This is a genomic window from Streptomyces sp. NPDC001135, assembly GCF_053598395.1.
Window position 1 is genome coordinate 56,557 of sequence record NZ_JBSFKD010000008.1, and the last position, 191,591, is coordinate 248,147.

At 71.7% G+C, this 191,591-nt stretch carries 173 protein-coding genes, 1 tRNA gene, 1 pseudogene and 2 riboswitches (1 of these 177 running past the window's edge); of the genes and pseudogenes, 62 read left to right on the forward strand and 113 right to left on the reverse strand.

What is annotated here, in order from left to right; translation table 11 throughout:
- Positions 1-1,293, reverse strand: the 5' portion of a protein-coding gene (locus ACWC94_RS12660; protein ID WP_450796517.1) for a lytic transglycosylase domain-containing protein. 456 nt of this gene lie to the left of the window's left edge; only the first 1,293 of its 1,749 coding nucleotides appear in the window; its start codon is at positions 1,291-1,293; the stop codon falls past the left edge of the window.
- Positions 1,294-1,608: 315 nt separating this feature from the next.
- Here ACWC94_RS12660 and ACWC94_RS12665 point away from each other — a divergent pair, with 315 nt between their 5' ends.
- Positions 1,609-2,469 carry a DUF4184 family protein gene (locus ACWC94_RS12665; RefSeq protein WP_450796518.1) on the forward strand — a complete coding sequence of 287 codons (861 nt, stop codon included), beginning with the start codon at positions 1,609-1,611 and terminating at the stop codon, positions 2,467-2,469.
- Here the strand turns inward: ACWC94_RS12665 and ACWC94_RS12670 are convergent.
- Together ACWC94_RS12670 and polA are read right to left on the reverse strand one after the other, a co-directional pair.
- Positions 2,387-2,797: a hypothetical protein gene (locus tag ACWC94_RS12670; protein ID WP_450796519.1), complete on the reverse strand. Its 411-nt coding sequence runs from the start codon at positions 2,795-2,797 to the stop codon at positions 2,387-2,389. The two genes, ACWC94_RS12665 and ACWC94_RS12670, sit on opposite strands and share 83 nt — an antisense overlap.
- Before the next feature lie 299 nt (positions 2,798-3,096).
- On the reverse strand, positions 3,097-5,823 hold the full coding sequence (polA, locus tag ACWC94_RS12675) for a DNA polymerase I (protein WP_450796520.1): 2,727 nt from the start codon (positions 5,821-5,823) through the stop codon (positions 3,097-3,099).
- Between the two features lie 188 nt (positions 5,824-6,011).
- Here polA and ACWC94_RS12680 point away from each other — a divergent pair, with 188 nt between their 5' ends.
- The 7 genes from ACWC94_RS12680 to ACWC94_RS12710 all read left to right on the forward strand — a co-directional run bounded on the left by ACWC94_RS12680 (position 6,012) and on the right by ACWC94_RS12710 (position 15,193).
- Positions 6,012-8,324, forward strand: coding sequence for an FdhF/YdeP family oxidoreductase (locus ACWC94_RS12680; RefSeq protein WP_450796521.1), 2,313 nt, complete (start codon positions 6,012-6,014; stop codon positions 8,322-8,324).
- Between the two features lie 47 nt (positions 8,325-8,371).
- Positions 8,372-8,863, forward strand: coding sequence for a hotdog fold thioesterase (locus ACWC94_RS12685; protein ID WP_450796522.1), 492 nt, complete (start codon positions 8,372-8,374; stop codon positions 8,861-8,863).
- Positions 8,864-9,374: 511 nt separating this feature from the next.
- Positions 9,375-10,622 carry a branched-chain amino acid ABC transporter substrate-binding protein gene (locus ACWC94_RS12690; RefSeq protein WP_450796523.1) on the forward strand — a complete coding sequence of 416 codons (1,248 nt, stop codon included), beginning with the start codon at positions 9,375-9,377 and terminating at the stop codon, positions 10,620-10,622.
- Positions 10,623-10,731: 109 nt separating this feature from the next.
- The gene (locus ACWC94_RS12695; protein WP_450796524.1) at positions 10,732-11,670 is read left to right on the forward strand and encodes a branched-chain amino acid ABC transporter permease; all 939 of its coding nucleotides are present in this window, start codon (positions 10,732-10,734) and stop codon (positions 11,668-11,670) included.
- A gap of 5 nt (positions 11,671-11,675) precedes the next feature.
- Positions 11,676-13,463, forward strand: a complete 1,788-nt coding sequence (locus ACWC94_RS12700) for a branched-chain amino acid ABC transporter permease (RefSeq protein ID WP_450796679.1) — start codon at positions 11,676-11,678, stop codon at positions 13,461-13,463.
- Positions 13,464-13,469: 6 nt separating this feature from the next.
- Entirely contained in the window at positions 13,470-14,480 is a 1,011-nt protein-coding gene (locus ACWC94_RS12705) for an ABC transporter ATP-binding protein (RefSeq protein WP_450796525.1), read from the forward strand.
- Positions 14,477-15,193 (forward strand): ABC transporter ATP-binding protein, encoded by a 717-nt coding sequence (locus ACWC94_RS12710; RefSeq protein ID WP_450796526.1) that lies wholly within the window; start codon positions 14,477-14,479, stop codon positions 15,191-15,193. The genes ACWC94_RS12705 and ACWC94_RS12710 overlap by 4 nt, the downstream gene beginning before the upstream one ends.
- Before the next feature lie 58 nt (positions 15,194-15,251).
- On the opposite strand, the gene ACWC94_RS12715 is transcribed toward ACWC94_RS12710, so the two are convergent.
- The gene (locus ACWC94_RS12715) at positions 15,252-15,905 is read right to left on the reverse strand and encodes an ANTAR domain-containing response regulator (protein WP_450796527.1); all 654 of its coding nucleotides are present in this window, start codon (positions 15,903-15,905) and stop codon (positions 15,252-15,254) included.
- A 99-nt stretch (positions 15,906-16,004) separates the two neighbouring features.
- Here ACWC94_RS12715 and ACWC94_RS12720 point away from each other — a divergent pair.
- Positions 16,005-16,079: transfer RNA gene (locus ACWC94_RS12720), tRNA-Leu, on the forward strand.
- A gap of 76 nt (positions 16,080-16,155) precedes the next feature.
- On the opposite strand, the gene pyk is transcribed toward ACWC94_RS12720, so the two are convergent.
- From pyk to ACWC94_RS12765, 9 genes are all read right to left on the reverse strand, one after another.
- Positions 16,156-17,592 (reverse strand): pyruvate kinase, encoded by a 1,437-nt coding sequence (pyk, locus tag ACWC94_RS12725; protein ID WP_450796528.1) that lies wholly within the window; start codon positions 17,590-17,592, stop codon positions 16,156-16,158.
- Positions 17,593-17,750: 158 nt separating this feature from the next.
- On the reverse strand, positions 17,751-17,945 hold the full coding sequence (locus tag ACWC94_RS12730; RefSeq protein WP_450796529.1) for a hypothetical protein: 195 nt from the start codon (positions 17,943-17,945) through the stop codon (positions 17,751-17,753).
- A gap of 74 nt (positions 17,946-18,019) precedes the next feature.
- On the reverse strand, positions 18,020-18,256 hold the full coding sequence (locus ACWC94_RS12735) for a hypothetical protein (RefSeq protein WP_450796530.1): 237 nt from the start codon (positions 18,254-18,256) through the stop codon (positions 18,020-18,022).
- A 253-nt stretch (positions 18,257-18,509) separates the two neighbouring features.
- Entirely contained in the window at positions 18,510-19,922 is a 1,413-nt protein-coding gene (locus ACWC94_RS12740) for a lysine N(6)-hydroxylase/L-ornithine N(5)-oxygenase family protein (protein ID WP_450796531.1), read from the reverse strand.
- Positions 19,919-21,295 (reverse strand): pyridoxal phosphate-dependent decarboxylase family protein, encoded by a 1,377-nt coding sequence (locus ACWC94_RS12745; RefSeq protein ID WP_450796532.1) that lies wholly within the window; start codon positions 21,293-21,295, stop codon positions 19,919-19,921. Before ACWC94_RS12745 ends, ACWC94_RS12740 begins: the two co-directional genes overlap by 4 nt.
- Positions 21,296-21,500: 205 nt before the next feature.
- Complete coding sequence (locus tag ACWC94_RS12750; protein ID WP_450796533.1) at positions 21,501-21,635, reverse strand: hypothetical protein; 135 nt, start codon at positions 21,633-21,635, stop codon at positions 21,501-21,503.
- A gap of 104 nt (positions 21,636-21,739) precedes the next feature.
- Positions 21,740-24,289, reverse strand: a complete 2,550-nt coding sequence (pepN, locus tag ACWC94_RS12755; protein WP_450796534.1) for an aminopeptidase N — start codon at positions 24,287-24,289, stop codon at positions 21,740-21,742.
- Positions 24,290-24,408: 119 nt separating this feature from the next.
- Positions 24,409-24,756, reverse strand: a complete 348-nt coding sequence (locus ACWC94_RS12760; RefSeq protein ID WP_450796535.1) for a chorismate mutase — start codon at positions 24,754-24,756, stop codon at positions 24,409-24,411.
- A gap of 5 nt (positions 24,757-24,761) precedes the next feature.
- Positions 24,762-25,679: a helix-turn-helix domain-containing protein gene (locus tag ACWC94_RS12765; protein WP_450796536.1), complete on the reverse strand. Its 918-nt coding sequence runs from the start codon at positions 25,677-25,679 to the stop codon at positions 24,762-24,764.
- A gap of 97 nt (positions 25,680-25,776) precedes the next feature.
- Between ACWC94_RS12765 and ACWC94_RS12770 the strand changes: the two genes are divergently transcribed.
- A complete protein-coding gene (locus ACWC94_RS12770; RefSeq protein ID WP_450796537.1) occupies positions 25,777-27,537 on the forward strand; it encodes a glycoside hydrolase family 35 protein in 1,761 nt (586 codons plus the stop codon).
- 58 nt (positions 27,538-27,595) lie between these two features.
- Positions 27,596-28,477, forward strand: coding sequence for a hypothetical protein (locus ACWC94_RS12775; protein ID WP_450796538.1), 882 nt, complete (start codon positions 27,596-27,598; stop codon positions 28,475-28,477).
- Between the two features lie 43 nt (positions 28,478-28,520).
- On the opposite strand, the gene ACWC94_RS12780 is transcribed toward ACWC94_RS12775, so the two are convergent.
- A complete protein-coding gene (locus tag ACWC94_RS12780) occupies positions 28,521-29,960 on the reverse strand; it encodes an MFS transporter (protein ID WP_450796539.1) in 1,440 nt (479 codons plus the stop codon).
- Between the two features lie 140 nt (positions 29,961-30,100).
- Between ACWC94_RS12780 and ACWC94_RS12785 the strand changes: the two genes are divergently transcribed.
- A complete protein-coding gene (locus ACWC94_RS12785; protein WP_450796540.1) occupies positions 30,101-30,583 on the forward strand; it encodes a MarR family winged helix-turn-helix transcriptional regulator in 483 nt (160 codons plus the stop codon).
- 3 nt (positions 30,584-30,586) lie between these two features.
- Here ACWC94_RS12785 and ACWC94_RS12790 read toward each other — a convergent pair whose 3' ends face one another.
- Both ACWC94_RS12790 and ACWC94_RS12795 read right to left on the reverse strand, forming a co-directional pair.
- The gene (locus ACWC94_RS12790; RefSeq protein WP_450796541.1) at positions 30,587-31,492 is read right to left on the reverse strand and encodes an SDR family oxidoreductase; all 906 of its coding nucleotides are present in this window, start codon (positions 31,490-31,492) and stop codon (positions 30,587-30,589) included.
- 1 nt (position 31,493) lies between these two features.
- Positions 31,494-32,216 (reverse strand): SDR family oxidoreductase, encoded by a 723-nt coding sequence (locus tag ACWC94_RS12795; RefSeq protein ID WP_450796680.1) that lies wholly within the window; start codon positions 32,214-32,216, stop codon positions 31,494-31,496.
- Between the two features lie 145 nt (positions 32,217-32,361).
- Between ACWC94_RS12795 and ACWC94_RS12800 the strand changes: the two genes are divergently transcribed.
- From ACWC94_RS12800 to ACWC94_RS12815, 4 genes are read left to right on the forward strand one after another with little or no spacing between them, the layout of a single operon-like run.
- Positions 32,362-33,105: an enoyl-CoA hydratase family protein gene (locus ACWC94_RS12800; protein WP_450796542.1), complete on the forward strand. Its 744-nt coding sequence runs from the start codon at positions 32,362-32,364 to the stop codon at positions 33,103-33,105.
- Complete coding sequence (locus ACWC94_RS12805) at positions 33,106-33,942, forward strand: CoA transferase subunit A (protein ID WP_450796543.1); 837 nt, start codon at positions 33,106-33,108, stop codon at positions 33,940-33,942.
- Complete coding sequence (locus ACWC94_RS12810) at positions 33,939-34,694, forward strand: CoA-transferase subunit beta (protein ID WP_450796544.1); 756 nt, start codon at positions 33,939-33,941, stop codon at positions 34,692-34,694. Before ACWC94_RS12805 ends, ACWC94_RS12810 begins: the two co-directional genes overlap by 4 nt.
- On the forward strand, positions 34,694-35,755 hold the full coding sequence (locus ACWC94_RS12815) for an NAD(P)H-dependent flavin oxidoreductase (protein WP_450796545.1): 1,062 nt from the start codon (positions 34,694-34,696) through the stop codon (positions 35,753-35,755). The genes ACWC94_RS12810 and ACWC94_RS12815 overlap by 1 nt, the downstream gene beginning before the upstream one ends.
- A 24-nt stretch (positions 35,756-35,779) precedes the next feature.
- Here ACWC94_RS12815 and ACWC94_RS12820 read toward each other — a convergent pair whose 3' ends face one another.
- From ACWC94_RS12820 to ACWC94_RS12830, 3 genes are read right to left on the reverse strand one after another with little or no spacing between them, the layout of a single operon-like run.
- Complete coding sequence (locus ACWC94_RS12820; RefSeq protein ID WP_450796546.1) at positions 35,780-36,937, reverse strand: acetyl-CoA C-acetyltransferase; 1,158 nt, start codon at positions 36,935-36,937, stop codon at positions 35,780-35,782.
- A 40-nt stretch (positions 36,938-36,977) separates the two neighbouring features.
- Complete coding sequence (locus ACWC94_RS12825; RefSeq protein ID WP_450796547.1) at positions 36,978-37,589, reverse strand: TetR/AcrR family transcriptional regulator; 612 nt, start codon at positions 37,587-37,589, stop codon at positions 36,978-36,980.
- Positions 37,590-37,604: 15 nt separating this feature from the next.
- Entirely contained in the window at positions 37,605-38,390 is a 786-nt protein-coding gene (locus tag ACWC94_RS12830) for an SDR family oxidoreductase (protein WP_450796548.1), read from the reverse strand.
- 60 nt (positions 38,391-38,450) lie between these two features.
- Here ACWC94_RS12830 and ACWC94_RS12835 point away from each other — a divergent pair, with 60 nt between their 5' ends.
- The gene (locus tag ACWC94_RS12835) at positions 38,451-39,590 is read left to right on the forward strand and encodes an acyl-CoA dehydrogenase family protein (RefSeq protein ID WP_450796549.1); all 1,140 of its coding nucleotides are present in this window, start codon (positions 38,451-38,453) and stop codon (positions 39,588-39,590) included.
- On the forward strand, positions 39,590-40,600 hold the full coding sequence (locus ACWC94_RS12840; RefSeq protein ID WP_450796550.1) for an acyl-CoA dehydrogenase family protein: 1,011 nt from the start codon (positions 39,590-39,592) through the stop codon (positions 40,598-40,600). The genes ACWC94_RS12835 and ACWC94_RS12840 overlap by 1 nt, the downstream gene beginning before the upstream one ends.
- 1 nt (position 40,601) lies before the next feature.
- Here ACWC94_RS12840 and ACWC94_RS12845 read toward each other — a convergent pair whose 3' ends face one another.
- The 4 genes from ACWC94_RS12845 to ACWC94_RS12860 all read right to left on the reverse strand — a co-directional run bounded on the left by ACWC94_RS12845 (position 40,602) and on the right by ACWC94_RS12860 (position 48,677).
- Positions 40,602-41,327 (reverse strand): VWA domain-containing protein, encoded by a 726-nt coding sequence (locus tag ACWC94_RS12845; protein ID WP_450796551.1) that lies wholly within the window; start codon positions 41,325-41,327, stop codon positions 40,602-40,604.
- A 117-nt stretch (positions 41,328-41,444) separates the two neighbouring features.
- The gene (locus tag ACWC94_RS12850) at positions 41,445-42,908 is read right to left on the reverse strand and encodes a glutamate synthase subunit beta (protein ID WP_450796552.1); all 1,464 of its coding nucleotides are present in this window, start codon (positions 42,906-42,908) and stop codon (positions 41,445-41,447) included.
- Positions 42,901-47,409 (reverse strand): glutamate synthase large subunit, encoded by a 4,509-nt coding sequence (gene gltB / locus ACWC94_RS12855; RefSeq protein WP_450796553.1) that lies wholly within the window; start codon positions 47,407-47,409, stop codon positions 42,901-42,903. The genes ACWC94_RS12850 and gltB overlap by 8 nt, the downstream gene beginning before the upstream one ends.
- A gap of 536 nt (positions 47,410-47,945) precedes the next feature.
- Positions 47,946-48,677 (reverse strand): VIT1/CCC1 transporter family protein, encoded by a 732-nt coding sequence (locus tag ACWC94_RS12860; protein ID WP_450796554.1) that lies wholly within the window; start codon positions 48,675-48,677, stop codon positions 47,946-47,948.
- A 271-nt stretch (positions 48,678-48,948) separates the two neighbouring features.
- Here ACWC94_RS12860 and ACWC94_RS12865 point away from each other — a divergent pair.
- The 7 genes and pseudogenes from ACWC94_RS12865 to ACWC94_RS12895 form a co-directional block, all read left to right on the forward strand.
- A pseudogene (locus ACWC94_RS12865) lies at positions 48,949-49,962 on the forward strand (ADP-ribosylglycohydrolase family protein); the annotation flags it as partial.
- A 500-nt stretch (positions 49,963-50,462) separates the two neighbouring features.
- Positions 50,463-51,581, forward strand: coding sequence for an ADP-ribosylglycohydrolase family protein (locus tag ACWC94_RS12870; protein ID WP_450796555.1), 1,119 nt, complete (start codon positions 50,463-50,465; stop codon positions 51,579-51,581).
- Positions 51,582-51,592: 11 nt separating this feature from the next.
- Positions 51,593-52,804 carry an ADP-ribosylglycohydrolase family protein gene (locus tag ACWC94_RS12875; RefSeq protein WP_450796681.1) on the forward strand — a complete coding sequence of 404 codons (1,212 nt, stop codon included), beginning with the start codon at positions 51,593-51,595 and terminating at the stop codon, positions 52,802-52,804.
- Positions 52,792-54,192, forward strand: coding sequence for an ADP-ribosylglycohydrolase family protein (locus ACWC94_RS12880; RefSeq protein ID WP_450796556.1), 1,401 nt, complete (start codon positions 52,792-52,794; stop codon positions 54,190-54,192). Before ACWC94_RS12875 ends, ACWC94_RS12880 begins: the two co-directional genes overlap by 13 nt.
- Positions 54,189-55,082, forward strand: a complete 894-nt coding sequence (rbsK, locus tag ACWC94_RS12885; protein ID WP_450796557.1) for a ribokinase — start codon at positions 54,189-54,191, stop codon at positions 55,080-55,082. Before ACWC94_RS12880 ends, rbsK begins: the two co-directional genes overlap by 4 nt.
- Positions 55,079-56,290 carry a CaiB/BaiF CoA transferase family protein gene (locus ACWC94_RS12890; protein ID WP_450796558.1) on the forward strand — a complete coding sequence of 404 codons (1,212 nt, stop codon included), beginning with the start codon at positions 55,079-55,081 and terminating at the stop codon, positions 56,288-56,290. Before rbsK ends, ACWC94_RS12890 begins: the two co-directional genes overlap by 4 nt.
- Positions 56,287-57,099 carry an HpcH/HpaI aldolase/citrate lyase family protein gene (locus ACWC94_RS12895; protein WP_450796559.1) on the forward strand — a complete coding sequence of 271 codons (813 nt, stop codon included), beginning with the start codon at positions 56,287-56,289 and terminating at the stop codon, positions 57,097-57,099. Before ACWC94_RS12890 ends, ACWC94_RS12895 begins: the two co-directional genes overlap by 4 nt.
- 66 nt (positions 57,100-57,165) lie before the next feature.
- Here the strand turns inward: ACWC94_RS12895 and lgt are convergent, their stop codons facing one another.
- The 11 genes from lgt to hisI all read right to left on the reverse strand — a co-directional run bounded on the left by lgt (position 57,166) and on the right by hisI (position 66,263).
- Complete coding sequence (gene lgt, locus ACWC94_RS12900; protein ID WP_450796560.1) at positions 57,166-58,137, reverse strand: prolipoprotein diacylglyceryl transferase; 972 nt, start codon at positions 58,135-58,137, stop codon at positions 57,166-57,168.
- Between the two features lie 102 nt (positions 58,138-58,239).
- Positions 58,240-59,013 carry a DsbA family protein gene (locus ACWC94_RS12905; protein ID WP_450796561.1) on the reverse strand — a complete coding sequence of 258 codons (774 nt, stop codon included), beginning with the start codon at positions 59,011-59,013 and terminating at the stop codon, positions 58,240-58,242.
- 96 nt (positions 59,014-59,109) lie between these two features.
- On the reverse strand, positions 59,110-59,928 hold the full coding sequence (gene trpA / locus ACWC94_RS12910) for a tryptophan synthase subunit alpha (protein ID WP_450796562.1): 819 nt from the start codon (positions 59,926-59,928) through the stop codon (positions 59,110-59,112).
- Positions 59,925-61,208 carry a tryptophan synthase subunit beta gene (trpB, locus tag ACWC94_RS12915; RefSeq protein WP_450796563.1) on the reverse strand — a complete coding sequence of 428 codons (1,284 nt, stop codon included), beginning with the start codon at positions 61,206-61,208 and terminating at the stop codon, positions 59,925-59,927. The genes trpA and trpB overlap by 4 nt, the downstream gene beginning before the upstream one ends.
- 116 nt (positions 61,209-61,324) lie before the next feature.
- Complete coding sequence (gene trpM, locus ACWC94_RS12920) at positions 61,325-61,513, reverse strand: tryptophan biosynthesis modulator TrpM (protein ID WP_450796564.1); 189 nt, start codon at positions 61,511-61,513, stop codon at positions 61,325-61,327.
- A 22-nt stretch (positions 61,514-61,535) separates the two neighbouring features.
- A complete protein-coding gene (gene trpC, locus ACWC94_RS12925) occupies positions 61,536-62,345 on the reverse strand; it encodes an indole-3-glycerol phosphate synthase TrpC (protein WP_450796565.1) in 810 nt (269 codons plus the stop codon).
- Between the two features lie 135 nt (positions 62,346-62,480).
- Complete coding sequence (locus ACWC94_RS12930; RefSeq protein WP_450796566.1) at positions 62,481-62,933, reverse strand: DUF2752 domain-containing protein; 453 nt, start codon at positions 62,931-62,933, stop codon at positions 62,481-62,483.
- 111 nt (positions 62,934-63,044) lie between these two features.
- Positions 63,045-63,305 (reverse strand): HGxxPAAW family protein, encoded by a 261-nt coding sequence (locus tag ACWC94_RS12935; RefSeq protein WP_450796567.1) that lies wholly within the window; start codon positions 63,303-63,305, stop codon positions 63,045-63,047.
- 170 nt (positions 63,306-63,475) lie between these two features.
- Positions 63,476-64,117, reverse strand: coding sequence for a TIGR02234 family membrane protein (locus ACWC94_RS12940; RefSeq protein WP_450796568.1), 642 nt, complete (start codon positions 64,115-64,117; stop codon positions 63,476-63,478).
- Positions 64,118-64,359: 242 nt separating this feature from the next.
- The gene (locus ACWC94_RS12945; protein ID WP_450796569.1) at positions 64,360-65,838 is read right to left on the reverse strand and encodes an anthranilate synthase component I; all 1,479 of its coding nucleotides are present in this window, start codon (positions 65,836-65,838) and stop codon (positions 64,360-64,362) included.
- Between the two features lie 11 nt (positions 65,839-65,849).
- A complete protein-coding gene (hisI, locus tag ACWC94_RS12950) occupies positions 65,850-66,263 on the reverse strand; it encodes a phosphoribosyl-AMP cyclohydrolase (protein WP_450796570.1) in 414 nt (137 codons plus the stop codon).
- Between the two features lie 82 nt (positions 66,264-66,345).
- Between hisI and ACWC94_RS12955 the strand changes: the two genes are divergently transcribed.
- Positions 66,346-66,981 (forward strand): TIGR03085 family metal-binding protein, encoded by a 636-nt coding sequence (locus ACWC94_RS12955; RefSeq protein WP_450796571.1) that lies wholly within the window; start codon positions 66,346-66,348, stop codon positions 66,979-66,981.
- A gap of 97 nt (positions 66,982-67,078) precedes the next feature.
- Here ACWC94_RS12955 and ACWC94_RS12960 read toward each other — a convergent pair whose 3' ends face one another.
- The 10 genes from ACWC94_RS12960 to hisD form a co-directional block, all read right to left on the reverse strand.
- A complete protein-coding gene (locus tag ACWC94_RS12960) occupies positions 67,079-68,593 on the reverse strand; it encodes an MFS transporter (protein WP_450796572.1) in 1,515 nt (504 codons plus the stop codon).
- A 15-nt stretch (positions 68,594-68,608) separates the two neighbouring features.
- Positions 68,609-69,196 (reverse strand): ArsR/SmtB family transcription factor, encoded by a 588-nt coding sequence (locus ACWC94_RS12965; protein WP_450796573.1) that lies wholly within the window; start codon positions 69,194-69,196, stop codon positions 68,609-68,611.
- Positions 69,197-69,318: 122 nt separating this feature from the next.
- Entirely contained in the window at positions 69,319-70,074 is a 756-nt protein-coding gene (hisF, locus tag ACWC94_RS12970; RefSeq protein WP_450796574.1) for an imidazole glycerol phosphate synthase subunit HisF, read from the reverse strand.
- A 25-nt stretch (positions 70,075-70,099) separates the two neighbouring features.
- A complete protein-coding gene (locus ACWC94_RS12975; protein ID WP_450796575.1) occupies positions 70,100-70,489 on the reverse strand; it encodes a RidA family protein in 390 nt (129 codons plus the stop codon).
- Positions 70,486-71,211: a bifunctional 1-(5-phosphoribosyl)-5-((5-phosphoribosylamino)methylideneamino)imidazole-4-carboxamide isomerase/phosphoribosylanthranilate isomerase PriA gene (gene priA / locus ACWC94_RS12980; protein ID WP_363213572.1), complete on the reverse strand. Its 726-nt coding sequence runs from the start codon at positions 71,209-71,211 to the stop codon at positions 70,486-70,488. Before priA ends, ACWC94_RS12975 begins: the two co-directional genes overlap by 4 nt.
- Before the next feature lie 3 nt (positions 71,212-71,214).
- The gene (gene hisH, locus ACWC94_RS12985; RefSeq protein WP_450796576.1) at positions 71,215-71,859 is read right to left on the reverse strand and encodes an imidazole glycerol phosphate synthase subunit HisH; all 645 of its coding nucleotides are present in this window, start codon (positions 71,857-71,859) and stop codon (positions 71,215-71,217) included.
- Positions 71,856-72,020 carry a hypothetical protein gene (locus ACWC94_RS12990; protein ID WP_189303816.1) on the reverse strand — a complete coding sequence of 55 codons (165 nt, stop codon included), beginning with the start codon at positions 72,018-72,020 and terminating at the stop codon, positions 71,856-71,858. The genes hisH and ACWC94_RS12990 overlap by 4 nt, the downstream gene beginning before the upstream one ends.
- A gap of 4 nt (positions 72,021-72,024) precedes the next feature.
- A complete protein-coding gene (hisB, locus tag ACWC94_RS12995) occupies positions 72,025-72,618 on the reverse strand; it encodes an imidazoleglycerol-phosphate dehydratase HisB (RefSeq protein WP_356147650.1) in 594 nt (197 codons plus the stop codon).
- Positions 72,615-73,727, reverse strand: a complete 1,113-nt coding sequence (locus ACWC94_RS13000; RefSeq protein WP_450796577.1) for a histidinol-phosphate transaminase — start codon at positions 73,725-73,727, stop codon at positions 72,615-72,617. The genes hisB and ACWC94_RS13000 overlap by 4 nt, the downstream gene beginning before the upstream one ends.
- Positions 73,724-75,049 carry a histidinol dehydrogenase gene (gene hisD / locus ACWC94_RS13005; RefSeq protein ID WP_450796578.1) on the reverse strand — a complete coding sequence of 442 codons (1,326 nt, stop codon included), beginning with the start codon at positions 75,047-75,049 and terminating at the stop codon, positions 73,724-73,726. The genes ACWC94_RS13000 and hisD overlap by 4 nt, the downstream gene beginning before the upstream one ends.
- Positions 75,050-75,212: 163 nt before the next feature.
- Here hisD and ACWC94_RS13010 point away from each other — a divergent pair, with 163 nt between their 5' ends.
- From ACWC94_RS13010 to ybaK, 4 genes are all read left to right on the forward strand, one after another.
- Positions 75,213-76,790, forward strand: coding sequence for an oxidoreductase (locus ACWC94_RS13010; protein ID WP_450796579.1), 1,578 nt, complete (start codon positions 75,213-75,215; stop codon positions 76,788-76,790).
- A 168-nt stretch (positions 76,791-76,958) separates the two neighbouring features.
- Positions 76,959-78,044: a hypothetical protein gene (locus tag ACWC94_RS13015; RefSeq protein WP_450796580.1), complete on the forward strand. Its 1,086-nt coding sequence runs from the start codon at positions 76,959-76,961 to the stop codon at positions 78,042-78,044.
- Between the two features lie 11 nt (positions 78,045-78,055).
- Positions 78,056-78,796: an LON peptidase substrate-binding domain-containing protein gene (locus ACWC94_RS13020; RefSeq protein WP_450796581.1), complete on the forward strand. Its 741-nt coding sequence runs from the start codon at positions 78,056-78,058 to the stop codon at positions 78,794-78,796.
- Between the two features lie 17 nt (positions 78,797-78,813).
- A complete protein-coding gene (ybaK, locus tag ACWC94_RS13025; protein WP_450796582.1) occupies positions 78,814-79,317 on the forward strand; it encodes a Cys-tRNA(Pro) deacylase in 504 nt (167 codons plus the stop codon).
- A gap of 378 nt (positions 79,318-79,695) precedes the next feature.
- Here ybaK and ACWC94_RS13030 read toward each other — a convergent pair whose 3' ends face one another.
- The 4 genes from ACWC94_RS13030 to ACWC94_RS13045 form a co-directional block, all read right to left on the reverse strand.
- Positions 79,696-80,331, reverse strand: coding sequence for an AAA family ATPase (locus tag ACWC94_RS13030; RefSeq protein WP_450796583.1), 636 nt, complete (start codon positions 80,329-80,331; stop codon positions 79,696-79,698).
- Positions 80,332-80,365: 34 nt separating this feature from the next.
- Positions 80,366-81,187, reverse strand: coding sequence for an ABC transporter permease (locus ACWC94_RS13035; protein WP_450796584.1), 822 nt, complete (start codon positions 81,185-81,187; stop codon positions 80,366-80,368).
- 64 nt (positions 81,188-81,251) lie between these two features.
- On the reverse strand, positions 81,252-82,265 hold the full coding sequence (locus tag ACWC94_RS13040; protein WP_450796585.1) for an ABC transporter ATP-binding protein: 1,014 nt from the start codon (positions 82,263-82,265) through the stop codon (positions 81,252-81,254).
- Between the two features lie 111 nt (positions 82,266-82,376).
- On the reverse strand, positions 82,377-83,591 hold the full coding sequence (locus ACWC94_RS13045) for an NYN domain-containing protein (RefSeq protein ID WP_450796586.1): 1,215 nt from the start codon (positions 83,589-83,591) through the stop codon (positions 82,377-82,379).
- 226 nt (positions 83,592-83,817) lie between these two features.
- On the opposite strand from ACWC94_RS13045, the gene ACWC94_RS13050 reads away from it, so the two are divergent.
- Entirely contained in the window at positions 83,818-83,994 is a 177-nt protein-coding gene (locus ACWC94_RS13050) for a hypothetical protein (protein WP_450796587.1), read from the forward strand.
- Between the two features lie 71 nt (positions 83,995-84,065).
- Here ACWC94_RS13050 and dnaE read toward each other — a convergent pair whose 3' ends face one another.
- Positions 84,066-87,605, reverse strand: a complete 3,540-nt coding sequence (gene dnaE / locus ACWC94_RS13055) for a DNA polymerase III subunit alpha (protein ID WP_450796588.1) — start codon at positions 87,603-87,605, stop codon at positions 84,066-84,068.
- 223 nt (positions 87,606-87,828) lie between these two features.
- On the opposite strand from dnaE, the gene ACWC94_RS13060 reads away from it, so the two are divergent.
- From ACWC94_RS13060 to ACWC94_RS13075, 4 genes are all read left to right on the forward strand, one after another.
- Positions 87,829-89,154, forward strand: a complete 1,326-nt coding sequence (locus ACWC94_RS13060; protein ID WP_450796589.1) for a DUF2252 domain-containing protein — start codon at positions 87,829-87,831, stop codon at positions 89,152-89,154.
- A gap of 68 nt (positions 89,155-89,222) precedes the next feature.
- A complete protein-coding gene (locus ACWC94_RS13065; protein ID WP_450796590.1) occupies positions 89,223-89,912 on the forward strand; it encodes a hypothetical protein in 690 nt (229 codons plus the stop codon).
- A gap of 80 nt (positions 89,913-89,992) precedes the next feature.
- Entirely contained in the window at positions 89,993-90,805 is an 813-nt protein-coding gene (locus ACWC94_RS13070; RefSeq protein WP_450796591.1) for a DsbA family protein, read from the forward strand.
- 92 nt (positions 90,806-90,897) lie between these two features.
- Positions 90,898-92,568: an alkaline phosphatase D family protein gene (locus ACWC94_RS13075; protein WP_450796592.1), complete on the forward strand. Its 1,671-nt coding sequence runs from the start codon at positions 90,898-90,900 to the stop codon at positions 92,566-92,568.
- 7 nt (positions 92,569-92,575) lie between these two features.
- Here the strand turns inward: ACWC94_RS13075 and ACWC94_RS13080 are convergent, their stop codons facing one another.
- Entirely contained in the window at positions 92,576-93,154 is a 579-nt protein-coding gene (locus ACWC94_RS13080; protein WP_450796593.1) for a dienelactone hydrolase family protein, read from the reverse strand.
- A gap of 104 nt (positions 93,155-93,258) precedes the next feature.
- On the opposite strand from ACWC94_RS13080, the gene ACWC94_RS13085 reads away from it, so the two are divergent.
- Complete coding sequence (locus tag ACWC94_RS13085; protein ID WP_450796594.1) at positions 93,259-94,365, forward strand: mechanosensitive ion channel family protein; 1,107 nt, start codon at positions 93,259-93,261, stop codon at positions 94,363-94,365.
- An 11-nt stretch (positions 94,366-94,376) separates the two neighbouring features.
- On the opposite strand, the gene ACWC94_RS13090 is transcribed toward ACWC94_RS13085, so the two are convergent.
- The 6 genes from ACWC94_RS13090 to ACWC94_RS13115 form a co-directional block, all read right to left on the reverse strand.
- Positions 94,377-95,117, reverse strand: a complete 741-nt coding sequence (locus ACWC94_RS13090) for an SDR family NAD(P)-dependent oxidoreductase (protein WP_450796595.1) — start codon at positions 95,115-95,117, stop codon at positions 94,377-94,379.
- An 81-nt stretch (positions 95,118-95,198) separates the two neighbouring features.
- Complete coding sequence (locus tag ACWC94_RS13095; protein ID WP_450796596.1) at positions 95,199-96,785, reverse strand: Na+/H+ antiporter; 1,587 nt, start codon at positions 96,783-96,785, stop codon at positions 95,199-95,201.
- A 93-nt stretch (positions 96,786-96,878) separates the two neighbouring features.
- A complete protein-coding gene (locus tag ACWC94_RS13100; RefSeq protein WP_450796597.1) occupies positions 96,879-97,346 on the reverse strand; it encodes a GNAT family N-acetyltransferase in 468 nt (155 codons plus the stop codon).
- Complete coding sequence (locus tag ACWC94_RS13105) at positions 97,343-98,287, reverse strand: RluA family pseudouridine synthase (RefSeq protein WP_450796598.1); 945 nt, start codon at positions 98,285-98,287, stop codon at positions 97,343-97,345. The genes ACWC94_RS13100 and ACWC94_RS13105 overlap by 4 nt, the downstream gene beginning before the upstream one ends.
- Positions 98,288-98,360: 73 nt before the next feature.
- A complete protein-coding gene (gene lspA, locus ACWC94_RS13110) occupies positions 98,361-98,960 on the reverse strand; it encodes a signal peptidase II (RefSeq protein ID WP_450796599.1) in 600 nt (199 codons plus the stop codon).
- A 59-nt stretch (positions 98,961-99,019) separates the two neighbouring features.
- Positions 99,020-100,246: a TraR/DksA C4-type zinc finger protein gene (locus tag ACWC94_RS13115; RefSeq protein ID WP_450796600.1), complete on the reverse strand. Its 1,227-nt coding sequence runs from the start codon at positions 100,244-100,246 to the stop codon at positions 99,020-99,022.
- A gap of 606 nt (positions 100,247-100,852) precedes the next feature.
- On the opposite strand from ACWC94_RS13115, the gene ileS reads away from it, so the two are divergent.
- Entirely contained in the window at positions 100,853-103,996 is a 3,144-nt protein-coding gene (gene ileS / locus ACWC94_RS13120) for an isoleucine--tRNA ligase (protein ID WP_450796601.1), read from the forward strand.
- Between the two features lie 167 nt (positions 103,997-104,163).
- On the opposite strand, the gene ACWC94_RS13125 is transcribed toward ileS, so the two are convergent.
- The 16 genes from ACWC94_RS13125 to rsmH all read right to left on the reverse strand — a co-directional run bounded on the left by ACWC94_RS13125 (position 104,164) and on the right by rsmH (position 121,913).
- Positions 104,164-105,303, reverse strand: a complete 1,140-nt coding sequence (locus ACWC94_RS13125) for a DivIVA domain-containing protein (RefSeq protein WP_450796602.1) — start codon at positions 105,301-105,303, stop codon at positions 104,164-104,166.
- 52 nt (positions 105,304-105,355) lie between these two features.
- Positions 105,356-105,646, reverse strand: a complete 291-nt coding sequence (locus ACWC94_RS13130; RefSeq protein WP_363218714.1) for a YggT family protein — start codon at positions 105,644-105,646, stop codon at positions 105,356-105,358.
- 60 nt (positions 105,647-105,706) lie between these two features.
- A complete protein-coding gene (locus ACWC94_RS13135; protein WP_450796603.1) occupies positions 105,707-106,348 on the reverse strand; it encodes a cell division protein SepF in 642 nt (213 codons plus the stop codon).
- 128 nt (positions 106,349-106,476) lie between these two features.
- On the reverse strand, positions 106,477-107,196 hold the full coding sequence (locus ACWC94_RS13140) for a YggS family pyridoxal phosphate-dependent enzyme (RefSeq protein ID WP_450796604.1): 720 nt from the start codon (positions 107,194-107,196) through the stop codon (positions 106,477-106,479).
- A gap of 6 nt (positions 107,197-107,202) precedes the next feature.
- Positions 107,203-107,931 carry a peptidoglycan editing factor PgeF gene (gene pgeF, locus ACWC94_RS13145; RefSeq protein ID WP_450796605.1) on the reverse strand — a complete coding sequence of 243 codons (729 nt, stop codon included), beginning with the start codon at positions 107,929-107,931 and terminating at the stop codon, positions 107,203-107,205.
- The gene (gene ftsZ / locus ACWC94_RS13150) at positions 107,928-109,136 is read right to left on the reverse strand and encodes a cell division protein FtsZ (RefSeq protein WP_450796606.1); all 1,209 of its coding nucleotides are present in this window, start codon (positions 109,134-109,136) and stop codon (positions 107,928-107,930) included. The genes pgeF and ftsZ overlap by 4 nt, the downstream gene beginning before the upstream one ends.
- Positions 109,137-109,415: 279 nt before the next feature.
- The gene (locus tag ACWC94_RS13155) at positions 109,416-110,213 is read right to left on the reverse strand and encodes a cell division protein FtsQ/DivIB (protein ID WP_450796607.1); all 798 of its coding nucleotides are present in this window, start codon (positions 110,211-110,213) and stop codon (positions 109,416-109,418) included.
- A 26-nt stretch (positions 110,214-110,239) separates the two neighbouring features.
- Positions 110,240-111,328, reverse strand: a complete 1,089-nt coding sequence (murG, locus tag ACWC94_RS13160) for an undecaprenyldiphospho-muramoylpentapeptide beta-N-acetylglucosaminyltransferase (protein ID WP_450796608.1) — start codon at positions 111,326-111,328, stop codon at positions 110,240-110,242.
- A 6-nt stretch (positions 111,329-111,334) separates the two neighbouring features.
- A complete protein-coding gene (gene ftsW, locus ACWC94_RS13165) occupies positions 111,335-112,696 on the reverse strand; it encodes a putative lipid II flippase FtsW (RefSeq protein WP_450796609.1) in 1,362 nt (453 codons plus the stop codon).
- A gap of 68 nt (positions 112,697-112,764) precedes the next feature.
- Positions 112,765-114,201 carry a UDP-N-acetylmuramoyl-L-alanine--D-glutamate ligase gene (gene murD / locus ACWC94_RS13170; protein ID WP_450796610.1) on the reverse strand — a complete coding sequence of 479 codons (1,437 nt, stop codon included), beginning with the start codon at positions 114,199-114,201 and terminating at the stop codon, positions 112,765-112,767.
- Positions 114,183-115,256 (reverse strand): phospho-N-acetylmuramoyl-pentapeptide-transferase, encoded by a 1,074-nt coding sequence (gene mraY, locus ACWC94_RS13175; protein ID WP_450796611.1) that lies wholly within the window; start codon positions 115,254-115,256, stop codon positions 114,183-114,185. The genes murD and mraY overlap by 19 nt, the downstream gene beginning before the upstream one ends.
- A complete protein-coding gene (locus ACWC94_RS13180; protein ID WP_450796612.1) occupies positions 115,253-116,659 on the reverse strand; it encodes a UDP-N-acetylmuramoyl-tripeptide--D-alanyl-D-alanine ligase in 1,407 nt (468 codons plus the stop codon). The genes mraY and ACWC94_RS13180 overlap by 4 nt, the downstream gene beginning before the upstream one ends.
- A 28-nt stretch (positions 116,660-116,687) precedes the next feature.
- Positions 116,688-118,208 carry a UDP-N-acetylmuramoyl-L-alanyl-D-glutamate--2,6-diaminopimelate ligase gene (locus ACWC94_RS13185; RefSeq protein WP_450796613.1) on the reverse strand — a complete coding sequence of 507 codons (1,521 nt, stop codon included), beginning with the start codon at positions 118,206-118,208 and terminating at the stop codon, positions 116,688-116,690.
- A gap of 166 nt (positions 118,209-118,374) precedes the next feature.
- Entirely contained in the window at positions 118,375-120,339 is a 1,965-nt protein-coding gene (locus ACWC94_RS13190) for a peptidoglycan D,D-transpeptidase FtsI family protein (protein WP_450796614.1), read from the reverse strand.
- 5 nt (positions 120,340-120,344) lie between these two features.
- Positions 120,345-120,914, reverse strand: a complete 570-nt coding sequence (locus ACWC94_RS13195; RefSeq protein WP_450796615.1) for a septum formation initiator family protein — start codon at positions 120,912-120,914, stop codon at positions 120,345-120,347.
- Between the two features lie 42 nt (positions 120,915-120,956).
- Entirely contained in the window at positions 120,957-121,913 is a 957-nt protein-coding gene (gene rsmH / locus ACWC94_RS13200) for a 16S rRNA (cytosine(1402)-N(4))-methyltransferase RsmH (protein WP_450796616.1), read from the reverse strand.
- Between the two features lie 355 nt (positions 121,914-122,268).
- Here rsmH and ACWC94_RS13205 point away from each other — a divergent pair, with 355 nt between their 5' ends.
- The 4 genes from ACWC94_RS13205 (at position 122,269) to ACWC94_RS13220 (ending at position 127,914) form a co-directional block, all read left to right on the forward strand.
- Entirely contained in the window at positions 122,269-122,880 is a 612-nt protein-coding gene (locus ACWC94_RS13205; protein ID WP_450796617.1) for a beta-class carbonic anhydrase, read from the forward strand.
- A 248-nt stretch (positions 122,881-123,128) separates the two neighbouring features.
- A complete protein-coding gene (locus ACWC94_RS13210; protein WP_450796618.1) occupies positions 123,129-124,172 on the forward strand; it encodes an AAA family ATPase in 1,044 nt (347 codons plus the stop codon).
- Positions 124,172-125,533 carry a DUF58 domain-containing protein gene (locus ACWC94_RS13215; protein WP_450796619.1) on the forward strand — a complete coding sequence of 454 codons (1,362 nt, stop codon included), beginning with the start codon at positions 124,172-124,174 and terminating at the stop codon, positions 125,531-125,533. The genes ACWC94_RS13210 and ACWC94_RS13215 overlap by 1 nt, the downstream gene beginning before the upstream one ends.
- Positions 125,530-127,914 (forward strand): transglutaminase TgpA family protein, encoded by a 2,385-nt coding sequence (locus ACWC94_RS13220; RefSeq protein WP_450796620.1) that lies wholly within the window; start codon positions 125,530-125,532, stop codon positions 127,912-127,914. Before ACWC94_RS13215 ends, ACWC94_RS13220 begins: the two co-directional genes overlap by 4 nt.
- Before the next feature lie 91 nt (positions 127,915-128,005).
- On the opposite strand, the gene ACWC94_RS13225 is transcribed toward ACWC94_RS13220, so the two are convergent.
- From ACWC94_RS13225 to ACWC94_RS13235, 3 genes are all read right to left on the reverse strand, one after another.
- Complete coding sequence (locus ACWC94_RS13225) at positions 128,006-128,389, reverse strand: DUF3040 domain-containing protein (RefSeq protein ID WP_450796621.1); 384 nt, start codon at positions 128,387-128,389, stop codon at positions 128,006-128,008.
- 275 nt (positions 128,390-128,664) lie between these two features.
- Positions 128,665-129,492: a methyltransferase gene (locus ACWC94_RS13230; protein ID WP_450796622.1), complete on the reverse strand. Its 828-nt coding sequence runs from the start codon at positions 129,490-129,492 to the stop codon at positions 128,665-128,667.
- A gap of 90 nt (positions 129,493-129,582) precedes the next feature.
- A complete protein-coding gene (locus ACWC94_RS13235; RefSeq protein WP_450796623.1) occupies positions 129,583-130,155 on the reverse strand; it encodes an SAV_6107 family HEPN domain-containing protein in 573 nt (190 codons plus the stop codon).
- Between the two features lie 143 nt (positions 130,156-130,298).
- Between ACWC94_RS13235 and ACWC94_RS13240 the strand changes: the two genes are divergently transcribed.
- The 4 genes from ACWC94_RS13240 to ACWC94_RS13255 all read left to right on the forward strand — a co-directional run bounded on the left by ACWC94_RS13240 (position 130,299) and on the right by ACWC94_RS13255 (position 135,689).
- Positions 130,299-131,069 (forward strand): ATP-binding cassette domain-containing protein, encoded by a 771-nt coding sequence (locus ACWC94_RS13240; protein WP_450796624.1) that lies wholly within the window; start codon positions 130,299-130,301, stop codon positions 131,067-131,069.
- Positions 131,056-133,140, forward strand: coding sequence for a YhgE/Pip family protein (locus ACWC94_RS13245; protein ID WP_450796625.1), 2,085 nt, complete (start codon positions 131,056-131,058; stop codon positions 133,138-133,140). Before ACWC94_RS13240 ends, ACWC94_RS13245 begins: the two co-directional genes overlap by 14 nt.
- 47 nt (positions 133,141-133,187) lie before the next feature.
- The gene (locus ACWC94_RS13250; protein ID WP_450796626.1) at positions 133,188-133,817 is read left to right on the forward strand and encodes a TetR/AcrR family transcriptional regulator; all 630 of its coding nucleotides are present in this window, start codon (positions 133,188-133,190) and stop codon (positions 133,815-133,817) included.
- A gap of 354 nt (positions 133,818-134,171) precedes the next feature.
- Entirely contained in the window at positions 134,172-135,689 is a 1,518-nt protein-coding gene (locus tag ACWC94_RS13255) for a phytoene desaturase family protein (protein ID WP_450796627.1), read from the forward strand.
- Positions 135,690-135,715: 26 nt separating this feature from the next.
- On the opposite strand, the gene ACWC94_RS13260 is transcribed toward ACWC94_RS13255, so the two are convergent.
- The 6 genes from ACWC94_RS13260 to ACWC94_RS13285 form a co-directional block, all read right to left on the reverse strand.
- Positions 135,716-136,648 (reverse strand): SCO2102 family sporulation regulator, encoded by a 933-nt coding sequence (locus ACWC94_RS13260; protein WP_450796628.1) that lies wholly within the window; start codon positions 136,646-136,648, stop codon positions 135,716-135,718.
- A gap of 56 nt (positions 136,649-136,704) precedes the next feature.
- The gene (metF, locus tag ACWC94_RS13265; protein WP_450796629.1) at positions 136,705-137,628 is read right to left on the reverse strand and encodes a methylenetetrahydrofolate reductase [NAD(P)H]; all 924 of its coding nucleotides are present in this window, start codon (positions 137,626-137,628) and stop codon (positions 136,705-136,707) included.
- Between the two features lie 157 nt (positions 137,629-137,785).
- Entirely contained in the window at positions 137,786-138,433 is a 648-nt protein-coding gene (thiE, locus tag ACWC94_RS13270) for a thiamine phosphate synthase (RefSeq protein ID WP_450796630.1), read from the reverse strand.
- 94 nt (positions 138,434-138,527) lie between these two features.
- On the reverse strand, positions 138,528-138,893 hold the full coding sequence (locus ACWC94_RS13275) for an Rv2175c family DNA-binding protein (RefSeq protein WP_055707421.1): 366 nt from the start codon (positions 138,891-138,893) through the stop codon (positions 138,528-138,530).
- A gap of 108 nt (positions 138,894-139,001) precedes the next feature.
- Positions 139,002-140,237 carry an NAD(P)/FAD-dependent oxidoreductase gene (locus tag ACWC94_RS13280; RefSeq protein WP_450796631.1) on the reverse strand — a complete coding sequence of 412 codons (1,236 nt, stop codon included), beginning with the start codon at positions 140,235-140,237 and terminating at the stop codon, positions 139,002-139,004.
- A gap of 31 nt (positions 140,238-140,268) precedes the next feature.
- Positions 140,269-140,619, reverse strand: coding sequence for a hypothetical protein (locus ACWC94_RS13285; RefSeq protein WP_450796632.1), 351 nt, complete (start codon positions 140,617-140,619; stop codon positions 140,269-140,271).
- A gap of 53 nt (positions 140,620-140,672) precedes the next feature.
- A riboswitch (TPP riboswitch) is annotated at positions 140,673-140,784 on the forward strand.
- Here ACWC94_RS13285 and thiO point away from each other — a divergent pair.
- The 5 genes from thiO (at position 140,782) to ACWC94_RS13310 (ending at position 145,951) form a co-directional block, all read left to right on the forward strand.
- Positions 140,782-141,954: a glycine oxidase ThiO gene (thiO, locus tag ACWC94_RS13290; protein WP_450796633.1), complete on the forward strand. Its 1,173-nt coding sequence runs from the start codon at positions 140,782-140,784 to the stop codon at positions 141,952-141,954. It overlaps the preceding riboswitch by 3 nt.
- The gene (gene thiS / locus ACWC94_RS13295; RefSeq protein ID WP_450796634.1) at positions 141,951-142,169 is read left to right on the forward strand and encodes a sulfur carrier protein ThiS; all 219 of its coding nucleotides are present in this window, start codon (positions 141,951-141,953) and stop codon (positions 142,167-142,169) included. The genes thiO and thiS overlap by 4 nt, the downstream gene beginning before the upstream one ends.
- A gap of 3 nt (positions 142,170-142,172) precedes the next feature.
- Positions 142,173-142,967: a thiazole synthase gene (locus ACWC94_RS13300; protein WP_450796635.1), complete on the forward strand. Its 795-nt coding sequence runs from the start codon at positions 142,173-142,175 to the stop codon at positions 142,965-142,967.
- 88 nt (positions 142,968-143,055) lie between these two features.
- Complete coding sequence (gene pknB, locus ACWC94_RS13305; RefSeq protein WP_450796636.1) at positions 143,056-144,999, forward strand: Stk1 family PASTA domain-containing Ser/Thr kinase; 1,944 nt, start codon at positions 143,056-143,058, stop codon at positions 144,997-144,999.
- Between the two features lie 58 nt (positions 145,000-145,057).
- The gene (locus ACWC94_RS13310) at positions 145,058-145,951 is read left to right on the forward strand and encodes a deoxyribonuclease IV (RefSeq protein WP_450796637.1); all 894 of its coding nucleotides are present in this window, start codon (positions 145,058-145,060) and stop codon (positions 145,949-145,951) included.
- A 6-nt stretch (positions 145,952-145,957) separates the two neighbouring features.
- Here ACWC94_RS13310 and ACWC94_RS13315 read toward each other — a convergent pair whose 3' ends face one another.
- The gene (locus ACWC94_RS13315; protein ID WP_450796638.1) at positions 145,958-146,590 is read right to left on the reverse strand and encodes a sulfite oxidase-like oxidoreductase; all 633 of its coding nucleotides are present in this window, start codon (positions 146,588-146,590) and stop codon (positions 145,958-145,960) included.
- Between the two features lie 174 nt (positions 146,591-146,764).
- Here ACWC94_RS13315 and bfr point away from each other — a divergent pair, with 174 nt between their 5' ends.
- Complete coding sequence (gene bfr / locus ACWC94_RS13320; RefSeq protein ID WP_450796639.1) at positions 146,765-147,247, forward strand: bacterioferritin; 483 nt, start codon at positions 146,765-146,767, stop codon at positions 147,245-147,247.
- Positions 147,248-147,254: 7 nt separating this feature from the next.
- Here bfr and ACWC94_RS13325 read toward each other — a convergent pair whose 3' ends face one another.
- From ACWC94_RS13325 to ACWC94_RS13335, 3 genes are all read right to left on the reverse strand, one after another.
- Entirely contained in the window at positions 147,255-147,503 is a 249-nt protein-coding gene (locus tag ACWC94_RS13325) for a (2Fe-2S)-binding protein (protein ID WP_450796640.1), read from the reverse strand.
- Positions 147,504-147,643: 140 nt separating this feature from the next.
- Entirely contained in the window at positions 147,644-148,993 is a 1,350-nt protein-coding gene (locus tag ACWC94_RS13330; protein WP_450796641.1) for a class II 3-deoxy-7-phosphoheptulonate synthase, read from the reverse strand.
- 118 nt (positions 148,994-149,111) lie between these two features.
- Entirely contained in the window at positions 149,112-150,584 is a 1,473-nt protein-coding gene (locus ACWC94_RS13335; protein ID WP_450796642.1) for a hypothetical protein, read from the reverse strand.
- 101 nt (positions 150,585-150,685) lie between these two features.
- Here ACWC94_RS13335 and ACWC94_RS13340 point away from each other — a divergent pair, with 101 nt between their 5' ends.
- Together ACWC94_RS13340 and ACWC94_RS13345 are read left to right on the forward strand one after the other, a co-directional pair.
- The gene (locus ACWC94_RS13340; protein ID WP_078493144.1) at positions 150,686-150,742 is read left to right on the forward strand and encodes a trp operon leader peptide; all 57 of its coding nucleotides are present in this window, start codon (positions 150,686-150,688) and stop codon (positions 150,740-150,742) included.
- A 93-nt stretch (positions 150,743-150,835) separates the two neighbouring features.
- Entirely contained in the window at positions 150,836-152,692 is a 1,857-nt protein-coding gene (locus tag ACWC94_RS13345; protein WP_450796643.1) for an anthranilate synthase family protein, read from the forward strand.
- A 17-nt stretch (positions 152,693-152,709) separates the two neighbouring features.
- Here the strand turns inward: ACWC94_RS13345 and ACWC94_RS13350 are convergent, their stop codons facing one another.
- The 4 genes from ACWC94_RS13350 to ACWC94_RS13365 form a co-directional block, all read right to left on the reverse strand.
- On the reverse strand, positions 152,710-153,738 hold the full coding sequence (locus ACWC94_RS13350) for a 6-phosphofructokinase (protein WP_450796644.1): 1,029 nt from the start codon (positions 153,736-153,738) through the stop codon (positions 152,710-152,712).
- Between the two features lie 94 nt (positions 153,739-153,832).
- On the reverse strand, positions 153,833-154,510 hold the full coding sequence (locus tag ACWC94_RS13355) for a response regulator (RefSeq protein WP_450796645.1): 678 nt from the start codon (positions 154,508-154,510) through the stop codon (positions 153,833-153,835).
- Positions 154,507-155,733, reverse strand: a complete 1,227-nt coding sequence (gene macS / locus ACWC94_RS13360) for a MacS family sensor histidine kinase (protein WP_450796646.1) — start codon at positions 155,731-155,733, stop codon at positions 154,507-154,509. Before macS ends, ACWC94_RS13355 begins: the two co-directional genes overlap by 4 nt.
- Before the next feature lie 42 nt (positions 155,734-155,775).
- Positions 155,776-156,519: a lysophospholipid acyltransferase family protein gene (locus ACWC94_RS13365; RefSeq protein WP_450796682.1), complete on the reverse strand. Its 744-nt coding sequence runs from the start codon at positions 156,517-156,519 to the stop codon at positions 155,776-155,778.
- A 185-nt stretch (positions 156,520-156,704) separates the two neighbouring features.
- On the opposite strand from ACWC94_RS13365, the gene ACWC94_RS13370 reads away from it, so the two are divergent.
- The 3 genes from ACWC94_RS13370 to ACWC94_RS13380 are packed head-to-tail and all read left to right on the forward strand — an operon-like array spanning position 156,705 to position 158,791.
- On the forward strand, positions 156,705-157,484 hold the full coding sequence (locus tag ACWC94_RS13370; RefSeq protein ID WP_450796647.1) for an alpha/beta hydrolase: 780 nt from the start codon (positions 156,705-156,707) through the stop codon (positions 157,482-157,484).
- Positions 157,477-158,037, forward strand: a complete 561-nt coding sequence (locus ACWC94_RS13375; protein ID WP_450796648.1) for a hypothetical protein — start codon at positions 157,477-157,479, stop codon at positions 158,035-158,037. Before ACWC94_RS13370 ends, ACWC94_RS13375 begins: the two co-directional genes overlap by 8 nt.
- A gap of 55 nt (positions 158,038-158,092) precedes the next feature.
- Positions 158,093-158,791: a TetR/AcrR family transcriptional regulator C-terminal domain-containing protein gene (locus ACWC94_RS13380; protein WP_450796649.1), complete on the forward strand. Its 699-nt coding sequence runs from the start codon at positions 158,093-158,095 to the stop codon at positions 158,789-158,791.
- Between the two features lie 106 nt (positions 158,792-158,897).
- On the opposite strand, the gene ACWC94_RS13385 is transcribed toward ACWC94_RS13380, so the two are convergent.
- From ACWC94_RS13385 to ACWC94_RS13415, 7 genes are all read right to left on the reverse strand, one after another.
- Positions 158,898-160,262, reverse strand: coding sequence for a serine hydrolase domain-containing protein (locus ACWC94_RS13385; RefSeq protein ID WP_450796650.1), 1,365 nt, complete (start codon positions 160,260-160,262; stop codon positions 158,898-158,900).
- Positions 160,263-160,378: 116 nt separating this feature from the next.
- On the reverse strand, positions 160,379-161,131 hold the full coding sequence (locus ACWC94_RS13390) for an endonuclease/exonuclease/phosphatase family protein (RefSeq protein WP_450796651.1): 753 nt from the start codon (positions 161,129-161,131) through the stop codon (positions 160,379-160,381).
- A 145-nt stretch (positions 161,132-161,276) separates the two neighbouring features.
- Entirely contained in the window at positions 161,277-162,230 is a 954-nt protein-coding gene (locus ACWC94_RS13395; RefSeq protein WP_031166589.1) for an ROK family glucokinase, read from the reverse strand.
- A gap of 67 nt (positions 162,231-162,297) precedes the next feature.
- A complete protein-coding gene (locus ACWC94_RS13400; RefSeq protein WP_450796652.1) occupies positions 162,298-162,789 on the reverse strand; it encodes a DUF5304 domain-containing protein in 492 nt (163 codons plus the stop codon).
- A 57-nt stretch (positions 162,790-162,846) separates the two neighbouring features.
- On the reverse strand, positions 162,847-164,022 hold the full coding sequence (locus ACWC94_RS13405; RefSeq protein WP_450796653.1) for an ArsA family ATPase: 1,176 nt from the start codon (positions 164,020-164,022) through the stop codon (positions 162,847-162,849).
- Between the two features lie 43 nt (positions 164,023-164,065).
- On the reverse strand, positions 164,066-164,509 hold the full coding sequence (locus ACWC94_RS13410) for an SRPBCC family protein (protein ID WP_450796654.1): 444 nt from the start codon (positions 164,507-164,509) through the stop codon (positions 164,066-164,068).
- A 153-nt stretch (positions 164,510-164,662) separates the two neighbouring features.
- Positions 164,663-165,460: a metallophosphoesterase family protein gene (locus ACWC94_RS13415; RefSeq protein WP_450796655.1), complete on the reverse strand. Its 798-nt coding sequence runs from the start codon at positions 165,458-165,460 to the stop codon at positions 164,663-164,665.
- 296 nt (positions 165,461-165,756) lie between these two features.
- Here ACWC94_RS13415 and ACWC94_RS13420 point away from each other — a divergent pair, with 296 nt between their 5' ends.
- Positions 165,757-167,553 (forward strand): AMP-dependent synthetase/ligase, encoded by a 1,797-nt coding sequence (locus ACWC94_RS13420; RefSeq protein WP_450796656.1) that lies wholly within the window; start codon positions 165,757-165,759, stop codon positions 167,551-167,553.
- 13 nt (positions 167,554-167,566) lie between these two features.
- On the opposite strand, the gene ACWC94_RS13425 is transcribed toward ACWC94_RS13420, so the two are convergent.
- Positions 167,567-169,189 (reverse strand): GMC oxidoreductase, encoded by a 1,623-nt coding sequence (locus tag ACWC94_RS13425; protein WP_450796683.1) that lies wholly within the window; start codon positions 169,187-169,189, stop codon positions 167,567-167,569.
- Positions 169,190-169,273: 84 nt separating this feature from the next.
- Complete coding sequence (locus ACWC94_RS13430; protein WP_450796657.1) at positions 169,274-170,416, reverse strand: glycosyltransferase family 4 protein; 1,143 nt, start codon at positions 170,414-170,416, stop codon at positions 169,274-169,276.
- A 119-nt stretch (positions 170,417-170,535) separates the two neighbouring features.
- Here ACWC94_RS13430 and ACWC94_RS13435 point away from each other — a divergent pair, with 119 nt between their 5' ends.
- Complete coding sequence (locus tag ACWC94_RS13435; RefSeq protein WP_450796658.1) at positions 170,536-171,771, forward strand: glycosyltransferase 87 family protein; 1,236 nt, start codon at positions 170,536-170,538, stop codon at positions 171,769-171,771.
- A gap of 1 nt (position 171,772) precedes the next feature.
- On the opposite strand, the gene ACWC94_RS13440 is transcribed toward ACWC94_RS13435, so the two are convergent.
- Entirely contained in the window at positions 171,773-173,095 is a 1,323-nt protein-coding gene (locus tag ACWC94_RS13440; protein ID WP_450796659.1) for an MATE family efflux transporter, read from the reverse strand.
- Positions 173,096-173,185: 90 nt separating this feature from the next.
- Between ACWC94_RS13440 and ACWC94_RS13445 the strand changes: the two genes are divergently transcribed.
- A complete protein-coding gene (locus tag ACWC94_RS13445) occupies positions 173,186-173,719 on the forward strand; it encodes a PadR family transcriptional regulator (protein ID WP_450796660.1) in 534 nt (177 codons plus the stop codon).
- Here the strand turns inward: ACWC94_RS13445 and ACWC94_RS13450 are convergent.
- From ACWC94_RS13450 to ACWC94_RS13470, 5 genes are all read right to left on the reverse strand, one after another.
- Positions 173,700-174,884 carry a hypothetical protein gene (locus ACWC94_RS13450; protein ID WP_450796661.1) on the reverse strand — a complete coding sequence of 395 codons (1,185 nt, stop codon included), beginning with the start codon at positions 174,882-174,884 and terminating at the stop codon, positions 173,700-173,702. The genes ACWC94_RS13445 and ACWC94_RS13450 overlap by 20 nt on opposite strands.
- A gap of 28 nt (positions 174,885-174,912) precedes the next feature.
- Positions 174,913-175,938 (reverse strand): NlpC/P60 family protein, encoded by a 1,026-nt coding sequence (locus ACWC94_RS13455; RefSeq protein WP_450796662.1) that lies wholly within the window; start codon positions 175,936-175,938, stop codon positions 174,913-174,915.
- 247 nt (positions 175,939-176,185) lie between these two features.
- Positions 176,186-177,214, reverse strand: a complete 1,029-nt coding sequence (locus ACWC94_RS13460) for an NlpC/P60 family protein (RefSeq protein WP_450796663.1) — start codon at positions 177,212-177,214, stop codon at positions 176,186-176,188.
- Between the two features lie 220 nt (positions 177,215-177,434).
- Positions 177,435-178,778, reverse strand: a complete 1,344-nt coding sequence (locus tag ACWC94_RS13465) for an NYN domain-containing protein (RefSeq protein ID WP_450796664.1) — start codon at positions 178,776-178,778, stop codon at positions 177,435-177,437.
- A gap of 45 nt (positions 178,779-178,823) precedes the next feature.
- Entirely contained in the window at positions 178,824-179,063 is a 240-nt protein-coding gene (locus tag ACWC94_RS13470; RefSeq protein WP_029382693.1) for a hypothetical protein, read from the reverse strand.
- 153 nt (positions 179,064-179,216) lie between these two features.
- On the opposite strand from ACWC94_RS13470, the gene ACWC94_RS13475 reads away from it, so the two are divergent.
- Positions 179,217-179,960: a rhomboid family intramembrane serine protease gene (locus ACWC94_RS13475; RefSeq protein WP_450796665.1), complete on the forward strand. Its 744-nt coding sequence runs from the start codon at positions 179,217-179,219 to the stop codon at positions 179,958-179,960.
- On the forward strand, positions 179,957-180,238 hold the full coding sequence (locus tag ACWC94_RS13480; protein ID WP_450796666.1) for an Lrp/AsnC family transcriptional regulator: 282 nt from the start codon (positions 179,957-179,959) through the stop codon (positions 180,236-180,238). The genes ACWC94_RS13475 and ACWC94_RS13480 overlap by 4 nt, the downstream gene beginning before the upstream one ends.
- A 574-nt stretch (positions 180,239-180,812) precedes the next feature.
- Here the strand turns inward: ACWC94_RS13480 and ACWC94_RS13485 are convergent.
- The 6 genes from ACWC94_RS13485 to ctaE form a co-directional block, all read right to left on the reverse strand.
- Complete coding sequence (locus ACWC94_RS13485; RefSeq protein ID WP_450796667.1) at positions 180,813-182,189, reverse strand: aminotransferase class V-fold PLP-dependent enzyme; 1,377 nt, start codon at positions 182,187-182,189, stop codon at positions 180,813-180,815.
- 159 nt (positions 182,190-182,348) lie between these two features.
- Positions 182,349-182,465, reverse strand: a riboswitch (SAM riboswitch).
- Positions 182,466-182,539: 74 nt separating this feature from the next.
- Positions 182,540-183,604 (reverse strand): anthranilate phosphoribosyltransferase, encoded by a 1,065-nt coding sequence (trpD, locus tag ACWC94_RS13490; protein ID WP_450796668.1) that lies wholly within the window; start codon positions 183,602-183,604, stop codon positions 182,540-182,542.
- A 118-nt stretch (positions 183,605-183,722) separates the two neighbouring features.
- Positions 183,723-185,360 (reverse strand): cytochrome bc1 complex cytochrome b subunit, encoded by a 1,638-nt coding sequence (qcrB, locus tag ACWC94_RS13495; protein WP_450796669.1) that lies wholly within the window; start codon positions 185,358-185,360, stop codon positions 183,723-183,725.
- On the reverse strand, positions 185,357-186,415 hold the full coding sequence (gene qcrA, locus ACWC94_RS13500; RefSeq protein WP_450796670.1) for a cytochrome bc1 complex Rieske iron-sulfur subunit: 1,059 nt from the start codon (positions 186,413-186,415) through the stop codon (positions 185,357-185,359). Before qcrA ends, qcrB begins: the two co-directional genes overlap by 4 nt.
- On the reverse strand, positions 186,412-187,224 hold the full coding sequence (qcrC, locus tag ACWC94_RS13505) for a cytochrome bc1 complex diheme cytochrome c subunit (RefSeq protein WP_450796671.1): 813 nt from the start codon (positions 187,222-187,224) through the stop codon (positions 186,412-186,414). The genes qcrA and qcrC overlap by 4 nt, the downstream gene beginning before the upstream one ends.
- A gap of 62 nt (positions 187,225-187,286) precedes the next feature.
- Positions 187,287-187,907, reverse strand: a complete 621-nt coding sequence (gene ctaE / locus ACWC94_RS13510; protein ID WP_030616646.1) for an aa3-type cytochrome oxidase subunit III — start codon at positions 187,905-187,907, stop codon at positions 187,287-187,289.
- Between the two features lie 166 nt (positions 187,908-188,073).
- On the opposite strand from ctaE, the gene ACWC94_RS13515 reads away from it, so the two are divergent.
- A complete protein-coding gene (locus ACWC94_RS13515) occupies positions 188,074-188,475 on the forward strand; it encodes a hypothetical protein (RefSeq protein WP_450796672.1) in 402 nt (133 codons plus the stop codon).
- Positions 188,476-188,579: 104 nt separating this feature from the next.
- On the opposite strand, the gene ACWC94_RS13520 is transcribed toward ACWC94_RS13515, so the two are convergent.
- The 3 genes from ACWC94_RS13520 to ACWC94_RS13530 form a co-directional block, all read right to left on the reverse strand.
- Positions 188,580-189,839 (reverse strand): Ig-like domain-containing protein, encoded by a 1,260-nt coding sequence (locus ACWC94_RS13520; RefSeq protein WP_450796673.1) that lies wholly within the window; start codon positions 189,837-189,839, stop codon positions 188,580-188,582.
- A 133-nt stretch (positions 189,840-189,972) separates the two neighbouring features.
- A complete protein-coding gene (locus tag ACWC94_RS13525; RefSeq protein WP_031166647.1) occupies positions 189,973-190,371 on the reverse strand; it encodes a cytochrome c oxidase subunit 4 in 399 nt (132 codons plus the stop codon).
- On the reverse strand, positions 190,368-191,591 hold a 1,224-nt coding region (locus ACWC94_RS13530; protein ID WP_450796674.1), incomplete at its 5' end, for a cytochrome c oxidase subunit I. The genes ACWC94_RS13525 and ACWC94_RS13530, both read right to left, overlap by 4 nt.

Consider the following 191,591-nt stretch of genomic DNA (forward strand, 5'->3'; position numbering starts at 1 on the left):
GGTGGCGGTGACCTTGAAGTCACCCGTCTTCTCGCCCGCCTGCAGCGCCGGGGCGAGAGCGACACCCTTGGCGTCGGTGACGACCGTGGCCACGGTCTCGCCGCCGCTGAAGGTGGCGTCGGTGTCTCCGCTGATCGTGAACCTGATCCTGACCTTGGCGACGGACTTGTCGGCCTTGCTCTCGGCACGGGTGCCGATCCGCTCGGTGAAGGCGTGCCCGGCCATCGCGCTGAGCTCGGCGGTGTCCGCGTCCTCCAGGTGGTCCACCGTGTCGGTGGGGGTCGGCGGGGTCGTCGGCGGGACGGGCGGCTTCGGCGGCTTCGGGCTCGGGCTGTCGTGCCCGCGGCCGGGCGTGCTGGGCTTCGGGTCCGGCTTGGGATCCGGCTTGTGCCGGGGCTTGGCCTTCGGCGGGCCGGGGTGCTTCGGGGACCGGGCGTGCGGGGTTTCGTCGTCGCTGCGGTGGGTGGGCACGCCGCCGGTGCCGTCGGGCACGGAGTGGGTGCCCTTGCGGTAGTACTCCAGCCAGTTGAGGACCAGGTTCAGATAGTCCTGCGAGTTGTTGTAGCTGAGGATCGCCCTGTGCAGGTCCGTCTCGTCCGAGAGGTCCCAGCCGTTGCGGCACAGGTAGTGGCCGGCGGCGAGGGCGGCGTCGTAGACGTTGTTGGGGTCCTTCTTGCCGTCGCCGTTGCCGTCGCGGCCGGCCCAGGCCCAGGTCGACGGGATGAACTGCATGGGGCCGACGGCCTGGTCGTACTCGCTGTTGCCGTCGTACGCACCGTGGTCGGTGTCCTTGATGAGTGCGAAGCCGTTGCCGTCGAGGGCCGGGCCCAGGATCCGGCCCAGCGTGGTGCCGTCCGCGTCGACCCGGCCGCCGCGGGCCTGGCCCGACTCCACGTTGCCGATGGCGGCGAGCAGTTGCCAGGGCAGATTGCAGCCGGGCTTGGAGGACCGCAGCTCGGCCTCGGCCTTCTTGTAGGCGTCGAGGACCGTCGCCGGGATACCGGCCTCGGAGTCGCCCCGGGCGACGGGGGTGCCGGCGGTCGGCGAGGGGCTGGGGTTGGGACTGTTGAGCGGCGGCAGGTCCGTGTAGTACGGGGAGTTGCCGGTGGCGTTGCCGTTGCCGTCGGAGGGCGGGTCGGGTACGGGGGCGGAGGCGCCGGTCGTCGCCTGTCTGCCGTGGTCCTCGCCGGTCACTCCCGGAGCCTGGGACGCGGACAGAGCCGCGACCGCCGCCGCGGCCACGGCGGTGGTCGCCGCCCCCTTGCGCAGCCGCCTTCCGAAATGCGCCGCCATCGAGTGAACCCCTCCCGTGGACGCCCTGCGTCCCTCTCCTCTGTCTGCCCTGCTCTGGTGTGACGGTTGACCCGGTGATCCGGTTGCCCCTGTGTCGCCCTTCCGTCCGTGTGACGCGCGTTCGACCCCGTGTGCCGGGCAGGCGACGCAGGTGACCCTACGGCAACTTCCCTGGCGTCGGGACCCGCTCACGCCCGTTTTCAACGGTTGGCCAACTCTCGTTACCACCTACGGCTCCGGACGGGCGTCCCGCATACTGGACTGACCTGATCACCGGCACGGCGCCATGGCCGACGACCGTTCCAGGGGGCTCCGTTGCCGTTCACGCTCAGTCATGCGGCCGCCGTCCTGCCCGCGGTCCGCCGGGACGGGACCGGACGCGGCCCGCTGGTGCCGGCGGTACTCGTCGCGGGGTCCTTCGCGCCCGACATGACCTTCTATGCGGCGAGTGTCCTTCCGGGCGGCATGGAATTCGGCGCGGTCACGCACTCGTTCGCCGGGGTCGGCACGGTCGACGTGCTCATCTCCTGGGCTCTGGTGGGGTGGTGGCTGCTCGTCCGCGAACCGTTGCTCGCGCTGCTGCCCCGGGGCCGGCAGGGACGGCCGGCCGTACTGCTGGGCTGTGGTGCGCCGCGCGCGCGGATACGGGCCGTGTCGGTGGGGTGGTGGTACGTCTCCGCCGTGCTGGGTGCGCTGACCCATGTGGTGTGGGACGCGTTCACGCATCACGGGCGGTGGGGGACGCGGCTGATTCCGGCCATCGGGCGGAGTGGTCCGGCGGGCATGCCGCTGTTCTCGTCGCTGCAGTACGGCTCGTCCGTGGCGGGTGCGCTCGTCGTCGCGCTGTTCGCCGCGCGTGCGCTGCGACGGGCGCCGGCCGGGGAGCCGGTGGGGGTGCCCGTGCTGTCCGGGCGGGACCGGTGCCGGGCCGGCGCGGTGATCGGCGGCTGCGCCGTGGCCGGGGCGGTACAGCGGGCGGCGCGCTGGTGGGAGTCCCCGGGCGCGTCCCAGCGGCCGTGGGAGCTGGTGCCCACCCTGTGCTTCGGGCTGGGCGCCGGGCTGGTCCTGGGGCTGGTGCTGTACGCCGTCGGCGTCAGGGTCTGGCGTCCGGGCCGGGGTGCGGACGGTCCCGGCGGGGTGACCGGTGCGGGCCTGGAGAGGCCCCTCGCTCGGTGAGGGACGCGACGAAGACCGTGAGAGTGGGCCGGGGGCGCGATCTGGGGATCGCGGTGAGCGCGAGGGCGAGGTAGCCGCGGGCGAGGTCGGCCCACTGGCGCCAGTCCGGGGCGGGGTCCGCGTGGGCGGTCAGGCCGGCGAGTCCGCGACGCAGGCGGATGACGGCTCCGCGGACGGTCTCGGCCGGGTCGGCGGGGATGCGGGCGGTGCTTGCGTCGGCCGCGAGGGCCGGGACCGGCGAGGCGGGCATGGCCTGCGCCGAGGCGGTGTCCGCCCAGGCCCGGGTGTCTGCCTCGGGCGTCCGGCGGTGAAGCATGCGTATACCCATGCCCGCAGTTTTGCGGCTGTGGGGGGTGGGGGGCGTTTTGGCGGGGGCCACGTGAGTGACGGTCCCTTGGGGCGTTCGGCGGACGCTCTTGTGTGATGCCAGTCACTGTGCTGGTCGGGTGGGGTGCCGGGGGTCGGGAGGCGCGGGGAAGCGGGAGGAGCCCGAGGAGCGGGGTTGCGTCCGGCGCCGCCGGGGGTGCGCCGTGGGGCCGGGCGGCGTCGTGGCGGGAAGACACCGCCGACCCGGGGGCGCTGTACTGCGCCGCCGTACAACGCCCCCGTCCCCCGAAGCGCCGCAGGCTAGTGGGCTGCCGACTCCCAGTCCGGGCCGACGCCCACCGAGACGTCCAGGGGGGCGTGCAGCTGGACGGCGTTCGCCATTTCGTGGCGGACGATCTCCTCCACCGCGGCCCGCTCGCCCGGGGCGATTTCCAGGACGATTTCGTCGTGGACCTGGAGGAGCATGCGGGACTTCAGGTCCGCCGCCCGCAGCGCGCCGTCCACCTTGAGCATGGCGATCTTGACGATGTCGGCCGCCGTGCCCTGGATGGGCGCGTTGAGGGCCATGCGCTCGGCCGCCTCGCGGCGCTGGCGGTTGTCGCTGTTGAGGTCCGGCAGATAGCGACGGCGGCCGAAGAGCGTCGCCGTGTAGCCCGTCGCCCGGGCCTCGTCGACCGCCCGGCGCAGGTAGTCCCGGACGCCGCCGAAGCGCTCGAAGTAGGCGTCCATCAGGGCGCGGGCCTCGGCCGCCTCGATGTTCAGCTGCTGGGACAGGCCGAACGCGGACAGGCCGTAGGCCAGGCCGTACGACATCGCCTTGATCTTGCGGCGCATCTCCGCGTCCACCGCCGCCGGCTCGACGCCGAACACCTGGGAGGCGGCCGTGGTGTGCAGGTCCTCGCCGGAGGTGAACGCCTGGATCAAGCCCTCGTCCTCGGAGAGGTGGGCCATCACGCGCAGCTCGATCTGGCTGTAGTCGGCGGTCATCAGGGACTCGAAGCCCTCGCCGACGACGAAGCCGCGGCGGATGGCCCGGCCCTCGTCCGTGCGGACCGGGATGTTCTGCAGGTTCGGGTCCGTGGAGGACAGCCGGCCGGTCGCGGCCACCGTCTGGTTGAACGTGGTGTGAATGCGGCCGTCCCCCGCGATGGTCTTGATCAGGCCCTCGACCGTGACCCGCAGCTTCGCCTGCTCGCGGTGGCGGAGCATGATCACCGGCAGTTCGTTGTCGGTCTGGGTGGCGAGCCAGGCCAGCGCGTCGGCGTCGGTGGTGTAGCCGGTCTTGGTCTTCTTGGTCTTCGGCAGGGCCAGCTCCTCGAAGAGGACCTGCTGGAGCTGCTTGGGCGAGCCCAGGTTGAACTCGTGGCCGGCGGCGGCGTGCGCCTCCTTCACGGCCTGCTGCACCGCACCCGCGAACGTCTGCTCCATCGCTTCGAGGTGCGCGCGGTCGGCCGCGATGCCGTGCCGCTCCATGCGGGCGAGCAGGGCGGACGTCGGCAGCTCCATGTCGCGCAGCAGTTCCGCCGAGCCGACCTCTTCGAGGCGGGTCCGGAAGGCGGCGCCGAGGTCGAGGACGGCGCGGGCCTGGACCATCAGGGCCTCGGCCTCGGCGCCCTCGTCGGTGCCGAAGGCCAGCTGGCCGTCGGCCGCGGCGGCGGGCGCCAGCTCGCGGTGCAGGTACTCCAGGGACAGCGCGTCCAGGTCGAAGGAGCGGCGGCCCGGCTTGACCAGGTAGGCGGCGAGGGCGGTGTCCATGGTCACGCCCTCGACGGACCAGCCGTGCTCGGCGAAGACGCGCATGGCGCCCTTGGCGTCGTGGAGCACCTTGGGGCGGGCGGCGTCGGCCAGCCAGGCCGCGAACGCGTTCTCGTCGGCCTCGTCCAGCTCGGCCGGGTCGAACCAGGCCGCCGCTCCCCCGGCCGCGGCGAGGGCGACCTCGGCCACGGAGCCGGTGCCCAGCGCCCAGGTGTCGACGGTGGCGACGCCGAGGGTCTCGGCGCCGTGCCCGGCGAGCCAGGGGGTCAGCTCGCCGGTGCGCAGGATCGTGCCGTCCAGCTCCACGGCGTCGGTGGCGATCGGCGTGGTCCCGGCCTCCGCGGTGCCGGGGTCGACGGCGAAGAGGCGCTCGCGCAGGGACGGGTTGCGGATCTCCAGGGTGTCCAGGACCATCGTGACGGCCTTGCGGTCGTACGCGGCCCGCTCCAGGTCGGCGACCGGCCGGGGCAGCTCGACCTGGCGCTCCAGCTCGGTCAGGACGCGGTTGAGCTTGACCGACTCCAGGTGGTCGCGGAGGTTCTGCCCGGCCTTGCCCTTGACCTCGTCGACGCGCTCGACCAGCTCCGCGAACGAGCCGAACTGGTTGATCCACTTCGCGGCGGTCTTCTCGCCGACGCCGGGGATGCCGGGGAGGTTGTCGGACGGGTCGCCTCGCAGGGCCGCGAAGTCCGGGTACTGGGCGGGGGTCAGGCCGTACTTCTCGAACACCTTCTCGGGGGTGAACCGGGTCAGCTCCGAGACGCCCTTCGTCGGGTAGAGCACCGTGATGTTCTCGGTGACCAGCTGGAAGGAGTCGCGGTCGCCGGTGACGATCAGCACCTCGAAGCCCTCGGCCTCGGCCTCGGTGGCGAGGGTGGCGATGACGTCGTCCGCCTCGAAGCCGTCGACGGCGAAGCGCGGGGCGTTCATCGCGTCGAGCAGCTCGCCGATCAGCTCGACCTGGCCCTTGAACTCGTCCGGGGTCTTGGAGCGGTTCGCCTTGTACTCGGTGAACCGCTCGGAGCGCCAGGTCTTGCGCGAGACGTCGAACGCCACGGCGAAGTGCGTGGGCTCCTCGTCACGCAGGGTGTTGGCCAGCATCGACGCGAAGCCGTAGATCGCGTTCGTCGGCTGGCCGGTCGCGGTCGTGAAGTTCTCCGCGGGCAGCGCGAAGAACGCGCGGTAAGCGAGGGAGTGCCCGTCCATGAGCATCAGCCGGGGACGGGGGCCGCCGGGGGTCTTGTCGGTCTTCTTCGATGCTGTCTCTGCCACGTCCCCGATCCTGCCACGCCGCACTGACAGTCCGGGTCGCGTCCGGCTGGTGGGTGTGAGCTCCGGCACAGCGACCGGAGACCGGCAAGTGGGGACAGGTCGGACGGGGGAAGGGGCGGCACCGCTGTCGGTGCCGCGTGGGAGGATCGTCTGCGTACTCGGGACGCGCAGTCGAAGGAGAGCGTGCGATGGCGACGAAGCCGCCCAAGGGTGATCCGGTTCAGGACGCGCCGCAGGTCGCGGAGCCCAAGCACGCGGCCGCGGGGCTGCCGGCCATCGGGCACACGCTGCGCATCGCCCAGCAGCAGATGGGTGTGCGGCGCACGGCGCTGACCCTGCTGCGGGTGAACCAGAAGGACGGGTTCGACTGCCCGGGCTGCGCCTGGCCGGAGCCGGACCACCGGCACAAGGCGGAGTTCTGCGAGAACGGCGCGAAGGCGGTGGCCGAGGAGGCCACGCTGCGCCGGGTCACCCCGGAGTTCTTCGCCGCGCACTCCGTGGCCGACCTGGCGACGAGAAGCGGGTACTGGCTGGGGCAGCAGGGGCGGCTCACCCACCCCATGTACCTCCCCGAGGGCGGCACGCACTACGAGCCGGTCGGCTGGGACCGCGCCTTCGACATCGTCGCCGAGGAGATCGCCGCCCTCTCCTCGCCCGACGAGGCCGTCTTCTACACCTCGGGCCGCACCAGCAACGAGGCCGCGTTCCTGTACCAGCTCTTCGCGCGCGAGCTGGGCACGAACAACCTGCCGGACTGCTCCAACATGTGCCACGAGTCGTCCGGGTCGGCGCTCAGCGAGACCATCGGCATCGGCAAGGGCAGCGTCCTGCTGGAGGACCTCTACCAGGCGGACCTGATCATCGTCGCCGGGCAGAACCCGGGGACGAACCATCCGCGCATGCTCTCCGCGCTGGAGAAGGCCAAGGCGAACGGCGCGAAGATCATCAGCGTCAATCCGCTGCCCGAGGCCGGCCTGGAGCGGTTCAAGAACCCGCAGACACCCCAGGGCATGCTGAAGGGCGCCGCCCTCACCGATCTGTTCCTGCAGATCCGCATCGGCGGCGACCAGGCGCTCTTCCGGCTCCTCAACAAGCTGATCCTCGAGACGGACGGCGCGGTCGACGAGGAGTTCGTCCGCGAACACACCCACGGTTTCGAGGAGTTCGCCGAGGCGGCCCGCGCCGCCGACTGGGACGAGACACTGAGGGCGACCGGCCTCACGCGCGCGGAGATCGAGCAGGCCCTCGGCATGGCCCTCGCCTCGAAGCGGACCATCGTGTGCTGGGCCATGGGCCTCACCCAGCACAAGCACGCGGTCCCGACCATCCGCGAGGTGGTCAACTTCCTGCTGCTGCGCGGCAACATCGGCCGGCCGGGCGCGGGCGTGTGCCCGGTGCGCGGCCACTCGAACGTGCAGGGCGACCGCACGATGGGCATCTTCGAGCGGCCCGCGCCGGCCTTCCTGGACGCGCTGGAGAAGGAGTTCGGGTTCGCGCCGCCGCGCGAGCACGGCTTCGACGTCGTACGGGCCATCGGCGCGCTGCGCGACGGCGAGGCGAAGGTGTTCTTCGCCATGGGCGGCAACTTCGTCTCCGCCTCCCCCGACACGGAGGTGACCGAGGCCGCGATGCGGCGCGCGCGGCTGACGGTGCATGTGTCGACCAAGCTCAACCGCTCGCACGTCGTCACCGGCGCGCGGGCGCTGATCCTGCCCACGCTGGGCCGCACCGAGCGGGACCTGCAGGCCGGCGGGGAGCAGTTCGTGACCGTCGAGGACTCGATGGGCATGGTGCACGCCTCGCGCGGGCGGCTGGCGCCGGCCGGTCCCCGGCTGAAGTCGGAGCCGGCGATCATCTGCGGTCTCGCGCGGCGTGTGCTCGGCGCGGACAGCGTCGTGCCGTGGGAGGAGTTCGAGAAGGACTACGCGACGATCCGTGACCGCATCGCGCGGGTGGTCCCGGGTTTCGAGGACTTCAACGCGCGCGTGGCCCGGCCGGGCGGCTTCACGCTGCCGCACGCGCCGCGCGACGAGCGCCGCTTCCCGACCGCCACGGGCAAGGCGAACTTCACGGCGGCCCCGGTGGAGTATCCCGAACTGCCAGAGGGCCGGCTGCTGTTGCAGACCCTGCGCTCGCACGACCAGTACAACACCACGATCTACGGCCTGGACGACCGGTACCGGGGCATCACGGGCGGCCGCCGGGTGGTGCTGGTGCATCCCGAGGACGCGCGGACACTCGGATTCGCCGAGGGGTCGTACGTCGACCTGGTGAGCGAGTGGAAGGACGGCGTGGAGCGGCGTGCGCCCGGTTTCCGGGTCGTGCACTACCCGACGACGCGGGGATGCGCGGCGGCGTACTACCCGGAGACGAACGTCCTGGTCCCGCTCGACGCCACCGCCGACACCAGCAACACCCCGGCCAGCAAGTCCGTGGTCGTCCGCCTCGAAGACCACACGGAGGGCTCCGTGGGCCGTCTGGAACAATCGGCGACCGACTGAGCGTTTGCTCAGCCAGCAGACAGGTGGACCAAGAACGGAGCCGGCCCATGGGCGAGCAGCAGCGAGTGAAGTTCCCGCAGGAGATCATCGACGAGTACGCGGCGCTCGGTGTCGACCTGCCCGCCCTCTTCTCGGCCGGACACCTCGGCACGCGCATGGGGGTGCAGATCCTGGAGGCCTCGCCGGAGAAGGTCGTCGGGACCATGCCGGTGGAGGGCAACACCCAGCCGTACGGCCTGCTGCACGGCGGCGCCTCCGCGGTGCTGGCGGAGACCCTGGGCTCGGTCGGCTCGATGCTGCACGGCGGCAGCTCGAAGATCGCGGTCGGTGTGGACCTGAACTGCACGCACCACCGCGGGGTCCGCTCGGGCCTGGTGACGGGCGTGGCCACGCCGGTGCACCGGGGCCGTTCGACGGCGACGTACGAGATCGTGATCAGCGACGAGGAGGGTCGCCGGGTGTGCAGCGCCCGGCTGACCTGCCTGCTGCGTGACGTGAACAGCGGCGACGCGGCGCACGCCGAGGGCGCCGGCGCCTGACAGCGCCTCGGCGGGGTCCGCGGGGCCCCGCCAAGCCGTCCCCCGCGCCGATGACTTGAAGGCCGGTCAGCTGACGGCCCGCCAGGACACCTTGCCAGGCCGCCTTGAAGGCCGAGGCTTTCTTTCTCCCGCGTAACTCTGCGTAATACGCGTGCAATATACATTCGCACATTCACTCTCGTCCCCCGGTGTGGACAACGCCCTTCGGGGCCCCCGGAAGTCGCCTGCAGCAACGGTGCTCGGTAATCACCAAATCGCCTGAGACTCCTGGATTGATCATGGTGAGTCCTGCAGGTTCTCAGAATGCGGACGGGGTGAATCGGCCTGAATTCCTGTTTTCCACCCCACGCTGTACCGCTCTGCATTACCCCGTGTCATAACAAGAGCGTCACAGCCTTGGTCAAGCTCTCCTCCACGTTCCCTACACACGCTTAGAGTCACCGCCAGTCACCGCTCCATCGGGAGTTCGGTACCGGCGCGGCACCCGTCGCTCCCCCGCGAAGGGGGCGGAATGTGCCTGCGGAAAGGATCGATTGTGCGACAGCGTTCTCTGGTGATTCTTACCTCCGTGCTGACCACCGGAGCTCTGACCCTCACCGCGTGTGGCTCCCGCGACAAGGACAACAAGGGCGGCGACGGCGGCAACGTGACGGTCACGATCGGCGTCGACGCCCCGCTGACCGGCCAGAACTCCGCGACAGGCCTGGGTATTCAGTACGGCGCCCAGATCGCCGTCGACGACGCCAACAAGAACAAGGCCGTCCCCGGCGTCACCTTCAAGATCAAGGCGCTGGACGACAAGGCGATCCCCGCCACCGGCCAGCAGAACGCCACCCAGCTCGTCTCCGACAAGGACGTGCTCGGAGTCGTCGGCCCCCTCAACTCCGGTGTGGCCACGCAGATGCAGCAGGTCTTCGCCACCGCCAACCTGGTGGAGATCTCCCCGTCCAACACGGGTGTCGAGCTGACCCAGGGCAAGAACTGGCAGACCACCAAGTCCCGCCCGTTCAAGACGTACTTCCGCACCGCCACCACCGACGCGCTGCAGGGCGCCTACGCGGCGGACTACGCCTACAACGGCATTCACAAGAAGAAGGCGTTCGTCGTCGACGACAAGCAGACCTACGGCGCCGGCCTTTCCAAGATCTTCAAGGAGCAGTTCGTCAAGCAGGGCGGCAAGGTCATCGGCACCGACCACGTCAACACCGGTGACCGCGACTTCTCCACCCTGGTCACCAAGATCAAGAATTCTGGTGCGGACGTCCTCTACTACGGCGGCCAGTACGACGAGTCCGAGGTGCTGACCAAGCAGCTCAAGGACGCCGGGGCCAAGATCCCGCTGTTCGGCGGCGACGGCATGTTCACCCCGACCTACATCAAGACCGCCGGCAAGGCGTCCGAGGGCGACCTGGTCACCTCGATCGGCGTCCCGGTCGACACCCTGCCCGCCGCCAAGGACTTCGTCGCCACCTACAAGGCCAAGAAGTACCCCGGTGACTACGGCACGTACGGCTCCTACGCCTACGACGCCACCACCGCCATCATCAAGGCCGTCGGCCAGGTCGTGAAGGACGGCAAGATTCCGTCCGACGCCCGCAGCCAGGTCGTCGACGCCGTCCAGAAGACCTCCTTCGACGGCATCTCCGGCAAGATCTCGTTCGACGAGTACGGCGACACCACGAACAAGCAGCTGACCGTCTACCAGGTCACCAAGGGTGAGTGGAAGTCCGTCAAGAGCGGTACGGCCAACCCGAAGTAACCCACCGCAGCACATCGCACCCCCAGGGCCGCGCGGCGCAGACCACCGTCACCGCGCGGCCCGCCTTCTACCGCCCCCTTGACTCTCCCCACCACATGGAGGCCATGCGGTGAACACCCTGCCGCAGCAGCTGGCCAACGGGCTGTTCCTCGGCTCGATGTACGGGCTGATCGCCATCGGCTACACGATGGTGTACGGCATCGTCCAGCTCATCAACTTCGCCCACGGCGAGATCTTCATGACCGGAGGTTTCGGCGCCCTCACGGTCTACCTCGTCCTGCCGGACGGCATATCCATGTGGATAGCCCTGCCGGCGATGCTGATCGGCGGTGCACTGGTCGCCGTACTCATCGCCGTCGGCGCCGAACGCTTCGCCTACCGTCCGCTGCGCGGCGCGCCACGCCTCGCCCCGCTGATCACCGCGATCGGCCTGTCGCTCGCGCTGCAGCAGGCGGTCTTCAACTGGTACCACGTCGACGGCGACGCCAAGTCCGCCCGTGTCTTCCCGCAGTTGCCGTTCGGCCCGCTGCACATCGGCTCCGTGACCGTGCAGAGCGGTGACCTCTTCCTGATCATCGCCGCCCCGCTGTGCATGGCGGCCCTCGCCTTCTTCGTCCGGCTCTCCCGCACCGGCCGCGCCATGCAGGCCACCGCCCAGGACCCGGACACCGCCCAGCTGATGGGCATCGACACCAACCGCATCATCGTCATCGCCTTCGCCATCGGCGGCTTCTTCGCCGCGGTCGCCGGTGTCTCCTACGGCCTCAAGTACGGCTCCGTCTCCTACGACATGGGCTTCCTCGCCGGTCTGAAGGCGTTCACCGCGGCCGTCCTCGGCGGCATCGGCAACATCTACGGCGCCATGCTCGGCGGTCTCGTGCTCGGCGTGGCCGAAGCCATGGCCACCGCCTACATCGCCGACGTCCCCGGCATGCACCAGCTCGGTGGCGGCAGCTGGGCTCCGGTGTGGGCCTTCGTCCTCCTCATCCTCGTACTCCTCTTCAGGCCACAGGGCCTGCTCGGCGAACGCGTCGCGGACAGGGCGTGAGCAGCATGACCGACACCACCACCGAGCCCACCGCCAAGGCCCCGGAGGCCGGACGCGGACCCGTCCCGCTCCCCCGGGCCGCCGCCCGCCTGCTCATCGTGATCGGCGCGATCGGCACCATCGCCAGCACCTTCCTCAGCTGGACCTGGACCCCCAACTTCCCCGGTGACCTGACCTACTACGGCTACCCGGCGGGCCTGCAGACCATCGCTCTCGTGGCCGGCGCCCTCACCCTGCTCTACGGGCTCGTCCAGTGGAACGTACGAGGGCTGGACTGGCTGAACCCGGGCAAGGCCACCACACCGGTCTTCCTGATCGCCCTCGCGGCGTTCGCCGTCTGCTGGTTCACCGGCATCGCCATCGCCGTGGACCTCGGCGGCCTGGTGAACCTGGACCCCGGCGCCTTCGTGGCGATGGCGGCCTCCGCGCTGCCCGTCGTCGGCGCCCTCGCGCTGCCCCACCCGGCCCCCGGCACGGGCCTGCGCGGCTACTTCGCCAAGCCCGACCAGCCTGCCCACGGCACGCTCCCGCCGCTAGCCGAACGTGCCCTCATCACCGTGGGCACCGCTCTCGGCCTCGTGGTCTTCACCTACGGCATCGGCATCAACGACGACGACAGCGAGACCTTCATCGGCTTCCTGCTCGTCCTGATCTTCGGTGCCTGGGGGCTGGTCCACGCCGGGCTGCTCGACCGGTACGCGACGATGTCCACCCGCCACAAGGGCTTCGCCACCACCCTGGCCTTCGTCGCGGCCGTGATCTTCCCCTTCACCCAGAGCGACGACCACAACGCCAACATCGGCGTCAACATCCTCATCTTCGCCACCGTCGCCCTGGGCCTGAACATCGTCGTCGGTCTCACGGGTCTGCTCGACCTCGGTTACGTCGCCTTCCTGGGCGTCGGCGCCTACGCCGCCGCGCTGGTGTCCGGCTCGGAGTACTCCCCGTACTCCGTCCACTTCCCCTTCTGGGCGGCGGCCGTCACCGGTATGGGGGCCTCGCTGGTCTTCGGCGTCCTGATCGGCGGGCCGACGCTGCGCCTGCGCGGCGACTACCTGGCCATCGTCACCCTCGGCTTCGGAGAGATCTTCCGCATCACCGTCAACAGCCTGGACGGCGACTCCGGACCGAACGTCACCCGGGGCCCCAACGGCATCACCCAGATCCCGGACATCAACATCTTCGGGTTCAACCTGGGCGACGCCCACGACGTCGCCGGATTCACCCTCGGCCGCTTCGCCAACTACCTCTTCCTGATGCTCGTTATCACGGCGATCGTCGTGCTCGTCTTCACCCGCGCCGCCGACTCCCGCATCGGCCGCTCCTGGATCGCCATCCGCGAGGACGAGACCGCCGCCACCGCCATGGGCATCAACGGCTTCCGCGTCAAGCTGATCGCCTTCGCCCTCGGCGCCTCCCTCGCGGGCCTCGCCGGCACCGTGATGGCACACGTCAACTACAGCGTGAACCCGCAGCCGTACCAGTTCGCCGGCGCCGCCCCGCCCAACTCGGCCTTCCTCCTGGCCGCCGTCGTCCTCGGCGGCATGGGCACCGTCAGCGGCCCGCTGCTCGGCGCGAGCGTCCTGTACCTGGTCCCGGAGAAGCTCCAGTTCCTGCAGAACTACGAGCTGTTCGCCTTCGGCATCGCGCTGATCCTGCTGATGCGCTTCCGGCCGGAGGGCATCATCGCCAACCGCCGCCGCCAGCTGGAGTTCCACGAGACCGGCCAGCTCGACGTACCGGCGCAAGCGACGCTGACCGACGATCCGGCCGTCACCAAGGCAGGGGCGTAAGGAACCATGACGACACCTGTACTCGAAGCCCGTGACGTCACGATGCGCTTCGGCGGCCTGACCGCCGTCCGGTCCGTCGACTTCACGGTCAACAGCGGCGAGATCGTCGGCCTCATCGGCCCGAACGGCGCCGGCAAGACCACCTTCTTCAACTGCCTCACCGGTCTGTACGTCCCCACCGAGGGCACGGTCGCCTACCAGGGGCGGGTGCTGCCGCCCAAGCCGCACCTGGTGACGCAGGCGGGGATCGCCCGTACGTTCCAGAACATCCGGCTGTTCGCCAACATGACCGTCCTGGAGAACGTCCTCGTCGGCCGCCACACGCGGACCAAGGAGGGCCTGTGGTCGGCGCTGCTGCGCGGCCCCGGGTTCCGCAAGGCCGAGAAGGAGTCCGAGGCGAAGGCCATGGAACTCCTGGAGTTCGTCGGCCTCGCCGCCAAGCGCGACCACCTCGCCCGCAACCTGCCCTACGGCGAGCAGCGCAAGCTGGAGATCGCCCGGGCACTGGCGAGCGAGCCGGGCCTGCTGCTGCTCGACGAGCCGACGGCCGGCATGAACCCGCAGGAGACCCGGACGACGGAGGAACTGGTCTTCGCCATCCGGGACAAGGGCGTCGCCGTCCTCGTCATCGAGCACGACATGCGCTTCATCTTCAACCTGTGCGACCGGGTCGCCGTCCTCGTCCAGGGCGAGAAGCTCGTCGAGGGCACCTCCGAGGTTGTCCAGGCCGACGAGCGCGTCGTCGCCGCCTACCTGGGCGAACCCTTCGAGGGTGAACCCGGGGAGGCGGAGGCCGCGGAGGTCGAGGCGGCGGAAGCCGCCGCCGAGGCCGGATCCGACGCGGCTCCGGCGGAGGAGTCCGCCGCAGCGGAGTCCGCCGAGGCCGACACGGAGAGCACCGCGGACGCGGAAAGCACCGCCGACGCGGAAAGCACCGCCGACGCGGAAAGCACCGCCGACGCGGAGAGCGCCGCGGACGCGGAGAGCACCGGCACCACCAAGGGAGAGGCCCAGTGACCGCACTGCTGGAGGTCGAGGACCTCAGGGTCGCCTACGGCAAGATCGAGGCCGTCAAGGGCATCTCGTTCAGCGTCGAGGCCGGCCAGGTCGTCACCCTCATCGGCACCAACGGCGCCGGCAAGACGACGACCCTGCGCACACTCTCGGGTCTGCTCAAGCCCACGTCCGGGAAGATCGTGTTCGACGGCAAGCCGCTCACCGGCGTCCCGGCGCACAAGATCGTCGCTCTCGGGCTCGCCCACTCCCCCGAGGGCCGGCACATCTTCCCCCGCCTGTCCATCGCCGAGAACCTCCAGCTCGGCGCCTTCCTCCGCAAGGACAAGGAAGGCATCGAGAAGGACATCCAGCGCGCCTACGACCTCTTCCCGATCCTCGGGGAGCGGCGCAAGCAGGCCGCGGGCACCCTCTCCGGCGGTGAGCAGCAGATGCTGGCGATGGGCAGGGCGCTGATGTCCCAGCCCAAGCTGCTGATGCTGGACGAGCCGTCCATGGGTCTGTCGCCGATCATGATGCAGAAGATCATGGCGACGATCTCCGAGCTGAAGTCCCACGGGACGACGATCCTGCTGGTCGAGCAGAACGCCCAGGCGGCGCTCTCGCTCGCCGACCAGGGCCATGTCATGGAGGTCGGCAACATCGTGCTGTCGGGCACGGGACAGGACCTGCTGCACGACGAGTCGGTCCGCAAGGCGTACCTCGGCGAAGACTGACCCCGGCCACGGCGAGGCCCGCGCCCCCTTCTCCGGGGCGCGGGCCTCGCCGTACCGCTCAGGCCTTCTTGGCCTTCTTCTCCTCGCTGTCCGCGATGACCGCCTCGGCGACCTGCTGCATCGACAGGCGGCGGTCCATGGAGGTCTTCTGGATCCAGCGGAACGCGGCCGGCTCGGTCAGGCCGTACTCGGTCTGGAGAACGGACTTGGCGCGGTCGACCAGCTTGCGGGTCTCCAGGCGCTGGGTGAGGTCGGCGACCTCCTTCTCCAGCTGCTTCAGCTCGGTGAAACGGGAGACGGCCATCTCGATGGCCGGGACCACGTCGCTCTTGCTGAACGGCTTGACCAGGTAGGCCATCGCGCCGGCGTCCCGGGCGCGCTCGACGAGGTCGCGCTGCGAGAAGGCGGTGAGCATCAGGACCGGCGCGATGGACTCCTCGGCGATCTTCTCGGCCGCGGAGATGCCGTCCAGCTTGGGCATCTTCACATCCAGGATCACGAGGTCCGGCTTGTGCTCGCGGGCCAGCTCGACGGCCTGCTCGCCGTCCCCGGCCTCGCCGACGACGGTGTACCCCTCCTCCTCCAGCATCTCCTTCAGGTCGAGCCGGATCAGGGCCTCGTCCTCGGCGATGACGACACGGGTCGTCAGCGGAGGCACGTGCGACTTGTCGTCGTCGGGCGCGTCTACGGGCTGGGGCGACTCGGCGGTCACGGGGGCTCCTCGTTCCAGGCAGGGCACTGCTTACAAGAGCCTACCTAGCTACGGTATGGTGGACGCGCGGAGGGTCAGGGGAAACCTTGGATTCTGCGAGCCCCGGTAGCCCAATTGGCAGCAGGCAACGGATTCAAAACCCGTACAGTGTCGGTTCGAGTCCGACTCGGGGCACTTTTCCTTGGATTCCAAGGTCAGCACTTTTGGCGGGCCCCTCCCTGTGAGGGGCCCATTGGCGTCGTAGGGGTCCTCACCTCGGGCTGTCGTCCTCGCCGATGTGGTGCACCCGGACCATGTTGGTCGAGCCGGAGACTCCGGGCGGGGAACCCGCCGTGATCACCACGACGTCCCCCTTCGCGCAGCGGCCGTACTTCAGCAGCAGCTCGTCCACCTGGCCGACCATGGCGTCGGTGGAGTCCACATGCGGCCCGAGGAACGTCTCGGCACCCCAGGTGAGGCTGAGCTGGGAGCGGGTGGCCGGCTCGGGGGTGAAGGCGAGCAGCGGGATCGGCGAGCGGTAGCGGGACAGCCGGCGCGCGGTGTCTCCCGACTGGGTGAACGCCACCAGGAACTTCGCGCCGAGGAAGTCCCCCATCTCGGCGGCGGCCCGGGCGACCGCACCGCCCTGGGTGCGCGGCTTGTTCCGCTCGGTCAGCGGCGGCAGGCCCTTGGCGAGCATGTCCTCCTCGGCCGCCGCGACGATCTTCGCCATGGTGCGCACGGTCTCGACCGGGTACGTGCCGACACTCGTCTCGCCGGACAGCATCACCGCGTCCGTGCCGTCGAGGACCGCGTTGGCGACGTCGGAGGCCTCGGCGCGGGTCGGCCGGGAGTTGTCGATCATCGAGTCGAGCATCTGGGTGGCGACGATGACCGGCTTGGCGTTGCGCTTGGCGAGCTTGATCGCGCGCTTCTGCACGATCGGCACCTGCTCCAGCGGCATCTCCACGCCCAGGTCGCCGCGCGCGACCATGAGCCCGTCGAAGGCGGCCACGATGCCGTCGAGGTCCGCCACGGCCTGCGGCTTCTCGACCTTGGCGATCACCGGGAGGCGGCGGCCCTCCTCGGCCATGACGCGATGCACGGGCCTGACGTCGTCACCGGTGCGGACGAAGGAGAGGGCGATGACGTCGAAGCCGGTGCGCAGCGCCCAGCGCAGGTCGTCCTCGTCCTTCTCGGAGAGGGCGGGGACGGAGACGGCGACTCCGGGGAGGTTCAGGCCCTTGTGGTCGGAGATCACGCCGCCCTCGACCACGCGGGTGCGGACGCGGGAGCCGTCGACGGCGGTGACCTCCAGGCAGACCTTGCCGTCGTCCACGAGGACGCGCTCCCCCGGGGTGACGTCGGCCGCGAGACCGCCGTAGGTGGTGCCGCACTGCTGCCGGTCGCCCTCGACGCCCTCCTCGACGGTGATGGTGAAGGTGTCGCCGCGTTCAAGGAGTACGGGCCCTTCGGCAAAGCGGCCGAGCCGGATCTTCGGACCCTGAAGGTCGGCGAGGATCCCGACACTGCGGCCGGTTTCGTCGGCCGCCTTGCGCACGCGCCGATAACGCTCCTCGTGTTCGGCGTGCGTGCCATGGCTGAGGTTGAACCGGGCGACGTCCATTCCGGCCTCGACCAGTGCCTTGATCTGGTCGTACGAGTCGGTGGCGGGCCCCAATGTACAGACGATCTTTGCTCGGCGCATGACTCGAGCCTAGGCCTTACCCGTGGGTAGAGATTCCGGGCCGCATGTCCACTCAACAACCTTTCGGTGAAGCCTTGTTGACAAGTGTTGAATTGTGCGACGGCTCGCTCCGATGAGCGAAATGCCAAGCCCGTGTTCCAGGGCTCGAGCCCCGCGTTCTAGAGGCCGAGCAGGGTCAGGTCCACGGCGTCGGCGATCGCCTTCGCGCCGGCGTCGTTGACGTGCAGGCCGAAACCGCTGTTGAACTCGGCGCGGATCCGGTCGGGTGCGGCGGGGTCCGCGGCGGCGACGTCCACGATTCCGTCGAAGGAGTGCTCGTCGCCGAGCAGCCAGGCGTTGATCTCGCGCCGCACGGCCTGCCCGGCCTCGGTGTCGTAACCGTCGTAGACCGTGCCCCGGTACGGGCCGACGGTGGAGCCGATGACGGTCAGGCCGGCGGCGTGCAGCCGCTCGGCGAGAGCGGTGAGCCCGGCGGTGAACGCGGCGGCGGTCGGCGGCTGAGCGGCCTCCAGGAGTCACCGAAGACGACGGCGATCCAGGTGCCCTCGGGCGCGCGGACGTCGGCGCCTGTCCCGAAGTGGCCGGTCGGCACCTCTTCGGCGCCCTTGAGCCGCCCGGCGGACAGCTGGTCGCCGGGGGCGGCCCAACCGGTGCCGTAGGGCACCGCCGAGAACGTGGTGAGGCCGGTGTCACCGGGCAGGTACGGGCCGACCGTGAGGACCTGATCCGCAGGGCCTCACCCCCTCCGGCCAGCCGCAGGGACTGTCGCAGGGTCTGGTCCGGTGAAGCCCCGGCTCTCGAACAGACCGAAGGTCTCGTGGGGATCGATGACGGCGGTGCGGTGGGCGGCGATCCATGTGGTGGTCATGGCCGGTGACAACACCGCCGCCACCGGCCTTTCCGGGCCTGCCCCTTTCTCACCTTCCTTCGACCAACGGCGTGAGCTGCGGTGCCTGCCGGGCCCGCGGGATCCGGGGCCGGGCTCCCTGGAGACCGAAGGTGGTGAAGGCCGTTCGGGTGGGCAGCGTGTACGGCTCCTTTTCGGTGAGGGAGTTGAGGATGCCGGCGCTGCGCCAGGCGGCGAGGCCGAGGTCGGGCGCGCCGACGCCGTGGGTGTGCAGTTCGGCGTTCTGGACGTACACCGAGCCGGTGACCGAGGGGTCCAGGACGAGCCGGAACTCCTCGTCGATGCGCGGGCGTTCACTGCTGTCGCGGCGCACGTAGGCGTCGAGACCGGCGAGCAGGCGACCGAGGGGGCGTTCCCGGTAGCCGGTGGCGAGGACGACGGCGTCGGTCGTCAGCCGGGAGCGGCTGTCCTGCTGGAGGTGTTCCAGGTGCAGCTCGATCTTGGTGGTGGCGATGCGGCCCGCCGTACGGACCCGGACGCCGGGGGTGAGGACGGCGTCGGGCCAGCCGCCGTCCAGGGTGCGCCGGTACAGCTCGTCGTGGATGGCGGCGAGGGTACCGGCGTCGATGCCCTTGTGCAGCTGCCCCTGGGCGGCGACCAGCCGGTCACGGACGGGCTCGGCGAGGGCGTGGAAGTAGCGGGTGTAGTCGGGCGTGAAGTGCTCCAGGCCGAGCTTGGAGTACTCCATCGGCGCGAAGGCCTCGCTGCGGCCGATCCAGTGCAGCTTCTCGCGGCCGACGGGGCGGTGGCGCAGCAGGTCGAGGAAGACCTCGGCGCCGGACTGTCCGGAGCCGACGACGGTGACGTGCCCGGCGGCCAGGACGGCGGAGCGGTGGTCCAGGTAGTCGGCGGCGTGGATGACGGGCACGCCCGGGGCGTCCACCAGCGGCTGGAGCGCGTCGGGCACATACGGGGCGGTGCCGACGCCGAGGACGACGTTCCGGGTGTAGGTACGGCCCAGGGCCTCGACCTCGCCCTCGGCGCCCAGCTGGGTGAAGTCGACCTCGAACACGTCCCGTTCGGGGTTCCAGCAGACCGAGTCGACCTGGTGGCCGAAGTTCAGCCCGGGCAGGCTCTGCGCGACCCAGCGGCAGTAGGCGTCGTACTCGGCGCGCTGGACGTGGAAGCGCTCGCCGAAGTAGAAGGGGAAGAGCCGTTCGTGCGTTCTGAGGTAGTTCAGGAAACTCCACGGGCTGGTCGGGTCGGCGAGGGTCACCAGGTCGGCCAGGAACGGCACTTGGATGGTGGCCCCCTCGATGAGCAGGCCGGAGTGCCAGTCGAAGCGGGGTCGCTGTTCGTAGAAGACGGCGTCGAGTTCGGCGAGCGGGTGGGCGAGGGCGGCCAGGGAGAGGTTGCACGGTCCGATGCCGATGCCGACCAGGTCGCGGGGGGAGGCCGGCTCGTGGCGTGGGGGGTTGGTCATGCGAGGGTGCCTTCTTCCACGAGTTTCAGCAGCTGGGCCAGGTCGCCCGGCCGGGTGTGGGGATTGAGGACGGTGGCCTTGAGCCAGAGGCGGCCGTCGAGCCGGGCGCGCCCCAGGACGGCCAGGCCCTCGTGCAGCAGCCTGCGGCGTACGGCGGCCACGGTGTCGTCGGCGGCGCCTGCGGGCCGGAACAGGACCGTGCTGATCACGGGCCGGTCGTACAGCTCGAAGCCGGGGTGTTCCTGGACCAGCGCGGCGAGTTCGGCTGCCCGGGCGCAGACCTGGTCGACCAGGGCGCCGAGACCGGTGCGGCCGAGGGTCTTCAGGGTGACGGCGGTCTTGAGGATGTCGGGGCGGCGGGTGGTGCGCAGGGAGCGGTCGAGCAGGTCGGGGAGCCCGGCCTCGGTGTCGTCGTCGGCGTTCAGGTAGTCGGCGCGGTGGTGGAGTACGGCGAGTTCGGCGGGGCGGGCGACGGCGAGGAGGCCGGCGGCGACCGGCTGCCAGCCGAGCTTGTGCAGGTCGAGGGTGACCGTGTGGGCGGCCTCGAGGCCGACGAGTTTCTCCCGGTGCCGGTCGCTGAAGAGGAGGCCACCGCCGTAGGCGGCGTCGATGTGCAGGCGGGCGCCGTGGGCGGTGCACAGGCCGGCGATCTCGGGCAGCGGGTCGACGAGTCCGGCGTCGGTGGTGCCGGCGGTGGCGGCGACCAGCAGGGGGCCGGAGAGCGTGGTGAGGGCCTCGTCGAGGGCGGCGAGGTCCAGGATGCCGGCCGCCGCCGGGACGACGACCGGGTCGGGCAGGCCGAGCAGCCAGGCGGCGCGCGGCAGCGAGTGGTGGGCGTTGGCCCCGCACACCAGACGCACGCTGCCGCCGTGGGCCTCGCGGGCGAGCAGGAGGGCGAGCTGGTTGGACTCGGTGCCGCCGGAGGTGACGAGGGCGTCGGCGAGACCCGCGGCGTGGGCGAGCGCGCGGGTGACGGCGGCTTCCAGGGCGGAGGCGGCCGGGGCCTGCTCCCAGGAGTCCAGGGACGGGTTCAGGGCGCTCACGGCGAGGTCGGCGGCGGTGGCCACGGCGAGCGGCGGGCAGTGCAGATGGGCCGCGCACAGGGGGTCGGCCGGATCTGCGGCGCCCTCCGCGAGGGCGTGCACGAGGGCGCGCAGGGCATCGGGGTCGCCGTGGTCCGGAAGGACGTCGCCGAGGACGTCGGCGACGCGCGCGGCGACGGCCTCGGGTCCCCCGGCGGGCAGCGGTCCGCCGCGCGCCCGGCTTCCGGCCGTGAGCGCGTCGAGGACGGTGCCGAGAAGGGGGCGCAGGGTGACGGGACCGTGGGGGCCCGAGGCGAGGGGCGGCGTACGCAGGGGTTCCGCACCGCTCATCGGCTGTCCTCCCGCTCATAAGCTGACCTTCGGTATCCAGCTTGTACGGGAAGAGGACCGCTTGTCCCGAAAGAACGACGATCGCACTCGAAAGTGGGTACTGCCGTGTGAACAGGGCGGGTTGGGGAAGCGCGCGGGTTGGCGCTCGAACGGCCGGCCGCCCGGCGAGGGCCGTGCCGTCGAACAGGGCGGCCGGGTCGTCCGGTCACCACCGGACGACCTCGGCGCCGTCGGGCAGTACGGTCCGCCGCGGGGCACGGGTGAGCGCCCGCACGGGCCGGCCCGCGGCGAGGAGACGGCCGGCGAGGGCACGGCCGCCATGGCCGGTCGCGCCGGTCACCACGACCACGGAAGTCGCCCGCGAGGGCCCGGCCCGAGCCCAGGAAGGGGCGTCCGGACCGCCGCATCGTCGGCAGGGACCGGCCGCGCCCCGGGGTGACGGACCTACTCCGCCCCCGCCCCCTGTGCCGCCCGTTCCGCCTGACCCGCGTTCTCCGCCCTCGCCTCCTGCTCCTGCCGGCCGCGCACCCGCAGGGCGCGGGCCAGGTCGTCGAGGCGGTCGGCGAGGGTGCGGCGCAGGGCCGGGGTGGGATCGGCGTCGTGCAGACAGGCCTCGCCCAGCCGCAGGTTCTCGGTGTCGACGGCATGCGCCGGGAAGGCCCAGCGTCCGGCCGCGACCGCTATCGCGGGGCCGCGCCGGGCGCTGAGGGCGACGGCGTCCGCGTAGAAGCGGGGGACGTACTCCCGTACCAGATCCGCCTGTTCGGGCTGCCAGAAGCCCTGGGCGGTGGCCGTGAAGAGGTAGTTGGACAGGTCGTCGCCGGCGAACATCGCCTCCCAGGCCGCGCGCTTGGCGTCCGGGTCGGGCAGGGCGGCACGGCAGCGGGCGGCGCCCTCCTGCCCGCTGGCGGAGGGGTCGCGCGCCAGCTCCGCGGCGATGGCGGCCTCGTCGGTCGCGCCGAGCGCGGCGAGCCGGCCGAGGATGCGCCAGCGCAGTTCGGGGTCGAGTTCCGGACCGCCGGGCACCGTGCCGTCGGCGAGCCAGGCGGCGATGGTGTCGGGGTGGGCGGCCACGGAGATCAGGTGCCGTACGGCGATCAGGCGCAGGCCCGGGTGGTCGCCGTCCTCGGTGCGCCGCAGCAGGTCGCGGCAGAGGGAGGTCAGGGTCGACAGGGCGGCCGGCCGGTCCTCGGGTTCCAGGTACTGGTCGGCGATCTGCCCGGAGGCGAAGGCGAGGACGCCCTGGGCGAGGGCCAGGTCGGTCTCGCGCGGCAGATGGGCGCGGGCCGTCTCCAGGTAGGCGGCGGGCGGGAGTTCACCGTCGCGCACGGCGTCCCGCAGGGCGTTCCAGACGACCGCGCGGGTGACCGGGTCGGGCAGGCCGGACAGACCGGAGCGGACCGTCGCGAAGGACTCGGCGTCGAAGCGGACCTTGGCGTAGGTGAGGTCGCCGTCGTTGAGCAGGAGCAGCGCGGGACGCTTGCCGATGGGCTGCGGGGCGGTCTGCGGGACGTCGAGGTCAAGGCGCTCGCGCAGCACCATCCGGCCCTCGTCGGCGATGTCGTGGTCGTACAGGCCGGCGGTGAGGCGGTGCGGCCGGCTGCCCGCGCGGTCGACGGTCAGGGTGCAGGTGCCGTCGGCGGCGGCGATGAGGGGCGTGAGCTTGTCGACGCCGGTGGTGCGCAGCCAGTCGTCGGCCCAGGCGGGCACGTCGCGGTCGGTGGCGGAGGCGAGGGAGTCGATGAAGTCGGCGAGGGTGGCGTTGCCGAACTTGTGCCGGGCGAAGTGGGTGTTGATGCCGGCGAGGAAGTCCTTCTCGCCGAGCCAGGCGGCCAGCTGGCGCAGCGCGGAGGCGCCCTTGGCGTAGGAGATGCCGTCGAAGTTGAGCAGCGCGGAGGCCGTGTCGTCGACCTTCTCGGGGGCGACCGGGTGGGTGGTGGGCCGCTGGTCGGCGTCGTAGCCCCAGGCCTTGCGGGTGACACCGAACTCGGTCCAGGGACCGGCGAAGCGAGTGGCCTCGGCGGTGGTCTGGTAGCCCATGTACTCCGCGAAGGACTCGTTCAGCCAGATGTCGTCCCACCACTTGAGCGTGACGAGGTCACCGAACCACATGTGGGCCATCTCGTGCGCGATGACCATCGCGCGGGTCTGCCGCTCGGTGTCGGTGACGGCGGAGCGGTAGACGAAGTCGTCGCGGAAGGTGACCAGGCCCGGGTTCTCCATCGCGCCCGCGTTGAACTCGGGGACGAACGCCTGGTCGTAGGAGTCGAAGGGGTACGGCTCCTCGAACTTCTCGTGGTAGCGGTCGAAGCACGCGCGCGTGACGTGGAGGATCTCGTCGGCGTCGGTGTCGAGGTACGGCGCGAGGGAGCGGCGGCAGTGGATGCCGAAGGGCAGCCCGTGGTGCTCGGTGCGCACCGAGTGCCAGGGTCCGGCGGCGACGGCGACCAGGTAGGTGGAGATCAGCGGGGTGGGGGCGGCCCGCCACAGGCCGTCGCCCCGGTGCTCGGTGACGCCGTTGGCGAGCACGGTCCAGCCCTCGGGTGCCTTGACGGAGACCTCGAAGACGGCCTTGAGGTCGGGCTGGTCGAAGGCGGCGAAGACGCGCTGGACGTCGTCCATGAACATCTGCGTGTAGACGTACGTCTCGCCGTCGCTCGGGTCGGTGAAGCGGTGCATGCCCTCGCCGGTGCGGGAGTAGCGCATGGCCGCGTCGACGCGCAGTTCGTGCGCGCCCGCGGCGAGGTTCCTCAGCGCCAGCCGGCCGTCCTGCAGCGACTCGGGGTCGAGGGGCTCCCCGTCGAGCGTGACGGCGCGCAACTCGGCGGGCTTCAGCTCCACGAACGTGTCCCCGGCGGACCGCGCGGTGAACCGGATCACGGTGCGCGAGTCGAAGGTCTCGTCCCCGGTCGTGAGGTCCAGTTCGACCGTGTAGCGGTGGACGTCGAGGAGCTGTGCTCGGAGCTGCGCTTCATCGCGCCTGAGTACGGACATGCAGGCCATGCTGCCTGATCCCACTGACACCGCACAGAGGGTGGGCGGCTTCACGCCTTATGTCCCACTCGTCCCCTGGGCCGCCCCTCGACCCCGCCGCACCCGCCCCGGCGTGCGGGTCAGCCCTGCGTCTGCGGTCCGTTGGCGGCGTCCTCGGCGATGCGCTCGTGGTGGCGGATCACCTCCGCGATGATGAAGTTCAGGAACTTCTCGGCGAAGGCCGGGTCGAGCTTGGCGTTCTCCGCGAGGCGGCGCAGCCGCTCGATCTGGCGGGCCTCGCGGGCCGGGTCGGCCGGCGGCAGCTGGTGCACCGCCTTGAGCCGGCCGACCTGCTGGGTGGCCTTGAAACGCTCGGCGAGCAGGTGGACGACGGCCGCGTCGATGTTGTCGATGCTGTCGCGGAGCCGCTCCAGCTCCTGACGGACCTCGGGGTCCACGTCGCCGTTTCCGATGTTGCTGGTGGTCATGGGCGTCAGCCTAGGGGTTCGCCGGGCCCTGCCTCGGTGGCGTCCGGGGAGTGGATCACCGGCGGATCGCCGGGGTCCGGGACGCGGTCGCTCCAGCCGCCCGGCACGCTGCGGCCCTGCTGGGCGCGGAAGCGGACCGGGGCGAGGCCCACGCGGCGGGTGAACAGCCGGGAGAAGTAGGCGGGGTCGTCGTAGCCGACGCGGCGGGCGACGGCGGCGACGGGCAGCTCGGTGGCGGCGAGGAGTTCCTTGGCGCGGCCGAGGCGGATGCCGAGCAGGTAGTCCTTGGGGCTGCAGCCCGCGGCCCGGCGGACGGCGCTGCGCAGCTCGGCCGGGGTCATGCCGTGCACGCGCGCGTGGTCGGCGACGCTCATCGGCGTGCAGGCGTTCCGCGCGAGCGCCTCGAGCACCTGGTCCCCGTCCGGGGCGAGGTCGGCACGGGCCCGGCGCAGGGCGACGAGGAGTTCGTGCACGGCGGCGCCGGTCTCCACCTCCAGCAGCGGATTGCCGCGGCGGGCGGCGCGGGCGATGCGGGCGACCACCGCGCGGGGCCCTGAGGCGTCGGAGAGCGGGACGACGGGCCGGTCCGGCTCGATGTAGCCGAGTTCGGTGTACGGGGCGGTCGCGGGTCCCGCGAAGTCGACGAAGCCCTCGTCCCAGCCGGTGTCCGGATCGGGTGCGTAGTGGTGGGGCACCCCCGGGGTGAGCCAGAGCAGCGCGGGCGCGGTGACGGCCGTACGGCGGCCGTCGGCGCCCCGGTACCAGCCGCCGCCCGCGCTGATCACGACGGCCACGTGGTGGTCGAGGGTGCGCGGGCCGACCGTGGGCAGCGCGCCGTGCTGGAGGCCGACGCCCAGGCAGACCAGGCCGAGGCCGTGGTGGACGGGGCCGGGGCTGAAGAACCGCATCCAGGTCTGGTACACCGGCGCTCCTCCCGGACGTCGTCCCCCGCGCTTTTGTCCAAGCAGCGCCGATCTTCGTCCATGGCACTGATCGCCGGAAGGGCTGAGGCTGGGGCACATGAGCGAGTTCACGGTGGGGGAATCCGACTTCCTGCTGGACGGGCGCCCGGTACGGCTGCTGTCCGGGGCGCTGCACTACTTCCGGGTGCACGAGGAGCACTGGCGGCACCGGCTGGCGATGCTGCGCGCGATGGGCCTGAACTGCGTGGAGACGTACGTCCCCTGGAACCTGCACCAGCCGGTCCCGGGCGGCTACCGGGACGTGCAGGCGCTCGGCCGGTTCCTGGACGCGGTCCGGGAGGCCGGCCTGTGGGCGATCGTGCGGCCGGGCCCCTACATCTGCGCCGAGTGGGAGAACGGCGGACTGCCGCCCTGGCTGACGGGCGGGACGGGCACGCGCGTGCGCACGCGTGACGAACGGTGTCTGTCCCAGGTGGAGCGCTGGTTCCACCACCTGATGCACGAGGTCGCGCCCCGGCAGATCGACCGCGGCGGCCCGGTGGTCCTGGTGCAGGTCGAGAACGAGTACGGCAGCTACGGCAGCGACACCGGCTACCTGGAGGAGCTGGCCGGTCTGCTGCGCACCGAGGGCGTCACGGTCCCGCTGGTCACCTCGGACGGCCCCGAGGACCACATGCTGACCGGCGGTTCGCTCCCCGGGGTGCTCGCCACGGTGAATTTCGGCTCCCACGCGCGCGAGGCCTTCGCGACACTGCGCCGCCACCGCCCCGGGGGCCCGCTGATGTGCATGGAGTTCTGGTGCGGCTGGTTCGACCACTGGGCCGGCGAGCATGTCGTACGGGACCCTGAGGAGGCGGCCGGGGCGCTGCGGGAGATCCTGGAGTGCGGGGCGTCGGTGAACCTCTACATGGCGCACGGCGGCACCAGCTTCGGCGGCTGGTCGGGCGCCAACCGGGGCGGCGGCGAGCTGCACGAGGGCCCGTTGGAACCCGATGTGACCTCGTACGACTACGACGCCCCGGTGGACGAGTACGGCCGCCCCACGGAGAAGTTCTGGCGCTTCCGCGAGGTGCTGGCCGAGTACCGCGCCGAGCCGCTGCCCGAACTGCCGCCGGCACCCGCCCCGTTGGCCCGACCGACTGAGGTGACCCTCCGCGACTGGGCGTCCTTGGATGACGTTCTGGAGACGCTGGGCGGCGAGGAGACGGTCGCACCGCTGCCGCCCTCGTTCGAGGAACTGCACGTCACCCGGGGCCTGGTGCGCTACGAGGTGGACGTGCCCGGCCCACGGCAGCGGTACCCGCTGACGCTGCGCGGGCTGCGTGACCTGGCGGTGGTGTACGTCGACGGCGTGCGGGCCGGGGTGCTCACCGAGGAGGCGCCCCGGCTGGAGGAGCCCGTGGCGGGCCCCGCGCGCGTGGAGCTGTGGGTGGAGTCCCTCGGGCGGGTGAACTACGGGCCGCGGTTCGGCGAGGAGAAGGGGATCACCGGTGGCATCCTGCACGAGCGGCAGTTTCTGCACGGGGTACGCGCGCGTGGCCTGGATCTGTGCGCGTTCGACGGGGGCGTGGGCGCGGTGCGGTTCGGCGCCCTGCCGGAGGAGGGCGCACCGGGGCTGTACCGGGGCTCGGCCGTGGTCCGCGGGGCCGGGGACGCCCGTTTGGAGCTGCCCGGCCGCACGCGCGGCTTCGTCTGGATCAACGGATTCAACCTGGGCCGCTACTGGTCGGTGGGCCCCCAGCGGTCCCTGTACGTGCCCGGCCCGGTGCTGCGGGAGGGCGAGAACGAGGTCTGGGTGCTGGAACTGCAGCAGACGGACTCGGACCACCCGGCGCCGCCCCGCCTGCTGCCCGTGTGACAGGCCGTCCGTCCCGCCTACAGTGGAGAGGGGTTCCGGCGTCTTTGGGGGTGCGGACGTGGCGAACGGCGGACCGGTCCAGCACGGCTACCCGCATCTGGAGACGGTGCGGGCCGCCATCACCGCGCTGTACAAGCGCCTGTCCTACGCCACCGTCCAGACGTTCTCGACCAGCTTGGTCCCCGCCGACGTGGCCTTCTGCGACATCGACGACCTGCATCTGGGAGCGCAGCGGGTGGCCCGCGAGATCGTGCGGCACTTCCGGTTGCCGGACGCGCGGCTGGTCGTCGGTTTCCGGGAGATGACCCACGCGGCGAACGTCGAACTGGCGGCGGGTCCCGAGTACTTCGTGGAACTGAACGACCGTTTCCGCACCCACCGCAGGGACATCGGCGCGGCGCTCGCCCACGAGGTGGCGCACGTCTACCTGCACCGCCTGGACCTGTCCTTCCCGACCACGGCGGACAACGAGATCCTCACGGACACGGTGACGGCCTACCTGGGCGCGGGCTGGCTGCTGCTGGACGCCTACCGGGAGGACGCGGTCTCCTCGCAGAAGCTCGGCTACCTCACCCCGGAGGAGTTCGGTTACGTCCTGGCCAAGCGGGCACTGCTCTTCCGGGAGGACCCCTCGGTGTGGTTCACCAGTCCGCAGGCCTACGACGCGTACGTCAAGGGGATGACCCTGGCCCGCCGGGACGAACAGCAGCCGCCGCTGACCGGGGCCGGCTGGGCGGGGCGGCGCCGCTACGCCCACGACCGACGGCACGCGTCCGGTGTCCAGCCGACGGCCCCCTACGCCTTCACTCCCGACCCCGCCGGCCACCTCCGGGTGTCCTTCCCGTGCCCGACCTGCCACCAGCGGATCCGGGTACCGGTGAAGGGGCGGGTACGGGCGCGGTGCGGGCTGTGCCGGACGGTCCTGGAGTGCGACACCTAGGTGGGGGCGCCGCCCCCAGCTGTGCCGGGTCTGGGCCGGGTCGTCAGCCGAGTTGCTCGGCCGACCCCCGCCGGGGAAGCGCCGCACACAACACCCCGCACGCCACGAACGCCCCCATCACCCAGGGCATCGCATCGCCCAACGCCCCGGACATCCCCGTGGACACCCGCCCGAAGAACACCGTGCCGACCCCCGCGGCCCCCACCGCTCCCCCGAACTGCTGAGCCGTGGAGAAGATCCCGGACGCCCCGCCGGCCAACTCCCCCGGCACCGCCGACAGCACCACGTTCACCAGCGGCACCACCAGGAACCCCAGCCCCGCCCCGGCGATGAGCAGCCCCGGCACCAGCGGCCACGCCCCGGTGTGCGCGGCCGGCGCCCCGCCGACCACGGCCCCGACCCAGCCGAGGCCCCCCGCCATCATCAGCGCCCCCGTACCGAGCACCAGCCGCCCGTACCGTACGGCGAGCCCGTCCGCGGCCGGCGCGGTGAGGAAGCCGCCGGCCGAGAAGGCGACCGTCACCAGCCCGGCCTGCATCGGCGTGTACTCCTCGCCGGCCTGCAACCAGACCGCGAAGACCAGGAAGAAGCCCTGCATGCCGACGGAGAACAGCAACTGGACGAGCACGCCCACCGAGAACACGGGGAGCCGGAAGGCACGGGCCGGCAGCAGCGGCACCGTCCCGGGGCGGTGCCGCCGGGCCTCGTACACCCCGAGTCCCACCACGGCCACGGCACCCGCCCCGAGGCAGACCCACCCCCACAGCGGCCAGCCGTTCTCCCGGCCCTGCACCAGCGGCAGGACGATCGCGACCAGGCCCCCGGCCAGGAGCAGACTGCCCACGGCGTCCGGCCGGCCCGCCGACCGCTCCCGCGTGGCGGGGACGAGCACCAGCCCGCCGACGAAGGTCGCCACGGCCACCGGCACGTTCACCAGGAACACCGAGCGCCAGCCCCAGCCGAACAGGTCGGCGTCCGTGAGCACCCCGCCGAGCAGCAGCCCGACGGCGGAGGCGAACCCGGCGACGGCGCCGTACATCCCGAAGGCGGCCCCGCGTTCCTTGCCCTGGAAGAGGGTGCGGAACGAGCCGATCACCTGCGGCACCAGCACGGCCGCCAGGACGCCCTGGACGGCGCGTGCGGCGATCAGCTGTCCCGGTGACTGGGCGATCCCGCAGGCCAGGCTCGCCAGTCCGAAACCGGCCGTACCGGCGAGGAAGAGGGGGCGGCGGCCGATGCGGTCGCCGAGGTGGCCGGAGACGATCAGGGCGGCGGCGAAGCCGAGCAGGTAGGCGGAGACGACCCATTGCAGGTCGCTCGCCGAGGCGTGCAGATCACGGCTGATGGACGGCACGGCCACGTTGACGATCGTGGTGTCCAGCAGGTCCATGAGTGCCGCGATCATCATCACGACGGCGGCGGCCCAGCGGCGCGGATGGGGTGCCGTCGCGCCGGCGGGATGTTCGGTGAGCGTTGTGGACATGGAGGTCTCCTCGACTCCTCGACACCGGGCTTCACGGGCTCCGGATTTATTTCGTTCGGCCTAACGAAAGAGTTGCACCGGACGAGCGCCTCCCGCAAGTCCTTAGTTCGACCGAACGAAATTTTTGCTAGCCTGGGGACATGGCCAAGGCAGACGGGAAGCGGGACGAGGCGGCGCGGTCCGAGGCGCTGGACCAGCTCATGAAGGTGGGCCGGGAACACAGCGCGGTCACGGTCATGTTCCACTCGGCGGTCGCCGCCAAGCAGGGCCTGAGCGCGACGGAGGAGAAGACCCTCGACCTCCTCCAGCGGCACGGACCGCTCACCGCGAAGGACCTCGCCGAGCTGACCGGACTCGCCCCCGCTTCGGTCACGGGGCTGCTCGACCGGCTGGAGGCCAAGGGTTTCGTGCGCAGGGTCAAGCACCCGACGGACAAGCGCCGGGTGCTGGTCGAACTGAACCAGGACAAGCTCGCCGAACTGGCCGTGTTCTTCGAGGACTGGGCGCGGGACATCGTCGAGGCGTGCGAGGAGTTCAGCACGGACGAGCTCAGGACGGTGGTCCGCTTCCTGTCGGTGATGAGCGAACGGCAGCACGCGGCGGCGGCCCGCCTGACCGGCTGATCGCTACGCCCCGTAGACCGTCCCCGGCGGCACCGCCTGCGCCAGCAGCCTGCGCGCCGTCTCCCCCGCCTCGGCCGGTGTCCGGCGTGTGCCCCGGTCGGCGGTGGGGCCGGGCCGCCAGCCCTCCATGACCGTGATCCGGCCGCCCTCCGCCTCGAAGACCCGGCCGGTGACCCCCGCGCTCGCGGCCGAGCCCAGCCAGACCACCAGCGGGGAGACGTTCTCGGGCGCCATGGCGTCGAAACCGGTGGCCGGGGCCGCCATGGCCTGGGCGAAGGCGCGTTCGGTCATACGGGTGCGGGCGGCGGGCGCGACGGCGTTGACCTGGACGCCGTAGCGGGCCAGTTCGGCCGCCGCGACCAGGGTCAGCCCGACGATCCCGGCCTTGGCGGCGCTGTAGTTGCCCTGCCCGACCGAGCCCAGCAGACCGGCCCCGCTGCTGGTGTGGACGATCCGGGCCTGCGGGACTCGCCCCGCCTTGGCCTCGCCCCGCCAGTGCGCGGCGGCGTGCTTCAGGGGCAGGAAGTGACCTTTGAGGTGAACACGGATCACGGCGTCCCAGTCGTCCTCGTCGAGATTGACCAGCATCCGGTCGCGCAGGAAACCGGCGTTGCTGACGAGCGTGTCGAGCCTGCCGTACGCGTCCAGGGCGGTACGGACCAGGGAGGCGGCGCCGTCGGTCGTGGCGATGTCACCGCCGTGCGCGACCGCCTCGCCGCCGGCGGCCCGGATCTCCGCGACGACGGCCCCGGCCGGGCTCTCCTCGCCGGGCGCCCCGTCCAGCCCCACACCCAGGTCGTTGACGACGACCCGGGCGCCCTCGGCCGCGAAGGCGAGGGCGTGCGCGCGGCCGAGCCCGCGGCCGGCTCCGGTGACGGCGACGACCCGGCCGTCGCAGATTCCGCTCATCTCACTTCTCCCCGGGGGCGGTTGTGGCGTCCAGAAAGGCGGGCCGCTCCCCGCCCCCGTGCACCTGCAGACTGGCTCCGCTGATGTAGGCGGCGGCGTCGGAGGCGAGGAAGACGGCGGCGGCCCCGATGTCGGCGGGCACGGCCAGCCGGCCGAGCGGGACGGTGCGGGAGACGGCGGCGACGCCGTCCGGTCCGCCGTAGTGCAGATGCGACAGCTCGGTGCGGACCATGCCGACCACGAGCGTGTTGACGCGGACCTCCGGCGCCCACTCCACGGCCATGGAGGCGGCCAGGTTCGCGAGACCGGCCTTGGCCGCGCCGTACGCGGCCGAACCGGGCGAGGGCCGGCCGCCGCTGACACTGCCGACCATCACCACCGAACCCCGGCTGTGCCGCAGGTGTCCGTAGGCGGCGAGGGAGGCGGTGAGCGGGGCGATCAGATTCAGTTCGACCACCCTGGCATGCCGTTCGGCGTCGGCGTCCGCGAGCCGCCGGTACGGCGTGCCGCCCGCGTTGTTGACGAGGACGTCGAGCCGGGGCAGCGCGGCGAAGAAGGCCCCGACGGCGGCCGGGTCGCGCAGATCGAGCGGGGCGAACTCGACGCCTTCGAGGGGTTGATCGGGCGGCCGGCGGGCGCAGGCCACGACCCGGGCGCCGGTCTCGGCGAACGCCCGGGCGATACCGGCTCCGACGCCCCGGGTGCCGCCCGTGACGACCACGATTCTGGCGCTGGTTCTGTCGCCGGTCCTGTCGCCGGCCCCACCGTGCGGCAAGTTATCCACAGGCTCTCCCGCTTGTCTGCGCAGACTGCTAGCTTCGAAGCCTCGCACCTAACAAATGTTTGGTGGAAAGGTAGCTGATGCGCCCATGGCTGTCTCCCGTTCGTCCCCGGAAAAAGGGATTTCCGTGGTCACCGTCGACTTCCCGCCGGTGAACGCGCTGCCGGTGCGGGGCTGGTTCGACCTGGCCGACGCGGTGCGCGCCTCGGGCCGCGACGCCGATGTCCGGTGCGTGGTGCTGGCCGCCGAGGGCCGCGGGTTCAACGCGGGCGTGGACATCAAGGAGATACAGGCGCAGGGACAACAGGCACTGATCGGTGTCAACCACGGCTGCGCCGAGGCCTTCACAGCGGTCTACGAGTGCGCGGTCCCCGTCGTCGCGGCGGTGCAGGGCTTCTGCCTGGGCGGCGGGATAGGACTGGTGGGCAACGCGGACGCGATCGTGGCGAGCGACGACGCCTCCTTCGGTCTGCCCGAGCTGGACAGGGGCGCGCTGGGGGCCGCGACGCATCTGGCCCGGCTGGTCCCGCAGCACCTGATGCGCGCCCTGTACTACACGGGGCGCACGGCGAGCGCCGAGGAGCTGCACCGGCACGGCTCGGTGTGGCGCGTGGTGCCGCGTGCGCGGTTACGGGCGGCGGCGCTGGAGCTGGCCCGTGAGATCGCCGCCAAGGACGGGCGGCTGCTGCGCATGGCCAAGGCCGCCATCAACGGCATCGATCCGGTCGACGTCCGCCGCAGCTACCGCTTCGAACAGGGCTTCACCTTCGAGGCCAACCTCAGCGGCCTGGCCGACCGGGTCCGCGACACGTTCGGGAGGGAGGGGGCGTAGATGGCCGACAAGACGATGACCGCCGACGAGGTGGTCTCCCGGCTGGAGAGCGGCATGACCCTCGGCATCGGCGGCTGGGGCTCCCGCCGCAAGCCGATGGCACTGGTCAGAGCCCTGCTGCGGACGGGGATCAGCGACCTCACCGTGGTGTCGTACGGCGGCCCGGACGTCGGGATGCTGGCGGCGGCCGGCCGGATCCGCAAGCTGGTCACCGCCTTCGTCACGCTCGACTCCATCCCGCTGGAACCGCACTACCGGGCGGCGCGCGAGCGCGGTGCCTTCGAGCTGATGGAGATCGACGAGGCGATGTTCATGTGGGGGCTGCGCGCCGCCGCGAACCGGCTGCCCTTCCTGCCGGTCCGGGCGGGCCTCGGCTCGGACGTCATGCGGGTCAACCCGAGCCTGCGGACGGTCACTTCACCGTACGGGGACGGGGAGACGTTCGTCGCCATGCCCGCCCTGCGCCTGGATGCCGCCCTGGTGCACGTCAACCGCGCCGACCGGCTGGGCAACGGCCAGTATCTGGGCCCGGACCCGTACTTCGACGACCTGTTCTGCGAGGCGGCGGACGCGGCGTACGTCTCCTGCGAACGCATCGTGGACACGGCCGAGCTGACGAAGGCGGCGGCGCCGCAGACCCTGCTGGTCAGGCGGCATGTGGTGACGGGGGTCGTGGAGGCCCCGGGCGGCGCGCACTTCACGTCCTGCGCTCCCGACTACGGCCGGGACGAGGCGTTCCAGAAGCGGTACGCGACCACGCCCTGGCCCCGGTTCGCGGCGCACTACCTGGCCGGGGACGAACGCCACTACCGGACGGCGGTCGAGGAGGAGTCATGAGCGGAGTCAGGAGTGCGGACACACCAGCCGGGCACGGCGTCGTGTCCCGCGCCGAGTACTGCGTCATCGCCTGCGCCGAGGCCTGGCGGGACGGGGGCGAGATCCTGGCGAGCCCGATGGGTCTGATCCCGTCCGTCGGCGCCCGTCTCGCCCGGCGGACCTTCGCACCCGACCTGCTGCTGACCGACGGCGAGGCGATGATCGTGGGCCCGGACGGCACGGTCGAGGGCTGGCTGCCGTACCGCAAGCATCTGGAACTGGTCACCGGGGGCCGGCGGCACGTGATGATGGGCGCGAGCCAGATCGACCGGTTCGGCAACCAGAACATCTCCTGCATCGGCGACTGGACGAAGCCGGCGCGGCAGCTGCTCGGAGTGCGCGGGGCACCGGTCAACACACTGAACAACCCGACGAGTTACTGGATCCCGAGGCATTCCCGGCGGGTCTTCGTCGAGAAGGTCGACATGGTGTGCGGGGTCGGGTACGACCACGCGGCCGGTGCGCCGTACCACCGCATCCCGCGGGTCGTCTCCGACCTCGGCGTCTTCGACTTCGCCACGCCGGGCGGCACGATGCGGCTGGTCTCCGTGCACCCGGGGGTGACGGTGGCCCGGGTGCAGGAGGCGACCGGGTTCGACCTGGTGGTCCCGGACGAGGTGCCGTGCACCCGTGAACCGACGGCCGCCGAACTGCGCCTGATCCGCGAGGTGATCGATCCGGGGAACTCCCGGGCCGGGGAGGTTCCGGTCTGATGGACACCACGCTGACCCGGCTGGTCGGGGTCCGCCATCCGATCGTGCAGACCGGGATGGGCTGGGTGGCCGGCCCCCGCCTGGTCTCGGCCGCGGCGAACGCGGGCGCGCTCGGCATCCTGGCGTCCGCGACGATGACACCGGACCGGCTGCGCGAGGCGATACGGGAGGTGAGGTCGCGTACCGACGCACCGTTCGGGGTGAACCTGCGGGCCGACGCGGGCGACGCGGCGGACCGCGTGGAGATCATGCTGGCGGAGGGCGTCCGGGTGGCCTCCTTCGCCCTGGCGCCCTCGAGTGAGCTGATCGCCGCGCTCAAGGAGGCGGGGGTGGTCGTCGTCCCGTCCGTCGGGGCGCGGCGGCACGCCGAGAAGGTGGCCGCCTGGGGTGCGGACGCGGTGATCGTGCAGGGCGGCGAGGGCGGTGGCCACACCGGAGAGGTGGCGACGAGTGTGCTGCTGCCGCAGGTGGTGGACGCGGTGGACATCCCGGTCGTGGCGGCGGGCGGCTTCTTCGACGGGCGGGGTCTGGTGGCGGCGCTGGCGTACGGGGCGGCGGGGGTGGCGATGGGCACGCGGTTCCTGCTCACCTCCGACTCGACGGTCCCGGACGCGGTGAAGGCCCGGTACCTGGCGGCGGCGGTTGGGGACGTCACGGTCACCCGGGCGGTGGACGGCCTGCCGCACCGGATGCTGCGCACGGACCTGGTGGACACGCTGGAGCGGTCGGGCCGGATACGGGTCCTGGCCCACGCGATACGAAAGGCGGCCGGTTTCCGCCGGCTGTCGGGGCTCACCTGGCGGCAGCTGGTCCGGGACGGAATCGCGCTCAAGCACGGCAAGGAGCTGTCCTGGAGCCAGGTCCTGCTGGCCGCGAACACGCCGATGCTGCTGAAGTCCGCGATGGTGGACGGCCGTACGGACCTCGGGGTGATGGCGTCCGGGCAGGTCGCCGGGCTGATCGACGACCTGCCGTCCTGCGCGGAGCTGGTGGGGCGGATCGTGAAGGAGGCGGAGGAGGTGCTGGGACGACTGGCGGGAACGCGGGACCGGCGGAGCTGACCGGGCCGGGAGGGTGAGGAGGGCTCAGAGGCGTTCGATGATCGTCACGTTGGCCTGGCCGCCGCCCTCGCACATGGTCTGCAGGCCGTAGCGGCCACCGGTGCGTTCCAGTTCGTGCAGCAGGGTGGTCATCAGGCGGACGCCGGTCGCGCCGAGCGGATGGCCGAGGGCGATCGCGCCGCCGTTGACATTGACCTTCCCGGGGTCGGCGCCGGTCTCCCTCAGCCAGGCCAGGACGACCGGGGCGAACGCCTCGTTGATCTCGACGAGGTCGATGGCGTCGATGGTGAGGCCGGTCCTCTTCAGGGCGTGGGCCGTGGCCGGGATGGGGGCGGAGAGCATCCGGACGGGGTCCTCGCCGCGCACGGAGAGATGGTGGACGCGGGCGCGCGGGCGCAGTCCGTGGTCGTGTACCGCCCGCTCGGAGGCGAGCAGCAGGGCGGCGGCGCCGTCGGAGACCTGGGAGGAGCAGGCGGCGGTGACGGTGCCGCCGTCGAGGACGGGTTTCAGCGCGGCCATCTTCTCCAGGGAGGTGTCCCGGCGCGGGCCCTCGTCCACGGTGACCTCGCCGTAGGGGACGGTCTCGCGTGCGAAGCGGCCGGTGTCGAGGGCGCGGACCGCCCGCCGGTGCGAGCCCAGGGCGAACCGCTCCTGGTCCTCACGGCTGATGCCCCACTTGGCGGCGATCATCTCGGCGCCGGTGAACTGGTTGACGGGCTGGTCGCCGTAGCGGGCGCGCCAGCCGGTGCTGCCGAGGAAGGGGCCGTCGGTCAGGCCGAGGGGTTCGGCGGCCTGACGGGAGGCGAAGGCGATGGGGATCTGGGACATGTTCTGCACCCCGCCGGCGACCACCAGGTCCTGGGTGCCGGACAGCACGGCCTGCGCGGCGAAGTGCACGGCCTGCTGCGAGGAACCGCACTGCCGGTCGACGGTCACGCCCGGCACCTCCTCGGGGAGCCCGGCGGCCAGCCAGCAGGTGCGGGCGATGTCCCCGGCCTGCGGCCCCACCGCGTCCAGGCAGCCGAAGACCACGTCGTCCACGGCGGCCGGGTCGATCCCGGTCCGTTCCACCAGCGCCGTCAGCACATGCGCGCCCAGGTCGGCGGGATGGACGGCGCTGAGCCCGCCCCCGCGCCGCCCGACGGGCGTGCGGACCGCTTCGACGATGTAGGCCTCGGCCATGGCAACTCCCTCACAGGAAAGGGGTGTCGTGCAACAGGTGTCACTCGCGTACGGCGATCCCGTCCAGCACCATCGACAGGTACTGGCGGGCGATCTCCTCGGGGCTGTGCTGTCCGCCGGGCCGGTACCAGGAGGCGGCGACCCACACGGTGTCGCGCACGAACCGGTAGGTGAGGCGGACGTCGAGGTCGGCGCGGAAGGCGTGCTCGGCGACCCCGCGTTCCAGTGTGCTGAGCCAGGCCTTCTCGAACCGGCGCTGGGACTCGGCGAGGAACGCGAACCGGTCCTGGGCGGCGAGTTGCCTGCTCTCCTTCTGGTAGATCGCGACGGCCGCGCGGTGCCGGTCGATCTCCCGGAAGGACTCGGTGACGAGCGCCTCCAGCGTCTCGCGGGGACCGAGTCCGGAGGCGAGGACGGTGTCGTAGCCGTCCCACAGCTCGTCGAGGAAGGTGCGCAGGATCTCCTCGAGCATCGACTCCTTGGAGTCGAAGTGGTAGTACAGGCTGCCCGCGAGCATCCCGGCGTGGTCGGCGATCCTGCGGACGGTGGTGGCGTTGTAGCCGTGCTCGGCGAAGACCTCGGCAGCGGTGCTGAGGAGTTCGCCGCGCCGGGCCGCCGCCGCGGTCACCTGGGGCTTCTTCTTGGTCGGCACGCACCCATTGTCGTCCTAGGGGTGCTGGCTGCTGACGGCGACGACCTCGCCGGTCAGGTACGAGGAGTAGCCGGAGGCCAGGAAGACGATCACGTTGGCCACCTCCCAGGGCTCGGCGTACCGCCCGAAGGCCTCCCGTGCGGTCAGTTCGCGCAGCAGTTCGGGGGAGGTGACCTTCGCCAGGTGCGGGTGCATGGCGAGGCTCGGGGCCACCGCGTTGACCCGCACGCCGTACGCGGCGGCCTCGATCGCCGCGCACCGGGTCAGGGCCATCACCCCGGCCTTGGCGGCGGCGTAGTGCGCCTGACCGGCCTGGGCGCGCCAGCCGACGACGGAGGCGTTGTTGACGATCACCCCGCCGCCCGTCTCCCGCATCGCCCGCAGGGCGGCGCGCGTGCACCGGAAGGTGCCGTTCAGGGTGACGTCCAGGACCCGGGACCACTGCTCGTCGGTCATGTCGACGAGGTCCGAAGTGCCGCCGAGGCCGGCGTTGTTCACGACGACGTCCAGCCGCCCGTGCGCGGCCACGGCCGCCTCGAACAGGGCCCGCACCTGGCCCTCGTCGGTGACGTCGCACGGCACGGCCGTCACCCGGCCCGGGAACTTGCGGCCCAGTTCGGCCTCGTGTTCCTTCAGCCGGCGGGTGTGCGCGTCGCTGACGACGACATGCGCCCCCTCCTCCAGGAAGCGGCGCGCGGTCGCTCCGCCGATACCGGCCCCGGCCGCCGCCGTGATGACGGCGGTGCGGCCCCTGAGCAGTCCGTGCCCGGGCACGTAGGCCGGGCTCTCGACGCCTGTCATAGTGCCACGCTAACCTACCAAACACTTGTTAGGGAAGCTGCCGGAAGGGAGGCGACGGCGGTGGATCTGTCCCACTCCGAGGCCGACGACGAGTTCCGTGCCGAGGCCAGGGCCTGGCTGGCGGCGCATGTGCCGCGCACCCCGCTGCCGTCCCTGGAGACGGCGGAGGGCTTCGCGGCGCACCGCGCATGGGAGGCCGAACTGGCCGCGGACCGCTGGTCGGTGGTGTCCTGGCCGGAGCGGTACGGCGGCCGGGACGCGGGGTTGCTGGGGTGGCTGGTGTTCGAGGAGGAGTACTGGGCGGCGGGCGCGCCGGGCCGGGTCGGCCAGAACGGCATCAGCCTGCTCGCCCCGACGCTCTTCGACCACGGCACGGAGGAGCAACGCGCGCGCGTGCTGCCGTCGATGGCCACCGGCGGGACGGTCTGGGCGCAGGCCTGGTCGGAACCGGAGGCGGGCTCCGACCTGGCCTCGCTGACCTCCAGGGCGCTGCGGACGGACGGCGGCTGGCTGCTCAGCGGGCACAAGACCTGGTCCTCGCGGGCCGCCTTCGCCGACCGGGCCTTCGGCCTGTTCCGCAGCGACCCGGACACCCCGAAACCCCATCAGGGGCTCACGTACCTGATGTTCGACCTGCGGGCACCGGGGGTCACGGTCCGTCCGATCGGCCGCCTGGACGGCAAGCCGGCCTTCGCCGAGCTGTTCCTGGACGACGTGTTCGTACCGGACGAGGACGTCATCGGCGAGCCCGGCCGGGGCTGGCGGATCGCGATGTCCACGGCGGGCAACGAACGCGGACTCACCCTGCGCCCACCAGGCCGTTTCCTCGCCTCGGCGCACCGGCTGGTGGAGCTGTGGCGGGCGCGCGGCTGCCCGGAGCACGCCCGCGCACGGGTGGCCGACGCCCTGATCGGCGCCCGCGCCTACCAGCTGTTCACCTACGCCGCCGCCTCCCGCTTCCTGGAGGGGGAGGAACTCGGTCCCGAGTCCAGCATGAACAAGGTCTTCTGGTCCGAGCTGGACCTAGCACTGCACGAGACGGCCCTCGATCTGCTGGGCCCGGAGGGCGAGTCGGCGGACACGGACTGGTCCGAGGGGTACGTCTTCTCGCTCGCCGGTCCCCTCTACGCGGGCACCAACGAGATCCAGCGCGACATCGTCGCCGAGCGGCTGCTCGGCCTGCCGAAGGGACGCCGCTGATGCGCTTCCTCCTCGACGCCGAACAGCGCGCCTTCACCGACTCCCTGCACGCGATGCTGTCGGCGGCGGACACCCCGGCGGTGATCCGGGACTGGAGCCGCGGCGGCCGTGCGAGCGGGCGCGCGCTGTGGTCGCGGATCGCCGCGGCGGGGGTGTTCGGCCTCGCGGTGCCGGAGGAGTACGGCGGGCTGGGGCCGCACCCCGTGGAACTGGCGCTCGCCTTCGTGGAGCTGGGGCGGCATGCGGTACCGGGACCCCTGGTGGAGACGGTCGCCGCGGCGGTACTCGTCCAGGACCTCCCCTCGGCCGAGCGCTTCCTGCCGGGGCTCGCGGCCGGGACGGACCTGGCGACGGTGGCGGCGCCCCTCGGGCACCGCCCCGGCACCGGGGCGACCGCGAGAACGCCCACCGGACACGCCCTCGACGCCGACGCGGCCACCCTGCGCCTCGTGCTCACCGCCGATGGTCTCCGCCTGTCCACCACGGCCGCCGGCCCTCCGCGCCGCTCCCTCGACCCCGCCCGCCGTCTCACCCCGCTCGCCGCGGACGGCGAACTCCTCACCCCCGATCCGCCGCGCGACCGCGCCCTCACCTGGGCCCGCCTGACCACCGCCGCCCAGGCCCTCGGCGTCGGACTCGCCCTCCTCGACCGCACGGTCGCCTACGTGCGGCAGCGCACCCAGTTCGGCGTCCCCGTCGGCTCCTTCCAGGCGGTCAAGCACCGCCTCGCGGATGCCAGGACCGCCCTGGAGTTCGCCAGACCCCTGGTCCTCGGCGCGGCGCTCTCCCTGCGCCCCGCGGACGTGGCCGCCGCCAAGCTCACGGCGTGCGAGGCGGCGTACGGCGCGGCCCGTACGGCACTGCAGCTGCACGGCGCGATCGGCTACACCGCGGAGTACGACCTGTCCCTGTGGCTGGCCAAGGCCCGCGCCCTGCGCACCGCGTGGGGCACGCCGGAGGAGTGCCGGGAGGTGGTCCTCGACGACGCGCTCGAAGGAGGCGGGCCGTGAGTCACCCGGGCCGTACGACGCCCGCGGCGCGCGCGGCGGCCAGCCACTGCGGGAACCCGCCGACGAGCCGGTCGTACAGCTCGGCGTCACAGACGCGCCTCGGGTCCTGCCCGGCGTGGAAGAAGCCGGCGTTGTCGACGATCCGCTTGCCCGGCACGGCCAGCTCGTCCAGCTTCCGCAGGAACTCGAACTGCCGGCTGCCGGGGTCGCCGAAGCCGACGAACTGCCAGAACAAGGGGAGCCTGGCCGCCTTGCAGAGGTAGCGCTCGGCGGCGAGTTTGTTGATCGGGCCGCCGTCGGTCTGGAACACGACCAGGGCGGGGTCGGTGGCACCGCTGTCCAGGTAGTGGTCGATGACGGCGTCCATGGCCAGGTGATAGCTGGTCCTGCCCATGTGCCCGAGCCCGGCCACGATCCGGTCGACGCTGCCCTCGTGGCGGTCGAGGGCGATGTCGGTGACCGCGTCGACGTCCGTGGAGAAGAACACCACCGGCACCCGGCCGTCGTCGTCCAGGTGCGCGGACAGGCCCAGCACCCGGTCGGCGAGCGTCTGCACGCTGCCGTCCCTGTAGTACGGCTTCATCGAGCCCGAGTGGTCGACCACCAGGTAGACGGCGGCGCGCAGCCCGTCCAGGCCGTGCTTGCGCAGGGACACCCCGGCGCTCTTGTACAGGCTGACCAGCGCGGGCGCGGTCTCCTCCACCTTGCGCAGACTGAGCGCGGCCATGTTCCCCCTCGGTTGTGCGGACATGCGACGACGCCTGCCCAGGGTCCGGTCGGGGACGGTGGGCAGGCGCCGTCAGTGTTCCGCACGCCGTTGTACGGGACGTTCTTCGGGGTGCCGTCAGACCGCCAGGGCGCGGTCCGTCGGGCGGATCGGGGCCGGCAGGTCGCTGGCACCGGTCAGGAACCGGTCGACACCGCGGGCGGCCGAGCGGCCCTCCGCGATCGCCCACACGATGAGGGACTGTCCGCGGCCGGCGTCACCGGCGACGAACACACCCGGCACGTTGGTCTGGAAGTCGGCGTCGCGGGCGATGTTACCGCGTTCGTCGAGGTCCAGGCCGAACTGCTCCACCAGGCCGTTGTCCCGGTCGGTGCCGGTGAAGCCCATGGCGAGGGTGACCAGCTGGGCCGGGATCTTGCGCTCGGTGCCCGGCTTGGAGGTCAGCTTGCCGTCCACGAACTCCACTTCGGCCAGGTGCAGCCACTGCACGTTGCCGTCCTCGTCGCCCTCGAAGTGGGTGGTGGAGGCGGAGTAGATCCGCTCGCCGCCCTCCTCGTGGGCCGAGGTGACCTTGTAGAGGATCGGGAAGGTCGGCCAGGGCTGGTTGGTCGCGTGCCGCTCGTCGTTCGGGCGGGGCATGATCTCCAGCTGGGTGACGGAGGCCGCGCCCTGCCGGTGGGCGGTGCCCACGCAGTCCGCGCCGGTGTCACCGCCGCCGATGACGACGACGTGCTTGCCCTCGGCCGAGATGGGCGAGGTGACGTAGTCGCCCTCCTGGACCTTGTTGGCCAGCGGCAGGTACTCCATCGCCTGGTGGATGCCCTTGAGCTCCCGCCCGGGGACGGGGAGATCGCGGGCCGTGGTCGAGCCGGCGGCGATCACGACCGCGTCGTAGCGCTTCTTCAGGTCGCGGGCGCCCAGGTCGCGGCCGATCTCGACGCCGGTGCGGAAGCGGGTGCCCTCCGCGCGCATCTGCTCGATACGGCGGTTGATGTGCCGCTTCTCCATCTTGAACTCGGGGATGCCGTAGCGGAGGAGGCCTCCGATGCGGTCCGCGCGCTCGTAGACGGCGACCGTGTGGCCGGCCCGGGTCAGCTGCTGGGCGGCGGCGAGACCCGCCGGGCCCGAGCCGATGACCGCGACCGTCTTGCCGGACAGGCGCTCGGGGATCTGCGGGGCGACGTCCCCGGTCTCCCACGCCTTGTCGATGATCGAGACCTCGACGTTCTTGATGGTGACCGGCGGCTGGTTGATACCGAGCACGCACGCCGACTCGCAGGGGGCCGGGCACAGGCGACCGGTGAACTCCGGGAAGTTGTTGGTCGCGTGCAGGCGCTCCTGGGCGGCCGCCCAGTCCTCGCGGTAGGCGTAGTCGTTCCACTCGGGGATCAGGTTCCCCAGCGGACAGCCGTTGTGGCAGAACGGGATGCCGCAGTCCATGCACCGGCTGGCCTGCTTGCTGATGATCGGCAGCAGGGAGCCGGGGACGTAGACCTCGTTCCAGTCCTTGACCCGCTCGGCGACGGGGCGGGTCTTGGCGACCTCACGGCCGTGGTTCAGGAAGCCCTTCGGGTCAGCCATTGATCGCCGCCTCCATCATCTTCTCGGTGATCTCGGTCTCGGTCAGACCGGCTCGCTCGGCGGCGTCCTTGGCGGCGAGCACTGCCTTGTACGTGCTGGGGATGATCTTGCTGAACCGCTCCACGGCCGCGTCCCAGTCGGCGAGCAGCTTCTCGGCGACCGTCGAGCCGGTCTCCTCGGCGTGGCGGCGCACCACGTCGTGCAGCCACTGCTTGTCCGTCTCGTCCAGCGCCTCGACGGACCCGGCGTTGCCGGCGTTGACGTTGTCGCGGTCGAGGTCGATGACGTAGGCGATACCGCCGGACATGCCCGCCGCGAAGTTGCGGCCGGTCGGGCCGAGGACGACCGCGTGACCGCCGGTCATGTACTCGCAGCCGTGGTCGCCCACGCCCTCGGAGACGACCAGCGCACCGGAGTTGCGGACGCAGAACCGCTCACCGGTACGGCCGCGCAGGAACAGCTCGCCGCCGGTGGCGCCGTAGGCGATGGTGTTGCCCGCGATGGTCGAGTACTCGGCGAGGTGGTCGGCGGCCCGGTCCGGGCGGACGATGACCCGGCCACCGGAGAGGCCCTTGCCGACGTAGTCGTTGGCGTCGCCCTCCAGGCGCAGCGTGACACCGCGCGGCAGGAACGCGCCGAAGGACTGGCCGGCGGAGCCGGTGAAGGTGATGTCGATGGTGTCGTCGGGCAGGCCCGCGCCGCCGAACTTCTTCGTCACCTCGTGGCCGAGCATGGTGCCGACCGTGCGGTTGATGTTGCGGATGGCGACCTGGGCGCGCACCGGCTGTGCCTCGGTCGCGTCGTTCGCGGCCAGGGCGTCGGCGGCGAGCTTGATCAGCTCGTTGTCCAGCGCCTTCTCCAGGCCGTGGTCCTGCTCGACCACCTGGTGGCGCACCGCGCCCTCGGGCAGGTCGGGCACGTGGAACAGCGGCTCCAGGTCCAGGCCCTGCGCCTTCCAGTGGTCGACCGCGCGCTCGACGTCCAGCACCTCGGCGTGGCCGACGGCCTCCTCGATGGAGCGGAAGCCCAGCTCGGCGAGCAGCTCGCGGACCTCCTCGGCGATGAACTTGAAGAAGTTCACCACGTACTCGGCCTTGCCGGCGAAGCGGTCGCGCAGGGTCGGGTTCTGGGTGGCGATACCGACCGGGCAGGTGTCCAGGTGGCAGACACGCATCATCACGCAGCCGGAGACGACGAGCGGCGCGGTCGCGAAACCGAACTCCTCGGCGCCGAGCAGCGCGGCGATGATCACGTCACGGCCGGTCTTCAGCTGGCCGTCGGTCTGCACGACGATGCGATCGCGCAGGCCGTTGAGCAGCAGGGTCTGCTGGGTCTCGGCGAGGCCGAGCTCCCAGGGGCCGCCGGCGTGCTTCAGCGACGTCAGCGGGGAGGCACCCGTACCGCCGTCGTGGCCGGAGATCAGGACCACGTCCGCGTGCGCCTTGGAGACACCCGCGGCGACCGTGCCGACGCCGACCTCGGAGACCAGCTTGACGTGAATCCGCGCCTGCGGGTTCGCGTTCTTGAGGTCGTGGATCAGCTGGGCCAGGTCCTCGATGGAGTAGATGTCGTGGTGCGGCGGCGGGGAGATCAGGCCGACGCCCGGCGTCGAGTGACGGGTCTTGGCCACCCACGGGTAGACCTTGTGGCCGGGCAGCTGGCCGCCCTCGCCGGGCTTGGCGCCCTGGGCCATCTTGATCTGGATGTCGTCCGCGTTGACCAGGTACTCGGAGGTCACGCCGAAGCGGCCGGAGGCGACCTGCTTGATGGCGGACCGGCGCGCCGGGTCGTACAGGCGCTCCGGGTCCTCGCCGCCCTCACCGGTGTTGGACTTGCCGCCCAGCTGGTTCATGGCGATGGCGAGGGTCTCGTGCGCCTCCTTGGAGATGGAGCCGTACGACATCGCGCCCGTCGAGAACCGCTTGACGATCTCGCTGACCGGCTCGACCTCGTCGACGGAGATCGGCGCGCGGTCGGACTTGAAGCCGAACAGGCCGCGCAGCGTCATCAGGCGCTCGGACTGCTCGTTCACACGGGACGTGTACTTCTTGAAGATGTCGTAGCGGCCGGTGCGCGTGGAGTGCTGCAGGCGGAAGACCGTGTCGGGGTCGAACAGGTGCGGTTCGCCCTCGCGGCGCCACTGGTACTCGCCGCCGATCTCCAGCGCGCGGTGCGCCGGGGCGATGCCGGAGGCCGGGTAGGCCTTGGCGTGGCGGGCGGCGACCTCCTCGGCGATGACGTCGATGCCGACGCCGCCGATCTTGGTGGCGGTGCCGTTGAAGTACTTCTCGACGAAGGCCTCGTCCAGGCCGACGGCCTCGAAGACCTGGGCGCCGCGGTACGAGGCGACGGTGGAGATGCCCATCTTGGACATGACCTTCAGGACGCCCTTGCCGAGGGCGTAGATCAGGTTCTTAATGGCCTTCTCGGGCTCCAGGCCGTTCAGGAACGTGCCGGCGCGCAGCAGGTCCTCGACGGACTCCATCGCCAGGTACGGGTTGACGGCGGCGGCGCCGAAGCCGATGAGCAGGGCGACGTGGTGGACCTCGCGGACGTCACCGGCCTCGACCAGCAGGCCCACGTGGGTGCGCTGCTTGGTGCGGATGAGGTGGTGGTGGACGGCCGCGGTGAGCAGCAGCGACGGGATCGGCGCGTGCTCGGCGTCCGAGTGGCGGTCGGAGAGGACGATCAGCCGGGCGCCGTTCTCGATGGCCGCGTCGGCCTCGGCGCAGATCTCCGCGATACGGGCGGCCAGCGTCTCACCGCCACCGCTCACCCGGTACAGACCGGACAGGGTCGCGGCCTTGAAGCCGGGCATGTCGCCGTCGGCGTTGATGTGGATGAGCTTGGCCAGCTCGTCGTTGTCGATGACCGGGAAGGGCAGCACGACGGACCGGCAGGAGGCGGCGGTCGGGTCGAGCAGGTTGCCCTGCGGGCCCAGCGACGAACGCAGGGAGGTGACCAGCTCCTCGCGGATCGCGTCCAGCGGCGGGTTGGTGACCTGCGCGAACAGCTGGGTGAAGTAGTCGAAGAGCAGCCGCGGACGCTCGGACAGCGCCGCGATCGGCGAGTCGGTGCCCATGGAGCCGATCGGCTCGGCGCCGGTGCGGGCCATCGGGGCGAGGATGACGCGCAGCTCCTCCTCGGTGTACCCGAAGGTCTGCTGGCGGCGGGTGACCGAGGCGTGGGTGTGGACGATGTGCTCGCGCTCGGGCAGGTCGCCCAGCTCGATCTCACCGGCCTCCAGCCATTCGGCGTACGGCTGCTCGGCGGCGAGGGACGCCTTGATCTCGTCGTCCTCGATGATGCGGTGCTCGGCGGTGTCGACGAGGAACATCTTGCCGGGCTGCAGGCGGCCCTTGCGGACGACCTTGGCCGGGTCGATGTCGAGGACGCCGACCTCGGAGCCGAGGACGACGAGGCCCTCGTCGGTGACCCAGTAGCGGCCGGGGCGCAGGCCGTTGCGGTCGAGCACGGCGCCGACCTGGGTGCCGTCGGTGAAGGTGACGCAGGCGGGGCCGTCCCAGGGCTCCATCATCGTGGAGTGGAACTGGTAGAAGGCGCGCCGGGCGGGGTCCATGGAGTCGTGGTTCTCCCACGCCTCCGGGATCATCATCAGCACGGAGTGCGGCAGCGAACGGCCGCCCAGGTGCAGCAGCTCCAGGACCTCGTCGAAGGAGGCGGAGTCGGAGGCGTCCGGCGTACAGACCGGGAAGATCCGGTCCAGCTCCTTGGCGCCGAACAGGTCGGAGACCAGCTGCGACTCGCGGGCGACCATCCAGTTGCGGTTGCCCTTGACGGTGTTGATCTCACCGTTGTGCGCGACGAAGCGGTACGGGTGCGCGAGCGGCCACGAAGGGAAGGTGTTCGTGGAGAACCGGGAGTGCACGAGCGCGATCGCGGAGGCGAAGCGGCGGTCGGACAGGTCCGGGAAGAAGGGCTCCAGCTGGCCGGTGGTCAGCATGCCCTTGTACACGATCGTGCGCGCGGACAGCGACGGGAAGTAGACACCGGCCTCGCGCTCGGCGCGCTTGCGCAGCACGAACGCCCGGCGGTCCAGCGCGATGCCCTCGCTGGCGCCGTCGGTGACGAAGATCTGCCGGAAGACCGGCATGGTGGAGCGGGCGGTGGCGCCCAGCAGCTCCGGGGCGACGGGGACCTCACGCCAGCCGAGGACGGTGAGGCCCTCGTCGGCGGCGATCGTCTCGATGCGTGAGACGGCGTCCTCGGTCCCGTCCGCCGGCAGGAAGGCGATGCCGACGGCGTACGAACCGGCTGCGGGGAGGTCGAATCCGGCCACCTCGCGGAAGAAGGCGTCCGGCACCTGGGAGAGGATGCCCGCGCCGTCACCCGAGTCGGGCTCGGAGCCGGTCGCACCCCGGTGCTCCAGGTTGCGCAGCACGGTGAGCGCCTGCTCGACCAGCGTGTGGGACGCCTCGCCGGTAAGGGTGGCGACGAAACCGACGCCACAGGCGTCGTGTTCGTTGCGGGGGTCGTACATACCCTGCGCAGCAGGGCGAGCATCCATGAACGACCAGTTCTGGCCATTCGCGGAATGCTGGGACGGCTGGCGCGGCGTACGCATCGGCTCTCCCGTCGTCGTCATGAGGCATGTGGCAAGTGCCGAGGGACGACGTTGGCCCTCTGCGTGGAGTGCAAAATTTCGTGCAGATTACATGATGGGGTGGTACCCGGGAAGCGGATACTCCGTTCCAACATGCGGACGCCACGGGGTCCGTGGCAACGGTGCCGCACGGTCCGCGGCAGGCTGCCGCACGAGGCGGCGGGGGTGCCGCGCGGTACGCGGCAGGTACCGCACACGGCGGCGGCAGACGTATGAAGGGGACCGTCGCGGACAAGATCGGTCGGATCGTCGTCCGGCGGCCCGAGGGGGCGGGGGGAGCGTCTTCACTCTCCCCGCAGGGGTGCGGCAGGCGTCATTGCCTGCGGTGCTTACGGCTCATGCCCGGTGGTCACGCATCTGAAACCAGCGAGTAACGGCTACTTATGCGGCCCGACGCATAAGTAGCGGCGCCGCTATCCTACGGCCGTTCCGAACAGGTTGCCCAGGGCGTACGTCACACCGGCCGCGGCACCGCCCAGCGCGAGCTGCCTGAGGCCGCTGTACCACCAGCTCCGGGCGGTCACCTTGGCCACCACGGCACCGCAGCCGAAGAGCCCGGCGAGGGCGAGTAGCACGGCGGGCCACAGCGCGGTCGCGCCGAGCAGGAACGGCAGCACGGGCAGCAGGGCGCCGAGGGCGAAGGAACCGAAGGAGGAGACGGCGGCGACCAGCGGCGAGGGGAGGTCACCGGGATCGATGCCCAGCTCTTCCCGGGCGTGGATCTCCAGGGCCTGCTCGGGGTCCTTGGACAGCTGGCGCGCGACCTCCCGGGCCAGGTCGGGCTCCACCCCCCGGGCGACGTACAGCGCCGCGAGTTCGTCCTGCTCGTCCTGCGGGTGCTTGCGCAGCTCACGGCGCTCGACGTCCAGCTCGGCCTCGACCAGTTCCCGCTGCGAGGCGACCGAGGTGTACTCACCGGCCGCCATGGAGAAGGCACCGGCGGCGAGCCCCGCGAGCCCGGTGATGACAATGGTCTGATGGCTCACGGACCCGCCGGCGACACCCGTCATCAGGGCGAGGTTGGAGACAAGGCCGTCCATCGCACCGAAGACCGCGGGGCGCAGCCAGCCGCCGTTGACATCGCGATGCGTGTGGTTGTCGCGGTGCGCCTCGTGCAGCGCGGCCTGCGTTTCGATGACGGCCATGGGGACCCCCGGATAGCTTAGCCAAAGCTAACTTTGGATGAGTTCTACTTTTCGACAACAACGAACCTACGCCCATTCTGCCGCTCGCACCAGCAAGGAAAGGCTGGGCTAACCTGCACCTTTACCTGATTGCGCACCGATTTTGCTCATCCGTGCGTGATCGCGCTCAGATGCCGAGAGGGTGACTCCGGCGCTGCGGAGGCTCGCGCGGGCGCGCGCCGTGGCACACATCCGCAAAGCGTCTTCGTGGTCCCGTTGAAGGAGGCCGCCCATGGCATCGATCGCCTGCACTCCCCCGCTCCCGGCGCCCGACGCCGCCGCCGGACTCCGCGAGCGGGCCCGCGGCGCGCTGCTCGGCCTGGCCGTGGGGGACGCGCTGGGAGCGCCTGCGGAGAACCTCAAACCGTCCGAGATCCGCGCCCGCTGGGGCCGCATCACCGGGTACGTGGCGGAGAAGCCGTGCGGCACGGACGACACGGAGTACGCGATCTTCTCCGGGCTGCTGCTCGCCCGGCACGGTTCGGCGCTGACTCCGGCGCATGTGGAGGCGGCCTGGCACGAGTGGATCGCCGACCGGGCCGAGGGTCCCTTCCGGGGCGCGGGCTTCAGCGAGCGCGGCACCCTGGAGAACCTGCGCCGCGGCCTCGCGGCCCCCATCTCGGCCCAGCACCGGCACGCCTGGAGCGACGGCCTGGCGATGCGCGCGGCCCCCTTCGGGGTCTTCGCGGCCGGGCGCCCCGCCGAGGCGGCCCGGCTGGTGGCGATCGACGGCTCGGTCAGCCATGAGGGCGAGGGCATCTACGGCGGCCAGGCGGTGGCGGCCGGGGTGGCAGCGGCGATGACCGGCGCGCCGGTTCCGGTGGTGATCGCCGCGGCCCTCGCGGTCGTTCCCGAGGACTCCTGGACGGCACGCTCGCTGCGGCGTGCGGTGGCCGTGGCCCACCGCGGCGAACGCGCGGTCCGCTGCGCGGTCGTCATCGGCGGCTATCCCTGGACCGACCTGGCCCCCGAGGCGGTCGCCCTCGCCTTCGGCGCGTACGCGGCGGCCGACGGCGACTTCGTGCGGGCCGTTCTGACCGCCGTCAACATGGGCCGTGACGCGGACACGACGGCGGCGGTGACCGGCGCCCTGTCCGGTGCGACCCACGGCATCACGGCGATCCCGCCCCACTGGGCCGCCCCCATCGGCCCGGCCCGCGGCCACTGCCTCCCCGCCATGACCGGTCACCACGTCCTGGACGTGGCTGAGCTGCTGGTCCCCGGGGAGGCGGAGAAGTGGGGGGCGGGGATGACGCTTCCCGGGGTACTGCGGGAGGGACCACGGGGTGCGGTACCCGGGTCACTCGGGGAAGCGACGGGGCCCGCGCCATCGGGGACGCTTCGAGAAGCGGCGGGGAGTGCTCTGCCGGGCACCCTCCGAGAAGCGGAGGGGGCCGCCCTCCCCGGCACCCTCCGAGAAACAGCAGCCACCGCCCTCCCCGGCACCCTCCGAGAAACAACAGGCACCCCCCTCCCAGGCACCCTCCGAGAAGCGGCGGGGAGCGCTCTGCCGGGGGCGCTTCGGGAAAGGGCGGGGGCTGGTCTGCGGGGCTCGCCTCCGGAGGGGACGGGCGGCGTGCCGACGGGCTCCGTTCCGGAAGGGGCAGGGGGTGCTGTGACGGGCTCGCCTGCAAAGGAGGCGGGAGCCGCCCTGCGGGACCCGCTCCCGGAAGGGGCACGGACGACACCCCGGAGCCCGCTGGTCGGTGCGGGGAACTCCGGCAAGCAGGACAGCGAGGGCCGGTCATGACGGCGCGCCGTGTCGAGGGCCTCCTGCTCGGCCTGGCCGCAGGCGACGCCGCCGGCTGGCCGGCAGCACGGCACCGGGCCAGCCGCATGCCCGAGTGGACCCGGCGCCTCACCCGCGAACTGGACACCTTCGCCGAGCAGAACGCCACCACCACCCTCCCCGTACCGATCGCCCTGAACCAACCCTCTGAACCCCTGCGTCTCGGCCCCTCCGACGACGCCGAATGGGCGGCCTTCGCCGCGGAGGCGGTACTGCGGGCCGGCGACGACGACGTCCTCGGCGACCTCAGCCGAGAGCGCCGTACCCGCGCCGCCATCGACCTCACCTGGACCGCCGTGGCCGCGGAAGTCGCCGCCGCGGCGGACCGCGCCCCCGAGATCGAGTCCGCCGTGCTCCCGCTGCGCGCCCGCATCTCGGTCCGCGCCGGCCTCGGCAACCTCGCCACCGGCCTGCGCCCGCCCGCCACCGGCCACGACAACCCGCACTACTTCGACGACGCGGCCTGCGTCCGCGCCTGTGTCCTCGCCGTCGCCCACCCCGGCGATCCCGAACGCGCCGCGGCCCTCGCCGAGTTCGACGCCCGCTACACCCAGGACGGCGACGGCGTGCACGGCGCCCGCGCCATGGCCGCGGCCCTCGCCCTCGCCCTCGCCGACGCCGGGACGGACGCGTGCGTGGCCGCCGCGCTCGCCGAGCTCCCGCCCGACACCGAGATCGGCCGCAACGCCCGTCACGCCCTGGCCCTCGCCGAGGACAGCGAGTCCGCCTTCGCCCTCGTCCCGCTCCTCGAGCACCAGATCGTCGACCACGTCTACAGCTACGGCATCGCCGCGGCCGAGACCGTCCCGGTCGCCCTCGCCCTCGCCACCGCCGCCGGCGGCCGTATCGCCGAGGCCGTACCCGCCGCCGCCTGCCTGTCCCGGGTCGCCGACTCCGCTCCCGCGCTCGCGGGCGCCCTGACCGGAGCCCTCGGCGGCGGCGCGGCCATCCCGCAGACCTGGCGGGACGCCTGCCGCACCCTGTCCGGCTGTGCGCTGCCCCGCCTCACCGGCACCGACCTGGTGGAACTCGCCGGGCTCCTGGAAGCCGCACAACCGGCCCGCCCAGGAGGATGATTCGGGGCATGATGCCCAAAGATTTCAAAAGACCCAAAGAAGGGGAAAACAGCCATCCCCCTTCGGACGGTCCCGTGCCCGGTCTCGACGAGCGGATCACCGGGGCCCTCGTCGGAGCGGCCGTCGGCGACGCCCTCGGCGGTCCGGTGGAGGGCTACTCCCCGGAGCAGATCGCCGAGCGCCACGGCGGCCGTGTCCACGGCATCGTCGGCCCCTGGCACGGCGACGCCTGGCGCACCGCCCGCCCCGTCGCCCCGTACCACAAGGGCGACGGCCACGTCACCGACGACACCCTGATGACCCACGCCCTGATCCGGGTCTACGCCCAGGTCCGCGACCACCTCGACGCCTACTCGATCGCCGACCACCTGGTCCCGGACCTGATGACCAACCCGCGGTGGATCCCGGAACTGGAGACCGAGACGCTGCCCCTGCACCGCCTCTTCCTCGCCGAGAAGTGGCTCGTGACCCGGCTCGCCCACGGCCATGCCGACCCCCGCGAGGCGGGCGTCGGCAACATCGTCAACTGCGGCGCGACGATGTACATGGCCCCCGTCGGCCTGGTCAACGCCGCTCACCCGGCCGCCGCCTACGCCGAGGCGCTGGACATCGCCGGCGCGCACCAGTCGTCGTACGGCCGCGAGGCGGCCGGTGTCCTCGCCGCGGCCGTCGCCGCCGCGGCGGCACCGGGCGCGACCCCCGACTCCGTCGTCGGCGCCTGCCTGTCCCTGGCCAAGGACGGCACGCGCGCGGCGATCGAGAAGGTCTGCGAAGTGGCCCGCGAGCACACCGACTTCGAGTCGGCTCTACACCCCCTGCGCGCGGCGGTGGCCCCGTACGACACCGTCGGCCCGGACTACCGTGCGCCCTCGCTCGCCGCCCGCCGCCCCTCCCGGCTGCACGCGATCGAGGAACTGCCCATCGCGCTGGGCATGCTGCTGGTCGCCGGCGGCGACTACCGGCACGCGGTCCTCGGCGCGGTCAACTACGGCCGCGACTGCGACTCGATCGCCACGATGGCCGGTGCCCTCGCGGGCGCCCTCGGCTCACCCGTCCCGGAGGACTGGGCGAAGGCGGTCGCCGAGGCCAGCCGTCTGGACCTGTGGGAACCGGCCCGCACACTCACCGAGGTCACGCGGGAGGTCTTCGCACGCGACGTACGGCGGCGCCGCGCCCACGAGCGGGCGTTCACGGCCCTCGGAGGACCTGCATGCTCCGACTGACCTGGGTCCAGCCGGAGGACCTGCTGGGCCACGAACTCCGTCAGGCCCGCCTGGACGGCCGTGAGCCGTCCGCGATCGAGGCGCGCTGGCGGGCGGCGGGCGGCCCGGACGCGCCGCCGCGCGCGGGGGCGTCCACCCACCGGGCGTCCCGTTACCTGCGTCTGCTGGCCGAGGATCTGCTGGACGAACTGGCCGACCTGCCGAGCCGGTTGGCCGAGGACGAGCCGACGGACCTGGCCCGCATCAAGTCCCTGTGCCCGGACTGGCCGTCGTCCGACCGCGAGCAGGACATGGCTGGTCGCGCAGTACCCCGCACCCCTTCGGGGCGCCCCGCCCCGGCCGCCCTCGAAGCCGCCTGGCTCGGCCGGGCCATCGGCTGCCTCCTCGGCAAACCCGTCGAAAAGCTCCCCCTCGACGCCATCCGCGCCCTCGCCCGCGCAGCCGGCAACTGGCCCCTCACCACCTACTTCACCGCCGTCGGCGTCCCGGAAGACCTCCTCGCCGCCCACCCCTGGAACCGCCGCTCGGCCGGCACCTCCCTCGCCGAGAACATCGACGGCATGCCCGAGGACGACGACCTCAACTACCCCCTGCTCAATCTGCTGCTCCTCCAGCGCCACGGAAGGGGCTTCCGCACCGGCGACGTGGCCCGGATCTGGCTGGACGAACTCCCGCCCGGCCGCACCTTCACCGCCGAACGCATCGCCTACCGCAACCTCCTCTCCGGCATCGAACCCCCGCACACCGCCCGCCACCGCAACCCCTTCCGCGAGTGGATCGGCGCCCTGATCCGGGCCGACGTGCACGGCTGGACCAACCCCGGAGACCCGGCCGCCGCCGCCGGACAGGCGCACCGCGACGCGGTCCTCACCCACACCGCCAACGGCGTCTACGCGGCGATGTTCACGGCCGCCGCCATCGCCGCCGCCGCGAGTGGCACCCAGGACGTGCACGCCTGTCTGCGCACCGGCCGGAGCGTGATCCCGCCCCGTTCCCGGCTCGCGCGGGCGATCGACCACGCCGTCGAACTGGCCGGGTCGTACGAGGACTTCGACGATGTCGTGGACGAACTCCACGCCCGCTACTCCCCCGCCCACCACTGGGTGCACGCCCTCCCCAACACCGCCCTGATCACCGCCGCCCTCACCCACGCGGACGGCGATTTCACCGGCTCCGTCCGCCGTGCGGTGTCGGGCGGCTGGGACACCGACTCCAACGGCGCCACGGCCGGCAGCATCGCCGGACTGCTCGCGGGCACCCCGGCCGCCCTCCCCGACCGCTGGCGGGCCCCGCTGAAGAACCGGCTCGCCACCACCGTCGGCGACTTCGACGGCACCGGCTTCGACACCCTCGCCCATCTCACCCATCTGGAGGCGACCCGCTCATGACCCACATCGTCGTCCTCGGCAGCACGAACATGGACCTCGTCACCTATGTCGCGAAGGCACCACAGCGCGGCGAGACCGTGACGGGACGCGAATTCCACACCATCCCCGGCGGCAAGGGGTCCAACCAGGCGATCGCCGCCGCCCGCGCCGGCGCCACCGTCTCGATGATCGGCGCGGTCGGCAACGACGCCTTCGGCCTGCGGCTGCGCGACACCCTCGAACACTCCGGCGTGGACACCGACTTCCTGCGTACGGTCGAGGGCCCGTCCGGCACCGCCCACATCGTGGTGGACGACGAGGGCGCCAACTCCATCGTCGTCGTCCCCGGCGCGAACGGCACCGTCGACCACCTCTCCCCCGGCGACGAGGGCGTGATCGCCTCCGCCGACGCCCTGCTGCTGCAGTTGGAGATCCCGCTGGCCGCGGTCGTCGCGGGCGCCCAGGCGGCACACCGGCACGGGATCCGTACGGTCCTCACCCCGTCGCCCGCCCAGCCGCTGCCGCCCGAACTCCTCGCCGTCACCGACCTGTTGGTGCCCAACGAGTACGAGGCGGTCACGCTCACCGGCCGCACCGACCCCCGCGAGGCCGCCGCCGCCCTGCTGGACCTGGTGCCGGAGGTCGTCGTCACCCTGGGTGCGACCGGCAGCCTGTACCTGGCCCGGGGCACCGAGCCGCTCGTGATCCCCGCGCCGACGGTGACGGCTGTCGACTCCACGGGCGCCGGTGACACCTTCGTCGGCGCGCTCGCGGTGGCCCTCGCCGAGGAGAAACCGGTACGGGAGGCCCTGTCCTGGGCGGCGGCCGCCGCGGCGATCTCCGTCCAGCGGGCCGGGGCGTCGGCGTCGATGCCGTACCGCCCGGAGATCGACGCCCAGTGCACCGCATGAGTGCGGCACGTACGAGTACGACGACCCCGCCGCTGACCGGTCTGCGGGTGCTGGACCTGGCGACGCTGTTCGCGGGCCCGCTGGCCGCCACGCTGCTCGGTGACTTCGGCGCCGAGGTGATCAAGGTCGAGCATCCGGACCGGCCGGACCCCTCCCGCGGGCACGGCCCGGCCAAGCACGGCATCGGTCTGTGGTGGAAGGTGCTCGGCCGCAACAAGCGGACCATCACCCTGGACCTGTCCACGCCCGGCGGCCGTGCCGTCCTGCTCCGGCTCGCCGCCACCGCCGACGTGGTGATCGAGAACTTCCGCCCGGGGACCCTGGAGAAGTGGGAGCTGGGCTGGGAGGAGCTGTCGGCCGCCAACCCCCGGCTGCTCCTCGCCCGGGTGACGGCCTTCGGCCAGTTCGGCCCGTACGCGCACCGCCCCGGCTTCGGCACCCTCGCCGAGGCGATGAGCGGCTTCGCCGCGCTCACCGGCGAGCCGGAGGCACCACCGACGCTTCCGCCGTTCGGGCTCGCGGACTCGGTCGCGGGCCTGGCGACCGCCTGCGCCGTCCTCACGGCGCTGGCCGCACGGGAGCGCACCGGCGCCGGGCAGGTCGTCGACCTGGCGATCATCGAGCCGATGCTGTCGGTCCTCGGGCCGCACCCCACCTGGTACGACCAGCTCGGTCATGTGCAGGAACGCACCGGCAACCGCTCCGCGAACAACGCGCCGCGCAACACGTACCGCACCGCGGACGGGCTCTGGGTCGCGGTCTCCACCTCCGCGCAGTCCGTCGCGGAGCGGGTGATGCGCCTGGTGGGCCGCCCGGAGCTGATCGGGGAACCGTGGTTCGCCACCGGCGCGGACCGCGCCGCGCACGCCGACGTCCTGGACGAGGCGGTCGGCTCCTGGATCGCCGCCCGCCCCCGCGCCGAGGTCCTCGCGGCCTTCGAGAAGGCCGAGGCCGCGGCTGCCCCGGTCCATGACGTCCGGGACGTCATGGCCGACCCCCAGTACCAGGCCCTGGACACCATCACCACGGTCTTCGACCCCGAGCTGGGCCCGCTGCGTATGCAGAACGTGCTCTTCCGGCTCTCCGCGACCCCCGGCGTGATCCGCTGGGCCGGCCGCCCGCACGGCGCCGACACCGAGGCCGTGCTCACCGAGCTGGGTCTCACGCCGGCCGAGGTCGCCGGGCTGCGCGCGGAGGGAGCCCTGTGACCCGGGCCCCGCTCACCTGGCTCTACGTCCCCGGCGACCGCCCGCACGTGGTGACCAAGGCGCTGGCCGCGGGCGCCGACGTCGTGGTGATCGACCTGGAGGACGCGGTCGCCCAGGACCGCAAGGAGTACGCCCGCGCGGCCACGGCCGACCTCCTCACCGAGCCCCAGCCGGTCCCGGTGCACGTCCGCGTCAACGCCCTGGACGGCCCCTGGGCCGCCGGGGACCTGGCCGCCCTGGGTGCGCTCCCCGGCCTGTCGGGCCTGCGGCTCCCCAAGGTGACCGGCCCGGACGCGATCAGGCGGGTCGCCGCGGCCCTCCCCGTCCCGCTGTACGCCCTGCTGGAGACGGCCCTCGGCATCGAGCACGCCCATGCCATCGCCACCGCGCACCCCGCCCTGCGGGGTATCGCCCTCGGCGAGGCGGACCTGCGGGCCGACCTGGGGGTCCGGGCCGACGCGGGCCTCGACTGGCCGCGCTCCCGGGTGATCGTCGCCGCCCGTGCGGCCGGCCTCGCCCCACCACCCCAGTCGGTCCACCCCGACATCCGCGACCTGGACGGCCTCGCCGCCTCCTGCGCCCACGGCCGCGCCCTCGGCTTCCTGGGCCGCTCCGCGATCCACCCCCGGCAGCTGCCGGTGATCGAACGGGCCTACCTGCCCACACCGGCGGAGATCGACCACGCGGAGACGATCCTCAAGGCAGCGGCCACGAACGAGGGCGCCCAGGCCCTCCCCGACGGCCGTTTCATCGACGCGGCGGTGGTGGCCATGGCCCAGCGCACGCTGACGCTGGCGCACCGGGGCTGACCTCGCCCGCACACGCCGAGGGCGCCCGGGAGACCCCGGGCGCCCTCGGCGTCGTACGACCAGCCGTCAGCTCTTCTTCGTCGCCGACTCGGCCTCGTCCTTCGTCTCCGCGTCGGCGGGCTCGGCCCTGTCCTCGGCAGCGGCATCCGGCTCGGTCTTGTCCTCGGTCTTGTCCTCGGCCTCGGCAGCCGCATCCGGCGCGTCACCGGCCACCTCGGCGACGGCCTCGGGCTCCACCACGGCTTCCCTGCCCGGCCGCTTCTTCGACGACACGACGAGGTACGTCACCGCGAGCAGGAACACGATCAGCGCGGTCCAGACGTTGAGGCGGACGCCCAGGATGTGGTGGGCGTCGTCGACGCGCATGTACTCGATCCAGCCGCGCCCCGCGCAGTACGCGGCGACGTACAGGGCGAACGCGCGGCCGTGGCCCAGCGTGAAGCGGCGGTCGGCCCAGAGGACCAGCAGACCCACGCCGATGCACCACAGGGACTCGTAGAGGAACGTCGGGTGGTAGTAGCCCGGCACCCGGCCGCCCTCGGAGGAGGTGATGTGCAGTGCCCAGGGAACGTGGGTCTCGTGGCCGTACAGCTCCTGGTTGAACCAGTTGCCCCAGCGGCCGATGGCCTGTGCGAAGGCGATGCCGGGCGCGACGGCGTCGGCGTACGCCGGCATCGGGATGCCCCGGCGCCGCGCGCCGATCCACGCGCCGAGCGCGCCGAGCGCGATCGCGCCCCAGATGCCCAGGCCGCCCTCCCACACCTTGAAGGCGTCCACCCAGTCACGGCCGTCGCTGAAGTACAGCTCGTAGTCCGTGATCACGTGGTACAGCCGGCCGCCGACCAGGCCGAACGGCACCGCCCAGACCGCGATGTCGGCGACGGTACCGGCCCGTCCGCCGCGGGCGATCCAGCGCTTGTTGCCGAGCCAGACGGCCACGAAGACGCCGATGATGATGCAGAAGGCGTAGCCGCGCAGCGGGATGGGGCCGAGGTAGAGCACCCCGCGCGACGGGCTGGGAATGTAGGAAAGTTCCATGGCAGGTCCGACGCTACCGTGCCGGGCCGTGGGGACGGCAAGCAGCCCGGCTACGGGTCCATAACGGGGGCGTGAGAAAAACGGACGGGTCCGGGGCCGTCCTTACCCGCGGTCGGCCGCCTCCACCATCTGCTTGAGCTTGGCCGGGGTCATGGTCTGGTCCTGGTAGATGTTCTTCCCGCCGAGCAGGACCGTGGGCGTGCCGGTGAAGCCGCCGCCCTGGAAGGCCTTCTGGGACTTGTTCACCCAGCTGTCGTGGGTGCCGCCCTTGACGCACTTCTGGAAGGCCGGGGTGTTCAGACCGCCGACCTTTCCGGCCAGCTCGATCAGCTTGCCGTTGTCGGCGAACGCGTCGTCGGTCTCCTTGGGCTGGTTCGCGTACAGCACGTCGTGGTAGTCGCGGAACCTTCCGGTGTCCTGGGCGCAGGCCGCGGCGTTGGCCGCGCGCAGGGAGCCGGTGCCGCCGAGGTTGCCGTCGATCAGCCGGACCAGGTGGTAGTCGATTCTGAGCTTGCCGGAGTCGACCAGTTGGTGGAGCGTCGGGCGGTAGGCGATCTCGAAAGCCTGGCAGGCCGGGCAGCGGAGGTCCTCCCAGACGGTGAGCGTGGACTTGGCGCCGTCCTTGCCGACCGGGATCGCGAGGCTGTCCTTGCCCTGCGCGCCCGAGGGCGCCACGACCGGGCCCGCCTTCTGGCCCTTCTCCTTGCCGGCGTTCGCGGCGAGCACGCCGATCACCGCCGCGAGGCCCAGGACGCAGACGATGCTCGCGCCCACGATGAGCGTGCGCCGCCGCTTGTCCGCGGCCCTCTGCTTCTCGCGCTCGACCGCCAGCCGCTCCCGGGCGGTGCGCTTTCCGTCACGGTTCTTCTCACTCACACCCCCAGAACGAACCGGGGAGGCGCAGCGCGCCTCCCCGGTCCCAGGTCCACTCGTTCGAGTGACCGAATGTTCTGATAGGAAAACGACCGGCGGTCACGCCCGTCCGCGCACGCCCTTCGCCAGCTCCCCGGCCAGCTCGCGGACCGCCGCGAGACCCGAGGCGTGGTCGGGGGCGTCCAGCATCCGCTTCACGAACGCGGAGCCGACGATCACACCGTCGGCGAAGCCCGCGACCTCGGCGGCCTGGGCGGCGTTGGAGACGCCGAGTCCGACGCAGACGGGCAGGTCGGTGCCGGTGGCGCGGGTGCGCTCCACCAGGTTGTGGGCCTGCGCGCCGACGGATTCGCGGGTGCCGGTGACACCCATCAGCGAGGCCGCGTAGACGAAGCCGCTGCCCGCCGCGGTGATCCGGGCGAGCCGCTCGTCCTTGCTGCTCGGCGCCACGACGAAGACGGTCGCGAGGCCGTGCTTCTCGGCGTGCTCCCGCCACAGGGCCGACTCCTGCACCGGCAGGTCGGGCAGGATGCAGCCCGCGCCGCCCGCCTCGGCCAGCTCGGCGGTGAACCGCTCGACGCCGTAGCGGTCGATGGGGTTCCAGTACGTCATGACGAGCACGGGCTTGCCGGTCGCCGCGTGCGCCTCGCGGACCGTCCGCATGACGTCGGCGATCCTGACGCCGCCCCGCAGGGCGATGTCGTCGGCGGTCTGGATGACCGGGCCGTCGAGGACGGGGTCGCTGTGCGGCAGACCCACCTCCACGACATCCGCCCCGCCCTCGAAGACGGCCTTGATCGCCTCGATGCCGCCGTCCACGGTCGGGAACCCGGCCGGCAGGTAGGCGATGAGCGCGGACCGGCCCTCGGCCTTGGCGGCGGCGAGGGTGTCGGACAGCAGCTGGACGTTTCCGCTCACTTGGCGTCCCCCTCGATCTCGGCGGTGTCGGCTTGGTCGGCGGCCACCTCGGCGTCGGTGTCGTACAGGCCGAAGTAGCGGGCGGCGGTGTCCATGTCCTTGTCGCCGCGACCGGAGAGGTTGACGATGATCAGGCCGTCCTCGCCCAGCTCCCTGCCGACCTCCAGGGCGCCGGCCAGGGCGTGGGCGCTCTCGATGGCCGGGATGATCCCCTCGGTGCGGGACAGCAGGCGCAGGGCCTGCATGGCCGCGTCGTCGGTGATCGCGCGGTACTCGCCGCGGCCGGAGTCCTTCAGGTAGGAGTGCTCCGGTCCGATGCCCGGGTAGTCCAGGCCCGCCGAGATCGAGTACGGCTCGGTGATCTGGCCCTCGTCGTCCTGCAGCACGTAGGACCGGGAGCCGTGCAGGATGCCGGGCTCGCCCGCGGTCAGGGTGGCCGCGTGCTCTCCCGTCTCGATGCCGTGTCCGGCCGGCTCGCAGCCGATCAGGCGGACGCCCTCGTCGGGGATGAAGGCGTGGAAGAGTCCGATGGCGTTGGAGCCGCCGCCGACGCAGGCGATGGCGGCGTCCGGGAGGCGCCCGGCGCGCTCCAGCAGCTGGCGGCGGGCCTCGACACCGATGACCCGGTGGAAGTCGCGGACCATGGCCGGGAAGGGGTGCGGTCCGGCGACGGTCCCGAACAGGTAGTGCGTGTGGTCCACATTGGCGACCCAGTCGCGGAACGCCTCGTTGATCGCGTCCTTCAGGGTGCGGCTGCCGGACTTCACGGCGACGACCTCGGCGCCGAGCATGCGCATGCGGGCCACGTTCAGGGCCTGGCGCTGGGTGTCGACCTCGCCCATGTAGATGGTGCAGTCGAGGCCGAAGAGGGCACAGGCGGTGGCCGTGGCGACGCCGTGCTGGCCGGCGCCGGTCTCGGCGATGACCCGGGTCTTGCCCATCCGCTTGGTGAGCAGGGCCTGGCCGAGCACGTTGTTGATCTTGTGGGAGCCGGTGTGGTTGAGGTCCTCGCGCTTGAGGAACACACGGGCGCCACCCGCCTGCGCGGCGAAACGGGGCACCTCGGTCAGCGCCGACGGGCGCCCCGTGTAGTTGACGAGCAGGTCGTCGAGCTCGCGGGCGAACTCGGGGTCCTGCTTGGCCTTGTCGTACTCGACGGCGACCTCGTCGACGGCGGCGACGAGGGCCTCGGGGATGAACTTGCCGCCGAACACCCCGAAGTAGCCTTCGGAGCTGGGGACTTGACCCTCCGGGTCGGGGTAGAAGAAGTTGCTGGGCATGCCGAACCTCACGGTGAGTGCGTGTGAAAAGACACTATTCGCCGTGGGGCGTCGGGGTTGTCAGCCGGCTGCGGGCCTGTCGTGGCTGTTCGCGCCCGCGCGGCCGTAGCCGCACGTCAAAGAGAACCCCGCGCCCCTCGGGTCGGCTGCTGCCATCGCATGCCATTGACTTGCCCCGGCTCATCGCCGATGACGTAACGCACCCTGCGACCATGAACGCGCCGGGCCGGAGCACGGCAGCCCCTCGGGCGGCAGCCGCGCGCCAGGCGGGCGTACCGGTCCACGGTCGTCACGGTGAGAGTCATCGGAAACACAGCCTACCGGCGATCAGCCCCGCCCGTGCCGCAGAGCGGGGTGTTCGCCCGCGGCGACCAGGTCGGAGACGGCGGTCTTCGGGTCACGGCCGGTGACCAGGGACTCGCCGACCAGGACCGCGTCGGCACCGGCGTTGGCGTAGGCGATCAGGTCGTGCGGGCCACGGACACCGGACTCGGCGACCTTGACGATGTGGTCCGGGATCTCCGGCGCGACCCGCTCGAACGTGCCGCGGTCGACCTCCAGCGTCTTCAGGTTGCGCGCGTTGACGCCGATGATCCTGGCGCCCGCGTCCACGGCCCGCTCGACCTCGTCCTCGTCGTGGACCTCGACGAGGGGGGTGAGGCCGATGGAGACCGCGCGCTCGATCAGCGACTCCAGGGCCGGCTGGTCCAGGGCGGCCACGATCAGCAGCGCGAGGTCGGCGCCGTACGCCCGGGCCTCCCACAGCTGGTACGAGGTGACGATGAAGTCCTTGCGGAGCAGCGGGACGTCCACGCGCGCGCGGACGGCCTCGAGGTCGGCCAGCGAACCGCCGAAGCGGCGCTGTTCGGTGAGGACGGAGATGACGGCCGCACCGCCCGCCTCGTAGTCCGCGGCCAGCCCGGCAGGGTCGGCGATCGCGGCCAGCGCGCCCTTGGAGGGGCTGGAGCGCTTGACCTCGCAGATCACCTTCACGCCGTCGCCCTTGAGCGCGGCCACCCCGTCCTTGGCGGCGGGAGCCTTGGCCGCGCGCTCCTTGAGCTCGTCGAGGCTGACGCGTGCCTGCCGCTCCGCCAGGTCGGCACGGACTCCGTCGATGATCTCGTCGAGCACACTCACGCGAGCGGCCCCCTTTCAGACGGTGGTTCCTTCAGATTTTGAAAACTTGTGGTCACTGCGATGGTATCCGCAGCGGCGCGGAGCCCTCGCATCCGGTGGACGCCGGTCCCACCAGCTGGACGTCCGCCCGGTTGATCAGGGATGCAGCCAGCCTCCCGACGGCAGGTTCCGGACGACCGTGAACAGCAGGACCACCGCACCGGCGGTCCACAGGTGCACCGGTCCCAGGTCCACGCGCATCGGCCGCCCCCGCACCGCGCGGATCACCCACACGGTCCACAGCACGGCGAAGCCCAGGTAGGCGGCGACACCCAGCGCGTTGTCGCGCAGGGCGGCGAGGAGGTCACCGTGGACGAAGGCGTGCGCGCCGCGCAGGCCGCCGCAGCCGGGGCAGTACAGGCCGGTGAGCCGGTACAGCGGGCAGACGGGGTAGTGACCGGGTTCGTTCGGATCGACGGCACCGACGTATGCGAAGGCTCCGGTGACGGCGGTGAGGAGCCCGGCCGGGACGGCCAGGCGCCGCCACGGCGGGTCCGCGACGGCGTCGTGGGGGACGGCCTGCGGGACCGGGGGGCTGTCGGCGTTCACGCGACCATTGTCCCCCGCGGGCGGGCACCGTGCGCGGGGGCCGCACACCGCGAGGGGCGGCCCGCATCCTCTCCGGATGCGGGCCGCCCCTCGTGGAAGCGGTGGGTGCGCTCAGCTCTCCGCGCCGGCCGGCTCGGGGGTCGCCAGGGAGCCCCCGGTCATCTTGAGGGGCTTCGGGTCCGCGCCGAGGCCCATGGCCTTCATGATGCCGCCGACCACAGCGCCGCCGAGGATGAGCACCATGCCGGCCCAGAAGCCGACGGTGTTGGCCATCACCATGAAGGCGCCCGCGACGCAGAAACCGATGAAGGAAATGATGACACCGGTCCAGGCGGCCGGGGTGTGACCGTGGCCGTGGCTGCTGCCCGCCATGTCTGTGCTCCTCGTTGCTGTGTACGTGTCCCAGGGGAGCGTCGTACGTGTCGTACCGCTCCGAGCCCGCCCGTCACTGTCCGAGCCGGACGCTCGCCGTCCATTGTCCCGTACGCGCGCGGGTGGCGGACGCGGGGGTGGCGTCTGTTTCGCCACACCCGCGGCGGGGTTCAGGATCCCGTCGGGTCCTCGCCCCGGTCCAGGGCCTTCCAGATCTCCTCGGGCCGCTCCGGGTCGACCGGCCGGCCCTCGCGGCGCGGGCGGTCGGTGCCGCGCTCGTAGCGGCCGGACATGGCGGGCCACAGGCTGCCGTAGCGCAGCGCGAGCAGGCCGGCGAGCAGGATCAGCGCGCCGCCGACGGCCGCGACGTACGGCCAGCCGGTGTGGCTGAGCGCGGCGACGCCGGCGGAGGTGTCCCCGCTGGCCTGGGCGGCCTTCTCGTCCAGCGCGGAGCTGTCGGAGGCGGCGACGAGGGCGGCGGTGGCGATGCCGGCTCCGGACAGCGCGAGCAGCCCGGCGACGACGAGCCGGCCGGCCCTGCGGACGGCGAAGACGGCGACGAGCGCGGCGAGGCCCACTATGGCGAGGGCCGCGGGGACGCCCGTGACGTCGCTGCCCTTGGCGGTGAGCGGGAACGCGCCGCCGGCCACCGTCGCGGTGCCCTCCGCCCAGCGCTGCCGGGTTGCGAGCAGCGCCACGGCCGCGCCGAGCGCACCGCACAGGAGGGCGAGGGCGAGGCTCCGCCGGCCGGACCGGGTGGGTCGGGCCGCTTCCGGGCGGGGGTGAGGTACAGCAGCAGTCATGTACTCCACTATCGCGTCAACGGCCGCGAACCGGGACACCGGGGCTCACAACAGCGGACGCCACCGGCTGTGACGCCGCGTTCGCGTCCGGCCCGTCACCCCGTGGCCGCGCCACCGGTCCCCCGGCAGCCACCGCTCGGCCACCGGCTGGACGGTCGTCGGCGGCAGCAGCGGATCCGACGGCAGCCGCGGCGGCGCCGTGCGGGCTCGGCGTCCCGAACGGCACTGCCGCGTGCACCGGCTGAACCCGCCTACGAATCGAGCCTGTTGGCCGTGTGCACCGCGCGGAGGACCGCCGCCGCCTTGTTGCGGCACTCCTGGTCCTCGGCCACCGGGTCGGAGTCGGCGACGATGCCGGCTCCGGCCTGGACGTAGGCCGTGCCGTCCCTCAGGAGGGCCGTACGGATGGCGATCGCCGTGTCGGAGTCGCCGGCGAAGTCCAGGTAGCCGACACAGCCGCCGTACAGGCCGCGCCGGGACGGCTCCAGTTCGTCGATGATCTGCATCGCGCGGGGCTTGGGCGCGCCGGAGAGGGTGCCCGCCGGGAAGCAGGCGGTGAGCACGTCGAAGGCCGTACGGCCCTCGGCGACCTGGCCGGTGACGGTGGACACGATGTGCATCACGTGCGAGTAGCGCTCGATGGACATGAAGTCCACCACCTCGACCGAGCCGGGTTCGCAGACCCGGCCGAGGTCGTTGCGGCCGAGGTCGACGAGCATCAGGTGCTCGGCCCGCTCCTTCGGGTCGGCGAGCAGCTCGTCGGCGAGGGCCTGGTCCTCCTGCGGCGTGGTCCCGCGGGGGCGGGTGCCGGCGATGGGGTGGACCATCGCCCGCCCGTCCTCGACCTTCACCAGGGCTTCGGGGGACGAGCCGACGACGTCGAACCCGTCGAAGCGGAACAGGTACATGTACGGCGAGGGGTTCGTGGCCCGCAGGACGCGGTAGACGTCCAGGGCGCTCGCCGTGCACGGGGTTTCGAAGCGCTGCGACGGCACGACCTGGAAGGCCTCGCCCGCGCGGATGCGCTCCTTGATGTCCTCGACGGCCACCTGGAAGTCCGGGCCGCCCCAGAGCGCGGTGTACTCGGGCAGCTCGGAGGGCGGCAGGACGGCGGGCGGCTGGGCGACCGCGCGCGTGAGGTCGGCCTCCATGGCGTCGAGGCGGGCCACCGCGTCGGCGTAGGCCTCGTCCACCCCGGTGTCGAGGTCGTTGTGGTTGATCGCGTTGGCGATCAGCAGGACCGAGCCCTCCCAGTGGTCCATGACCGCGAGGTCGCTGGTCAGGAGCATGGTCAGCTCGGGCAGCCTCAGGTCGTCGCGCTCGCCGGGGCCGATCTTCTCCAGGCGGCGGACGATGTCGTAGCCCAGGTAGCCGACCATGCCGCCGGTGAAGGGCGGCAGGCCCTCCTGGTGGGGGGTGTGCAGGGCCTGGATCGTCGCCCGCAGGGCGGCCAGCGGGTCACCCTCGACGGGGACGCCGACCGGCGGGGTGCCGAGCCAGTGGGCCTGTCCGTCGCGCACGGTCAGCGTGGCGGCGCTGCGGACTCCCACGAAGGAGTAGCGGGACCAGGAGCGGCCGTTCTCCGCGGACTCCAGCAGGAAGGTGCCGGGGCGCTCCGCGGCGAGCTTGCGGTAGAGCGCGACCGGGGTGTCGCCGTCGGCGAGGAGCTTGCGCGTGACGGGGATGACGCGCCGGTCGGTGGCGAGCTTGCGGAAGGTCTCGAGGTCCATGACGGCTGACCTTACTGATCGGATGCCGGAGCGGCGGAACGGGCGTCGGTGCCGGGGTCCTCGAGGAGCACGTCCTCGTCGAAGCAGGTGCGCGCACCGGTGTGGCAGGCCGCGCCCAGCTGGTCGACCTTGACCAGCACGGTGTCGGCGTCGCAGTCCAGCGCGACCGACTTCACCCACTGGACGTGGCCCGAGGTGTCGCCCTTGACCCAGTACTCCTGGCGGCTGCGGGACCAGTAGGTGCAGCGGCCGGTGGTCAGCGTGCGGTGCAGCGCCTCGTCGTCCATCCAGCCGAGCATGAGCACCTCGCCGGTGTCGTACTGCTGGGCGATGGCGGGCAGGAGACCGTCGGAGCTGCGCTTGAGGCGGGCGGCGATCTCCGGGTCGAGGCTGCTGGGCCGGGGCGTGCCGGTCGTACTGGTCATGCGTGCCATTGTGCCGCGCGGCACCGACAGTGACCGGCTGTGTCCATTGGGCGGACCTTCGGCGGAGTCGTAGGCTGACTGCATGTCGACCTTTGCCAAGCGTGAACGGCTGCTGCTCGCCGACCTCTTGGAGACCGTCGGTCCGGACGCCGAGACCCTCTGCGAGGACTGGCGTACGCGGGACCTGGCCGCGCATGTGATCGTGCGCGAGCGCCGTCCGGACGCGGCCGGGGGCGCGCTGATCAAGCAACTCGCACCGCGCCTGGAGAAGGTGATGGCCGAGTACACCGCGAAGCCGTACGAGGAACTGATCCAGCTGATCCGTACCGGCCCGCCGCGCTTCTCGCCGTTCCAGCTCAAGCAGGTCGACGAGGCGGCCAACATCGTCGAGTTCTACGTCCACACCGAGGACGTCCGCCGCGCCCAGCCGGACTGGAGCCCGCGCGAGCTGGACCCGGTCTTCCAGGACGCCCTGTGGTCCCGGCTGGAGCGCACCGCCCGGCTGGTGGCCCGCGGGGTGCCGACGGGGCTGGTGCTGCGCCGTCCGGACGGGCAGACGGCGGTGGCGCACCGGGGTGCTCCGGTGGTGACGGTGACCGGAGAGCCGTCGGAGCTGCTGATGTTCGCCTTCGGCCGGCAGAACGCGGCGAAGGTGCAGGTGGACGGCGAGGCGGACGCGATCTCCAAGCTGCACGAGTCCAAGCAGCTGGGCCTGTGATCCGGACGGTCGGACGGCCGCCGGGACTTCGGGACGCACGGCCTGCGGCAACCGGCTCAGTCGGCTCAGCGGGCTCATGCGGAGGAGTGGACCGCAGTCAGCCGGGAAGTTCCGCGCGGCGCAGGGCCGGTACGACCAGGGCGACGAGCCCGCCGAGGCCGCAGACGGCGGCGCTGACCACGTAGACCGGTCCGAGCCCCCAGGCGCCGATCGCGGCGGCGGCGACGGGCATGCTCAGCGGGGTGAGGCCGAGGCTGATCAGGCTGGAGACGGCGGTGACGCGGCCCAGGCAGGCGGGGTCGGACCGGGTCTGCAGCAGGGCCCCGCACAGGGCGCCGCTGAGCCCGGTGAGCAGGCCGACGAGCAGGGCCGTGGCGACGGCCGCGGCCAGGGTCGGTACGAAGGCGAGGGCGCCGACGGCCACGGAGCCCGCGGCACACGCGCATCCGGTGACCAGTCCGGCGCGTGGCAGCCGTCCGCGGACCGTCAGCAGCAGCGAGGCGGCTCCCGCGCCGGTCCCGAACCCGGCCAGCACCCAGCCCATGCCGGAGGCGCCCCAGCCGCGATGGTCGGCGAGCAGGGTCAGGCCGACGTTCAGCGGGCCGACGAACCCCAGGTCGCCGAGGGCGATGACCAGCATCAGCGGGGCGAGGACGCGGTGGCGGCGGATGTACCGCAGACCGTCACGGAGGTCGCTCCACATCGTGCCGGTCACACCGGACGCGTCCTCCCGGACGGCCTCGGGCGCGACAGGTGCATCGCCCAACGCGCCCCCCGCCGCCCCGGACACGCCACCCCGGACCACCCCCGACACCGCAGATGCCTCACCGCACGCGCCCCCGGCCACCCCCGGCGCCGCAGGCATATCGCCCCACCCCGTCCCCGACGCCGCAGGCGTATCGCCCCCCGCCGTCCCCGGCGCCGCAGGTGCATCACCGCACGCGACCCCCGCCGCCCCGGACGCGTCAGCGCCGGTCACCTCCGTCTCCCCGAGGGTCCCGCTCTTCGGTACGTCCCGTATCCGTAGCGACAGCAGCAGGGGTACGGAGACGGCGATGAGCAGACCGGCGAGGGCGAAGGCCGCGGCCGCGCCGCCCAGGGCCACGCCGAGGCCGCCGAGCGGGGCACCGACGACGCTGGAGAAACGGACGGCCAGGCCGCGCAGGCCCTGGACCCGGGTGAGCTGGTCCTTCTCGGTGAGGCGGGCCGGGAGAGCGCCGACGGCGGGCACGAACACGGCGTCGACGGTGCCGAAGACAAGCGCCAGCAGGGCGAGCGGCCACAGGCCGGGGCGGGCGAGGGCCAGCAGGGCCGCCACGGCGAGGACGGCGGCGCAGCGCACCGCGTCGCTGCCGATGACGACCCGCCGCGGCCCGAACCGGTCGGCGACGACTCCCCCGCCCAGCATCAGCACGGCTCTGGGCAGCGCACTGGCCGACATCACCAGTCCGGCCTGTGCCGGCGTCCCGGCCCGCACGGCGGCCCAGGACAGGGCGAGGTAGTAGACGTTGTCGCCCAGCATCGAGGAGGTGTAGGCGGCGAGCCAGCGCCGGACGTCGGGGTCGCGGTGTGCCTGCGGTGCGGCCGTCGGCGGTATGAGCGTGGCGGTCACGGGCGGAGGGTCCTCTCAGACGCGGAACGGGAAGCCGTACACGTGCAGCGCGACGTGCTCGCGCCCTCGGGTGTCGCCGGCGGCCTCACGGGCGCGCCCCTGCTCGTCGTAGCGCTGGAGCAGGTCGTGCAGGTCCTTCTTCAGCCCGGCCAGTTCCTCGGCGGTCAGTCTGAGCAGCGACTCGGAGTCGTGGGCCGCCCCGTTCCACTCCGGGCCCCAGTGGGCGCGCTCGTCCAGGTACCTCCGGTACATCTCCGCGCGCTGTTCCAGGAACATCCGCGAGGCCGCCAGATGGGCGGCCACCTTCTCGGGGGCGTCCTGGAAGTCCTGGTCGCGGATGGAGACCCCTTCGGAGGACGGCTGCCACCAGCGCTCGCGGGCGTCCGCGCTGCGCGGCTCGGCCTCTTCCACGAGTCCGTGCTCGGCGAGCTTGCGCAGGTGGTAGCTGACCAGGGAGACGGCCTCGTCGACCTGTTCGGCGAGCTGGGACGCGGTGGCCGCCTCGGCGATGAACAGCAGCCGGTAGAGCTTCATGCGCAGGGGGTGCGCGAGGGCCTTGAGCGTCCCGATGTCGGTGATCCGCTGGTTCTCCTTGCTTGCCATGCCCACGACTGTAGATACGAAAGAAAAGTTGCACAACAAGTTTTGCGCAACTTCTCTTTCGTATCTGCGCGCAAGAAGGCCCCGGCCGCCCGAGGCGACCGGGGCCGACGCTCAGCGCAGCGTCACCGCACCGGGTGCCCGGCCTCCCGCAGCGTCTGCTTCACCTCGCCGATCCTCAGGTCGCCGAAGTGGAAGACCGACGCGGCCAGGACCGCGTCCGCGCCCGCCCGGACGGCCGGCGGGAAGTGGGCCAGTGCGCCGGCACCGCCGGACGCGATCACCGGGACGGTCACGTGCTTGCGGACGGCCGCGATCATCTCCAGGTCGTAGCCGTCCTTGGTGCCGTCCGCGTCCATCGAGTTCAGCAGGATCTCGCCCGCGCCCAGCTCGGCCGCCCGGTGTGCCCACTCCACCGCGTCGATGCCGGTGCCGCGCCGGCCGCCGTGGGTCGTCACCTCGAAGGAGCCCGACCCGGTGCGGCGGGCGTCCACCGACAGCACGAGCACCTGCCGGCCGAAGCGTTCGGCGATCTCGCGGATCAGGTCGGGACGGGCGATCGCGGCGGTGTTCACACCCACCTTGTCGGCGCCCGCCCGCAGCAGCTTGTCCACGTCCTCGGCCGTGCGGACGCCGCCGCCGACCGTCAGCGGGATGAACACCTGCTCGGCGGTGCGGCGCACCACGTCGTACGTCGTCTCCCGGTTGCCCGAGGACGCGGTGATGTCCAGGAACGTCAGCTCGTCGGCGCCCTCGGCGTCGTACACCTTCGCCATCTCGACGGGGTCGCCCGCGTCGCGCAGGTTCTGGAAGTTGACGCCCTTGACGACCCGGCCGTTGTCCACGTCCAGGCAGGGGATGACTCGGACCGCCAGGGTCATGAGGTCACAGCTCCTTACAAGGCCCTCAGCCTCTGAAGGCCTCTAGTTCCACTTCGACCAGGATGCGCGGGTCGACGAAGCCCTCGACGACCAGCAGGGTCGACACCGGGCGTACGGAGTCGAAGATCTCCTTGTGCGCCCGGCCGACGGCGTCCACGTCCCGCACATGGGTCAGGTACATCCGCGTACGGATGACGGAGTCGATGCCGAGTCCGAACTCGCCGATCGCCTCGATGGCGCCGGTGAAGGCCACCTTGGCCTGTTCGTACGGATCGCCCTCGCCGTACAGCACATCGCCCCGGAAGGACGTCGTGCCCGCCACCAGCACACGGTCGCCCGCCGCCGCGGCACGTGCGAAACCGAAACTCTCTTCCCAGGGGCTTCCGCTCTGCACGCGCCGCACGGCATCACTCATGACGACACAGCCTCCAAGGCCTCTTCCAGGGTGAACGCCTTCGCGTAAAGGGCCTTCCCGACGATGGAGCCCTCGACACCGAGGGGTACCAGCTCGGCGATGGCGCGCAGGTCGTCCAGGGACGACACGCCGCCCGAGGCCACGACCGGGCGGTCCGTCGCCGCGCACACGTTCTTCAGCAGCTCCAGGTTGGGGCCCTGCAGCGTGCCGTCCTTGGCGATGTCGGTGACGACGTAGCGGGCGCAGCCCTCCTTGTCGAGGCGCTCCAGCGTCTCGTAGAGGTCGCCGCCGTCGCGGGTCCAGCCGCGGCCGCGTAGGGTGGTGCCCCGCACGTCCAGGCCGACCGCGATCTTGTCGCCGTGCTCGGCGATGACCTTGGCCACCCACTCCGGGGTCTCCAGCGCCGCCGTGCCCAGGTTCACGCGCGTGCAGCCGGTGGCCAGGGCGGCGGCCAGGGAGGCGTCGTCGCGGATGCCGCCGGACAGCTCCACCTTGATGTCCATCGCCCTGGCGACCTCGGCGATCAGCTCCCGGTTGTCCCCCGTGCCGAACGCGGCGTCCAGGTCGACCAGGTGCAGCCACTCGGCGCCGGAACGCTGCCAGGCGAGGGCGGCCTCCAGCGGGGAGCCGTAGGAGGTCTCGGTGCCGGACTCGCCGTGCACGAGGCGGACGGCCTGGCCGTCACGGACGTCGACCGCGGGGAGGAGTTCGAGCTTGGCCATGGTCTACAGGGTTCCGATCCAGTTGGTGAGGAGCTGGGCACCGGCGTCGCCGGACTTCTCGGGGTGGAACTGGGTGGCCCACAGGGCGCCGTTCTCCACGGCGGCCACGAAGGGCTTGCCGTGCGTCGACCAGGTGACCTTGGGGGCGGCGATCAACGGGTTGTGGCTCTCCAGGGACCAGTCGTGGACGGCGTAGGAGTGCACGAAGTAGAAGCGGGCGTCTGCGTCCAGGCCGGCGAACAGCTCCGAGCCGGCCGGGGCCTCGACGGTGTTCCAGCCCATGTGGGGCACGACCTCGGCCTGGAGCGGCTCGACCGTGCCGGGCCACTCGTCCAGGCCCTCGGCCTGAACGCCGTGCTCGATGCCGCGCGCGAACAGGATCTGCATACCGACGCAGATGCCCATCACGGGCCGCCCGCCGGACAGCCGACGGTCCACGACCCAGTCACCGCGGGCGGCACGCAGGCCCCGCATGCAGGCGGCGAACGCACCGACGCCCGGCACCAGCAGGCCGTCGGCGTTCATGGCCTTGTCGAAGTCACGCGTTATCTCGACCTCGGCGCCCACGCGCGCGAGGGCACGCTCGGCGGAGCGGACGTTGCCGAAGCCGTAGTCGAAGACGACGACCTTTTTCGTAGCAGCGCTCAATTCCACACCTCCAGCCGCATGACGCCCGCGACGAGGCACAGGCCCGCGCCGATGGAGAGCAGCACGATGAGGCTCGTGGGCATCTTCTGCTTGACGAAGGAGATGATGCCGCCGACCAGGAACAGACCGACGACGATCAGCAGGGTCGAAAGACCGTTCATGGGGTTACAGCGCGCCCTTCGTGGAGGGGAGGATGCCGGCCGCGCGCGGGTCGCGCTCGGAGGCGTACCGCAGCGCCCGGGCCAGGGCCTTGAACTGGCACTCCACGATGTGGTGCGCGTTGCGCCCGTAGGGCACGTGCACGTGCAGCGCGATCTGCGCCTGGGCCACGAAGGACTCCAGGATGTGCCGGGTCATCGTGGTGTCGTACTCGCCGATCATCGGCGCCATGTTCTCGGGCTCGGTGTGCACGAGGTAGGGGCGGCCGGACAGGTCGACCGTCACCTGGGCGAGGGACTCGTCCAGCGGGACCGTGCAGTTGCCGAAGCGGTAGATGCCCACCTTGTCGCCGAGCGCCTGCCTGAAGGCGGCGCCGAGCGCGAGGGCGGTGTCCTCGATGGTGTGGTGGGAGTCGATGTGCAGGTCGCCGTCGGTCTTCACGGTGAGGTCGAACAGACCGTGCCGGCCGAGCTGGTCGAGCATGTGGTCGTAGAAGCCGACGCCGGTGGCGATGTCGGTGCGGCCGGTGCCGTCGAGGTCTATCTCGACGAGGACCGAGGTCTCCTTGGTCGTGCGCTCCACGCGTCCTACGCGGCTCATGAACCCTGCTCCTTCTTCATCTCACGGACCGCGTCGAGGAACGCGTCGTTCTCCTCCGGGGTGCCGGCGGACACCCGCAGCCACCCCGGTACGCCGTTGTCCCGGACCAGGACGCCCCGGTCGAGGATCTTCTGCCAGGCCTCGTGGGCGCTCGCGAACCGGCCGAACTGCACGAAGTTCGCGTCGGACTCGATGACCTCGTAGCCGGTCGCGCGCAGCTCGGCGACCAGCCGGTCCCGCTCCGACTTCAGCTGCTCGACATAGCCCAGCAGCGTGTCGGTGTGCTCCAGCGCGGCCAGCGCGGTCGCCTGGGTGATCGCCGACAGGTGGTACGGCAGCCGGACGAGCTGGACGGCGTCCACGACCGCGGGGTCGGCGGCGAGGTAGCCGAGGCGGAGGCCCGCCGCGCCGAACGCCTTGGACATGGTCCGGGAGACGACCAGGTGGGGGCGGCCTGCCAGCAGCGGCAGCAGCGAGTGGCCGTGACTGAACTCGATGTACGCCTCGTCCACGATCACCATCGACGGCTTGGCCGCCTGGGCGGCCTCGTACAGCGCCAGGACGGTGTCCGGCGGGACCGCGTTGCCGGTGGGGTTGTTGGGGGTGGTGATGAAGACGACGTCCGGCTTGTGCTCGGCGATCGCCCGCTCGGCGGCGGCGAGGTCGATCGTGAAGTCCTCGTTGCGCGGGCCGGAGATCCAGCCCGTGCCCGTGCCGCGGGCGATGAGCGCGTGCATCGAGTACGACGGCTCGAAGCCGATCGCCGTACGGCCCGGCCCGCCGAAGGTCTGCAGCAGCTGCTGGATGACCTCGTTGGAGCCGTTGGCGGCCCACACGTTCTCGATGCCGAGCGGGTACCTGCCGGTCTTCGTCAGGTACGCGGCCAGCTCCGTGCGCAGCTGGACCGCGTCCCGGTCGGGGTAGCGGTTCAGGTGGCGGGCGGACTCCCGCACCCGCTCCGCGATCCGCTCGACCAGCGGCTCGGGCAGCGGGTAGGGGTTCTCGTTGGTGTTCAGCCGTACGGGGACGTCCAACTGGGGCGCGCCGTAAGGGGACTTGCCTCGCAGCTCGTCCCGTACGGGAAGATCGTCGATCCTCACGTCGCTCACTTGCTCTCGGGTACCTTCCAGCCGAACCTCGCCTTGACCGCCGCGCCGTGCGCGGGCAGGTCCTCCGCCTCCGCCAGCGTCACCACGTGGTGCGCGACCTCGGCCAGCGCGTCCTTCGTGTAGTCGACGATGTGGATGCCGCGCAGGAAGGACTGCACGGACAGGCCCGAGGAGTGGCAGGCGCAGCCGCCGGTGGGCAGGACGTGGTTGGACCCGGCCGCGTAGTCGCCGAGCGAGACCGGGGCCCAGGGGCCGATGAAGATCGCGCCCGCGTTCTTCACCCGGTCGGCCACCGCGGCGGCGTCGGCGGTCTGGATCTCCAGGTGCTCGGCACCGTACGCGTCGACGACCCGCAGGCCCTCCTCGACGCCGTCGACCAGCACGATCGCGGACTGCCGGCCCTTCAGCGCGGGCACGATCCGGTCCTCGACGTGCTTGGTGGCCGCGACCTGCGGCTCCAGCTCCTTCTCCACCGCCTCCGCCAGCTCGACGGAGTCGGTGACCAGCACGGCCGCGGCGAGCGGGTCGTGTTCGGCCTGGCTGATGAGGTCCGAGGCCACGTGCACCGGGTCGGCGGTGGCGTCGGCGAGGACGGCGATCTCGGTGGGGCCGGCCTCCGCGTCGATGCCGATCTTCCCGGTGAAGAAGCGCTTGGCGGCGGCGACCCAGATGTTGCCGGGGCCGGTGACCATGTTGGCGGGCGGGCAGGACTCGGTGCCGTAGGCGAACATCGCGACGGCGGTGGCGCCGCCGGCCGCGTAGACCTCGTCCACGCCGAGCAGGGCGCACGCGGCGAGGATCGTCGGGTGCGGCAGCCCCCCGAACTCGGCCTGGGGCGGGGAGGCGAGCGCGATGGACGCGACGCCGGCCTCCTGCGCCGGTACGGCGTTCATGATCACGGACGAGGGGTAGACGGACCGGCCGCCCGGCGCGTACAGCCCGACGCGCTCGACCGGCACCCACTTCTCGGTGACGGAGCCGCCGGGCACGACCTGAGTGGTGTGCGTGCCGCGGCGCTGCTCGCGGTGGACCAGCCGGGCGCGGCGGATGGACTCCTCCAGCGCGGCGCGCACGGCCGGGTCGAGGGCCTCGAGCGCGTCGGTGAGCGCCTGGGCCGGGACACGGACGGATTCCAGCCGTACTCCGTCGAACTTCTCGGCGAAGTCGATCAGCGCCGCGTCGCCACGATGATGCACGGCCTCGCAGATCGGGCGCACCTTCTCCAGGGCGGCCTGAACGTCGAAGTCGGCTCGGGGCAGCAGGTCGCGCAGGGCGGGGCCCTCGGGAAGGGCGTCGCCGCGCAGATCGATTCGGGAAATCACAGTCCCAATTCTCTCAGACCGGTGTCGCGAGCCGTTGGCGCGTATCAATGGCTGATACAGAACGTGGCCGAACTCGGAAGATCACCTTCACGTCTAGTGTTCCGGGCGTCACGGAACGGGCATGAACGGCTGTACGAAAGTACGGGACCAGGAGAGGACAAAGGTGACCGAGGGGGCCGGCTTCCTCGCCGGAGACCTGCCGGACGAGCTGACCGCGGCCGAGGCGGGCATGTGGCAGGCCTTCCGCAACGGCACTGTGTACGACCTGAGCAGCGGGGACGCCGTCGTGGACGACCCGCACGGCGGGCACCCCTGGGGCCCGGAGCGCGCGGTGCGGGCGCGGATCGTGGCCTGGCTGCTGCTCGACGGTCCGCCCGCGCTCGCGGGCCGGGTGTCCTCGCTGAAGCTGACCGGCGTGCGGATCACGGGCACCCTGGACCTCTCGGGCGGCACGGTACAGCCGTACGTCGAACTGCGCGGTTGCCGCTTCGACGAGGAGGTCCTGCTGCCGGAGGCCCGGTTCACGACCCTGCGCATGGTGGACTGCGCGGCACCGCGCCTGGAGGCGGCCCGGGTGCACACCGAGGGCGATCTGCATCTGCCGCGCTGCCGATTCCAGAACGGCGTGCGGCTGACGGACGCGCACATCGGCACCGATCTGCTGCTCAACCAGGCGGTCGTGCACCGCGACCGCAGCGGGCGGTCGATCGCGGCCGACGGGCTGACGGTCGGCCAGGATCTGCAGGCGGAGCTGCTGGAGTCGCACGGCGAGCTGAGCCTGCGCGCCGCGCAGGTCGGTGTCTCGCTCAGCCTGCGCGGCGCGAAACTCGACAACCCGTACGCGCGCTACGCCCTGAACGCCCCCCAGCTGACCGTCGAGCGCACCCTGTACCTGACCCCGGCCGGCGTGGGCAGCCCGCTGCTGAGCGGCACGACACCCGCCCGCGGGACCCGGATCCAGCCGTTCGAGTGCCGGGGCGGGCTGCGGCTGGACGACGGGCGGTTCGGGGACGCCGTCGACCTGGAGCGGGCGCGGTTCGTCCTCACCGACGACCAGGTGCTGTCGATGCGCCGGGTGCAGACGCCGGAGCTGCGTTTCCTCGGGGACGCCCCGCAGTGCGGCCAGGTGCTGCTGTCGGGTGCGCGGATCGTCAACCTGGTGGACCGCGCGGCCAGCTGGCCGGGCCCGGGCAGTCTGCACATGGGCGGGTTCACGTACGAGAACCTGGTCCCGCGGGGCCCGTTCCCGCTGACCCGGCGGCTGGGCTGGGTGGCGGCGGCCACCGCCGAGTACAACCCGGAGCCGTACGAGCGGCTGGCCGCCGTGCTGCGGGCGGCCGGGGAGGACGAGGACGCCCGGGAGGTACTGCTCGCCAAGCAGCGCCGGCGCCGCGAGACGCTGCCGCCGGCCGCCAAGATCTGGGGATACGTGCAGGACCTGACGGTCGCCTACGGCTATCGGCCGGGCCGGGCCGCCGTGTGGATGGCGGTGCTGTGGGCGGCGGGCACGCTGGCGTTCGCGCACGCGGACCATCCGCCGATGAACCACGACGGCCACCCGTACTGGAGCCCGGCCCTGTTCACGCTGGACCTGCTGCTGCCGGTGATCGACCTCGGCCAGGCCGGCCAGTGGCAGCTGCGCGGCGCCTGGCAGTGGCTGGCGGCCGTGATGATCCTGCTCGGCTGGATCCTGGCGACGACGGTGGCGGCGGGGGCGACCCGGCTGCTGAGACGGGGCTGACCCGGGCTTGAGCCGGGGGCGAACAGGGCTTGAGCCGGGGGCGACCCCGGGTGCACTGACCCGAACAAAAGTTGAACAGTCACCCTTTACCGGCCCTTGACCTCGGACCGTACAACTTTCCGCGACTTCGGCCAACCCTATGGCGCGCCGCCGACCTGCGGACTTTCAATGGTCGGCACCATGGCTCTGCTGCCTTCGTTCATCCGCCCCACCCGGATGACCAAACGCTCCGCACGACCGGCCGTCCGTCCGCCGTCCGGCGACGAGGCCGTGCTCGACGCGCCCGACGACCGGCTCTCGCCCGCCCTGGTCGCGGCCGGCCGGGGCGAGTACGACGCCGCGGCCCGCCTGCTCGCCGCCACCCGCGCCGCCGCCGCCTGGGAGAACCACGACCGGTACGTACGGCGCCTGGCCGCCTTCGCCGGATCGCGCTGCGAGTGGTTCGAGGCCTGGCGCGCGACCGCACCGGAGGATCCCGGCCTGCTGGTGGTCCAGGCGCAGCTGGCGGTGGACCGCGTCTGGCCCTCGCCGGCCCGCGCCGAGCTGCTGCGCGAGGCGAGCCCGCTGATCACCGCCGCCGCCCGCGCCGACGACCGCGACCCGGTGCCCTGGCGGATCGCGCTGGACCACGCGCGCGGCTCGCGGGCCGGCCACCGGTACTTCGAGGAACTGTGGGAGGCGGCCGTCCGGCGCGCCCCGCACCACTACGGCTGCCATGTGGCCGCCCTGCGCTACCTGGCCGCCTCCTGCTGCGTCCGGTGGGGGGACACCCCGCACACCCCCCGGGCCTCGCACCGCGAGTGCCTCGACTTCGCCGACCAGGCCGCGCAGGACGCCCCGGCCGACGCGCTCGTCCAGGCCCTGCCGGCCCGGGCCGCCTTCGGCTACCTGACCGACGGCTGCGGCTCCGAGGTCCCGCGCCCCCGGCTGGACGCCGCGGCCGACCGGGCGCTCGCGCTGTCCGCCCGCTTCCCGGCGGCCGACCCGTGGCCCGCCGAGATCCGCAACAAGCTCCTGTACGTCCTGATGCGCCTGGACCGCTGGGAGGAGGCCCGCGCCCAGCTGAGCCTGATCGGCCCGTACGCCACGTCCTTCCCCTGGGAGCGCTTCTCCGACGACCCGCTCGGCCACTTCCTCCGGCTGCGCGAGCACCTGCTGACGCCGGGGCCCCGGCCCGTCCCCGCGGGGCTGATGACCTGGCCGCCGGCCCCGCTCGGTGAGCGCGGCGGACACGACCGCGCCGGTGACCACTAGGCTGGGGCGCCGTGACCACCGTCCGTCTCCCGCTCTTCCCGCTGAACACCGTGCTGTTCCCGGGGCTCGTGCTGCCGCTGAACGTCTTCGAGGAGCGCTATCGCGCCATGATGCGCGAGCTGCTCAAGGCCCCGGAGGACGAGCCACGCCGGTTCGCCGTCGTGGCCATCCGCGACGGCCACGAGGTGGCGCCGAGCGCCCCCGGCATGCCGGATCCCACGGCACAGCCCGACCGCGGGCCGGCCGCGGGCTTCGGCCCGGACCCGCTCAAGGCCTTCCACGGGGTGGGCTGTGTGGCGGACGCGGCGACCGTCCGGGAGCGGGCCGACGGCACGTTCGAGGTGCTGGCGACGGGTACGAGCCGGGTGCGGCTGCTCTCGGTCGACGCGTCGGGGCCGTTCCTGACGGCCGAGCTGGAGGAGCTGCCGGAGGAGCCGGGCGACGAGGCGGGCGCGCTGGCCGAGGGGGTGCTGCGCTCCTTCCGCCAGTACCAGAAGAGGCTGGCGGGCGCCCGCGAGCGCTCGCTGTCCACGGGCGCGGACCTGCCCGACGACCCGTCGGTGGTGTCCTACCTGGTGGCGGCGGCGATGGTGCACGACACGCCGACCAAGCAGCGGCTGCTCCAGGCTCCCGACACCGCGTCCCGGCTCCGGGACGAGCTGAAACTCCTTCGCGCGGAGACGGCCATCATCCGTAGCCTGCCGTCACTGCCCGCGTTCGAGCTGACGCGGGCGCCGACCAGCCTGAACTGAGAGACCAGCACGCACCGATGGCGAAGAAGCCGAAGAAACAGCAGCAGTCCGGGGGCACCCCCGCGACGGTCGCCCTGACGTCGGCCGGCATGGACTTCACGGTCCACTCCTACGACCACGACCCGTCCCACCCCTCCTACGGCGAGGAGGCGGCCGAGGCCATGGGTGTGTCCCCCGACCGCGTCTTCAAGACCCTGGTGGCGGACGTCGACGGCGCCCTGACGGTGGCGGTGGTCCCGGTGTCCGGCTCCCTCGACCTGAAGGCCCTGGCGGCGGCGGTGGGCGGCAAGCGGGCGACGATGGCCGACCCGACGCTGGCCGAGCGGACCACGGGATACGTGCGCGGCGGCATCTCACCCCTCGGCCAGCGCAAGAAGCTCCCGACGGTCCTGGACGACTCGGCGAAGGCCCACGAGACGATCTGCGTGTCGGCCGGTCGCCGGGGCCTCGAAGTGGAGGTCTCCCCGGCGAACCTGGCGAAGCTGACGGACGCGGTCCTGGCACCGATCGGGCGCGGCTGACGCACTGCGCCCGACTACTGGCCGAACGCCGCCTCACCGGGATAGGGCAACCAGCCGGCGGACCGACTCGGGCAACCAGCCGACGGACCGCGTCGGGCAACCTGTCGGCGGACCGACTCGGGCAACCTGTCGGCGGACCGGGTCGGGCGCGGCTGACCCACGGGCCCGGCTGCTTGCCGAACGCCGCCTCACCGGTCGGGCGATCCGCCGGTCGACCGGGTCACGCGGGGCCGCGGGGGCGAGATGACCGGGCGGCGGGGCGGAAGGCCGAGCCGGCGGCCGGCAGGGGGGCGGTCTGGTCGGTGCCGGTGCCCTCTCGGCCGACAGGTTCCGGTGGGCGGGTGGGCAGACGGGGGCCCAGGGGGCGGAACCCCCTGGCTACGGTTCCTGCGGGTACGTCTCCTCAGGGTCCCGGGGACCGAACAGCGCCGTCAGCCCGAGGTGGACCAACAGCGCGCCCAACGGCCACGCCAGCAGCGCACCCTTCGCCCCCAACTTCAACGGCGCCGAGAAGGTGACCCCCTTCCCCACGGCCTTCGCGTGCGCGAGCACATCGGTCTGGGGACCCAGCCACGCCCCCAGCCGCCACGCCAGCAACGAACCGAGCAGCGCGCCCAGGCCCAGGGCCACCACTATCGGCACACCCCCACGCCGCCGCAGCAGAAAGACGGCCGCGGCGCTGACGACCCCGAAGCCCAGCCCCAGCAGGGTGAACGTGCCGTCCACCCCGATCGCCTGCTCGCCCTCGCTGTCCTTGAGGTAGACCACCCAGCCGCCCCCGACCCGGTCGCCGACCAGCGGCACATGCGGCGCCAGCCACCACCACAGCAGCCCCAGCAGCACCCCGCCCAAGGCCACGGCCAGCGTGATCACGGCGGCGTCCCGCACTTCGGTCTTCATCCCGGGGCCGTCCTGTTCGTACCTTTCCTCGCCCGGCGCCCCGGCAGGCGGCGGCGCCTGCCGGACCTGGTGCGGGGTGTTGTCGTGCGGTGGCGGAGTCAACGGTGCGGTCACCCTGCCATCGTGCCAGGTGACGCTGTGCGCCGCGTCACCGGACGGCCGCCCTGCGGTACGCCCGGGTCGCGACGGCCAGCGAGACCACTCCGACCCCCGCGCACACCCCCAGGTCGACCAGGACGACGGCCCAGTCCGGGTGGGCCCCGAAAGTCCGTGCGTACGCCTCCACGCCGTAGGTCGACGGCAGCAGATCCCGCGCCAGCCGGATGGCCTCCGGCATCCGGTCGGCCGGCAGCACCCCCAGCAGCAACGCCGCCGACATGCCCAGCTGCCCGAGCAGCGTGGCCAGCTCGGGGCGCGGCGCGAGCAGCCCGCAGGCCGCGCCGAGCCCGGACAGCGCGGCCCCGGCCAGCGGGATCACGGCCAGCAGGATCCACAGGTTGGACAGCGGAAGGCCGAACAGCACGCACCCGAAGACGGCCGTCACCAGCGTCCCCGGCACCGTGAAGGAGGCGTACGCCGCCGCCGCGCCCAGCACCACCGCGGCCGGCGGCACGGGCAGCGTGGCGTAGTGATCGAGCCCGCCGCTCGCCCGCAGCTGCCCGAAGTACTGGGACAGAAGATTCAGCGCCACATACGCGACGACCAGCACCGACGACCCCGCCACCACCGACTGGGCCTCACTGCCGCTGTCGACGACACCGCGCATCATCACGGCGATGCCGACGGACTGGAAGGTGGCCACGAACAGCAGCGGGATCCGTGCCACCCGGGCCCGGGACAGCTGCGCCCGGTAGACGGCCACCAGCGACGGCCACAGCCGCGCGGGCGGCCCCAGCTCGGCCGCGCCCGGCGCCGCCTCCGGCACGTCCCGGCCGCCGCCCGGCAGAACCTCGACGGGTACGACACTCACGACGAGCTGCTCCTCTTCCCTACGGCAGTCGCACAGACCCATACGCATGGCACGCCCGCCGCGCTCACGCCTTCACCAGCCCCTGCCGTGCCGCGCCGCCCAGCGCCAGGTAGACGTCCTCCAGGCTGGGCGTGGCGAGCGTGAAGTCGTCCAGGGCGGCGAAGGCGGCCCCGCCGGTCACGGTGGCGACGGCGGCGCGGGCGTCCTCGGGCGCGAGCCGGAGCGTCCAGCGCCGGCCGGACTCCACCGCCCGCTCGCGCAGCACGGCCACCTCGGGCACCTCCAGCGGTGCCCGCTCCCGCCACACCAGCTCGACCCGCACCTCGCCGGCGACCTGTTCCTTCAGCCCGGCCGGGGTGTCGCAGGCGATGACGCGGCCCTGGTCGACGACGGCGACCCGGTCGAGCACCGTCTCGGCCTCGATGACGTTGTGGGTGACCAGCAGGACGGTCGTACCGCGCTCGGCGCGCCGCCGGTCCACGGCCGCCCAGACCGCGCGCCGGGCCACCGGGTCCATGCCGGTGGTCGGCTCGTCCAGCACGAGCAGCGGCCGCTCGCCGACCAGGGCGGCGGCGAGGCAGGCGAGCCGCCGCTGCCCGCCGGACAGCTTCTTCAGCGCCCGCCCGGCGATCGGTGTGAGCCCCAGCTCCTCCAGGACGGCGTCCCGCTCGGCACGCGCCCGGCGTACGTCCAGGCCGCGCAGGCGTCCGGTGGTCTCGGCGGCGAGGGAGACGGTCAGCTCGTCCAGCGCCGACGACTCCTGGCCCAGGTAGGCGAGGATGCGCGCGGCGCGCTCCGGGTGCCTGACGATGTCGTGCCCGAGGATCTCGATGCCGCCGGTGTCCGGCCGGAGCAGCCCGGTGAGCTGCCGCACGAGCGTGGACTTGCCGGCGCCGTTCGGCCCGAGCAGCCCGAACACCTCGCCGCGCCGCACGTCCAGTTCGACCCCGTCGGTGGCCCGCACCGCGGGGGTCCCCGGCGCACCGCGCCGTCCCTTCACAGCCGGATAGGTCTTGTGGAGCCCGCGCACGCGTACGACCTCGTCATGCCGAAGTGCCTGTGCCGCGCGCGTACTCACAAGGGACGAGGGTACGGGGTCGAAACCCTTTACTCGCCTTTGGGGCCGCTTCCCGGGCGGCCTTGCCGGTCGTCCGTGATCGCCGCCCGGGAAACCGCCGCCCCGACAGGGTCACTCCCCGGTCATGCTCTCCGCCGCAGCCGGAACGTCGACCTCCCGCCAGAACCCCGCCCGAATGGCGTAGCGGTCGTGCTCGTCGATCTGGTCGTCCTTGTGGGCGAGCAGCCCGAACCGCGCGGCATACCTGAGCAGCTCCCCGTCGATGCGGTGCGGGATGCGCGGATACATCTGCGACAGCTTCTGCAGCTGGCCCTGGTCGCCGAGCCGGGACATCCAGCGACGGGCGAAGACCTGACCCACCTCGTAGGGGTCGCCGCCGACGGTGGTGATGTCCTCCTCGCGGTCGGCCCAGCGCTGCTCGGCCGTGGTGAGCTGGGCGAGCGTCGGCATGGAGGCGACATCGGGCGGCTCGGCGACCCCGCCCGGCCGGTCCACCCAGCCCTTGTCGGAGGACCAGCGCAGGGTCGCGGTCGCGGGGTGCTGGACGGGCTGGCTGCCGGGGGCGCGCAGCGCGGCCAGGTCCTTCGGCGTCGGTACCCCCTTGGAGGCGGCGGCCCGCTCCTGGGTGCCGTTCCCCGTCTCGGCGGCCGGCGGGGCCGCGCCCTGCTCGGCCTGTCGCTCGGCCGCCGCGGCGAGCGCGGACTCGGGCAGCGGCGCGGAGAGGATCGCGGCGATCTCGGGCCGGGGCGCGGGCGGCGGGGCGCAGACGCCGGTCAGTTCCTTGGCGCGGACGGCCTGGGTGATCCAGGCACGGTCCAGGACGCGCCGCTCGTCGGCCTCGGCTACCAGGTCCTCGGACTGGTTGTAGTCGCCGTCGGCGGCCTGTACGGCCCACAGGTGGACGGCGACGCCGTGTTCCTTGGCGGCCATCATGCCGGGCAGGAGGTCGCCGTCTCCGGTGACGAGGACGATGTCGGAGCAGGCGCGGTTGCGGGCGAGCTCGGTCAGCTCGGCGTGCATCGCGGCGTCCACGCCCTTCTGCGCCCAGCGTCCGTCGCTGCGGGTGAGGGCACCGAGGCGGACGGTGACGCGGGGCATCACGCGCAGCCGGCGGTGCTCCGGTTGGGGGACGCGGTCGGGGGCGCCGTCGAACCAGTAGATGCGCAGCAGCGGGCGCTCGGTCTCCGACTCGGCGCGTTCGCGCAGGGCCTGGATCAGCGCGGTGTGCTCGACGGTGATCCGGGACCGCGAGGGCTCACCGGCGAGGAGGCTGGCGGCGGCTCCCAGCAGATACCCGGCGTCCACCAGGACGATGCAGCGGTCCACGCGACTCACCCTCTTCCCGGGAGGTTTTGCTTCGGACTTTCTTCGAGTCTGCCCGACGGCGCGGAGGTTAACGGCCCGAACTCGATCTTCGGCGTGGCGTTTACGGAATCCCGCCCACCCACCACCCCTGTTACACACGGTAATTATCCGACATGCGCCTGATGTCAGCGTATGTGAATCTGGTCCCGGCCCTGGCCCCTAGATCCCCCACAGGAGGCAGATCACCATGGCCAAGAACAAGAATCGCAAGCAGGGTGGCCCGCAGAACCGCGCGCCGCAGGCCGACCAGGCTCACGAGCACGCACAGCGGTCGCAGGAGACGCACGAGTCTCCGGTGTCGCACATCCAGGGCAGCCCCGCGGATGTTGCTCGCAAGAAGCAGAAGAGCTTCGGCCACAACTAAAAGGCAGTTGAAGCCCGGGCACAGTGAAGGGGCGCACCCGCCGAGGGTGCGCCCCTTCATCCGTCGTCCGCTCAGCCCGCCAGGCAGGACGGGCCGAGCAGCACCTTCAGGTCGCCGAACAGCGCCGGGTCGGGCTTGACCCGGTGCCGGTCCAGGCGCAGCACGGTGGTCTTGCGCGGGCCCTGGAGCTTGATACGGACCTCGCTGTCGCCCTTGTGGTGGCTGAGGATCTCGCCGAGGCGGCTGACCATGGGCGGAGTGACCTTCACGGCCGGGATGGTGAGGATCACCGGCGCGTTGGTGCCGGCGTTGGACAGGTCCGGGACCATCAGCTCCATGGCGACGAGCCGGGGGACGTCCTCGCGCTTGTCGAGACGGCCCTTGACGAACACGACCGCGTCCTCGACCAGTTGGGTCGACACCAGCTGGTACGTCGCCGGGAAGAACATGCACTCGATGGAGCCGGCGAGGTCCTCGACGGTGGCGATCGCCCAGGCGTTGCCCTGCTTGGTCATCTTGCGCTGCAGGCCCGAGATGATGCCGCCGATGGTGACGACCGCGCCGTCCCCGTGCTCGCCGCCGGTGAGCTGGGAGATGCCCGCGTCGGCCTTGTCGGCGAGGACGTGTTCCAGGCCGAAGAGCGGGTGGTCGGAGACGTACAGACCGAGCATCTCCCGCTCCTGGGCGAGCAGATAGGTCTTGTCCCACTCGTCGGTGGAGAACTCCACGTCGAGGCCGAAGCCGGGTTCGCTGCCGCTGTCCTCGCCCATGCCGCCGAAGAGGTCGAACTGCCCCTCGGCCTCCTTGCGCTTGACCGCGACCACGTTGTCGATCATCGGCTCGTACTGCGCCGTGAGGCCCTTGCGGGTGTGGCCCATCTCGTCGAAGGCGCCGGCCTTGATCAGCGATTCGGTGGTGCGCTTGTTGCAGACCACCGCGTCGACCTTGTCGAGGTAGTCGGGGAAGGAGGCGTACTTCCCCTTGGCCTTGCGGCACTTGATGATCGACTCGACGACGTTGGTGCCGACGTTGCGGACGGCGGACAGGCCGAAGAGGATCACGTCGTCGCCCTGGGCGGCGAAGTTGGACTCGGACTCGTTGACGTTCGGCGGGAGCACCTTGATGCCCATGCGGCGGCACTCGTTGAGGTAGATCGCCGACTTGTCCTTGTCGTCCTTGACGGAGGTCAGCAGCGCGGCCATGTACTCGGCGGGGTAGTTCGCCTTGAGGTACGCGGTCCAGTACGAGACCAGGCCGTACGCGGCGGAGTGCGCCTTGTTGAAGGCGTAGCCGGCGAACGGGACCAGCACGTCCCACAGGGCCTGGATGGCCTCGTCGCTGTAGCCGTTCTTGCGGGCGCCGGCCTGGAAGATGGTGAAGTTCTTGGCGAGCTCGTCGGGCTTCTTCTTGCCCATCACGCGGCGGAGGATGTCGGCCTCGCCGAGCGAGTAGCCCGCGATGATCTGGGCGGCCTTCTGCACCTGCTCCTGGTAGACGATCAGGCCGTAGGTGACGTCCAGGACCTCCTTGAGCGGCGCCTCCAGCTCGGGGTGGATCGGCGTGATCTCCTGCTGCTTGTTCTTGCGCAGCGCGTAGTTCGTGTGGGAGTTCATGCCCATCGGGCCCGGGCGGTACAGGGCCGACACGGCGGAGATGTCTTCGAAGTTGTCGGGCTTCATCAGCCGCAGCAGCGAGCGCATGGGGCCGCCGTCGAACTGGAAGACGCCGAGGGTGTCGCCGCGCTGGAGCAGTTCGAAGGTCGTGGGGTCGTCGAGCGGCAGGGAGAGCAGGTCGATGTCGAGGCCCTTGTTGGCCTTCACCATCTTGACCGCGTCGTCCATGATCGTGAGGTTGCGCAGGCCCAGGAAGTCCATCTTCAGCAGGCCGAGCGACTCACAGCTCGGGTAGTCCCACTGGGTGATGGTCACGCCGTCGGTGTGCCTCACCCACACGGGGACGTGCTCGGTGATGGTCTCGCTGGACATGATCACGCCGGCGGCGTGCACACCCATCTGCCGGACCAGGCCCTCCACACCGCGGGCGGTGTCGATGACCTTCTTCACGTCCGGCTCGTTCTCGTACATCCCGCGGACCTCGCCGGCCTCCGAGTAGCGCGGGTGGCTGGGATCGGTGATGCCGGACAGCGGGATGCCCTTGCCGAGGACGTCAGCGGGCATGGCCTTGGTGATGCGGTCGCCCATCGCGTACGGGTAGCCCAGCACGCGCGCGGAGTCCTTGATGGCGTTCTTGGCCTTGATGGTGCCGTACGTGCCGATCATGGCGACCTTGTCGGCGCCGTACTTCTCGGTCACGTACCGGATCACCTCGACGCGCCGGCGCTCGTCGAAGTCGATGTCGACATCGGGCATCGAGATGCGCTCGGGGTTGAGGAACCGCTCGAAGATCAGGCCGTGCGGGATCGGGTCGAGGTCGGTGATGCCCATGGCGTAGGCGACGATCGAGCCGGCCGCGGAGCCTCGGCCGGGGCCCACCGCGATGCCGTTGTTCTTGGCCCACATGATGAAGTCGGCGACGACGAGGAAGTAGCCGGGGAAGCCCATCGAGATGATGACGTCCATCTCGTAGTCGGCCTGCTTCTGGCGGTCCTCGGGGATGCCGCCGGGGAAGCGGCGCTCCATGCCGCGGCGGACCTCCTCCTTGAACCAGGTGACCTCGGTGTAGCCCTCGGGGATGTCGAACTTGGGCATGAGGTCGCGCTTCTCGAACATGCCGGTGGTGTCGACCATCTCGGCGACGAGGAGCGTGTTGGCGCAGCCCTCCTGCCAGGCGTCCGAGGAGTCGATGGCGTACATCTCGTCCGTGGACTTCAGGTAGTAGCCGGTGCCGTCGAACTTGAAGCGGTCGGGGTCGGAGAGGTTCTTGCCGGTCTGGATGCACAGCAGGGCGTCGTGGGCACCTGCCTCGTGCGCGTAGGTGTAGTGCGAGTCGTTGGTGACCAGCGGGGGGATGCCGAGCTTCTTGCCGATCTCCAGCAGGCCGTCCCGGACCCGGCGCTCGATCTCGATGCCGTGGTCCATCAGCTCCAGGAAGTACTTGTCCTTGCCGAAGATGTCCTGGTACTCGGCGGCGGCCTTGAGGGCCTCGTCGAAGTGGCCGAGGCGCAGCCGGGTCTGCACCTCGCCCGAGGGGCAGCCGGTGGAGGCGACGATGCCCTCGGACCACTGGGAGATGGTCTCCTTGTCCATCCGGGGCCACTTCTGCAGCCAGCCCTCGGCGTAGGCGTCGGAGGAGAGACGGAAGAGGTTGTGCAGACCGGTCTTGTTGACGGCCCACATCGTCTTGTGGGTGTAACCACCGGAACCGGAGATGTCGTCCCGCTTCTGGTGCGGCTGGCCCCAGAGGATCTTGCGCTTGTTGCGCCGGGACTCGGGGGCGACATACGCCTCGATCCCGATGATCGGGGTGATTCCGGCCTTCTTCGCGGAGTGGAAGAAGTCGTAAGCCCCGTGGAGGTTGCCGTGGTCGGACATGGCGATGTGCGTCATGCCCATCTCGTTGCAGGCGTTGAACATGTCCTTGAGCCGCGCGGCACCGTCCAGCAGCGAGTACTGGGTGTGGACGTGCAGGTGCGTGAAGGGCGGCTTTGACACGGTATGGCCTCCGACGGAAACACTCGGTAGCGGGCGGGCGGACGGTTCTGGGGTCAGCGTCGAAGTCTATGCCCCGGCACTGACACCGGGCGGGCTTCCCCACGTACCTTCATGCGGGAACCGGGCACTCCCGCGTGGCGTCGCCCGTTGGAGACGGCGGAAGCGCTGTCGTACCCATTCACGCACACCCATGCACCACTCCCGTACCAGGAGGCATCTCGCGATGTCGGTCCCCCAGCTCAGCGACGAGCAGCGCGGCGAGGAGATCCTCGCCGTCTTCGACACCGCCTTCGGCCGGCTCCTGGCCGCCGACCCGGCAGCGTTCCGGGTGAAGTTCCGGAAGATGGCGGCCTCGGCCTTCGCGTTCTACCGGGGCACGGCGTGCCTCTTCTACCACGACCTGGACGCCGAGAAGCGCGGTGGCCCCTTCCTGGACGACCGCACCTCGCGCGTATGGATCCACGGCGATCTGCACGCGGAGAACTTCGGCACGTACATGGACTCCAACGGCCGTCTGGTCTTCAACGTCAACGACTTCGACGAGGCCTACGTCGGCCCGTTCACCTGGGACCTGAAGCGCTTCTCGGCGTCGATCGCGCTCGTCGGCTACGCGAAGGCGCTCAGTGACGAGCAGATCACCGAGCTGGTGACGGTCTACGCGGCGGCCTACCGCGAGCGCATCCACGCCCTCGCCACGGGCGCCAAGAGCGACGAGGTGCCGCCGTTCACCCTGGACACCGCCGACGGCCCGCTGCTGGGCGCCCTGCGCGCCGCCCGTTCGCTGACCCGCTTCGAGCTGCTGGACTCGATGACGGAGATCCGTGACTTCGAGCGCCGCTTCGCGCCGGGCGGCGGCTCCATCGAGCTGGACGCGGCCACCCGCTACAAGGTCCTGGCCGCCTTCGACGGCTACCTGGAGACCCTGCCGGACTCCTCCCTGGCCCGCCCCGACTCCTACCGCGTGAAGGACGTCGTCGGCCGCCGCGGCATCGGCATCGGCTCGGCCGGCCTGCCGTCGTACAACATCCTCCTGGAGGGTCACAGCGACGCCCTGGAGAACGACGTCGTGATCTACATCAAGCAGGCCCAGACCCCGGCCGTCTCCCGGCACATCACGGATCCGGCCATCGCCGGCTACTTCCAGCACGAGGGTCACCGCACGGTGATCTCCCAGCGCGCCCTGCAGGCCCACGCCGACCCGTGGCTCGGCTGGACCGAGCTGGACGGCGCCGGCCAGCTGGTCGCCGAGGTCTCGCCGTACGCCGTCGACCTGGACTGGGGCGACATCGACGACCCGGAGGAGATCGCGGCCGTCGTCGCCGACCTGGGCCGGGCCACCGCCACCATGCACGCGGCGGCGGACGACCAGTCCGGCGAGTCCCTGGTGCCGTTCTCCACCGAGCGGGCCATCGACGCGGCGGTCGCGGCCGACGAGGAGGGCTTCGCGCCCCTGCTGGTGGACTTCGCGCACGGTTACGGCGCACGCGCGCGTGCCGACCACCAGATCTTCCTCGACCTGTTCCGCAACGGCCGGATTCCGGGGCTGTAATCTTCGCGCACTCACAGGCACCCTTTAGAGGTCCCTTAACCGCGTACGTGACAGACTCTCCTTTCGCTATGGACATATCCGGGACCCAACTCAGAGCCGTGCGCGCGGCGCTGTTCACGGCTGTCGTCGTGACGCTCAGCACCGCGTCGCACGTACTGCTGTCGCGGGCCCCGCTGCCGGTGGCGACCGTGCTGACGGTCGGTGCCGGTGTGTTCGTCACCGCGTACGCGCTGGCGGGCCGCGAGCGCGGCTTCGGCCGGATCGCGGCCCTGCTGATCCCGCTGGAACTGGCCGCCGACACGGTGTTCACCACCGGCCAGGACACCTGTTACGGCCGGGCGGGCGGCCCGGTCGCCGGCCCGCTGCACGCCTTCGGCTTCAAGGTGCTGTGCGAGGGCGGTGCCGTCGGCACCCCGCTGGCCCAGGTGACCGGGGCCCACGGCCGCCCCGAGGCGCTGCTGGCGCACGCCAGTCCGGCGGCCGCCTGGCTGCTGCTCACCGCGCACATCGGTGTGGGCCTGCTCGCCGCCGCCTGGCTGCGCCGGGGCGAGCGGGCGCTGGTCCAGCTGCTGCGCGCGGTCGCCACCACCACCTTCCGGCCGCTGCTGCTCGCGGTGGCCGCGGTCACCGTGCGGCCGGCCCCGGTCCGCCGGCTGCCGCGACCGGCCCCACGCCGCGCCGCCGCCCGCGACCGGCTCTTCGTGCACTCCCTGGGACGGCGTGGACCGCCGTGCTCGCCCGCCCTCGCCGCCGGCTGAGCGGCGAGGTCTGAGCACACCCGGTCCCCCACACGTATCCCGCGTACGGCATGTGCGCGTCCCACACGGAGATCATCAACATGAGCAAGCGGAACAGCCAGGCGTCGAAGACGGCGGCCCGGGAGCGGCTGCGCCAGGAGCGCGAGCGGCAGGCCAAGCGCGACAAGGCCAAGCGGCAGATCACCGTGGCCGCCTCGGTGGTGGCCGTGCTGGCCGCGGCCGGCGGCATCGGCTACGCGGTCGTCCAGATGAACAAGCCCACCGGGTGGGACGCGGCGAAGACCAAGAAGCTGGTCAAGCCGGCCAACACCACGGGCGCGGACGGCACGACCGTTGTCATCGGCAAGAGCACCGCCAAGAAGACCCTCACCATCTACGAGGACCCGCGGTGCCCGGTCTGCGCGGAGTTCGAGCAGCGCGTCGGCCCGACCGTGAAGAAGGACATCGACGACGGCAAGTTCAAGCTCCACTACGTCGGTGCGACCTTCCTCGACATCAACCTGCCCGGGGTGGGCTCCAAGAACGCGCTCAGCGCCCTGGGTGCCGCGCTCAACGTCAGCCCGGAGGCGTTCCTCGAGTACAAGGCCGCGATGTACTCGGCGAAGTGGCACCCCGGCGAGACCGACGACAAGTTCAAGGACGACGCCTATCTGCTCGAGATCGCCGACACGGTCCCCGCCCTGAAGGGCAACGCGGCGTTCCAGAAGGCCGTGAAGGACGGCACCTACGACAGGTGGGCGCTGGAGGAGTCGAAGATCTTCGACAAGGACAAGATCAAGGGCACCCCGACCCTGAAGATGGACGGCAAGAAGCTGACGGGCCCCGACGGCCAGAACGCGCCGTCGAACCCGGCCGACTTCAACAAGGCCCTCGACGCGGCCCTCAAGGGCTGACGGCCCGTCGGAAACCGTCTTTCCCGTGAAGAGCGGGCGAACTTTCGGAGTTCGCCCGCTCTTGCTCATACCGATCAGTAACCTGATCGGTCGTGACCAGTCGATACAGAGCATCCGAGGCATCCAAGGGCCTCAACTCCCTCTCCCCCCGCCGCCGTACGGTCGTCAAGGCCGCGGCGGCGACTGCTGTGCTGGCGGGCCCGCTCGCCGCCGCCCTTCCCGCGCGTGCCGCCGACGAGGCCCCCGCCTTCCTGCACGGCGTCGCCTCCGGTGACCCGCTGCCCGACGGCGTCCTGCTGTGGACCCGGGTGACCCCGACCGCGGAGTCCATACCCGGCTCGGGCGTCGGCCCGGACACCGAGGTGAGCTGGGTCGTCGCCGAGGACAAGGCGTTCACCAGCATCGTCGCCAAGGGCTCGGTCACCGCGACCGCCGCCTCCGACCACACCGTGAAGGCCGACGTGCGGGGCCTCGCGCCGGCGACCGACTACTGGTTCCGGTTCTCGGCCGGCGGCACCGACTCCCCGGTGGCGCGCACCCGTACCGCGCCCGCGGCGGACGCGAACGTGTCCGGGCTGCGCTTCGGCGTGGTCAGCTGCGCCAACTGGGAGGGCGGCTACTTCTCCGCCTACCGCCACCTCGCGGCCCGAGGCGACCTGGACGCCTGGCTGCATCTCGGCGACTACATCTACGAGTACAAGTCCGGCGAGTACGCGGCGCGCGGCGCGGTGGTCCGCCCGCACGCGCCCGCCAACGAGATCATCACGCTGGCCGACTACCGCGTCCGGCACGCGAAGTACAAGACCGACCCCGATCTGCAGGCCCTGCACCTGAAGGCGCCGGTCATCGCGATCTGGGACGACCACGAGTTCGCCGACAACGCCTGGTCGGGCGGCGCGGTCAACCACACCGAGGGCGCCGAGGGCACCTGGACGGCCCGCAAGGCGGCCGCCAAGCAGGCGTACTTCGAGTGGATGCCCGTCCGCCCCGCCGTCGAGGGCACCACCTACCGGCGGCTGCGCTTCGGCAAGCTCGCCGACCTGTCCCTGCTGGACCTGCGCTCCTTCCGCTCCCTGCAGGCGTCCTCCGGCAGCGGATCGGTGGACGACCCGAACCGGACGATCACCGGCCGGGCCCAACTGGACTGGCTGAAGGCCGGGCTGAAGGCCTCCGACACCAAGTGGCGGCTGGTCGGCAACTCCGTGATGATCGCACCGTTCGTCATCGGCTCCCTCACCGCCGACCTGTTCAAGCCGCTCGCCAAGCTGCTCGGCCTGCCGCAGGACGGCATCGGCGTCAACACCGACCAGTGGGACGGCTACACCCACGACCGCCGCGAACTCCTCGACCACCTGCGCTCGAACGCCATCGGCAACACCGTCTTCCTGACCGGCGACATCCACATGTCCTGGGCCAACGACGTGCCGGTGGACGCGGGCACCTATCCGCTGTCGCCGTCGGCGGCCACCGAGTTCGTCATCACATCGGTGACCTCCGACAACCTCGACGACATCGTCAAGGTCCCCGAGGGCACGGTCTCCGCGCTCGCCGCGCCGGTCATCAAGGCCGCCAACCGGCATGTCCACTGGGTGGACACCGACCGGCACGGCTACGGCGTGCTGGACATCACCACCGACCGCGCGCAGATGGACTACTACGTCCTGTCCGACCGCACCGACGCGAACGCGACCTCCCAGTGGGTGCGCTCCTACCGCACCCGCAGCGGCACGCAGAAGGTCGAGCGGACCTACGACCCGGTGTAGCCGTCGGCTACACCGACTGCAGGTCGTCGAGGAAGCCGAGCGCCACCCGCCAGGTGGCCTCGGCGGCCTCGGCGTCGTAGTCCGGCAGTTCGGGGTCGGTGTAGAGGTGCCCGGCGCCGGCGTAGCGGTAGACCTCCACATCGGCTCCGGCCCGGCCCATCTGCAGATACCAGGCGCTCAGCCAGTCGTCCGTCTCGAACGGGTCCGGCTCGGCCACGTGCAGCTGTACGGGCAGCCCGTCCACGTGCGCGGTCGGCGCGATGTCCGACGTGCCGTGCAGGAGCAGCAGACCGCGCGCCTTGTCGTCGCCGAGGGCGAGGGTCTGGGCGACGGAGGCGCCGAGCGAGAACCCGGCGTACACCAGCCCGCGGTCCGAGTAGGGCGCCGCCGCCAGCACAGCCCGCTTCAGCAGCTCCTCCTTGCCGATCCGCTCGTTGAACTCCATGCCCTCCTCGACGGTGCCGAACGTGCGCCCCTCGAAGAGGTCGGGCGTCCACACCTCGTGGCCCGCCGTGCGCAGCCGGTCCGCGGCGTCACGCACCGCGGGCCTGAGGCCGTAGGTCGAGTGAAAAAGCATGATGTTCATGAGGCCATGGTGCCAGCCGGTGCGGCGCCGCCCGAGCCGCCGTACCCAGGAACACGCCGAACTCACATGTTCATGGCCGCCGAGCGCCGGTTAGAAGCGCAGGCATGGAAAACCTGCTCCGCCCTGTGATCGTGATCGGCGGCTCGGTGCTGATCACCCTGGCCATCGGCTGGGCCACCGACCGGCTGCTGGGCAAGGCCGACGAACGCGACCGCGACACCCCGCTGTGGGGGCTGCTGCGCCGTGGCCGCGTCCCCTACCAGCTCGTGCTGTGCGCCGCCCTGCTGCGAGGGTCGTACGACCAGGCGAAGCTGCTGGAGCGGCATCAGGCCGGCATCGGCCGGACGCTGACACTGGTGCTGATCGGCTCCGCCGCCTGGCTGGTGATCCGGATCGCGGCGGCGATCGTCGAGACCACCTACAGCCGCTACGCCCGCGCGCACCGGGACCCGGCCCGGGTGCGCAGGGTGCGCACGCAGGTGGAGCTGATCATGCGGGTGGTGTCCGCGATCGTGATCGTCGTGGCGATCGCCGCCATGCTGCTGACGTTCCCCGCGATGCGCGCCGCCGGCGCCTCCCTGCTGGCCTCGGCGGGCATCCTCGGCATCGTGGCCGGTGTCGCCGCCCAGTCGACCCTGTCCAATATGTTCGCGGGGCTGCAGATCGCCTTCGGCGACATGGTGCGTATCGGCGACACGGTCGTCGTGGACGGCGAATGGGGCACGGTGGAGGAGATCACGCTGACCTTTCTGACGGTACGGACCTGGGACGAGCGGCGGATCACCATGCCGGTGTCGTACTTCACCTCCAAACCCTTCGAGAACTGGTCGCGGGGGACCCCGCAGATGACGGGCATCGTCTACTGGCACCTCGACCACAGCGCGCCCATCGAGGCGATGCGCGAGAAGCTGCGCGACATCCTGCGCCAGTGCCCGGCCTGGGACGGCCGCGCCTACGGTCTGGTGGTGACGGACAGCACGCCCACCACCCTCCAGGTGCGCGCCCTGGTGACCGCGAAGGACGCCGACGACATCTGGACGGTGCGGGTCACGGTCCGCGAGCAGATGATCACCTGGCTGACGAACGAGCACGCCTACGCGCTGCCCCGGGTCAACACCTCCGAGGCGGTGCTCCCGCCGCAGCGTCTCCCGTCCCGCGACGGCGCCCCGCACCGCACCGACCACGAGTTCCCGCGCACCCGCCGCGGCTGACGCCGGGGCTTTCAACGGCCCCGCTCGGCACCGCCGTTGACCTGGATGACCTGTGAGGTGACGTGCCCGGCACCGGGCGAGGCCAGCCAGTGCAGGGTCGCGGCCACGTCGCCCGGTGTCCCGGCCCGCCCGGTCACCGTCTCGGCGATGAGCCGCGCCCGCCGGGCCTCGTCCATGGTGTCCCCGAAGAACTCGGTGTCCTCGACGTACCCCGGTGCGACCACGTTCACGGTGATGCCGTGCGGCCCCAGCTGCCGGGCGAGGTCGTGCGCGTACGGATGCAGGCCGGCCTTCGCCGCCGCGTAGGCGCCGCTGCCGGAACCGCGGTAGGCGGCGATGGAACTGACGAAGAGCACCCGGCCGCCGGGCGAGGCGAGCCGGTCCTTGAGCGCTTCGGTGAGGAGCGCGGCGGTCAGGACGTTCTGCCGGAAGGTGACGGTCCAGTCGTGGGCCACCCGGTCGAGGGGGTCGTCACTGCCGGACGGGGGCTCCAGCTGCCCGGCGCCGCCGGCACTGTGCACGAGAACGTCGACCGTGCCCAGCTCGTCGGCGACGAACCGGGCAACCCCGCGCACGTCCTCGGTCTCGGCCAGGTCCGCGGCGCAGGTGAGCGCCCCGGGCACGCCCGCCTTCTCCAGCACCTCCGCGCGCCGCCCGAGCAGCAGGACCCGGTCGCCGTCCGCCGCGAACGCCCGTGCCGCCGCCAGCCCGATGCCCGTACCGCCGCCACTGATCACGATGTTGCGAGTCATGATCCGAGCGTAGGACCGCACCGCCGACGGTGCCTCGAGTTGTCCACAGACACGGCACACCCATATGACAAACGGTCACGGTCACCGCAGGCTGCGCACGTCCAGGTGCCGCAGCACCCGGTCCACGATCTCCGGGTCGGCACCGGGCTCGCTGCGCGCCGCCAGCACCTCGTGCCGTGCCGCGCTCAGCATCTCGTTCTGGATGCGCCGCACCCGCTTCAGCCGCCGGGCCCGCTGGTGCTGCGCCTCCCTGCGCTCCTCCTCCCCCATGTCGGGACTGATCCGGATCCCGATGTCGAAGGCGCGCCGCAGCATCTGCTCCAAGAGTTCCTCGGGCAGGTCCTCCACCTGCTCGATCTCCCGCAGCCGGCCCTTGGCCGCCCTGGCCGCCCGCACCGCCAGCTCCTTCTCGAACTCCTTCTCCCGCTCGGAGTCGGCCCGCACCCCGAGCCACCTCACCAGCGACGGCAGCGTGAGCCCCTGCAGGACCAGAGTGACGATGATCACGCCGAAGGCGATGAAGATGATCTCGTCCCGGTCGGGGAACCGGGATCCGTCAGCGGTCTTCAGCGGGACGGCCAGCGCCAGCGCCACCGAGGCCACCCCGCGCATCCCGGACCACCACATCACGACGGTCTCCCGCCAGCTCACCGGGATCTCCTCGTCGTAGTCCCGCCGCGCGTGCAGCCGCTTGGTCAGCCAGGTCGCGGGCAGCAGCCACAACAGCCGTACGACGACGACCACGCCCACGACGGCGGCGGCCCAGCCGAGCATCTCGCCCCAGCGCCCCTGGGCCGTGCGGATGGCGTTGTGCAGTTCCAGGCCGATGAGCCCGAAGGCCACGCCCGTGACGAGGGTGTCGATGATGTCCCAGAAGGTGTGCCCGGCCAGCCGGGTCATCACGTCGTCGGCGTCGGTGGCGTACTCGGCGAGGAAGAGCGCCGTGGTGAGCACCGCCAGCACCCCCGAGCCGTGCAGTTTCTCCGCCAGCACGTAGGAGGCGTACGGCACCAGCAGGGTCATGCCGATCTGCAGGGTCGGATCGCCCAGCAGGTCCATGAGCCTGTTCGCGCCCCAGCCGAGGACCAGGCCCAGGACCACCGCCACGACGGCGGACAGGACCAGGTCCAGGCCGGCCCGCCACGCTGAGAACGAGCCGCTCACGGCCGCGGCGATCGCCACGTGGTACAGCACGATGGCCGTGACGTCGTTGAAGAGACCCTCGCCCTCCAGGATCGACACCAGGCGGCGCGGCAGCCCGAGCTGTCCGGCGACGCTGGTCGCGGCGACCGGGTCGGGCGGGGCGATCAGCGCGCCGAGCGCGACGGCGGCGGCGATCGGCAGTCCCGGCACGATCGCGTTGGCGACGAACGCCACGCACACCGTCGTCACGAACACCAGGGCGACGGCCAGCAGGAAGATCGGCCGGATGTTGGCGGCGAACTGGCGCCAGGACGTGCGCCGTACGGCGGCGTAGAGCAGCGGCGGAAGCAGCCCGGGCAGGATCAGGTCCGGCGGGATGTCCACGTCGGGCACGAAGTCGGCCACCGCCAGGACCCCGCCGAACAACGTCATCAGCACCGGCGCCGGCACCCCGAACCGGTCTCCCACCGGGACGCTCACCAGGGCCCCGAGCAACAGTACGAACAACAGGGCCAACTGATCCACGGCCGGCGCTCCGGGGGTCGACGGTCACACGGCAGGCCTCAAGCCTGCCATCCGGCCGCCGGGAACGCCTGCCGCCCTACGACGGGCCGGCGCCTACAGGGCGCGGCGCATCGCCCGGTGCGCGATGCCGGCGTCCGGGAACTCCGGGCCGTACGCCGCATAGCCGAGGCGCTCGTAGAAGCCCAGGGCCCGGGTCTGCGCGTGCAGGTCCACCGCGGTCAGGCCACGTGCGCGTGCCGCGTCCTCGATGGCCCGCACCAGGGCCACGCCGACACCGAGCCCGCGGGCCTCACGGGAGACGGCGAGCCGCCCCAGGGAGCCCACCGACGCGTCCCCGCCCGTCTTCGCCGCCGCGGCCTCGCCGTACAGCAGCCGCCCGGTGCCGAGCGGCACGCCGTCCTCGCGGACCGCCAGGACATGCACGGCGACGGTGTCGTAGGCGTCGTACTCGATGTCCTCGGCGACGCCCTGCTCGACGACGAAGACCTGCTTGCGGACCGCGAAGCACGCCTCGCGGTCGGCGGGGTCCCCGGCGATCCGGACGGTGTACGGCACGCTCACGCGTACGTCTCCTCGCGGACCTGGTCGAGGGCCTTCTGCAGGTCCTCGGGGTAGTCGCTCGCGAACTCCACCCACTGGCCGTCCGCCGGGTGCTCGAAACCGAGGCGCACCGCGTGCAGCCACTGGCGGGTCAGGCGCAGCCGCTTGGCGAGGGTGGGGTCGGCGCCGTAGGTGAGGTCGCCGACGCAGGGGTGGCGGTGGGCGGACATGTGGACGCGGATCTGGTGGGTGCGGCCGGTCTCCAGCTTCACGTCCAGCAGGGAGGCGGCACGGAAGGCCTCGATCAGGTCGTAGTGCGTCACGGAGGGCTTGCCCTCGGCCGTGACCGCCCACTTGTAGTCGTGGTTCGGGTGGCGGCCGATCGGCGCGTCGATCGTGCCGCTCGTCGGGTCCGGGTGGCCCTGGACGAGGGTGTGGTAACGCTTGTCGACCGTGCGCTCCTTGAACTGGCGCTTGAGCGACGTGTACGCCCGCTCCGACTTGGCGACCACCATCAGGCCCGAGGTGCCGACGTCCAGGCGGTGCACGATGCCCTGGCGCTCGGCGGCGCCGGAGGTGGAGATCCGGTACCCGGCGGCGGCGAGACCGCCGATGACGGTCGGGCCGGACCAGCCCGGCGACGGGTGCGCGGCCACGCCGACCGGCTTGACGATCACGACCACGTCCTCGTCGTCGTGCACGATCTCCATGCCCTCGACCGGCTCGGCGACCACCTGCACCGGCGCGGGCGCCTGCGGCATCTCGACCTCGAGCCAGGCGCCGCCGCGCACCCGCTCGGACTTGCCGACCACCGTGCCGTCGACCTGGACCTTGCCGGCCGCGGCCAGCTCCGCCGCCTTCGTGCGGGAGAAGCCGAACATGCGGGAGATGGCGGCGTCGACGCGCTCGCCCTCCAGGCCGTCGGGCACGGGCAGGGTACGGATCTCGGGAATCGTGCTCACCCGTCGAGTATGCCGGACGGGCCGGACCGCCCCGAACGCGCCTGTGGACAACTCCGGCGCGGGAAGGCGGCGCTCAGTCCTTGTGGACCGTGCCGTCCGGGTCCAGGCCGCGGAAGGACAGCAGCACGATCAGGATGCCGCCGCACACGATCGCCGAGTCCGCCAGGTTGAACACGGCGAAGCCCTTGGGCGCGATGAAGTCCACGACCTTGCCCTCGAAGATCCCGGGCGAGCGGAAGATCCGGTCGGTGAGGTTCCCGAGGGCGCCGCCGAGCAGCAGGCCGAGCGCGATGGCCCAGGGGTAGCTGTAGAGCTTGCGGGCCAGGCGGATGATCACCACGATCACGGCCGCGGCGATCAGGGTGAAGATGATCGTGAAGGCCGCGCCGAAGCCGAAGGCCGCGCCCGGGTTGCGGATGGCGTTCAGCTCCAGCCAGTCCCCGATCAGCCTGATCGGCTCGTGCCCCTCCAGCTTGGCGACCACGAGCGTCTTGCTGATCAGGTCGAGGGCGTAGGCGAACGCGGCCACCGCGAACAGCAGGGCGATCCGGCGCCCGCGGCGGTCCCGTACCTGGGCCGGGGCCTGCTGCTCGGCCGCCCCGGCCGCCGCCGTCCGCTCGCCGCTGTCGTCCGGGGTGTCCGGCGTACCGATGATGCGCTCCGCCTCTGCCACGTGAGTCCCTCAACCTAGGTGCCTGACTGAGGACGAGACTACGGCACGGCCCGCCACGCTCAGGAGCGGCGTTCCTGCTTCTGTTTGCACTCCACGCACAGCGTGGCCCGCGGGAAGGCCTGCATCCGTGCCTTGCCGATGGGGTTGCCGCAGTTCTCGCACAGACCGTAGGTACCCGCGTCCAGCCGTTCCAGGGCGTGCTCGTTCTGGACCAGCATCTCGCGCGCGTTGGCGGCCAGCGCCATCTCGTGCTCGCGCGTGATGTTCTTGGTGCCGGTGTCGGCCTGGTCGTCTCCGGCGCCGTCCCCGGAGTCCCGCATCAGGCCCACCAGGGACGCCTCGGAGGAGCTGATCTCGTCCTGCAGCCGCTTCACCTCGGACAGCAGCTCGGCACGGGCCTGAGCGACCTCTTCAGGGGTCCAGGGGTCCTCACCGGGGCGCACCGCCAGTTCGCCGGGCTCCGCCGCGGCGACCCGCGCCTTGGGAACGGCGGTCTCCGCCGTGGCCGTGCCAGGAGTCTTCTTCGCAACCACCGTCGTGGCTCCCGTCTGCTTCGCGGCCCGCGCCGCGCCCGCCTTCTTGGCCCTGCTCGTGTGGGCCGCCTCCGTGGAGACGCCCTCGGCGGCCGTCCTCCTGCCGCCGGCCTTCTTCGCCGCCGGTTTCTTGACGGCCGTCTCCTCCGCCTCCGCCACCCCCTTCACCTTCGCCGTGGTCTTCTTCCCGACGGCCTTCTTGGCCACCTGCTTCTTCGGAACCGCCACCCTGTCCGCCACCGCGTGGTCAGCCACGGCCCTCTCGGCCGGCGCCTTCCCTGCAGGCGCCTTCCCTGCAGGCGCCTTCCCTGCCGACGCCTTCCCGGCAGCTGTCTTCTCCTTGGCGGTGGGTTTGCCGGCAGCACCCGTCCTGGCCGCCGCTTCCCTCACGGCCGCCCTATCGGCAGCCGCACCCGCCTTCTTCCCGGTCCCCCTCTTTCCGGTCCCGCTCTCGACGGCCGCTTCCTTGGCCGGCGCCTTCTTGCCGGCCGTCCGCTTCTGATCGTTCTTCTCCGCGGTCTTCTTCGCGGCCGTTTTCCCGGTGGCGGCCGTCGCCCTGGCAGCCGTCTCCTTCACCGCCGCCTTCTTGACGGCCGGCTTCGCACCCGCTCCCCCGGCGCCCTTCCCCCCGGTCACCCTCTTCTTCCCGGCCACTCCCTTGGCCTCACCGCCGGAGGCAGCCGCGCCGGAGGCAGCCGCGCCCCCGCGCCGGCCGGTCGCCGGCTGCTGTACGGCGGTCTTTTTCGCCACCATGGCCGCGACCCCTTCACATATTGTGATTTCGCTCGCGAATCGTGCTGGGACGATAAATCGACTTGAGTCCCGCGGCAACGGGGCACACCGCCCGATTCGCCCGCCCGCACCCCCCGCGCAGCGGGCCTGCATCCGTTGTGCCCAGCTCCCCGCCGGGTAATCCGGCGGAGCCGGGCCTCCCGGGACCCGAGCGCACCGCCCCTCGCCATTCGGGGCATCCCGGCCCGTCGCACCGCCCGCCGCGGCGCCGCACGGAAATGCGGTCGGCCGCTGTCCGCGCGGCGCCGTACACTGGGCGGAGCGAAAAGCGTGGATGGGGACGAGTAGCGGCGTACGCAGCCGAGAGCGATCCGGGGACGGTGTGAGCCCGGGGGCGAGCGCGACGTGAAGATCACCCCGGAGCCGCCGGAAGAAAGTCACAGCCGCAAGGCCAGCGCGAGTAGACCCGGCTTCGCGACCCCAATGAGGGGGCTCACCGGCGCGTACGGCGCGACGGAGGGCCAAGGAGGGTGGTACCGCGGGAGCGCGCCGCACACGGCGTAGGCAGGATCGAAGGCTCTCGTCCCTCCGACGGAAGGCAGCAAGTCCGTTGGAGGATGCTCGCAGATGACAGCGCCGACGTACCGCCAGGTGCCCGCACAGGTCGACCTGCCCGCTCTTGAGCACGCCGTGCTCGACTTCTGGCGCGACCAGAAGATCTTCGCCAAGAGCCTGGAGCAGTCCGAGGGCCGCCCGGAATGGGTGTTCTACGAAGGCCCGCCCACCGCCAACGGCATGCCCGGCGCCCACCACATCGAGGCGCGCGTCTTCAAGGACGTCTTCCCCCGCTTCCGCACCATGCGCGGCTACCACGTGGACCGCAAGGCCGGCTGGGACTGCCACGGCCTCCCGGTGGAGCTGACGGTCGAGAAGGAGCTCGGCTTCAGCGGCAAGCAGGACATCGAGGCGTACGGCATCGCCGAGTTCAACGACAAGTGCCGTGCGTCCGTGCTCCGCCACACCGACGCGTTCGAAGCGCTCACGACCCGTATGGGCTACTGGGTCGACCTCAACGACGCGTACATCACGATGGCCCCCGAGTACATCGAGTCCGTCTGGTGGTCGCTGAAGGAGATCTTCACCAAGGGCCTGCTGGTCCAGGACCACCGCGTCGCCCCCTGGTGCCCGCGCTGCGGCACCGGCCTGTCCGACCACGAGCTGGCGCAGGGCTACGAGACGGTCGTGGACCCGTCCGTGTACGTCCGCTTCCCGCTCACCTCCGGTCCGCTCGCCGGCGAGGCCGCGCTCCTGGTGTGGACGACGACCCCGTGGACCCTGGTGTCCAACACGGCGGTCGCCGCCCATCCGGAGGTCACCTACGTCGTCGCGACCAACGGCGAGGAGAAGCTCGTCGTCGCCGAGCCGCTCGTGGGCAAGGCGCTCGGCGAGGGCTGGGAGAGCACCGGGCAGACCTTCACCGGCGCCGAGATGGAGCGCTGGACGTACCGACGCCCCTTCGAGCTCGTCGAGTTCCCCGAGCCCGCCCACTACGTGGTCAACGCCGACTACGTCACCACCGAGGACGGTACGGGTCTGGTCCACCAGTCCCCCGCCTTCGGTGAGGACGACCTCAAGGTGTGCCGTTCCTACGGTCTGCCGGTCGTCAACCCGGTCCGCCCGGACGGCACCTTCGAGGAGGACGTCCCGCTGGTCGGCGGCGTCTTCTTCAAGAAGGCGGACGAAAAGCTCACCGAGGACCTCCAGCAGCGCGGCCTCCTCTTCAAGCACATCCCGTACGAGCACAGCTACCCGCACTGCTGGCGCTGTCACACCGCGCTGCTCTACTACGCACAGCCCTCCTGGTACATCCGCACGACGGCGATCAAGGACCGCCTCATCCAGGAGAACGAGAAGACCAACTGGTTCCCGGCGACGGTCAAGCACGGCCGCTTCGGCGACTGGCTCAACAACAACATCGACTGGGCGCTGTCCCGCAACCGCTACTGGGGCACCCCGCTGCCGATCTGGCGCTGCGAGGACGACCACCTCACCTGCGTCGGCTCCCGCGCGGAGCTGACCGAGCTGACCGGCACGGACCAGTCGGGCCTGGACCCGCACCGTCCGTTCATCGACGAGGTCACCTTCGCCTGCCGCCACGACGGCTGCGGCAAGACGGCCACGCGCGTGCCCGAGGTCATCGACGCCTGGTACGACTCGGGTTCCATGCCGTTCGCGCAGTGGGGCTACCCGCACAAGAACAAGGAGCTGTTCGAGAGCCGCTACCCGGCGCAGTTCATCTCCGAGGCGATCGACCAGACCCGCGGCTGGTTCTACACGCTGATGGCCGTCGGCACCCTCGTCTTCGACAAGTCGTCGTACGAGAACGTCGTCTGCCTCGGCCACATCCTCGCCGAGGACGGCCGCAAGATGTCCAAGCACCTGGGCAACACCCTGGACCCGATCCCGCTCATGGACCGGCACGGCGCGGACGCGGTGCGCTGGTTCATGGCGGCCGGCGGTTCCCCGTGGGCGGCCCGCCGGGTCGGCCACGGCACCATCCAGGAGGTCGTGCGCAAGACCCTGCTGACGTACTGGAACACGGTCGCCTTCCAGGCGCTGTACGCCCGTACGTCGGCCTGGGCGCCTTCCGCCGCGGACCCGGCCCCGGCCGAGCGCCCGGTGCTGGACCGCTGGCTGCTGTCCGAGCTGCACGCCCTCACCGACCAGGTGACGCAGTCGCTGGAGGCGTACGACACCCAGCGCGCCGGCAAGCTGCTGTCCGCGTTCGTCGACGACCTGTCGAACTGGTACGTCCGCCGCTCGCGGCGCCGCTTCTGGCAGGGTGACAAGGCCGCGCTGCGCACGCTGCACGAGGTGCTGGAGACGGTCACGAAGCTGATGGCGCCGATCACCCCGTTCGTCACCGAGCGGGTGTGGCAGGACCTGGTCGTGCCGGTGACCCCGGGCGCGCCGGAGTCCGTGCACCTGGCCTCCTGGCCGGAGGCGGACCTGTCGGCGATCGACCCGGAGCTGTCCCAGCAGATGGTCCTGGTGCGCCGGCTGGTGGAGCTGGGCCGGGCCACCCGCGCGGAGTCGGGTGTCAAGACGCGTCAGCCGCTGTCCCGTGCCCTCATCGCCGCGACCGGCTTCGACGCGCTGGACCGTGAGCTGCACACCCAGATCACGGAGGAGCTGAACGTCTCCTCGCTGGCCTCCCTGGCCGAGGTCGGCGGCTCTCTGGTGGACACCACCGCCAAGGCCAACTTCCGTGCGCTGGGCAAGCGGTTCGGCAAGCGGGTGCAGGAGGTGGCCAGGGCCATCGCCGGTGCCGACGCCGCCGCGCTCTCCCTCGCCCTGCGTGAGGGCACGGCCTCGGTGGAGGTCGAAGGTGAGACGGTCACCCTCGCTCCGGATGAGGTGATCATCACGGAAACCCCGCGTGAGGGCTGGTCGGTGGCCTCCGACTCCGGGGCCACGGTCGCGCTGGACCTGGAGATCACGGAGGAGCTGCGGCAGGCGGGCCTGGCCCGTGACGCGATCCGGCTGATCCAGGAGGCCCGCAAGAACAGCGGGTTGGACGTGGCGGACCGGATCGCTCTGCGGTGGACGTCCACGGATGCCGCGGTCGTCGCGGCCCTGACCGAGCACTCCGAACTGATCGCCGACGAGGTGCTGTCGACGGACTTCCGCCAGGGCGACGCCGACGACAGCTTCGGTGAGCCGTTCACCGACGAGGGGCTGTCCCTCACGTTCCGGCTGCGGAAGGCGTAGGCGCCGAGCGGATCGAGAAGGGCCCGGTCTCCCTGAGGGGAGGCCGGGCCCTTCTCGTGCGTGCGGGTCGGATTCAACCCGCGTAAAAAGGGCGGGCCCCCGGACCGAAGTCCGGGGGCCCGCCCTTTGAGCGCTGCCGACGCCGTTGTCGTACTAGTGCCCGGTGCTCAGTTGTCGTCCTCGTCGATCAGGAACCCGCGCATCGGCGAGGGTGCCTGGCCCATCGGGGACGGACCCTGCGGACGGACCGGGGCCATGGGCTGGGTCATGGCCGGGGTCATCTGCTGCTGACCGCCGTAGGACGGGGCGGACGGAGCGGGGTTGCCGCCCATCGTCTGGTTGCCGCCGTACGACGGGGCGCCCGCGCCGGCCGGAGCCATGGAGGGCGCCGGGGACGGCGGCAGGGACGCGGTGGCCGGGGTGCGCGGCGGGGCCAGCGAGTCGTCGGCCTGGGTCTCCAGCTGGCGCAGCTGGGACTCGAGGTACGACTTCAGGCGCGTGCGGTACTCGCGTTCGAAGCCGCGCAGGTCCTCGACCTTGCGCTCCAGCGTGGCGCGGGCGGACTCCAGGGAGCCCATCGCGACGCGGTGCTTCTCCTGCGCGTCCCGCTCCAGGGCGTCGGCCTTGGCACGGGCGTCACGCTCCAGACCCTCGGCGCGGCTGCGGGCCTCGCCGACGATCTTGTTGGCCTCGGAGCGGGCCTCGGCGATCGCCTGGTCGGCGGTCTGCTGGGCCAGCGAGAGGACACGGGCGGCGCTGTCGCCACCGGGTCCCTGACCGGGGCCGCCCATCGGACCGCCCATGGGGCCGCCCATCGGACCACCCATCTGCTGCTGCATGGGCGGCTGACCGCCCATCGGGCCCTGACCCATCGGACCCTGACCCATCGGGCCCTGGCCCATCGGACCGGGACCCTGCGGGCCGCCCTGGCCGCTGGGACCGGCGGGCAGCTGCGGGGCACCGCTCGGCAGCTGGGGCGGACCACCCATGGGGCCACCCATCTGCTGCTGCGGCGGGCCCGATATGCCGGCGGGCACCGGCGCGCCGGGACCTCGCATGCCCTGCTGCTGAGGATGCTGCTGCTGGTCCTGCTCCGGCGGGCCCTTGCGCATGTTCTGCTGGTTCTGCGCGGCCGCACGGGTCGCCGCGGCCAGCTTGGCGCGCAGGTCCTCGTTCTCGCGGAGCAGACGGGTCAGTTCGGCTTCGACCTCGTCGAGGAAGGCATCGACCTCGTCCTCGTCATAGCCTTCTCGGAGGCGGACGGTCGTGAACTGCTTGTTCCGCACGTCCTCGGGGGTCAACGGCATCTCTTCACCTCAACGTAGTCATCGGCAGTCGGCAAGACCGTATCGTCCATCCTCATCCCACGAAGTTCCCCGTGATCGAGAGGAGGATGTAGACGATGATCATCAGTACGAAGAAGGACAGGTCGAGCGCCACGCCCCCGAGACGCAGCGGCGGGATGAACCGCCGCAGAAGCTTCAGCGGTGGATCGGTGACAGTGTAGGTGGCCTCCAGTACGACCACCATCGCCTTGCCGGGTTGCCACGAGCGGGCGAACTGGAACACGTAATCCATGACCAGTCGGAAGATGAGCACGGCGAGGAACACCAGTAGCGCGGTGTGGACCACCGTGACGAACACGCTCATGGCCTGCGCTTCCCTCTCCCCTGCTCCGTGCTCTTCCGAACGTCGATCCGGTTGTGTGTCTCAGCTCTGGTTGAAGAACCCGCCCTCTGCGATGCGGGCCTTGTCCTCCGCCGTGACATCGACGTTAGCAGGAGACAACAGGAACACCTTCTGCGTCACCCGCTCGATGCTGCCGTGAAGACCAAACACCAAACCGGCCGCAAAGTCGACAAGTCGCTTCGCGTCTGTGTCATCCATCTCAGTCAGATTCATGATCACCGGGGTTCCCTCACGGAAGTGTTCCCCGATGGTACGGGCTTCGTTGTAGGTCCGCGGGTGAAGCGTGGTGATCCGGTAAGGCTCTCGCTCGGACACAACCTTGGGCATGATCACCGGTGCGTTCTTCTCGAGGGACTGACGTTCTTGTGTGATGGATGCCACGGGCGCGATCCGCGCCGGACGTCCGGATTCCGCGGCGAGCGCCGTCGAACGGGCCACCGGCTCGCGCGGCGCGGGCGGTTGCACGATTCGCACCTCTTCGTCCCTTTGGGGCTGATGTGCGCTGTGCGACGGGTGTGCCGATTCATGCCGTCGGTGGTCCCGCTCGGGCTCCGGGTCCAACTCGGGTTCGAAGTCGTCGTCGGGATCGAATCCGCGGCCGTCGTACCCATCGTCCTCCACGAGGCCGAGGTAGACCGCCATCTTGCGCATCGCGCCGGCCATGCTCTGAGTCCTCCGCTCTGTGGTGGATCGACTGACGACTGCCAAGTGCCCGCGATCCACGTGGCCGTTGTGCCCGTGTTCACGGGCATTGACCATATTTTCTGCTGTGGTCCGACTTCCTGGCGACGTTACCCGAGCCTGGGGCGGACTCCGAGTACCGCAGTGCCGACGCGCACATGTGTCGCCCCGGCGGCCACGGCCTGTTCGAGGTCCGCACTCATCCCTGCTGACACCATGGTTGCAGCCGGATGGGCTCGGCGCAGGTCAGTCGACAAATCCATGAGGCGCCGAAACGCCTCTTGTTCGCGTCCCGCGTACTCCCCGGTGAGCGGAGCGACGGTCATCAGTCCGTCGAGCCGCAGCCCCGGCGCCTCGCCGACGAGGTCGGCCAACTCTTCGATTCCGTCCGGGGACACGCCTCCGCGCTCTCCCCGGCCGCTGACGCCCGCGTCCAGTGCGACCTGGATCAGGCACCCGACCTCGCGCTCCGCCCGCACCGCCTCGTTCGACAGCGCGGTGACGAGCCGGGCGCGGTCGACGGACTGCACGACATCGGCGTAACCCACCACCGAACGCACCTTGTTGGTCTGCAATTGACCGACAAAGTGCCATTTCAGTGGCAGATCCGCGCACGCGGCGGCCTTCGGGGCCGCGTCCTGGTCCCGGTTCTCGGCGACATGGCGCACACCGAGTTCCGACAGGATCCGTACATCGCTCGCCGGGTAGGTCTTGGTGACCACGATCAGGGTCACCTCCTCCCGCTCGCGCCCCGCCGCCACACACGCGGCGGTGATGCGCTCCTCCACTTTCGCCAGATTTCCGGCGAGTTCGGTCTTACGGTCCGTCATGCCCCATCAGTCCAGCCACACATAGCCCGCGAGCCGCCCGGTCGTGCGGTCACGGCGGTACGAGAAGTGGTCGCCCGACTCCAGCGTGCACACCGGTGACTGCGCCCGGTCGCACACCCCGAGCCGGTCGAGCTGCGCGTGCACCCCGGCGCTCACGTCGACCGCCGGCGTACCCCAGCTCGTCCCAGCGTGCGCCGCCGGCTCGACGGCGGCCACTTCGGCGCGCATCGGCTCCGGCACCTCGTAGCACCGTCCGCAGACGGCCGGTCCGGTGCGCGCGACGATCCGGCCGGGCTCGGCGCCGAGTTCGGCCATGGCCCGTACGGCGGCGGGGACGACCCCCTTGACCATGCCGGGCCGTCCGGCGTGGGCGGCTGCCACGACCCCGGCGACGGGATCGGCCAGCAGCACCGGCACGCAGTCGGCGGTGAGGACGGCGAGGGCGAGTCCGCGGCGGGCGGTGACGATCGCGTCGACCTCCGGGGCCGGGCGGTCGGCCCAGGGCTCGTCCACCACGGCCACGTCGGCGCCGTGCACCTGGTTCATCCAGACGACCCGGCCCGCATCGAGGCCGAGCGACTTGGCGGCGATGTCCCGGTTGGTCCGTACGGCCTCCGGGTCGTCGCCGACCGCGCCGCCCAGATTGAGCTCCTCATACGGAGCGGCGCTCACCCCGCCCCACCGGTCGGTGAAGGCGAAGTGCGCGCCGCTCACGCTCTCGCGCCGTCCTATCACTTGAGGAAGTCCGGCACGTCCAGCTCCTCGGCCGCGCTGTCCGAGTAGGTCCGCGGCGCCGGCGTCACCGGAGGGGCGACCGGGATGTCGGGCACCGGCTCGGGCGCCGGCTCCGGCTCCTCCTTCGGCGTCACGCTGCCGAGCGAGCCGAAGGCCGGCCGGCTGGGCTCGGCCGGCCGTGCCGGAGCGGGCTCCTCGCGGCGGGGTGCCGTCGAGGCCGAGGCCGAGCCGAGGACGTTGTCCCGGCGGGCCGGCGGCTGGCCGCCGTCGAAGCCGGCCGCGATCACGGTGACCCGGACCTCGTCGCCGAGGGCGTCGTCGATGACGGCGCCGAAGATGATGTTGGCCTCGGGGTGGGCGGCCTCGCTGACCAGCTGGGCGGCCTCGTTGATCTCGAACAGGCCGAGGTCGGAGCCGCCGGAGATCGAGAGCAGCACACCGCGGGCGCCGTCGATGGACGCCTCCAGCAGCGGCGAGGAGATCGCCATCTCGGCGGCGGCCACCGCGCGGTCGTCGCCGCGGGCCGAGCCGATGCCCATGAGCGCCGAACCGGCCTCGGACATGACCGACTTCACGTCGGCGAAGTCGAGGTTGATCAGACCCGGGGTGGTGATGAGGTCGGTGATGCCCTGGACACCGGAGAGCAGGACCTGGTCGGCGGACTTGAAGGCGTCCAGGACCGAGACCTGGCGGTCCGAGATGGACAGCAGCCGGTCGTTGGGGATCACGATGAGGGTGTCGACCTCTTCGCGCAGTTCGGCGATGCCGTCCTCGGCCTGGTTCGCGCGGCGCCGTCCCTCGAAGGTGAACGGGCGCGTGACCACGCCGATGGTGAGGGCGCCGAGGGAGCGCGCGATGTTGGCCACGACGGGTGCGCCGCCGGTGCCGGTGCCGCCGCCTTCACCGGCCGTCACGAAGACCATGTCGGCCCCCTTGAGGACCTCCTCGATCTCCTCGCGGTGGTCCTCGGCGGCCTTGCGGCCGACGGCCGGGTTGGCTCCGGCGCCGAGTCCGCGGGTGAGTTCCCGGCCGACGTCGAGCTTGACGTCGGCGTCGCTCATCAACAGCGCCTGTGCGTCGGTGTTGATGGCGATGAACTCGACACCCTTGAGACCGACCTCGATCATCCGGTTGATGGCATTGACACCACCGCCGCCGACACCGATGACCTTGATGACTGCGAGGTAGTTCTGCGGTGCTGCCACGTCGAAGGCCTCTCGCCTCGAATTACGTTGTCGCCGCCGTGCGGTGCCCCGCGCCGGGACGACGGATGCCGAATGGGACGGTCCGTAGCGCCGACCCGAACCCTAACCCTGAAGTTTAGGGTTACCAGTGTGTCTGTTCCCTGGAGTCTTCTGAACAGGACACTAAGTCGACAAGTGGCGCCCGTTCAACGAACACGCCGAACCTCCCGTTTTTCTTTTCACCCTATGTGATCAGCCGTAGCAGTGCCCAACCAGGGTGCTGGCCTGCGCTGATGTGCGTCAACTCCGCGATGACGCAGGGGCGGTGGGAACGCTGACATCGAAGTGCCGCGCGGCGGGAGCTGCTTTCATGAGAGCTGTGAGGGTCCGTGCCTTGGCGCGGCCGTTCTCACCACTGCCCCACAGGATCGTGCGGCCGTCGGCCAGCACCAGCGAGACGGCGTCGAAGGAACGGACTTGGACGGTCCGGGTCCGCTTCGCCACGTCGGCCGGCAGGTCACCGGCGACCCGGACCGCCTCGCGCACCAGCCGGTCGGTGCCGAAACGCCGGAAGCCCGCCGCCCCGGAACCCGTGCGGGAGACGGACAATTCCAGCATCGGAACGGCATTCGGCGCCTGCGAAACCGTAGCGAACCGGACACCTTCGTCATCGACTTCGGTGAAGTCCCCGCTGTTTCGGAGCAGCAGAACCGGAGTGCGCTCGGTCACTTTCAGCCCGATTCCATGGGGCCAGGAACGGACCACGTCAACCGTGTCGATCCGGGGCAGTTTCCGGCGCAAGCGGGCCTCGATGCCCTCGGTGTCGACGGAAATCATCGGCGCCCCGACCGGCACGGCCGCCGCGTCGCGCACCTCGGCGGACGTCAGCACGCGCGTGCCGGACACCGACACATGGCCGACGCGCAGCCATGAGGAGCCGTACAACACCCATGTCCCACCGGCACCGAGGAGCACGGCGGCGGCCACAGCCAGGATGACGATCGTACGAAGGCGCAGTTTTCCGGACCCTCGGCCCGGCGGCGGGCCGGACGACTCCTGCTGGCGTTCACCGCGCTCGGCGGTAGTCGGTCCGGCCACCCTCACTGCCCTTTCGTCATACGGTCCTAACGGCGCGAGGCGATCGCCTCGTACACCATGCCGACGAGCAGCTCGTCGGCGTCCCGGCGGCCGAACTCGCTTGCCGAGCGGGACATCTCGTACAGTCGGTGCGGGTCGGCGAGCACGGGCAGGACGTTCTGCTGCACCCACTCGGGCGTCAGCTCCGCGTCGTCGACGAGGAGTCCGCCGCCGGCCTTGACCACCGGCTGGGCGTTGAGCCGCTGTTCGCCGTTGCCGATGGGCAGCGGGACGTAGGCGGCCGGGAGTCCGACGGCGGAGAGTTCGGCGACGGTCATCGCGCCCGCGCGGCAGAGCATCATGTCGGCCGCGGCGTACGCGAGGTCCATCCGGTCCAGGTAACTTACCGGGACATAGGGGGGCATCCCCGGCATCTGCTGCACCTGCGGCAGTTCGTTCTTCGGGCCGACCGCGTGCAGGATCTGGATGCCGGCCTGCTGGAGCCAGGGCGCGACCTGCTGGACGACCTCGTTGAGGCGCCGGGCGCCCTGGGAGCCGCCGGAGACGAGCAGCGTGGGCAGGTTCGGGTCGAGGCCGAAACGGTGGCGGCCCTCGGGACGGGCCGCGGCGCGGTCCAGGGTGGCGATGGAGCGGCGCAGCGGGATGCCGATGTAGCGGGCGTCGCGCAGCTTGCTGTCCGGCGTGGAGACGGCGACCCGGGCGGCGTACCGGGAGCCGATCTTGTTGGCCAGGCCCGGGCGGGCGTTCGCCTCGTGGATCACGATGGGCACGCCGAGCCGCTTGGCGGCCAGGTAGCCGGGCAGGGCGACGTAGCCGCCGAAGCCGACCACGACGTCCGCCTTGGTGCGCTCAAGGATCTGCTCGGCGGCCTTGATCGTGCCGCGCAGCCGGCCCGGGACGGTGATCAGCTCGGGGGTTGGCTTGCGCGGCAGCGGCACCGCGGGGATCAGCGCCAGCTCGTAGCCGCGCTCCGGAACGAGCCGGGTCTCCAGACCGCGCTCCGTGCCCAGGGCCGTGATCCCCACGGTCGGGTCCTGCCTGCGCAGGGCGTCCGCGAGGGCGAGCGCGGGCTCGATGTGGCCCGCGGTACCCCCGCCGGCGAGTACGACATGCACCGAAATTCACCGCTCTCCGGACGAACGCGCCACTGAGGCGCGCCGTCGCATCGTGTTCCATCTCCGAGGCCCCCGCTCACCGCCGGAGCCTCCCGCCCGCTTTCTACCAAAGCGAGGTTGCCGCATCGCAAGCGCTGCCCGCGCAGCGGGCTCGTCACGTGCGAAGGCGATCAGCAGCCCGATGGCGAACATGGTCGGCAGCAGGGCGGACCCTCCGTAGGAGAACAGCGGGAGGGGGACGCCGGCGATCGGCAGCAGACCGAGCACCGCACCGATGTTGATCACCGCCTGGGCGGTGATCCAGGTGGTCACGCCTCCCGCGGCATACCTCACGAAGGGGTCCTCCGTGCGTCCGGCCACGCGGATACCCGCATAGCCTAGAGCCGCGAACAGGGCGAGCACCGACAGCGTCCCCGCCAGGCCCAGTTCCTCACCGGTGACGGCGAAGATGAAGTCGGTGTGCGCTTCGGGCAGTTGGCCCCATTTTTCCACACTCGCGCCGAGTCCCGAGCCGAAGAGTCCGCCGGAGGCGAGGGCGTAGATGCCGTGCACGGCCTGCCAGCAGTCGGCGGCGCCCGCCTTGGGCTCGGTCGCACCGATGCAGGAAAGCCGGGCCATCCGGTTGGGACTGGTCTTGATGAGGACGAAACCGATCAGGGCGGCGATCTGCAGCACCACGGCGAACAGCCGTGTCGGCGCCCCGGCGAGCCACAGCAGGCCGAACAGGATCGCCGTGAGGATGATCGCGGTGCCCATGTCGCCGCCGAGCATGATCAGCCCGAGCAGCAGGAAGGCGACCGGTACCAGCGGCACCAGCATGTGCTTCCACTGGGTCAGCAGCTTCCGCTCCTGCTTGCGGGCGATCAGGTCCGCGCCCCACAGCACCAGCGCCAGCTTGCCGAACTCGCTGGGCTGGATCTGGAAGGAGCCGCCGAGGGAGATCCAGTTCTGGTTGCCGTTGACCGCCATCCCTATCCCCGGCACCTGCACCAGGGCCATCGTGAAGATGGCACCGGCGAGGATCGGGTAGGCCAGCGCCCGGTGCAGTTTCACCGGCATGCGGGAGGCCACGAACAGCAGTACGCCGCCCAGCACGGCGGCCAGCAGCTGCTTGCGGAAGAAGTACGACCCCGGCAGCGCCATCTGCAGCGCGGTGATCTGGGAGGCCGAGTAGACCATCACCAGCCCCAGCACGATGATCAGCACACTGCCGCCGAGGATCAGGTAGTAGGCGGTCAGCGGGCGGTCCCAGGCCTTTCGCGCGCGCATGGAGAACCGTTGGACGGCGTTGTCGCGCGAGGACCGGGAAACGGCGGGACGCCTGGACGCCCGTTGCACGGGTGGCCGGCCGGTACGGCTACTGGGCATCGGCGCCTCCGCTGAACGTCGACCGTCCCACGCGTCCCTCCCAAGATCCGCCCGGCAGGCGGCCGGGGTCAGGCTTCGAGTTCGCGGACCGCCGCCGCGAACGCGTCACCGCGCTGGTTGTAGTTGGTGAACATGTCCATGGAGGCACAGGCCGGGGCCAGCAGCACCGTGTCACCGGGCTGCGCGAGCCGCTTCGCTTCCGTCACCGCCTGGAGCATCGCCCCAGTGTCGGTCCGGTCGAGGTCTACGACGGGTACTTCCGGCGCGTGTCGCGCGAGGGCCTCGCGGATCAGGGCGCGATCGGCGCCGATCAGGACGGCGCCGCGAAGTCGCTTCGCCGACTTGGCGACCAGCTCGTCGAAGGTCGCCCCCTTCGCCAGACCACCCGCAATCCATACAATCGACTCATATGACGCCAACGACGCTTCAGTGGCATGCGTGTTGGTCGCCTTGGAGTCGTCCACGTACGCCACCGAGTCGATGTCGGCGATGTGCGCGATGCGGTGGGCGTCCGGCCGGAAGGACCTGAGGCCCTCGCGTACGGCCTGGGCGGGCACCCCGAAGGCGCGCGCGAGGGCCGCCGCGGCAAGGGCGTTGGCGATGTTGTGCGGGGCCGGCGGGTTGACGTCGGAGACCTCGGCCAGCTCCTGGGCGTTCTTGTGCCGGTTCTCCACGAAGGCGCGGTCGACCAGGATGCCGTCGACGACACCGAGTTGGGAGGGCGCGGGGGCGCCGAGGGTGAACCCGATGGCCCGGCAGCCCTCCTCCACGTCGGCCTCGCGGACCAGGTCCTCGGTGGCCTTGTCCTCGACGTTGTACACGCAGGCGACCCGGTTGCCCTCGTAGATACGCCCCTTGTCGCGGGCGTAGGCCTCCATGGAACCGTGCCAGTCCAGGTGGTCGGGCGCGAGGTTGAGGACCGCGGCGGAATGCGCCCGCAGGGAGGGCGCCCAGTGCAGCTGGTAGCTGGACAGCTCCACGGCGAGGACGTCGTAGCGCTCCTCGCCGAGGACCGCGTCCAGCAGGGACACGCCGATGTTGCCGACGGCGGCCGTGCGCAGGCCCGCGGCCTTCAGGATCGACGCGAGCATCTGCACGGTCGTGGTCTTGCCGTTGGTGCCCGTGACGGCCAGCCAGGGCGCCGCGTCCGGGCCCCTGAGGCGCCAGGCCAGCTCGACGTCGCCCCAGACGGGCACGCCCGCCTTCCCGGCCGCCAGGAACAGCGGCTTGTCGGGCTTCCAGCCGGGCGCGGTGACGATCAGCTCGGTGCCCTCCGGCAGGGAGGCCCCGTCACCCAGGCGCACGGTGATGCCGAGCGCCTGGAGTTCCGCGGCCTGCTCACGCGCGCGTGCGTCGTCGCCGTCGTTGACGACCGTGACGACCGCCCCGCGCGCGTGCAGCACCTTGGCCGCCGGGACGCCGGAGACACCGAGCCCGGCGACGGTGACGTGCTTGCCCTGGAAGTCGAAGAGCTCCGAGGTGGAGGTCACTTGTCCGCTGCCCATCCTGCGTAGAAGAGGCCCAGTCCGACGATCACACAGATGCCCTGGATGATCCAGAACCGGACCACGACCAGGACTTCGGACCAGCCCTTGAGTTCGAAGTGGTGCTGCAGTGGCGCCATCCGGAAGACGCGCTTCCCGGTGAGCCGGAAGGAGCCGACCTGGATGACGACCGACATGGTGATGAGGACGAACAGGCCGCCCATGATGGCCAGCAGCAGTTCCGTGCGGGAGAGGATGGCCAGGCCGGTGAGGACACCGCCGAGGGCGAGCGAACCGGTGTCGCCCATGAAGATCTTCGCCGGCGAGGTGTTCCACCACAGGAAGCCCAGGCAGGCGCCCATCAGCGCGGAGGCGATCACCGCGAGGTCGAGCGGGTCGCGCACCTCGTAGCAGGCGGCCGGGTTGGTCAGTGTCTGCGCGTTGGCGCAGGACTCCTGGAACTGCCAGACGCCGATGAACGTGTAGGCGCCGAAGACGAGCACCGAGGCGCCGGTGGCCAGGCCGTCCAGACCGTCGGTGAGGTTCACGCCGTTCGACATCGCGAGGATCATGAACAGCGCCCAGATCACGAACAGGACCGGGCCGATCTTCCAGCCGAAGTCGGTGATGAACGACAGCTTGTCGGAGGCCGGGGTGTTGCCGCGCGCGTCGGCGAACATCAGCGACAGCACCGCGAACCCGATGCCGACGATCAGCTGGCCGGCCATCTTCGCCTTGGCCCGCAGACCCAGCGAACGCCGCTTGACGATCTTGATGTAGTCGTCGAGGAAGCCGACCAGGCCCATGCCGAACATCAGGCCGAGGACCAGCAGCCCGGAGTAGGTGGGCGGGTAACCGGTGATGAGCTTGCTCAGGAAGTACGCGGCGATCGTCGCCAGGATGAAGGCGATGCCGCCCATCGTCGGCGTACCGCGCTTGCTGGCGTGCTCGCGCGGGCCGTCGTCACGGATGTACTGGCCGTAGCCCTTGCGGGCGAGGAGCTTGATCAGCAGCGGGGTGCCGATCAGCGTCAGGAAGAGGCCAATGACTCCTGAGAACAGGATCTGCTTCATCATCGGGCGGCAACCTCACCCTCGGCACCGGTCTCGACGAGCGCCTGGGCAACGCTCTCGAGCCCCACCGAACGGGACGCCTTCACGAGTACGACGTCCCCCGGGCGCAACTCGCTGCGCAACAGGTCGATCGCCGCCTGTGCGTCGGACACGTGCACCGACTCCTCACCCCACGAACCCTCGTTATATGCGCCCAGTTGCAGCCAGGAGGCCTCAATCCCCCCGACGGCGACGAGCTTGCTGACGTTGAGCCGGACGGCGAGCCGTCCGACGGCGTCGTGCTCGGCGAGCGCCTCGTCCCCCAGCTCGGCCATCTTGCCGAGCACCGCCCACGTGCGCCGCTCCCTGCCCATGGCCGCGAGCGCCCTCAGGGCGGCCCGCATGGACTCGGGGTTGGCGTTGTAGGCGTCGTTGACGATGGTCACGCCGTCCGGGCGCTCGGTGACCTCCATGCGCCAGCGGGAGAGGGAGCCCGCCTCGGAGAGCGCGGTGGCGATCTCTTCCGCGGACATGCCCAGCTCATGGGCGACGGCGGCCGCGGCGAGCGCGTTCGACACGTGGTGCTCACCGTACAGGCGCATGGTCACATCGCATGCACCGGAGGGTGTGAGAAGCCTGAAGGAGGGCTGTCCGCTGTCCGTGAGTCGTACGTTCTCGGCGCGTACGTCCGCTTCGGCCGACTCTCCGAAAAGGACCACCTTCGCCTTGGTACGCGACGCCATGGCCCTGACCAGCGGGTCGTCGGCGTTCAGGACGGCCGCGCCGTCCTCCGGGAGGCCTTCGACGATCTCGCCCTTGGCCTGCGCGATCTGCTCGCGGCCCCCGAACTCGCCGATGTGGGCGGTGCCGACGTTGAGGACGACGCCGATCCTCGGGGGCGTGAGGTCGGTGAGGTAGCGGATGTGCCCGACGCCGCGGGCGCCCATCTCCAGCACGAGGAACTTCGTCTCCTCGGTGGCGGACAGGGCGGTCAGCGGCAGCCCGATCTCGTTGTTGAACGAGCCGGGCGTGAACACCGTCGGCGCCTTGCGCTGGAGCACCTGCGCGATCAGGTCCTTGGTGCTGGTCTTGCCCGCCGAGCCGGTCAGGGCGACGAGGGTCGCGCCGAGCCGCTTGACCACGTGCCGGGCGAGGGCGCCGAGGGCGGCCTGGACGTCCTCGACGACGATGGCGGGCACGCCGACCGGGCGCGACGCCAGTACGGCGACCGCGCCCGCCTCGACGACCCGCGCCGCGAAGTCGTGGCCGTCCACGCGCTCGCCGACGAAGGCGGCGAACAGGCTGCCGGGCTCCACCTCTCGGGAGTCCCGGACGACCGGGCCCGTGACCTGCGTGGACGGATCCGGTATGTCGTGCGTCTGTCCGCCGACGACTGCTGCGATCTCGGCGAGGGAGAGGGCGATCACAAGTTCATCCCCTGGGTCTTCTGGATTTTCATCCCTGGGTTTTCTGGATGGCTTCGCGGAGCACCTGGCGGTCGTCGAAGGGACGGACCACGCCGGCGATGTCCTGGCCCTGCTCGTGGCCCTTGCCCGCGACCAGCACGGTGTCGCCGGCCTGGGCCCGGCCCACGGCGGCGGCGATCGCGGCGGCCCGGTCCTCGAAGAGGAGCACCTCGCCGCGCTCGTGCGCGGGCACGGAGGCCGCGCCCTGGAGCATGGTCGCGAGGATCGCCAGGGGGTCCTCGGAGCGGGGGTTGTCGGAGGTCAGTACGGCCGTGTCGGCGAGCCGGGCCGCGGCGGCGCCCATCGGGGCGCGCTTGGTCCGGTCGCGGTCGCCGCCGCAGCCGAGGACCACGTGCAGCCTGCCCTTGGTGACCTTGCGCAGCGCCTTGAGCACCGACTCGACCGCGTCGGTCTTGTGGGCGTAGTCCACGACCGCGAGGTAGGGCTGTCCGGCGTCCACGCGCTCCAGGCGGCCGGGGACGCCCGGTACGGCGGCGATGCCGTCGGCGGCGCTCTGCGGGTCGAGGCCGGCGGCGGCGAGGGCCACGACGGCGGCGAGGGTGTTCGCCACGTTGAAAGGACCGGCGATCGGCGACCTGGCGTGTACGCGCTCACCGTTCGGGCCGACGACGGTGAACGTCGAGTCCATGGGGCCGACCTGGACGTGCTCGGCGCGCCAGTCGGCGTCGGGGTGGCCCTCGGCGGAGAAGGTGACGACCGGAACGGTCGCCTCCTCGGCGAGCCGGCGGCCGTACTCGTCGTCGGCGTTGATCACACCGAGTCTGCTGCGTTCCGGCGTGAACAGCTGCGCCTTGGCCCGGAAGTAGTCCTCCATGTCGGAGTGGAACTCCATGTGTTCCGGGCTGAGGTTGGTGAACACGGCGATGTCGAAGACGCAGCCGTCGACCCGGCCGAGGACCAGGGCGTGGCTGGAGACCTCCATGGCGACCGCGTCGACGCCGCGTTCACGCATGACGGCGAAGAGTGCCTGCAGGTCGGTGGCCTCGGGGGTGGTGCGCTCCGACTTGATGCGTTCGTCGCCGATGCGCATCTCGACCGTGCCGACGAGACCGGTGGACTTCGCGGTCCGCAGACCGCCCTCGACCAGGTAGGCCGTGGTGGTCTTGCCGGAGGTGCCGGTGATCCCGATCTGGAGCAGGTCGCGCCCGGGATGGCCGTAGATGGTGGCCGCGAGTTCACCCATCCGCGCGCGCGGGTCGTCCACGACCAGGACCGGCAGTCCGGTCACGGCGGCGCGCTCGGCGCCCGTCGGGTCGGTGAGGACGGCGACCGCGCCGAGACCGGCGGCCTGGGTGACGAAGTCGGCACCGTGCAGTCGGGCGCCCGGGAGGGCGGCGTACAGGTCGCCGGGGCGGACGGCGCGCGAGTCGTGGGTGATCCCCGTGATCTCGGCGGCGGCGTCCGGGACGGCGGCACCCAGCTGATCGGCCAGTTCCGCGAGGGGTGTGGCGGAGACCTCGACCGGTCGCGGCGGTCCCGGATATGTCACGGAAGCGCCCTTCTGGGTGGTTTGGGACTGATCAGCGTGTGGCACGGCGGTGAGCGTACCCGGCGCACCCGCTCCGGAGCGAAGTGAGGGGCGCGGGGCGCCCTGGTTCCCGGGTTGTGGGGTGATCGTTGTCACGGGCTGGTTCCTGGTGTTTCCGAGGTGCTGATCAGGGCTTGTAGTCGACGGGCAGGTTGGCGGGCTGCGCCCCGGTCGGCGGCACCTGAAGGGTCTTCAGTGCGAACTCCATCACCTGCTTGTAGATGGGACCGCAGATCTGGCCGCCGTAGTAGCTGCCGGAGGTGGCGTTCTGGATGGCGCAGTAGACGGTGATGCGGGGGTTGTCCGCGGGCGCGAAGCCGGCGAACGACGAGGTGTATCCGTGGTACCTGCCGGTGGCCGGATCCACACGGTTGGCCGTGCCGGTCTTGCCCGCGACCCGGTAGCCGGGGATGCGGGCCTTGATGCCGGTGCCCTGCTCGTCGTCCACGACGGACTCCAGCATCTGGGCGAGGGAGGTGGCGGTCTTCCGGCTGACGACCCTGGTCTCCCTGGGCTTGGGCGCCGGGGTGAAGCGGCCGTCGGGGCCCTTGGTGCCGCGCACCAGGGTCGGCTGGATCCGGACCCCGCCGTTGGCAATGGTCGAGTACACCGAGGCGGCCTGCAGGGCGTTGAGGGAGAAGCCCTGGCCGAAAGGAATCGTGTACTGCTGCGAAGTGGACCACTTCCGGTACGGCGAGAGGATGCCGGGGGTCTCGCCGGGGAAGCCGAGTCCGGTGTAGCTGCCGATGCCGAACTTGCGCAGGTAGGAGTAGAGGACCTTGTTCGCCTCGGACTGTGTCCTGCCGAGCTGGCCGGTGGCCAGGATGGTGCCGATGTTGCTGGACTTGGCGAGGACGCCGTTGAGGGTGAGGTACCAGGTGTCGTGGTCGACGTCGTCCGAGAAGAGCCGGTCGCCGCGGTGCAGCCGGTTGGGTACGACGACATGGGTGAGCGGGGTCGCGGCGTTCTCCTCCAGCACGGCCGCCATGGACATCACCTTGGCGGTGGAGCCGGGTTCGTAGGCGTCCTGGAGGGCCGCGTTGCCCATGGCCTCCGCGTCCGCCTTCGACAGGTTGTTCGGGTCGAAGCCGGGTGCGTTGGCCATGGCCAGGATCTGGCCGGTGCGGGTGTCCTGGACGACGACGTACCCGCGGTCCGCGCCGGACTTCCTCACCTGCTCGGTGATGGCGTTCTGCGCGGCCCACTGGATGTCGCGGTCGATGGTCAGCTCGACGGCGGAGCCGGGCACGGCGGGGGTCTCGTTGGACCCGGCCGTGGGCACCTCGCGCCCGCCGGACTGGGCATAGCGGATCTTGCCGTCCTTGCCCGCCAGCTGCTTGTTCATCTCCTGCTCGATGCCGCCGCCGCCCTGGCCGTCGGAGTTGACCCAGCCCAGTATCCCGGCGGCGAGGTCGCCGTTGGGGTACACCCGCTGGCTGCTGGGATCGGCGAAGACGCCGGCCAGCACGTTGGCGGTGTTGTTGTCCGTCTCCGCCTTCTTGGCGAGCGCGGCCTTCAGGTCCTTGATCTGCTTCCAGACCTGCGGGGTCTGCCGGGTGGCGAGCCGGGTGTACCGGGAGCCGCTGTTCTCGGGCCGCAGCTTGTTCACGATGGCGGTCTGACTCTGCCCGAGGATCGGCGAGAGCAGCGCGGCGGCCTGCTCCGGCCCGTCGTCGATCTTCAGCTGCTTCCTGCTGAACATCGTGGGGTCGGCCGTGATGTCGTACGCGTCCTCGCTGATGGCGAGGGCCACGCCGTTGCGGTCGGTGATCCCGCCGCGGTCGGCCGCCAGCGTGTGCACGACATACCGGTTCTGCTCGGCCCGCGCGGCGTACGCGCTGGCGTCGACGGCCTGCACCTGGAGCAGCCGTACGACGAAGGCGAGCAGGACCAGGGTCAGGGCGAGGCTGACCATGCGCAGCCGGGGCCGCGCGCTGCCGAGCCGGAGGGGGCGCTGGGCCGGCGGCCGTGCGCCGCTCGGCCGCCGGGCCGGACGCGCCCCGGACCCGGGCTGCCGCCGCACGGCACTCCTCGGACGCGGCGGCTTGGCAGGCCCGGGCACACGGCGGCGAGGCGCTTCCCTGTCGGACACTTCCGTCACCTGCCGGGGGTCGGGGTGGGGATGGACTGGGGGGTGGCGGGCGGCAGGGGTGCGGCCGCTGCCGGGGCGGAGGGTGCGGGAACGGGCTGGGGCCGGCCCTGCGCCGGTGGGGCGGAGGCGGGTGCGGACGGGGGTGCGGAAAGGGCGGCGGCCGGGGTCAGGACCTCGGGGGCGACCGGGGCGGTGAGGACGGCGGGCCCGGGGCTCGCGACGCCCGGTACGCCCTTGACGGTGCCGTCGGGATTGAGGAAGGCGGGGTCGCCGCCGGGGACCATGCCGAGTTCGCGGGCCCGGCGCTGGAGGGCGGCGGGGTCGGAGTAGGCGTCGATGTCCCGCTGGAGGGCCTGTTCCTCGTCGGTCAGGCTCCTCGTCTGCTTCTGCAGGGCGTCGAGCTGGAACGAGCCTTCGCTGAGCGCGGAGTTCAGCACCAGCAGCCCGATGAGGCCACCGCCGAGCAGCAGGACGACGAGAAGGACGAACGGGGTGCGGGCGGCCCGGGCGCGACCGGCCGGGAAGAGCCGGGCGAGCCGCGCGGCCCGCCCCCTCAGTGCGGGTTTCCTACTCACGGCTCCCCCGGTCAGTTCGGGAATCCAACCGACCCGTCTCGCTCACTCGGCGTCCTCCCTGATGCGCTCGGCGCCGCGCAGCCTGGCCGGTGCGGCCCGGCGGTTCTCGGCGACCTCTTCCTCGGTGGGAAGTTCGGCACCCCGGGTGAGCAGCTTGAGCCGCGGCTGGTAGCGCTCGGGCACGACTGGCAGCCCCGGCGGCGCGGTGGACGCGGCGCCGGCCGCGAACACCTGCTTGACCAGCCGGTCCTCCAGCGAGTGATATGACAGCACGGCGATCCGCCCGCCGACGTCGAGGGCCTTCACCGCCGCCGGGATCGCCCGCTCCAGGACGGACAGTTCCCCGTTGACCTCGATGCGCAGGGCCTGGAAGGTGCGCTTGGCCGGGTTGCCGCCGGTGCGCTTGGCGGCCTGCGGGAGAGCGTCCCGGATCAGCTCGACCAGCCGGGCGCTGTTGCTGAACGGCTCCTTCTCCCGCTCGCGCACGATCGCGGCCACGATCCGCTTGGCCTGCTTCTCCTCGCCGTACGCGCGCAGGATGCGGACGAGGTCGCCCGCCGGATAGGTGTTGAGGACCTCGGCCGCGCTGATGCCGGTCGTCTGGTCCATCCGCATGTCCAGCGGCGCGTCCTGGGCGTAGGCGAAGCCGCGGTCGGCCTCGTCCAGCTGCATGGAGGAGACCCCGAGGTCGAACAGGACGCCCTGCACGCGCGCGATGCGGAGTTTTCGCAGTACGTCGGGCAGCTCGTCGTAGACGGCGTGCACGAGGGTGGCGCGCTCACCGAAGGGCGCCAGCCGCTCGCCGGACAGCCGCAGCGCCTCCTTGTCCCGGTCGAGGCCGATCAGCCGCGCCTCGGGGAACCGGGTCAGCAGCGCCTCGCTGTGCCCGCCGAGACCGAGGGTGCAGTCGACGACCACCGCTCCCGGCCGCTCCAGGGCGGGCGCCAGCAGGTCCAGGCACCGCTGGAGCATCACCGGGACGTGTCGACTCTGGCTCAAGGGGGCCTCTCATCTTCCGGCGGGCCGCACGCACCGCCGGGTCCCCGCCAGCTCGTGAAGGGGAGGCCTGCCGGCGCCAAGAGCGTCAGCCGGACCGGGAGCGGGAGGAGGCCGAGCCGTACGTACGCGCCGCGCACGTGGGGAGACGGCCCGGTGGGAGCCGGGGTCTCCGGGGGTTTCACCAGCAGGGAGAGCCACGTCTCCCGCTTCGCGTCACTTTAGTCCACCGTGTCTCGCGGTCAATCAACCGGCCTGCGCGTCGCCTACCGCATCGCGGCGGGAGCCGCAATTCGGCGGGGTTCACCCGGCCGGACCAGGTTTGACCCTCCTGTGGGTTGGCTCACAACAAGCCACGATGACGTTCTTTGTCCTGACTCACAGCGGGCCGGGACCACGCGTGACCAGTAACGTCATGGGTATGACGACTTCCGCAGCAGTTCCCACTGGATCCGAAGGCGCCATAACGAACGGCGGCACCGTGACCGATCGCCTGGTGGAGGCCAACCAGCGGTACGCCGCCGAGTTCGCCGACCCGGGCATGGACGCCCGTCCCGTCCTCCAGGTCGCCGTGGTGGCCTGCATGGACGCCCGACTCGATCTCCACAAGGCACTCGGCCTGCAGCTCGGCGACTGCCACACCATCCGCAACGCGGGCGGCGTCGTCACCGACGACGTGATCCGCTCCCTGACCATCAGCCAGCGCGCGCTCGGCACCCGCAGTGTCGTACTCATCCACCACACCGGCTGCGGCATGGAGGCCATCACCGAGGACTTCCGGCACGACCTGGAGATGGAGGTCGGCCAGCGACCGGCGTGGGCGGTGGAGGCGTTCCGGGACGTGGACCAGGACGTGCGCCAGTCCATGCAGCGCGTGCGCACCTCGCCGTTCCTGCTGCACACCGACGACGTGCGCGGTTTCGTGTTCGACGTGCGCACCGGCGCGCTGCGCGAGGTCGACCCGGGCTGACCGGGCCCACCGGCCGGCCGCCCCGAGGACATCCCGCCGCCCTGGCATGGAAAATGCGGTCGGAAAAGGCACAAGACCGACATCGTGCGGGCGGTTGTCCACAGGCGAGTGACACGAATCGGTAACGGCGGCAAGAATGCGGGGTGTGGCGTCACGCGGAACCTTTCCCGCGTGGTGTCCGTGTTTCGGGGTGGGCCGGTTTCGCAAAGCAGCGTCGGCCCGGAAAGTACGGGCCGAGGAGGGCCGGGGTGACGACCTATGACGATCGAGCGAGCCTCACAGATCTGACCGCCACGGTGGAGCGGGTACGCGGTTCGGTGGAGGGCGTGATCGAGGGCAAGCCCGAGGTCGTACGGCTCGCGCTGACCGTGCTGCTCGCCGAGGGCCACCTGCTGATCGAGGACGTCCCCGGGGTCGGCAAGACGATGCTGGCCAAGACGCTGGCGCGGTCCATCGACTGCTCGGTGCGGCGCATCCAGTTCACGCCGGACCTGCTGCCCTCGGACATCACCGGTGTGTCCATCTGGGACCAGCAGCGCCGGGACTTCGAGTTCAAGCCGGGTGCCATCTTCGCGCAGATCGTGATCGGCGACGAGATCAACCGCGCCTCGCCCAAGACCCAGTCGGCACTGCTGGAGTCCATGGAGGAGCGGCAGGTCACCATCGACGGGCAGACGTACGAACTGCCCAGCCCGTTCATGGTGGTGGCCACGCAGAACCCGGTCGAGATGGAGGGCACCTACCCGCTGCCCGAGGCCCAGCGCGACCGCTTCATGGCCCGTGTCTCGGTCGGTTATCCCAGCGTGGAGGCCGAGTTGCAGATGCTCGACGTCCACGGCGGGGTGAGCCCGCTGGAGGACCTGCAGCCGGTGGCGCACGCCCACGAGATCGTGAAGCTGATCGAGGCGGTGCGCGCCGTGCACGTCTCCGAGCCGGTCCGGCGGTACGCGGTGGAGCTGGTCGCCGCCACCCGCAGCCACCCCGACCTCAGACTCGGCGCCTCCCCGCGCGCGACGCTGCATCTGCTGCGCGCGGCGAAGGCGTCCGCGGCCCTCGACGGCCGGGAGTACGCGCTGCCGGACGACGTCCAGGCGCTCGCCGTCGCCGTCCTCGCGCACCGCCTGCTGCCCACCGCGCAGGCCCAGCTGAACCGCCGTACGGCCGAGCAGGTCGTGCAGGAGATCCTCCGGCGCACCGCGGTGCCCGCGGCGCCGGGACAGCAGGCACCGGGCTTCGGCGGCCTCGGGCGGGCCGTCCCGGCGTATCCCCAGCAGCCCCCGCGGAGTCTGTGATGAGCTCCGGGGGGACCGGGCAGGCGGAGGCCGACCGCGGGGAGACGGGCGGCGTCCGTACGGCCCTGGCGGGTCTGACGACCCGTGGCCGTTCCTTCCTGGCGGCCGGGATCGCGGCCGCGATCTGCGCGTACGTCCTGGGCCAGAGCGATCTGCTGCGGGTCGGCCTGCTGCTGGCCGCGCTGCCGCTGATCTGCGCGACGGTGGTGTACCGCACGCGCTACCGGGTGGCCGGCACCCGCCGGCTCGCCCCCGCGCGCGTACCGGCGGGCAGCGAGGCCCGGGTGCATCTGCGCATGGACAACGTCTCCCGGATGCCCACCGGCCTGCTGATGCTCCAGGACCGGGTGCCGTACGTCCTGGGGCCGCGCCCCCGGTTCGTGCTGGACCGGGTGGAGCCGGGCGGCCGCCGCGAGGTGTCCTACCGGGTCCGCTCCGACCTGCGCGGCCGCTATCCGCTGGGCCCGCTCCAGCTGCGGCTGACGGACCCCTTCGGGATGTGCGAACTGACCCGCTCCTTCTCGACGTTCGACACCCTCACGGTCATCCCGCGCGTGGATCCGCTCGCACCGGTCCGCTTCAGCGGAGAGGCCCAGGGGTACGGCGACGGTCGGCAGCGCTCGCTGGCCCTGGCCGGCGAGGACGACGTGATCCCGCGCGGCTACCGCTACGGCGACGATCTGCGCCGGGTGCACTGGCGGTCCACCGCGCGCTACGGCGAGCTGATGGTGCGCCGCGAGGAACAGCCCCGGCGCGCCCGCTGCACCGTGCTGCTGGACACCCGGGGCGGCGCCTACGAGGGCGCGGGCCCCGACTCGGCCTTCGAGTGGGCCGTCTCCGGTGCCGCCTCGGTGCTGGTCCACATGCTCGAACGCGGGTTCTCCGTACGGCTGCTGACCGACAGCGGCAGCGTGGTGCCCGGCGAGGGGGCCGACGGGTTCGCGGGCACCGGCCAGGAGACCGCGGAGGCGGCCGGGCTGATGATGGACACCCTCGCGGTGATCGACCACTCCGACGGCACGGGCCTGTCGCGGGCCTACGACGTGCTGCGCGGCGGCAACGAGGGGCTGCTGGTCGCCTTCCTGGGCGATCTGGACGAGGAGCAGGCCGCGACGGTCGCCAAGATGAGCCGGCGCAGCGGAGGTGCCGTCGCCTTCGTCCTGGACCCGGACACCTGGGTGCGGGAGGCGACCGGGGTACCGCGGCCGGACGACCGGCACGCCGAGCGGCTGCGCATGCTGCGCGAGGCGGGCTGGACGGCACTGAGCGTGCCGCGCGGCGCCGCACCGAACGCACTGTGGCAGCAGGCGGACCGGGAGCGTTCCGGCCTGGCCTCCGTGAGCGGGGAGGCGAGGGCATGAGCGGGCGGGCACGACTGGCGCTGTGCGCGGCAGCGGCCACGCTGATGGCCTCCTGCGCGCTGCTGCCCCTGGTGGCCGCGCCGACCTGGCTGCTGCAGCTGGTGCCGCTGGTGGCCGTGCAGACCGGGGTGGGTGCGGCGGCCCGCCGGGTACCGCTGGGCCGGCCGCTGACCGTGGCGGCGCAGGCGCTGGCGACGCTGGTGCTGCTGACCCTGGTCTTCGCACGGCAGCACGCGGTCATCGGGCTGATCCCCGGCCCGGACGCCTTCCGGCACTTCGCCGACCTGCTCCAGCAGGGTTCCAACGACGTCAGCGAGTACGCGATACCCGCGCCGCTCACCGATGGCATCAAGCTGATGCTGATCGGTGGTGCCCTGGTGATCGGTCTGCTGGTGGACACGCTCGCGGTCACCTTCCGCAGCGCGGCCCCGGCCGGGCTGCCCCTGCTGGCGCTGTACTCGGTGGCCGCCGGGCTGTCCCACGGCGGGGCCGACTGGCTGTGGTTCCTGGTGGCGGCGGCCGGCTATCTGATGCTGCTGCTCGCCGAGGGCCGGGACCGGCTGGCCCAGTGGGGCCGCGTCTTCGGCGGCACTCCCCCTTCCCCCGGTTCCCCCGAGGGCGGCGCCGTGGCACCGGTGCGCACCGGACGCCGGATCGGCGCGGTCGCGCTGGGTGCGGCCCTGGTGGTCCCGCTGGCCCTGCCCGCGATGCAGAGCGGCCTGCTGGACGCCGCCGGCGCGGGCGTGGGGGTGGGCAGCGGCCGGGGAACCGGGGTCGGCGCGGTCAACCTGCTCGTGGCACTGCGCGACAACCTGAACACGGACAACGACCGCCAGGTGCTGTCCCTGAGGACCAGCAGCAACGACACCTCGGACCTGTATCTGCGGATCGCCTCCCTGGACGACTTCGACGGCACCACCTGGAAACCGGCCCAGCGGCGCATCGTCGGGGTACCGGACCGGTTCCCCACCCCCATCGGCCTCGGCTCGGACGTCAAGCGCAGCACGGTGACGACCACGGTCACGGCGGCGGACTGGTACGCCCAGGACTGGCTGCCGATGCCGTACCCACCGAGCGGGGTGAAGATCGGCGGACGCTGGCGCTACGAGCCGATCGGCATGACCGTCGTCGGTGACCACGGCCAGACCACGCGCGGGACGGCCTACCAGGTGACCAGCCTGGACGTGCGGCCGACCGCGGAGCAGCTGTCCTCCGCGCCGGAGCCGCCCGCGGCCCTCAAGCGCGAGTACACCCAGGTGCCGTCCGCGCTGCCGAAGGTGGTCGCCACGACCGCCAAGGACATCACGGAGGGCGCGCGGAGCCACTACGAGGAAGCGGTCAAGCTCCAGGACTACTTCGCCGTCAACGGCGGCTTCCAGTACGACACCCAGGTGGAGGTCGGCCGCGGCCCGGGCGCCATCGCGAACTTCCTGAAGAAGAAGGAGGGCTTCTGCGTCCACTTCTCCTTCGCCATGGCGGCGATGGCCCGCACCCTCGGCATCCCGGCCCGGGTCGCGGTGGGCTTCGCCCCGGGCACCCCGCAGGCGGACGGCACGGTCGCGGTGAGCCAGAAGGACGCGCACGCCTGGCCCGAGCTGTACTTCGAGGGCGTCGGCTGGACCCGCTTCGAGCCGACCCCGACCCGCGGTACGACGCCGTCGTACACCCAGTCGGACACGCCCGGCACCTCGCTGCCGGACCAGGACCTGCCCTCGCACCACTCGTCCACGGCCCCCTCGGCGGCGCCCTCGGCGAGCGAGAGCTGCACGCCCCAGCTGGTCAAGGTGCAGGGCTGCGACACCGCGTCCGCCGCGGCGGCCCCCACCAGCGGCGGCGGGGGCCCGCGCCCGGGGTGGTATCTGCTGATCGGCCTGGCCGCGCTGGTGGTGCTGGCGGTGCCGCTGTCGCCGCTGCTGTGGCGGCTGCGGGTGCGGTCGGTGCGGCTGGGCGGGCACGCCCGGACCGAGCAGGGCGCGGCGGCGCACACCCTGGCCGCCTGGCAGGAGCTGACGGACAGCGCCTGGGATCACGGCATCCCGCCGGACGAGTCGCTGACCCCGCGCAGGGCGGCCGCCCGGATCGTCCGGCTCGGGCAGCTGGACCCGGCGGCCGGGGCCGCGGTGCAGCGGGTCGCGGACGCGGTGGAGCAGGTGCTGTACGCGCCTCGGCCGCGCCCGGCGGCAGGCGCGGTCGAGGACGTGCGCCGGGTGATCGAGGGGCTGCGCGGCACGGTGGGCACCGGCACCCGGCTGCGGGCCCTGTTCGTGCCCCGGTCGTCGGCGCGGGTGCTGTGGGCGGTGGCGGCCCGCTGGTCGGCGCTCCGGGCGCGGGCGGCCGTGGCCAGGCCCGGCCTGCGCCGGCCCTCGCGACAGCAGGGCTGAGACGACGTTGAGGGGCGACCACCATCGGTGGTCGCCCCTCAACGTCGTCTGTCGGCGGTGTCTGCCGGCGGCCTCAAGAGCGGCCGGACGGCTACCGGCCCTGTTCGTCCCGGCGGCGCTGCCAGCGCTCCTCGATCCGGTCCATCATGGAGCGCTTCGGCCGCGGCTGGCGGCGGACGGCGCCCGCGGGCTGCTCGCCCGGCTTCGGGGTTTTGCGCCAGCCCGTGACGGCGAGTACGGCACAGCCCAGCATGACGAGGAAACCCACCACGCTGACCCAGATCAGCTGCGCGACCATTCCGGCCATGAGGAGCGCGATACCCACGAGGAAGCCTGCGACCGCCTGGTAGACCCGCCGCCGGGTGTACGTACGCAGCCCGCTTCCCTCAAGCGCCGACGCGAACTTGGGATCTTCGGCGTACAGCGCTCGCTCCATCTGCTCGAGCATGCGCTGCTCGTGCTCCGAGAGCGGCACGGAGTCCTCCTCATCGTGCAGTCGCCGGGGCGACCCGGGGGGTCCCTTCAGGATAGGCAGGGAATCGCCCCCGTGAAACCCGCCCCTCTACGCCAACTGGCCAACCGGAACCGTCATGACGGTCCGGGCTCGCTGAGGCTTCCATTCCCCGGCGGCCGACCCGTCATGCCGGGTGGTGTACCTCGATCATACGGCGCAAACCCCACGATCGGGCGTCTTGTGGCGTACTCCATCCGCTGCCGAGGCCCTGATCAGCGGCGGGTCACGGCAGGGGCTCAGGCCCCTGCGGCACCCCGTGTCTCGCCGAGCACGTGCAGCTGGGTGGCGACGGAGTGGAACGCGGACAGCTCGGCCGCGGCGGCCTCCAGCTTCAGGAGCGCGTCGAGGGCACCGGGCTCGGTGTCCACGAGGACGCCGGGGACGAGGTCGGCGAAGACCCGCACGCCGTGCACGGCGCCGACCTCCAGGCCCGCGCCCTCGACCAGCGCGGTGAGCTGCTCGGCGGTGAACCGGCGGGGCATCGGGTCACCGGTGCCCCAGCGGCCGTCGGGGTCCGTCAGCGCCTGCCGGGCCTCCGTGAAGTGGCCGGCGAGGGCGCGGGCGAGTACGGCGCCGCCGAGGCCCGCGGCGAGCAGGCTGAGGACGCCCTCGGGGCGCAGCGCGGCGACCGCGTTGCGCACGCCCTCGGCCGGGTCGTCGACGTACTCCAGGACGCCATGGCACAGCACGGCGTCGTAACCACCGCGTTCGACCACGTCGAACAGCCCGTGCGCATCGCCCTGGACGCCCCGGACCCGGTCGGCGACGCCGGCCTCGGCGGCCCGGCGCTCCAGCGCGAACAGCGCGTTCGGGCTGGGGTCGACCACGGTCACGCGGTGGCCGAGCCGGGCGACGGGTACGGCGAAGTTGCCGCTGCCGCCGCCGGTGTCCAGGACGTCCAGCGACTCCCGTCCCGTTGCCTTGACCCGGCGGTCGAGGGCGTCCTGGAGGACCTCCCAGACCACGGCGGTACGCAGGGAGGCGCGGGATCGAGGGGTGCCGGAGCGCAGCGACGTCCCCTGGGGGTGGTGGTGGGAGACGGGCGGGCGCATCGGGTCCGACACGGCAGTTGACTCCTCGGCAGGGATGGAAGGCTTCGGGTGACTCCACCCTATTGCCTCCGGTGCCCCGCCCGGCCACCTCCCGGCCGGTGGTCAGCCCGCGTCCGGGAGGTCGCCGCGCGCTCTCGGGCCGGCCGCTTCCCCGGCTTCCTCGGTCTGCCGGCGGGGCTGTGGCAGAACCGGCTGGAGGACGAGCATCCGCTCGACGATGCGCAGGAACATCCCCACGTCCCGGATCAGGTCGTCGGCGTCCCGCCGGCTCGCCGCTCCCTGGATGCCGGCCTCGGCACGGGCGCGACGGGCGGCGCCGGAGGCGAACAGCGCGCTCCACTCGGTCAGTTCGGGGGCTATCTCGGGGAGCACTTCCCAGGCGCTGCGGATCCGGGCGCGGCGGCGCGGGGAGGTCTCGGGGCGGCCCCGGGCGGCGAGCATGGCGGCGGCGGTGCGCAGGGCGGCGAGGTGGGCCGTCGCATACCGCTCGTTCGGTGCTTCCAGGGCGGTGGCCTCCTCCAGTCCGGCGCGGGCCTGGGCGAGCAGGTCGAGGGCGGCGGGCGGGGCCGTGGCCCGGCGGAGCACGGGGTGCACGTCGCTCGCCGGGCCGGTCAGTGAGGGGGCAGGGCCGGTGGCGCGGCGCCGGCGGGCGGCGGCTGCGGACGGGTTGGCCATGACGAACCTCCTGTCGTCTGGGTGACGGCACGCATGCCGTATGTGCCCATCGTGAGGTATGGCACTGACAATCCGTTCTGACCTGCGCCTTTGCCTCGATCGTAGGTTCGGGCGTATTTTTGCACTGACCAGTCAGTTCAAAAATGGCAGGGGGGCTTGTGGACGGCGTGGACGTCAGGGCCGAGGGCCTCGGGCTCAAGGGGCCACGGGGGTGGGCCTTCCGAGGCGTCACCCTCGACGCGGAACCCGGCTCACTCATCGCGATCGAGGGACCGTCCGGCTCCGGCCGCACCTCTCTGCTGCTCGCGCTCACAGGACGGATGAAGCCCACGGAGGGAGTGGCCACCGTCGGCGGATTCAAACTCCCCCGGCACATGGCCGGGCTGCGCCGCGTCAGCGCGGTGGCCAACGTGGCCGGGGTGACGGATCTGGAGCCGGCCCTGACCGTCGGCGAGCACCTGCGCGAACGGGCCCTGCTGCAGAGCCGCTTCGGCGACTCGTTGCGCGACCTGCTGCACCCCCGCGCCCAGCGTGCGCACGAGGCACGGCTGCGCGTCGACGCCGCCCTGGCCGCCGCCGGACTCGACCTCGACACCCTGCCCAAGGGCTCCCGGACGGCCGTCCGGGACCTGGAACGGCCGCAGGAACTGCGCCTGTCCATCGCCCTGGCCCTGCTCGGCCGGCCCGGGCTCCTCGGCGTCGACGACATCGACATGAAGCTCTCGGACACCGAGCGCGCCGAGTTGTGGGACGTTCTGCGGTCCCTCACGCGCGCGGGGACGACGGTGGCCGTCGTCTGCCGCGCCGCTCCCGGAGACTGCGTGATCGCCTCCACCGAGGAGAACGCCCAGGGGAACGCCGACGAGACCGGCGAGAAGAGCGACCCGAAGGAGGACGTCGATGCGCTCGCCTAGGCTGGCCGCCCTCGAACTGAGGCGCTTCGGGCGCGGGAGGCTGCCGCGTGCCGCCCTCGTCGCACTGCTCGTGCTGCCCCTGCTCTACGGCGCCCTGTACCTGTGGTCCTTCTGGGACCCGTACGGCCGTCTGGACCGCATCCCGGTGGCCCTGGTGAACGACGACAAGGGCGCCACGGCGGGCGGGAAGAAGATCACCGCCGGTGACGACATCGTCGACGGGCTGCGCGACAGCCGGACCTTCGCGTGGCACCAGGTGAGCGACGAGGAGGCCCGCAGGGGCGTCGAGGACGGCACGTACTACCTGTCGCTGACCCTGCCGGCCGACCTCAGCCGGCGGATCGCCTCCAGTTCCGGCGACTCCCCCCAGACCGGCGCCCTCCAGGTGCGCACCAACGACGCGAACAACTACATCGTCGGCCAGATCTCACGCAGCGTCTTCCACGAGGTCCGCTCGGCCGCCTCCACCAAGACCTCGCGCACCTTCCTGGACAAGATCTTCGTCTCCTTCTCCGACATCCACGACAAGACCGTCACGGCCGCCGAGGGCGCCGACAAGCTGAACACCGGCATCGGGAAGGCGGAGAAGGGCTCCAGGGACCTCGCCGACGGGCTGAAGGACGCCAAGGCCGGCAGCGGCAAGCTGGCCACGGGCCTGACGAAGCTGAACACGGGCGCCGGCGACCTCCAGAACGGTTCCCGGCAGGTCGCCGACGGCACGAAGGCGCTCGCCGACAAGGTCAACGGCGTCTACGCCAAGGCCGGCCCGTTCCTGAAGGACAACGAGAAGACCATCGGGGACACCGCGCGGCTGGTCTCCGACTCGGCCAAGACCGTCAAGGGCAATCTCGACGTCCTGGTCAAGCACGCCCCGGGCGCCGCGCGGCTCGCCCACGCGCAGGCCGACCTCCTGGAGGAGATCTACAAGACGCACTGCGAGAACGCGACCCTCCCCGACCCGATCTGCCCGGACCTGAAGCGGGCCAAGACGGCAGCCGCCGGGGTGGCCACCGTCGCCGACGACCTCAACACGCTCGTCGCCGACCAGGACGGCGACCTCAAGACGATGCGGGACAACCTCGGCACCCTGCAGAAGCAGGCGACGGCACTCGAGGAGCGCGCACCGCACCTGTACGAGGACGTCGACGACGCCGTCGCGAAGATCAACGAGCTGAACAACGGTGCACAGAAGGTCGCCGCCGGCGCCAAGAAGCTGCACACCGGCCTCGGTACCGCCCAGACCGGCGCGACCACGCTGGACCAGGGCATCGGCACGGCCTCCTCGGGTGCCCAGACCCTCAACGGCGGCCTGTACAAGCTGTCCGACGGCTCGGACAAGCTCGCCGGCGGACTGCACGACGGCGCCGGGAAGATCCCGGACTACGACAAGAAGGACCGCGACCGGCGCACGGGCGTGATGGCCGACCCGGTCCAGCTGGCCTCCCACGACCTGCACAAGGCACCGAACTACGGCACCGGCTTCGCCCCGTACTTCATCCCGCTGTCGCTGTGGGTGGGCGCGATGGTCGCCTACATGCTGATCCCGCCGCTCAACCGGCGTGCCCTGGCAGCCGGTTCGCCGGCCTGGCGGATCGCGCTCGCGGGCTGGCTGCCGGTGGTCGCGGTGGGCGTGCTCCAGGTGGTGGCCCTGATGGCCGTACTGCACTGGGCGATCGGTCTGCAGATGCTGCGCGCGGCCGGCACGATCGGCTTCCTGTGCCTGGTCACGGCGTGCTTCTCGGCGATCGTGCAGTGGCTGAACGCCCGCTTCGGCGCGGCCGGCCGGATCCTGGTGCTCGCGCTGCTGATGCTCCAGCTGACCTCGGCGGGCGGCACGTACCCGGTGCAGACCAGCCCGCGCTTCTTCAACGCGATCCACCCGTTCCTGCCCATGAGCTACATCGTGGCGGCGCTGCGCCGGCTGATCACGGGCGGCGGGCTCGGCCCGGTGTGGCAGGCGTGCGCCGTGCTCGCCGCGTTCACCGCGGGCGCGCTCGCGCTGACCGCCCTCGCGGCCCGGAGGCGCCAGGTGTGGACGCTGGACCGGCTCCACCCGGAGCTGAGCCTGTGATCGGCAAGCGGTCACCGCACGCGCGCGTACCTGTGAGAATCAGGGCCATGGAAAGCAGCAGCGCCAGGTCCGGCGGCAGCACGCGCCGCGAGGCCACCCGGCAGAAGCTCTACGAGGCGGCCGTCACGCTCATCGCCGAGCAGGGCTTCTCCGCCACCACGGTGGACGAGATCGCAGAGCGGGCCGGGGTCGCGAAAGGGACGGTCTACTACAACTTCGCGAGCAAGTCGGTCCTCTTCGAGGAGCTGCTGCGGCACGGCGTGGGCCTGCTCACCGCCTCGCTGAAGGAGGCGGCGGAGGAGACCGCGCGCTCGGGCGGCAGCAGGGTGGACGCGCTGGACGCGATGGTCCGCGCGGGCCTCGTCTTCATCGACCGCTACCCGGCCTTCACCCAGCTGTACGTGGCCGAGCTGTGGCGCACCAACCGGGCCTGGCAGTCCACGCTGATGGTGGTCCGTCAGGAGGCCGTCGCGGTCGTCGAGGGGGTGCTGCGCGAGGGCGTGGCGGCGGGCGAGTTCAGCGACGAGATCGACGTCCAGCTGACGGCGGCCGCGCTGGTCGGCATGGTCCTGGTGGCCGCGCTGGACTGGAAGTCGTTCCAGCCGGAGCGCTCGCTCGACGACGTCCACGCGGCCCTGTCCCGGCTGCTCCAGGGGCGCGTGAGCGGCAAGGGCTGAGCATACGCGTAAGGCGCCGGTCCGCTTGCCGGACCGGCGCCTTCGCACTCCCCGTACTCCCCCGTACGGTCTTCCCCCAGTGGTCCCCCGGGTGGTCGTCCCCGGGTCCCCCGACTCGCTTCCGCCGACGGATCGGCGGAAGGAGCGGCCAGGTGGCAGGGCACCGTTCCGCCGCCCCGTGTCGGCGGTGCCGGGCCGCGCCCCTTTGCCGTGCCCCCACTCTCCCGTTCACACCGGCCGCCGCCCATCCGCGCGCGTACTCATCTCGCGACCTGAGTACGGATACTCAGGTGCCCGTACGCGACCCCACGCCCGCGGGCCGGATTGTCAGTGGCGGTCGCTAAAGTCGCAGGCATGGCACGGATTGCGGTGATCGGCGCCGGGATGGGCGCGATGGCGGCCGCTGCCCGGCTGGCCGTCGCGGGCCACCGGGTGGCGGTGTACGAACGGACGGAGACGTACGGCGGCGCGGTGCGCCGGTTCGAGCGGGACGGGTTCGCCTTCGACACCGGCCCGGGACTGCTGACACTGCCGGCCGTGTACCGCGATCTGTTCGTCAAGACCGGCAAGGAGCCGCTGGAGGACCGGGTCGAGCTGGTCCAGGTCGACCCCTCCGCCCGGCATGTCTTCGCGGACGGCACCGAGGTGTCGCTGCCGAACGCCTCGCGCGCGGGCGTGGTCGCGGCCCTGGACGAGGCCCTGGGTGCGGGGGCGGGCGAGCGCTGGGGCGCGTTCCTGGGGCGGGCCCGGGAGGCCTGGGACCGCACGCGCCGGCCCCTGCTGGAGGAGCCGCTGTGGCCCAACTGGCAGGTGCTGGCCGAGAAGGAGCCGTATCCGGCCGTCCCGCACCGGCGCCTGCTGCGCACCCGGTCCGCGCGCACGCTGTCCGAGATCGGCTCCCTCGAACTGCGTGACGAGCGCCTGGCGGCTCTGCTGGAGAGTTCCGCACTCGCCTACGGCCTCGATCCGCGGACCGCCCCGGCGAGCGCGGCCGTGCTGCCCTACATGGAGCACGCCTTCGGCACCTGGTATGTGCGCGGCGGCATCCGGGAGTTGGCGCGCGCGGTGTACGAGCGGTGCGTGCAGCGGCGGGTCGAGTTCGTCTTCGGCGCGGAGGTCGTACGGATCCTGGAGAAGGACGGCCGTGCGGCGGGCGTGGAGTTGAGGGACAGGACAGTGGCCGAGGCGGACTTCGTGGTCGCCGGTGTCGCCCCGGACGTCCTCGGCCGGTTCGTCACGGGCACGGCCCGGCGCGGTGACCGCGAGGTCGCGCCACAGCGCGGGATGCCGAGCCGGCTCACGGTGCTGCTGGCGCTGCGCGGCGAGCGGCCGCCCGGTGCGGCCCACCGGACCGTGGTGCATGCGGAAGACCCGCAGACCGAGCGGGAGCTGCTGTTCGGCGGCTCGGGCGGGATGGCGGCACGCCCGACCGTCACGGTGCTGCGGCCCGACGACGAGGCGCTGGTACCGGACGCCGCCCATGAGTCGGTCGTCCTGTCCTCGGTGGTCCCCGCCCTGCCCCGGGAGGAGGGCCGGACCGGGCGGGCGGTCTTCGACCACCACGCCGAGGCCATGATCGAGGCGGCCGGGCGGGCCGTACCCGGACTGCGGGACCGCATCCTCTGGAAGGAGGTGCGCACCCCCGCGGCCGTCGAGGAGGCCACGGGCGCGGCGGGCGGCGCGATTCCGGCCCCGGCGCTCGCGGCCGGCGCCGGACGTCTGCTGCACCCGGGCAACAGCACCGGGCTGGCCGGCCTCTTCGCCGTCGGCGGCTGGTCGCACCCCGGTGGTGGCCTGCCGCACGCGGGCATGTCCGGCGCGCTGGTGGCGGGGCTGATCGTGGAGGGGCCGGAGTTCCGCGGCTCCCAGTGAGCGGGCCCGCCCGGGGCGCTCGGGCTTCAGAAACGGTACTGCTCGTCGTATCCGGCACCGGGCTGCGGCTGCTGCGGGTGTCCCTGGCCCTGGTACGGGTAGGGCTGCTCCTGCGGGAGTTCGCCGCCGTAGGTCTCGTCGGTGCGCTGCTGCGGTACCCACACCCCGCCCGCCGGGGTCTCGCCGTAGCCGCCGCCGGCGTACGGGTCCTGGGTGTAGCCCTGCTGGCCGTACTGCCCGGAGTAGCCGGTGTCGTACGCGCCGCCGCCGTAGGGCTGGCTTCCGATGTACGGGTCGGAGTAGTTGGCGTAGGCCTGCTGGCCACCGGGGTCGTAGCCGTAGCCCTGCTGGCCGTAGCCCGAGTAGTCGTAGGCGTAGCCCTGCTCGGTGCCCTGGGCCTGGGTGGCGCCCGCGTAGGCGGTGTCGCCGTAGACGCCGTAGGAGCCGGTGTCCTCGGGCAGGGGCTGCGGCTCGTAGACGGCGGTGGTCTCGGCGGCGGAGGGGTCCCCGGGACGGGCCGCCGGGGTGAAGACGTCGTCGCGGTCGTAGTCGTCGTAGTCGCCGTGGCCCTGCGGGTGGACGGCCTGGCCAAGGTCCCGGTCGTCGTCCGGACCGCCGGTCTCCAGGTCGGGGGCCTCGGACTCCGGGGCGTGCCGGTCCGCCTTGCCGCGGCGGCGCTTGCTGGTGCCGCCGGTCTCCGCGTCGGGGCGCTTGACCGCCCAGCCCGCGGCGAAGCCGCGGCGGAACGAGAGCGTGACATAGGTCTGCCCGATCGCGAAGGCGATCGCGCCGACGCCGATCACGATCACGGACGGCATCAGCACACCGACCACGACACCGAGGAAGCCGGCGAACGCGAGCAGCCGCCAGCGCAGACGCGCCTTGTACTGCAGCAGCACCTCGCCCAGCAACCACAGTGCGACGATGCCGAACGCGATGTAGAGGACCGTCCAGCCCATGTACGCCCCTCTCCCAGTGACCGCTACGCAGTGTGTCGTACCGCGGTGCGGCGGGTCTAGGCCTGCGGGGGGTGGTGCAGGCCCAGGTTCTCGTAGATTTCCAGCGTCGCCGTGGAGTTGTTGAGCGTGATGAAGTGCAGTCCGGGCACTCCCTCGGCGAGCAGCCGAGCGCAGAACTCCGTGGCGAAGTCGATACCGATGGAGCGTACCGCCGCCGGATCGTCCTTCGCTGTGAGGATCCGCTCTTTCAGGGCGTCCGGGAAGACGGCGTTGCTGAGCTTGGGCAACCGTTCCAGCATCTTCACGCTGGTGACCGGCAGAACTTCCGGGATCACCGGGGTGTCACAGCCCGCGGCCTCCACACGGTCGCGCAGCCTCAGATACGACTCCGGCTGGAAGAACATCTGTGTGATGGCGTAGTCGGCGCCCGCACGGCACTTGTCCACGAAGTGGGCGACGTCGGTGTCCCAGTCCATGGAGCGAGGGTGCATCTCGGGGAACGCGGCGACGCCCACGCAGAAGTCGCCCGACTCCTTGATGAGCCGGACGAGCTCGGCGGCATAGGTCAGGCCCCGCGGGTGCGGGACCCACTGGCCCATCGGGTCGCCGGGCGGGTCGCCGCGCACGGCGAGCATGTTGCGGATCCCCGCGTCCGCGTACTGGCCGATGATGTTGCGCAGCTCGGCGATGGAGTGGTCGACCGCGGTGAGGTGGGCGACGGGGGTGAGCGTGGTGTCGGCGACGATCTGCTGGGTCTCCTTGACCGTGCCGGCGCGGGTGGAACCGCCGGCGCCGTAGGTCACGGAGACGAAGTCGGGCGCGACCGCCTCGACCCGCCGGAGCGCGCTCCACAGGTTCCGCTCGCCCTTGGGGGTCTTCGGTGCCGAGAACTCGAACGAGTACGTCGTCTTGCCGGTGGCGAGGATGTCGCGCACGGTGCGTGCGCGATCAGTCCTGGTGGATGCGGTTCCGAGGGCCATACGGGCAGGTTAGCCAGGGGTGGGCGGTCCCCCAACCGAATGCCGGAAATTTGCCCGAATTGTCGTTCTCCTGTCCACCCCTTGGACAGGAATGTGGACAGGCCGGTGGACAGGCCGGTGGACACGAAGAGGGACGGGAGGCGGGCGGCGGGCGCCGCTAGGCCTGCCGCAGCCGCTTCGCGAACTCCGCGGCGGCCGCTCCCGGATCGTCGGCCTCGGTGATCGCGCGCACGACGACCACCCGCCGGGCGCCCGCGTCCAGCACCTGGTCGAGGGTGGACAGGTCGATGCCGCCGATCGCGAACCAGGGGCGGTCGGTGCCCAGGCCGGCGGTGTACCGGACCAGGTCGAGGCCCGGGGCGTGGCGGCCGGGCTTGGTGGGGGTGGGCCAGCAGGGGCCGGTGCAGAAGTAGTCCACGCCGTCCTGCGCGGCGGCCGCGGCGGCCTCGGACTCGGCGTGCGTGGAGCGGCCGATCAGCACCTCCTCGCCGAGGACGGCGCGGGCCGCGGGGACCGGCAGGTCGCCCTGGCCGAGGTGCAGCACGTCGGCGCGGGCCGCGTGGGCGACGTCCGCGCGGTCGTTCACCGCGAGGAGCTTGCCGTGCCGGGCGCAGGCGTCCGCGAAGACCTGCAGGTGTTCCAGTTCCTCGGCGGCCTCCAGGCCCTTGTCGCGCAGCTGGACGATGTCGACACCGCCGGCCAGGACCGCGTCCAGGAACGCGGGCAGGTCCCCCTGGCGCTTGCGCGCGTCCGTGCAGAGGTACAGACGGGCGTCGGCGAGCGCGGCGCGTGCGGTGTCGGACATGCGTGGTCCCCCTGAAGGGTGTGTGGGCGGCCGGCGCGGCCGGCGTACGGGGCACGACGGCCCCCGTACGCCACCGCGCGTGCTGCGGGTCGGCTCAGACGGCGAGCGCCTGGGCCCGGCGCTTCACCTCCGTGCCGCGATTCTCGCTCAGGGCCTGCGCGGGGGTGCCGGGCAGGGTCGGGTCGGGGGTGAAGAGCCACTCGATCATCTCTTCGACCGTGAAGCCGTCGTCCCGCAGGAGCGTCAGGGTTCCGGACAGGCCCTTGACGACCTTGTCCCCGTCGATGAAGGCGGCGGGGACGTGCAGCGCGCGGTTCTCACCTCGGCGTACGGCGATGAGCTGGCCCTCCTTGACCAGCTGCCGCACGCGCGTCACCTCGACGCCGAGCTGTTCGGCGATGTCGGGGAGGGTGAGCCAGGCGGGGACGAGAGCATCAATCTTTGCGTCAATCTCGGTCACGGCACCAAGGGTAGGCGCTCCGCCGGTTCGCTCGCGATGTCGAGTGCCGGGATGTGTCGTCGGTCGGTGCGGCGCCGTCGTGGCTGGTCGCGCACTTCCTCGCGCCCCCTAGGGAGCCGCGGTCGCGTCCTTCAAGGGGCGCGCCGGGTCTGCCAGGGCCTCCGCGTCCATGCTCCGGCCCGCCTCGATCAGCCTCCGCCCCTGGGCCAGGTCGCGCGGGCGGCCGACGGCCAGCAGAGCTACAAGGCGGTCCCCGCGCAGCCAGCACACCGACCAGGCGGGGCCCTGCGGGTCGCCGCGCCAGACCATGCGGTCGGCGCCGGCGTGGTGGCCTGCGTACTGCACGAAGCGGCCGAACTGCTCGGACCAGAAGTACGGGACCGGGTCGTAGACCGCCGGGGTCTCGCCGAGGATGTTGGCGGCGACCGTGCGCGGGCCCTGCAGGGCGTTGTCCCAGTGGTGGACGAGCAGCCGTTCGCCGTAGCGGGCGGAGGGGAAGGACGCGCAGTCGCCGACGGCGTACACGTCCTCGACCGAGGTGCGCAGACGGTCGTCGGCGAGGACGTCCCCGTGCGGGCCCAGCTCGATGCCGGAGCCGGCCAGCCAGGCGGTGGCGGGGCGGGCGCCGATGCCGACGACGACGGCGCCCGCGGGCAGCCGGGTGCCGTCGGTGAGGACGACCGCGCCGGGCTCGACGCGCTCCACGCGCGCGTGCGTGCGGAGGTCGGCGCCGGCGTCGGCGTACCAGGCGGCCATCGGGGCGGCGACCTCGGCGGGCAGGGCGCCGGCGAGCGGGCGGCCGGCGGCCTCCACGACGGTCACCGCGCAGCCGGCCTCCCGGGCGGCCGTGGCGAACTCGGCACCGATCCAGCCGGCGCCGACGACCACGATCTCGTGCTGCCGGGCGAGCACCGGCCGCAGCCGTTCGGCGTCGTCCAGGGTGCGCAGCAGATGCACGCCCGGCACGCCCTCGGTGCCGGGCAGGGTGATCGGTTCGGCGCCGGCGGCGAGGACCAGGACGTCGTAGGGCACCGGGCCCGCCTCGGTGTCCAGCTCGTGCGCGGCGGGGCGCACGCCCAGTACCTCGCAGCCGAGCCGCAGCTCGACGCCGAGCGACTCGAAGTCCACGTCGAAGGCGGAGTCCTCGGCCTTGCCGAGCAGGACGGCCTTGGACAGCGGCGGCCGGTCGTACGGCTGGTGGGGTTCGGCGCCGATGAGGGTGACGGTGCCCTTGAAGCCCTGTTCACGCAGGGCGACCGCGGTCTGCACCCCGGCCATGCCGGCGCCGACGACGACCACGCGCCGCCCCTGTGACGTGCCCTCTTGTGCTGTCTGCTCGCTCACCCGATCACCATAGACAGTGACGGAGCGTCAGTCAGCGGGCGTGCTCGGTGACCTGTTCCACAACACTGGTGCCGGAGCCCGGCCGGGACTCCCACTCCCAGGTCTCCTCCAGCCGCACCCGCCCGTCCGGCAGCTCGACGACCGTGGACACACAGTGCCCGGAGGCGGTCGTCCCGTCGGTCCTCAGCTGGACGTAGCGGAAGTCCAGCCGGTCGCCCTCCCGGGTGCCGACCAGATGGCCGCGTACGACATCGCCGCCCGCGTACTCGGCCCAGATCTCGCCGTCCTTCTCGTGGTAGGCGAACCGGGTGTGGGTGCCCACCTGACCTGGGGCTTGGTCCGCCACGGGGGCGAGGATCAGTCCGTCGAGCGACTGGGGCACGGTCAGGGGCTCCCTTACGAGTGACGAGCGCGGCGGGCTAGGGTGGCCACCGTACAAGCACTCGCGGGAGCCCGGACGCACCGGGCTGAGAGGGAGGCTGGCGGCCTCCGACCGTACGAACCTGATCCGGGTCATGCCGGCGAAGGGAGGGGCTGGACGCCCATGTCGTCACGTACGTCCGATACGTCCGATGTCCTCGTCATCGGGGGCGGCATCATCGGCCTGGTCACGGCCTGGCGCGCGGCGCAGCGCGGGCTCGCCACGGCCGTGGTGGACCCCGAGCCCGGCGGCGGGGCCGCGCGCGTCGCGGCGGGGATGCTGGCCGCGGTCACGGAACTGCACTACGGCGAGGAGAGGTTGCTCGCCCTGAACCTGGAATCGGCCCGCCGCTACCCGGACTTCGCGGCCGAGCTGACCGAGCTGACCGGCCACGACCTCGGCTATCGCCGCTGCGGCACCCTCGCGGTCGCGCTCGACGCCGACGACCGCGCCCACCTGCGTGAACTCCACGCCCTGCAGCAGCGCTCGGGCCTGGACTCGGAGTGGCTGTCCGGGCGGGAGTGCCGGCGCCTGGAACCGATGCTGGCGCCCGGGGTGCGCGGCGGGCTGCGGGTCGACGGCGACCACCAGATCGACCCGCGCCGGCTGGCGGCGGCCCTGGTGACCGCGTGCGAGCGGACCGGGGTGGTGTTCCACCGGGCGTGGGCCGAGCGGCTGGACGTCGTACGGGACCGGGCCGCCGGGGTCACCACGGCGGACGGCACCGGGCTGCGCGCCGGCCAGGTCGTCCTCGCGGCCGGGAGCATGAGCGGACGGCTCGCGGGCGTGCCCGAGGCGCTGCTGCCGCCGGTGCGGCCGGTGAAGGGGCAGGTGCTGCGGCTGACGGTGCCGCGCCGGTACGCGCCGTTCCTCAGCCGCACCGTACGGGCCGTCGTCCGCGGCAGCCATGTCTATCTGGTGCCCCGAGAGAACGGCGAACTGGTCGTCGGCGCCACCAGCGAGGAGCTGGGCTGGGACACGACCGTCACCGCGGGCGGGGTGTACGAGCTGCTGCGCGACGCCCATGAGCTGGTGCCGGGCATCACCGAACTGCCGCTCACCGAGACCCTGGCCGGGCTGCGCCCCGGCTCCCCCGACAACGCGCCGCTGCTCGGCCCGTCCGGGCTCGACGGGCTGCTGCTGGCCACCGGGCACTACCGCAACGGGGTGCTGCTCACGCCGGTCACCGGCGATGTGCTGGCCCAGCTGCTGACCGAGGGCCGACTGCCGGAAACGGCCCGTCCGTTCACGCCGCGGCGCTTCGGCGCCGCCGTCCTCATGGAGCAGCCCGCATGAGCATCTCCGTCACCCTTTCCATCTCCGTCAACGGGGAGCGCCGGGAGATCGTCCCGGGTACCGCCCTCGACACCGTCGTACGGTCCCTGGTCCCGGCGCCCTCCGGGGTGGCCGCCGCCGTCAACGAGACCGTCGTCCCGCGCGCGCAGTGGGCGGCCACGGCGCTGGCCGAGGGCGACCGGGTCGAAGTCCTCACCGCGGTCCAGGGGGGCTGAGCCATGGCCGACGATCCTCTGGTTCTCGGGGGTACGACCTTCTCCTCCCGGCTGATCATGGGTACGGGCGGAGCGCCCAGCCTGGAGGTGCTGGAGCGGGCCCTGGTCGCCTCCGGTACGGAGCTGACGACGGTCGCCATGCGGCGGGTGGACCCGTCCGTGCACGGCTCGGTGCTGTCGGTGCTGGAGAAGCTGGGCATCCGGGTCCTGCCGAACACGGCGGGCTGTTTCACCGCGGGCGAGGCCGTGCTGACCGCGCGGCTGGCACGGGAGGCGCTGGGCACGGACCTGGTCAAGCTGGAGGTCATCGCCGACGAGCGGACGCTGCTGCCGGATCCGGTGGAGCTGCTGGAGGCGGCCGAGACGCTGGTCGACGACGGGTTCACGGTGCTGCCGTACACCAATGACGATCCGGTGCTGGCGCGGAAGCTGGAGGACGTCGGGTGTGCGGCGGTGATGCCGCTGGGGTCGCCGATCGGGTCCGGCCTCGGGATCCGCAACCCCCACAACTTCCAGCTGATCGTCGAGCACGCGCGTGTGCCGGTGATCCTGGACGCGGGGGCCGGGACGGCATCGGACGCCGCGCTGGCCATGGAGCTGGGGTGTGCCGGGGTGATGCTGGCCTCCGCGGTGACGCGGGCGCAGGAGCCGGAGCTGATGGCGACCGCGATGCGGCACGCGGTGGAGGGGGGCCGGCTGGCCCGGCTGGCCGGGCGGATCCCGCGCAGGCACTTCGCGGAGGCCTCCTCCCCGACGGAGGGGCGCGCCCACCTGGATCCCGAACGTCCGGCCTTCTGATCGCGGCCGAGTCACAGCTGTGCTGCATTCCGTCCCCGGAACAACACGGCGTGCGGCACCGCCGGCCGGCCCTCGTAGACTCCCCTGCGTGGATACGACCCTTCAGGACCCCCTCGTCGGGCAGGTGCTCGACGGCCGTTATCGCGTCGACGCACGGATCGCGGTCGGCGGGATGGCCACGGTCTACCGGGCCCTGGACACCCGCCTGGACCGCGTTCTCGCGCTGAAGGTGATGCACCCGACGCTCGCGTCCGACGGATCGTTCGTGGAGCGGTTCATCCGGGAGGCGAAGTCCGTCGCGCGGCTGGCGCACCCGAACGTGGTGCAGGTCTTCGACCAGGGGACCGACGGGTCGTACGTGTACCTGGCGATGGAGTACGTCGCCGGCTGCACCCTGCGGGACGTGCTGCGCGAGCGGGGCGCGCTGCAGCCGCGGGCGGCGCTGGACATCCTGGAGCCGGTGCTGGCCGCGCTGGGTGCCGCGCACCGGGCCGGGTTCGTGCACCGGGACATGAAGCCCGAGAACGTGCTGATAGGGGACGACGGCCGGGTCAAGGTCGCCGACTTCGGGCTGGTGCGGTCCGTGGACACGGTGACCAGCACGACCGGCGCCGTCCTCGGGACCGTGTCGTATCTCGCACCCGAGCAGATCGAGCAGGGCACCGCCGATCCCCGGGTCGACGTCTACGCCTGCGGTGTCGTGCTCTACGAGATGCTGACCGGCGCGAAGCCGCACTCCGGGGACTCCCCCGCGCAGGTGCTCTACCAGCACATCCACGAGGACGTGCCGCCGCCCTCGGCTCTGGTGCCGGGTCTGCCGTACGAGCTGGACGAGCTGGTCGCGTCGGCGACCGCCCGCACCCCGGACCTCCGGCCGTACGACGCCGTGGCGCTGCTGGCGCAGCTGCGCGAGGCGCGCGGGGGGCTGAGCGACGGGCAGCTGGACGCGGTGCCGCCGCAGGCGCTCACCGCGGAGCACGACAACGCCGAGGACCGCACGAGCGTGATCCCGCGCGCGCTGACGTCCCCCACGCTCGGCTCCGCTCGCGCGGGGGGACCCCCCTCGCGCCCGCTGTCCGTGAACGAGGACGGGCCCGCGGTCCGGCACACCAGCCGGCTGCAGGCACCGCCGGCACGCCCCCGGCGGTCGAGGCGCCTGGTACTGACGATCGTCGCCGCCGTGCTGGCGGTGTTCGGCGTGGGCGCCGGGGTCTGGTACATCAACTCCGGCCAGTTCACGAAGGTCCCGCCGCTGCTGTCGAAGACCGAGGCGCAGGCGCGGCACCGGCTGGAGGCGGCCGGGCTCGAGGTCGGGCAGGTCAAGCGCGCGTACGACGACACGGTCCAGCGCGGCACGGTCATAGGCACCGACCCGGCGCCCGGCGCCCGGATCCGCGACCACGACGCGGTGACGCTGACCGTCTCCCTCGGCCCGGAGACGGTCAACGTGCCGGACGTCTCGGGCCGCCCGCTGGCCGAGGCGCGGACGCGGCTGAAGGCGGACGGGCTGGAGCCGGGCATGGTCACCCGGGAGTTCAGCGAGGACGTCGCCAAGGGCTCCGTGATCGCCACGACCCCGAAGGCGGGCACCAAGCGGCACGCCGGCTCGGCGATCGCGCTGACCGTCAGCAAGGGCAGCCCGATCGACGTGCCGGACGTCACCGGGGACGACGTGGACGAGGCCAAGCAGGAACTGACGGACGCCGGGCTGAAGGTCGTGATCGCCCCGGTGCAGGTCAACTCCGACGTCGACAAGGGCAAGGTGGCCCGGCAGAGCCCGGGTGACGGCGGTCAGGCCGCCGAGGGCGACACGGTGACGCTGACCCTGTCCAAGGGTCCGCAGATGATCGAGGTGCCGGACGTGACCGGTGACAGCGTGGACGACGCCCACAAGGCGCTGGAGGGTGCCGGCTTCAAGGTGGACGAGGACCGCGGACTGCTCGGACTGTTCGGCGACACCGTGAAGAAGCAGTCGGTGGAGGGCGGCAGCACGGCGCCCAAGGGGTCGACCATCACGATCACCATCCGGTGACCGGGGGTCACCGGGGACCGTGGTCCGGCGGCCGGGGCGGGCATGACACCCTGAACGGGTGAGTCCCGTTCAGCCCGCGTCCTTCCCCTCGCCGCCTGCCCGCAACCCCGTCGGCGGTCATGTCCCCGTGGCCGGTGGCCTGCACTCCGTGGGGCTGTCGTACGCCCGTGAGCTGCGGGCGGAGACCGTGCAGGTGTTCGTGGCCAATCCGCGCGGCTGGGCCACGCCCGCCGGGAACCCGCGGCAGGACGAGGCGTTCCGGCAGGAGTGCGCCGAGCGGTCGGTCCCGGCGTACGTGCACGCCCCGTACCTGATCAACTTCGGCTCGCACACCGAGGCGACTGTGGAGCGGTCGGTGGAGTCGCTCAGGCACTCGCTGCGGCGCGGGCGGGAGATCGGTGCGCTGGGTGTGGTCGTGCACACCGGGAGCGCGACCGGCGGGCGGGCCCGGGACGTGGCCCTGAAGCAGGTGCGCGAGCACATGCTGCCGCTGCTGGACGAGCTGACCCACGACGACGATCCGTTCCTGCTGCTGGAGTCGACCGCCGGACAGGGCGCCTCGCTGTGCTCCCGCACCTGGGACTTCGGCCCGTACTTCGAGGCGCTGGACGCCCATCCGAAGCTCGGCGTGTGCCTGGACACCTGCCACGTCTTCGCCGCCGGGCACGACCTGACCGGTCCGAGCGGCATGCACCGGACGCTCGACCTGCTGGTCGACACCGTCGGCGCGGGCCGGCTGAAGCTGATCCACGCGAACGACTCCAAGGACGTCGTCGGCGCGCACAAGGACCGGCACGAGAACATCGGTGCCGGTCACATCGGCGAGGATCCCTTCCGCGCCCTGATGACCCATCCGGCGACCGCGGGCGTCCCGCTGGTCATCGAGACGCCGGGCGGCAGGGAGGGGCACGCGGCGGACGTGGAGCGGCTGAAGAGGCTCAGGGACGGCTGAGACCGGTCACAGTTCCGGGCCCTCGCCCGGTTGCTCCTGGTAGGAGTAGCGCTGTTCCTTCCAGGGGTCGCCGATGTTGTGGTAGCCGCGTTCCTCCCAGAAGCCGCGGCGGTCGGCGGTCATGTACTCCACGCCGCGGACCCACTTGGGGCCCTTCCAGGCGTACAGGTGGGGCACGATCAGCCGGACCGGGAATCCGTGTTCGGCGGTGAGGAGCTCGCCGTCCTTGTGGGTGGCGAAGATGGTGCGGTCGGAGGTGAAGTCCGACAGGCGCAGGTTCGAGCTGAAGCCGTACTCCGCCCACACCATCACGTGGGTGACGCCGGGTGCCGGCGGGGCGAGCTCGAGGATGGTGCGGGCGGGGATGCCGCCCCACTCCGCGCCGGTCATGCTGAACTTCGTCACGCAGTGCAGATCGGCCACCACGGTGGTGTACGGCAGGGCCGTGAACTCCTCGTGGTTCCAGACGTGCTTGTCGCCGTCGGCGGTGGCGCCGAAGACCCGGAACTCCCAGCGCTCGGGCCGGAACTTCGGGACGGGCCCGTAGTGCGTGACCGGCCAGCCGCGCTGGAGCCGCTGACCCGGCGGAAGCTCGGACCCTGCCGCAGCTCCAGACTCGCGCTCCACCGGATGACCCATGTATCCATCCTGACAGACCTCGGGCAGTGCCCTTGACCACCCGTCCAGGAATCGGACAAGCAGCATCAACTCAGGACTTACTTACTAAGTACGCACTTACTGGACGATCTTCGTTGCCGGTGCAATCATGCCGCCGCACCCTCTCCCGTAACCCGTGTGGAAGGAGCCGCTGCGATGCAGGGCGACCCCGAGGTCATCGAGTTCCTCAACGAGCAGCTCACCGGCGAGCTGACCGCGATCAACCAGTACTTCCTGCACGCGAAGATGCAGGAGAACTTCGGCTGGTACAAGCTCGCCAAGTACACGCGGCACGAGTCGTTCGACGAGATGAAGCACGCGGAGGTGCTCACCGACCGGATCCTGTTCCTGGAGGGGCTGCCCAACTACCAGCGGCTCTTCCACGTCCGCGTCGGGCAGACGGTGCGGGAGATGTTCGAGGCCGACCGGCAGATCGAGGTCGAGGCGATCGACCGGCTCAAGCGGGGTGTCAAGGTGATGCGTGAGAAGGGGGACATCACGTCCGCCAACATCTTCGAGGACATCCTCGCCGACGAGGAGCACCACATCGACTACCTCGACACCCAGCTGGAACTGCTGGAGAAGCTCGGTGAGGCGCTCTATCTCTCCCAGCTGATCGAGCAGCCGGAGAGCAGCTGAGCCCTAGCTAGGCCGCCTCGGGGATGTCGGCGGGCGTGCCCGCGGGGATCTCCGTCAGCACCGGCCTGCCCTGGTCGGCCAGTTCGCGGCGCGGGCAGGCGCCCCGGCCCAGGAGGGCCTGGATCCGGCGGACGCACGAGCCGCAGTCCGTGCCCGCCTTGCAGGCGGAGGCTATCTGGCGGGGGGTGCAGGCACCGTCCTGCGCGTGCTGCTTGACCTGCGCCTCGGTGACACCGAAGCAGCTGCAGACGTACACGCGGATTCACCTCCCGACGGGATCGCTCTGTGTACTGCCATCCCGTTTCCCGGTGAGGCAAACCTAACCTTACCCATCCCCCGGCATCCGCAAAAGAGGAAGGGGCGCGGATCGCGTGTGATCCGCGCCCCTTCGGACGCCTACTGGTCCCGGTACATCTCCGCGACCAGGAACGCCAGGTCCAGGGACTGGCTGCGGTTCAGCCGCGGGTCGCAGGCCGTCTCGTAGCGCTGGTGCAGGTCGTCGACGAAGATCTCGTCCCCGCCGCCCACACACTCGGTGACGTCGTCGCCGGTGAGCTCCACATGGATGCCGCCCGGGTGGGTGCCGAGCCCCTTGTGGACCTCGAAGAAGCCCTTGACCTCGTCGAGCACGTCGTCGAAGCGGCGGGTCTTGTGCCCGGAGGCCGCCTCGAAGGTGTTGCCGTGCATCGGGTCGGTCACCCAGGCCACCGTCGCGCCGGACGCCGTGACCTTCTCCACCAGCTCGGGGAGCTTGTCGCGGATCTTGTCGGCGCCCATCCGGACGATGAAGGTGAGCCGGCCCGGCTCCCGCTCGGGGTCGAGGCGGTCGATGTACCGCAGCGCCTCCTCGGCCGTCGTGGTCGGGCCGAGCTTGATGCCGATCGGGTTGCGGATCTTCGAGGCGAACTCGATGTGCGCGCCGTCCAGCTGCCGGGTGCGCTCACCGATCCACACCATGTGTCCGGAGACGTCGTACAGCTGGCCGGTGCGCGAGTCGACCCGGGTCAGGGCGGACTCGTAGTCCAGCAGCAGCGCCTCGTGCGAGGAGAAGAACTCGACGGTCTTGAACTCCTCCGGCTCGGCGCCGCAGGCCCGCATGAAGTTCAGCGCGTTGTCGATCTCCCGCGCGAGCTGCTCGTAGCGCTGGCCCGACGGGGAGGTCTTCACGAAGTCCTGGTTCCAGGCGTGCACCTGGTGCAGGTCCGCGTAACCGCCGGTGGTGAAGGCGCGCACCAGGTTCAGCGTGGAGGCGGACGCGTGGTACATCCGCTTCAGGCGCTCGGGGTCCGGGACGCGGGCGGCCTCGGTGAAGTCGAAGCCGTTGACGGAGTCGCCGCGGTAGGTCGGCAGTGTCACGCCGTCGCGGGTCTCGGTCGGCTTGGAGCGGGGCTTGGAGTACTGCCCGGCGATACGGCCGACCTTCACCACCGGCACGGAGGCCGCGTAGGTGAGGACGGCACCCATCTGGAGCAGCGTCTTGAGCTTGTTGCGGATGTGGTCGGCGGACACCGCGTCGAAGGCCTCGGCGCAGTCGCCGCCCTGGAGGAGGAACGCCTCTCCCTTGGCGACAGCCGCCATCCGGGCGCGCAGCTGGTCGCACTCGCCCGCGAAGACGAGCGGCGGATACGACTCGAGGTCCGCGATCACTGCGCGCAGAGCCTCGGGGTCGGGGTACTCGGGCTGCTGCGCCGCGGGCAGGTTTCGCCAGGTGTTGCCAGCGCTCGGGCTGGTTGCGTTCACGGTCACGTTCTCCACATTACGGGGTCACCGCACGCGTACATCCCGCGGGCTCAACAGGTGAGACGCACGGGTCCGCCGCGCGGCCTGCGCACGGCGGACCCGTCCCGGGCGTCGGCACCGGCCGTCAGTGCAGGTTCTGCACCGCCGGGTCGGTGAAACCGACGGCGAAGACCGCGCGCAGGGGGAGGTTGTCCGTCCCCTTGTAGTTCCAGCACACGTCGCTGTCGTCCGTGGCGGCCTTGAACTCGGGGTGCGCCGCTCGCAGGTCGCTGCCCGCGCAGAAGCCCTCGGTCAGCCCCCACACCTCGTCGACCTGGTCGGCGTCGAGCTTCGGCCAGTAGCTCAGGGCCTGGGGCGGGCCCGCCGCCCAGTTCCCGCCGGCCGCGCAGGGCGTCGTGGCGCGGGTGTCGCCCACCCAGGTGTGCGAGTACACCCCGGGCGCGGTGCCGCACCCCTTGTGGAAGCCGAAGTTCAGCACACCCTGGCTGTCGGTCCAGGTCATACCGCCCTGCAGGCCCCGGTAGCGGGAGGCGGCGTAGGCGTCCTGGATCACGGTTTTGCCGCCGGACATGTTGAGCAGGCCGGGGTAGGAGGAGGAGCTGGTCGGGTTCAGCTGGTAGCGCACCACCCGGGCGCCGTCGACATAGCCCTGCCACTCACCGGCGACCAGCTTGAACGGGCCGCCGCCGGTCTTGTCCAGCGAGAGCCAGGAGAAGCACAGCTGCTCGGGGTCGATGGTGTTGCCCGAGCAGTCGGACGGCGTGCCGGCCTGCTTGTAGTAGTGGACCTCCGGCAGGACGTACGGGTAGCCGCAGGCGCTGGACCGGCCGGCCCCGTCGATCCCGTAGGTGCCCACGCCGGAGCCGTAGGTGTCGACCTTGGCGAGCTTGTTGATGTCGAAGACCCGGATGCCGTTCGCGGTGTCCGTGACGTAGATGTAGTTCGCGTACCAGACGATGCCGCCGCCGTGGCCGGTCACGAACTTGAAGTTGTTGCCCGAGTCGGTGGGCTCGGCGAGCAGGACGTGGCGGTACTTGCCGGTGTCCCGGTCGAGGAAGGTCATCTTGAGCAGGTTGTTGGTCGTGCAGCCCGCGGAGTCCTCGTTGCTGAGGGTCCGGTAGTGCCAGGAGACCGCCACGACGTGCTTGCCCTGGATGGCGCCGTCACCGCCGTCGGCGGTGCCCGTGCTGCTCAGGCCCTGCGGCCACCAGTGCGGGGTGGTGTCGTCGCCGTGGGCGTTCGACCAGCACCAGGCCTTCTTGGTGCCCACCGGGGGCAGCGCCTTGGTCTCGGTGCCGGCGCAGGAGCGCATCGAGCGCAGGTTCAGCCAGCTGTCCGTCGCACCGGAGGAGTTCTTCGTGTAGTCGGTGGTGACGACGTCCGTGAGGTCGGCGTGGCTGGTGAGGCGGTTGTTGTAGAGATTGTTCGCGGCCGACACATAGCTGGTGTCGGTCAGCTTGAACTGGTCGGCGCCGAGCGAGAGCTTCGTCATCGTCGGCGCATCCACCGCCGAGGCGGGCTGGGCGGTGAGGCCGGTCAACAGCGCCGCCGTGGCCGCCATCCAGGCCAGCAGCCTGGAACCCCGTATGAATCCCATGCGTACCTTCCGTAAATGCGAATGGGACATGTCAAGTACGAAGATCGTAGCCTCCCCCGGCTTCCGGACGATCCCCTCCGGCATGGGGTAGGGTGCCGGGCATGTTCGCGCATTCGACCCGCACCTGGTGGTGGACCGCTCATCCGGCGGCCCACTGATCGCGCGTACACCAGACTTCGCGAAGGCCGCCCGAGGGGCGGCCTTCGGTGTGTCCGGGGTCGTTCCTCACCGACATCGACGGAAGAGGAACCATGGACCTGGCACAGCTCCTGCACGACGACCGCCCCTTCGCCCTGCTCCGCCGCCGCACCCCCGGCCGCGACGAACACCCGGTGGAGGTCCTGCTCGGCCCGGTGACCAGCCGCGACCGGCTCGCCGACCTGCCCGGTGAGGGCCTCGCCCTGATCCCGTTCCGGCAGATCCGCGAGCGCGGCTTCGACGTCCGCGACGACGGCACCCCCCTGCTGGTGCTGACTCCCGAGGAGTCGTACGAGATCCCCCTCGACGTGGCGCTGTCCCGGCTCCCGGCGCACGAGGTGCGCGTCGAGGGCGGCGGCTTCGACGTCGGCGACGAGGCGTACGGCGAGATCGTCGCCCGGGTGCTGGACGAGGAGATCGGCCGGGGCGAGGGCGCGAACTTCGTGATCCGGCGCACGTACCAGGGTGAGATCCCCGGGTTCGGCCGGGCCGACGCGCTCGCGCTGTTCCGGCGGCTGCTGGAGGGCGAGCGCGGCGCCTACTGGACCTTCGTCGTGCACACCGGGGACCGCACGCTGGTCGGGGCCAGCCCCGAGGTGCACGTGCGGATGTCGGGCGGAACCGTCGTCATGAACCCGATCAGCGGGACCTACCGCTATCCCGCCGAGGGGCCGACGCCGGAGCACCTGCTCGCCTTCCTCGCCGACGGCAAGGAGATCGAGGAGCTGTCGATGGTCGTCGACGAGGAGCTGAAGATGATGTGCACCGTCGGCGACATGGGCGGGGTCGTCGTCGGGCCGCGTCTGAAGGAGATGGCCCATCTCGCGCACACCGAGTACGAGTTGCGCGGGAAGTCCTCCCTGGACGTGCGGGAGGTGCTGAAGGAGACCATGTTCGCGGCGACGGTGACCGGGTCCCCGGTGCAGAACGCGTGCCGGGTCATCGAGCGGCACGAGGTCGGCGGCCGGGGCTACTACGCGGGAGCGCTGGCCCTGCTCGGCCGGGACCGCGGGGGTGCGCAGACCCTGGACTCCCCGATCCTGATCCGCACCGCCGACATCTCCGCCGAGGGACGTCTGCGCGTGCCGGTCGGCGCCACGCTGGTGCGCGGCTCGGACCCGGCGGGCGAGGTCGCGGAGACGCACGCGAAGGCGGCGGGCGTGCTGGCGGCCCTCGGGGTACGGCCGCCCCGGCCGCGCACGGAGCGGGACCGGCCCCGGCTGGCCGACGACCCGCGGGTGCGGGCGGCCCTGGACGGGCGGCGGGCCTCGCTCGCGCCCTTCTGGCTGCGGATGCAGGAACCGGCGCGGGAGCTCACCGGCCACGCCCTCGTCGTCGACGGCGAGGACACCTTCACGGCGATGCTCGCGCACGTGCTGCGGTCGAGCGGACTGGACGTCACCGTCCGGCGGTACGACGAGCCGGGGCTGCGGGCGGCGGTGCTCGCGCACGAGGGGCCGGTGGTGCTCGGACCCGGTCCCGGGGACCCCTGCGACGGGGCCGACCCGAAGATGCGCTTCCTGCGCGAGCTGGCCGCCACGGTGATCCGCGGTCACCGGCACGGCGTCCTCGGGGTCTGCCTCGGCCACGAACTGATCGCGGCCGAGCTGGGGCTGGACGTCGTCCGAAAGGAAGTCGCCCACCAGGGGGCGCAGACCACGATCGACCTGTTCGGGCGGCCGGAGACGGTCGGCTTCTACAACAGCTTCGTCGCCCGCTGCGACGAGGAGGCGGCCCGGGAACTGGCCGCGCACGGCGTGGAGGTGAGCCGGGCGGCGAACGGTGAGGTGCACGCGCTGCGCGGCCACGGGTTCGCGGGGGTGCAGTTCCACCCCGAGTCGGTCCTGACGCTGAACGGGGCAACGGTCGTACGGGAACTGGTCGGTCAGCTGCGCCGTACGACCGTGTAGCCGTCCCGGGGCTGCCGTCAGCCGAAGAACACCCCGACCTCCTCGTACAGCTTCGGGTCCACGGTCTTCAGCTTGGCCGTGGCCTCGGCGAGGGGGACGCGGACGATGTCGGTGGCCCGCAGGGCGACCATGGTGCCGAAGTCGCCGTCGCGGACGCAGTCGATGGCGTGCAGACCGAAGCGGGTGGCCAGCCAGCGGTCGAACGCGCTGGGCGTGCCGCCGCGCTGGATGTGACCGAGGACGGTGGTGCGGGCCTCCTTGCCGGTGCGCTTCTCGATCTCCTTCGCCAGCCATTCGCCGACGCCGGACAGGCGGACGTGCCCGAAGGAGTCCAGTGACTCGTCCTTGAGGACCGCGTCCCCGTCCTTCGGCATCGCGCCTTCCGCGACGACCACGATCGGCGCGTACGACGCCTTGAACCGGGAGGTGATCCAGGCGCACACCTGGTCGAGGTCGAAGCGCTGCTCGGGGATGAGGATGACGTTGGCACCGCCGGCCAGGCCGGAGTGGAGGGCGATCCAGCCGGCGTGACGGCCCATCACCTCGCAGACCAGCACGCGCATGTGGGACTCGGCGGTGGTGTGCAGCCGGTCGATGGCCTCCGTGGCGATACCGACCGCGGTGTCGAAGCCGAAGGTGTAGTCGGTGGCGGACAGGTCGTTGTCGATCGTCTTGGGTACGCCGACGCACGGCACGCCGTACTCGCCGGACAGGCGCGCGGCGACCCCGAGGGTGTCCTCGCCGCCGATCGTGATCAGGGCGTCGATCTCCTGCTTGGCCAGGTTGTCCTTGATGCGGCGGATGCCGTTCTCCGCCTTGAGGGGGTTGGTGCGCGAGGAGCCGAGGACGGTGCCGCCGCGGGGCAGGATGCCGCGCACCGCGGGGATGTCGAGGCGCACGCTGTCGCCTTCGAGAGGTCCGCGCCAGCCGTCCCGGAAGCCGACGAAGTCATAGCCGTACTCCTGCACGCCCTTGCGGACGATGGCCCGGATGACGGCGTTGAGCCCGGGGCAGTCGCCGCCTCCGGTCAGTACTCCGACCCGCATGGAAATGTCCCTTCGCCACGGTTCCCTGACACAGAGTCACGTTAGTGGTGATACGCGTCACATCGGGAGAGGCGGGAAGGGTGATTCCGGTGCGCTAGTCGTCGTCCAGGCCGCGCTCTATGGCGTACCGCACCAGCTCGACCCTGTTGTGCAGCTGGAGCTTGCCGAGGGTGTTCTGCACATGGTTCTGGACCGTGCGGTGGGAGATGACGAGGCGTTCGGCGATCTGCTTGTAGCTCAGGCCCTTGGCGACCAGCCGCAGCACCTCCGTCTCCCGGTCCGTCAGCCGGGGCGCGCCGGGCTCGTCGGTGTCGGGGGCGGGTACGGGCTCGGCGGCCAGCCGGCGGTACTCGCCGAGGACCAGTCCGGCCAGGCCCGGCGTGAACACGGGATCGCCGACGGCGGTACGGCGCACGGCGTCCAGCAGTTCCTCGGTGGAGGCCGACTTCAGCAGGTAGCCGGTCGCGCCGGACTTCACGGCCTCCAGGACGTCGGCGTGCTCACCGCTCGCCGAGAGGACCAGGACGCGCAACTCCGGGTTGTGGCCGACCAGTTCCTTGCACACCTGGACGCCGGGCTTGGCGGGCAGGTTGAGGTCCAGCACGAGGACGTCGGGGGCGGCGGCCCTGGCGCGGCGGACCGCCTGCTCGCCGTCGCCCGCGGTGGCGACCACCTCGAAGCCGGACTCGGTGAGGTCCCGGGCGACCGCGTCGCGCCACATGGGGTGGTCGTCCACCACCATGACCTTGATCGGGTCCCGCTGCTCGCTCATCGCCGCTCCGCCTTCTTCCCCCGCGCCCGTGCGGCGCCCTTCGGTACCTTCAGTTCCACTTCCGTGCCCTGCCCGGGGACGGAGACGAGTTCGGCACTGCCGCCCAGGTCGCGCAGCCGCCCGCGGATCGACTGGGCCACGCCGAGCCGGCCCTCCCCCTCGGCCTGGGCGAGCCGGCCCTCGGGGATGCCGGGGCCGTCGTCCCGGACGGTCACGACGATCTCGTCCGGCTCGTCCTCGACCAGGATCCAGGCCCGGGCCCCGGCCCCGGCGTGCTCGCGTACGTTGTCCAGGGCGGCGCCGACCGCGGCGGCCAGCTGCCGCGCGGCCGGCCGGGGCAGCTCGACCGGCGCACCGGGCTCGGCCAGGCTCACCCGGGCGCCCGCGTACGGCGCCAGCAGGGAGCGCAGATCGAGCGGGCCGTCGTCGTCGGGCTCCTCCACCGCGCGGACGAAGGCTCCCGCCGAGGCGTCCTCCGACACCCGCGAGACCGGTACCAGACCGCCGGAGACCAGCGTGCGCAGGGCCACCTCCTGCTCCCCCGCGAGCCGTCCCAGCTCGGCCGCCTCGCCGCCGATCACCGCGCCGCGCCGCTGCACCATCGCCAGCACCTGGAGCACCCCGTCGTGGATGTCCCGGGCCAGCCGCTCCCGCTCCCGGGTCGCGGCCTCGATCTCCAGCGCGCGGGCGAGGGTGCGCTCCGAGGCGCGGGCGACCTCCACGACGTAGCCGATGGCGATCGAGGCCACCCAGACCAGGATCACGTTGTGCACGGTGTCCCGGGCGGGGGTGCCCCGCTCGACCAGGTTCACGGCGGCCACGGCCGTGGAGGCGGCGGCCGCCCAGCGCCAGCCGCCCTTGAGGGCGAAGGCCAGCACCGAGCCGGCGGTCCATATCGACGGCAGCGTGGGGCCGCCGCCCATGATCCGCTCATGGTTGTCGGCGAGCGGTGTGAGCAGGATGCCGACGAGGGCGACGGTCAGGTCGGCGGCCAGGAAACGCCTGGTGCAGCTCGCCGCGTTGCGCACCCAGGGAAGGGTGGCGAGGGTCCACACGAACAGGACGGCGAAGTAGGCGACGGCGACCCAGGGGCGGGCGAAACGGGAGTACGCGGTGGCGCACAGGCCGATGGCGTACAGCATGGTCAGCACGCGGTAGCCGGTGAGCGCGCGCCACAGCGGCAGCTCGACCGACATCCTCATGACACGTTCGCGCTTGGGCATGTCCCCCGGCCCCCCGATACCCCCGGCTCCCCTGTTCCCCGCCTACCCCTGCGCCTTCTTCCCGGCTTCCTTCTCCTGGGCGTCCCTGGCCTTCTCCGCTTCCTTGGCCGCCTTCGCCACCTCCGCGATCTGCCGCTTGGCCGCCGTCGCGTACATGTCGACGTACTCCTGGCCGGAGAGCTTCATGATCTCGTACATGACCTCGTCGGTCAGGGCGCGCAGGACGAAGCGGTCGTGCTCCATGCCGTGGTAGCGGCTGAAGTCCAGCGGCTTGCCGATGCGGATGCCGGGCCGCATCAGCTTCGGCATCACCTTGCCGGGCGGCTGGATCTTCTCGGTGTCGATCATCGCCACCGGGATGACCGGCGCGCCGGTGGCGAGCGCCACGCGCGCGAGGCCGCCGGGCTTGCCCCGGTAGAGCCGGCCGTCGGGCGAGCGGGTGCCCTCCGGGTAGATACCGAACAGCTCGCCGCGTTCCAGCACCTCTATGCCGCTCTTGATCGCGGCCTCACCGGCGCCGCGCGCCCCGGAGCGGTCCACCGGGAGCTGTCCGACGCCCTTGAAGAAGGCCGCCGTCAGCCTGCCCTTGACGCCCGGGGTGGTGAAGTACTCGGCCTTCGCGATGAAGGTGACCTTGCGGTCGAGGACCGCGGGCAGGAAGAAGGAGTCCGAGAACGACAGGTGATTGCTCGCCAGGATGGCGGCGCCCTCGGCCGGTACGTTCTCCAGGCCTTCCACCCAGGGCCTGAAGGCGACCTTCAGCGGCCCTCCGATGGCGACCTTCATCGTCCCGTACAACACCCGTGTGCCTCCCGTTTCCGTCGAACAGACCTTAACCCGGAGGACCGTCAATGGACCCGACGACCCTGGTCGGTGTCAGTGCGGTCGCGTACGGTGAACCCCATCCGCGGGTTGTCCCACGCCTCCGCCCGCCACCGGTGGGGGCCCTTCCAGGAACAGGAGCGTCGAAGGTGCCGGTCCTCCCCGGAGCCGAGCCGTACCGCCACGAGGGCGGGGAGGTGGGGGTCCTCCTCTGCCACGGCTTCACCGGCTCGCCCCAGTCGCTGCGCCCCTGGGCGGAGCACCACGCGGCGCACGGCCTGACCGTGTCGCTGCCGCTGCTGCCCGGCCATGGCACCCGCTGGGAGGACATGCAGGTCACCGGCTGGCAGGACTGGTACGCGGAGGTGGACCGCGAGCTGCGCGTCCTCGCCGAGCGCTGCTCCCGGGTGTTCGTCGCGGGCCTGTCGATGGGCGGCGCCCTGGCACTCAGGCTCGCGGCCCGGCACGGCGAGCGGGTGCGGGGCGTCGTCCTCGTCAACCCGGCGAACAAGGTGCACGGCCTGTCGGCGTACGCCCTTCCGGTGGCGCGGCATCTCGTGCGGACGACGAAGGGCATCGCCAGCGACATCGCGAAGGCGGGCGCGGCCGAGCTGGGCTACGACCGGGTACCGCTACACGCGGCGCACTCGCTGCGGGTGTTCCTGCGCCGGCTGGACGGCGAGCTGCCCCAGGTCACCCAGCCGGTGCTGCTGCTGCGCAGCGCCCAGGACCATGTCGTCCCGGCGGCCGACTCGGCCCGGGTGCTGAGCCGGGTGTCGTCCACGGACGTGACGCAGACCGTGCTGGAACACAGCTACCACGTGGCGACGTTGGACGAGGATGCGGACCGGGTCTTCGAGGAGAGCCTCGCCTTCATCGGCCGGCTCGCACCCAGTCTCGGCGAGGAAGGGACGGCCAGAGTTGGCTGAGCACGAGTCCGGTCGCGAGGACCGCGAGGGCCACGAGCCGGACGAGCAGAAGGTGCCCTTCGACGAGGACGCCGCCTGGCGTGCCATCGTCGCCGGGTACGGCGAGGAGCCGCCGGATCCGCCGGGCGCCAGGCCCTTCAAGGCGGTGGAGGACCTGGCACTGCCGGAGCCGGACGACACCGGGAGCGACACCGACAAGGCGCCGGTCCGGCCGCTGGGCAGCTCGGTCTCCTTCGCGCCCGGCGTCGGCCCGCGCGACTACACGGTTCCGGAGCCCTCCGAGGACGACTTCGACGAGGACGACGAGGGGCACTTCGTCCCGCCGGAGCCGCCGCCGCTGCCGGCCGCCGACACCACGGCGAAGTTCGCCTGGCTGGGTGTCGTCGGCGGGCCGGTCCTGCTTCTGCTGGCGGTGCTGTTCGGCTGGGAGATGACCTGGTGGCTGACGACCCTCGGCATCGGCGGCTTTCTCGGCGGCTTCGCCACGCTGGTGATGCGGATGCGCACGGACGACGAGGAGGACGACGATCCGGGGAGGGGCGCCGTGGTCTGAACCCTGTACAAGTTCACTTTGTACAAGTTCCTTGGGGCTCACCTATCGTGAGCCCATGCCGCGCGACACGCTCACCCCGGAACAGATCGTCCGGACCGCCGTGGAGCTTCTGGACGACGAGGGCCTCGAAGGCCTGAACATGCGCAGCCTCGGCCACCGGCTGGGGGCCGCGGCGACCGCCGTCTACTGGCATGTGAAGAACAAGGACGACCTCGTGCTGCTCGCCGCCGACCGGGTGTGGCACGAGGTCGAGCTGCCGGCGCTCGACGCGGCGGACTGGCGGGACGCCGCCACGGCGATGGCCGACCGGCTGCACGCCATGCTCCTGCGGCATCCGTGGCTGGTGCAGGCGATCGGCTCCCATCTGCTCTACGGCACCGGCAAGGCCCGCTACGACGACCATCTCCTCGGCGTCTTCGAGACCGCCGGTTTCTCGGCACGGGAGGCGGACCGGGCGGCGGGAGCGGTGGTGACGTACGTGCTCGGGAACGCGCTGGGGGCGTCGGCGACGGCGTCCTTGTCACGCAAGCTGCGGCGGGCCGGCGAGGACGCCGAGGGGCGGTTCGAGGGGAGGCTGGCCGAGGCGGCGAAGGCGGCGGAGGGGTTTCCTCGGCTGCGGGCGCGGCTCGACACGAGAGCGGCAACGGCCACGGGGTACGCCGACGCGCCGAACGGGACCTACGCGGCCGGGTTGCGGGCGCTGCTGGAGGGGCTGCGACCGGACGGGGCGGACGCGGTGCGCGGTACCGCCTGAACGCGTTGTGGGCGCTGCCCGCGGGCTACGGCGGCGATGAGCGCCCCGAAGGGGCGCGGGGAACTGCGCGACCAGCCCCCACGCGCCCGCAGCCGCGTACGGCGAGTCAGGACCGGGTGAAGAGGCGTCCCCCCAGATCGACGCCCGTCACCGTGCCGTCGGTCGCGCGGGAGAAGAAACCCCGCTGCCCCTTCAGGCCGCCCTCGACGACGAGGTACTCGTCCCTCGGCAGGAAGCCGATCTCCGCCGCCGGGTGGTCCGGCGGCATCTCCGCGTCCGACGCCGCGCGGATCTCCGGCTTGATGCCCACGGCCAGCGTGAGCCGGCCGGCCTCCACGGCGATGTCGAGGTTCATGGCGTCGATCTCGTACCGCCCGGCGACCTCCCGCGCCCGCTCCTCGTCGTACGGCAGCGGCTCGGGCTCCCGCTCGACCACACCGAGGAAGAGCTCCAGGGCCCGCTTCAGCACCGCCTGGTTGAACTGGTAGCCGTCCGGATCGGCGTTGGACAGCGAGACGACGGCGAAGTCCCGTTCCGGGACCAGGAGCAGCTCGGCGAACTGCCCGTTGCCCGAGCCTCCGTGACCGACCGTGCGCACGCCGTCCACGTCCCGCAGGAACCAGCAGATGCCGAAGGCGTCGCCGAGCGTGCTGCCCCGCAGCTCCACGGTCGGTTCCTGCATACGGCGCAGCGTCTCGGCGGTCAGCGGCCCCTCTGTGCCGCCCAGCTGGAACCGTGCCCAGCGCAGCAGGTCGCTCGTCGAGGAGACGACGCCGCCGCCGGGGTTGTTGCCGCGCAGTCCGGCCCGCCGGGACTTCCAGGGACGGGCGAGGGTGAGGGTGCCGTCCTCGGCGCGCTGGTGGCCCACGGCGAAGCGCCGGACCACGACGTCGTCCAGGTCGAAGACGGTGTCGGTCAGACCCAGCGGCCGCAGGACCAGTTCGTCCAGCGCCTTCTCGAAGGTGAGGCCGGTGACGTTCTCGATCACGCGGCCGAGCAGGTTGTACCCGGCCTGGCTGTAGGAGGCACGGGCGCCGGGCGGCGCGATCAGCGGCAGCCGGTCCAGCTGCCCGACGAACGCGGCGAGCGAGCCGTCGCCCTCGTCGGCGTCGATCAGGTTCCAGTCCAGGCCCGCCGTGTGGTTGAGCAGGTTCAGCACGGTGATCCGGGCGGAAGTGTCCTCGTCGGCGAGGCGCAGGTCGGGGACGTACCGGCGGACCGGCGCGTCGAGGTCCACCGTGCCCTGCTCGACCAGGCGCATCAGCGCGGTCGCCGTGAAGCTCTTGCTCACCGAGGCGAGGTGGAAGAGGGTGTGCTCGTCGATCGGCAGGGGGTGTTCCACGTTCGTCACCCCGTGCGTGACGTGGATTTCCTCGCCGCCCGCCAGTACCGCGACGGCGGCCCCCGGCACCCCGTACTCCTTCGCCGCCGCCTCGATGAACGCGGCCCACCGCTCTCGCTCGCCGGACATCCGTCCCCCTTCCGGTCCTGCACTTGAACTAAGTACAGGAAGGACTGTAGGCGGACTGAGGCCGACCCACAAGACCCTTCTTGCACTTAGTTCAAGCGGAGGCTCACGCTGCGGGGTCACGCCACCGGTACACGAAGTGCCGCCAGGACCGGCAGGTGGTCCGTGGCCGCCTTCAGATCGGCCCCGGTGACGCCCGGCTGGTCCAGCGGGACCCCGCAGCCCAGCACCTCGATGCCCTCCGTCACGAACACCGCGTCGATACGCTCGGGCGGTTCGCTGTGCGGCCAGGTCTCCTCGCCGCCCCAGGGGGCCACGGCCCGGCAGTCCCGCAGGCTCGCGGAGACCAGCCGGAAGGCGGGGCCGCCGGGGCCTTCGTTGAGGTCCCCGCCGACGACGGCGTGTTCCACGCCCAGGTCGGCGAGACGCTCCAGGAGCAGGCCGGCCTGCTCGTACCGCTCCTTGTCGTCCAGGCTCAGATGACAGCTGATCACGCCCAGCCTGGCCCCGCCGAAGCGGATCACCGCCACGGCGAGGCCACGCCGGTGCAGTCCGGGGGTCAGGGGCAGCAGGATGTCCTCCGCCCGCTCCACGGTGGCCCGGAGCGAGCAGAGGATCGCCGGGCCGGCCGCGGTGGCCCCGCCGGTGAGGATCACCTGACCGGTGGCCGCGGCGAGGCGGGCGAGCTTCTTGTGCCAGCGGAAGAAGCGGGGGGCTTCCTGGATCAGGACGAGGTCCGGGGCGCAGGCGGTGATCACTCTCGCGAGGGCGCGGGTGTCGTCGCGCATCGAGCGGATGTTGTAGCTCAGCACGCGGATGACCGGTGAACCATCCGGCTCCGTGCGGGAGTTGGGGAGCAAGGGGGTTGCCATGCCGTCAATGTACGACGCGCTCGGCGTGGGGGCGCCCAACAACTCGGGGCGCGGGTTCGTGTGCGACCGCCGGTTGTGGACGGCTGGTCGCGCAGTTCCCCGCGCCCCTGAGGTCGGCGCAGTGCCCGCTCCTGAAAAGCGGACGTCACATGATCGGGTCGGGCTCCCGGGCCAGGTCCGCCGCGCCCACCAGGCCCGCCTTGTTGCCGAGCTGGGCCGCGATCACGTCCGCCACCGGGCGCCAGTTGCCACCGACCAGCCAGCGCTTGTAGGACTTGCGGATCGGGTCGAGGACCAGCTCGCCCTCGTCGGAGAGGCCGCCGCCGACGATGAACGCCGACGGGTCGAACAGGGAGGCCAGGTCGGCGAGGCCGGCGCCGGCCCAGCGGGCCAGCTCGCGGTAGGAGTCGACGGCGACCGGGTCGCCCTGGCGGGCGGCCATGGAGATGTGCTTGCCCTCGATGCCGTCGGGGGTGCCGTCGCCGAGGCCGAGCAGGATCTCGGCGTGCTCGGGGGTGGCGTTGGCGCGCTGCTTGGCGTAGCGGACCAGGGCGCGGCCGGAGGCGTACTGCTCCCAGCAGCCCTGCGAGCCGCAGCCGCACAGCAGGCCGTCCGGAACCATCCGGATGTGCCCGAACTCCGCGGCCACGCCGAAGTGGCCGCGGCGCAGCTTGTTGCCGATGATGATGCCGCCGCCGAGGCCGGTGCCGAGCGTGATGCAGATGACGTTGCGGTGGCCCTTGCCGGCGCCGAACTTGTACTCGCCCCAGGCGGCGGCGTTGGCGTCGTTCTCGACCACGACCGGGAGGCCCACGCGGGCCTCGACCTTCTCCTTCAGCGGCTCCTGGCGCCAGTCGATGTTCGGCGCGAAGTACACCGTCGAGCGCTGCCGGTTCACGTAACCGGCCGCACCGATGCCCACGCCGACGATCTCGTGCCCGGCGCGCGCGCCCTCCACCGCCGAGGCGATGGCGTCCACGATGGCCTCGGGCGTGGTGGGGGTCGGCACCTTGAAGGTCGAGAGGATGTTGCCTTCCTCGTCGACCACGCCGGCCGCGATCTTGGTGCCGCCGATGTCGACGCCGATGGTGAGTCCCATGAATCCCTCAGTTTCGGTCGAGCCCCGCTACGGCCAACCGTACCCGAGGCCCTGCCGTGCAAGGGCTTCAGTCCAGGTCGATGCGTTCCCCTGGGCCGGTGCCCTCGCCCCGGTCGCGCCGGCCGTCCGGCCCCTCGCGGGTGAGGTCGTCGGCCGTGCGGGCGGTCCAGCGGCGCTCCTGGGCCTGGACGGCGGAGCGGTAGGCGGCGAGCAGTTCGCCGCCGGCCGCGGCCAGGTGGTCGAAGACGTCCGGGTTGCGGTCTATGACGGGCTCGACGGCGGCCTTGGCCTGCTGGACGACCTGGCGCACCACCTGCTGGGCCGCCGGTCCGGCAAGGCTGCCGAGGAGCGGTGACGAGAGGCCGGACAGCTTGTCGGCCACCGTGTCCACGAGTTTCTTCAGTTCCTCGGCGGCCGAGCCCGGCTCCGGGCCGTAGTCGGCGCGGCGGCGGGCCTTCTCGGCGGCGAGGTCCTCGGCGCAGGCCGTGGCCCAGGCGTCGGCGTCGGTCGCCCGGCCCTGCTCCTCGGACGAGTCGGATGCGGGACGCTCTTCGCTCATGGCGGACTCCTGACTACGGTTCGCCTTTACGACGTTACCCGAACGGCCGCATCCGGTTCACCGTCCGCCGGCGGGCCACAGCTCGGGGTCCGGGGCGAAGCGGATGCGCAGCTCGCCGTCGCGCAGGGCGGCGCCCGCGACGGTGCAGCGGCGCAGGGCGGAGGGCAGGGGGACGAGCCGGCGGAAGGGGCCGGCGGTGATGACGAGTTCGTCGCCGCGCCGGATCAGGTCCAGTTCGTCGCGTATGGCGCCGGGCAGCGGGATGTGCCAGACCAGCACGCCGTCCTCGGCGATCCGGTCGGCGACGGGCCACTCGGCCGGGGCGGGCGACGGGTTGACGGCGGGCAGGGCGAGGGCGGTCAGGTCGTCGGTGCCGCGCGGGTCGCGGCCGAGGTGGGGGACGCGGTGGACGTCGTACGGCTCCTCCTGCCAGTCGGCGAGGGTCTTGCGCTGCTGGGCGAGGAGGGAGGAGAACCAGCTGTCGCCGGTGGCCTCGGGAAGGACGCGGTTGGCGATCAGGGACTCGGTGCGCAGGGCGCGCAGGGCGAGGCCCAGGCGGGCGGCGCGTACGGCGTCGGCGCCGGCCGGGCCGGGTTCGGCGACCAGGCGTACGGCGGTGTTCCGGTCGGTGAGGACGGCCTCGACGGCGGCGAGTTCGAGGTCCCAGCGGGCCGCGGTCTCGTACAGCCAGTCGGCGGGCATGGGGACACCGGCCAGCCGGCCGAGGACCGGGCGCAGGGCACGGGCGGCCTGCCGCTCGGGCGGGAGCAGACGGCGCAGGTAGCGGCGCAGCTCCTCGGGGAGGGCGAACAGGGCGAGGGCCTGCGGCAGGGGCGGGAGGTCGACGACGAGGAGGTCGTAGCGCTCGCACAGGGCGGCGTCCCGGAGCGCACGCAGGAAGGACAGTTCCTCGGCACCGGGCAGCGGGGTGACCTCCTCGGCGTCCAGCCGGGCGGCGCCGAGCAGGTCGAGGACGTTCGCGGCGCGGGTCTGGAAGGCGGTGAGGTCCTGGCGGAAGCGTTCGGCGGCGTCCGGGCGCCAGGTGGTGAGGTTCGGTGCGGCTTCGGCGGGGGCCGGTCCTGTCGCGGAACCCAGTGCCGCGCCCAGGGTGTCGGTGGTGTCGGCACTGAGGAGGAGGGTGGGGGTGCCCTCGCGGGCGGCGGCGAGCGCGGTGGCGGCGGCGACCGTGGTACGACCGCTGCCGCCGGGGCCCGTGATCAGGATGGTGCGCATGAGGGTGGAGGGTACCTTCGTGCGCGAGGGGTAAACCGGGTGACTACTTCTCCCCGGACTCGACCCTCTTCTTCAGGCCCGCCAGGGCGCGGTCGATGATGACCTTCTCCGCCTTGCGCTTGATCATGCCGAGCATGGGGATCTTGACGTCGACCGTCAGGAGGTAGGTGACCTCGGTGGCGCCGGGACCGCTGGGCTTGAGGAGGTACGAGCCGTCCAGGGAGCGCAGCATCTGGGACTTGACCAGGGTCCAGGAGACCTCGTTGTCGCCGGTCCAGGTGTAGGCCAGCGTCTGGTCGTCCTTGATCGCCCCCGCGTCCATGACGAGGCGTACCTGCTCGGCGCGGCCCTGGTCGTCGGTCTTGAGGACCTCCGCCTCCTTCACCTCACCCGTCCAGTCCGGGTAGCGGGCGAAGTCGGCGATCACCCCCATGACGTCGGCCGGTGCCGCCTCGATCGTGATGCTCGAGCTGGTGTGTTCCGCCATCGCCGTGGCTCCTCCAGATGCGGGCCGGTACAGAGGTCGTCGTGCGCACGTGTGTGCAGCGTGAAGGCTACCGCGCCACCGACCTGCCGCCTTCATCCCGTGTCCCGCCGATGGCCGGCCATGGCCTGCCGACGCCCCTCGATGGCTCGTTGATCACCATTCGAGCGCCCAGGGGCGGCCCGTTCCGGCGAAGTGGCCCACGTTCACGCACTCCGTCGCGCCGATCCGCATCCGGCGCGCGAGCGGCTGGTGGACATGGCCGAAGAGCGAGTAGCGGGGTCTCGTGCGGCGGATCGCGGCCAGCAGGGCGCGGCTGCCGCGTTCGAAGCGGCGGGCGACGGTGTCGTAGACCAGTTCGGGCACCTCCGGCGGAATGTGGGTGCACAGGACGTCGACCTCGCCGACCGCCTCGATCTTCGCGGCGTACTCCTCGTCACTGATCTCGTACGGCGTCCGCATGGGTGTCCGCAGGCCGCCGCCGACGAAGCCGAAGGTCCAGCCGCCGATCTCGACCCGCTGGCCGTCGAGGACGGTGGTGCCGGGCCGGGCGTACTCCCGCCACAAGGGCGGCATGTCGACGTTGCCGTACGTGGCGTACGTCGGGGTGGGGAACGCGGCGAACATCTCGGCGTACTGCTTGCGTACCGCTCTCTCGATGGCCGTGGCGCGGTCGGTGCCGATCCCGCCCCACAGCCGGGCGCCGAACTCGCGGGCCTCCTCGAAACGGCGGGCGGTGCGCAGTTCGACGATGCGGTCGGCGTTCTCCTTGCCGAACAGGTCGGGGAAGATGCCGCGCGAGTGGTCGGCGTAGTCAAGGAAGAGCACGAGGTCGCCCAGGCAGATCAGGGCGTCGGCACCCTCGCCCGCCCGGGCCAGGTCACGGGCGTTGCCGTGCACGTCACTGACCACGTGGACGCGCGTCCTTCGGTTGCCGGAGGGTGTGGATGCCATGGTGATCAAGCGTAGGCCTGTGGGATGGGCGTGAACAGTGTCGGTCCCGCCTGCGGTTACTCGCCGGTCGGTTCGGCCGTGGACTACTGTGCGCGAAGGAACGCCAACATGTGTGACGCAGCGAACATCTCGCCGGAACCTCCTGTCGGTAACGCCATACCGGCGGGTAACGTCCGGGCCGTCCAGTCGTGCTCTGGATTTCAACAGCTGGATTCCCGAGCACTTGCCCGAGCCTTGGACCGCACCGTCGCATCACACAGTGTCGTGGCGCCGGCGCCCTATGAGGAGCAGCAGTCTTGCGCGAGTTCAGCCTTCCGGCTTTGTACGAGGTCCCTGCGGACGGCAATCTGACCGACATCGTCCGCAGAAACGCCGCGCAGCATCCGGACGTCGCCGTCATCGCCCGCAAGGTGGCCGGCGCCTGGCAGGACGTGACGGCCCGGGAGTTCCTGGCCGAGGTGCGCACCGCCGCCAAGGGCCTCATCGCCGCCGGGGTGCAGCCGGGCGACCGGGTGGGTCTGATGTCCCGCACCCGTTACGAGTGGACGCTCCTGGACTTCGCGATCTGGAGCGCGGGCGCGATCACGGTGCCGGTGTACGAGACCAGCTCGCCGGAGCAGGTGCAGTGGATCCTGTCCGACTCGGGCGCGACCGCGTGCGTGGTGGAACTGGACAACCACGCGGCGGCCGTGGAGTCGGTGCGGGAGTCGCTGCCCGCGCTGAAGCACGTCTGGCAGATCGAGGCCGGGGGCCTGGAGGAGCTGGGCCGGCTCGGGCAGGACGTGTCGGACGAGACGGTCGAGGAGCGCAGCTCACTCGCCAGGGCCGACGACCCGGCGACCATCGTCTACACGAGCGGGACGACCGGCCGCCCCAAGGGATGTGTCCTCACCCACCGCAGCTTCTTCGCCGAGTGCGGCAACATCGTGGAGCGGCTGCGCCCCCTGTTCCGCACCGGCGAGTGTTCGGTCCTGCTCTTCCTGCCGCTCGCGCACGTCTTCGGCCGGCTGGTGCAGATCGCCCCGATGATGGCGCCGATCAAGCTGGGCTGCGTCCCGGACATCAAGCACCTCACCGACGAGCTGGCCGCCTTCCGGCCGACGCTGGTCCTCGGGGTGCCGCGCGTCTTCGAGAAGGTGTACAACTCGGCGCGCGCGAAGGCGCAGGCGGACGGCAAGGGCGCGATCTTCGACAAGGCGGCGGACACCGCGATCGCCTACAGCAAGGCGCTGGACAGCGCCTCCGGCCCGTCGTTCGGCCTGAGGGTCAAGCACAAGGTCTTCGACAGGCTGGTCTACAGCAAGCTGCGCGCCGTCCTCGGCGGCCGGGGCGAGTACGCCATCTCCGGCGGTGCCCCGCTCGGCGAGCGGCTCGGTCACTTCTTCCGGGGCATCGGCTTCACGGTGCTGGAGGGCTACGGCCTGACCGAGTCCTGCGCGGCGACCGCGTTCAACCCGTGGGACCGGCAGAAGATCGGCACGGTCGGCCAGCCGCTGCCGGGCTCGGTGGTGCGGATAGCGGACGACGGCGAGGTGCTGCTGCACGGCGAGCACCTGTTCAAGGAGTACTGGAACAACCCGGGCGCGACCGCGGAGGCGCTGGCCGACGGCTGGTTCCACACCGGTGACATCGGCACCCTCGACGAGGACGGCTACCTCAGGATCACCGGCCGGAAGAAGGAGATCATCGTCACCGCGGGCGGCAAGAACGTGGCCCCGGCGGTGATCGAGGACCGGATCCGGGCGCACGCGCTGGTCGCGGAGTGCATGGTGGTGGGCGACGGGCGGCCGTTCGTGGGCGCGCTGGTCACCGTCGACGAGGAGTTCCTGGGCCGCTGGGCCGCCGAGCACGGCAAGCCGGCGGGCTCCACCGCGGCGTCGCTGAAGGACGACCCGGATCTGCAGGCGGCGATCCAGACGGCGGTCGACGACGGCAACGCCGCGGTGTCGAAGGCGGAATCGGTGCGGAAGTTCCGCATTCTGTCCTCCCAGTTCACGGAGGAGTCGGGCCACCTCACCCCGTCGCTGAAGCTCAAGCGGAACGTGGTGGCGAAGGACTACACGGACGAGATCGAGGCCATCTACCAGAAGTAGTCCGGCAGTCGCCTCATGGCGCGGTGTCCTCGGCGAGGACCCGCGCCATCGTGCGTTCGGCGAGCGCGGTGATGGTGACGAAGGGGTTCACGCCGATGTTGCCGGGCACGAGCGAGCCGTCGGTGACGTAGAGGCGTGGACACCCCCTCACCCGGCCGTAGTCGTCGGTCGCCTTCCCGAGGACGCAGCCGCCGAGGGGGTGGTACGTGAAGTCGTCCGCGAAGACCTTGCTCGCCGAGCCGAACAGGTCGTAGCGGTAGATGGTCGCGTTGGCCAGGTTGATCCGGTCGAACAGCTTCTTGGCCATGCTCACCGACACCGCGCTCTGGGCGGTGCTCCAGCCGAGCTTCACCGCTCCGGAGGCGGAGTCGTAGGTGAAGGAGGCCCGTTCCGGGTTCTTGGTGATCGCCAGGTACAGGCTGATCCAGTGCTCGAAGCCCATGGGCAGCGGGGCGATCTCGGCGAAGACCGGGTTGTCGGCGTTGGCCCAGTCGTCGATGCCCATCACCGGCATGGTGGCCTCGTTGGCCCCGACGGTGTCCCAGACGTGGTTGGCCCGGCCGAGCATGGTGTTGCCGTTGGTGCCCCAGCCCGCGCCCACGGCGGAGTTCAGGTCGGGCAGGGTGCCGGTGTCCCGGGCCCGGACGAGGAGTTCGGTGGTGCCGAGGCTGCCGCCGCCGAGGAAGAGATAGGTGCAGCCGTACTGCCTGGTCCCGACGACCGCGCCGGTGGTGTCGATCCGGTCGGCGGTCAGGACGTACGACCCGTCGCCCGCCCGGCTGATCGACTTCACCCGCTCCAGGGTGTGGAGGGTGACGTTGCCGGTGCCGAGGGCGGCGGCCAGGTAGGTCTTGTCGAGGCTGCGCTTGCCGTGGTTGTTGCCGTAGATGACCTCGCCGGCGAGGGCGGACCTCGTGGCCGTACCGGCGGCCTCCTGCCGCATGTAGCCGAAGTCGTAGACGTTCGGCACGAAGGTGGTCTTCAGGCCCGCGTTGGCGGCGGCCTTCCGGGAGGTGCGGGTGAACCGGTACCACTCGGTGGACTCGAACCACGCCGGGTCGATCGTGTTGACGCCGAGCATGGCGCGGGCGCGCGGGTAGTAGGTGCCGTACATCTCGTCGGCGTCCACGGTCGGGAACTGCTCGGTGAAGTACGACTTCACGGGCGTGACCGCCATCCCGCCGTTGACGAGGGAGCCGCCGCCGACGCCCCGGCCGACGTAGACGGACATGTGGTCGTAGTGCACGCGGTCCAGGGCGCCGGGGTAGGGGCTGATGTCCTTGTTGACCACGTCCAGCCAGAGGAAGGTGGCGAGCGGGGCCTCGGTGCGGGTGCGGAACCACATGGAGCGCTGGTCGGGGGCGGCGGTGGAGCAGAAGATCCTGCCGTCGCTGCCGGCGGTGTTCCACAGGCGGCCCATTTCGAGGACGAGGGTGCGGATGCCTGCCTGGCCGAGGCGGAGGGCGGCGACGGCGGCGCCGTAGCCGGATCCCACGACTATCGCCGGCGCGGATTCGACCGCGTCGGGCTGTGCGGCTCGGGCCGACTGGAGTCCTATGCGGGTGAAGCCGAGGGCGGCCGCTGTCTGGAGCGCGGCCATACCGAGTATGTGACGCCTTGTCAGCTGACGTCTCATCAGGTTTGCTGTCATGGGCGCAGCATGGGCGGATTACGGGGTTCCGCCAAGAGCCGCCGCACTAAGGGGCGGGTGCGCGCTGCACTACAGCAGTGCCTTCAGCCTCTCCGCGAGCAGGTCCCAGCGCCACTTCTCCTCGACCCACTGGCGGCCTCGCTCGCCCATGCGGCGGCGCAGGCCGGGGTCGGCCAGCAGGGGCACGATGCGGTCGGCGGCCTCCTCGGGGGAGCCTCCCCTGACGACCCAGCCGGTCTCGCCGTCCAGTACCGCGTCCGGGGCGCCGCCCGAGTCGCCGGCGACGACCGGGAGGCCCGTCGCCGAGGCCTCCAGGTAGACGATGCCCAGGCCCTCCACGTCCAGGCCGCCCCGTCGCGTGCGGCAGGGCATGGCGAAGACGTCGCCGGCACCGTAGTGGGCGGGGAGTTCGGACCAGGGGACGGCGCCGGTGAAACGGACGGAGCCGCCCACACCGGTCTCGGCCGCCATCCGCCGCAGATCGCGCTCGTACGGCCCGCCGCCCACGATCAGCAGGACGGTGTCCGGCTCGGCGGCGAGGATGCGGGGCATGGCCCGGATGAGGGTGTCCTGGCCCTTGCGCGGGACCAGCCGGGAGACGCAGACCACCACCGGACGGTCGGTGAGGCCCAGACGGGCACGGATCTCGTCGCCGCCGGAGCCGGGGTGGAAGGTCTTCTCGTCGACGCCGGGCGGCAGCTGGACCATGCGGCTCGCGGCCTGCGGGGTGAGCGCGGTGGCGATGCGGGAGCGGGTGTACTCGCCCAGATGGGTCAGCGTGTCCGTCGAGTCGCCGATCCGGCGCAGCAGCTGCCGGGCGGCGGGCAGCTGGGCCCAGCCGGCCTCGTGGCCGTGGGTGGTGGCCACCAGCCGCTCGGCGCCGGCCTTGCGCAGGGCCGGGGCCATGAGGCCGAGCGGGGCCGCCGCGCCGAACCACACCGAGGTGCACCCGTGCTCGCGCAGCAGCCGCACCGCCCGCCGGGTCGCCCGCGGGGTCGGCAGCAGCATGGTCGTACGGTCGCGTACGACGGTGAAGGGCTGCTCGGCGTCGAAGGCGGCCGTGGCCGCCACGCCCTCCCGGCCGCGCTTCCAGGTGGAGGCGTAGACGACCAGCCGGCCGGGGTCCAGGCGGAGGGCCATGTTGTGCAGGAAGGCCTGGATGCCGCCCGGCCGGGGCGGGAAGTCGTTGGTGACGATGAGGGTCTTGTGCATCGCCGCCGACCCTACCCAATGGCCCGGGCGCGGCCGAGTCTGTGGCAGGCGCACAGCCGGGCAGGACATCATGGTCCGCGACGCGTCCATCGAAGCGGAATCGAACGGCAGGGGAGCACGTGGAGACGAAGGGCACCGCGCGGTCCCTGGCATGGCTGCTCGCGACCTGGGGCGTCACCCGTGCGGCGCTGCTGCTGTTCGTCTTCCAGGTGTACGCCTTCCCGGGCCCGGACGTCACCTCGGACGTGTCGGTGATCTACCGGGGCTGGTACGAGGTACTGCGTCAAGGAACGTTTCCGCTGGACGACGTGACCTGGCAGTACCCGCCGGCCGCCGCCCTGGCGGTCCTCTCCCCCGCCGCCCTGCCCTGCCTGTCCTACGCGCACGCCTTCTTCGTGCTGGCGTTCCTCGCCGACGCGGTGGTGCTCGCGCTGCTGCTGGGTCCGGGCCGGGACCCCGGCCGGTCGCCGCGCGGCGCCTGGGTGTGGGTGGCGGGCGTGCCGCTGCTCGGCCCGACGGTGTACGCCCGCTACGACGTGATGGTGACCGCGGTGGCCGTGGCGGCGCTGCTCGCCGGGGTCCGGCGGCCACGGGTGATGGGCGCGCTGGCCGCGTTCGGGGCGCTGCTCAAGGTGTGGCCGGCGCTGCTGCTGGTCGGGGCGGTGCGGCGGCGGGCGTGGGCGTCGGCGGCGGTCACGGGGACCGGCCTGACGGCGCTGTTCGCGGTGTCCATGCCGGGCGCCTTCGCCTTCCTGACCTACCAGCGGGAGCGGGGCACCGAGGTGGAGTCGCTGGGCGGCCTGGTCTTCCATGCGGCCCGGTACTTCGGCTGGCCGGGCGAGGTGCTGCTGAACTACGGCTCGGTCGAGTTCGTCGGCCCGCACGTGGACCAGGTCAGCGCGGCGGCCCTGGCGCTGACCGGGGCCGCGTTCGGCTGGCTGCTGCTGTGGCGGCTGCGTGCGGACCTGACGGCGCCGCCCACGCTCGCGGACGCGGCCTTCACCGCCGTCCTGCTGTTCACGGTCACCAGCCGGGTGATCAGCCCGCAGTACCTGGTGTGGCTGATCGGCCTGGCCGCGGTCTGCGTGTCGTACCGGTCGAGCCGGATGGGGGCGCCCGCGCTGATGGTGGTGGCCGCGTCCTTCGTGACGGTCCTGGAGTTCCCGCTCGGCTTCTCGCACGTGGTGGTGAGCGACCGGTACGGCGTCCTGCTGATGGCGGTGCGCAACGGCCTGCTGGTCGTGGCCTCGCTCTCCGCGGCCCGCCGGCTGTGGCGCTCGACGGTGCCCCCGGCCCCCGCCGCGCCCGTGCCGCCGCGGCCCGTCCGGCCCCGGCGGACCCCGGTCTCCTCCTGACTCAGCCGGTCCGCACCAGGGAGACCTCGGCCTCCTCCCGCTCCCCGGCCCGCCGCAGCAGTACCGGCACCACCGCACACTGCACGGCCATGGCGAGCGCCAGCGCCAGACAGACGCCGGGCAGACCGAGGCCGCACAGGGCGTGGGCCAGGGTCAGCTGGACGGCCGTGCCGAGCAGGGTGATCCGCAGCAGCGCCGGTGCTCCCCCGCTGCCCTCGAAGACTCCGCCGAGCGCGATGAAGCAGGCCATCAGCAGCAGATACGGGCCGACGCAGCGCAGGAACAGCACGCCCTGGTGGGCGACCTCGGGTCCGGCGCCGAAGGCGGCCATGATCCAGGGGGCCGCCGCGGCGAACAGGGCGGAGGCGGTCAGCCCCAGGGCCCCGGAGACCAGCACCGCCTGCCGGCCGATGTCCCGCCGCGCGTCCGCACCCGCGCCCGTGGTGTGGGCGGTGTGGATCGCGGCGGCCTGCCGTACGGAGTAGAAGGCCATGGTGGCCACGTACATGACCTTGTAGGCGATGGCGTAGGCGGCCACCGCCGTCACCCCGAGCCGGGCCACGATCGCCACCAGGACCAGGGCTCCGCCCTGGCGCACGGTGAAGTCGGCGGACATGGGCAGGCCGGTGGTGAGCGTACGGCGCAGGGCGGCGCCGGCCGGTTGGGCGGGCGGCACACGGACCGCCGTCCGCAGCAGGGTGCTGCGGCGCAGGGCGCGCAGGCCCGCGGCGAGGGCCACGCAGCGGCACAGCACGGTGGAGGCGGCGGCGCCCCGGACGCCGTAGAGGTGGACCAGGACGGGGTCGCACAGCAGGATCAGCCCGTTGGCGAGGAGGGCGAGCCGCATCGGTGTGCGTGTGTCGCCGGTGCCTTTGAGGATGCCGTCGACGAGTTGCTGGGCGAAGAAGACGGCCGTGCCGGGCAGGGAGATCGCGAAGTAGGCGGTGGCCAGGCCGCGGGCCGCGCCGTCCTGGCCGCCGAGGACCAGACCGGCCAGGGGCTCGCGCAGCAGCAGGCCGCCTGCCGCGACCACCGGCGTCACCAGCCCGCACAGCGCCCAGCCGCCCCGCACGGCGGCATGGACGGCGGCCGGGTCCCGGGCTCCTCGGGCGTGCGCCACCAGCACGGTCGTACCGGAGGCGAAGACCAGGGCGACGCCGAGCAGTACGTTCTCGGTGCTGGTGGCGACGGCCACGGCGGCGACGGCCGAGCCGCCGAGCCGGGAGACCCAGACGGTGTTGATGATCCCGGAGGCGACCGAGGCGAGCAGGGACAGGTAGACGGGCCGTGCCAGTGCTGTGAGCTGCTTGCGGTGGGCGTTCACGCGGGATCCCCTCTATTCGAGCTACCTCGTTTAGAGGTAGCTCGAATAGAGGTAGCATGGGACACGAGTCCGCCGCAAGGAGGAAACCGCATGCTGGAGTTGTCGATCCTCGGCTTCCTCGCCGAGGAACCGCTGCACGGTTACGAGCTGAAGGAACGCATCAAGGCGCTGAGCGGCCATGTCCGGCCGGTCAGCGACGGTGCGCTCTACCCGGCCCTCAACCGGCTCGTCGCCGCCGGGCTGCTCGACCAGCGCACCGAGGACGGTGCGAGCGCCGCCCCGCGGCGGGTGCTGTCACTGACCGACGAGGGGCGCAAGGAGCTGCTCGCGCGGCTGCGCGGGCCGAAGCAGGTGGAGATCACCGACCAGGTCCGCTTCAACACGCTCCTGGCCTTTCTGCGGCACCTGGCCGATCCCGCCGAGCAGGCCGCGGTACTGCGGCGCCGGCTGGACTTCCTCCAGGCGCCGGCGAGTTTCTTCTACCGGGAAGGCGAGCCGGTGCGCGCGGAAGAGGCCGGCGACCTGTTCCGCGAGGGCATGCTGCGGGTCGCCCGGGCCACCTCTCAGGCGGAGCGGGCCTGGCTGCGCGAGGCGATCGGGACGCTCAGCCGAGCTGCGACGTGACGTACTCCCGCCACCGCTCGGTGAACGCCCCCGGCGTGGTACCGAGCACCTTCTTCAGGGCGTCCTCGACCGCACCGGCCCGCTTGCCGTGGGCGCCCACGGCACGGTAGAAGGCGCCGAGCCGGGCCGGGCCCCAGTGGGCGGCGATCATCCGGCAGGCCAGCCAGCCGCCCTCGTAGGCCTGCGCCAGCTCGGCCGGGTCGCTGGTGAAGCCGAAGTCCTTGTCGGAGGGCAGTCCGGTGGGCGCGTGACCGTCCTGGACGGCGCGGGCCATCTCCGGCGCGGCCTCGGTGGGGGTGCGGCCGGTGCCGAGATACCCGATCCAGTCCGCGTAGCCCTCCGAGAGCCACAACGGGGTGGCGGCGGTGGTCTGCGCGCGGGTGGCCACATGGGTCGTCTCGTGGGTCAGCACCACCTGCTTGCCGACGTCACCGAGGACGGCGTACGCCTCCGGGTTGACGACCACCCGGTCCGCGGGTGCCCGGCCGGACCCTCCCGCCTCCCCGGTGGTGACGGCCGCGATGCCCCGGTAGTTGGCGGCGGGCGAGCCGAGCAGGCCCCCCATGTCCTTCAGCGACCGCGGGACGAGGACGACGACATGGCGGCTCCAGCCGGTGCCCCAGGCCCGGGAGACGGCCGGGACCGCACGGTCGGCGAGGGTCGCGTAACCGCTCAGCCCGGCGGCCGTCAGGCCGGTGCCCAGCACCAGGCTGTGCGTCCCCCGCACGGCGGTCACCGGACCCTGGTCCCACAGCTGCTGGCCGGCGCCCTTCGCGGGCCTGTCGGAGGTGACGTACCACGCGCCGTCGGCGGTGCGGCCGAGGGCGACGGTGCGGCGGACACCGACCGGGGCCTTGTCGTACCCGGCGACGCGGTAGTCCAGGTCGGCGTCGGCGGTGGCGCCGGCGGCGGTGCGGCGCAGGGCGGTGACCCGGTAGCCCCAGGAGGCCAGCGGAAGGGCGCGCAGCCGGGTGTACTCACTGCGGACGCCCGTCGCGTCGTACGCCGTCTCGTCGTGGCCGAGGAGGGCGGCCGAGCGCCGGTCGAGCAGGTGCTGCACCTCGGTACGGGCCGCGTCGGTCCCCGTACCACCGCACCCGGCCAGGGACAGCAGCAGACCGAGGCACACGGCCCCGATGCTCCACCCCCGTCTGCGACCAGCCATTTCCCGATCGTAACGGCGAGCGGCGCGGTCAGGGCCGGGTCACCGACGAGATCGGCATCATCCCGACCGGGTCGTAGCGCACCGCCGCCCCCGGATAGGGCGCGTGGATGACCTGGCCGTTGCCGACGTACATCCCGACGTGACTGGCGTCGGAGCGGTAGACCACCAGGTCGCCGGGGCGGGCCTCGGACAGCGGGATCTGCCGGCCGGCGAAGCGCTGCTCCTGCGAGGTGCGCGGCAGCTGGATCCCGGCGTGCGCGTACGACCACTGCATCAGGCCCGAACAGTCGAAGCCCGCCGGGCCGTTGGCGCCCCACACATACGGGCGGCCGAGGGCGGAGCGGGCGGCGGCCACCGCGGCCGCGGCCCGGGCGTCGGGGAAGATGGCACCGGTCAGGTCGGGCAGGTGCAGGTCGAGGCGGTCGGGGCCGTCGGAGCGCGAGGGCCGGTCGTAGGCGACGCGGTCGGGGGCGGGCATCGAGTTGAGCACCTGCCGGGCCTTGGCGAGCTTGGTCTCCACGGTCCTCTTGTGCGCGGCCACCGCCTTGCGGCTGTTCTCCAGGGCGCCGAGCTTCCCGGCCGCCTCCGTGCGCTCCTGGGTGAGGTCCCGCAGCGCGGTGCGCAACTCCCGCAGCCGGCCGGCCTGCTGGGAGCCGATGCGGTCGAGGGTGGAGGCCTTGTCGAGATAGTCGTCGGGGTCGTCGGAGAAGAGCAGCGCGACGGCCGGGTCGAGGGCGCCCGCGCGGTACTGGGCGCCGGCCAGCGAACCGAGCTGCTCGCGGAGGCCGTTGATGTGCTGCTGCAGCCGCGCGACGTGGTCCTGGGCCGCGCGCACCTCGCGGCGCAGCGCGCCCTCCTGCTCCTGGGCCTTGTCGTAGGCCTGGGTCGCCTGCTCGGCCTCCTGGTAGAGCCGGTCCACCTCGGCACGGGTGTCGCCGCGCGGCGCGGCGTGCGCCGGTACGGCGCCGAGTGCGGCGGCCGCGGCCGACAGCACGCACAGGGCGGCGGCACCCCGGTCGAATCCGGACGAGGCAAGGCGGCGATGAGACCCCACGGCAGTCCTTCTGCTGGCGGACGGAGCGGACGGATACCGCTCCCCCGGCGCCTGGGGACGGGGAGGCCCCGGCGCCGGGGAAACGCGGCAGACAGTAGCCGCAGGAAAGGGCGCCGAGCCAAGCCGGCGACGGCGCAAAACGGCACCGCCCCGCCCCTGACGCAGGTCATGGGCGGGGCGTGGAGTCAGCCTCGGTCCGTGGGATTCGCCCGTTCGGACGTCACCGTGTGTGGGTGTCGCGGTTGCCTCAGTTCACCCGGACGCCGAACTGGAACGGCATGTCGGCCATCGCCTCGTAGCGGACCACGGCACCGGTGTGCGGGGCGTGCAGCACCTGGCCGTTGCCGGCGTAGAGGCCGACGTGGTGCAGGTCGCCGTAGAAGAAGACCAGGTCGCCGACCTGGAGCTGGCTCATGGACAGGTGGGGGCCGATGTTCGCCTGGGCCTCGGAGGTGCGCGGGATGGAGACGCCGGCCTGGGCGTAGGCCCAGGAGGTCAGGCCCGAGCAGTCGAAGGAGGACGGGCCGGTGGCACCGTAGACGTAGGGCTTGCCGATCTGGCTCTGGGCGGCGGAGAAGGCCGCCCCGGCACGGCCGGAGGCCGGCGGGGTGTCACCCAGGTTCACCCGCGCGCTGGAGGAGCGGTCGGCGCGCTGCTGCTGGGCGGCCAGGTCCGCCTTCTCCTTGGCCGTCAGGGTGTTGAGGAGCTTCTGCGCGTCGGCGAGCTTGCCCTGGACTTCCTTCTTCTTGTTCTCCAGCTCGGTGCGCGTGGAGGAGAGGTCCTTGAGCTTCTCGGTGGCCTCGGCGCGCTCCTGGGCGAGTTCGCGCTGTTTGTCCTGAATCTTCTTCAGCGCGTCGACCTGCTGGGCGCTCAGCTGGTCGAGGGTGGAGGCCTTGTCGAGGAAGTCGTCCGGGTTGGAGGACAGGAAGAGCTGGACCGAGGGGTCGATGCCGCCCGTGCGGTACTGCGAGGTGGCCAGCGAGCCCAGGCCGTCGCGCAGCTTGTTGAGGTCCTGCTGACCCCGGGCGACATTGTCCTGGATCGTGGATATTTCCTTCTGCAGCTTCTGCTGCTTCTCCTTCGCCCCGTTGTACTTCTCGGTGGCCTGCTCGGCCTCCTCGTACAGCTTGTCGACCTTGGCCTTGACCTGGTCCTTGCTGAGCTTCGGCGCGGCGTTGGCGGCGTTCGCGCTCAGCACGACGGCTGCGGCGGCTGCGGTGGTCAGCACGGTCACGCGGGCGCGACTCTGCTGCTTGGGTCGACGGTGGGACGCCACGGAGGACGAACTCCTTCTTGTGAGTGAGTGAGTGATCACCCGTTCGGAGGTTCGAGCCCAGACCCTAGTGACCCAGTTGTGATCAGTTCAAATCCTCTCACCAGAAAATCCCATCACGCAATGCATTCTTTGCACAGAACTCACATGGGGTGATGCGCGGTTGACACTACGTTGCGTGAAGATCCGGCCAATTCGGGCATTGTGTATGCCCGTTGGACCTTCAGGACAGTCGCTTGAGAAGCACCGCAGACGCGACGGGTCGGGCACCGGCCTTGGCGACCCCGTCGGCCACCTCCCGGTCGGTGGAGGCGACGATGACCGGACGGCCCGGCGGCTCCGCGCGCACGAGCTGCCGGATCAGCTCGTCGGCCGTCACCCCCGGCTTCGAGAACAGCACCCTGACCCCGCGCGGCGGCGCGAGCAGCACCGGGGCGGCCAGTTCGGCGCCGTCGAAGACACACGTCACCTCGGCGCCGGTCTGGGCGGCGAGCGCCGACAGCTGGCCGAGCAGCCTGAGCCGCTGCTTCTCCAGCGGCATCTGCGGATAGCCGGTCTTGGTGACGTTGTAGCCGTCGACCACCAGATGCGCCTGCGGCAGCGCGAGCAACTGGTCGAGGATGGCCGGATCGTGCTCGGACAGGGCGCGGGCCGCGATGTCCTTCGGGGTCATTCGTCCCGGTTCGACCGCGTCGACCGTCTCGGCCGGCCGCACGGACACCGGAGGCAGGGCGAGTTCCCGGCGCAGCCCCTGGGTGGCCTCCAGCAGGGTGTCCAGCAGCAGCCGCACCCGCATGTCCTCCACACTGCGGCCCTCGCGGGCCGCGCGGCGGGTGGCCTCCAGCGCGGCCTCCGCCTCACCCAGGCGGGCCTTGAGCCGGCGGGACTCGCTCTCGGCGGCCGACACCTGCCGGTGCGCCTCCGTGCGCACGGCGTCCATCTCGGCCTGCGCCTTGCGCAGCGCGGCCTCGCCCCGCTTCACATCACTGAGGGCGGCGCGCAGCTTGCGGTGAAGTGATTCGGCTTCCTTCTTCGCCGACTCCAGCTCCGTGCGCAGCCGTTCGGTCTCGGCGCGGGTGTGGTCGCGGGCCTGGTCCAGCTCGGCGCGCAGCCGCTCCAGCTCGGCCCGGCTCTCCTCGTCCGCCCGCTCGGCGTCGGCGCGCTGGGCCTCCTCGCCCGCCGCGGTGACGAGCTTCACCCAGCCGGACGGGCGCAGTACATAGGCCGCGGCCGCCACGTCGAGCGGGTCCGCGGCCGGGGGCGGGGAGCCGGAGTCCAGAGCGCCGGCCAGTTCCGGCTGGGCCTCTCTGAACTTCTCCCCGATCCGCTGCCGGAACAGCGGATCGGTCTCCAGCGCCGACGCCATCGCGTTCCCGGCGAACTTCGCCCGGCGATTGGGGGCGAACCGGGCGTACTGCCGCAGCTGGGCGGGCAGTTCCACCATGGTCAGCCCGCCGAAGCCGTCCGAGACGATCTGTACGACCCGGCGGCGCACGCCGTCGGGCAGCGGACGGTCAAGCACCTCGGCGGTGCCGTCGCCCGGCCCCCCGCCTGTGGTCTCCACCATCCGTCACACCCCACTATGTCTGTTACTTCCCCGGGGCCGCTCCGCTCAGGAGCCGGCACCCGGCCTGTCCACGAGTTCCACCTGGTCCACCGCGTTGCACCAGCGGCAGCGCACCGACTCGATGGTCTCACTGACCACCTCGCGCTCCTCCACCGTCGGCTCGCCCGCCAGGTCGAGGTGGACGTACTCGACGACCTTCGAGGAACGCGTCACGTCGAACCGGGTGAGATTGCCGCACAGGGCGCAGCGCCATCGGGTCGTCGCGGTCGGCAGGGGAACCGTCATCGTGGCTGTCCGCTTCCTTCTCGTCTCGCTCCCGCGCCGCCGGCCGACGCGTGTGGCCGTAACCCTACGGCCTGCCGGGGACTCGCCGCCCGTCCGTTCACGGCGGCGAGGCGGTCTGTTGGCTTGCGTCCCGTTACGTCATGCTCTGTGTTCATGATCAGCGAGTGGAGCTCGGCGGCCGGCAGGGCCCTCAGAGCGGTCCGGAGCGCACCGGCACCCATGACATACGCCCTCATCGGCCTGTGCTGTCTGCTCTTCGCCCTGGGCCCGGCCTCGGGCCTCACCCCGGGATACGGCTCCGGGGACGTGCTGCTCGCCGCGCAGCGGGCGTACTTCCGGCGCTGGGGCGTGGTGCCGGCCGAGCTGTTCGGCAGACCGGCACGTGCGGCCCTCACTCCGGCCACGGCCCTGTTCGTGCACGGCAGCTGGGTGCATCTGCTCGGCAACATGCTCTTCCTCTTCGTCTTCGGCGTGATGACCGAGGAACGGATGGGCCGGGTCGAGTTCACCCTCTTCTACATCGGCTGCGGCTACCTGGCCCTGCTGGGCTACGCGGCCGCCAACGCCGCCTCCGAGCAGTCGCTGGTCGGCGCGTCCGGGGCGATCTCGGCGGTCCTCGGAGCGTTCCTCTACCTGTTCCCACGCGCCCGCGTGACCAGTCTTCTCCCCTTCCTGTTCTTCCTCCCGCTGCGGTTCCCGGCGTGGGTCGTGCTGCCGTTCTGGGCGGCGCTGCAGTGGGCGGCGGCACGGCAGGCCTCCAACGGCCCCGGGGTGGCGTATCTGGCCCACCTGGTCGGCTTCGGTCTGGGCTTCGGCTACGCATGGGTGCGCTACGGCCGTACAGCTAGAGTGAGGTCCGCCCCAGCTCCGGCACCCGAGGGAGAGAACCAGCCGTGATCACCGCGATCGTCCTCATCAAGACCAGCGTGGACCGGATCCCCGAGATCGCGGAACAGATCGCCGCGCTGGAGAGCGTCAGCGAGGTCTTCTCGGTCACCGGCACCTACGACCTGATCGCCATGGTCCGGGTCGGCCGGCACGAGGACCTGGCCGAGGTCATCCCCGGCCGGATCAGCAAGATCCCCGGCGTGGAGGCCACCGACACGCACGTCGCGTTCCGCACGTACTCCCAGCACGACCTGGAGGCCGCGTTCTCGATCGGCCTGGACAACTAGGCCCTGTCGTTTGGATCATCCCGGCGTCGCAGGGTCTGGCACGCACAACTGCCGCGTTGTCGGATCCCCCGGGTACGCCCGGTACGCGGGTGGCGGTCCACCGAGTGCTGCCATCGGCGCCCCGCCCGCGCGGTCCGCCCGCGTCCGCGCCGCCGGAGGAAACGAGCGCCTCGCCGCCGGGCAGGACGGTCCCGCGCCGGGGTGCGGGACGTCGTCGGAGGTGCCGGCGTGGGCGACGGCCCGTCCCGGGCAGCGCGCGGCAGAGGCCGTCCGGGACGCCGAGGCCGCCGACGGCGTGCCGTCGCGCCGGCGGCGCAGGGCGGCGGACGAGCCGGCTCCGCCGACGGCGGGGAACGCGCGCTCCTCCTGCGGCATCGGCGTGCCGCCGCCGGCCCTCTCCGTCCTCCCGGCCGGTCGCAGTCGCGCCGGCCGGGGCGGGTGCGGAGACCGGCCGCCGCGGACATCTCCGCCGCACCGGCCACTCAGCAGCGGGTGCCCGCGCGGACGGGCCGCCACTGACCGCCGGCGCCGGCCCGCGCGGCGGGGTCACCTACCGATCAGGCCGCGCTCCGGCTCAGACCGCCGGGACGCAGCGGCCGTCCTCTGTCCGGTACGTCCACTTCGCGCCCTCGGTCACCAGTTCCCTGACCGCGGTGACGAAGCGCTCGACGTGTTCGTCGGGGGTGCCCGCGCCGAAGCTGACACGGATGGCGTTGAGGGACTTCTCGCCCGGGGCGGCCTCGGGGGCGCCGCATTCGCCCTGGGTCTGGGGGTCGCCGCCGAGGAGGGTGCGCACCAGGGGGTGGGCGCAGAAGAGGCCGTCGCGGACGCCGATGCCGTACTCGGCGGAGAGCGCCGCGGCGAAGTGGGAGCTGTTCCAGCCCTCGACGACGAAGGAGATGACGCCGACGCGCGGGGCGTCGTCGCCGAAGAGGGACAACACCTTCACCTGCGGGATCTCGGCGAGGCCCGCGCGGACCCGGGCGATCAGGTGCTGTTCGCGGGCGACCAGGGTGTCCCAGCCGGCCTCGGTGAGCGCCTTGCAGGCCGATGCGATGGAGTAGGCGCCGATCACGTTGGGCGACCCCGCTTCATGCCGCGCGGCGCTCTCGTGCCACTCCACGTCCACACCGCCGTCCTGACGCCGGGTCACCTTGCGGCTGGCACCGCCGCCCGCGAGGTACGGCTCTGCCGCACGCAGCCAGTCGGCGCGGCCGGCCAGGACACCGGAGCCGAAGGGGGCGTACAGCTTGTGACCCGAGAAGGCGATCCAGTCGACGTCCAGGTCGCGGACGGACACGGGGTGGTGCGGGGCCAGTTGGGCGGCGTCCAGGACGATGCGGGCGCCGTGCGCGTGCGCCGCCGCCGCCAGTTCGCGGACCGGCCACAGCTCACCGGTGACGTTGGAGGCGCCGGTGACACAGACCAGGGCCGGGCCGTAGCCCCCTTCAACGGACACGGTGCGGTCGGCGAGGGCGCGCTCCAGGGTCTCGACGGCCTGCCGCGGGGTGCGCGGGGCGTCGAGGCAGGTGACCTTCGCGTCCTGCCAGGGCAGCAGGGAGGCGTGGTGCTCGGTCTCGAAGACGAAGACCTGGCAGTCGGCGGGGAGGGCACGGGCCAGCAGGTTCAGGGAGTCGGTGGTGGACCGGGTGAAGATCAGCTGGTCGTCGGTCCGGCAGTCCAGGAACTCCGAGACCGTCCTGCGGGCGTTCTCGAACAGGTCGGTGGAGAGCTGGGAGAGGTAGCCGGCGCCCCGGTGGACGCTGCCGTAGTAGGGGGCGTAGGCCGCCACGTCGTCCCAGACGCGCTGGAGGGCGGGGGCGCTGGCCGCGTAGTCGAGGGCCGCGTAGGTGACCTCGCCACCGGTGACGAGCGGGACGGTGACATCCCTGCCCAGAACGGGCAGAGGCGCACAAACGGACTGGTCGGCGGCAGCGGTGAAGACGGACATGGGGAACTCCCGTGAGGAACGTACGCCCCGGGGCGTACGAAGAAGAGAAAAAGGGTGTGCGGAGGCGGGGCTCGGCGGCCCTATCGCATTCGCTTGCTCACGGAAGACTCCCTCGGACGACCAGGACCCCTGGCCCCACACTTCTCCAAGCGTGCGAGGGGTCCGCGCTTGCCGTAGACCTCGCTGCCTACGGCCTGGTCCTCACCCGGGGCACCCCGCCACGGACGGAGGGTTGCCGGACAGTCGGCCGGGGCCTCATGACTGTCACTCATGACCTGCTCAGGAACGTACGTGAAGTGATCGCGGTCCCGCAACCCGTGTCCGCATCGCGGGACCGCACCCTGCGTGTCTCAGGCGTTGCTGGCCGCCACCCAGCGATCCAGTGTCCGCTTCGCCGCACCGGAGTCGATCGACTCCGCCGCCCGGTCCATCCCGGCCCGCAGCTGCTCGGCCAGCGGCGCGTCCGTCGGCCGCAGCGCGACGAGCGCCGCCGCCGAGTTCAGCAGCACCGCGTCCCGCACGGCCCCCGTCTCACCGTCGAGCAGCCGGCGAGCGACCTCCGCGTTGTACGACGCGTCCGCGCCGCGCAGGGCCTCCACGGGGACGAGGCCGAGGCCGACGTCCCTCGGGTCGAAGGACTCCTCGGCGACCTTGCCGTCCCGGACCACCCACACCCGTGAGGTGGCGGTCGTGGTCAGCTCGTCCAGACCGTCGTCGCCGCGGAAGACCAGGGAGGAGTTGCCGCGCTCGGCGAGGACACCGGCCACGATGGGCGCCATCCGGGGGTCCGCCACGCCGACGGCCTGGGACCGCACCTTCGCGGGGTTGGTCAGCGGGCCGAGCACGTTGAAGGTCGTGCGGATGCCCAACTGGCCGCGTGCCGCGGCCACATGGCGCAGCGCCGGGTGGAACTTCACCGCGAAGCAGAAGGTGATGCCGGCCTCTTCGGCGACCTGCGGGACCCGTTCCAGCGGGAGGTTCAGATTGACGCCCAGCTTCTCCAGCACGTCCGAGGCACCCGACGCCGAGGACGCGGCCCGGTTGCCGTGCTTGACGACCTTCGCCCCGGTGCCGGCGACGACGATCGACGACATCGTGGAGATGTTCACCGTCTTGGCACCGTCACCGCCCGTGCCGACGATGTCGACGGCCGGTCCCGGCACCTCGATCACGTTCGCGTGCTCGTACATCGCGCGCACGAGCCCGCTGATCTCCTCGACCGTCTCGCCCTTGGCACGCAGCGCCACGGCGAAGCCCGCGATCTGCGCGTCCGTCGCCTCTCCGCGCATGATCCGGTCCATGGCCCATGCCGTGGCGTCCGCGCTCTGGTCGCGGCCCTCCAGCAGGGCGTTCAGTACCGCGGGCCAGGAACGGCCCGCCGCGGTGTCGCCTCCAGCGGGGGTCACAGCGCTCATCAGCCGCTCCTGGTGTCGTAAGAACAGTGTGTTCCCACCCTATCCAGCCGCGGGCACGGCGAAGGGCCCCGTCCGCAACCCGGACGGGGCCCCTCGGTGTGGCGTGGCGACGCGGGGATCAGTGGTGGCCGTGGCCGCTCGTGATCTCCTTGTACTCCTCGACGGTCGGCTTCGGGATCTGGTTGTCGTCGCCGTAGTAGGCGTTGGACAGCTTCACCCGGAGCTTCTCCGAGGCCTTGACCTTGCGCTCGACACCGTTCTCGTCGACCGTCGGGCCGATCTCGGCCGGCTCGTACTGGTGGTGGGCCGTGAGGGTGTGCAGCTGCTCCTGGCTGAGCGGCTCGTGCACCTCGATGAACTCACCGTGCGGCAGGCGCTTGATGATGCCGGTCTCGCGGCCGTGCAGCACCTTGTCGCGGTCGCGGCGCTGCAGGCCGAGGCAGATCCGCTTGGTGACGATGAACGCGACGACCGGTCCGACGAAGAAGCCGATCCGGACGAACCAGGTGACGGCGTTGATCGACAGGTGGAAGTGGGTGGCCCACAGGTCGTTGCCACCGCCGACCAGGCCGATCATGTAGACCGTCACCCAGGCGACACCGAACGCGGTACGGGTCGGGGCGTTGCGCGGGCGGTCCAGGATGTGGTGCTCGCTCTTGTCGCCGGTGACCCAGGACTCGATGAACGGGTAGACCGCGATCGCCGCCAGGACGAGACCGAAGAGGACCAGCGGGATGAACACACCCAGGACGAGCGTGTGACCCCAGAGGTTGATCTCCCAGCCCGGCATGTAGCGGACCAGACCCTCGGCGAAGCCCATGTACCAGTCGGGCTGGGCGCCGGTGGACACCTGGTCCGGACGGTAGGGGCCCATGGCCCAGATCGGGTTGATCTGGGCGACCGCCGCGATGGCCGCGATGACACCGAAGACCAGGAAGAAGAAGCCTCCGGCCTTGGCCATGTAGACCGGCAGCAGCGGCATGCCGACGACGTTCTTCTCGCTCTTTCCGGGACCCGCGAACTGCGTGTGCTTGTGGTAGAAGACCAGGATCAGGTGCGCCACCATCAGGCCGAGCATGATGCCCGGCAGCAGCAGGATGTGGATCGAGTAGAACCGGGCGACGAAGTCGTGACCGGGGAACTCGCCGCCGAAGAGGAACATCGAGATGTACGTGCCGACGATCGGCATCGACAGGATCGCGCCCTCGGTGAAGCGGACACCGGTGCCGGAGAGCAGGTCGTCGGGGAGCGAGTAACCGGTGAAGCCGGTGAACATGCCGAGGACGAACAGCAGGAAGCCGAACAGCCAGTTGATCTCACGCGGCTTGCGGAACGCGCCGGTGAAGAACACGCGCATCATGTGCACGAACATGCCGGCGAGGAAGATCAGCGCGGCCCAGTGGTGGATCTGCCGGACGAGCAGACCACCGCGCACGTCGAAGGAGATGTGCAGGGTCGAGTTGAACGCCTCGGACATCAGCTGCCCCTGGAGCGGGACATAGCTGCCGTGGTACTCCACCTCGTTCATCGACGGGTGGAAGAACAGCGTCAGATAGACACCCGTCAGGATGATGATGATGAAGCTGTACAAGCACACTTCGCCCAACATGAACGACCAGTGGTCGGGGAAGATCTTGCGCATGTTGGCCTTGGCCAGGGAGTAGATCCCGAGCCGGCCGTCGGCCCAGTCGGCGATCCGCTCGCCGGCCGGTGCCTTCCCGCGAGAGCGGGGCGTTTCGTTCGCTGCAGTACTCATCCGCGCTCCCAGAATGCAGGACCGACGGGCTCCTCGAAGTCGCCGAGCGCCTGGAGGTAACCCTCACTGTCCACGCCGATGCGCAGCTGCGGCAGGGCGTGGCCGGCGGGGCCGAAGATCACTCGGGCGCCGTCGGAGAGGTCGAAGGTGGACTGGTGGCACGGGCACAGCACGTGGTGCGTCTGCTGCTCGTACAGCGAGATCGGGCAGCCGACGTGGGTGCAGATCTTGGAGAAGGCGACGATGCCCTCGTGCGACCAGTCGAGCTCTTGCTTGTCCTTGATGTTGCCCGGCTGCAGCCGGACGATCATCAGGGCCGCCTTGGCGATCTCGTTCTGGAAGTCCTCATCGGTATCCACCAGGCCGTCGGGCATGGCGAAGGTGAGGGAGCCGACGGCGACGTCCTCGGGACGCAGCGGCTGGTTGGTGTTCATGTTGATCAGGCGCTTGCCCTTGGCCCACAGCGTGTGCCGGAGCATGGTCCCGGGCTTCGGGCCCAGGCCGCCGAGCAGCATGACGCCGGAGAGCGGCACCAGGGCCATCGCGCCGAACATGGTGTTGCGGATCAGCTTGCGGCGGCCGATCGCCGACTCCTTGGCACCCTCGCGGAAGTCCGCGTGGACCTTCGCGCGGACCTCGGGCGAGGCCTCGATCGGGTGCCGCTCGTCGGCGACCTCCACGTCGGACATCAGGGTGCGGGCCCAGTGGACCGCGCCCGCGCCGATGCAGAACAGCGCCGCGCCGAGGGTCAGACCCAGCGCGAAGTTCAGCGCGTTGATGTGCCCGATCGGGAAGACGAAGATCGCCTTGTCGTGCGGGATCGCGAAGTACGCGGCGATGAAGCCGATGGTGGCCAGCATCGACACCGTGAACAGCAGGGCGACCATGCGCTCGGACCGCCTGGCGGCCCGCTCGTCGATGTCCTGGATCCGGTGCTCGTGAGGCGGCAGCCCCGGGTCCGCGAACGGGTTCTCCTCGTCCGCGATCCCTACCGCGCCGTGCGCGTGGCCCTGCTCAGCGGGCAGGTTCTCTTCTGGAATGTCTTGGCTACTCATGACTTCTTGGCCTTTGCGGTCCGAGCGGCGACCCAGACGGCGACCGCGATCAGCGCGCCGAGGCCGAAGATCCAGGCGAACAGACCCTCACTGACCGGCCCGAGGCCGCCCAGCTCCAGACCGCCCGGGTTCTCCGTCTGGCTGCCGTTGACCGCGTTCAGGTACGCGATGATGTCCTTCTTGTTCTTCTCCGACATCGTGGTGTCGGGGAAGGACGGCATGTTCTGCGGGCCCGTCTGCATGGCCTCGTAGATGTGCTTGGGCGCGACACCCTCCAGGCTCGGCGCGTACTTGCCCTTGGTCAGGGCACCGCCCTTGCCGGTGAAGTTGTGGCACTGCGCGCAGTTGGTGCGGAACAGCTCGCCGCCCCTGGCGATGTCCGCGCCGGCCGGGCCGTACTGCTCCTTGGTCGGCACGTTGGGGCCGGCGCCCAGCGAGGCGACGTACGCGGCGAGCTGGTCGATCTGCGTCTGGTTGTAGACGACCTTCTTGCGCGGGACCTGGGCGCCCTGCGAGGTGGCCGCGGGCATACGGCCGGTGCCGACCTGGAAGTCCACGGCCGCGGCACCCACGCCGACCAGGCTGGGCCCGTCGGAGGAACCCTGGCCACCGGTGCCGTGGCAGCTGGCGCAGCCGACCTCGTAGAGCTTCTTGCCCTCCTTGATGGTCAGGGACTGGGCGGAATCATCGGCCTGCGCCTTGCCCGCGGGCGCGAACGCGGCGTACAGCCCCCCAGTGGCCGCCAGCGCGAGGAGTAGGACGACGACCGCCGCCAGCGGATGGCGTCGTCGTACGGAGAGCTTTTTCACGGATTACCCCGGTGTCAGGATCTTCTGCGTCGGTGCTTCTGGATGTGCGGGAGCCGGTCCCGCTACTTGATCAGGTAGATCGTGGCGAAGAGGCCGATCCAGACCACATCGACGAAGTGCCAGTAGTAGGACACGACGATGGCGGCGGTCGCCTGCTCGTGGGTGAACCTCTTGGCCATGTACGTGCGGCCGAGGACCAGCAGGAAGGCGATGAGGCCGCCCGTCACGTGCAGGCCGTGGAAGCCGGTGGTCAGGTAGAACACCGAGCCGTACGGGTCGGAGGACAGCGAGATGCCGTCCTTCTTCACCAGCTCCGTGTACTCGTAGATCTGACCGCCGATGAAGATCGCACCCATGATGAAGGTGAGGATGAACCAGCCACGGAGCTTCTTCACATCGCCGCGCTCGGCCGCGAACACGCCGAGCTGGCAGGTGAGGGAGGAGAGCACCAGGATCGTGGTGTTCGTCGCGGAGAAGGGCACGTTCAGCGCGTGCGCCATCTCCTTCCAGTGGTCCGGTCCGGTCACCGACCGGAGGGTGAAGTACATCGCGAAGAGGGCCGCGAAGAACATCAGCTCGGAACTCAGCCAGATGATGGTTCCGACGCTGGTGAGGTTCGGCCGGTTGACCGACGGGTGCGCGTGCCCGGTTTCTACTGTCGTTGCTGTCGCCACGACCGACATTATGTCGGTCGCTTATCCCGCCCTCACTCCGGGGGGTGCCGTTCGGAGTGTTGCCCCCCGCCGAACCGGTGTTGACGTGGTGTTCATGGGGACTTCGACGGGAGTAAGCTCCGCCCGAACGGCCTTGTCCGTCCCGTCCGTACGACGCTGACGTCCCGGAGGAACAATGCAGCCGACCGCCACGGTGCTGGTCTACAGCGACGACTCCAACACCCGCGAGCAGGTACGGCTGGCCGCCGGCCGCAGGCCCGCTCCTGACGTCCCCCTGGTCGAGTTCCTGGAGTGCGCGACGCCCGAGGCGGTGCTGCGCGAGCTGGGCCACGGGGGCATCGACGTGTGCGTGCTGGACGGTGAGGCCGTGCCGATGGGGGGCATGGGGGTGTGCCGGCAGATCAAGGACGAGGTCTTCAACTGCCCGCCGGTGCTGTTGCTGATGGGGCGGCCGCAGGACGCGTGGCTGGCCACGTGGAGCCGTGCCGACGCCGCGGTGACCCTTCCGGTGGATCCGGTGGAGTTCGCCTCGGCGCTGGCTGCCCTGCTCCGGCAGAAGAGGCTGGTGGGCGCCTAGGAGCCCGGGGCGCGGGGTGCGGGGCCCGGTCCGTCGTGGCCCGCCGCGCCCGCGCGGCGCCAGCCGCATGCCGGACACGGCCCCGCACCCCTTCCGGGCGCTCCTCACACCGCCGTCGGCCGCAGGCGTACCGCGTCCGCCGGGGTCGGGCCGTCGGGGGTGCCGTTGGTCAGGGCGCTGCCGGTGAGCCACTTCTTCCAGTCGACGTTCCAGTCGCCGAAGCCGTTGCCGAAGGGTTCCATCGGGTCGCCGTTGGAGTTGACGACCCTGATGATGTCGCCCTCGTGGATGTGGTCGAAGAACCACTCGGCGTTGCCGGTGCTCATGCCCGTGCAGCCGTGGCTGACGTTCGCGTAGCCCTGTGAGCCCACGGACCAGGGTGCGGCGTGGACGTACTCGCCCGACCAGGTGACCCGGGTGGCGTAGTAGACCGGCAGGTCGTACGAGTCGGAACTGCCCTCGGCGATGCCGACGGTGACCCCGCGCATCCGTACGAAGTACTGCTTTTCCAGGACGACCTTGACGCCGTTGCGGGTCTCGTAGCCGGCCTTGCCGGTGGTGACGGGCACCTGGTTGATCACCTTGCCGTTCTCGAAGAACGTCAGCTGGTGCGCCGAGGCGTCCGTGACGGCCTCGATCCTCTCCCCCGTGGTGATCCTCAGCGGCTTGGACCTGCCGCCCCACAGCCGGTCGCTGATCCGGACGCCGTCCAGGTTGCTGTGCACCTGGATGGTGGCGTGGGTGGGCCAGAACTCCTTGGGGCGGTAGTGGAGCTCCTTGTTGCTCACCCAGTACCAGGAGCCCGGCACGGCCGGCGTGGAGTCCACCCTGAGGGCACGTTCCACGACGGCCCGCTGTGCCTTGTCCCTGACCTCCTGGTCGAGTTGGGCGGTGATGGGCTGTCCCACGCCGTACTGGCCCGCGTCCGGCCCGAAGGTGACGTTCAGACGCTTCTTGCCGCTGGGCTTGCTGGTGTCGAACGTGTAGACCTTGCGGCCCGGCGCGCCGTCGTCGTCCTCGGTACTCACCGTGACCGTGTAGTGGGCGTTGGCGGCCAGCGGGGAGGTGCTGTGCCAGCGGCTGCCGTCGGCGGTGAGTTCGCCCGTCACATACCGCCCTGTGGAGTCCTGGGCGGTGACGTCGGTGATGCGCCCCTCGTCGTCCACGGTGACCTCGAGGGGCTTGTCGGGGTCGGCCCGCTTGCCCGCGTCGGCGGGGCCGTTGAAGGAGATCAGGTCCGCCGCGTCGTACGGCTTGGCCGACAGGGGGTTGCCGTCCGAACCGCAGGCGGCGAAGCCCGCGCCGAGGACGGTCACCAGCAGGGCGCAGCTGACGACGGTGCGGGTCCGCGGAGTGTGGTTCATATGATCACGCTATGAGACGTCGACCTCACTGGCGCGGCAGGTAATCCGTACGAGTCATCGACACTACGGCAGACGCCGGAAGCCCGGACCCTCCTGATGGAGTGTCCGGGCTTCCGGCGTGCGCTCTCGTGTGCTACTGGGTGCGGTTCTCACCGTGGTAGTACTCGAACACCCAGCCGAACAGACCGATCACGATGAACGGGGCGGAGAAGTAGATCAGCCACCAGCCGACCGCGATGCTGAGGAAGGCGATCGCACCGCCGAAACCCAGCATGAGCGGCTGCCAGCTGTGCGGGCTGAAGAAGCCCAGCTCGCCCGCGTCGTCCGCGACATCGGCCTCCTTGTCGTCCTGGGCGCCCGCGTCGACCCGCCGGGCGGTGAAGCCCAGGTAGAAGCCGATCATGACGCTCAGGCCGAAGGCCAGGAAGAGCGCGGTGGTACCGGCCGGCTCCTTCGACCACACGCCATACACGATGGCCATGATCAGGATGAAGACGCTCAGCCAGATGAACATCCGACCCTGGATCTTCACTTGCCGGCCTCCTTGCTGCCCGCGATGGCGGTGCCGTGACCGGCGTACTCGAGCTGCTCGAGTGCGGCGATCTCAGGGTGGTGCAGGTCGAACGCCGGGGATTCGCTGCGGATCCGCGGCAGGGTGACGAAGTTGTGCCGCGGCGGCGGGCAGGACGTCGCCCACTCCAGGGAACGGCCGTAGCCCCACGGGTCGTCCACGTTCACCGGCTTGCCGTACTTGGCCGTCTTCCAGACGTTGTAGAGGAACGGCAGGATCGACAGGCCGAGCAGGAACGAGCTGATCGTCGAGATCGTGTTCAGCGCGGTGAAGCCGTCGGCCGCCAGGTAGTCGGCGTAGCGGCGCGGCATCCCCTCGGCACCCAGCCAGTGCTGGACCAGGAAGGTGCCGTGGAAGCCGACGAACAGCGTCCAGAAGGTGATCTTGCCGAGGCGCTCGTCGAGCATCTTGCCGGTCATCTTCGGCCACCAGAAGTGGAAGCCGGAGAACATGGCGAAGACGACCGTACCGAAGACCACGTAGTGGAAGTGGGCCACCACGAAGTACGAGTCGGAGACGTGGAAGTCCATCGGCGGCGAGGCCAGGATGACACCGGTCAGACCACCGAACGTGAAGGTGATCAGGAAGCCGACCGCCCAGAGCATCGGCGTCTCGAAGGACAGCGAGCCCTTCCACATGGTGCCGATCCAGTTGAAGAACTTCACACCGGTCGGTACCGCGATCAGGAAGGTCATGAAGGAGAAGAACGGCAGCAGGACACCGCCGGTGACGTACATGTGGTGCGCCCACACCGTCACGGACAGACCGGCGATCGCGACGGTCGCGGCGACCAGACCCATGTAGCCGAACATCGGCTTGCGGGAGAACACCGGGATGACTTCGCTGATGATGCCGAAGAACGGCAGGGCGATGATGTACACCTCTGGGTGTCCGAAGAACCAGAAGAGGTGCTGCCACAGTAGTGGCCCGCCGTTGGCGGCGTCGAAGACATGGGCGCCGAACTTGCGGTCCGCCTCCAGGGCGAACAGCGCGGCCGCCAGGACCGGGAAGGCGAGCAGGACCAGGACGGCGGTCAGCAGCACGTTCCACACGAAGATCGGCATGCGGAACATGGTCATGCCCGGAGCGCGCATGCAGATGATCGTGGTGATGAAGTTGACCGCGCCGAGGATGGTGCCGAAGCCGGAGAAGGCCAGACCCATGATCCACATGTCGGCGCC

Excerpts from the sequence above, each read along its gene's own strand:
- pyk (WP_450796528.1), bottom strand. The coding sequence starts at position 17,592 with ATGCGCCGAGCAAAGATCGTCTGTACATTGGGGCCCGCCACCGACTCG.
- ACWC94_RS13135 (WP_450796603.1), bottom strand. The coding sequence starts at position 106,348 with ATGGCCGGCGCGATGCGCAAGATGGCGGTCTACCTCGGCCTCGTGGAG.
- ACWC94_RS12965 (WP_450796573.1), bottom strand. The coding sequence starts at position 69,196 with ATGGCAAGCAAGGAGAACCAGCGGATCACCGACATCGGGACGCTCAAG.
- ACWC94_RS13060 (WP_450796589.1), top strand. The coding sequence starts at position 87,829 with ATGTCGGTCCCCCAGCTCAGCGACGAGCAGCGCGGCGAGGAGATCCTC.
- ACWC94_RS12850 (WP_450796552.1), bottom strand. The coding sequence starts at position 42,908 with ATGGCTGACCCGAAGGGCTTCCTGAACCACGGCCGTGAGGTCGCCAAG.
- qcrA (WP_450796670.1), bottom strand. The coding sequence starts at position 186,415 with ATGAGTAGCCAAGACATTCCAGAAGAGAACCTGCCCGCTGAGCAGGGC.
- ileS (WP_450796601.1), top strand. The coding sequence starts at position 100,853 with ATGACAGCGCCGACGTACCGCCAGGTGCCCGCACAGGTCGACCTGCCC.
- ACWC94_RS13080 (WP_450796593.1), bottom strand. The coding sequence starts at position 93,154 with ATGAACATCATGCTTTTTCACTCGACCTACGGCCTCAGGCCCGCGGTG.
- hisB (WP_356147650.1), bottom strand. The coding sequence starts at position 72,618 with ATGAGCCGCGTAGGACGCGTGGAGCGCACGACCAAGGAGACCTCGGTC.
- ACWC94_RS13485 (WP_450796667.1), bottom strand. The coding sequence starts at position 182,189 with ATGTCCGTCTTCACCGCTGCCGCCGACCAGTCCGTTTGTGCGCCTCTG.
- macS (WP_450796646.1), bottom strand. The coding sequence starts at position 155,733 with ATGCCCAAGCGCGAACGTGTCATGAGGATGTCGGTCGAGCTGCCGCTG.
- ACWC94_RS13015 (WP_450796580.1), top strand. The coding sequence starts at position 76,959 with ATGGTCGGCACCATGGCTCTGCTGCCTTCGTTCATCCGCCCCACCCGG.
- ACWC94_RS13050 (WP_450796587.1), top strand. The coding sequence starts at position 83,818 with ATGGCCAAGAACAAGAATCGCAAGCAGGGTGGCCCGCAGAACCGCGCG.
- qcrB (WP_450796669.1), bottom strand. The coding sequence starts at position 185,360 with ATGAGTACTGCAGCGAACGAAACGCCCCGCTCTCGCGGGAAGGCACCG.
- ACWC94_RS13445 (WP_450796660.1), top strand. The coding sequence starts at position 173,186 with ATGCTGGAGTTGTCGATCCTCGGCTTCCTCGCCGAGGAACCGCTGCAC.
- ACWC94_RS12745 (WP_450796532.1), bottom strand. The coding sequence starts at position 21,295 with ATGAGCGGTGCGGAACCCCTGCGTACGCCGCCCCTCGCCTCGGGCCCC.
- ACWC94_RS13400 (WP_450796652.1), bottom strand. The coding sequence starts at position 162,789 with ATGAGCGAAGAGCGTCCCGCATCCGACTCGTCCGAGGAGCAGGGCCGG.
- pepN (WP_450796534.1), bottom strand. The coding sequence starts at position 24,289 with ATGTCCGTACTCAGGCGCGATGAAGCGCAGCTCCGAGCACAGCTCCTC.
- ACWC94_RS13070 (WP_450796591.1), top strand. The coding sequence starts at position 89,993 with ATGAGCAAGCGGAACAGCCAGGCGTCGAAGACGGCGGCCCGGGAGCGG.
- ACWC94_RS13335 (WP_450796642.1), bottom strand. The coding sequence starts at position 150,584 with ATGGGATTCATACGGGGTTCCAGGCTGCTGGCCTGGATGGCGGCCACG.
- ACWC94_RS12690 (WP_450796523.1), top strand. The coding sequence starts at position 9,375 with ATGTGCCTGCGGAAAGGATCGATTGTGCGACAGCGTTCTCTGGTGATT.
- lgt (WP_450796560.1), bottom strand. The coding sequence starts at position 58,137 with ATGGAACTTTCCTACATTCCCAGCCCGTCGCGCGGGGTGCTCTACCTC.
- trpD (WP_450796668.1), bottom strand. The coding sequence starts at position 183,604 with ATGAGCGCTGTGACCCCCGCTGGAGGCGACACCGCGGCGGGCCGTTCC.
- ACWC94_RS13365 (WP_450796682.1), bottom strand. The coding sequence starts at position 156,519 with ATGAAGGTCGCCATCGGAGGGCCGCTGAAGGTCGCCTTCAGGCCCTGG.
- ACWC94_RS12670 (WP_450796519.1), bottom strand. The coding sequence starts at position 2,797 with ATGGGTATACGCATGCTTCACCGCCGGACGCCCGAGGCAGACACCCGG.
- ACWC94_RS13240 (WP_450796624.1), top strand. The coding sequence starts at position 130,299 with ATGGCAGGGGGGCTTGTGGACGGCGTGGACGTCAGGGCCGAGGGCCTC.
- ACWC94_RS13205 (WP_450796617.1), top strand. The coding sequence starts at position 122,269 with ATGACGTTCTTTGTCCTGACTCACAGCGGGCCGGGACCACGCGTGACC.
- bfr (WP_450796639.1), top strand. The coding sequence starts at position 146,765 with ATGCAGGGCGACCCCGAGGTCATCGAGTTCCTCAACGAGCAGCTCACC.
- ybaK (WP_450796582.1), top strand. The coding sequence starts at position 78,814 with ATGGCGAAGAAGCCGAAGAAACAGCAGCAGTCCGGGGGCACCCCCGCG.
- ACWC94_RS12875 (WP_450796681.1), top strand. The coding sequence starts at position 51,593 with ATGCCCAAAGATTTCAAAAGACCCAAAGAAGGGGAAAACAGCCATCCC.
- ACWC94_RS12780 (WP_450796539.1), bottom strand. The coding sequence starts at position 29,960 with ATGTCCACAACGCTCACCGAACATCCCGCCGGCGCGACGGCACCCCAT.
- ACWC94_RS13260 (WP_450796628.1), bottom strand. The coding sequence starts at position 136,648 with ATGGGCTGGACGGTCCTCTACATCGCGTTCGGCATCGTCGCACTGTGG.
- priA (WP_363213572.1), bottom strand. The coding sequence starts at position 71,211 with ATGGCCAAGCTCGAACTCCTCCCCGCGGTCGACGTCCGTGACGGCCAG.
- ACWC94_RS13410 (WP_450796654.1), bottom strand. The coding sequence starts at position 164,509 with ATGGCGGAACACACCAGCTCGAGCATCACGATCGAGGCGGCACCGGCC.
- ACWC94_RS12840 (WP_450796550.1), top strand. The coding sequence starts at position 39,590 with ATGCGCTTCCTCCTCGACGCCGAACAGCGCGCCTTCACCGACTCCCTG.
- metF (WP_450796629.1), bottom strand. The coding sequence starts at position 137,628 with ATGGCCCTCGGAACCGCATCCACCAGGACTGATCGCGCACGCACCGTG.
- ACWC94_RS13515 (WP_450796672.1), top strand. The coding sequence starts at position 188,074 with ATGCAGCCGACCGCCACGGTGCTGGTCTACAGCGACGACTCCAACACC.
- ACWC94_RS13470 (WP_029382693.1), bottom strand. The coding sequence starts at position 179,063 with ATGACGGTTCCCCTGCCGACCGCGACGACCCGATGGCGCTGCGCCCTG.
- ACWC94_RS13090 (WP_450796595.1), bottom strand. The coding sequence starts at position 95,117 with ATGACTCGCAACATCGTGATCAGTGGCGGCGGTACGGGCATCGGGCTG.
- thiE (WP_450796630.1), bottom strand. The coding sequence starts at position 138,433 with ATGTCCGACACCGCACGCGCCGCGCTCGCCGACGCCCGTCTGTACCTC.
- ACWC94_RS12845 (WP_450796551.1), bottom strand. The coding sequence starts at position 41,327 with ATGGCCGCGCTCAGTCTGCGCAAGGTGGAGGAGACCGCGCCCGCGCTG.
- ACWC94_RS13405 (WP_450796653.1), bottom strand. The coding sequence starts at position 164,022 with ATGCGCACCATCCTGATCACGGGCCCCGGCGGCAGCGGTCGTACCACG.
- ACWC94_RS13385 (WP_450796650.1), bottom strand. The coding sequence starts at position 160,262 with ATGTCCGGCGAGCGAGAGCGGTGGGCCGCGTTCATCGAGGCGGCGGCG.
- ACWC94_RS12990 (WP_189303816.1), bottom strand. The coding sequence starts at position 72,020 with ATGAACGGTCTTTCGACCCTGCTGATCGTCGTCGGTCTGTTCCTGGTC.
- ACWC94_RS13425 (WP_450796683.1), bottom strand. The coding sequence starts at position 169,189 with ATGAGACGTCAGCTGACAAGGCGTCACATACTCGGTATGGCCGCGCTC.
- ftsW (WP_450796609.1), bottom strand. The coding sequence starts at position 112,696 with ATGCCCAGTAGCCGTACCGGCCGGCCACCCGTGCAACGGGCGTCCAGG.
- ACWC94_RS12815 (WP_450796545.1), top strand. The coding sequence starts at position 34,694 with ATGGACACCACGCTGACCCGGCTGGTCGGGGTCCGCCATCCGATCGTG.
- ACWC94_RS13220 (WP_450796620.1), top strand. The coding sequence starts at position 125,530 with ATGAGCGGGCGGGCACGACTGGCGCTGTGCGCGGCAGCGGCCACGCTG.
- hisF (WP_450796574.1), bottom strand. The coding sequence starts at position 70,074 with ATGACCCTGGCGGTCCGAGTCATCCCCTGCCTGGACGTGGACAACGGC.
- thiO (WP_450796633.1), top strand. The coding sequence starts at position 140,782 with ATGTCGTCACGTACGTCCGATACGTCCGATGTCCTCGTCATCGGGGGC.
- ACWC94_RS13315 (WP_450796638.1), bottom strand. The coding sequence starts at position 146,590 with ATGGGTCATCCGGTGGAGCGCGAGTCTGGAGCTGCGGCAGGGTCCGAG.
- ACWC94_RS12975 (WP_450796575.1), bottom strand. The coding sequence starts at position 70,489 with ATGAGTGATGCCGTGCGGCGCGTGCAGAGCGGAAGCCCCTGGGAAGAG.
- trpM (WP_450796564.1), bottom strand. The coding sequence starts at position 61,513 with ATGACTCTCACCGTGACGACCGTGGACCGGTACGCCCGCCTGGCGCGC.
- ACWC94_RS13245 (WP_450796625.1), top strand. The coding sequence starts at position 131,056 with ATGCGCTCGCCTAGGCTGGCCGCCCTCGAACTGAGGCGCTTCGGGCGC.
- thiS (WP_450796634.1), top strand. The coding sequence starts at position 141,951 with ATGAGCATCTCCGTCACCCTTTCCATCTCCGTCAACGGGGAGCGCCGG.
- ACWC94_RS13215 (WP_450796619.1), top strand. The coding sequence starts at position 124,172 with ATGAGCTCCGGGGGGACCGGGCAGGCGGAGGCCGACCGCGGGGAGACG.
- ACWC94_RS12760 (WP_450796535.1), bottom strand. The coding sequence starts at position 24,756 with ATGACCACCAGCAACATCGGAAACGGCGACGTGGACCCCGAGGTCCGT.
- ACWC94_RS13235 (WP_450796623.1), bottom strand. The coding sequence starts at position 130,155 with ATGGCCAACCCGTCCGCAGCCGCCGCCCGCCGGCGCCGCGCCACCGGC.
- trpB (WP_450796563.1), bottom strand. The coding sequence starts at position 61,208 with ATGCCCAGCAACTTCTTCTACCCCGACCCGGAGGGTCAAGTCCCCAGC.
- ACWC94_RS13140 (WP_450796604.1), bottom strand. The coding sequence starts at position 107,196 with ATGACGGACCGTAAGACCGAACTCGCCGGAAATCTGGCGAAAGTGGAG.
- ACWC94_RS12740 (WP_450796531.1), bottom strand. The coding sequence starts at position 19,922 with ATGACCAACCCCCCACGCCACGAGCCGGCCTCCCCCCGCGACCTGGTC.
- ACWC94_RS12955 (WP_450796571.1), top strand. The coding sequence starts at position 66,346 with ATGTCGACCTTTGCCAAGCGTGAACGGCTGCTGCTCGCCGACCTCTTG.
- ACWC94_RS13390 (WP_450796651.1), bottom strand. The coding sequence starts at position 161,131 with ATGGCAACCCCCTTGCTCCCCAACTCCCGCACGGAGCCGGATGGTTCA.
- murD (WP_450796610.1), bottom strand. The coding sequence starts at position 114,201 with ATGGGCAGCGGACAAGTGACCTCCACCTCGGAGCTCTTCGACTTCCAG.
- ACWC94_RS12945 (WP_450796569.1), bottom strand. The coding sequence starts at position 65,838 with ATGGACCTCGAGACCTTCCGCAAGCTCGCCACCGACCGGCGCGTCATC.
- ACWC94_RS12830 (WP_450796548.1), bottom strand. The coding sequence starts at position 38,390 with ATGACAGGCGTCGAGAGCCCGGCCTACGTGCCCGGGCACGGACTGCTC.
- ACWC94_RS12880 (WP_450796556.1), top strand. The coding sequence starts at position 52,792 with ATGCTCCGACTGACCTGGGTCCAGCCGGAGGACCTGCTGGGCCACGAA.
- ACWC94_RS13415 (WP_450796655.1), bottom strand. The coding sequence starts at position 165,460 with ATGGCATCCACACCCTCCGGCAACCGAAGGACGCGCGTCCACGTGGTC.
- ctaE (WP_030616646.1), bottom strand. The coding sequence starts at position 187,907 with ATGTCGGTCGTGGCGACAGCAACGACAGTAGAAACCGGGCACGCGCAC.
- ACWC94_RS13115 (WP_450796600.1), bottom strand. The coding sequence starts at position 100,246 with ATGGTGGCGAAAAAGACCGCCGTACAGCAGCCGGCGACCGGCCGGCGC.
- ACWC94_RS13430 (WP_450796657.1), bottom strand. The coding sequence starts at position 170,416 with ATGCACAAGACCCTCATCGTCACCAACGACTTCCCGCCCCGGCCGGGC.
- ACWC94_RS13085 (WP_450796594.1), top strand. The coding sequence starts at position 93,259 with ATGGAAAACCTGCTCCGCCCTGTGATCGTGATCGGCGGCTCGGTGCTG.
- ACWC94_RS13345 (WP_450796643.1), top strand. The coding sequence starts at position 150,836 with ATGGACCTGGCACAGCTCCTGCACGACGACCGCCCCTTCGCCCTGCTC.
- ACWC94_RS13395 (WP_031166589.1), bottom strand. The coding sequence starts at position 162,230 with ATGGGACTCACCATCGGCGTCGACATCGGCGGCACCAAGATCGCGGCC.
- ACWC94_RS12680 (WP_450796521.1), top strand. The coding sequence starts at position 6,012 with ATGGCGACGAAGCCGCCCAAGGGTGATCCGGTTCAGGACGCGCCGCAG.
- ACWC94_RS13130 (WP_363218714.1), bottom strand. The coding sequence starts at position 105,646 with ATGAGCGTGTTCGTCACGGTGGTCCACACCGCGCTACTGGTGTTCCTC.
- ACWC94_RS12805 (WP_450796543.1), top strand. The coding sequence starts at position 33,106 with ATGGCCGACAAGACGATGACCGCCGACGAGGTGGTCTCCCGGCTGGAG.
- ACWC94_RS12870 (WP_450796555.1), top strand. The coding sequence starts at position 50,463 with ATGACGGCGCGCCGTGTCGAGGGCCTCCTGCTCGGCCTGGCCGCAGGC.
- ACWC94_RS13465 (WP_450796664.1), bottom strand. The coding sequence starts at position 178,778 with ATGGTGGAGACCACAGGCGGGGGGCCGGGCGACGGCACCGCCGAGGTG.
- ACWC94_RS12810 (WP_450796544.1), top strand. The coding sequence starts at position 33,939 with ATGAGCGGAGTCAGGAGTGCGGACACACCAGCCGGGCACGGCGTCGTG.
- ACWC94_RS13300 (WP_450796635.1), top strand. The coding sequence starts at position 142,173 with ATGGCCGACGATCCTCTGGTTCTCGGGGGTACGACCTTCTCCTCCCGG.
- ACWC94_RS13065 (WP_450796590.1), top strand. The coding sequence starts at position 89,223 with ATGGACATATCCGGGACCCAACTCAGAGCCGTGCGCGCGGCGCTGTTC.
- ACWC94_RS12790 (WP_450796541.1), bottom strand. The coding sequence starts at position 31,492 with ATGAGCGGAATCTGCGACGGCCGGGTCGTCGCCGTCACCGGAGCCGGC.
- ACWC94_RS12800 (WP_450796542.1), top strand. The coding sequence starts at position 32,362 with ATGGCTGTCTCCCGTTCGTCCCCGGAAAAAGGGATTTCCGTGGTCACC.
- hisI (WP_450796570.1), bottom strand. The coding sequence starts at position 66,263 with ATGACCAGTACGACCGGCACGCCCCGGCCCAGCAGCCTCGACCCGGAG.
- ACWC94_RS12685 (WP_450796522.1), top strand. The coding sequence starts at position 8,372 with ATGGGCGAGCAGCAGCGAGTGAAGTTCCCGCAGGAGATCATCGACGAG.
- ACWC94_RS13380 (WP_450796649.1), top strand. The coding sequence starts at position 158,093 with ATGCCGCGCGACACGCTCACCCCGGAACAGATCGTCCGGACCGCCGTG.
- ACWC94_RS12890 (WP_450796558.1), top strand. The coding sequence starts at position 55,079 with ATGAGTGCGGCACGTACGAGTACGACGACCCCGCCGCTGACCGGTCTG.
- ACWC94_RS12820 (WP_450796546.1), bottom strand. The coding sequence starts at position 36,937 with ATGGCCGAGGCCTACATCGTCGAAGCGGTCCGCACGCCCGTCGGGCGG.
- ACWC94_RS13520 (WP_450796673.1), bottom strand. The coding sequence starts at position 189,839 with ATGAACCACACTCCGCGGACCCGCACCGTCGTCAGCTGCGCCCTGCTG.
- ACWC94_RS12705 (WP_450796525.1), top strand. The coding sequence starts at position 13,470 with ATGACGACACCTGTACTCGAAGCCCGTGACGTCACGATGCGCTTCGGC.
- ACWC94_RS13355 (WP_450796645.1), bottom strand. The coding sequence starts at position 154,510 with ATGAGCGAGCAGCGGGACCCGATCAAGGTCATGGTGGTGGACGACCAC.
- gltB (WP_450796553.1), bottom strand. The coding sequence starts at position 47,409 with ATGTACGACCCCCGCAACGAACACGACGCCTGTGGCGTCGGTTTCGTC.
- ACWC94_RS13450 (WP_450796661.1), bottom strand. The coding sequence starts at position 174,884 with ATGGCTGGTCGCAGACGGGGGTGGAGCATCGGGGCCGTGTGCCTCGGT.
- ACWC94_RS12700 (WP_450796679.1), top strand. The coding sequence starts at position 11,676 with ATGACCGACACCACCACCGAGCCCACCGCCAAGGCCCCGGAGGCCGGA.
- ACWC94_RS12785 (WP_450796540.1), top strand. The coding sequence starts at position 30,101 with ATGGCCAAGGCAGACGGGAAGCGGGACGAGGCGGCGCGGTCCGAGGCG.
- mraY (WP_450796611.1), bottom strand. The coding sequence starts at position 115,256 with ATGATGAAGCAGATCCTGTTCTCAGGAGTCATTGGCCTCTTCCTGACG.
- ACWC94_RS12860 (WP_450796554.1), bottom strand. The coding sequence starts at position 48,677 with ATGGCCGTCATCGAAACGCAGGCCGCGCTGCACGAGGCGCACCGCGAC.
- ACWC94_RS12770 (WP_450796537.1), top strand. The coding sequence starts at position 25,777 with ATGAGCGAGTTCACGGTGGGGGAATCCGACTTCCTGCTGGACGGGCGC.
- ACWC94_RS13350 (WP_450796644.1), bottom strand. The coding sequence starts at position 153,738 with ATGCGGGTCGGAGTACTGACCGGAGGCGGCGACTGCCCCGGGCTCAAC.
- ACWC94_RS13250 (WP_450796626.1), top strand. The coding sequence starts at position 133,188 with ATGGAAAGCAGCAGCGCCAGGTCCGGCGGCAGCACGCGCCGCGAGGCC.
- ACWC94_RS13125 (WP_450796602.1), bottom strand. The coding sequence starts at position 105,303 with ATGCCGTTGACCCCCGAGGACGTGCGGAACAAGCAGTTCACGACCGTC.
- ACWC94_RS13255 (WP_450796627.1), top strand. The coding sequence starts at position 134,172 with ATGGCACGGATTGCGGTGATCGGCGCCGGGATGGGCGCGATGGCGGCC.
- rbsK (WP_450796557.1), top strand. The coding sequence starts at position 54,189 with ATGACCCACATCGTCGTCCTCGGCAGCACGAACATGGACCTCGTCACC.
- ACWC94_RS12935 (WP_450796567.1), bottom strand. The coding sequence starts at position 63,305 with ATGGCGGGCAGCAGCCACGGCCACGGTCACACCCCGGCCGCCTGGACC.
- ACWC94_RS13475 (WP_450796665.1), top strand. The coding sequence starts at position 179,217 with ATGATCAGCGAGTGGAGCTCGGCGGCCGGCAGGGCCCTCAGAGCGGTC.